Origin of the sequence: Ruficoccus amylovorans (assembly GCF_014230085.1) — a bacterium.
In the GTDB taxonomy this organism is placed as follows: domain Bacteria; phylum Verrucomicrobiota; class Verrucomicrobiia; order Opitutales; family Cerasicoccaceae; genus Ruficoccus; species Ruficoccus amylovorans.
Window position 1 is genome coordinate 1 of the sequence record NZ_JACHVB010000034.1, and the last position, 211,824, is coordinate 211,824.

At 61.0% G+C, this 211,824-nt stretch carries 175 protein-coding genes, 3 tRNA genes and 1 pseudogene; 72 read left to right on the forward strand and 107 right to left on the reverse strand.

The features are described 5' to 3' along the window. Window positions 1-50: 50 nt before the first annotated feature. The 6 genes from H5P28_RS10595 to H5P28_RS10620 all read right to left on the reverse strand — a co-directional run bounded on the left by H5P28_RS10595 (window position 51) and on the right by H5P28_RS10620 (window position 5,104). Window positions 51-317 (reverse strand): hypothetical protein, encoded by a 267-nt coding sequence (locus tag H5P28_RS10595; RefSeq protein WP_185675679.1) that lies wholly within the window; start codon window positions 315-317, stop codon window positions 51-53. 204 nt (window positions 318-521) lie between these two features. Continuing rightward, complete coding sequence (locus tag H5P28_RS10600; RefSeq protein ID WP_185675680.1) at window positions 522-686, reverse strand: hypothetical protein; 165 nt, start codon at window positions 684-686, stop codon at window positions 522-524. 26 nt (window positions 687-712) lie between these two features. Continuing rightward, window positions 713-2,335: a hypothetical protein gene (locus H5P28_RS10605; protein ID WP_185675681.1), complete on the reverse strand. Its 1,623-nt coding sequence runs from the start codon at window positions 2,333-2,335 to the stop codon at window positions 713-715. A gap of 430 nt (window positions 2,336-2,765) precedes the next feature. After that, window positions 2,766-3,599, reverse strand: coding sequence for a hypothetical protein (locus tag H5P28_RS10610; protein WP_185675682.1), 834 nt, complete (start codon window positions 3,597-3,599; stop codon window positions 2,766-2,768). A 104-nt stretch (window positions 3,600-3,703) separates the two neighbouring features. Continuing rightward, window positions 3,704-5,002 carry a tyrosine-type recombinase/integrase gene (locus tag H5P28_RS10615; RefSeq protein WP_185675683.1) on the reverse strand — a complete coding sequence of 433 codons (1,299 nt, stop codon included), beginning with the start codon at window positions 5,000-5,002 and terminating at the stop codon, window positions 3,704-3,706. A 25-nt stretch (window positions 5,003-5,027) separates the two neighbouring features. Continuing rightward, window positions 5,028-5,104, reverse strand: a tRNA-Asp gene (locus H5P28_RS10620). A gap of 202 nt (window positions 5,105-5,306) precedes the next feature. On the opposite strand from H5P28_RS10620, the gene H5P28_RS10625 reads away from it, so the two are divergent. Next, on the forward strand, window positions 5,307-6,374 hold the full coding sequence (locus H5P28_RS10625) for a vWA domain-containing protein (protein WP_185675684.1): 1,068 nt from the start codon (window positions 5,307-5,309) through the stop codon (window positions 6,372-6,374). Between the two features lie 182 nt (window positions 6,375-6,556). Here H5P28_RS10625 and H5P28_RS10630 read toward each other — a convergent pair whose 3' ends face one another. Beyond that, window positions 6,557-7,126 carry a hypothetical protein gene (locus H5P28_RS10630; RefSeq protein WP_221773401.1) on the reverse strand — a complete coding sequence of 190 codons (570 nt, stop codon included), beginning with the start codon at window positions 7,124-7,126 and terminating at the stop codon, window positions 6,557-6,559. Window positions 7,127-7,137: 11 nt separating this feature from the next. Between H5P28_RS10630 and H5P28_RS10635 the strand changes: the two genes are divergently transcribed. Continuing rightward, complete coding sequence (locus H5P28_RS10635) at window positions 7,138-7,851, forward strand: lysophospholipid acyltransferase family protein (protein WP_185675685.1); 714 nt, start codon at window positions 7,138-7,140, stop codon at window positions 7,849-7,851. A gap of 6 nt (window positions 7,852-7,857) precedes the next feature. On the opposite strand, the gene H5P28_RS10640 is transcribed toward H5P28_RS10635, so the two are convergent. The 7 genes from H5P28_RS10640 to ppdK all read right to left on the reverse strand — a co-directional run bounded on the left by H5P28_RS10640 (window position 7,858) and on the right by ppdK (window position 17,932). Further along, complete coding sequence (locus H5P28_RS10640) at window positions 7,858-8,253, reverse strand: hypothetical protein (RefSeq protein ID WP_185675686.1); 396 nt, start codon at window positions 8,251-8,253, stop codon at window positions 7,858-7,860. Between the two features lie 158 nt (window positions 8,254-8,411). Beyond that, complete coding sequence (locus H5P28_RS10645) at window positions 8,412-11,168, reverse strand: MMPL family transporter (protein ID WP_185675687.1); 2,757 nt, start codon at window positions 11,166-11,168, stop codon at window positions 8,412-8,414. Between the two features lie 128 nt (window positions 11,169-11,296). Next, window positions 11,297-12,169, reverse strand: coding sequence for an outer membrane lipoprotein-sorting protein (locus H5P28_RS10650; RefSeq protein WP_185675688.1), 873 nt, complete (start codon window positions 12,167-12,169; stop codon window positions 11,297-11,299). Window positions 12,170-12,262: 93 nt separating this feature from the next. Continuing rightward, window positions 12,263-12,913, reverse strand: a complete 651-nt coding sequence (locus H5P28_RS10655) for a response regulator (protein WP_185675689.1) — start codon at window positions 12,911-12,913, stop codon at window positions 12,263-12,265. A 184-nt stretch (window positions 12,914-13,097) separates the two neighbouring features. Then, window positions 13,098-14,384, reverse strand: coding sequence for a GTPase HflX (hflX, locus tag H5P28_RS10660; protein WP_246456054.1), 1,287 nt, complete (start codon window positions 14,382-14,384; stop codon window positions 13,098-13,100). A gap of 151 nt (window positions 14,385-14,535) precedes the next feature. Beyond that, on the reverse strand, window positions 14,536-15,069 hold the full coding sequence (locus tag H5P28_RS10665) for an acyl carrier protein (protein ID WP_185675690.1): 534 nt from the start codon (window positions 15,067-15,069) through the stop codon (window positions 14,536-14,538). Between the two features lie 106 nt (window positions 15,070-15,175). Beyond that, window positions 15,176-17,932 (reverse strand): pyruvate, phosphate dikinase, encoded by a 2,757-nt coding sequence (gene ppdK / locus H5P28_RS10670; protein ID WP_185675691.1) that lies wholly within the window; start codon window positions 17,930-17,932, stop codon window positions 15,176-15,178. Window positions 17,933-18,061: 129 nt separating this feature from the next. Between ppdK and tatC the strand changes: the two genes are divergently transcribed. Continuing rightward, a complete protein-coding gene (gene tatC, locus H5P28_RS10675) occupies window positions 18,062-18,883 on the forward strand; it encodes a twin-arginine translocase subunit TatC (protein ID WP_185675692.1) in 822 nt (273 codons plus the stop codon). Window positions 18,884-19,100: 217 nt separating this feature from the next. Here tatC and H5P28_RS10680 read toward each other — a convergent pair whose 3' ends face one another. The 4 genes from H5P28_RS10680 to H5P28_RS10695 form a co-directional block, all read right to left on the reverse strand. Beyond that, window positions 19,101-19,547 (reverse strand): PAS domain-containing protein, encoded by a 447-nt coding sequence (locus H5P28_RS10680; RefSeq protein ID WP_185675693.1) that lies wholly within the window; start codon window positions 19,545-19,547, stop codon window positions 19,101-19,103. Window positions 19,548-20,031: 484 nt separating this feature from the next. Then, on the reverse strand, window positions 20,032-20,283 hold the full coding sequence (locus H5P28_RS10685) for a hypothetical protein (protein WP_185675694.1): 252 nt from the start codon (window positions 20,281-20,283) through the stop codon (window positions 20,032-20,034). A 230-nt stretch (window positions 20,284-20,513) separates the two neighbouring features. Further along, a complete protein-coding gene (locus tag H5P28_RS10690; RefSeq protein WP_185675695.1) occupies window positions 20,514-21,146 on the reverse strand; it encodes an SGNH/GDSL hydrolase family protein in 633 nt (210 codons plus the stop codon). A gap of 124 nt (window positions 21,147-21,270) precedes the next feature. After that, window positions 21,271-22,206 (reverse strand): hypothetical protein, encoded by a 936-nt coding sequence (locus H5P28_RS10695; protein ID WP_185675696.1) that lies wholly within the window; start codon window positions 22,204-22,206, stop codon window positions 21,271-21,273. A 277-nt stretch (window positions 22,207-22,483) separates the two neighbouring features. Between H5P28_RS10695 and H5P28_RS10700 the strand changes: the two genes are divergently transcribed. The 3 genes from H5P28_RS10700 (at window position 22,484) to H5P28_RS10710 (ending at window position 26,356) form a co-directional block, all read left to right on the forward strand. Then, window positions 22,484-22,999 carry a DinB family protein gene (locus H5P28_RS10700; RefSeq protein ID WP_185675697.1) on the forward strand — a complete coding sequence of 172 codons (516 nt, stop codon included), beginning with the start codon at window positions 22,484-22,486 and terminating at the stop codon, window positions 22,997-22,999. After that, a complete protein-coding gene (locus tag H5P28_RS10705; RefSeq protein WP_185675698.1) occupies window positions 22,987-23,724 on the forward strand; it encodes an NRDE family protein in 738 nt (245 codons plus the stop codon). The genes H5P28_RS10700 and H5P28_RS10705 overlap by 13 nt, the downstream gene beginning before the upstream one ends. A gap of 70 nt (window positions 23,725-23,794) precedes the next feature. Then, window positions 23,795-26,356: an alpha/beta fold hydrolase gene (locus tag H5P28_RS10710; RefSeq protein WP_185675699.1), complete on the forward strand. Its 2,562-nt coding sequence runs from the start codon at window positions 23,795-23,797 to the stop codon at window positions 26,354-26,356. Window positions 26,357-26,649: 293 nt separating this feature from the next. Here the strand turns inward: H5P28_RS10710 and H5P28_RS10715 are convergent, their stop codons facing one another. The 3 genes from H5P28_RS10715 to H5P28_RS10725 all read right to left on the reverse strand — a co-directional run bounded on the left by H5P28_RS10715 (window position 26,650) and on the right by H5P28_RS10725 (window position 29,710). Next, window positions 26,650-27,165 (reverse strand): response regulator, encoded by a 516-nt coding sequence (locus H5P28_RS10715; RefSeq protein WP_185675700.1) that lies wholly within the window; start codon window positions 27,163-27,165, stop codon window positions 26,650-26,652. Between the two features lie 136 nt (window positions 27,166-27,301). Next, complete coding sequence (locus H5P28_RS10720; RefSeq protein WP_185675701.1) at window positions 27,302-28,180, reverse strand: tetratricopeptide repeat protein; 879 nt, start codon at window positions 28,178-28,180, stop codon at window positions 27,302-27,304. Window positions 28,181-28,441: 261 nt separating this feature from the next. Continuing rightward, window positions 28,442-29,710: a DEAD/DEAH box helicase gene (locus H5P28_RS10725; RefSeq protein WP_185675702.1), complete on the reverse strand. Its 1,269-nt coding sequence runs from the start codon at window positions 29,708-29,710 to the stop codon at window positions 28,442-28,444. 420 nt (window positions 29,711-30,130) lie between these two features. Here H5P28_RS10725 and eno point away from each other — a divergent pair, with 420 nt between their 5' ends. Continuing rightward, window positions 30,131-31,441 carry a phosphopyruvate hydratase gene (gene eno / locus H5P28_RS10730; RefSeq protein WP_185675703.1) on the forward strand — a complete coding sequence of 437 codons (1,311 nt, stop codon included), beginning with the start codon at window positions 30,131-30,133 and terminating at the stop codon, window positions 31,439-31,441. A 376-nt stretch (window positions 31,442-31,817) separates the two neighbouring features. Here the strand turns inward: eno and uvrA are convergent, their stop codons facing one another. Together uvrA and H5P28_RS10740 are read right to left on the reverse strand one after the other, a co-directional pair. Beyond that, window positions 31,818-37,328, reverse strand: a complete 5,511-nt coding sequence (gene uvrA, locus H5P28_RS10735; protein ID WP_185675704.1) for an excinuclease ABC subunit UvrA — start codon at window positions 37,326-37,328, stop codon at window positions 31,818-31,820. 96 nt (window positions 37,329-37,424) lie between these two features. After that, the gene (locus tag H5P28_RS10740; protein WP_185675705.1) at window positions 37,425-38,018 is read right to left on the reverse strand and encodes a TetR/AcrR family transcriptional regulator; all 594 of its coding nucleotides are present in this window, start codon (window positions 38,016-38,018) and stop codon (window positions 37,425-37,427) included. Between the two features lie 170 nt (window positions 38,019-38,188). Here H5P28_RS10740 and H5P28_RS10745 point away from each other — a divergent pair, with 170 nt between their 5' ends. Next, the gene (locus H5P28_RS10745; protein ID WP_185675706.1) at window positions 38,189-40,519 is read left to right on the forward strand and encodes a hypothetical protein; all 2,331 of its coding nucleotides are present in this window, start codon (window positions 38,189-38,191) and stop codon (window positions 40,517-40,519) included. 138 nt (window positions 40,520-40,657) lie between these two features. On the opposite strand, the gene H5P28_RS10750 is transcribed toward H5P28_RS10745, so the two are convergent. Beyond that, the gene (locus H5P28_RS10750; protein ID WP_185675707.1) at window positions 40,658-41,116 is read right to left on the reverse strand and encodes an acetolactate synthase; all 459 of its coding nucleotides are present in this window, start codon (window positions 41,114-41,116) and stop codon (window positions 40,658-40,660) included. Window positions 41,117-41,204: 88 nt separating this feature from the next. On the opposite strand from H5P28_RS10750, the gene H5P28_RS10755 reads away from it, so the two are divergent. Continuing rightward, entirely contained in the window at window positions 41,205-42,194 is a 990-nt protein-coding gene (locus H5P28_RS10755; protein WP_185675708.1) for an aldo/keto reductase, read from the forward strand. A 52-nt stretch (window positions 42,195-42,246) separates the two neighbouring features. Next, window positions 42,247-43,035 (forward strand): endonuclease/exonuclease/phosphatase family protein, encoded by a 789-nt coding sequence (locus H5P28_RS10760; protein ID WP_185675709.1) that lies wholly within the window; start codon window positions 42,247-42,249, stop codon window positions 43,033-43,035. A 71-nt stretch (window positions 43,036-43,106) separates the two neighbouring features. Here the strand turns inward: H5P28_RS10760 and H5P28_RS10765 are convergent, their stop codons facing one another. From H5P28_RS10765 to H5P28_RS10785, 5 genes are all read right to left on the reverse strand, one after another. Continuing rightward, a complete protein-coding gene (locus tag H5P28_RS10765; protein ID WP_221773402.1) occupies window positions 43,107-44,276 on the reverse strand; it encodes an MFS transporter in 1,170 nt (389 codons plus the stop codon). 389 nt (window positions 44,277-44,665) lie between these two features. Further along, window positions 44,666-45,193, reverse strand: coding sequence for a hypothetical protein (locus tag H5P28_RS10770; RefSeq protein WP_185675711.1), 528 nt, complete (start codon window positions 45,191-45,193; stop codon window positions 44,666-44,668). Window positions 45,194-45,316: 123 nt separating this feature from the next. Continuing rightward, window positions 45,317-47,029: a GAF domain-containing protein gene (locus tag H5P28_RS10775; RefSeq protein WP_185675712.1), complete on the reverse strand. Its 1,713-nt coding sequence runs from the start codon at window positions 47,027-47,029 to the stop codon at window positions 45,317-45,319. 73 nt (window positions 47,030-47,102) lie between these two features. Beyond that, entirely contained in the window at window positions 47,103-49,919 is a 2,817-nt protein-coding gene (gene glnD, locus H5P28_RS10780; RefSeq protein WP_185675713.1) for a [protein-PII] uridylyltransferase, read from the reverse strand. A gap of 154 nt (window positions 49,920-50,073) precedes the next feature. Then, complete coding sequence (locus H5P28_RS10785; protein WP_185675714.1) at window positions 50,074-51,105, reverse strand: hypothetical protein; 1,032 nt, start codon at window positions 51,103-51,105, stop codon at window positions 50,074-50,076. Between the two features lie 299 nt (window positions 51,106-51,404). On the opposite strand from H5P28_RS10785, the gene sugE reads away from it, so the two are divergent. Together sugE and H5P28_RS10795 are read left to right on the forward strand one after the other, a co-directional pair. Further along, window positions 51,405-51,728 (forward strand): quaternary ammonium compound efflux SMR transporter SugE, encoded by a 324-nt coding sequence (sugE, locus tag H5P28_RS10790; RefSeq protein WP_185675715.1) that lies wholly within the window; start codon window positions 51,405-51,407, stop codon window positions 51,726-51,728. A gap of 84 nt (window positions 51,729-51,812) precedes the next feature. Next, window positions 51,813-54,656 carry a valine--tRNA ligase gene (locus H5P28_RS10795; RefSeq protein WP_185675716.1) on the forward strand — a complete coding sequence of 948 codons (2,844 nt, stop codon included), beginning with the start codon at window positions 51,813-51,815 and terminating at the stop codon, window positions 54,654-54,656. Window positions 54,657-54,948: 292 nt separating this feature from the next. On the opposite strand, the gene H5P28_RS10800 is transcribed toward H5P28_RS10795, so the two are convergent. The 6 genes from H5P28_RS10800 to H5P28_RS10825 all read right to left on the reverse strand — a co-directional run bounded on the left by H5P28_RS10800 (window position 54,949) and on the right by H5P28_RS10825 (window position 61,878). Then, entirely contained in the window at window positions 54,949-55,404 is a 456-nt protein-coding gene (locus H5P28_RS10800) for a DUF2017 family protein (RefSeq protein WP_185675717.1), read from the reverse strand. Between the two features lie 89 nt (window positions 55,405-55,493). Next, the gene (gene clpS / locus H5P28_RS10805; protein WP_185675718.1) at window positions 55,494-55,790 is read right to left on the reverse strand and encodes an ATP-dependent Clp protease adapter ClpS; all 297 of its coding nucleotides are present in this window, start codon (window positions 55,788-55,790) and stop codon (window positions 55,494-55,496) included. 74 nt (window positions 55,791-55,864) lie between these two features. Continuing rightward, window positions 55,865-58,462 carry a response regulator gene (locus H5P28_RS10810; RefSeq protein WP_185675719.1) on the reverse strand — a complete coding sequence of 866 codons (2,598 nt, stop codon included), beginning with the start codon at window positions 58,460-58,462 and terminating at the stop codon, window positions 55,865-55,867. A gap of 446 nt (window positions 58,463-58,908) precedes the next feature. Then, on the reverse strand, window positions 58,909-60,288 hold the full coding sequence (locus H5P28_RS10815) for a phytoene desaturase family protein (RefSeq protein WP_185675720.1): 1,380 nt from the start codon (window positions 60,286-60,288) through the stop codon (window positions 58,909-58,911). 69 nt (window positions 60,289-60,357) lie between these two features. Continuing rightward, entirely contained in the window at window positions 60,358-60,615 is a 258-nt protein-coding gene (locus H5P28_RS10820) for an acyl carrier protein (RefSeq protein WP_185675721.1), read from the reverse strand. 15 nt (window positions 60,616-60,630) lie between these two features. Next, window positions 60,631-61,878: a beta-ketoacyl-[acyl-carrier-protein] synthase family protein gene (locus H5P28_RS10825; protein ID WP_185675722.1), complete on the reverse strand. Its 1,248-nt coding sequence runs from the start codon at window positions 61,876-61,878 to the stop codon at window positions 60,631-60,633. Window positions 61,879-62,046: 168 nt separating this feature from the next. On the opposite strand from H5P28_RS10825, the gene H5P28_RS10830 reads away from it, so the two are divergent. After that, entirely contained in the window at window positions 62,047-63,582 is a 1,536-nt protein-coding gene (locus H5P28_RS10830) for a hypothetical protein (protein ID WP_185675723.1), read from the forward strand. 63 nt (window positions 63,583-63,645) lie between these two features. Here H5P28_RS10830 and gcvT read toward each other — a convergent pair whose 3' ends face one another. Next, window positions 63,646-64,725: a glycine cleavage system aminomethyltransferase GcvT gene (gene gcvT / locus H5P28_RS10835; RefSeq protein ID WP_185675724.1), complete on the reverse strand. Its 1,080-nt coding sequence runs from the start codon at window positions 64,723-64,725 to the stop codon at window positions 63,646-63,648. 268 nt (window positions 64,726-64,993) lie between these two features. On the opposite strand from gcvT, the gene gcvPB reads away from it, so the two are divergent. Beyond that, complete coding sequence (gcvPB, locus tag H5P28_RS10840; RefSeq protein ID WP_185675725.1) at window positions 64,994-67,954, forward strand: aminomethyl-transferring glycine dehydrogenase subunit GcvPB; 2,961 nt, start codon at window positions 64,994-64,996, stop codon at window positions 67,952-67,954. A 323-nt stretch (window positions 67,955-68,277) separates the two neighbouring features. Here gcvPB and H5P28_RS10845 read toward each other — a convergent pair whose 3' ends face one another. Both H5P28_RS10845 and H5P28_RS10850 read right to left on the reverse strand, forming a co-directional pair. Further along, window positions 68,278-69,474: a phosphotransacetylase family protein gene (locus H5P28_RS10845; RefSeq protein WP_185675726.1), complete on the reverse strand. Its 1,197-nt coding sequence runs from the start codon at window positions 69,472-69,474 to the stop codon at window positions 68,278-68,280. A gap of 163 nt (window positions 69,475-69,637) precedes the next feature. Then, entirely contained in the window at window positions 69,638-70,672 is a 1,035-nt protein-coding gene (locus tag H5P28_RS10850) for a phosphate acyltransferase (RefSeq protein WP_185675727.1), read from the reverse strand. Between the two features lie 59 nt (window positions 70,673-70,731). Between H5P28_RS10850 and murJ the strand changes: the two genes are divergently transcribed. Beyond that, window positions 70,732-72,315: a murein biosynthesis integral membrane protein MurJ gene (gene murJ / locus H5P28_RS10855; protein ID WP_185675728.1), complete on the forward strand. Its 1,584-nt coding sequence runs from the start codon at window positions 70,732-70,734 to the stop codon at window positions 72,313-72,315. 251 nt (window positions 72,316-72,566) lie between these two features. After that, window positions 72,567-73,136: a peptide-methionine (S)-S-oxide reductase MsrA gene (msrA, locus tag H5P28_RS10860; RefSeq protein WP_343075477.1), complete on the forward strand. Its 570-nt coding sequence runs from the start codon at window positions 72,567-72,569 to the stop codon at window positions 73,134-73,136. Window positions 73,137-73,575: 439 nt separating this feature from the next. Here the strand turns inward: msrA and H5P28_RS10865 are convergent, their stop codons facing one another. Further along, window positions 73,576-73,836 carry an HPr family phosphocarrier protein gene (locus H5P28_RS10865; RefSeq protein ID WP_185675729.1) on the reverse strand — a complete coding sequence of 87 codons (261 nt, stop codon included), beginning with the start codon at window positions 73,834-73,836 and terminating at the stop codon, window positions 73,576-73,578. Between the two features lie 207 nt (window positions 73,837-74,043). Between H5P28_RS10865 and H5P28_RS10870 the strand changes: the two genes are divergently transcribed. Further along, window positions 74,044-74,520: a hypothetical protein gene (locus H5P28_RS10870; protein ID WP_185675730.1), complete on the forward strand. Its 477-nt coding sequence runs from the start codon at window positions 74,044-74,046 to the stop codon at window positions 74,518-74,520. A gap of 1 nt (window position 74,521) precedes the next feature. After that, the gene (locus H5P28_RS10875) at window positions 74,522-74,740 is read left to right on the forward strand and encodes a hypothetical protein (protein WP_185675731.1); all 219 of its coding nucleotides are present in this window, start codon (window positions 74,522-74,524) and stop codon (window positions 74,738-74,740) included. Window positions 74,741-74,772: 32 nt separating this feature from the next. On the opposite strand, the gene H5P28_RS10880 is transcribed toward H5P28_RS10875, so the two are convergent. Continuing rightward, window positions 74,773-75,564 (reverse strand): ABC transporter ATP-binding protein, encoded by a 792-nt coding sequence (locus H5P28_RS10880; protein WP_185675732.1) that lies wholly within the window; start codon window positions 75,562-75,564, stop codon window positions 74,773-74,775. Between the two features lie 352 nt (window positions 75,565-75,916). Continuing rightward, the gene (gene cls / locus H5P28_RS10885; RefSeq protein ID WP_221773403.1) at window positions 75,917-77,377 is read right to left on the reverse strand and encodes a cardiolipin synthase; all 1,461 of its coding nucleotides are present in this window, start codon (window positions 77,375-77,377) and stop codon (window positions 75,917-75,919) included. 261 nt (window positions 77,378-77,638) lie between these two features. Between cls and fabG the strand changes: the two genes are divergently transcribed. The 4 genes from fabG (at window position 77,639) to H5P28_RS10905 (ending at window position 81,365) form a co-directional block, all read left to right on the forward strand. Continuing rightward, a complete protein-coding gene (fabG, locus tag H5P28_RS10890; protein ID WP_185675733.1) occupies window positions 77,639-78,385 on the forward strand; it encodes a 3-oxoacyl-ACP reductase FabG in 747 nt (248 codons plus the stop codon). A gap of 33 nt (window positions 78,386-78,418) precedes the next feature. Further along, window positions 78,419-78,676 (forward strand): acyl carrier protein, encoded by a 258-nt coding sequence (gene acpP / locus H5P28_RS10895; RefSeq protein ID WP_185675734.1) that lies wholly within the window; start codon window positions 78,419-78,421, stop codon window positions 78,674-78,676. A 56-nt stretch (window positions 78,677-78,732) separates the two neighbouring features. Next, window positions 78,733-79,986 (forward strand): beta-ketoacyl-ACP synthase II, encoded by a 1,254-nt coding sequence (fabF, locus tag H5P28_RS10900; protein WP_185675735.1) that lies wholly within the window; start codon window positions 78,733-78,735, stop codon window positions 79,984-79,986. Between the two features lie 233 nt (window positions 79,987-80,219). Then, window positions 80,220-81,365: an acyl-CoA desaturase gene (locus H5P28_RS10905; RefSeq protein ID WP_185675736.1), complete on the forward strand. Its 1,146-nt coding sequence runs from the start codon at window positions 80,220-80,222 to the stop codon at window positions 81,363-81,365. Between the two features lie 26 nt (window positions 81,366-81,391). Here the strand turns inward: H5P28_RS10905 and H5P28_RS10910 are convergent, their stop codons facing one another. The 5 genes from H5P28_RS10910 to H5P28_RS10930 form a co-directional block, all read right to left on the reverse strand. Continuing rightward, on the reverse strand, window positions 81,392-82,216 hold the full coding sequence (locus H5P28_RS10910) for a class I SAM-dependent methyltransferase (protein ID WP_185675737.1): 825 nt from the start codon (window positions 82,214-82,216) through the stop codon (window positions 81,392-81,394). A 64-nt stretch (window positions 82,217-82,280) separates the two neighbouring features. Continuing rightward, window positions 82,281-83,195 carry a glycosyltransferase family protein gene (locus tag H5P28_RS10915; RefSeq protein ID WP_185675738.1) on the reverse strand — a complete coding sequence of 305 codons (915 nt, stop codon included), beginning with the start codon at window positions 83,193-83,195 and terminating at the stop codon, window positions 82,281-82,283. 195 nt (window positions 83,196-83,390) lie between these two features. Then, window positions 83,391-85,409: a serine hydrolase gene (locus H5P28_RS10920; RefSeq protein WP_221773404.1), complete on the reverse strand. Its 2,019-nt coding sequence runs from the start codon at window positions 85,407-85,409 to the stop codon at window positions 83,391-83,393. 204 nt (window positions 85,410-85,613) lie between these two features. Beyond that, on the reverse strand, window positions 85,614-86,888 hold the full coding sequence (locus H5P28_RS10925) for a glycosyltransferase (RefSeq protein ID WP_185675739.1): 1,275 nt from the start codon (window positions 86,886-86,888) through the stop codon (window positions 85,614-85,616). A 166-nt stretch (window positions 86,889-87,054) separates the two neighbouring features. Then, window positions 87,055-88,278, reverse strand: coding sequence for an aminoacetone oxidase family FAD-binding enzyme (locus tag H5P28_RS10930; RefSeq protein ID WP_185675740.1), 1,224 nt, complete (start codon window positions 88,276-88,278; stop codon window positions 87,055-87,057). 128 nt (window positions 88,279-88,406) lie between these two features. On the opposite strand from H5P28_RS10930, the gene H5P28_RS10935 reads away from it, so the two are divergent. The 4 genes from H5P28_RS10935 (at window position 88,407) to phoU (ending at window position 95,157) form a co-directional block, all read left to right on the forward strand. Then, a complete protein-coding gene (locus H5P28_RS10935) occupies window positions 88,407-89,492 on the forward strand; it encodes an exosortase/archaeosortase family protein (RefSeq protein ID WP_185675741.1) in 1,086 nt (361 codons plus the stop codon). Continuing rightward, window positions 89,493-91,007, forward strand: a complete 1,515-nt coding sequence (gene glgA, locus H5P28_RS10940) for a glycogen synthase GlgA (RefSeq protein ID WP_185675742.1) — start codon at window positions 89,493-89,495, stop codon at window positions 91,005-91,007. Between the two features lie 668 nt (window positions 91,008-91,675). Then, entirely contained in the window at window positions 91,676-94,207 is a 2,532-nt protein-coding gene (locus tag H5P28_RS10945) for a DEAD/DEAH box helicase (protein WP_185675743.1), read from the forward strand. A gap of 272 nt (window positions 94,208-94,479) precedes the next feature. After that, window positions 94,480-95,157, forward strand: coding sequence for a phosphate signaling complex protein PhoU (gene phoU, locus H5P28_RS10950; RefSeq protein ID WP_185675744.1), 678 nt, complete (start codon window positions 94,480-94,482; stop codon window positions 95,155-95,157). A 71-nt stretch (window positions 95,158-95,228) separates the two neighbouring features. On the opposite strand, the gene H5P28_RS10955 is transcribed toward phoU, so the two are convergent. After that, complete coding sequence (locus H5P28_RS10955; protein ID WP_185675745.1) at window positions 95,229-95,411, reverse strand: hypothetical protein; 183 nt, start codon at window positions 95,409-95,411, stop codon at window positions 95,229-95,231. Window positions 95,412-95,761: 350 nt separating this feature from the next. Here H5P28_RS10955 and H5P28_RS10960 point away from each other — a divergent pair, with 350 nt between their 5' ends. Next, a complete protein-coding gene (locus H5P28_RS10960) occupies window positions 95,762-96,112 on the forward strand; it encodes a helix-turn-helix domain-containing protein (RefSeq protein ID WP_185675746.1) in 351 nt (116 codons plus the stop codon). Here the strand turns inward: H5P28_RS10960 and H5P28_RS10965 are convergent. The 4 genes from H5P28_RS10965 to nifJ all read right to left on the reverse strand — a co-directional run bounded on the left by H5P28_RS10965 (window position 96,082) and on the right by nifJ (window position 104,094). After that, window positions 96,082-97,767, reverse strand: coding sequence for a beta-N-acetylhexosaminidase (locus H5P28_RS10965; RefSeq protein ID WP_185675747.1), 1,686 nt, complete (start codon window positions 97,765-97,767; stop codon window positions 96,082-96,084). The genes H5P28_RS10960 and H5P28_RS10965 overlap by 31 nt on opposite strands. Window positions 97,768-97,818: 51 nt before the next feature. Then, a complete protein-coding gene (locus H5P28_RS10970) occupies window positions 97,819-99,342 on the reverse strand; it encodes an N-acetylmuramic acid 6-phosphate etherase family protein (RefSeq protein WP_185675748.1) in 1,524 nt (507 codons plus the stop codon). A 199-nt stretch (window positions 99,343-99,541) separates the two neighbouring features. Beyond that, window positions 99,542-100,540 (reverse strand): dihydroorotate dehydrogenase-like protein, encoded by a 999-nt coding sequence (locus H5P28_RS10975; protein WP_185675749.1) that lies wholly within the window; start codon window positions 100,538-100,540, stop codon window positions 99,542-99,544. A gap of 2 nt (window positions 100,541-100,542) precedes the next feature. Further along, window positions 100,543-104,094 (reverse strand): pyruvate:ferredoxin (flavodoxin) oxidoreductase, encoded by a 3,552-nt coding sequence (gene nifJ, locus H5P28_RS10980; RefSeq protein ID WP_185675750.1) that lies wholly within the window; start codon window positions 104,092-104,094, stop codon window positions 100,543-100,545. 149 nt (window positions 104,095-104,243) lie between these two features. On the opposite strand from nifJ, the gene H5P28_RS10985 reads away from it, so the two are divergent. Genes H5P28_RS10985 through H5P28_RS10995 form a run of 3 tightly spaced genes read left to right on the forward strand, consistent with a single transcriptional unit; the run spans window position 104,244 to window position 110,739 of the window. After that, the gene (locus tag H5P28_RS10985) at window positions 104,244-105,659 is read left to right on the forward strand and encodes an efflux RND transporter periplasmic adaptor subunit (RefSeq protein WP_185675751.1); all 1,416 of its coding nucleotides are present in this window, start codon (window positions 104,244-104,246) and stop codon (window positions 105,657-105,659) included. Window positions 105,660-105,682: 23 nt separating this feature from the next. Beyond that, the gene (locus H5P28_RS10990) at window positions 105,683-108,925 is read left to right on the forward strand and encodes an efflux RND transporter permease subunit (RefSeq protein ID WP_185675752.1); all 3,243 of its coding nucleotides are present in this window, start codon (window positions 105,683-105,685) and stop codon (window positions 108,923-108,925) included. A 44-nt stretch (window positions 108,926-108,969) separates the two neighbouring features. Beyond that, a complete protein-coding gene (locus H5P28_RS10995; RefSeq protein ID WP_185675753.1) occupies window positions 108,970-110,739 on the forward strand; it encodes a TolC family protein in 1,770 nt (589 codons plus the stop codon). 105 nt (window positions 110,740-110,844) lie between these two features. On the opposite strand, the pseudogene H5P28_RS19760 reads toward H5P28_RS10995, so the two are convergent. The 10 genes and pseudogenes from H5P28_RS19760 to H5P28_RS11050 form a co-directional block, all read right to left on the reverse strand. Continuing rightward, window positions 110,845-112,929: pseudogene (locus H5P28_RS19760) on the reverse strand (heavy metal translocating P-type ATPase metal-binding domain-containing protein); the annotation flags it as partial. A 141-nt stretch (window positions 112,930-113,070) separates the two neighbouring features. Next, on the reverse strand, window positions 113,071-113,754 hold the full coding sequence (locus tag H5P28_RS11010; RefSeq protein WP_185675754.1) for an urease accessory protein UreH domain-containing protein: 684 nt from the start codon (window positions 113,752-113,754) through the stop codon (window positions 113,071-113,073). A gap of 59 nt (window positions 113,755-113,813) precedes the next feature. Then, window positions 113,814-114,035: a hypothetical protein gene (locus H5P28_RS11015; RefSeq protein WP_185675755.1), complete on the reverse strand. Its 222-nt coding sequence runs from the start codon at window positions 114,033-114,035 to the stop codon at window positions 113,814-113,816. Window positions 114,036-114,071: 36 nt separating this feature from the next. After that, window positions 114,072-115,484 (reverse strand): cytochrome c oxidase accessory protein CcoG, encoded by a 1,413-nt coding sequence (ccoG, locus tag H5P28_RS11020; RefSeq protein ID WP_185675756.1) that lies wholly within the window; start codon window positions 115,482-115,484, stop codon window positions 114,072-114,074. 189 nt (window positions 115,485-115,673) lie between these two features. Continuing rightward, the gene (locus H5P28_RS11025; protein WP_185675757.1) at window positions 115,674-116,231 is read right to left on the reverse strand and encodes a cbb3-type cytochrome c oxidase N-terminal domain-containing protein; all 558 of its coding nucleotides are present in this window, start codon (window positions 116,229-116,231) and stop codon (window positions 115,674-115,676) included. Then, entirely contained in the window at window positions 116,215-116,403 is a 189-nt protein-coding gene (locus H5P28_RS11030) for a cbb3-type cytochrome c oxidase subunit 3 (protein ID WP_185675758.1), read from the reverse strand. Before H5P28_RS11030 ends, H5P28_RS11025 begins: the two co-directional genes overlap by 17 nt. 82 nt (window positions 116,404-116,485) lie before the next feature. Further along, a complete protein-coding gene (gene ccoN / locus H5P28_RS11035; RefSeq protein ID WP_185675759.1) occupies window positions 116,486-119,002 on the reverse strand; it encodes a cytochrome-c oxidase, cbb3-type subunit I in 2,517 nt (838 codons plus the stop codon). A gap of 39 nt (window positions 119,003-119,041) precedes the next feature. Further along, window positions 119,042-119,191, reverse strand: coding sequence for a hypothetical protein (locus H5P28_RS11040; protein WP_185675760.1), 150 nt, complete (start codon window positions 119,189-119,191; stop codon window positions 119,042-119,044). Window positions 119,192-119,440: 249 nt separating this feature from the next. Continuing rightward, window positions 119,441-120,241, reverse strand: a complete 801-nt coding sequence (locus H5P28_RS11045; RefSeq protein WP_185675761.1) for an alpha/beta hydrolase — start codon at window positions 120,239-120,241, stop codon at window positions 119,441-119,443. A gap of 98 nt (window positions 120,242-120,339) precedes the next feature. Continuing rightward, window positions 120,340-120,498: a small basic protein gene (locus tag H5P28_RS11050; RefSeq protein WP_185675762.1), complete on the reverse strand. Its 159-nt coding sequence runs from the start codon at window positions 120,496-120,498 to the stop codon at window positions 120,340-120,342. Window positions 120,499-120,889: 391 nt separating this feature from the next. Between H5P28_RS11050 and bla the strand changes: the two genes are divergently transcribed. Further along, the gene (bla, locus tag H5P28_RS11055; protein WP_246456150.1) at window positions 120,890-121,828 is read left to right on the forward strand and encodes a class A beta-lactamase; all 939 of its coding nucleotides are present in this window, start codon (window positions 120,890-120,892) and stop codon (window positions 121,826-121,828) included. A 25-nt stretch (window positions 121,829-121,853) separates the two neighbouring features. Here the strand turns inward: bla and cutA are convergent, their stop codons facing one another. Then, a complete protein-coding gene (gene cutA / locus H5P28_RS11060; RefSeq protein WP_185675764.1) occupies window positions 121,854-122,174 on the reverse strand; it encodes a divalent-cation tolerance protein CutA in 321 nt (106 codons plus the stop codon). Between the two features lie 178 nt (window positions 122,175-122,352). Here cutA and H5P28_RS11065 point away from each other — a divergent pair, with 178 nt between their 5' ends. The 5 genes from H5P28_RS11065 (at window position 122,353) to H5P28_RS11085 (ending at window position 125,159) form a co-directional block, all read left to right on the forward strand. Next, window positions 122,353-122,565 (forward strand): DNA-directed RNA polymerase subunit omega, encoded by a 213-nt coding sequence (locus tag H5P28_RS11065; RefSeq protein WP_185675765.1) that lies wholly within the window; start codon window positions 122,353-122,355, stop codon window positions 122,563-122,565. Between the two features lie 95 nt (window positions 122,566-122,660). Next, a complete protein-coding gene (gene smpB, locus H5P28_RS11070; RefSeq protein ID WP_185675766.1) occupies window positions 122,661-123,140 on the forward strand; it encodes an SsrA-binding protein SmpB in 480 nt (159 codons plus the stop codon). Window positions 123,141-123,253: 113 nt separating this feature from the next. Further along, a complete protein-coding gene (locus tag H5P28_RS11075) occupies window positions 123,254-123,781 on the forward strand; it encodes a PDDEXK-like family protein (protein ID WP_185675767.1) in 528 nt (175 codons plus the stop codon). A gap of 44 nt (window positions 123,782-123,825) precedes the next feature. Continuing rightward, entirely contained in the window at window positions 123,826-124,290 is a 465-nt protein-coding gene (locus H5P28_RS11080) for a TrmH family RNA methyltransferase (protein ID WP_185675768.1), read from the forward strand. A gap of 122 nt (window positions 124,291-124,412) precedes the next feature. Next, the gene (locus H5P28_RS11085; RefSeq protein ID WP_185675769.1) at window positions 124,413-125,159 is read left to right on the forward strand and encodes an acyl-[acyl-carrier-protein] thioesterase; all 747 of its coding nucleotides are present in this window, start codon (window positions 124,413-124,415) and stop codon (window positions 125,157-125,159) included. Window positions 125,160-125,439: 280 nt separating this feature from the next. Here the strand turns inward: H5P28_RS11085 and H5P28_RS11090 are convergent, their stop codons facing one another. The 12 genes from H5P28_RS11090 to H5P28_RS11150 all read right to left on the reverse strand — a co-directional run bounded on the left by H5P28_RS11090 (window position 125,440) and on the right by H5P28_RS11150 (window position 143,985). Further along, the gene (locus tag H5P28_RS11090; protein ID WP_343075476.1) at window positions 125,440-126,312 is read right to left on the reverse strand and encodes an ABC transporter permease; all 873 of its coding nucleotides are present in this window, start codon (window positions 126,310-126,312) and stop codon (window positions 125,440-125,442) included. After that, complete coding sequence (locus H5P28_RS11095) at window positions 126,309-127,226, reverse strand: ABC transporter permease (RefSeq protein WP_185675770.1); 918 nt, start codon at window positions 127,224-127,226, stop codon at window positions 126,309-126,311. The genes H5P28_RS11090 and H5P28_RS11095 overlap by 4 nt, the downstream gene beginning before the upstream one ends. A gap of 50 nt (window positions 127,227-127,276) precedes the next feature. Continuing rightward, window positions 127,277-128,899 carry a peptide ABC transporter substrate-binding protein gene (locus tag H5P28_RS11100; protein WP_185675771.1) on the reverse strand — a complete coding sequence of 541 codons (1,623 nt, stop codon included), beginning with the start codon at window positions 128,897-128,899 and terminating at the stop codon, window positions 127,277-127,279. A gap of 37 nt (window positions 128,900-128,936) precedes the next feature. Further along, window positions 128,937-131,036: a transglutaminase family protein gene (locus tag H5P28_RS11105; RefSeq protein WP_185675772.1), complete on the reverse strand. Its 2,100-nt coding sequence runs from the start codon at window positions 131,034-131,036 to the stop codon at window positions 128,937-128,939. Beyond that, window positions 131,033-131,920, reverse strand: a complete 888-nt coding sequence (locus tag H5P28_RS11110; protein ID WP_185675773.1) for a transglutaminase family protein — start codon at window positions 131,918-131,920, stop codon at window positions 131,033-131,035. Before H5P28_RS11110 ends, H5P28_RS11105 begins: the two co-directional genes overlap by 4 nt. A 104-nt stretch (window positions 131,921-132,024) precedes the next feature. Next, window positions 132,025-132,915 carry a transglutaminase family protein gene (locus H5P28_RS11115; protein ID WP_185675774.1) on the reverse strand — a complete coding sequence of 297 codons (891 nt, stop codon included), beginning with the start codon at window positions 132,913-132,915 and terminating at the stop codon, window positions 132,025-132,027. Then, window positions 132,912-135,485, reverse strand: coding sequence for a circularly permuted type 2 ATP-grasp protein (locus H5P28_RS11120; protein WP_185675775.1), 2,574 nt, complete (start codon window positions 135,483-135,485; stop codon window positions 132,912-132,914). Before H5P28_RS11120 ends, H5P28_RS11115 begins: the two co-directional genes overlap by 4 nt. An 82-nt stretch (window positions 135,486-135,567) precedes the next feature. Continuing rightward, window positions 135,568-136,296, reverse strand: a complete 729-nt coding sequence (locus H5P28_RS11125; protein ID WP_185675846.1) for an ATP-binding cassette domain-containing protein — start codon at window positions 136,294-136,296, stop codon at window positions 135,568-135,570. Window positions 136,297-136,478: 182 nt separating this feature from the next. Continuing rightward, window positions 136,479-137,312, reverse strand: coding sequence for an ABC transporter ATP-binding protein (locus H5P28_RS11130; RefSeq protein ID WP_185675776.1), 834 nt, complete (start codon window positions 137,310-137,312; stop codon window positions 136,479-136,481). A 155-nt stretch (window positions 137,313-137,467) separates the two neighbouring features. Further along, window positions 137,468-139,999, reverse strand: coding sequence for an ABC transporter permease subunit (locus H5P28_RS19595; RefSeq protein WP_221773407.1), 2,532 nt, complete (start codon window positions 139,997-139,999; stop codon window positions 137,468-137,470). Then, a complete protein-coding gene (locus tag H5P28_RS11145; protein WP_185675777.1) occupies window positions 139,996-141,816 on the reverse strand; it encodes an ABC transporter substrate-binding protein in 1,821 nt (606 codons plus the stop codon). The genes H5P28_RS19595 and H5P28_RS11145 overlap by 4 nt, the downstream gene beginning before the upstream one ends. 627 nt (window positions 141,817-142,443) lie before the next feature. Then, window positions 142,444-143,985, reverse strand: coding sequence for a YifB family Mg chelatase-like AAA ATPase (locus H5P28_RS11150; protein ID WP_185675778.1), 1,542 nt, complete (start codon window positions 143,983-143,985; stop codon window positions 142,444-142,446). Window positions 143,986-144,515: 530 nt separating this feature from the next. On the opposite strand from H5P28_RS11150, the gene gad reads away from it, so the two are divergent. Further along, window positions 144,516-145,913 (forward strand): glutamate decarboxylase, encoded by a 1,398-nt coding sequence (gene gad, locus H5P28_RS11155; RefSeq protein ID WP_185675779.1) that lies wholly within the window; start codon window positions 144,516-144,518, stop codon window positions 145,911-145,913. Here gad and H5P28_RS11160 read toward each other — a convergent pair. Together H5P28_RS11160 and H5P28_RS11165 are read right to left on the reverse strand one after the other, a co-directional pair. After that, window positions 145,910-146,410, reverse strand: coding sequence for a hypothetical protein (locus tag H5P28_RS11160; protein WP_185675780.1), 501 nt, complete (start codon window positions 146,408-146,410; stop codon window positions 145,910-145,912). The genes gad and H5P28_RS11160 overlap by 4 nt on opposite strands. A gap of 167 nt (window positions 146,411-146,577) precedes the next feature. Then, window positions 146,578-147,357: a hypothetical protein gene (locus tag H5P28_RS11165; protein WP_185675781.1), complete on the reverse strand. Its 780-nt coding sequence runs from the start codon at window positions 147,355-147,357 to the stop codon at window positions 146,578-146,580. Window positions 147,358-147,542: 185 nt separating this feature from the next. On the opposite strand from H5P28_RS11165, the gene H5P28_RS11170 reads away from it, so the two are divergent. After that, window positions 147,543-148,607, forward strand: coding sequence for a quinone-dependent dihydroorotate dehydrogenase (locus H5P28_RS11170; protein ID WP_185675782.1), 1,065 nt, complete (start codon window positions 147,543-147,545; stop codon window positions 148,605-148,607). Between the two features lie 155 nt (window positions 148,608-148,762). Here the strand turns inward: H5P28_RS11170 and H5P28_RS11175 are convergent. After that, window positions 148,763-148,847 (reverse strand) — tRNA-Leu (locus H5P28_RS11175). A gap of 291 nt (window positions 148,848-149,138) precedes the next feature. Between H5P28_RS11175 and H5P28_RS11180 the strand changes: the two genes are divergently transcribed. Further along, a complete protein-coding gene (locus H5P28_RS11180; protein ID WP_185675783.1) occupies window positions 149,139-150,992 on the forward strand; it encodes a hypothetical protein in 1,854 nt (617 codons plus the stop codon). Window positions 150,993-151,226: 234 nt separating this feature from the next. Here H5P28_RS11180 and tsaE read toward each other — a convergent pair whose 3' ends face one another. The 8 genes from tsaE to H5P28_RS11220 form a co-directional block, all read right to left on the reverse strand. Next, complete coding sequence (gene tsaE / locus H5P28_RS11185) at window positions 151,227-151,682, reverse strand: tRNA (adenosine(37)-N6)-threonylcarbamoyltransferase complex ATPase subunit type 1 TsaE (protein ID WP_185675784.1); 456 nt, start codon at window positions 151,680-151,682, stop codon at window positions 151,227-151,229. Next, a complete protein-coding gene (locus H5P28_RS11190; RefSeq protein ID WP_185675785.1) occupies window positions 151,679-152,656 on the reverse strand; it encodes a thiamine-phosphate kinase in 978 nt (325 codons plus the stop codon). Before H5P28_RS11190 ends, tsaE begins: the two co-directional genes overlap by 4 nt. Next, window positions 152,653-153,504 carry a CPBP family intramembrane glutamic endopeptidase gene (locus H5P28_RS11195; protein WP_185675786.1) on the reverse strand — a complete coding sequence of 284 codons (852 nt, stop codon included), beginning with the start codon at window positions 153,502-153,504 and terminating at the stop codon, window positions 152,653-152,655. Before H5P28_RS11195 ends, H5P28_RS11190 begins: the two co-directional genes overlap by 4 nt. 164 nt (window positions 153,505-153,668) lie before the next feature. Next, window positions 153,669-154,949, reverse strand: a complete 1,281-nt coding sequence (locus H5P28_RS11200) for a dihydroorotase (RefSeq protein ID WP_185675787.1) — start codon at window positions 154,947-154,949, stop codon at window positions 153,669-153,671. After that, complete coding sequence (locus H5P28_RS11205; RefSeq protein WP_185675788.1) at window positions 154,946-155,899, reverse strand: aspartate carbamoyltransferase catalytic subunit; 954 nt, start codon at window positions 155,897-155,899, stop codon at window positions 154,946-154,948. Before H5P28_RS11205 ends, H5P28_RS11200 begins: the two co-directional genes overlap by 4 nt. Then, window positions 155,896-156,444 carry a bifunctional pyr operon transcriptional regulator/uracil phosphoribosyltransferase PyrR gene (gene pyrR, locus H5P28_RS11210; protein ID WP_185675789.1) on the reverse strand — a complete coding sequence of 183 codons (549 nt, stop codon included), beginning with the start codon at window positions 156,442-156,444 and terminating at the stop codon, window positions 155,896-155,898. Before pyrR ends, H5P28_RS11205 begins: the two co-directional genes overlap by 4 nt. 42 nt (window positions 156,445-156,486) lie before the next feature. Then, a complete protein-coding gene (locus H5P28_RS11215) occupies window positions 156,487-157,425 on the reverse strand; it encodes a DMT family transporter (RefSeq protein WP_185675790.1) in 939 nt (312 codons plus the stop codon). A gap of 78 nt (window positions 157,426-157,503) precedes the next feature. Continuing rightward, the gene (locus H5P28_RS11220) at window positions 157,504-158,505 is read right to left on the reverse strand and encodes a site-2 protease family protein (protein ID WP_185675791.1); all 1,002 of its coding nucleotides are present in this window, start codon (window positions 158,503-158,505) and stop codon (window positions 157,504-157,506) included. Window positions 158,506-158,566: 61 nt separating this feature from the next. On the opposite strand from H5P28_RS11220, the gene H5P28_RS11225 reads away from it, so the two are divergent. Further along, window positions 158,567-160,222 carry a sigma-54-dependent transcriptional regulator gene (locus H5P28_RS11225; RefSeq protein ID WP_185675792.1) on the forward strand — a complete coding sequence of 552 codons (1,656 nt, stop codon included), beginning with the start codon at window positions 158,567-158,569 and terminating at the stop codon, window positions 160,220-160,222. Between the two features lie 98 nt (window positions 160,223-160,320). After that, window positions 160,321-161,467 (forward strand): peptide chain release factor 2 gene (prfB, locus tag H5P28_RS11230; protein WP_185675793.1). Its coding sequence is split into 2 segments (ribosomal slippage): window positions 160,321-160,395 and window positions 160,397-161,467, totalling 1,146 coding nucleotides; the frame shifts between segments, so codons are not numbered across the junction. A 143-nt stretch (window positions 161,468-161,610) separates the two neighbouring features. On the opposite strand, the gene H5P28_RS11235 is transcribed toward prfB, so the two are convergent. Beyond that, entirely contained in the window at window positions 161,611-162,705 is a 1,095-nt protein-coding gene (locus tag H5P28_RS11235; RefSeq protein WP_185675794.1) for a PAS domain-containing sensor histidine kinase, read from the reverse strand. Between the two features lie 222 nt (window positions 162,706-162,927). Here H5P28_RS11235 and H5P28_RS11240 point away from each other — a divergent pair, with 222 nt between their 5' ends. The 13 genes from H5P28_RS11240 to H5P28_RS11300 all read left to right on the forward strand — a co-directional run bounded on the left by H5P28_RS11240 (window position 162,928) and on the right by H5P28_RS11300 (window position 177,968). Then, window positions 162,928-164,337, forward strand: a complete 1,410-nt coding sequence (locus H5P28_RS11240) for a hypothetical protein (RefSeq protein WP_185675795.1) — start codon at window positions 162,928-162,930, stop codon at window positions 164,335-164,337. A gap of 185 nt (window positions 164,338-164,522) precedes the next feature. Beyond that, a complete protein-coding gene (locus tag H5P28_RS11245; RefSeq protein ID WP_185675796.1) occupies window positions 164,523-165,287 on the forward strand; it encodes a DUF3450 family protein in 765 nt (254 codons plus the stop codon). Window positions 165,288-165,316: 29 nt separating this feature from the next. After that, entirely contained in the window at window positions 165,317-166,711 is a 1,395-nt protein-coding gene (locus tag H5P28_RS11250; protein ID WP_185675797.1) for a MotA/TolQ/ExbB proton channel family protein, read from the forward strand. A gap of 20 nt (window positions 166,712-166,731) precedes the next feature. Continuing rightward, entirely contained in the window at window positions 166,732-167,331 is a 600-nt protein-coding gene (locus tag H5P28_RS11255; RefSeq protein ID WP_185675798.1) for a MotA/TolQ/ExbB proton channel family protein, read from the forward strand. Between the two features lie 4 nt (window positions 167,332-167,335). Continuing rightward, window positions 167,336-167,743 (forward strand): ExbD/TolR family protein, encoded by a 408-nt coding sequence (locus H5P28_RS11260; RefSeq protein ID WP_185675799.1) that lies wholly within the window; start codon window positions 167,336-167,338, stop codon window positions 167,741-167,743. A gap of 6 nt (window positions 167,744-167,749) precedes the next feature. Next, window positions 167,750-168,154: an ExbD/TolR family protein gene (locus H5P28_RS11265; RefSeq protein WP_185675800.1), complete on the forward strand. Its 405-nt coding sequence runs from the start codon at window positions 167,750-167,752 to the stop codon at window positions 168,152-168,154. A gap of 13 nt (window positions 168,155-168,167) precedes the next feature. Further along, entirely contained in the window at window positions 168,168-168,827 is a 660-nt protein-coding gene (locus H5P28_RS11270; protein WP_185675801.1) for an energy transducer TonB, read from the forward strand. Between the two features lie 10 nt (window positions 168,828-168,837). Beyond that, the gene (locus H5P28_RS11275; RefSeq protein ID WP_185675802.1) at window positions 168,838-170,220 is read left to right on the forward strand and encodes a tetratricopeptide repeat protein; all 1,383 of its coding nucleotides are present in this window, start codon (window positions 168,838-168,840) and stop codon (window positions 170,218-170,220) included. Between the two features lie 38 nt (window positions 170,221-170,258). After that, the gene (locus tag H5P28_RS11280) at window positions 170,259-170,996 is read left to right on the forward strand and encodes a hypothetical protein (RefSeq protein ID WP_185675803.1); all 738 of its coding nucleotides are present in this window, start codon (window positions 170,259-170,261) and stop codon (window positions 170,994-170,996) included. A gap of 18 nt (window positions 170,997-171,014) precedes the next feature. Further along, window positions 171,015-171,827 (forward strand): TlpA family protein disulfide reductase, encoded by an 813-nt coding sequence (locus tag H5P28_RS11285; protein ID WP_185675804.1) that lies wholly within the window; start codon window positions 171,015-171,017, stop codon window positions 171,825-171,827. A gap of 67 nt (window positions 171,828-171,894) precedes the next feature. Continuing rightward, a complete protein-coding gene (locus H5P28_RS11290) occupies window positions 171,895-175,230 on the forward strand; it encodes a TonB-dependent receptor (RefSeq protein ID WP_185675805.1) in 3,336 nt (1,111 codons plus the stop codon). 166 nt (window positions 175,231-175,396) lie between these two features. Continuing rightward, entirely contained in the window at window positions 175,397-177,091 is a 1,695-nt protein-coding gene (locus H5P28_RS11295) for a hypothetical protein (protein ID WP_185675806.1), read from the forward strand. Window positions 177,092-177,173: 82 nt separating this feature from the next. Continuing rightward, window positions 177,174-177,968, forward strand: coding sequence for a PEP-CTERM sorting domain-containing protein (locus H5P28_RS11300; protein ID WP_185675807.1), 795 nt, complete (start codon window positions 177,174-177,176; stop codon window positions 177,966-177,968). A gap of 124 nt (window positions 177,969-178,092) precedes the next feature. Here the strand turns inward: H5P28_RS11300 and surE are convergent, their stop codons facing one another. The 4 genes from surE to rpsO form a co-directional block, all read right to left on the reverse strand. Continuing rightward, window positions 178,093-178,875, reverse strand: a complete 783-nt coding sequence (gene surE / locus H5P28_RS11305; RefSeq protein ID WP_185675808.1) for a 5'/3'-nucleotidase SurE — start codon at window positions 178,873-178,875, stop codon at window positions 178,093-178,095. Between the two features lie 7 nt (window positions 178,876-178,882). After that, on the reverse strand, window positions 178,883-179,344 hold the full coding sequence (locus H5P28_RS11310; protein ID WP_185675809.1) for a hypothetical protein: 462 nt from the start codon (window positions 179,342-179,344) through the stop codon (window positions 178,883-178,885). A gap of 166 nt (window positions 179,345-179,510) precedes the next feature. Beyond that, window positions 179,511-181,766 carry a polyribonucleotide nucleotidyltransferase gene (locus tag H5P28_RS11315; protein WP_185675810.1) on the reverse strand — a complete coding sequence of 752 codons (2,256 nt, stop codon included), beginning with the start codon at window positions 181,764-181,766 and terminating at the stop codon, window positions 179,511-179,513. A gap of 169 nt (window positions 181,767-181,935) precedes the next feature. Continuing rightward, window positions 181,936-182,202: a 30S ribosomal protein S15 gene (gene rpsO / locus H5P28_RS11320; RefSeq protein WP_185675811.1), complete on the reverse strand. Its 267-nt coding sequence runs from the start codon at window positions 182,200-182,202 to the stop codon at window positions 181,936-181,938. A gap of 528 nt (window positions 182,203-182,730) precedes the next feature. Between rpsO and H5P28_RS11325 the strand changes: the two genes are divergently transcribed. From H5P28_RS11325 to H5P28_RS11335, 3 genes are read left to right on the forward strand one after another with little or no spacing between them, the layout of a single operon-like run. Next, window positions 182,731-183,264, forward strand: a complete 534-nt coding sequence (locus H5P28_RS11325; RefSeq protein ID WP_185675848.1) for a MarR family winged helix-turn-helix transcriptional regulator — start codon at window positions 182,731-182,733, stop codon at window positions 183,262-183,264. A gap of 43 nt (window positions 183,265-183,307) precedes the next feature. After that, complete coding sequence (locus H5P28_RS11330; protein ID WP_185675812.1) at window positions 183,308-184,132, forward strand: glycine/sarcosine N-methyltransferase; 825 nt, start codon at window positions 183,308-183,310, stop codon at window positions 184,130-184,132. Further along, window positions 184,129-184,959 (forward strand): SAM-dependent methyltransferase, encoded by an 831-nt coding sequence (locus tag H5P28_RS11335; RefSeq protein WP_185675813.1) that lies wholly within the window; start codon window positions 184,129-184,131, stop codon window positions 184,957-184,959. Before H5P28_RS11330 ends, H5P28_RS11335 begins: the two co-directional genes overlap by 4 nt. Before the next feature lie 477 nt (window positions 184,960-185,436). On the opposite strand, the gene H5P28_RS19765 is transcribed toward H5P28_RS11335, so the two are convergent. The 5 genes from H5P28_RS19765 to H5P28_RS11360 all read right to left on the reverse strand — a co-directional run bounded on the left by H5P28_RS19765 (window position 185,437) and on the right by H5P28_RS11360 (window position 189,246). Then, entirely contained in the window at window positions 185,437-185,805 is a 369-nt protein-coding gene (locus H5P28_RS19765; protein ID WP_185675814.1) for a DciA family protein, read from the reverse strand. A gap of 18 nt (window positions 185,806-185,823) precedes the next feature. After that, window positions 185,824-186,534: an HAD-IA family hydrolase gene (locus tag H5P28_RS11345; protein WP_185675815.1), complete on the reverse strand. Its 711-nt coding sequence runs from the start codon at window positions 186,532-186,534 to the stop codon at window positions 185,824-185,826. A 192-nt stretch (window positions 186,535-186,726) separates the two neighbouring features. Further along, window positions 186,727-187,515 carry a galactosyltransferase-related protein gene (locus tag H5P28_RS11350; protein ID WP_185675816.1) on the reverse strand — a complete coding sequence of 263 codons (789 nt, stop codon included), beginning with the start codon at window positions 187,513-187,515 and terminating at the stop codon, window positions 186,727-186,729. After that, window positions 187,484-188,296 carry a glycosyltransferase family 2 protein gene (locus tag H5P28_RS11355; protein WP_185675817.1) on the reverse strand — a complete coding sequence of 271 codons (813 nt, stop codon included), beginning with the start codon at window positions 188,294-188,296 and terminating at the stop codon, window positions 187,484-187,486. Before H5P28_RS11355 ends, H5P28_RS11350 begins: the two co-directional genes overlap by 32 nt. After that, on the reverse strand, window positions 188,293-189,246 hold the full coding sequence (locus tag H5P28_RS11360) for a glycosyltransferase family 9 protein (protein WP_185675818.1): 954 nt from the start codon (window positions 189,244-189,246) through the stop codon (window positions 188,293-188,295). Before H5P28_RS11360 ends, H5P28_RS11355 begins: the two co-directional genes overlap by 4 nt. A gap of 31 nt (window positions 189,247-189,277) precedes the next feature. Here H5P28_RS11360 and H5P28_RS11365 point away from each other — a divergent pair, with 31 nt between their 5' ends. Further along, a complete protein-coding gene (locus H5P28_RS11365) occupies window positions 189,278-190,351 on the forward strand; it encodes a glycosyltransferase family 9 protein (RefSeq protein WP_185675819.1) in 1,074 nt (357 codons plus the stop codon). Between the two features lie 160 nt (window positions 190,352-190,511). Here the strand turns inward: H5P28_RS11365 and ruvA are convergent, their stop codons facing one another. The 3 genes from ruvA to dapA all read right to left on the reverse strand — a co-directional run bounded on the left by ruvA (window position 190,512) and on the right by dapA (window position 193,109). Then, window positions 190,512-191,123: a Holliday junction branch migration protein RuvA gene (gene ruvA, locus H5P28_RS11370; protein ID WP_185675820.1), complete on the reverse strand. Its 612-nt coding sequence runs from the start codon at window positions 191,121-191,123 to the stop codon at window positions 190,512-190,514. Window positions 191,124-191,426: 303 nt separating this feature from the next. Continuing rightward, a complete protein-coding gene (gene dapB / locus H5P28_RS11375) occupies window positions 191,427-192,158 on the reverse strand; it encodes a 4-hydroxy-tetrahydrodipicolinate reductase (protein ID WP_185675821.1) in 732 nt (243 codons plus the stop codon). A gap of 60 nt (window positions 192,159-192,218) precedes the next feature. Next, window positions 192,219-193,109, reverse strand: coding sequence for a 4-hydroxy-tetrahydrodipicolinate synthase (gene dapA / locus H5P28_RS11380; protein ID WP_185675822.1), 891 nt, complete (start codon window positions 193,107-193,109; stop codon window positions 192,219-192,221). Between the two features lie 107 nt (window positions 193,110-193,216). Between dapA and H5P28_RS11385 the strand changes: the two genes are divergently transcribed. Further along, on the forward strand, window positions 193,217-194,326 hold the full coding sequence (locus H5P28_RS11385; protein ID WP_185675823.1) for a type IV pilus twitching motility protein PilT: 1,110 nt from the start codon (window positions 193,217-193,219) through the stop codon (window positions 194,324-194,326). A gap of 9 nt (window positions 194,327-194,335) precedes the next feature. On the opposite strand, the gene H5P28_RS11390 is transcribed toward H5P28_RS11385, so the two are convergent. Beyond that, window positions 194,336-194,698: a hypothetical protein gene (locus H5P28_RS11390; RefSeq protein ID WP_185675824.1), complete on the reverse strand. Its 363-nt coding sequence runs from the start codon at window positions 194,696-194,698 to the stop codon at window positions 194,336-194,338. A 192-nt stretch (window positions 194,699-194,890) separates the two neighbouring features. Further along, complete coding sequence (gene hpf, locus H5P28_RS11395; protein ID WP_185675825.1) at window positions 194,891-195,265, reverse strand: ribosome hibernation-promoting factor, HPF/YfiA family; 375 nt, start codon at window positions 195,263-195,265, stop codon at window positions 194,891-194,893. Window positions 195,266-195,328: 63 nt separating this feature from the next. Here hpf and H5P28_RS11400 point away from each other — a divergent pair, with 63 nt between their 5' ends. From H5P28_RS11400 to H5P28_RS11410, 3 genes are all read left to right on the forward strand, one after another. Further along, window positions 195,329-196,126 carry an SDR family NAD(P)-dependent oxidoreductase gene (locus tag H5P28_RS11400; RefSeq protein ID WP_185675826.1) on the forward strand — a complete coding sequence of 266 codons (798 nt, stop codon included), beginning with the start codon at window positions 195,329-195,331 and terminating at the stop codon, window positions 196,124-196,126. Beyond that, on the forward strand, window positions 196,123-196,962 hold the full coding sequence (locus H5P28_RS11405; RefSeq protein WP_221773409.1) for an RluA family pseudouridine synthase: 840 nt from the start codon (window positions 196,123-196,125) through the stop codon (window positions 196,960-196,962). Before H5P28_RS11400 ends, H5P28_RS11405 begins: the two co-directional genes overlap by 4 nt. 168 nt (window positions 196,963-197,130) lie before the next feature. After that, window positions 197,131-197,206 (forward strand) — tRNA-Phe (locus H5P28_RS11410). Window positions 197,207-197,541: 335 nt separating this feature from the next. On the opposite strand, the gene H5P28_RS11415 is transcribed toward H5P28_RS11410, so the two are convergent. Then, entirely contained in the window at window positions 197,542-198,678 is a 1,137-nt protein-coding gene (locus H5P28_RS11415) for a HigA family addiction module antitoxin (RefSeq protein ID WP_185675827.1), read from the reverse strand. Between the two features lie 228 nt (window positions 198,679-198,906). Between H5P28_RS11415 and H5P28_RS11420 the strand changes: the two genes are divergently transcribed. From H5P28_RS11420 to H5P28_RS11450, 7 genes are all read left to right on the forward strand, one after another. Then, on the forward strand, window positions 198,907-199,296 hold the full coding sequence (locus tag H5P28_RS11420) for a plasmid mobilization protein (protein ID WP_185675828.1): 390 nt from the start codon (window positions 198,907-198,909) through the stop codon (window positions 199,294-199,296). Continuing rightward, entirely contained in the window at window positions 199,293-200,420 is a 1,128-nt protein-coding gene (locus H5P28_RS11425; RefSeq protein ID WP_185675829.1) for a relaxase/mobilization nuclease domain-containing protein, read from the forward strand. Before H5P28_RS11420 ends, H5P28_RS11425 begins: the two co-directional genes overlap by 4 nt. Then, a complete protein-coding gene (locus H5P28_RS11430) occupies window positions 200,417-200,941 on the forward strand; it encodes a hypothetical protein (RefSeq protein WP_185675830.1) in 525 nt (174 codons plus the stop codon). Before H5P28_RS11425 ends, H5P28_RS11430 begins: the two co-directional genes overlap by 4 nt. Further along, window positions 200,938-201,621, forward strand: a complete 684-nt coding sequence (locus H5P28_RS11435; protein ID WP_185675831.1) for a hypothetical protein — start codon at window positions 200,938-200,940, stop codon at window positions 201,619-201,621. Before H5P28_RS11430 ends, H5P28_RS11435 begins: the two co-directional genes overlap by 4 nt. A 116-nt stretch (window positions 201,622-201,737) precedes the next feature. Continuing rightward, window positions 201,738-203,399, forward strand: coding sequence for a recombinase family protein (locus H5P28_RS11440; protein WP_185675832.1), 1,662 nt, complete (start codon window positions 201,738-201,740; stop codon window positions 203,397-203,399). Window positions 203,400-203,687: 288 nt separating this feature from the next. Beyond that, entirely contained in the window at window positions 203,688-204,605 is a 918-nt protein-coding gene (locus H5P28_RS11445) for a hypothetical protein (RefSeq protein WP_185675833.1), read from the forward strand. A 1-nt stretch (window position 204,606) separates the two neighbouring features. Next, window positions 204,607-205,266 (forward strand): RHS repeat-associated core domain-containing protein, encoded by a 660-nt coding sequence (locus H5P28_RS11450; RefSeq protein ID WP_185675834.1) that lies wholly within the window; start codon window positions 204,607-204,609, stop codon window positions 205,264-205,266. 744 nt (window positions 205,267-206,010) lie between these two features. Here the strand turns inward: H5P28_RS11450 and H5P28_RS11455 are convergent. Genes H5P28_RS11455 through H5P28_RS11480 form a run of 6 tightly spaced genes read right to left on the reverse strand, consistent with a single transcriptional unit; the run spans window position 206,011 to window position 209,255 of the window. Continuing rightward, a complete protein-coding gene (locus H5P28_RS11455; protein WP_185675835.1) occupies window positions 206,011-206,484 on the reverse strand; it encodes a hypothetical protein in 474 nt (157 codons plus the stop codon). Window positions 206,485-206,504: 20 nt separating this feature from the next. Continuing rightward, a complete protein-coding gene (locus H5P28_RS11460) occupies window positions 206,505-207,176 on the reverse strand; it encodes a prepilin-type N-terminal cleavage/methylation domain-containing protein (RefSeq protein ID WP_185675836.1) in 672 nt (223 codons plus the stop codon). A gap of 11 nt (window positions 207,177-207,187) precedes the next feature. Next, entirely contained in the window at window positions 207,188-207,367 is a 180-nt protein-coding gene (locus H5P28_RS11465) for a hypothetical protein (protein WP_185675837.1), read from the reverse strand. Between the two features lie 37 nt (window positions 207,368-207,404). Next, entirely contained in the window at window positions 207,405-208,040 is a 636-nt protein-coding gene (locus tag H5P28_RS19600; protein WP_221773410.1) for a type II secretion system protein, read from the reverse strand. A gap of 17 nt (window positions 208,041-208,057) precedes the next feature. After that, the gene (locus H5P28_RS19605) at window positions 208,058-208,681 is read right to left on the reverse strand and encodes a type II secretion system protein (RefSeq protein WP_221773411.1); all 624 of its coding nucleotides are present in this window, start codon (window positions 208,679-208,681) and stop codon (window positions 208,058-208,060) included. Then, complete coding sequence (locus tag H5P28_RS11480) at window positions 208,641-209,255, reverse strand: hypothetical protein (RefSeq protein WP_185675838.1); 615 nt, start codon at window positions 209,253-209,255, stop codon at window positions 208,641-208,643. Before H5P28_RS11480 ends, H5P28_RS19605 begins: the two co-directional genes overlap by 41 nt. Window positions 209,256-209,754: 499 nt before the next feature. Between H5P28_RS11480 and H5P28_RS11485 the strand changes: the two genes are divergently transcribed. The 3 genes from H5P28_RS11485 to H5P28_RS11495 form a co-directional block, all read left to right on the forward strand. Continuing rightward, window positions 209,755-210,624 (forward strand): ArdC family protein, encoded by an 870-nt coding sequence (locus H5P28_RS11485; RefSeq protein WP_185675839.1) that lies wholly within the window; start codon window positions 209,755-209,757, stop codon window positions 210,622-210,624. 401 nt (window positions 210,625-211,025) lie between these two features. Beyond that, a complete protein-coding gene (locus tag H5P28_RS11490; protein WP_185673748.1) occupies window positions 211,026-211,493 on the forward strand; it encodes a transposase in 468 nt (155 codons plus the stop codon). Continuing rightward, the coding region (locus H5P28_RS11495) for a transposase (protein WP_185675436.1) at window positions 211,457-211,824 on the forward strand (368 nt) is incomplete at its 3' end. The genes H5P28_RS11490 and H5P28_RS11495, both read left to right, overlap by 37 nt.

Consider the following 211,824-nt stretch of genomic DNA (forward strand, 5'->3'; position numbering starts at 1 on the left):
CCACCTCGCGGCGGTCGAGGCTGTGTTCTTCTACGAGCCTGAGGATCAGCTCACGCTGTTTGGGTGAGCAGGTCCAGGTGTCGGCTCCGTTGGACAGGCCCGGGTGCGGGTCCCGGCTGCCTGCCTTGCGGCAGCCAGCCGGTCTGTTGGAGCTCGCGGTCCACGGAGGTTTGGAGCAGGCGGTACACCCGCTCCGACTCCTCCGGGACCTGGTTGATGTCGCCCAGCTCCGCCCGGATCGTCACCCCGTACTGGTGCGACGAGTACCCCGGCAGTCCGAGCTTCTTGCAATAGTTGGCCTCCAGTACGATTGCCATGAGGGCCTCCTTTCCTGGTTCATCGACCGGTCCAGATACAATAAGACCCGGGCGGCGGTCGATCCGCCCCGGGTCTCAGATAACGGAACCTTCCGCTATCAAAGGTATATAACGCAGAAAGGGCGCGAGTTGCCGGTGGATGAGGGGGGTGGTTCCTGTGTGGAACGTGCCGGATAGGGAGCTTCAGTCCACTCCTGAGGGTTTTTAGGTACTTGTGGTTCGCCTTCCTCGTTTCATGTCAAGTAACTCCCGTGCCACGAGGATGTCCCCGTGGATCTCCGCCAGCCGGGCGGCCAGGCCCTTGACGGGCTTGGGCAGGCTGCGGAACTGGACCTTGTCGGTCGAGCTGATCGTGTTGGTCGTATGCATGTCATTGATGTGGGTTGGCCGGGGGACTAGCAGATGGCTACCCCGGTCTCCTCGTCGAGCATGGGAAGGTCCTCATCCCGGACGTCCACGCGCCCGTAGACGAACTCCAGCAGGTCCAGATGCTCCGGGGAGATCGCACCCCGGCGCTTGAGGTCCCGGATGTCGGCCTGAAGATCCAGGGCCGGGTTGAAGCCATCCTCGTACTGTGCCAGGGTGGAACGGTACAGCACGTCCCCCCAACTGCGGATGCTCCGGGCCTTGCCGTAGTACTTGAGGATGTGCAGACAGGTCAGCTCTCCGGGCAGGAGCTCATCATTGAGTACCTGCTGCCGGAGGGAGGCCATGAGCCTCTGGCTGACCTTCCGGGTCTTCGGATGATCGTCCTCCGGGTCGAGGTAGCCGAGGAACCTGTTCCCCTCCGCCAGTACGAACTCCAGTCTCCCCTTCTTCTCTGAGAAATCTATCCTTTCATGAGAACAGCAGAAGTCCTTTAAGATTGATGTTATAGCAGCGGACCCCTGGAGCCCCACCGTAAAGATCCGCTTGAGGATCCATAGGGGGTCTACCCCATCATGGCCCGAAGAAGGGTCTTCAACGTCTACCCGGGCCTCCGTGAGGGTGATGTTACCGTCCAGGGAGTGGTTCGGGCGGCGGTCCTGGTTCATGGCGGGGAGCTTCCCTGTCCGGCCGTTCTTCTTCGACTGGTGGAGTTTGTCGATCCGGACCTTGAGCTCGTAGAGGCGGGCCTCGTCGGCCTCTACGGTCGGGTTGGTGTCCGGGGCCTCCGGGTAGTCCAGCTCGTCATGGTCTGGGCTCATGCCGGGGTACGCGACGCCCTCGGCCTCCTGGTGCTCCTCCTCCCAGCGGGGGCGGTTGTCGTCCAGCCAGGCCTGCTCCATGATCTGGTCACTGACCGTGCCTCCGACCGCCCGGCGGGATGTCTGGGCCCGGGGAGACTCTCCAGCATAGTCGGCCCACTCGGCGTCCTGCCCGTCGTCCTCGTCCATCTCCCAGGGGAAGGGACCCTCGTCGTCCACGGCGGGGAACTTGGGCCCGCGGCCCTCGACCACGCTCCATCCCCGGGGGGTGCTGCCCTTCTCGTCGTCACCGCCGGCGGGCCTGAGGTCGTCCCGGTAGCTGACGGTGTCCCGGTAGGGCTCACGGGTCTTGGGGTCCGCCACGGGGTTGAGGGGGCCTCCGCTGAAGATGATGGCGTCCATGGCCTGCGGAAGCAGGCGGACGTGGTTCATGCGCAGGTTGTTGAACAAGAAGTGTCCGATCTCGATGATGCCGTCGTCCTTGAGGATCTTGAGCCGGTTCTTGAGCTCCTTCAGGGACATGAAGCAGTCCTCCGCCATATCCTCGCGGGACCGGGCCCACCAGAGGTAGCCTTTCTTGACGACCTTCAGGCGGAAGGACTTCTCGCTCAGGTTGTCAGGGTCGTGGTCCCCGCGGGCGGGGGAGAACCAGTAGACCAGCTGACTCAGCAGGAAGATCATGGCCCGGTCCCCGTCGTAGTTCTCCTTGACGAACCGGACGACGCATCCGGGGATGAAGCGGTTCTCCGAGTCAGGCTCGCTGCTCTTGCAGCACAGGTGGGCGAAGGCGTACCGGGATATCGGTAGCTCGAAGGGGAGGTTTTTTGACATGATTTTGATGAATTGAGGTGTCCTGCCTCATTGAGATGCACGAATGAAAGGTGGTGGCGTCTCGAATGAACTTGGCCGGAGCTTATGATGGATATTGCTTAATGATGGTTGTTTAGAGATCGTGGAGAGAAGGTATATCTCACGTTCTGCGTGTGCTGATCCGTAGATTACCCATAAGAGCTTCACGCACTTCGCTCACACGAAAGCGTACCAAGTGCCCGAGCTTATAATAGGGGATTGTCCGGTTTGCAGTTTGAGCACGAAGCCAACGTAAAGAGGGCCTACAGTTCTCGGCAAAGAGATGCTCAAGCAGTTGCTGGGCATCGACGAGAGGCTCGTTGCTGTGTGTAGTGGCAGACTGTTGTATATTCATGCGTCCATCATACAACAGGGGCATGGGCGTCAACATGCCGCAGGTTGAGGACTTCCGCTACTCGCTTAGCACCAGTGAATTATCCACTATCGTAAACGGGAAGAGTTTACTTATCCGTTCCTCTACGTTCTTTTTGGCCTTGCTCCAGGCCGAGCTTTCCGAGTATGATTCACTCCCACAGCCCTCAATTACTAACTCGTCAAGCTCCCCTGCGCTATAAGCCTTAACCAATATGTCCGTTGAGTTTTTCTTGCCCAGCCGGAGTGCTCCGAGTTGGACCAAGAATGCCCGACGCTTCTGCTTGCTGATTCCACTTCCAGATAATGCAGGGATGGGATGAGCTTTCTTACCCGGATATCGTTTTGGTCGATGGGCCTTAAGTAATGCCTGAAATTCCTTGGTCAGAGTGCTGTCAGAGCAAGATTCCCATACTTCCGGGGTGATGAGTAGTAGCATCATATCGGCGGGGTTATTGGCTTCTTTGACCATGCGTAACGCACTCTGTGCAATGGCACTCACCATGACGGGTGTTGTTGCGGTGAAGGAGCCCTTGGTTGGGGCTGCGTAACTCAAAAAATTTGCCTTAGCCTTGGTATCGAGGTCTTGCCAAGACAAGCCTTGTTTATAGAACTCAGGCATATAACGAAAGGCTGTGAGTCGTCGCCGGACATCAATAGGAAACTTGCTTTTTTCATCACTATGATTAGTGGCACAGTATTGCCTGAGAATATCGGACTCCCTGCCATGTTCCCAGAGCAGGCAGGCTTCGAGTTCATTCTCTGGCACACTTCCAAATTTCCAGTCGTAATCGGGAGGGAAGACGACCTCAGACTGTTTGTCCAACATCTCCTGAGACTTGTTAGCTAGGCGTCTGTGAGAACCTTTACCCATAGGGCTAATTTATGGATGAAGAGAATATCAGTCGATACCTTTCGCAATACATGCTGATTGGGGGAGCTTTCCCGGTTGGTAGATATCGACTGGTTATTCCCGGATCAACCCATGGGAAGATACCGCCCATCCTGTTTTCTCATGGCAGGAAGCGTTTCTCCTTTAGGTACGATGCGCCAAAACTCGTCAGCGTCTTCTGTGCTTTTTAGGTCGAGATAGTGTTTGCGTATCACGGCTTCGGAGTTGCCTGCTTGGAGAGCTGCGTCTCCGACTGATCGAAAAGCGCCGACAGTCATTGAGATATAGGTGTGCCGCATGATATCATGAGGGAAGCTGAATATTTTGCGCACATCCATCCAAAGACTGTGAAAACGGCGCGTTTTTACAATCGGGTGTCGGGATATGGGATATTTTTTTAACCATAGGTGAAGGTTTGGTTGAATCTTTACCTGGCGCTTTTCATTTACCTTGGAGGTTTCCGGCTCAATGAGGATGATGCCGGTGTCCAGACGGATGTCTTTTTCTTGAAGTTTAAGAATTTCGCCTGTTCTCCAATCGGGACGTATGCCTGCGAAGAAAGTAAGGGCAAAGTATGGTACAAGACTACCGGGTTCGGCCCACCATGACCCGTCCTTGTTCTGTTTTCCCCGGTAACCTTCCAGCCAGTGCATCAATTCTCGTGTTTGCTCCGCGGAAAAAGTATCTGCAGTACCTCGACGGTTTTTGATCTTAAACTTAGGAACCGAAATAATAGGGTTTTCGGATACAGTCTTTTGAGAGAGGCAGAACTTGAAAAAAGTACTCAGATAGCCTCTGCGGTTATTCCATGTCTTAAGAGAATGGGCATGTCTGGCCCCTTTCTGCTTGCCCTCCAGATACTCTTTCAGTTCCTCGGGTTGAATTTCACTTATGACTTGCCCTTCAAACGCGGTTTTGAAGGTTGCAAGTTCATTGAAAATTGAACCGAACTGTCGAGACGAGAGAATGCCTCTATCTACTTCTTTCTCTTTATGTTGACGATAATCTATGATCGCGTTTTCAACAGATTTGGATTCTGCGGCTTCCTGATAATGGTCTAGCAGATAATTGACTGCGAAAACCAAAGATTTCTTGGAGTCAGATTTCTGGAGAAGGCTTATCGCGGCGACTGCATCCTTATTCTGATCGTGAGTCAGGGTTGTGAAGATCGTCTGCCCTTCTGAGGTTTCGTTCAGGTAACGCACCTCCAGTTTCTGTCTTTCGGCGACGGCCTTGCTTCGATTCCTGAAGTTTCGACGGATGCGTTGGCCGTTCAGGGTACCCGACAAACGCCAGACTTCCTCGCCGCTTGGGTTGGTATACTTCGTGATCTTGAATCGACTTTTGGCCACCTGTTTTGGGGATTTGCCAATCCAAAATGGCAAATCCCCGCAAAACGTCGATAAAAAATGGCGGGATGGACGGGACTCGAACCCGCGACCTCCGGCGTGACAGGCCGGCGTTCTAACCAACTGAACTACCACCCCTTGAAAGGGAAAGAGGCCGAAGTTAGTCGATGGCGGGGACATGTCAAGCGGGCAATTCGCACTTTGTTGAAGAAATGTTGTTTTTTTGTCGGTCTGGCTGGATGGATGAGGGGTGATAGCTGTTCCGGGCAAGGCTGGTCCTTGATTCTCGCCAAAGTTCGCTGTTTACCCGCTTGGCGAGCAGGCCTAGTTTGGTGACGAGATGCCGGAGAAGGAAAACGTGGGCCGCAGTTTGGCCGCCATGATTCGCGCCCGCGCAGGACGTGGCAAAGGCGGTGCGCTGGCAGCAGCGGTGGCTGTGCAGACCGCTCTACTGCTGGTTGCGGTGGGGGTGATTATCGCCGTGCCTTCAGGAAAAGATGAAGCGGCGTTCAAGGCCGGTAAGCGCGTCTCCCTGCCGCCCCGCGAATTGGAGCATCGGGCCGCGCTGAATGATTTTCAGCAGGCGGCGGGAGCGGCGCTCCCGGTGGAGCGGTTGAGCACGGAGTCGCTCTTGCCAGAAAATTCCCTGCCGGAGCTTCCGGCGTTGCCGAGTGATAGCTTCAGCCCCTTGGTGCAGGAAGCTCCCGTGCCCGAGGCGGACGCTCTGCTGGCCGAGTCCGGGCTGAATGCCGCGTTGACGGGGTTGCCGGGCGGTTTCTCCGAACTCGACCTGTTCGGCATTCGCGAAGGGGCGGGGCGGTTCGTGATCCTCGTCGATACGTCCAACTCCATGTTCGAGCGCCAGCGTGACGGCGTGAAGTACCGTTTCGACTTCACGGTGATCAAGGACGAGATCGCCGCGCTGGTCGCGGGACTTCAGCCCGATACGCAGTTTAACCTGGCGATCTACGAGGGTGGCTCGCTCGCCTGGCAACCGAACCTGATGCCAGCGACGCTGGAGAACAAGCAGGCGGCCGAAGCCTGGCTGCGGGGGTTGAGCGAGAGCCCGAGTGCATCGATTTCCTCGCGCAAGAGCCCCGGTCCCCGGTTGATCGAGGGTGGTGGCACCCGGCTAGACACGGGGCTGCGGCAGGTGTTCGGGTTCGAGCCGGAGGTGATCTTTATCGTGACGGACGGCGAGATTAACCGCAGCGGGCGAACCATCCCGCAGGATGAACTGCTCGATATCATACGCGGGCTTCAGCGCGGATTGGCCGAGTCGGCCCGCATTCACGTCATCCACTACCAGACCGCAGTGACCAAGCCCGAGGAAATCGCCACCATGCGGGCAATTGCCGGACGCAACAGTGGTCGTTTTCGCCAGGTCGAGGCGGTTTTGCTGGAGTGAGTTTGTCGGCGGAAAACGTCTGTTCAAAACGCTCTCATTCCGATTCTTCCCGAGTTTGACTGTTACCGTTCTTTCGAAGGAACGTAGTTCCGTTTCAAAAGTTTATGGGGAGAGCGCGAGCGGGTTTTTTCAAAAACACCCGCTCGCATAACCCTCAAAGCTACTTTGAAGCGGAAAAGTGCTCAGCGATTTTCGTGCAGACAGTTGCGCCAGTAGTCCGCTTCGCCGGGATGGCCGTGCTCCCGGAGCAGTTCAAAGGCGCTAGCCTCGTCCGGTTCGTCAACGGCGTGTCGGGGATCGCCGGGGAGTTCCGGACGCACGGCCCGAACGAGCGTCCAGCAGGCCCAGGCGCGGGCGGATTTTTGCTCCCGGCGCTTGCCGCGCACACGGTCGGCCAGGTGCTGGAAGTGCACGCGCGGATTGCCGATGAAGGTGCCCCCGGGGTTGTGCCGGATGATCCAGACCAGGGCCCGGTAGGGCAGGGGCCAGTCTTTCAGGACGGGCTCGCTGCCGTCGAGCCGGGCGAAAAACGCGCGGTCCAGCGCCAACAGGCTACGGGCGGAGAGACCGCGCTGCCAGAGGGTTTGCGCGTAGGCCAGGGCGAGTGGGTAAAAGGCTGCGCCGGGGTCGTCGCGGTGCGGGGCGAGCGTGCGCCAGGACATTTCCGGCAGGGGCGGAGGAAGGTGCGGGCAGGGAGGGTGGCCGGGCATGAGGGAAAGATTTCCGTAGGCGGGGATGGCTTGCAACGTCATTATGGATGCCCTTGAATGCGCGGACTTTGGCTAATCAGGAAAATAAGGAACGGCGCGAGGTGCAACGCGTCAGCGGGTGGGAACGACTGGCGCTCGGGCTGGGATGTCTGCTGCTCAAGCTCTGGTTGCGCTCGCTGCGCATGCGTGCCGACGAGCACACGCGCAAGGTCTTGGGCAACCGGAAGTCCGGCGTTGAAATGCTCTGGCACAACCAGTTGTTCATGACGCCGGAGATGGCCCGCCGGTACATGTTCTACCCTGGGCGGCGCATCCACGCGCTGATCAGCGGGAGCAAGGACGGGGCCTGGCTGGCTGGAGTTTTCGAGGCGGTCAATGTTGTTCCGATTCGTGGCTCCAGTAGCTGGCGCGGGACCGAGGCGCTGCGCGAGATTGTACGCATCCTGAAGGACGGCGAGGACGTCGGGATTACTCCGGACGGGCCACGCGGTCCCTGCTACAGCGTGCAGAAAGGCGCGCTGATGGCGGCAAAGATGGCGCGCACACCAGTGACGCTCATCGCGATGAATCCCTCCCGCGCCTGGCGGCTCAAGAGCTGGGATCGCTTTTACATCCCGGTGCCGTTCACACGGGTGGAGGTGAAGGCGGTGGGCTTCAGCGACTACGAGGCCCTGGTGAAGGAGGCCAACGCAGAAGAGCCGGCTGCGTATGTACGCCGCCGGCTGCTCGAGCTTTCAGGGATTCCGGACTGGAAGCCGGAGAGTTGAGGAAGCTTAAAAGGTCGGTGAGGTGACCGAGGTTCCGTTGGCGGCGACGGTGAGGTTTTCACCTTCGGCCCAGATCTCGTCGTTGATGAGAAACTTGAAGGTCAGGCCGCCCTTGGCGCTGGTGGTGGACCAGGTCCAGTCACCGTCAACGCAGTCCATCAGCAGGCCTTTTTCCCAGGACATGCCGCCGCCTTCGCCGCGGACGTAGAGGTTGTTCCCCCAGCCGATGTCCACCTTGGCGATGATGGTGGTCAGCGGGGTCGCGGTCTTCTTTACCGTTTTCTTGGCGGCGGCTTTCTTGACCGCTGCTTTTTTGACGGCCTTTTTGGCGACCGGTTGAGGAGCGGGTGCTTGTTTGACCGCTTTCTTCACAGCCTTCTTTGCAGCTTTTTTTGTAGCCATAATATTATCTGTTTAGATTGGGGGCAGTTCGAATTAACTAGCAGATGGAGGGCCAACTGCAAGAGGAATTCCTAACCGCCATATAATCGTGACCATCACGTGATGGCAGGTATTGGTATTAAGCTATCCGTATTGATCTGTCGCCGGGTTGGCAAGGTTTAGTTCTTGGGCGGGAACGGATGCTGGGTGTTGATACGGGCGAGCGAGTCGTTCAGGCGCATACCCAGGACGCGAGAGAGGTTGAGGAACAGCTTGCTGGAAATAAAGGGGCTGGAGCGTTGGAGTTTGACCAGGCTTTCCCAGTCGAGCACGAGGAGTTTTCCCTGGGTACGGGCGGTGACATCGGCGGTGCGCCGCACGCGGGAGACGAGGCCGACCTCGCCCACGACATCACCCAGTGCGAGAGTGGAGAGCACGACTTTTTTCTCATCGATGCCTTTGCTGACTTCAAACTCACCATCGATAACGACATACATCTGGTGTCCGTGTTCCCCCTCGCGGATGATGTGGCGTCCCGGTTCACAGTCTTCCAGATTGGCGAGCAGGATGAGCTTTTTGGCCTGCCAGCGGGTCATGCCCTGAAAGACGGGCGAGGACTCGATCAGCGTCTTTCGCAGGTTAAAGCCGATCACGTCCCAGAGGGTAATCAGGCGCGTGGTGGAGAGCAGGACCGGGGTCAGGATGATGTCCGCCGCGAAGGCCAGCAGCATGACAAACGCGCTCAGCAGCCCGAACTCCATCACGGGCAGGAAGCTCGAACAACCCAGCACGAGAAACCCTCCGGCCAGCCCGAGCGAAGTTGTCATGACCGGGAAAAATTCCGCGCGCAGAGAGTTGGCGATGGCGGGCGTTTCCTCTTTGCAGACCTTGAGCTCGCGGTTGTAGCGCACCATCAGGTGCAGGGTGTCGTCCACGGCGATACCGATGGTGATGGCCGCAACCATGCAGGTGCCGACGTTGAGCGAGATGCCTGTCAGCCCCATCATGCCGAAAACCACCACCACGGGGAAGATGTTCGAAAGCACGGTCAGCAGACCCGCCCGGCAGGAGAGAAAGAGCAGCGCCACGGTCAGGAACAAAAACACGATCATGCTCGTGAGCGAGAGCACCTGCCCGGTGATGATCTTGTCCACCGCTCTGGCGGCGAGGACGGATTGGCCGGTCACGCTGAAGGCGTGTCGCCCGAACGCGCCGCTGTTGAGTTTGTCCTCGATCTCGTGGACAAGGCGGTTGAAGGCGCTGCTGTCGTTGATGTTGCTGCGGATGGCGATATTGACGGCGGAGAAGTCGCCGCTGACGTACGGCTGGAGCGTCGAGCGATGGAAGAAAATCAGGTACTGCGCCACGAGCGCGTCCTTGTCCGGGACGTGGAGTTGGCCGGGGTCGTCCCCGAACATGGCGGAGTTGACCAGCGCGAGGTAATCGGTGAGCGAGAGCACCTTGTCGAGGTCGCCGCGCTCCCGTAACCATTGGCACAGTTGCTCGACCTGGTGGAGCTTTTTCGCCTGCCGGTACTCGCCCGGTTCACCCTCCAGCGTGATGTAGGCGACCTTGCTGCCGCTCAGGCGCGTGGCCACGGTGTTCAGCTTTTCCAGAATGGGGGAGTCGGGCTTGAGAAAGCTCAGCAGGTCGTTGCTCACCCGGATGCGCGGGATCAGAAACAGGCATGGCACCGCGATCAGCGTGAAGATAGCCATGACGGTTTTCGGGCGCGCCACCACATGCGTCATGATGATGTGAGTGAAGCGTCGGGCGAGGCGGCGCTGGCGCGTTTCCCCGTTCTGGTGAGGCGAGGCGGCCTTGATGAAGCGGCCAAAATAGCGCAGGTAGGCGGGCAGGAAAATGACTGAAACCGCGAAGCGGGCGGCCAGCCCGAAGGCCGCGCTCAACCCGAAGTCTTGCATGATGGTTAGCGCGTTGATCCCGGTGACGGCGAAGCCCAGGGTCGTGGTGAGCGCGGTCAGAACCAGCGTCAGGCCGATGCGGCGGGCGATGCCCTCGATAGCGGCGAGTCCGGCCGCGCCCTCGTCACGCAGTTCGCGGTACTCGTTGAGGATGTGGACATCCTCGGTCGCCCCGATGATGAGGATCAGCGCCGGGACGATGTAGTTGAGCATCCCGATGGGGATACCCACCATCGCCATGAAGCCGAGCGTCCAGATAGTGGCGATGGCGGCGTTGATCACGGGGATGATCGACACCTGTATGCTGCCCATCATCAGGCCGATGAGCCCGATCAGGATGAGGCAGGAGAGGGGGAGCAGGAGTTTCTGGTCGGCCAGGATGTAGTCACCCATCCAGACGTGGATGGCGGGCGCGCCGACCTGGAAAACCCGGTCAAACTTGCCCTGATAACCGGCAAGGATTTCCTCGATCCCTTCGTAAACCTCGTGGTCGTAGGCACTCTCCGTGCCGGTGGGCGGCTTGAGGTAGAGCGTCAGGAGCGTGGCCTCGCCGTCCTCGGAGAGGATGACCCGGCGCAGCAGCGGATTGGCCAGGGCGAGCTCCTTTTCCCGTTCGGCGGCCTCCGGCGTTTGCGGGAGCTTTTGCAGCAGCGGCGAGGTATCGACCCAACCGCCCGCGCCGCGGATGTTTTTCGCGGTGAAGAGGTTCTCCTCCCGCTGGACCTGCGGGAGTTTTTTCAGGTCGAGGCTGAGTTGCTTGAGGATGGCCAGCTTTTCCGGGCTGAACAGCTCGGCATCCTCGACATAGACGGAGGCCAGCCGATCAGAGCCAAACTCCTCGCGCACGGCCTCGTAGCGCTGGCGCTCGGGACTGTCGCGGGGGATAAGCTCCTCGGTCGAGACATTGACCTGTAAATGCGTCGCCTGCCACAGCCCGAAGGCGGTGATTAGCAGAAAACCCCCTATGACCCACGGGGCGTGCCGATAGCAGAACTGGAAGAGACGCTGCACCCGTTAAGTAGCCAGCATGGATACCATTACCCATCCTGATTCGCGATGAGCATGAGGCTTTTACCTATGTTCACAAGCGAAATACGTGGGGTGGGGACTGGAAATCACCCTCTGTTTGAGAGGGCTGGTCAGCTCTTGGTCTTGGCGTCCTGGGGGGCTTCGAGGATTTTCAGCAGTGCTTCGTTGCCGTTGGTCTGGTCCTCCAGAGCCTCGACGGTAAAGACCTCGTCGGGGATGGGCTTGTTCAGCCGGCCCTTGATCACGGTCATGATCGAAGTGGTCTTGGTGGCGTGGCTGTTCATGGTGGCCCGGCGCGGACGCTCAGTGGGGCCGTCGATTTCGTGCGAGCCGTAGTCGAAGCCGTTGAAGGTCTTGAACGGCTCCTTTTCGCCCTCGTTGTAGAACTCGATGCGCAGGATGTTGTAGGAATCCTTGTCGATGTAGAGCAGGCGGCTGGCGTAGTCCTGGCGGTCGCTGATGTCGATGTTGGCCGGGGCCGACATGATGACGTAAACCTCCTTGCCCTCGATCTCCTCGTCGAGCAGGCGGTAGTACTGGAACTCCTCCGGGTTCTCCTTGCGCAGATCGTCGAAGGTGAAGTCAGAGCCCATGAAGGGCGTGTTTTTCTGCGAGCCGGTGATCTGGCGCGGCTGCCCGAGCGCGGGCAGGTAAAAATACTGCTCGGCCTCCTCCTCGCCGGGCTTTTCCAGTGTCAGCAGGGAAACCCCGCTGATGTCTTCGGGGGAGAGAAAGCGGATGAGATAGCGCAGGTTGCCGTCGGCGTCTGGTTTGATCGCACTGATGAGTTCGCGCACCTCGACGTTATCATTTTCATCCATGATAACCATCTTGATCAGCTCGACCTCGGACTGCGCAGCCTGATGCTGCTTGAGCTCGGCCATGATCTCGTCGGCCTTTTTATAGTTGGCCTTGCGGAAGCCGGTCAACGGCAGCACAAGGGCGAGCAGCAAGGACGCAATGCCTATCCGTGTGAGAGTCATAGCAATAGCAGAACGCCGCTTAATCTAGACGATTAGCGGATATTGTCAATCCGAAGTATTTCCCCGCATACACCGCCGACAGGGGCGGGCGGGTCAGCTCAGCGGGCGTGGATTGTCAATCAAGCCGAAGGCGAGGGCCTGGCGGGTCAGCCCGGCCACGTCGTGCACACCGAGTTTCTTCATCAGGTTGGCGCGGTGGGTGTCGGCGGTTTTGACGCTGATGTCGAGCTTGGAGGCGATTTCCTTGCTCGTGCAACTCTCGGCGATGAGCTGGAGCACCTGCCGCTCGCGCGGGGTCAACTCCTCCAGGGAATCCCCCTGTGTGGGGTTGATCATGATCTCGCGCATGATGTCCACGATGCGCGGGCCGAAGTAGCTCTGCCCGGCGACAATTTTTTCGATGGCCACCTCCAGTTCGTTGAGGTTGGCGTCCTTTTCGATAAAGCCTTCGATCCCGGCTTCGAGGACTTTTTTGACCACGTTCTTGCTCGGGAAAGCGGAGAAAATGAGGATGTCGGGCTTGCGGTCGTTGTTTTTGAGTTGGCGCAGGACTTCCACGCCGTTCAACTGCGGGAGCATGATGTCGAGCACAACGATGTCGGGCTTTTTCTCGTTGATCTCGCGCAGGGCCTCGTGCCCGTCTGCCAGCGCGCCGACGACTTCTATTCCGGGGTACGACTCCAGCAGACGGCAGATGAGGTCCCGCAGGATGGTTTGGTCTTCAACAACAACGACGCGTTTCATGAGGAATTTTCACCATAGTACAAGCCCCGTCCGCCGCTTGGCAATCCCCTTTCGGGGGAGGGAAAGGGCCGTCTGCAAGGGGTTATTTGCCTGAGAAGCTGCGGGAAAATGCCTTGGGACGGAGGCGAATTATCCGTACTTGCGGTTGGCGGTCCGGGTGTTTTGATAAGCAAAGAGGAGTATATTAGCCGTTGGTGGAAAACTCCTTCACCATGTCCAGCAACCGGGTGGGAATCGTGCCCTGAATGAGTACGCCCTCGTCCTGGGCCTCTTCGGAGCGGACGGCGCCCGCCTGGTGGAGCTTGCCGATGAGGTCGTAGCGATCGTGGGGGATGAGCAGGGTCATGGCCTGACCAAACTCGCGCAGCATCTGCTCGCATTTGTCCAAAAGCCTGTCGATGCCCTCGCCGGTGCGGGCGCTGATGAAAATCGCCTCCGGGTGGTCGTGGCGCAGTTCGGCTTCGTTTAGCCCGTCGATGCCGCGGTCGATCTTGTTAAAGACGGTGATGGTGTTTTTCATGTCCGCGCCCAGTTCCTTGAGCACGCTGATGGTGGTTTTGAAGTGCGCCTCGGCCTCGGGGCTGGACGCGTCCACCACGTGTATCAGAAAAGTCGATACAATGGCCTCTTCGAGCGTGGCCTTGAACGCCTCGACCAGGCGGTGGGGCAGGCGGCGGACGAAGCCGACCGTGTCCGTGACCAGCATCGGCTGGCCGGAGGGCAGCTCCATGCGGCGGGTGGTCGGGTCGAGCGTGGCGAAGAGCTTGTCGGCGGCGAGCACGTCAGCGCCGGTCAGGCGGTTGAGGAGGGAGGATTTGCCCGCGTTGGTGTAGCCGACGATGGCGGCGGAGGGGAGCGGGACCTTCATGCGCTGCTTGCGCTGGGTCTCGCGGTGGCGCACCACATCCTTGAGCTCGGTCTTGAGCCGGGAGATGCGCGTGCGGATCAGGCGCTGGTCCATTTCGAGCTGGGTTTCCCCGGCGTCGCGCTGGACGGCGCCGCCTCCGCGCTGGCGGTCGAGGTGGCTCCAGGCGCGCTTCATGCGTGGGAGCATGTACTCCAGCCGGGCCAGCTCCACCTGGAGGCTGGCCTCCTTGGTCGAGGCGCGGCTGTTGAAAATGTCCAAAATGATTTCCTGCCGGTCGATGACGAGGATCTTGCCCCCGGCTTCGCGCTCCCAGTTGCGTTGCTGGGCCGGGGTCAGTTCCTCGTCGAAAATGATCGAGTCGCACTCCTCGCGGGCGACTTCCTCCAGAACTTCTTTTACCTTGCCCGTGCCCAGCAGGAACGCCGCCTGCGGCTCGCGGATGCGGACGATCTTGCGCAGGCCCATGCCGATCCCGAGGTTGCTTGCCAGCTCCTCCAGCTCGTCGAGCAGGCTCTCGGCCTCGCCGGATTTCATGCCGGGGCGTTCGACGCCCAGCAGGCAGGCGCGGCGTATCATCGGGTTGAGGTCGTCGGTATCGATCATGGAAAAAAGGAGGGATTAACCGCAAAGGAGCAAAGACGCAAAGGAATACAGCGAGCAAAATGCTGCGGCTTTTTTCTCCGTGAACCCCGTGGCCTCGGTGTGAAATATTTCCTCGTGTTGAACGATATGGAGGCGAACGTGAATCGGTTGGTTAACCCATCCCAATGTCCTTAACGAAGTGTCCGTTCATCGGGTAGTTCGTTTTTCCGGTCACACATTCAATTGCGTTTCGGACGCCGAATACGATCCATGAACGATCCCAGCTTTCATTGGGAAATAAGAGTTTCCGTAAATGACTTTGAGTCATGTTCTGGATCGTCCTTCTGACCGTCCATGGTTTACAGAACAGCAGAAAGTTATCTCTCGTTCGCGGGCGATCCCCTCGCGCTGAAGCAATAAGTGCATTCCAGTGCCGGCGCGTATTTTGCGGGAAGATGTTGCTCAGCTTTGTTTCCATCTTCAGCGGCTGATTGTATGCGCCAACCAGTTTGGTGTACCGTCTTAGAAGAGTAAATGCCCTGAGATGAGGACAAGGGAGCCCCGAAGCCGAGGATGCACTCAGGACATTTGTCAGGTGTTCTATTACGAGTTCGGGAGTCTCTAGCTGGACTCCGGTAGACTCGTCTATTTCGACATCGAAGGTTTCCTCGATGCACATAAAAAACTCTACGATTTCCAGTCCCATCGGTCTGTTATCAGTACCGTTAGCCTGTGCCTTTGTGGTTATGAACTCAACAAAAAAGCCCCGGCGCGAAGGCCGGGGCTCTTGAAAGGATGTCGCGCTGCGCGGGTTAGGCGAGGGCGGCCTGGGCGGCGGCCAGACGGGCAACCGGCACGCGCGGCGGCGAGCAGCTGACGTAGTTCAGGCCCACGTTGTGGAAGAACGTGATCGAAGCCGGGTCGCCCCCGTGCTCGCCACAGATGCCGAGCTTGATGTCGGGGCGGGTGGAACGGCCACCCTGGACGCCCATTTCGACGAGCTTGCCCACGCCGGCCTGGTCGATGCTGGCGAAGGGATTCTGCGGCAGGATGTCGAGATCCTTGTAGCGCTGCAGGAAGCTGCCGGCGTCGTCACGGCTCATGCCGAGACCGGTCTGGGTCAGGTCGTTCGTGCCGAAGCTGAAGAACTGGGCGGACTCGGCAATCTCGGCGGCGCGGACAGCGGCGCGCGGGATTTCGATCATCGTGCCGACCAGGTAGTCGATCTTGACCTTCTTCTGCGCCATGACTTCGGCGGCGACCTTGTGGATCACCTCGGTCTGGAGCTTGAGCTCGGCGGCGAAGCCGACCAGCGGGACCATGACCTCGACCTTGACCGGGACCTTCTTCTTGCCCGAGAGGCAGGAAGCGGCGGCCTCGAAGATCGCGCGGGCCTGCATCTCGGTGATTTCCGGGTAGGAAATGCCCAGGCGGCAACCACGGTGGCCGAGCATCGGGTTTTCCTCGTGCAGGCTCTTGACGCGTTCGGCCACGAGCTCGGAGCTGATGTCCAGCTTTTCGGCGATGGCATTGCGCGCGGCGGCGTCGTGCGGGAGGAACTCGTGCAAGGGCGGGTCGAGCAGGCGGATGGTGACGGCGCGGCCTTCCATGGCCTTGAACAGACCGGTGAAGTCCTTGCGCTGGAAGGGCAGGAGCTTCTTGAGGGCCTTGCGGCGTTCGGCTTCGTCGCTGGCCAGGATCATCTGGCGCATGAAGTCGATGCGGTCGCCTTCGAAGAACATGTGCTCGGTACGGGTCAGGCCGATACCTTCGGCGCCGAGGGCGACGGCGGTCTTGGCCTGGGCCGGGGTGTCGGCGTTGGTGCGCACACCGAGCTTGCGGTACTTGTCGGCCCACTTCATGACCGTGTCGAAGAGCTGGTAGGTGTAGCTCTTGGAAGCCTTGAGCTTGCCGTTGAGCACCTGGTCAACTTCGGACGGGGCGGTCGGGATCTGGCCGGCGTAAATCGCGCCGGAGGTGCCGTCGATGGAGATGTAATCGCCTTCCTTGAGGACGGTCTTGCCGACGGTCAGGGTCTTCTTTTCGTAGTCGATGATGACATCGTGGGCACCGCAGACGCAGACCTTGCCCATCTGGCGGGCGACGAGGGCGGCGTGCGAGGAGACCCCGCCACGGCTGGTCAGGATACCTTCGGCGGCGATCATGCCACGGAGGTCTTCCGGGGAGGTTTCCACGCGGCACAGGACGCACTTGTGGCCCTTGTGGGCCTGCTGTTCGGCCTGGGTGGCGGAGAAGACGATGACGCCGGTGGCGGCGCCGGGGCCGGCGGGCAGGCCGGAGGTCATCGGCTTGGACTTCTTCATGGCGTCGGTGTCGAAGACCGGGACCAGAAGGCTGGAAATGGAGTCAGCCGGGATGCGCTTGACGGCTGCCTTTTCGCTGCACAGGCGCGACTTGTTCATTTCCACGGCGATGCGGACGGCGGCCAGGCCGGTGCGCTTGCCGTTACGGGTCTGGAGCATGTAGAGCTTGGTGTCCTCGATGGTGAACTCGAAGTCCTGCATGTCCTTGAAGTGCTTCTCCAGCTTGCTGCGGACGGCCTCAAGCTCCTTGTAGGAGACGGGCATTTCCTCGGCCAGCATGGCGATGGGCTTGGGCGTGCGCACGCCGGCGACGACGTCTTCGCCCTGGGCGTTAATCAGGTACTCGCCGTAGAAGACGTTTTCGCCGTTGGCGGGGTCGCGGGTGAAGGCCACGCCGGTGGCGGAGGTTTCACCCATGTTGCCGAAGACCATGGCCTGGACGTTGACGGCGGTGCCCCAGGCGGCGGGGATGTTGTACTTCTGGCGGTAGAGGATCGCGCGCTCGTTTTGCCAGGAACCGAAGACGGCACCGACGGCGCCCCAGAGTTGCTCGTAGGGATCTTCGGGGAAGGAGCTCTTGGTGCGGGACTTGATCAGCTTCTTGTAGCGGCTGATGAGTTCCTTGAGGTCGTCGGCGGAAAGGTCGCTGTCGAGTTCGACGCCGGCTTCCTTTTTCAGGCCGTCCATGACTTCGTCGAACGGCTCGTGCTCGGACTCGTTGCGGGACTGCACGCCCATGACCACGTCACCGTACATCTGGATGAAGCGGCGGTAGCAGTCGTAGGCAAAGCGCTCGTTGCCGGAGCGTTCGGCCAGGGCCTTGACGGTCTTGTCGTTGAGGCCGAGGTTGAGGATGGTGTCCATCATGCCGGGCATGGACTCACGCGCGCCGGAGCGGACGGAGAACAGCAGCGGGTTGGTGCTGTCACCAAACTTCTTGCCGGTTTCCTTTTCCGCCGTGGCGACGGCGGCCTTGACTTCGGCCTGGAGGGACTTGGGGTAAGTGCACTTGTTGTCGTAGTAGTACGTGCACACTTCCGTGGTGATGGTGAAGCCGGGGGGCACCGGAAGCCCGATGCGGGCCATCTCGGCGAGGTTGGCGCCTTTGCCACCGAGGAGCGACTTCATGCTGGAGTCACCGTCTGTTTTCTTGCCAAACTCGTAGACGTACTTGACGGCCTTGGAGGGGCTCGCTTTTTTGGTCTTGGCCGAGCGTGCGGTTTTCTTTGCTGCTTTCTTGGGCATGCTGTTTGTAGGTGAGGCGACGGCGAAATTACCGTGCGCGTGCGTGGTTTAAGTATTGAACGATGGTAAGGAAACGGCGATAGAAAAGGGTTTCCAGCTCACCTGTCAACGGAAAGCTGGCCCCTGTCTATGATGGACGAACCCGAGAACGTCAATGAGGCTGCCGAAGACTCCCAGGAAAGGGAGCCCGGCACGATGGGTTTACTCGACCACCTTGAGGAATTACGCTGGGCTGTTTTGCGCAGTATGAGCGCCGTGCTGGCCGGCGTTGTGATCACGGCCTTTTTCTTTCCGAGTTTTTTCTCCGTGCTGCGCTACCCGCTCGACCGGGCGATTGCCAACGAGCCCTCCGGTCTGGTGGCGCTGACCACCACCAGCGTGATGGGGGTGTTTATGGTGATCATTCAGGTGTGCATGATCGGGGGCGTGGCTCTCGGCCTGCCTTTTGTGCTCTATAATTTTTCCCGCTTCGTGGCTCCGGGGCTGACCCAAAAGGAAAAACGCGTCCTCATCCCGGCCTGTGCCTGCACGCTGTTGCTGTTTTTGTTCGGCTGCCTGTTCGCCTATTTTGTGGTTTTGCCGACGGGGTTGGAGGTCACCTTGTACCTGAACAAAAAGCTCGGGCTTGGGATCATCTGGACCGCCCAGAGCTACTACAATCTTGTTATCTGGCTGATGATCGGGGTGGGGCTGGCTTTTGAGTTCCCGCTGGTGCTGGTTATTCTCCAGTATATCGGGGTGGTGACGCCGGGGCAATTGCGGGAGTACCGGCGATTCTCGGTCGTCGGGATCCTGATCGCCGCGGCACTTATTACTCCCGGGGGCGATCCGATCACCATGCTCATGCTGGCCTCGGTGTTGTACCTGTTTTTCGAGTCGGCGATTCTCGTGGGTGATCGGCTGGTGAAGAAACGCGAAGCCGAGATGGCGGAATACCTGGACGAGGATTGATTAAAAATCCCGGTAAGGGGACGGATGCCGACCGGTCTGGAGAGAGCATGCTCGCTTTTGTCCAAGAGGAGGGCGGGTTCGGGGGCCTTGCTCGTGGCGGGCCTGATGTCCGGGCAAAAAAAGGGGGAGTCCGTCTCTCACCCCGGACTCCCCACGCCGGCACTAAATGGCCGGTTAATCCCCTAATCTATTCTCTCTGTCTATACCTCTGAAAGCTTCACGAAGAAACCTCCAGGAGGGATAAAAGTACGTAACGGCCGACCCGGGTCTCAACCGGACGGGTGGTTATTTGATAAGTGCAAAGTTGATGATTGCTGCCGTTGGCGATGCGCAGGCGGCAGTCGTCCTTGACTTCCTCGCCTTCGAAGGCCTTGTCCACCGCCGTGGTGATGGCGCATTTGTCGCAGCCCGGAGCGGTTCCGCAGCCGGTGCGGCGCAGGGTCGAGGACTGGCATCCGAGGATTTCTCCGATACGCAGGCCGCCGAACAGGCTGTCGCTGGCCATGTCCAGCAGCCCGGAAAAGGTGCGGTTGGCAAAAACGACCTGGCGGTGGCGGTTGAGAATCAACCACGCGCCGGGCATAACCTCGATGACGCGGCGCAGATGCGAAAGTCGCTCGATGCGAGAGGCTTCCTGACGGATCGACTCCTTCGAGCTCCGCACCGGGAGGGTGCGATGCCTGGAAGAGGCTGATCGGTCTTTGGCTGCTGTCGTCATGTTGATGTGACATTAGTCATACTCATGGCAAAATCAATAAAAGATTAGTATTATTTTAGTCTCACGGGCAATGAATTAAGTTTTCTAATGTACCGGGAAAGCCAACCTATCCTAATGCCTTGGGCCCAAACGTATCTGAAGTGAGGTGGGGTGCCCTTGGATCCCTTTCTGGAGAAGGCGTCAGGCTTTTTATGGTATAGAGCGAGGACCGGGAGATGTCTCTTGCCGGGAGGGTGGTCTGCTTCTCTAGGTAGAGATGATGAAAAATACAGAATAAGTATTTATGCGAATGAGGCCGGGTGTTAATGCCATCTAATGGCATCAGGTTGATCCAAAAAACAAAAAATCACCGGGCGTTTACCCGGTGATTTTTAAAGAAGTTGGCTTTCGCCCAAGTCTGGCAGATCGCTCAGCGCGGGGAAGGCGGCGGTTATTTCGATTCGCTTTTGCGGCGGCGAAGTTGGTCAACGAGCGTGACGCGGAACAGGCAGAGGGCCAGCCAGGTGAAACCGCCCATCACCACGGAGCAGTAGCCGGAGAAGATCATTTTCCAGGTCGGATTATAGATCGGCACGTGCGGGGGGATGATAACGAACATGAAGACGAGAAAAACGCAGAAGGCGATCGCCACATCGACGAGCGCGCCTGTTACGCCTATCAGCTTCCGGTTTTCGGTTTCCATGCGGCTAACGTGGATGAAGACAGCGGGGCAGTCAAAATAAATTTATAGGTCTGATAAGCCTACTGTTTCATGGGGTTGGAGAAGGGTAGGCCCGATTTTCAGCCAAGGGAATAGTGGTTGATATTCCCCTGGTCAGAGGGCTTGTCGGGGTATTGGGGCGTGCGGTGACAGAAAGCGTGGGGCAAAGAATGGATGCCTCCACGCTTTCTGTAATCGAAGCGCTTGCCGGATCAGGCGCACAGGCCGACGGCCCGCAGCCAGTGCCGGGCCATGAGGGCGTGTCCGGCGGTGGTTGGGTGAACGCCGTCGGGGGCCCAGAACTCGCAGGGGCGCTGGGTGGAGGCGGCGGCGAAGACGCCGTCAAAGGGAACGTAAATGGCCTTGAACTCGCGAGCCAGTTCGCGGGCGGCGTGGATGCGGGGGTCCAGATCTTCGCGCCAGGCCTTGCGGTCTTCCGGCACGGGCAGGAGGAAGGGCTCGCACACAATCAGCCCCATCCCGGCAGCGGCGCTGCGGGTGAGGATGTCGCGGTAGTGGCGGGTGTAGTCCTCGGTCGAGGTCGGATCGTTGCTGTCGAAGCGGCGCCAGGTGTCGTTGACACCGATCAGGATGGAGACCCAGTCCGGCTTCAGATCCAGGCAATCCTTCTGCCAACGGTCGGAGAGGTCGATGGCGCGGTTGCCGCTGATGCCCCGGTTGAGCAGGGTCAGGTTCAGCTCGGGGCGGGCGGCGTTCAGCCAGGCGGCGGCGAGAGAGGCATAACCGTTGCCCATACCGGCGTGGTCTTCGCGGTCACGGGCACAGTCAGTGATGCTGTCGCCCTGAAAGAGAATGGTTTGGTCAGCTTTGAAGATAAGGCTCATTCAGGAAACCTAATGAGCCGTTTGGCTTTGAAAAGCCGAAAGGATAGTGGGCGAAGAATTCTCTTGGTGTATCCTGAGTGCTTGCCTGCACTGCATGGCCGAGGCTTGTGCGCGGGTGGAGCGTTCAGAAGTTCGCCCCGATTTCAAAGCCGAAAGTCGCGCCCGGCTCAGCCTTGATGGTCTGGTACTTGTTGCGGTAGGCCCGGAAAGTGTACTCGCGCATGAAATCGCCCTGAACATAGCCGCGCACGTAGAAGGGACCGCCAAAGCGATGGGTGATGCCGACACCGGCTGTGACGGACTGGGCCTCGACCGCCGGGTTGGTGTAGGTGCCGGTGGTGGGGATGTATTGGTTGTTCAGTTGGAAGCTGCTGGAGTTGTACTGGACGGTGAAGTCGAGCACGGTTTCCTGGTCGGCATTGACGTCGTAAACGAGCGTCACGCCGTTGAAGCTGCGCAGGCGCAGGTTTTCATTGATTGTCCATTCCAGAAAGGCGACCGGCCAGTAGCGCACGCCTTGTTCCAGGTCGGAGATGACCAGTACGCCGAAGGAGAAGGAGAAATTTTTAAAGAACTCGTAGCTGGCCCCGAAGCTGGCCGTGTAGGAGTCACCCGCGGTGAGGGAGGCATTGCCGGACTCCGCCCCGAGGCTGCCGCTGGCCATGACGTACGCGCCCCAGTCGCTGGCGTCGAACTGGTATTGGTAGATGGCGCTGAGTGTGAGCTGGCTCACGTCGCTGAAGTAGTCGGGCGCGCCATTGGACCAGTTGTAGTTGCTGTAGCCGTAGTCAAAGGTCACGTTCAGCCGTTGGTCCTTCCAGCCTTTCTTGTAGCTGAGGGTCGTTTCGAGCTCAAGGAGGTCCATTTCCCCGGTGGCCCCGCTTTTGAGGTTGCTTGGGAGTGTGTAGCTGACCCCTTGTCCGATGGTCAGGCCCAGAGGGACTTCCGGCGAAAAGATGTCCAGAAAGGTCCCCGAGGTGGTCAACTGCTGGGCGGAAACGGTGCCCGCGGCTACGCAAAGCAGGGCGGATGCGGCGAAAATTTTAGCTGTTAAACGCATAGATCAGGTATTATTCAAAAAGCAATAAGAATAATGTCAACGACCAAAATGGGCCGCCAACAGAGGTTGGCCTTCTGTCGGAAGCAGGCCGGAAGGCGATGCTTCGTCGGGAAAGGAATCCTTGCTATTTAAAATGAATTCAAGCATCAAAAGCGACACAGGTATGCAAAATGTCATCTGCTATCCTCTCTTGTTCCTATGGTGATCTCGACTGTGCCATCCTGGCTGAAGCATGGGCGGTGCCACAACGCGACTTCATAACCCCGCAGCAACGGTAATGTTACAAGCGATTCAAGATAATGTGCGCTGTCTGCGCCAGGGGATGGAGCTGCTCCAATCATTGCCTGTTCCGGAATATACGCGAGCCGAATCGGCTTGTTTTGACGCCAGCGTGGGGGAGCACATGCGCCACCTGATTGATCACTACGCCTGTTTTGTCCGCGATTTGCCCGCGGGCCGCATCGACTACGATGCGCGCTCGCGCGATCGGGTGGTGGAGACGGACCCTGCGCAGGCTGTAGCCCGTCTGAACACACTCATTGAAGCGCTCGAAGCTCTTGGTGAGAAAGAGCTGAAGGCCCCGGTCGAGGTCGTGATGGATACGGGCAGTGAGCCCGGTGGATGGGCTCGTTCAAGTGTTCATCGGGAGCTTCAGTTTCTGCTTGGCCATACCGTGCACCATTACGCGCTTATCGCGGTTATTTGCCGGCTGCGCGGGATCGGGACGGAACCTTCCTTCGGCGTGGCTCCCAGCACGTTGCGCCATCGCGGACAACCTCCATGTGCACAGTAACCTGGTGGAGAGCAGCCGATGGCTACGAGCTGTATTTCAACCGGGATGAGCTCAAGTCGCGTTTGCCCGGCCTGCCGCCGGAGGAGTTGGTGCTGGACGGAGTACGCTACCTCAGCCCCCGTGACGCTGACGCCGGGGGCACTTGGTTGCTGGTCAACGAATATGGCCTGAGCGTCTGCCTGATCAACCAGTACCCGTTGCGCCGTCCGGTGCCTCGCGGCCCGTTGGTCAGCCGGGGTTGCCTTGTCCGGCGCATGGCTGATTGCCGCAGTGTGGAGGAGATCAAAAATCGCCTGCGCGGGCAGGATCTTTTCTCCTACCGGCCTTTTCAGATAATCGCGGTGTCTCCTGACGGGTCGGATGCGGCCTGTGGCTGGGATGGCCATCGGCTTGCGGAGACGGACAACCCGCACGCGAGCATGCCTTTTACATCTTCCTCTTATTTATCCGAGCAGACGGTGCGGCATCGCCGGGAGCGTTTCGCGTCCATCGTGGCGGAGCGTGGCGATATGTCCCCGTCCGATTTGCTCGCCTTTCACCGCGAGCACCATGTCGATGCCGGAGCCTTTTCGGTCTTCATGCAGCGCGATGATGCCGAGACGGTCAGCCTGACCCAGGTGGTCGTGCGGCCCGAACTGATTACCATGACTTATTCGCAGAAAGTTCCCGGTCGGGCGGAGTTCGCCGCGCCGGTCAGCATTAATCTCCAGCCCCGCATTTGCTGAGATGGTAGAGGGTGGACAAAAGAAAAGGCGCGGGGGCCGGAAGCTCCGGCTAATCCTGCTGGGGGTATTCTTGCTGGCGCTGTTGGCCTCGTACCTGTGGCGCCACTTCACGCTGCCGCCCACGGGGTCATTGCGCCCCGGACAGGATCGGGTGGTGTTACCCGAGTGGCGGGGGGACGGCGAGACTGGCGGCCAGATCGAACTGGCTTACCGGGATTTGCCGTCGGCTTCCGGCGACAAGGATGCGCCTGTACTGATTCTCGTCCACGGGATTCCACTGATGCCGGAGGCGATGGAGGGACTCGTTCCGGCGCTCAACGCGCAGGCGCGCCTGATTATTCCGGACCTGCCAGGCTTCGGGGCCTCGACCCGCGATGTGCCCGACTACTCCATCCGTGCGCAGGCACGGGCCGTGCTCGACCTGATGGACCATCTCGGGTTGGAGAAGGCCAGCATGCTGGGCTATAGCCAGGGCTCCGGCGTGGTGCTGAACGTGGCCGAGATCGCCCCGGAGCGGGTTGAGAGCCTGACCCTGCTTTCGGGGATCGGCGTGCAGGACTACGAGCTGACCGGCGACTACACGCTCAACCACGGTCTGTACGGGATGCAACTGCTGATCCTGACTGGTGCGCGCGAGGTGCTGCCGCACTTCGGCCTGCTCGACCGGTCGATGTTTAATGTACCCTACGCCCGGAGCTTCTGGGACAGCGATCAGCGGCCCCTGCGCAGTGTATTGGAAACGTATGACGGCCCCATGCTCATTGTGCATGGCGATCAGGATTTTTACGTTCCGCCTTCCACGGCGCGGGAGCATCACCGCATTGTCCCCCAGAGCGAACTTGAGATGATGCCGGGCAGTCACCTCTTGCCCGTGCATCAGCCGGAGGAGGTGGCCGCGCGGGTGAAGACGTTTTTGGAAGAAGTGAAAACGGGCGCGGCGAAAATCCGCAGCGAGGCTTCGCCGGAGCGCTTGCTCAAGGCGGCGGCGGACGAACCGGTGGCGCGTCGTGAGGCCGCCGGGCGAACCTTGGCCTTTTACTGCGCGTTGCTTGTCGCCGGGACGCAGGTGGCTGAGGATTTGACCTGTATCTCCGCCGGGTTTCTGGCCGCGCGCGGGGTGGTGCCGTTCTGGGCCGGGACGGTGGCCTGCATCTTTGGTATCTTTGTCGGCGACATGCTGCTGTACCTGGCGGGCCGGGTCTTCGGGCGCAAGGCCCTGCATCACGCTCCGATCAAGTGGATGCTCAAGGAGCGCGACCTCAGTTCGATGGAGGAATGGTTCCAGCAGCGCGGGCCGATGTTGATCGTGCTCTCGCGCTTTATGCCGGGCACGCGCATCCCGGTCTTCTTCGGGGCGGGTATGCTCCATATGCCCACGGGCAAGTTCATGTTCTATTTCTTTATCGCGGCGGCGGCGTGGACGCCCTGTCTGGTCGGGCTGGCCTGGTGGCTGGGCGATGCGTTCATCGGCTACTTCGAGCGTTTCGAGAAGTACGCTATCGTTGGCCTGCTTGGGATGGTGGTCGGAATCATGCTCTTGTTGCACCTGGTTGTTCCGATGTTCACCTGGCGCGGGCGGCGCAAGCTCTATGGGCGTTGGCGGCGCTGGGCGCGCTGGGAGTACTGGCCCGCGTGGTTTTTTTATCCGCCAGTAGCTTTGTATGTCCTGTGGCTGGGGCTGCGCAACCGGGGGCTGACCCTCTTCACTGCTGTGAATCCCGGCATGGCCGACGGCAGCGGCTTCACCGGAGAATCCAAGGCCGATATCCTCGGCAAGCTCCGGGGCGCGGGCGAAGCCGTCGCCGAGTGGACGACGCTCGATGCGGATGCTCCGGCGGATGAAAAGGAGCGTCGATTGCGGGCCTTTATGGAGGAGCGGGGGCTGGGCTTTCCGCTCGTGCTCAAGCCGGATATCGGGGAGCGCGGTAGCGGCGTCGCCATCATTCGCGACTGGGAAGCGGCCCGCGTATATCTCGAGGAATGCCCGTTCTCGGTCATCGCACAACGCTATGTGCCGGGGCGTGAATACGGAGTTTTTTACGTTCGCCTGCCTTGGGAAGAAAAGGGGCGAATCTTCGGAATCACAGACAAGCGCTTTACGTCGGTGACGGGCGACGGGCGCCGCCCGCTGGAGGAGCTTATCCTGGCCGACAACCGGGCCGTGTGCATGGAGGCCTTTTTTGAGCAAAAGCACAGCGACCGGCTCAGCGAAGTCGTCCCCGCGGGGGAGAAATATGTGCTGGCGGAGCTGGGAACGCATTGTCGGGGGGCGCTCTTTCTCGATGGTGGCGAGTTGGCTACCGAGCCGCTGCGTGAATGGTTCCAGCGGGTCAGTGACACGTTTGAAGGGTTTTATTTCGGGCGCTACGATGTGCGCGTGCCCTCGGAGGAGGACTTGCGGGCTGGACAGAATTTGACCGTGATCGAACTCAACGGCGTCAGCTCCGAGGCGACCTGGATCTATGACCCGAAGCATTCAGTACTCTTCGCCTGGCGCACGCTTTTCGAGCAGTGGAGGCTCGCCTTCGAGATCGCGGCCTGGAACCGCCAAGAGGGGCACCGGCCCTTGTCGTTGCGTGCGACCGTGAAGGCGATTTTCAGGCGGAGCGTGCGCGAGTCCTTTGAGGCGTGAATCCGTTTTCAGGACATTTTATGTTATAACCACAAAAAGCATACTGAAGCGCGAAAATGACTCAGGGCTTGTCCCTTAGCGCGTTTCAAAAAATACTGTAGCCACAAACTTTGAATAGCTAAATGGCTAATTGTTAATTGTTGGATTCCGAACGTAGGAAATAACAATTAACCATTTAATCATTTAGCCATTCGGCCCTTTTTGACGGCTACGACTTTATTTGAAGACGCTCTAATAAAATCCATGCGCCTCGGTGGTAAAAAAAAGAACCGTCCAGACCACGCCTTTATCGCTCACTCGTCCGGCGGGAGACACCGGGCGGCATTCTCCAGTTTTGCCCGCAGTTCCCGGTTTTCCTGCTCAAGTCGCTGGTTGTCTTGGGTGAGCTTGAACAGCTTCTCCTCGGAGGCGCGCTGATAGGCCATGCGTTCGATGGCGTTGTTAAGGGCGCGCAGCAGGCGTTCGGGGGAGAGGGCGGGCTTTTGCAGGTAGTCCTGCGCCCCGCGTTTCATCGCCTCGACGGCGGTGGCCTCGTCGCCCGTGCCGGTCAGTACGACGATGGGCCAGTAGAGACTGCCGAAGACCCGCTTCAGTTCGAGCATGAAGTCCAGCCCGCTCATGCCCGGCAGTTGGATATCGAGCACGATGGCATCCAGGCGGAGGGCCCGGCAGTAGTTCAGGGCGTCGTCCGCCTGACCGGCTTCCAGGACGTGATTGGAAAAATCTGTATCCATCCCCAGGTAGTGCGCGATCAGACGGCGTTCCTGGGGATTATCTTCAACAACGAGTATCCGGCGTTTTTTCAACACGGCGTGCCTTCATCAAGGTGGCTTTTACCTTACCCCTTTTTTTGGACCCGCGCAATGGTTTCCCGGGATTAAAAAAAGCGACGGGTACCGCTCGACGGGGTGGTGGCGGGTGCAGGTTAGGAGAGGGGGGGTGGGCTTACTCAGTTTCGTGGCTGAGCGCGAGCAGGGCGGCGGCCCGGGTGTCGCCGGGGTCCTGGCTCAGCAGGTGATCCAGGTAGTGCCGGGCTGATGCCGGGTCGCCGGACTCAATCAGGACCTCGGCTTTGAGGTAAGGGAACTCCCGGTACCAGGGGGCGGCGCGTTCGGCCCGCAGCAGCAGTTCCGCCGCTTGCGTGGTGTTTCCCGAGGCGGCTTCGATCCGGGCCAGCGCGGCGGCGGCAGGGGCGTTGCCGGTGTTGGTCAGGGCGGTGTGGCGGACGCGTTCGTCCGCATCCCTGGACCAGCGGATACCATCCTCGACTCCGAGGCAGACAACCCATACCAAAAGCACCACCGTGAGAAACGCATACATGTGTTTCCACGGGCGGGGGCAGCGCGGGCGGCGGGCGAATCGCACGCACTGGAGAATCAGGCTGGCCATCATCAGCGCCAGTCCCAGTCCGGGGATGAGCAGGTACTTTTGGGAAAACGGCTGCCACCCCAGTTCGATAAAAATCCCGACCGGAAGCAGCCACAGGACGGCCCAGCCCAGTCCGACGGCGACCCACGGGTTGTACCGGCGGAGGCGGAAGGCGTGCCGAAGCATGAGCACGAGGATGAGCCAGAAGAGCAGGTTGATGGCGAACATCGCGGGCGGGTCGAGCGGCCGCAAGACCCAGTCCCGCCCAAAGGGCCACAGCCACCAGCCCATGTGCTCCAGCACGACGTAGGCGAGCGAGAACAGCCGCTCTCCGAAGCCGGACGGGGCCACCAGTGGACTGGCGGGAACCGGGCGCGCCTGAAAAAGAGCCTGCGTGGCGGGAGCCAGCAGCCAGATGAGCGCGGTCAGGGAAAGGAGTTTTCGGTCGGCTGGCAAGGGGTTCAAGACTTCGTTAGCATGCGATGGCTGGTGTGCGGTTCAATCTTTTTGCGGCCTGGCGTTCAATAACCTTTCGCCGGCTCGGAGCGGGCGCTGCGTCATTTCTAAACTCGGGTCTGAACAGCCCCTGAAGCAGCTTGAACACGCTGGCCGTCGCACACAAAAAAAGTCCCTGGCGGGACTTTAGTGATTTTGCCGACAGGAAACTGTAGTTGTTTTCCATGACAAGAGGTGCCCGTTGCGGGCTGTGGGCGGCTTTTAGAAAACCTTGCGCACGCGGACGGGGCCGCCTCCGCGGTTGCGGCGGCGGGGGCGTTCCTGCGTGGTGATTTTTTTGAGTGCTTCGCGGCGGCCGAGGTGAACTTCGGCCAGGTCCTCGCAGTGGTAGGGGTGGTCGCTGCGGATGGTGATGGGCTGGCGGATCATCTTTTCCACGTCCCAGAGCACGTTCATATCCTCGTCGGCGCAGAAGGTGATGGCCTTGCCCTCCTCGCCGGCGCGCGCGGTGCGACCGATGCGGTGCACGTAGGACTCGGGCTGATTCGGGAAGTCGTAGTTGACCACATGAGAAATGCCCTTCACGTCGATCCCGCGTGCAGCCACGTCGGTGGCAACGAGCACTTTGACCTTGCCCTCGCGGAACTTGTCCAGTGCCTTTTCGCGGGCCACCTGGGTCTTGTCGCCGTGGATAGTGTCGGCCTGGATGCCGGCCTGGCGGAGCTTTTTCACCAGCCGCTCGGCCCCGTGCTTGGTGCGCGAGAAAACGAGCATCAGTTCGACCTCATCGTCGTCCATTTTCTGGAGCAGGTGGGCGAGCAGGTCGGCCTTGTCATTGCTGCGGACGAAGAGGACTTCCTGCTCGATCTTTTCGGCGGTGGAGGAGGGCGGAGCGACCGATACGGTCACCGGATCGGTCAGGATGGACTTGGCCAGCGACTGGATGGTGTGGCCGAGCGTGGCCGAGAGAAAGAGCGTCTGGCGTTCCTTCGGCAGGAGGGAAATGATCCGGCGCATGTCGGGGAGGAAGCCCATGTCGAGCATGCGGTCGGCCTCGTCGAGCACGAGGACTTTGACATTGCTCAGGTCAACGCAGCCCTGGCTGTGCAGGTCGAGCAGGCGTCCGGGCGTGGCCACGAGGACTTCGACCCCCTTGTTGAGGGTCTGGATCTGGTTCTCGAAACCGACCCCGCCATACACGACGAGGGCGCGGAAATCGACGTAGGTGCCGTACTTTTCAAAACTGCGGTCCACCTGGACGGCCAGTTCGCGGGTGGGCACGAGGACCAGGGCGCGGACTTCGCGGGGCTTGAGCTCGCGGGGCCGGGTGTGGATGCGGTGCAGGATGGGCAGGGCGAAGGCGGCGGTTTTGCCGGTGCCGGTCTGGGCGCTTCCCAGCAGGTCGCGTCCTTCCAGAATGACGGGGATGGCCTGGGCCTGAATCGGGGAGGGGGTCTGGTAATCGTGGTCCCCCAGTGCGCGGTGGAGTGGTTCTGCCAGCGGCAGATCGTGGAATGTAATATCTGACATGTGTTTTTTCGGAAAAACCGGGCAACTGCCCCGGCACAGCCGGGGAGAGAGCGATGGAGACGGCACCGAACAGTGCGCGAGCCCGGATCGATCGCCCGGTACAGGTGGCACCCCGCGCGGGACGCCGGGCGCGCGGAGCGAACATGCTCCACAGTGCAGGTATAAAACCTATCAGCACCCTTTTGGCAAGCGCAAAGCACGGAGCCTTAATGGGGCGTGATGCTCCCGCTAATCGCGCTGAGGGGGGCTCCTTTCCGGCTCCCGGAAAGCAAGCGCTCAAGCGCAGAGCGGTGGGATGACAGACGATAATCATCACGCCGATAAGCGTAGTTAATGGGGTCTTTGTCGTTAGCTTTAATTATGACAGCAAATCCATTAACCGTTGACAGCAGGCCCTCTCAGGATAGTCCATGACTCGCTATGACAACCATCGTCGATATACGCGCACGCGAAATTTTGGACTCACGCGGCAATCCCACCGTTGAGGTGGACGTCGAACTCGAGAGCGGGGCCCTCGGCCGCGCCGCCGTCCCCTCCGGTGCCTCCACCGGTGAGCACGAAGCCTGGGAACTGCGCGACGGCACCGTCGCCGCCAAGGAATTCCCCAAGGGCTTCGACAACAAGGGCCGTTACCTCGGCAAGGGCGTCCTCAAGGCCGTCCGCAATGTCAACGAAATCATTTGCCCGGAACTGATCGGCATGGACGCCTGTGACCAGGTCGGCGTGGACAAGGCCATGCTCGCCCTCGACGGCACCGCCAACAAGAAGAACCTCGGCGCGAACGCCATCCTCGGCGTCTCCATGGCTGCCGCGCATGCCGCCGCCGCCTCCCTCGGACTGCCGCTGTTCAAGTACCTCGGCGGCCCCAACGCCAAGGTCCTCCCCGTCCCCATGATGAACATCATGAACGGCGGCGCACACTCCGACGCTCCGATCGACTTCCAGGAATTTATGATCATGCCGATCGGCGCCCCGACCTTCCGTGAAGCCCTCCGCATGGGCGCCGAGGTCTTCCATGCGCTCAAGAAGGTGCTCAAGGCCAAGGGCCTTTCCACCGCTGTCGGTGACGAAGGCGGCTTCGCCCCGAACCTCAACAGCACCACCGACGCCCTCGATGCGATCTCCAAGGCCATCAAGGACGCCGGCTACAAGCTCGGCAAGGACATCGTCTTCGCTCTCGACGTGGCCTCCAGCGAATTCTACGACAAGAAGAAGAAAAAGTACGTCTTCAAAAAGTCCTCGGGTGACGAACTCACCGCCGAGGAAATGGTCGCCTTCTACGCCGACCTCCAGAAGAAGTACCCGATCCGCTCCATCGAAGACGGCTGTGACGAAAACGACTGGGCCGGTTGGAAGAAGCTGACCGACGCCATCGGCGACAAGACCCAGCTCGTGGGCGACGACCTCTTCGTGACGAACACGCAGTTCCTCAAGAAGGGCATCGACACCGGCACCGCCAACTCGATCCTCGTCAAGGTCAACCAGATCGGCTCGCTGACCGAAACCTTCGACGCCATCGAAATGGCGAAGGAAGCCGGCTACACCTCGGTCATCTCGCACCGCTCGGGTGAAACCGAAGACAGCACGATCGCCGACATCGCCGTGGCAACCAACGCCGGCCAGATCAAGACCGGTTCGCTCAGCCGCTCCGACCGCGTGGCCAAGTACAACCAGCTCCTGCGCATCGAAGAACTGCTCGGCGAGGACGCCATCTACGGCGGAAAGCTTTAAGCTTTTCGGTCCCGAGTGTCCGCGCGCAACCAAGCGTGCATCTTTTCAAGCCCGGCCGCTTTCGGCCGGGCTTTTTGTCTTTGATGATCCAATGCGACAGAATAAGGGAGAGGGGGTTAAGCTGGTCACAGAGCACACAGAGACTTTCCTGCTTCAAGGCGCTCTGTGCGCTTGGCCGTTAGTTTGCTTTACGAGATCTTGTAGTCACCGTGTTGGATGCTGGACGTAGAAAATAACAATTAGCCAGTTTAACCATTTAGCTATTTCTCCATCCCTGTCTCCGTGCCTTTGTGCCTCCGTGTGAGTCTCTTTTTGAGAAAATAAGAAACGTGCGGATTCCAGGGCAGGCTCCGCGAAGCCTTCCCGGTTAGCTGGCTTACAGTTTCTCTTTGAGATAGGGGGCAGTAGGGCTGGACTTGGTTTTGAGCAGGCCGGGGAGTGCGCCTTGATACAGGATGTGCCCGCCCGATTCGCCGCCTTCGGGGCCGACCTCGACCACGTAGTCGGCCTCGGCGATGAGGTCGAGGTTGTGCTCGATCACGGCCACGGTGTGGCCCTGCTCAACCAGCCGGTGCAGCAGTTCTATCAGTCGCTCGCAGTCGCTCATGTGCAGGCCGATGGTCGGCTCTTCCAGCAGGTAGAGATTGCGCCGGAGCAGGCCGCGCGACTTTTCCTTGAACGAGGGCAGGCCGGTCGAAAGCTCGCTCACGAGCTTCAGGCGCTGGGCCTCGCCGCCGGAAAGCGTCGGGCTGCTCTGGCCGAGTGTGAGGTAGCCCAGCCCGGTCTCGACCATCAGCCCGAGCATGTCGGAAAGGCGGCTGTGGAAGCTGAAAAACTCCGCCGCCTCCTCGAAGCTCATGGCGAGCACGTCGGCGATGGTTTTACCGTTCCAGCGGATGTCGGCCAGTTCGGGGCCGTAGCGGGTGCCGTGGCAATCCTCGCAGGGCACGTACTGGTCGGGCAGGAAACTCATCTCCAGCTTGATCCGGCCCGCGCCCTGGCAGGTTTCGCAGCGCCCGCCCTTGGTGTTGAAGGAAAAATGTCCCGCGGTGTAGCCGTGGATTTTAGCCTCTGGCAGCGAGGCGAAAAACTGCCGGATGATGTCGAAAGCCCCGATGTAGGTGGCCGGAGTCGAGCGCGGGGTTTTGCCGATGGGTTCCTGATCCACTTCGATGACGGCTCGGAAGGCGTTGCCGTTGACAAGGTCCTGGCAGGGCAGCGCAAGGTCCGCGCCGGTGAGGCGGGCGGATTTTTTGGCAATGGCGATTTCGACAGCGGGCTTGAGCAGGCCGCGCATGAGGGTGGATTTGCCCGCGCCGGAGATACCGCAGACCATGATGAGCCGGGCCAGTGGCAGGCGAAGGTCCTCGCCCTTGAGGTTGCGCAGGGCGGGCTTGCGCAGGACAAGCCAGTCCGCCGTCTTGGACCGGGGCGTCCACTTCTTCGGCAACGCCCGGTAAGCGCCGCGCAGCGGGTGGGCGATGCCGTCCTTCAAGTATTGCCCGGTGAGTGAGTCCGGGTTTTTAATTATTTTGTCATAAGGCCCCTCGGCCAGCAGGCGGCCACCGTGGATGCCCGCGCCGGGGCCGAGGTCGATGATGTTGTCGGCGGCGCGCATGGTGTCGTCGTCGTGCTCGACTACGAGCAGGGTGTTACCCTTGTCCCGGAGGGTCAGAAGGGAGCGGATCAACTCGTCGTTGTCGCGGGCGTGCAGGCCGATGGACGGTTCGTCCAGCACGTAGAGCACGCCGGAAAGATTGGAGCCGAGCTGAGCGGCGAGGCGGATGCGCTGGGCTTCGCCGCCGGAGAGAGTGTTCGTCGCACGGTCGAGGCAGAGATAGCCCAGCCCCACGCGGTCCATGAACTTCAACCGCTCCTCGACCTCGGGCACGATCTCGCGGGCGATACGCTTGCCGCGGGTGTCGAGCCGGAGCGTGCGGAGAGTTTCCAGCAGGCGCTGCGGGGGAAGGGCGAGCAGTTGCGGCAGGGAGAGTTTGCCGGAGGCTGTGTCGATCAGCACGGAACGGCTGACCGGGTTCAGGCGTGTGCCTTCGCAGGTCGGGCAAGGCTCGCCGTCGTCGGCATCCTCCGGCACTTCCTGGAAATCTTCATGGTCGTGCATCCAGGAAAAAATACGCCCGTAGCCGTGGCAGGCCGGGCACCAGCCCTTGGCCGAGTTCCAGGAAAAATGCTTCGGGTCCAACTCCGGGTAGGCCTCGCCCGTGGCGGGGTCGGTCCTTGTCGTGGAAAACCATGACAAAATACCGTCGCGTGTGCTGAGGATGAAGCAGGCGCCTTTGCCGTGCTTGAGCGCCTCGCCCAGAAGCTTGGCGGCGGCTTCCTCGTTTGCCGGGTCCAGTTCCCAGACCAGTTCGATGTCGTGCTCGCGGTAGCGGTCGAGTTTTTGGAATTTGTCCAGTTCGACCAGCTCGCCGTCGCAGCGCATGAGGGTAAAACCGTGGTCGCGGGCCCAGTTGGCCAGCGGCTCGTGGTGCCCCTTGCGGGCGCGGACGACCGGGGCGCACAAGTAAAGGGCGCGACCATTCGCTGCCTGTCTGGAGGAAAGCGTTTCGCGGAACTTTTTGCGCAGGGCCGGGCGTGACATGGCCACAAGCGGCTCGCCGGTGACGGGGCTGTGCTGCACGCCGACCTTGGCGGTGAGCAGGCGCAGGTACTGTGCGACTTCGGTGATAGTGGCGACGGTGGACTTGCGGCTGCCGCGAGTCACGCGCTGCTCGATGGCCACGGTCGGCTGGACGCCACTCAGGTCGTCAATGTCAGGGCGCTGGAGTTGCTCCACGAATTGCCGGGCGTAGGCCGACATCGACTCCATGAAGCGCCGCTGCCCCTCGGCGAACACGATGTCAAAGGCGAGCGAGGACTTGCCCGATCCGCTGACACCGGTCACGACGTTGAAGGCGTGCTGCGGGATGGACAGGTCAAGGTTGCGCAGGTTGTGCTCGCGCGCGCCGAGGATGCGTAGCTGGCCGCTGGCCGGGCCGGATTTTTTGGCACGGGATTTTGTTTTACCGGAAGCTGCTTTGGACTTTGGCCTTGTATTTATTTTTCCACTACACAGCTCTTTGAGGAAGGGGCTAGTGGTGGTGGATGCTTTTAGCATCTGTGCTGGGGTTCCCTGGAAAATGACCTGCCCGCCGCCGGAACCGGCCTCAGGGCCGAGCTCGATCAACCAGTCGGCACAGCGGAGCATGTCGAGCTGGTGCTCGATCACGACAAGGCTATGCCCGGCATCGACCAGTTTTTGAAGAACGGTAATAAGGCGTTTCACGTCGTCGCGGTGCAGGCCGGTGGTCGGCTCGTCGAGCAGCAGGAGCGCGTTTTCCTCCCCGGCGCGGGCGAGGTATTTGACCAGCTTGAGCCGCTGGCACTCGCCGCCGGAGAGGGTGTTGAGCGGCTGGCCGAGTGTGAGGTAGCCCAGTCCCACATCGGCCAGTGAGCGCAGTCGACTGACGATGCGCGCCCGCTCGGCGAAGAAAGTGATCGCCTCGTTGACATCGAGCGCGAGCACGTCGGAGACGCTCTTTCCGTTCCAGCGGATGGCGAGAACTTCGGGCTTGAAACGTTTGCCTTCGCAGACCGGGCAGGGGACGAAAACATCGGCCAGGAACTGCATCTCGATGCGCTCGTAGCCGAGGCCCTGGCAATGCTCGCATCGCCCCTGGCCGCTGTTGAAGGAGAAATGGGAGGCGGTCAGCCCGGCGGCCTGCGCGGTCTCGGTGCGGGCGAACTGCTGGCGGATGTCGTCCCAGGCTTCGCAGTAGAGGGCAGCGTTCGAGCGCGGTGTCTTGCTGACCGGCGACTGGTCCACCAGCACGATGTCGCTCAGGGATTCGTCTCCGGCGATAGCGGTGATTTCCGCCGGGTCGTCGGCCATCTTGCCGCGCTTGGCGAGCAGGCCCTGATGGATGACGTTGTTCAAGAGGGTGGACTTGCCCGAGCCGCTGACGCCGCTCAAGGCGACGAAACGCCCGAGCGGGATCTCCACATCGAGGCCGCGCAGGTTGTGCTTGCGGGCGGCCTTGAATGAAAGCCGGGGCGCGTCTTTGACGGAGCGGAGTGTAGTGGGAGGATCAATACACAGGCGCCCGGACAGGTAGCCTCCGGTGAGACTTTTTTTGTCTTTGTAAATCTGCGCGGGCGTCCCTTGGAAGACAATTTGACCGCCGCCGGAACCTGGTTCGGGGCCGAGCTCGATTAACTGGTCGGCGGCGCGCATGACGGCCTCGTCATGCTCGACCACGACGACGGTGTTTCCCGCGTCGGTCAGGCGGCGCAGGATGGAGACGAGCCGGTCGATGTCGCGCGAGTGCAGGCCGACGGAGGGCTCGTCGAGGACGAAGAGCGTGTCCACCAGCGCGGTGCCGAGGCAGGTGGTGAGGTTGACGCGCTCAACCTCACCGCCGGAGAGCGTGCGGCTGGCGCGGTCGAGCGTGAGGTAGCCCAGACCGACTTCGTTCAGGTAGCGCAGGCGGGTGAGGATGGCCTCGTGTGCCAGCTCGGACTGGTGGGCGCGGCCGTTACCGCTGGATTTTTTCCGGACCGGCGCATGTTGCTCGATCCGCTCCAGCAGATCGGAGACGGGGATCTGGTAAAGCTCGGGCAGGGTATGGCCGTGCCACTTCCAGTTCATGGCCTCGGGGACGAGCCGCGAGCCGTGGCACTCCGGACAGGTCGTGTAGGAGCGGAATTTTGAGAGAAACACCCGCACATGCATCTTGTAGGTGGTGCTTTCGAGCCAGTCGAAAAAACGCTTTACGCCGTACCACTTGCGCGAGCTTCCGGCCCCGTCCCACTCGTAGTCGGGCTCGCCCTCCATGACCCATTGGCGGTCGGTCTCGGACATGTCGGCCCACGGGAGGTTGGTGGGGACGCCTTTCTTTTTCGCGCGGGCGACGAGGTCGCGCAGGCTCTCGCTGTAAACCTGCCCCTGAAAGGCGCGGATGGCGCCGTCCTCGATGGAGAGCGTGGTGTCGGGGATGACAAGGCGGTAGTCTATCTCGATCACGCGCCCGAAGCCCCGGCACTTGGGGCAGGCGCCGATGGGGGAATTGAAGGAGAAAAGCCCGGCGCGGGCGGGGCGGTAGCGCTTGCCGGTGGCGGGGGAGTGCAGGCCCTCGGAAAAGTGCCCCAGCTCGGCGGCTTGTGAGCCTTTGGCGGAAAACAGGAACAACTCGCCCTGCCCGAAATGGAGCGCCTGCGCGGCGGCTTCGAGGAAGCGCGCGCGGGATGCGTCGGCGAGCTTGAGCTTGTCGGCCACGACGTGGACGCTTTGGTCGGTAAAATTTGTATCGAAATTTTCGATACGGGTAACTCCGCCCCCCGCGATGAGGCGGGTGTAGCCCTGGGCGGAGACCGGGCCGAGGATGTCGGGCCAGACGAGTTTTTCCGGCTTGTCGATTTTAAAGGTTAAGAGGACTTCCTGGCCGGGCCAGGCGACGAGGGCTTTTTTCCAGATGGAGGCAGGATTGTCGTCCTCGATGATCTCGCCGGTGTCGGGGTCATGGAGTTGGCTGACGTGGCAGAACCAGACCTTGAAGTAGTCGCACAGCTCGGTCATGGTGCCGACGGTCGAGCGGGAAGTTTTGACCGTGTTGCTCTGCTCGATGGCGATGGAGGGGCGGATGTTCTCGATGGCGTCCACCTCGGGGCGGTCGAGCATTTCGAGGAACTGCCGGGTGTAGGGCGAGAAGGTCTCGACATAGCGGCGCTGGCCCTCGGCGTGGAGCGTCTCGAAGACGAGGGAGGACTTGCCGGTCCCGCTCAGCCCGGTGACGCAGATGAGCTTGCCCAGCGGCAGGTCGAGGTCGAAACCCTTTAAATTGTTCTGACGGACGCCGCGCAGGCGGATGGAGTCGAAAGTACCCATGAGTTTAAAGCGATAAACATATGTGCACCTTTGCGGGAAATGCAAGCGACAGGATGCACTTGTTTTCGCCGCTGTCCCGGTTGCGGCTGAAAGCCTCTACAGCAGGTTGGTCGGAAGCTCCTCTTCGGGGGTTGCGGTGGCGGTGGCTTGTTCGCGGGCGCGGGAGCGGGCTTCGGCGGGGACCGCGGGGGCGTAGGAGAAATGGGCCAGGGCGACGAATACGTCGGACTCGGGGACACTGTCCTCCAGCACGGGGCGCAGGCAGCCGAGGAAGGCGCGGTCGGCCTCGCCCGCCGGGTGGGCGAAGTCCTCAACCTCGCGCCAGAAGTGCTGGCGATGCTCGCTGACGGCGCGGGTGAGCGGGTTGTCAGCGGTGGTGCGCCAGGCCAGGAGCACGCGCGTCAGTGGGCGTGACTGGAGGGCTTTGCGGTAGTTGTTGACGAAGTCGCTGAGGTCGCCGGTTGCCTCTTCGGGGAAGAGGGTGGCCGCAGGCGGAAAGAAGTCCGTGTTGGCGGCGATGTGTTCCATGAGGCCGTCAAGGCCCTTGAAGTAGCGGTAAATGAGTACCTTGTCCACGCCGGAACGGGCGGCGACATGGTTAATCCCCAATTCGTGGAAACCGCCCTGAAGGATCAGGTCCACCGCAGCCTGTGCAATGCGTTCTTCGGTATGGGCGCGGTTTCGCTTCATGGAATCTTCATATAAGGGGGCGCTTCCGACCCTGTCAAACGCAACTGCGGGACGAAAACCGACGTAACACAAAAAACATACCGAACAGTGAATCTTGCCGGTCGGTTTGGATAAATCCTTGTCAGCCCCCACCGGGGGCGTATCTAGTGTAACTGAACGTGACTGAAGATTTGTCAAAAGTTTCCCCCGGTGTGACACCGGCTGTTCGCTATTTCCGCGCTGGCGGTTTTAACCAGTTGTACCTGTCGTCGGCTGATGATCTCAAGGCCCTGGCCGGTCTGGACCAGACGCTTTGGGTTGCCTCCAGTTGTCCGACCACCGGGCTGGACATGGACGAGAAGACGCTCGGCCTGATGGATACCGACGGCGACGGACGCATCCGCGTGCCGGAAGTGATGGCCGCCATCAACTGGACCCTGAGCGCGCTCAAGGATATTTCGACTCTGCCGGAGGGACGCGATTGGCTCGCCCTGGAGCAGATCGCGACCGATACCGATATTGGCGCTCGGCTTCACGAGTCGGTCAAGCGCATCCTGCGCAATCTCGACCGTCACGAGGACACGCGCATTTCCCTGGCTGACGCGCTCGACCGGAAGGGCATCTTCGCGGTCGCCAAGAGTAACGGCGACGGTGTCATCCCTGTGACCGCGGCGGACGGCCCGGCAGTGGGCCAGATTATCCAGGACATTCTGGACACGGTCGGCGGGGCGACTGATCGCAGCGGCGCGCCCGGCGTTACCGCCGAGGGCGTAACCAACTTTTACACCTCCTTGCAGGCCTACATCGACTGGTGGTCCGCCGGGCACCCGGAGGCGCGTAACCTCCTCGTGCCCGAGGGTGAACCGCAGGCCGACCTGTCCGCGCTCGACCCGGCCATTTTCCCGCTGGGTGAACAGACGGCAGCCGCTTCCGCCGCCGTCGAGGCGATTGCCGCCAAGGTGGAAGACTTCTTTGAAAACTGCGAAATGGCCGCTTTCGACGCGCAGGCGGTGAGCTTCTTTAACTTCTCGGAGCGTGACCTCTCCCAGCTCGGGGGCCGCACCAAGTCCGAAGTCCAGGAGGTGCTCCGCGATCTCCCTCTGGCCCGTGTGCAGGCCGACCGGCCGCTGCCGCTCTCGGAGGGGGTGAACCCGTACTACGCCTCCGCACTGGCCGCGCTGAGCGAGTCCGCCGTCGCTCCGGTGCTCGGGGAGGGCAAGCAGAGTCTGACTCGGCAGGAGTGGGACAAGCTGCGGGCGAGCTTTGCGGCCTATCGCGCCTGGATTGCGGCCAAGGCGGGAGCCGATGTCGAAAAGCTCGGCCTGTCGCGGATCGCCGAACTCCTGCGCGACAACAAGCGTTCGGCGCTCGAAGTGCTGATCAAGCTCGACGAAGCCATCGCGGAGGAAATCCTGTCCGTGGACGAGGTGGAGAAAATCCTGCGCTACCATCGGGATTTGTTCCGCCTGCTCAACAACTACGTTGCGCTGCCCGAATTTTACGATACCGACCGGCGGGCGGTTTTTCAGATGGGTAAGCTCATTATCGACGGCTGCTCACTCAGCCTGTGCGTGGATGTGGACGACATCAACCGGCACTCGCTCATTGCGGCCAAGTCGGGCATTTTCCTGGCTTACTGCGAACTTTCCCGTAAAGACGTAGCGGCCAAAAGAATCATCGCCGCCGCCGTCACGCAACGGGGGGTCGGGCGAATCACCGTGGGCAAGAACGCGGTCTTTTACGACCGCTACGGGCGCGACTGGGATGCCAAAGTGGTCAAGACGGTGGAGAATCCGGTCAGCCTGCGCGAGGCCGCGTTGGCCCCGTTCAAGAAGCTGGCCGCGCTGGTTAGTTCCCAGGTGGACAAGCTGACCTCGGCGCGGGAGAAAGCGATCGAAAGCAGCTTGACGACCGGCATCCAGAACGCCGGGCAAAAGATCGGGGAGAAACCGGCGGCGACCCCGGCGGCGGCTCCCTCAGGCGGGGTCGGTGTCGGCGGAATGCTGGCCGGAGGGGGTGTCGCGCTGGCGGCGTTGACCTCGTCCTTTGCCTTTATCGCCCAGTCGATGCAGAAGATCAGTGCGGCTTCGATTTTTTATACCATCGGGATCATCCTGCTTTTCATCCTGGTACCGGCATTGGTCACCGGCTTTTTCAAGCTCCGGGCCCGCGACATCGGGATGATTCTGGAAGCCTGCGGCTGGGCTATTAATGGCCGTATGCGGATCACGCTGAATGTCGCCCGACAACTCATGCATGTGGGGCGTTTCTCCAAGGGTTCAGAGCGGATCTATCCCACCTATGCCGAGAAACGCGGTGGCCTCTGGCGCTGGATCTTTTTCCCGATTTTCATCGGGCTGGCTATCTATTGCGCGATCTGGCTGGGCCGCATCCTGTGGACGGACAAGGAAGCTGAGGTTTCCCCGCCGCCACCGGTGGCGGAGACGGTCGAGGAAGCGCCGACCGCCGCCGAGAAGGATGCCGCCGCCGAAGCCGCAACCGCTCCAGACACCGCGGAGTAAAGCGAACATGCTCTAGATTTGCAACCGTTGCGCCGCGAAGTGGCGACACGGGTTGTTTTGGCAATGTATTTTACCGGCGCGATAAGAACTTTTGTGCTGAGGAAAAAAGCGCGGACCGTTGCCGGTTGGTCCCCTCCCTCAGCGGGCGATGTCGGTGTGGTTGAGGACGCGGATGCCATTGCGGTTGAGCACGTCGGCGGCCAGCTCATTGTCTTCCAGGCGCATGACCAGCCCGCTCTTGCCACCGGGGCGGGTCAGCATCGGGTAGGCGTAGTGGATGTTGATCTCGGCCTGGACGAGGGCGCAGGTGACTTTTTTCAGGTCTTGCTCGGTGTTGATCTCGGCCACGATTACTTCGTTGAGCGAAAAGGCGAAGCCCTGCTCGTGGAAGAAATCGCGGGCCTGCTCCCAGTAATCGACGATGAGCCGGATGATAACGTTGTCGGTCGTATCGACGGAGGTGACGGACATGATGTGCACGTCGTGCGAGGCGAGCATCATGATGATGTCGTTGAGGCGGCCCACCTTGTTGTCCGCGAATATGGAAAATTGCCGTACGGCCTCGCTGCCGGGGTTCTGAATCGTCTTCGCCGCCATGAGTGGTTAATCTAGCGTAGTTTGCGTAAAATGACAGGTAAAAAAAACGGCCTTGCGCCGCCGGGGTTTTTACAGCCAGTCTCGTGCCATGAGCTATGTCCCCGCCGCCGACCGCTACGAAAAAACCGCGTACGCCCGTTGCGGGCGTTCAGGACTGAAGTTACCCCGGGTTTCGCTCGGGCTGTGGCATAATTTCGGAGGCGTCGATGTGGAGGAAAACGCCCGCGCCATGATCCTGCACGCCTTTGACCGTGGGATTACGCACTTCGACCTGGCCAACAATTACGGGCCGCCGCCGGGCTCGGCGGAGGAGACCTTCGGGCGGGTGTTGCGCCGGGATCTGTCCCGCTGGCGCGACGAACTGGTCATCTCGACCAAGGCCGGTTATCACATGTGGGAAGGGCCTTACGGGGAATGGGGCTCGCGCAAGTACCTGCTCTCCAGCCTCGACCAGAGCCTTGGGCGTATGGGGCTCGACTATGTGGATATCTTTTACTCCCACCGCCCTGATCCCGAGACGCCGCTGGAGGAGACGATGGGTGCGCTGGCCACTGCCGTCCAGAGCGGGCGGGCGCTCTATGTGGGCGTTTCCAATTACAGTGCCGCGCAGACCCGCGAGGCGACCCGCCTCCTGCGCGAGTGGAAAGTCCCGTGCCTGATTCACCAGCCGCGTTACAGCCTCTTTGACCGCTGGATCGAGCCCGAGCTATGCCCGGTGCTGGAGGAGGAGGGGATCGGTTGCATCGTTTTCAGCCCGCTGGCGCAGGGGATGCTGACCGGGCGCTACCTCGACGGCGTGCCGCGGGATTCGCGGGCGGGTGGTCCGAGTGTTTTTCTCAAAGAGGAGCGCGTGCGCGAGATGCTTCCCAAAATCCAGGCTCTCAACGAGCTTGCCCAGGCCCGTGGGCAAAGTCTGGCTCAGTTCGCCATCGCCTGGGTGTTGCGGCGGCCGGTCGTCACGTCCGCGCTCATCGGGGCGAGTCGTCCGGCGCAGATCGACGATTGCCTCGGCGCGCTGGAGGCCCCGGCCTTCACGGACGAGGAACTCGCCGCTATTGAGCGGATTCTGGCGGCTTAAACGGGCTCGGAGGTTGAGTTCGCCCGCCGAGGGGATAACCTAGCTTTTGAACGTGGCCAAGACGCTTAAACTGCTGACCTTTAACATCGCGCACGGGCGTGGGCTTTCGCTCTACCAGGGGTTCCACTCCGAGCGGGTCATCCGCCGCAACCTGTCCCGCATCGCGCAACTGCTCAACGACAGCGGCGCGGACATCGTGGCCTTGCAGGAGGTCGATGAACGCTCCCACTGGAACAAGAACCTCAACCTGGCCCGGCTGATTCAGGAGGAGAGCGGTTTCGGCTACGCCCAGATCGGGGTCAACAACCGCCGCGAGGGCGGCAAGCCCCTGGCCTACGGCAATGCCATCCTCTCGCGTCACCCGGTGCATTTTTGGGAGAACAATCCCTTCGGCAGCGCCACCTTGGGTGAGAAGGGGTTCATCTACGCCGAAGTGGACGTGGACGGGCACCACATCCCCGTGATCAACCTGCATCTGGACTTCCGCTCGCGCAAACGCCGGATCTGGCAGGTCGAGCGTATCGTCCAGTACATGCGACAGCGGCCTTGCCCGCGCCGGGGCGACGGGATGGTCGCGCCGATCATTTGCGGCGACTTCAACAGCGGCTCCTCCCCGGACGGCGACGCTGTGAATCACCTTTTCCAGACCGTGCTTGAGCACGGCGACTACCAGCTTTATCCGACAGACGCCAAGACCTTCCCGACCTACTGGCCGCGCAAGGCGATTGACTTCGTGTTCGTGCCGGAGCCGTACCGGGTCGTCGGCGAGGAGGTGCGCAAATCCTACCTCTCCGACCATCTGCCCGTGCTGGTCGAGTTCGAGATCGCCCCCGGCGAGTAGGGGAGTTTGCTCGCGAAGGCACGCTAAGAAGCGCGAAGTTGCGGGTCATTAGCCACAACGGCCTATCGCGCTCAGGTCGGGTGCTTGCGCATGGCACGCAGCAGGGGGAGCATGAGCAGCGGGGCCAACAGGGAAACCGAAATACCCCAGCTCAGGCTGGAAAGGTCGGCGACCGCCCCGACGACCCAGGGCATGAAAATCCCGCCCGCGTTTCCCAACGCGGCCAGAAGGGCAAACATGCTGGCTCCGCCGTTGGGGTAGTGGTTGGCAGTGATGGCGAGGGTCGTAGGCCACAGGCAGCTCCCCGTGAAGCCGACCAGAATACAGGCGGTCAGTGCGACCCACGGCACCGGGAAAAAGCAGCCGATGATAAAAAGCACGACGGAGGAGGAACAACTCCAGACCATCAGCGTGATCGGGGTGACGCGGTTGCCGATGGCCCCGATAATCATGCGGCCCAGTGACATGGCCAGCGAAAACAGCAGCAGGCACAGCCCGGCGAATTCGGTCGAGTAGCCGAGGGAAATTTCCGCGTAGGCGGGCAGCCACTGGGCGATGCCCAGCTCCGTCGCCCCTCCCAGAAAAATCGCGATAAGAGCCAGCCCGAACCAGCGCCGCCGCAGAAGCTGGCGCAGGGGCATGCGCCGGCCGCCTTCGGCGATGAGGGAGGGGAAGCGAAGCAGGCTGAAGGCTGTCAGCAGCACCAGCGGCAGCGGAAGGAGCAGGTAGCAGGCTCCGGCCCAGCCGAGGTCAAAGCCCAGCGCCAGCGTGCCGATCATGACAGTCACGATTGCCCCCACGCAGTAAAAGGAGTGGAGCAGGTTCATCGAGGAGGCGAGCTTGTCCGGGTTGAGCGCGGCCACGATCGGGCTCAGGATCATGTCCAGAATACCCGAGCCCAGCCCGAGGAAAAAGAACGTCACCCCGAGCAGCGCGTAGCTCGGTGCCAGTGCCATCCCGACCAGGCTGACGGCGATGAACAGGTTACCGAGCAACGCGAAGGGCTTCGCCCCGAAGCGATCAGCCAGTGGTCCGGTAATGACGATGCCAATCACCAGCCCCCCGAAGACAGACGCACCCAACCGCCCGAGCTGTTCCTGGCTGAGCCCTTCCTCACCGCCATAGAGACGGCTCAGCGTGGTGAGAAAGACCGGCAGCAGATTAATCCCGATAGACAGGCTCATCATCGCGCCATAGCTGAGCCAGGTCAGCAGGCGGGCATTGGGAAAAGCGGAGGGCATATCCCGCCCCATCAAAGCCAGCTTTCGGGGGAAGGCAAATCCCGGTTGGGAATGTTTTCACCGCGGGTGAGCGGCGGACGAAAAAAAGAAATTGCCCGCGAAGTCACGCGAAGGGGCGCGAAGGTTATTTGTGGAGCGTTGCTGGTACTTCTTGCCCGTTTTGATCAGACGAGGAGATTTCGCGAGAAAGCGGGCAAGGGAGAGAGCATACGCTTCCGGGCTTACTTAACGTGCTTTCCGGACTTCCTGTTAGGGCCTGTTCTCCGCTGCTTGTGGCAGGGATGACTTGTTCTCTGTCTATATAATGCCTCTTTGAAAAATGACCTTCGCGCCCCTTCGCGTGACTTCGCGGGCAACTTCCAGATCCCGACGCGCAAGCGGGCGCGGGGTCACTGCTCCGGATGGATCGGCTGGAGGTAGCGGCGCAGGTAGGGGATGCCTTGCTTGTCCTTGTAAATGAGCACGAGGTCGCCGCGCTTGAGCGGGGGCGAGCCGGAAAGCAACTCGTCCTGAAAATCCTGGGTCACGCGCCGGGCTTCCACGCCGTCGGCGTCCAGCTCCGAACGCCGGATGACGAGCAGCCCCGCCTCGGGGACTTCCCAGCGGGTATTGGCGGGCATGATGTCGAGAAAGAGCGCGCGGTCCTCGTCTGACACGCGGCGGGTGGCGGTGATGTTTTTAAAAACCCCGTCTTCGAGAAAGGCGAAAATCTGATAGCGGGCGGTGGCTTCGGGGTCGTTCTCGACCGGTTTGCTAAAGCGCTGGAAGGTCATTTCCCAAATACCGGCGATCTCCTCGCGGCTGGCGGGGCGGGAGTTGAGCGCAAGCGCGTCTGCATCTATTTGCGCATGCAGCAGCCCGCAGCCCCAAAGAGCGGCGGCGAGAAACAGAAAGCGTTTACGGAGAATGGCAGGCATGCGTATGTCTTCTGACAGCAGGCTGGCGCAAAGGTGCCTCAAAGGCAAGACCGGCCTCAGGGGCTGCCCCTGAAGAAAAATCTCGTGTCATTTGTGGTAAAAAAACGACCCGCCGAGGCGTCTCTAGTCACTTTGCAGCAGCGGGATGAGGAAGCGGAAGGTCGTGCCGGCGGGGCCGGTTTCGAGCAGTTCGAGTTCGCCACGGTGGGACTTGAGAATCTGGCGTGAGATGGCCAGCCCGAGCCCGGTTCCCTGCGACTTGCCGGTGAGGAAGGACTCGAAAATCTTCCCGCGCATTTTTTCGGGAACGCCGCCGCCGGCATCCTTGACCGTCACGCTGGCCAGCGTGCGTTCGCCCAGAAGCTGAGTGCCAAGGATGACGGAGATGACTCCGCCCTCGGGCATGGCTTCGACCGCGTTGATAATCAGGTTGAGGATGACCTGCTGGATCTGGCCCTTGTGGACCTCGACCATGAGCGGCTCTCGCGGGGCCTCGTAGGCGAGATGGACCTTGGATTGCTCCAGCTTGAGGCGCAGCAGTACGAGGCTGTCTTCGACCAGCTTCTTGAGATCGTGGGGTGAGTGCATCTCCGAACGGCTTTTGCCGAAGTTGAGCACCCGGCTGACGATTTCCTCCAGTTGGACAATCTTCTCGGTGATGACGGACACGTCCTGCTGGCGCGGGTCGCCCGCGGGGAACTCCAGGTCAAGCGCCTCGAACAGGAGCTTGATCACGGTCAGCGGGTTGCGAATCTCGTGGGCGATCTCGGCCGCGAGCAGCCCGAGTGTGGTCAGGCGTTCGTTGCGGCGGAGGCTCTCCTCGGTGGCGAAGACGCGGCTGTAGAGCCGGGAGTTTTCCAGGGCCACGCCGCCGAGCGAGGCCAGCGTGGTGAAAAGGCGTTTCTCGTCGTTGTTGAAGCGGTGGGAGACATCGGTGTAGGCGTTGAGCACGCCGATGACTTCCTTCCCCACGACGATGGGCGTGGTCAGCATGGAGCGGAGCTGGTCGCTCTGCACGAAGGGGACAAAGTGGTGCTCCTCGGTCCGGGCCAGGTCGGAGACACTTATCTGCTTGTTGCGCTTGAGGGCGACGCCGATCGTGCTTTGCTCCAGGTCCAGTTCCTCTTGATACTCGACGCTGCCATCCGGCCCTTCCAGGGCGTGGAGTTTCAGGGATTTGCCGTCCGGGGTCAGGAGCATGATCGCGCAGTAGCGGCAGTCCATCAGGCGGCGGGCCTCGCGGGCGATGCTCTGTAAAAGTGTGGGCTGATCGCGGGTGGCCACCAGTTGCTGTCCGGCGCTGATGAGGGCCTGAAGCTGCCCGGCTTTTTCCTTGAGCTGGTTGATCAGCCACAGGCGACCCACGACCTTGGTGGCCTCGGAGGTCAGCAGCACGAGCAGCTTGAGGTCCTTTTCGTCAAAGGCGGCGACCTGCTCGCTGTCCACATTGACCACGCCGACGGTCAGCCCTTGCAGGATCATGGGGGCGGCCATCTCGGAGCGGATCGACTGCTTTAAGGTGATGTAGCGCGGATCGAAGCGCACGTCCTCGATCAGCACGGGTTCGCCGTGCAGGGCGACCCAGCCGGTGACGCCGCTGCCCAGAGCGAGCTTGATCTCCTCCGAGGACTTGGGCAGCCCCCGGTAAACTTCGATTTCGAGCCGGTTGGTGTCGGGGTTGATGAGCGCGATGGACGCGCTGGTGGCCCCGAGGGTTTCCAGCAGGTTTTTGATGATGAGTTCCAGCGCCTCGCGCGGGTCCTCGGTCTGGCTGACGAGACTGCTGATCCGGTAGAGGGAATCGAGCACGGAACGGTCTTCCTGGGCGGTTTTCAACTCTGGGTCAGCATGGGAAGAAATCGCTCCCGCGCAACGCCAATTCCCTGTGGCTTGTGCATCCTCCTTCACCTCAGATCACGGCCTGGAAGTCTTCGCACGAGATGATGCGGTTGAGCGTGTCGCGCAGGGCGACCAGGCTGGAGGTGTCGGCCTTGTCGCCGTGGTCGATGCGCTCGATGTAGAAGGTGTCAAGCGCGGCGGTCCGCTCGGTCGAAATGCGGGCGAAGGTGATGTCGAAGCCGTGGTCGAAGATGGCCTTGGAGAGCTGGTAGAGCAGACCGACGTGGTCGTTGGTCTGGATCTCGACGATGGTGCGGCGCAGGGAAAGCTCGTGGTAGATGTCCACCGAGGAGGGGATGGGCGCGCGCAGGCGCGAGTCCGTTTCGTACATCTTGGCACGGCTGGCCTGGCGGGCCTTTTCCTGGATGCCGGGCATGAGATCTTTGTTGGTCAGGAGCGCGTCGTTGAGTTCCTTTTCAAAGATTTCTCGGGCATGGGCATTGGTGACGACCCCGCCGGAGGGGTCCACTACGTAGAAGGTGTCGATCGTGATATGGTCACCACGGGAGATGGCCTTGGTGCTGAGAATGTTCACCCCGGCCACGGTGAGCGCCCCGGCCAGCTTGTAAAACAGGCCAGCCCGGTCCCAGGTGACGACGTTGACCACGCTCATGCCCTGGTCGATGTCGTCTTTCCAGTCAACCATGGGTACGAGGGAGCCGACCGAGTCGGCCTCGGTGATCTGCCCGAGCAGGTTGTTGATCATGCGCAGGTGAAGCTCGATGTCTTCAGCGCTGTTGTGGAGAAAATATCGCTCCGGCAGGAGGTTGAAGTGCGCTTCAATCTGATCTTCCGGGATGTCGGGCAAACTGCTGGCAATGAGTTTTTTGTGTATCATCTCGATGTGTTCTCGGGTCTTGCGGGCCACCTCCTCCTCATCGTGCAGCAGGTCAAAGCTGGCGCGATAGAGCTGGCGGTGGAGGGCGTCCTTGTATTCGTTCCAGAGGCCTTTGGCCGTCCCTCGCGCGTCGCAGTAGGTGCACACGAAGAGGTGTCGCAGGGCCTCTTCATTTTCCACCAGTTCGGCAAACGATTGGATCGTCCTTGGGTCATCTACGTCGAACCGTTGCCAGAATCGTGCCATTTCGAGATGATTCTTTATAATAAATAAAACAAGCGGGTGGAATTTTTCGGGTACATCCATGCGCTTGAGGATGGGGGCGGCCAGGGCGACGCCGCGTTCGCAGTGGTCCTCGACGCCATCGCTTTTGCCCAGATCGTGCAGCAGGAGGATCAGGTAGAGCAGGGCCGGAGTCTCGGCCTGGCGGATGGCCTCCTGGTACGGCGTAACGAACTCGCCCACGCCTTCAAAGACCTGGTCCAGCTCGTGGATGGTGTTGAGCACGTGAATGTCCGCCGTGTACCGGTGATAGAACTCGTGCTGCACGAGGCAGGTCAACTCGCCAAACTCGGGGATGAAGCGCCCGAGCACGCCCAGCTCGTGCATGAGCGAGAGCGTGGGGTAAACCTGTCCGCGCTCCTGCAGGATGGAGCGGAAAGTGCGGTTGGGGGACTCGGCGTGGGTGATGCGCGGCGTGATGAGTTGAGTGGAATTGGTGATGAGGCTCTGCAACTCGATGTCGAGGCGCGCCCGGTACTGCTGGGCGTAGCGGAAGACGCGAATCAGCCGGTCGGGGTCTTCCCCGAAAATGCCGGAATGCTCGTGGCCGAGGACGCCTTCGCGCAGGATGAAGCCGTCGAAGCGCTTTTCGAGGCTTGTCTGGCGCGAGCGGATCACGTCGCGCAGGGTGATGCGCTCCTTGCCGGGCATGCCGGTGATGGCCAACCGCTGCTCCAGCAAGCGCGAGAGGGTGTAAATGCGGTTGGCGTGGGAGTAGTAGTCACGCATGAACCACTCCACCCGGCGGAAAATATCCTCCCGGCGGTAGCCGAGCGCCCAGGCCACGGAGGGCTGTTTTTCGAGGTTGAGCAGGTCCGTCGGGCGGGTGCTCTCGAAGTGAAGCTCGTTGCGGACGCGCAGCAGGAAACTGTAGGAGGTTTCCAGGCTCTTGCGCTCCTGCGGGGTGAGGTAGCGGCGGCGCTCCAGAGCGTCGAGCGAGCCTTCCCCCAACCGGATGCGAGCCATCCAGAGGATGTTCTGGTAGTCGCGCAGGCCGCCGACGCCGTTCTTGATGTCGGGCTCCTGCATAAAGACGGTTCCGCCGTACTTCTCGCGGCGTTCGGCCTGGTCTTTTAAGCGGAATCGCACGTAGGGGGTCGGGTCCTCGTGTTCGAGCATCCGGTTGTAGTCGTGCGTGAATTTGTCAAAAACCTTCTGCGAGCCGCAGATGAGCCGGGCCTCCAGCAGGGCGTTTTTCGACTGGTCCTCCAGTTTGGCCTCCTCCAGCGCCTCCTTGATTGTGCGGGTGGAGTGGCCGACTTTCAGGCTCAGGTCCCACAGCGGGTAGAGAATCTCGTTGGTGAGGGTCTCCTGAAGCGGCTTGATCGCCACCTCCTTGACCCGCTTGGGAAAGAGAAACATCAGGTCAATGTCGCTGAAGGGGCTCAACTCCTCCCGCCCGTAACCCCCGAGGGCGACCAGGGCGACTTCGCAGGGCAGCTTGCCGTGCTTGAGCTTGTAGGTCTCGATCGCGTGCTGATAGAGCTTTTCCAGCAACACATCGACCATGATCGTGCGGGCTTTTGCCACACGAAGACCCGCATCGCCCTTGCGGTGGTAGCGCTGAAGCATTTCCCGTTCGAGTCGGGCGTATTCCTTGAGCTTCGGCAGCTTCTCCCCAGGGCCTGATCCGGGCCCAAAAACCAGACGCTTCTCGGCGTGCTGGCGGATGCGGCGGAACAGCGGGTCTTCGGTTATGGAGCTCAAAACCCTCTTAATCACGCAGATGCACCGCCCGATTTCAACGGGGAAAATCACCCCCGGCGCATAATTCTTGCCCGCTCACGCTGCAAAAAAAAAGCCCGTCAGTTCCAGCGGTGCCGAAACTGACGGGCGCAAAGGAGAACCGTTGTCGCCTGACCTAGAACTCGCCGGACTGGAGCATTTGCTCGGTGGCAGGTTCTTCGGCGGGGGCGTCGATGAGTTTTTCAATCGCGGGCAGGCCGAAGGCCAGGGCGATGCTGACGGCCAGGCCCAGGATCAGCTTGATCGTGTCGCGCCCGACGTTGGCGTAGGTCTTCTTCTTGATCTTGCGGTCGATCCCCAGGCACAGGGCGATTTCGCGGCCTGCGAGCAGCCCGAGGAAGACCCAGGTCGTGCTCATCGGGATGTTGTTCAGGTTCTTGAAAATGTACAGGATGACGCCGTACTGGAAGTCGATGATCGTGGCCGAGCGGATGTCGTTGCTGTTGCGCTTGGAGGTGACGATGCGCTGGATGCTGCCCCCACGGATGTAGAAGATGATCGCCAGCAGAGCGCAGATCCACCCCGTCGCCGCTATCATGGTGGTCAGGTCCAGTTTGCGCGGAGTGAAGGCGAAGATGTTGGCCAGGTCCTGCATCAGCCACTGTGACCAGAGGAAGCCCGTGGATATCCACTGGAGGATGACCCAGATCGGGTGCTTGTCCTCGTCGTCGCTGTGGGTTTTTAGAAAATAGCGTTCAACTGCCAGCAGGACAAAGCGGGCCAGCACAAAGGCGCAGGCGAAGGCGACCCCGTAGCCCAGAATGGACTTGAGGACCATCTTCTGGATAACCTCCGGGTTGTTCGAAGCGACAAAGACCGACAGCGTCAGGAAGGTCGTGCTGACCGGTACCCCGTAGCGGGTGAGGATCAGGATAACGATGGGCGGGACGATGAAGTACCACTCGATCCCGTCGGGCGGGATCGGAATGCGGTCCAGGCGGTTGTAGCTGGGGTCCCCGCCGTGGGTGTGCCAGCCATACATCAGCACCAGGGTCAGGATCGTGGCCGCAAAAAGCCACAACACCCACCAGGGGCGGTTGTGGTTGGATGCCAGAAAGGTCCCCAGAGTCTGGATCGCGTCATTGGCAATGATTGAATAGGAGGCGAACGAAAAGCCGATCACCATGAAGATAAGTTGCCAGTCCATAGGCGACTGTGCGTAGCACAGTCGGCGGTAGAGACTGGCGAAGGCCGCGCATAGGTCAAGTCACGCTCTGTGACATTTCTGTGACGATGCTTTGGGCAAAGACAGGAGGACTTTCCGGCGGAAACGAAGTGTTCACCGAGGATAGGGACTGCCGGTCCCTTGATCGCTGAAAAAGGGACTGCGGGCTTGCCCGTGGGCATGCTTGGGGTAGGGTAAGCGCCTTCTGACCAGGAAGCGGGGACGACCCCGCCTCTCCGCATTCAAAAATGGGGACGGCCCCGGTAAAATCTCCTGAAAAGATGCATTGGTTAATATTGATCGTGGCGGGCCTGTTGGAGGTCGGCTGGGCCGTGGGGCTGAAATATACGGAGGGCTTTACCCGGCCCTTGCCGACGGCGGGGACGGTTTTGGCGATGGTGCTGAGCATGTTCCTGCTGGGGCTGGCGATGAAGACGCTGCCGGTCGGGACCGCCTATGCCGTGTGGGTGGGAATCGGCGTGGTGGGGACGGCTGTCGCCGGGGTCTTCCTGCTGGGAGAGGCCGTCCACTGGCTGAAGGCGGTCAGCCTGCTGTTGATCGTTGTCGGGATCGTCGGACTTAAAATGAGTGCGGCTGCGGATTGAAGGGGAGGTAAAAACCGCGCTTGCCCCGACGCGTAGGGCTGGCAAAATATCCGGTTTCAATTTTTCCGTCAAAAACCAGAAAAGATGTCCGAGATAGCCAAAGCCTACGAACCGCAGGAAGTCGAAGCCCGGTGGAGCGCCGCCTGGGAGCAAGCCAAGTGCTTCAAGGGGGTACTGCCTGAGGATCCCTCCGCCGTCGAGGCGCACTCCATCGTGATTCCGCCGCCCAACGTGACGGGCGTGCTGCACATGGGGCACATCCTCAACAACACCATTCAGGACATCCTCACCCGCCGCGCCCGCCAGCAGGGCAAGGCCGCCGTCTGGGTCCCCGGCACCGACCACGCCGGGATCGCCACCCAGGCCCGCGTCGAGCGCGAACTGCGCAAGGAGGGCAAGACCCGCCACGACCTCGGACGGGAAAAGTTTCTGGAAAAAGCCTGCCAATGGCGCGACGAGCACGGCGGCATCATTCTGGAGCAGTTGAAAAAGCTCGGGGCCTCCTGCGACTGGGACCGCACGGTGCACACGCTCGACGAGGGCTACAGCCGCGCCGTGCTCACAGCCTTTGTGGAGCTTTATAACAAGGGCATGATCTACCGCGGCCAGCGCATGGTCAACTGGTGCCCGGTCAGCCTGACCGCCCTTTCCGACGAGGAAGTCATCATGAAGCCCCAGCAGGGCTTCCTCTACAAGATGCGCTACGAGATCGCCGAGCGCCCCGGCGAGTTTGTCGAGATCTCCACCACCCGCCCTGAGACGATCATGGGCGACACCGGCGTGGCCATCCACCCCGAAGACGAGCGTTACAAGCACCTCCACGGCCTGCACGCCATCCGCCCCTTTCCCCGCGCGGAAATTCCCTTTGTGCCGGACGCGCACGTGGACCGGGAGTTCGGGACCGGGGTGCTCAAGGTCACTCCGGCCCACGACCAGGCGGACTGGGAGATCGGCAAGCGCCACAACCTGCCGGCTATCGACGTGCTCACGCCGGACGGCAAGGTCAACTGCCCCGAGATGCCCGAGTTCCACGGAAAGGACCGCTTTGAGGTTCGCAAACTTGCCGCGAAGAAGCTGGAGGAAATGGGCCTGCTCATCGAGGCCGAGCGCTACGAGAACAACGTCGGCTTCTCCGAACGCGCTGATGTGCCGATCGAGCCGCGCCTGTCCGACCAGTGGTGGCTCAAGTACCCGAAGGTCGAAGAGGCCAAGGAGGCCGTCCGCTCCGGGGCGATCAAGTTCTACCCGCAGCGTTGGGAAAAGGTTTACCTGCACTGGCTCGACAACATCCAGGACTGGTGCATCAGCCGTCAGCTCTGGTGGGGCCACCGCATCCCCGTCTGGTACAAGAAGGGCATCGACCGCTCGAAGTTGAGCGACGCGGACTTCGCCAACCCGGAGCTGGTCCATGTCTCCGTGGACGGCCCCGCCGACCCCGAAAACTGGGAACAGGAAGCCGACGTGCTCGACACCTGGGCAAGTTCCTGGCTCTGGCCCTTCGGGACCTTTGGTTGGCCGGGTGCCCCGGATGCGCAGCCTGACCCGGATGCGGAAAAACCGCTTTGGCAGCGTGAGCTGGAGTTTTGGTATCCGACCGCCGCGCTGGCGACGGGGCCGGACATCATTTTCTTCTGGGTGGCGCGCATGATTATGGCGGGCCTGGAGTTCATGGGGGACATCCCGTTCAAGACCGTTTACTTCAACGGCATCATCCGCGACGGCAAGGGCCGCAAAATGTCCAAGTCGCTCGGCAACTCCCCTGATCCGCTGGAACTGATCGCCCTCTACGGCGCGGACTCCATGCGTCTGGGGATGCTCATGATCGCCCCCAAGGGCCAGGACGTGCTCTTTGACTTCACCACCGACCCGAAAACCGGCGCGGTCACCGAGTGCCCGCCGCTCCAGCAGGGTCGCAACTTCTGCAACAAGCTCTGGAATGCCTGCCGCTTCCGGCTGATGCAGCAGGTTGCTCCTGAGGGTGCTGAAGGGCAAGCCTCTACGGATGCGCAGCCTGCCCCGGCGAGCGGCGGCTCGCTGGAGGACATCGTCGCGCGGCTTGAACCGGAAAAGTTCGACGCCGACGACCACGCCATCCTCGGTTCGCTGGCCGAGACGCTCGACGCCTACGACAAGGATCTGTCGGCCTACGAGTTCAACGCGGTCACGCAGCAGATTTACAAATTCTTCTGGTCGGACTTCTGTGACTGGTACCTGGAGGTTTCCAAGTCCAAGCTCCAGAACCCCGCGCTGAAGGACAACTGCCTTGCCATTCAAGACCTTTGCCTGCGGCAACTGCTGCTCATGCTCTACCCGCTGACGCCGTTCATCACCGAGCAGCTCTGGAACGACATGGGCTTTGCCGCCGCTACCGCAGACGGCCAGCCGGACTTCATCCAGCACTACGCCCCCGGCACCGGTACAGAACTGCGCGCCAAACTGCTTTCGGCCAATGTCACACTCAATCAGGGGGCGATGGAGGAAGTCGAGGCCCTGCGAGACTTCGTGCAAAAGGCCCGCGCGCTCAAGGCCCAGTACAACCTTGCCGCCAAGCGTGACGTGACTTTCTTTGTGGTCGGCGACGCGGCCAACCGTGCCGTCGTCGAAAGCCACGGCGAAAAGCTCAAGCGCCTGATTGGTGCGCTCGGCATCGAGCCGCGTGACGACGTGCAGGACGCCCCGGCGTCCGTTACGGCGTTGGGCACGCTCTACCTTGACCTCTCCGATATCGATGTGGAGGGCGAAAAGAAGCGTCTGGGCAAGGAGCTGGAAAAACTCGTCGGTGCGATCCGCGGCGCGGAGGCCAAGCTCGGGAACGAGAAGTTCACCGGCAAGGCTCCGGCCGATGTCGTCGAAGGCGTGCGCCAGACCTTGGCCGAAAACAAGGCCAAGGCCGCCGAACTGGAACGCCTGCTCGCCTCATTCGGCTGAGCCTGCCACGCGCTGGCGATGAGTGCTGCTGGCGGTAAGCCCCGCAGCCGTAAACCTCATCCCTTCGCCGCCACCCGCCGTTACCGCAAGCCCGCTCGCTGACTTCAGCAGGCGATGAACAGCGCTGGACGCTCGTTTGTCGTCTCTCTGTGTCTTTGTGCCTCTGTGGTGAAAAATTGGATTAACCACAAAGTCACAGAGACACAAAGGGGATGCCTCTTCGCGTGCCTTCGCGGGCAACTCCATTCGCCTTTCGCGGGCGACCCCTCTCCCGGCTTAGAGCGAATATGCTCTAGATCTCGGGGTCGGTTTCCTGAATGAGGACTTCCTGCAACCCGGCCAGAAAGATGTAACAGGCATAGACCTGCTGAAGTTCAGGGCTCATTTCGTCGAAATCGAGCTCGCCTTCTTCTAGCTGTTCGTCGGCGAAGGGCTTGAGAAAAAGCTGCTGGATTTTCAGGCGCACCGCGGAGCAGGCCCGCATGACGGCGAAGGCTTTGTCTTCGGAGAGAGTGATGGTCTGGTGGCCGGTGCTGGCGTTGTTCAGCATCTCGGCCAACTCGCCGCAATCGGCCCGGACGGATTCCAGCAACCCGTCGCGCCAGGCTTCGGTCAGTTCGGTGTCGGCGGGGTCCGGCCCCTCCATACGGACGGAGAGTTGCGCGCCAACCTGGCGCGAGAAGCTGTCGATCAGTTCGCGGAAGGTGGCCAGAAAGACCGGGCTGAGCCTGAGATGGATGTCGGGCATGTTGTCTGGTTAAACAATGAAGGCAGGGCCGCGCGAAATGCAAGGCCGGGCTGGACTCCCTGGGGGCAGCAGGGGGCGTACCCGGTGGGTTATTCGCCGGAATCGCGCTGGAGTTTGGCGCTGAGCTGCCACTCCTGAAGCTGATAAACGTAGGCCTCGGCCTGTTCTCGGGAGCCGGACCAGAGCACGGAGCGTCCCTCCTCGTGAACTTCGAGCATGTGCTTGCGGGCCTTGGCCAGGTCGTAGCCGAAGACACGCCGGAACACCATGACGACGTAGTCCATCAGGTTGACGGGGTCGTTCATGACCACGACCAGCCAGGGCAGATCGGCTTCGGTCTGCGTTTGGGTCTTGGGCGCGGCCAGCGGATGGGAAGTCTGAGCCATGAGAGTTGCGCGGGCACGGCACGTTTCCCGGCCCGGAGTAAAAAACTTACCCCGGTCCCCGATGTCCGCAAGTGCTAAACCTTGCGCTTGCCGATCTGCTTGCGCAGGAGGCTGGCGAAGGCCTCCAGTTCCTCTTCCAGAGCGGGCATGTACTGGGCGATATTCTCGGCCTCGGCATTGAGGGCGGCCAGTTCGAGGCTTTCGGCCAGATGGCTGAGGCGCTCGGCGTGAAAGATGGACGCCCCGCCCTTGATGCTGTGGGCGCGGTGATTCAACTCGGAGAATTCCCCTCGTTCCCAGGCCTGGGAAAGTCTTTCCCAATCCGAACGGTAGTTCTCCAGAAAAATGTCGGCGGCGGAGAGCAGGTCGTCGCGGTCCTCGTGCGAGAGCTCCCCGAAGAGTCGCTCAAGGTCGTCGTCACGGGTGGGGACGTAGCCCGGTCCCGCGCAGTGGCGGCCCTTGCCCAGGTCGGAGGATATGGTGTCGAGGACCGAGTGCAGCTTGGCCGCACGAAAAGGCTTGGCGATGTAGGCGTCCATCCCGGCTTCGAGACAGAGGGCCTCGTCGCTGGACATGGCGCGGGCGGTCATGGCCACGATGACGGTGCGTGTGCCGCGAATTTTCTCCATTTCACGGATCTGACGGGTCGCCTCGATGCCGTCCATTTCGGGCATCTGCACATCCATCAGAATCAGGTCGAAGCGCACGGCCATGGAAGCTTCCACCGCCAGGCGGCCATTTTCGACCACGGTGACTTCATGCCCCATTTTTTTCAGGCGGCGCTGAGTGACTTCCTGGTTAATCGGGTTGTCCTCGGCCAGCAACACGCGCAGCGGGGACATAGCGGCGGCCTTGCCGCCCGTGTGGGTATGTCCTTCAGCTGTGCGCGAGGGGTGCCGACGGCGTTCCGGTACCGCCACCTCGAAGAGTTCCAACACGACTTCGAGCAGGACCGACTGCTTGATCGGCTTGCTCAGGAAGCGCTGGATGCCCATTTCGCTGGCCTGGCGCGCCTCGTCCTGATTGAGCGAGGAGGAGAGCAGGATGAGCTTGGCGTCCTTTAAATGCTGGCGATTGACAATCAGGCTGGCCACCTCAAGTCCGCTTAGGTGGGGCATCTGCTGATCGAGCAGGACAAGCTGATAGGGCTCGCCGCCGGTAGTGGCCCGTTGCATCATTTCCAGCCCTTGCAGGCCACCCTCGGCTACCTCGGCTCGGAAGCCCCAGTGACGGCACAGTTCGGAAAGAATGGTGCGGTTTGTCTGGTGGTCGTCGATGATGAGCACGCGCAGGCCTTCAAGTTGCTTGAGGTGCTTGCGCGGCACGCTCTCGCGCCGCCGCAGCGCCTGGAAGGGAATCTCCACTGAGAAGGTCGAGCCTTGGTCAAGGCAGCTCTGCACGCTGATGGAACCGCCCATCATCTCCGCCAATTGGCGGCAGATAGACAAGCCCAGCCCAGTACCCCCGTATTTGCGGGTGGTGGAGGAGTCGGCTTGGGTAAAACTGTCGAAAATAGCCGCCTGGCGCGAGTCGGGGATGCCGATGCCGGTGTCGGTGACGGAGAAGCGGATACGAGTTTGTCCATCTTTCTCGTTCACGGTGGCGGCCGAGACAACGATCTCGCCCTCATCAGTGAACTTGACTGCGTTGCTGATCAGGTTGCTGAGGATCTGGCGAAAGCGGGTGGGGTCGCCGCGTACGTGGCTGGGCAGGTCGGAGCCTGTGCGCAGGGCCAGTTCGATGCCTTTCTCACGGGTTTGCCCCGCGAACTGGTCCAGGCATTCCTCTATGGTGGTGAGGAGGTTGAAATTGATCTCCTCCAGTTCGAGCTGGCCAGATTCGATCTTGGAGAAGTCCAGCAGGTCGTTGATGAGGGTGAGCAGGGTGTTGCTGCAATTGACGATGGTCTGGACGTATTTCTCCTGCTCGGCGGTCAGGTCCGAGTCGAGCGAAAGCTCCGCCATGCCGATGATACCGTTGATCGGAGTGCGGATTTCGTGGCTCATGTTGGCCAGGAAGTCACTTTTGGCGCGGCTGGCCTGCTCGGCGCGGGTCATGGCCTCGCGCAGCTTGCGCTCCTGCTCGACCGAGTCGGAGATGTTCCGGCTGACGCAGACCACGCCGAGGCGCTTGTTATTGCTGTCGAAGACGGGCATCTTGGTCGATTGCAGCCACAGGCCGGGGCCATCCTTCAACTGGAAATAGCTCACGTTCTTGATTACCGGCTGGAGGCTGGTCAGCACCTCGTGGTCCACCTCCTCGGAGGCGACGGCGGTCTTTTCGTTGACGAAGTCCGAGAGCCGGCGGCCAATCTCGTAGCCGGGGTGGGGGGTGCGGATGAGCCGCTGAAAAGCGCGGTTGGCGATGATGAAGTGCCCCCGGATGTCCTGGAAATAGACGTAGTCGAGGGTGTGGTCCATCAGGATCTGGAGCAGGCGAAGTTCGCTCTGGCTGCCGAGGACGATCTGGTCGTTGATGACCGGGTTCTCCATCACGATAACCCAGAGCAGCTTATCATCGTCGGGGTCCTGCTCCACCATGACCTCGAAGATGAGCTTCTCCTCCTCGTCGGCGAGTTGCCACTTGCTGTGGGTGGCGCGTCCGGGGACGGTGTAGAGCAGGGCATCGGCAACGCTGTCATGGTCGCCGATACCTTCGAAGAGCTCCGTCACAGGCGGTCCTTGCTCAAGGGGCGTTTCGCAATCGAGCAGTCGCTGGAAATGTCGGTTGGTGTAGACAATATTGCCCGTACGATCGCACAACAAGAACGGCCAAGGCATAACCTTGGACAGACCGGCTAGTTTGCTATCGTCAAATAGGCCCATGCCTTGAGCTGTTTCTCTGGGATTTATACCCTACTTCTCGGCATTACTCAAGGTGCATTAAGCCTTTTTCTTGCCACTGGTGGGGAGGATTTTGCATCTAGTAAGCGGTTTTATCGTCTCAATCACGTGCATTAAATGGACAATTCTCCTGAAGATCGACAGAAGGCTCCTCCAAAGCCTTGGCCTATGCGTTATATTGTGATAGCAATAGTGGTGTTTGTACTTTCCTTCAACCTCTATCTGCTACTGGCAAACTAGTTGACTGCCGGTGAACCGCTTAGGTTCAAAAAAACTTACTGGCCCGGAAGGATGATCTTGTAATTGGCCACGATGACGCCGCTGGTGAGCGCGCCCATGATGCCGATACCCGCCTGGTCATTTCCGATGACGAAGAGGCCTGGCAGAGGCGTTCCCCCGTCGAAGGACTTTACGCTGCCGCCGTAGATACCGCCGTTGAGATGGCTGGTGTAGTGCACCACGGTTTTCGGGGTGAGCGATTCGTGGTGCGCGGCGGGCTCATCCAGCAGTCCGGGGAAGCGGGCGGTCAGCTCGCCGAGCATTTTTTCCTCCAGGCGGTTTTTCTCGTGCTGGTAGGTCTCCGCGTCGAGCCCGAGCCAGTGGGTGCCGCTCTGGAAACACCCGATTTTCAGGTGATGGACGGATGGAGCTTCAGCAAAGGCGTAGTTGTCGGAGGCGGCCAGCGTGAGGTGGAAGTACTCCTGGCGGCCCTCCGGGGCGCGCCAGTGGAACTCCGGCTCCAGCGAGACCATGAGCAGGGTGCGGTCCACGCCCAACTGATCCAGCGGGCGGTTCATGGCCACCACGGTCTCGAAAACGGACAAATCCCCGCTGCGGCCCCAGGTTTCTCCGGCGAGGAGCCCGGTCTCGGCCAGCCCAGCCGAGGATAGGCAGGCTCCGGCCTCGATTTGGGTGCCGTCGGCTAACTCGACGCCCCGGAAGCGCCCGTCCTCGGAAAGGATACGGGCCACGCGACGGCGGAACTTCAGTTCGCCTCCGAGAGACTTGAAGCGGGCGATGAGCAGGTCGAGGACGTGCTTGATATCGGGGGGAGAGCCGCAGCCCTCCAGAAAGATCGAACGGAAGACAGTCCCGAAGGTGGCGGCGTCGATCTGTCCTTCGCGGTAGCCGCCGTAGATGTAGACCGGCATTTCGAGCAGGTCGATCAGGTGCGGGTCGTTGAAGTATTCGCCCAAAAGCTCGCGGCTGCCGGCGCGTTGAAGGGTGGGGGCGTCCTGGGGCTTTTTCAGGTCTTCACAAAAGCGGTCGAAGGCGCCGATCTCGGCGGGGAACTTGTCCCGAACGGAGCCGCGGAGGATTTCCAGATCGTTGCCGAAGAGCAGTTCCCCGGCCGGGGTCTGGAGCGCGGAGGGGTGCTTGGGCGGGGCGAGCCGAAAGTCCCGCGCGTCGATCCCGAGGTTGCGGCAGATCAGCCCAAAGCCCCAGCGGCGGTTTCGGGCGTTGAAATTGGTGACGGTATGCAGGCCGCTGTTGTAGAGCTGCCCCTTGCCCCGGAAGTAGTAGGAGTTGAGCCCGCCCGGCAGGACGTGCGACTCCAGGATCAGCACGCGCTTCTGGAACTGCGCCAGTCGGATACCGGCAGAGAGCCCGGCAAAACCGGCTCCGATGATAATCGTATCATATCGCTCAGCCAAGCGGACGCCTTCGGGATGAGGGGTGGTAAAAACCTGTCGTGGCCGGGCTGAGCCGGTGACGGGCGCGGCCTAGGCCTTGAGCGCGGCGAACTTCGGTTCGAGATAGTCGGCGCAGCTGTCGAGGGAGGCCAGCTTCGGGTAGTCCTCTTCGGGGACTTCGATGCCGTGCTGTTTGCGCAGTTCCATCACGATGTCGAGGAAGTCCATCGAATCCAGGTCGAGCTGGTCGCGCAGGCGCACCTCGGGCTTGACGTCCGAGAGGTCTTCGTCGGGCGCGATTTCTGCGATAATATCCAGCACGATCTGCTTGATTTCGTCTTTGGTCATGTTCCTAAGGTCAATTTACTGGGTGGCCGCGTCGTATCGTTTGATGATGAGGGCGGAGTTGATTCCGAGCATACCGAAAGAGTTGTTCAGGATGCTGTCAATCCTGCCCGCCTTTTTGGGCTCGTTGAGGACCAGCGTGGGAAATTCGCAGGACGGGTCAAGATTATCCACATTGATCGTCGGGTGGACGACACCGTCGTCGAAGGAGGGGAGGTTCCCGGCCAGTTCGAGCGCTCCGGCTGCGCCCATGGCGTGCCCGATAAAGCTTTTGGTGTTGTTGACCCAGGTGTTTTCGCAGCCGCCGAAGACCTCACGCACGGCGGTCATTTCCTGAATATCGCCCTGTTTGGTGGCGGTGGCGTGGGTGTTGACGATGGAAATATCTCCCGGCTCCATCCCGGCGCGTGCGAGCGCCTGGCGCATGCACTGGGCCTGCCGCTCGGGGTTGGGCAGGACGGCGTCGGTCGCGTCCGAGTTGATGCACCACCCGGCGATCTCGCCGTAGATCGTCGCGCCGCGGGCGAGGGCATCCTCCAGTCGCTCAACGACATAGATGCAGCCGCCTTCGGAGACGACGATGCCGTTGCGGTCCTGGTCGAAGGGACGGGAAGCCTTGTTCGGGTCTTCGTGGACGGCGAGTGCGCCCTGATTTTTGAACCCGGCGAAAATGCCGAAAGTGTGAATGCTCTCGCTGATGCCGCCGGCCAGGGCGAGGTCGCACTCGCCGAGCATGAGCATCTGGGCGGCCTGGATGAGTCCGGCGTTACCGGCGGCGCAGGCCGCGCCGATGGTGTAGTGGGGGCCGGTGATGCCGAGGTTCATCGTCACCTCCCCGGCGGGGTTGTTGGCGACGGTGCGGGGGTTGTGGTGGTGCGTCCAGAACTTCGTGTCGTAGTTGAACTGCGAGATGTTGAAGATTTCGTTCTCGGTCTCGACATTGCCGTGCTCGGTGATCCCGAGGTACACGCCGATGCGGCTCTTGTCCAGACTGTCGAGGTCCAGGCCGCTGTCGGCCACGGCCTCGCGGGCGCAGTAGATGGCAATGCTTCCTGCACGGGTCCCGTTGCGCAGTTCCTTGCGCTTCTGGTACTTGAGCGGGTCGAAGTCGCAGACCCCTGCGTGGACCTGCCCCATGTGGCGGATCTCGATGTTCTGGAGGCGGGCCACGCCGTCCAGCAGGTTCTGGCGGTACTCGGACAGGGTATTGCCGTTGGGGGCGGTCAACCCCAGACCGGTGATAACAATACGGGTGCTCTGTTGCATGAAATGGATGGGAAACCAACCAGATTAACAAAATCCCCCCCCGCGTGAAGGCCAAAATGCCCCGGATAGTCCATCGCGTCGGTTTGCCCGGTCCGTCGGCGTCCTTTTTGCCCAACCGTAACGCTTTTTTGCTTCACCTGTCGGCCCTTGGCCGTGATAGTGCATGCGATGCGCCGCCACCGCCTGTTTTATCTCTTTACCATTGTCCTGGCCTTGGGCGCGAGTGCTAACGCTTCGGCCCAGACTGTGCCGACGTATCTCCCCGCCGACAACAACCCCGCCGATGGAATTGTCAGCGAAGTGGAGTTTACCGCCTACTGTGATGCCTGGCGCAAGGGGTTGGACTGGCCGGAGCACGGCGGGCCGGTCCCGGTGGATTTTGTGACGCGCACGGCCTGGATTTTCTGGGAGTACGACGGCTACTACGAGGTGGATGTCGAGGGCGACCCCGGCAACTCTGGCACTTACAGCGGGAGTGTCACTTTAACCTCCGATTCACTACAAGGCCTTTTGCCGATTGGTCCGACGCTGATCGCAACGGAGGTTTACTGGCGCTCGGCCCGTATTTATTTTTCCGTGAACGCACCGGTAAATACCTATGCCTGCGCGGTGGAGATGGCCGTCCCGGCCGGATGGAACCGCCTGTTCGACGATGAGCGGGTAAGCACGGTCAACGATCTGGACGCCATGCCCAACGGTACTGTGGGTGCCGAGGGGCGAATCGTTCGCTGGGGCCCGTACCGTACGGGCGACATCCCTGATTACCTCGGGTTCGGGGTCATAGCGATGGACGGAACGATTCTGCCGGATGTGAGCGGGTTGGAAGCGACCGTTTCCTTTGACGGTAGTCTTGAAACTGTGACGGATTTTCAGGCCGAAAAGCCCTGGCTGAGTATCATTATCGGGACAGACAGCGCGGGAGAGGATCCCGGCTTGCGCCTTGATGGTCCGCTGCTGGAGCGGGCCCTGGCCGGGCGGGCCAATCGTCCCAGCGACGAATTTGCCCCGGTCTTTGAACGTTTTTCGGACGAGTCGGGCACATCTTGGATGCGCTGCACGGTAGTCCGCGACGTGATTTATCCGGAAATGGCCTTCATCGTCCAGCGGACGACAGATTTCAGCCAATGGCAGGCCGTCGAAGTCGAGTGGCTGCTGAAGGCGCAGGACGGGCGTTATCTGACTTTTGAAACAGAGTTTCCGTGCGTCGGTGGCCCGGAGGTTTACCGTGTGCAGGTGGAGGAAAACAGCGTTGATGTTGCCGGTCTGGTGCGGGGCTTTGTGGACAATTCTTCCCTTACGCTGGACGACTGGGTGTTGGGAGGCGGCTTCGAGTTCGGTGGCAGCCTTGATTGGACCTATTATTTCAATGGAGATGGCTCGCTGACTCTGATGTCGGTTGGAGCTTATGATCCGACCCTTTCTGATCCGCTATATGAAGCGTATTTCCCGAACGACGGTAACGGCCTCTGGGATTACGAGGTGGTCGTGATCAATGCCAGCAGGAGCAGCGGGGCGTTCTTGGAACTGCTCGACGAGCATCAGGCTGTGATTTACAACCAGTTCCTTGCGACCGAGGCCGCGCAGTACGCGCAGGCATACGGGCTGGAGCTGTACACGCTCAGTGACGGCAACCTGCTCCTGATGACCTCAGGCGAACTGGCCAATGCGCCGTCTTCGCTCCGGGGCCTGATCGTCGAAGGTTGACCGGGGAGGGAAGGGTATCCCCCCCGTTCCTCATAAAAAGCAGCCTGGCCCGGCGAGCGTAGCTTATTTGTGCAGCGGCGGCTCCAGCAGGGTCATTTCGGCGGTGTGGCCGCGCAGCTCGACGCGCAGCGGCAGCTCGGACTCGTCACTGAGCAGGGCTGAGCCAATGGGCTGGTTGCGGACCGGGGAAAGCGTCCCCGAAAGCACCTTGCCGACGACCTTGTTCTCGGCGTCAAGCACCTCGGTGCCTTCACGGGCGATGCGGCGGCCCTCCAGTGTGAAAAAACGTACCCGCGGCAGGTTGGCGTCCATGGCCTGTTCGCCGAGGGCTTCGCGCCCGGTGAAGTGCGGCTTGTCCAGCTTTACCGCCCAGCCCAGTCCGGCTATGATGGGCGTGATCGTCTCGCTCAGTTCATGTCCGTAGAGCGGGAAACCGGCCTCCAGTCGAAGGCTGTCGCGTGCCCCCAGCCCGCACCACTGCGCCCCGAAGGGCTCTCCGGCAGCAGTCAGGAGCTTGGCCAGGGCGAGGGTGTCGCCGGCGGCGCAGAAAACTTCAAAGCCATCCTCTCCGGTGTAGCCGGTGCGCGAGAGCCGACACTCAAGTCCGCCCAGCGTGACGGCCGCGTGGCGGAAACGCTTCGGGAGGGTGGTGTCGGGGGCGAGCGACTGGACCAGCTCGACAGCGCGGGGGCCCTGCACGGCGATCAGGCCGACAGCGTCGGAAATGTTCTCCAGCTTGACCTCGTAACCCTCGGCTTGCGCCTGAAAATGGGCGAAGTCCTTGTCGATGTTGGAGGCATTGACCACCACTAGGAAGTCCTCCGCGCCCCGGCGGTAAACGATCAGGTCGTCGATGGTGGCTCCGTTTGCGGCGCACAGGGGGGAGTACACGGCCTTGCCTGCGGGGGTGCCCGCGATGTGGTTGGTCAGGGCGTGGTCGAGGAACTGCTCCGCCTGCGGGCCGCTGACCACAAACTCGCCCATATGGCAGACGTCGAAAAAGCCGCAGCGCTCGCGCACGGCCATGTGCTCCTCGATGATTCCGGCGTAGCTGACGGGCATTTCCCACCCGGCGAAGGGCACGCAACGCGCCCCCAGTTGCTTGTGGAAGTCGATGAGGGGAGTCTGTTTCAGGTCGGACATGGCAAAAGTTGAAGTGTCTGTTTTTTTGTGGCGAAAGCGTCTGCAAATGGCAAAGGCGGATTTTAACGATCTGCCCCCGCGTTGGTCAACTTCACCCCTCTACGTTGGCGGCGGGCCGCCGGGGGGCGTTTTTGACGGGAAAATAAATCGTTGCCAGCGCCGGGCTTATGCAAGCTGCGGCTTGCGGGCGCAGAATAGGATTGATTTCAGGCACCTTGAAGATTGCCTGATTGTCAGACAATCCTAAACCGCTTCCTCTTTTATCTACATGTCCCAGCCCGACCGCGAACACGCCCGCGACTATATTCCCGCCAGTGAAGAAGACTTCCAGACCATGCTGGAAACCGTTGGCTCGAAAGACCTTGCCGACCTCTACCGGCACATCTCGCCCGAGGTGAAGTTTGCCGGGGCACTGCCGCTCCCGCCCGCCGAGGCCCACGAGAACCTCCTCGACCGTCTGGGCGAGCTGGCCGACATGAACCCCGCTCGCGAGTCCTACATCGGCGACGGGCTGCCGAATTTCCGGCAAATGCCGATTGTGGCCGAGGTTTCCGCCATCCGCAACCTGACCACGGCCTACACCCCGTACCAGCCCGAGCGCAGTCAGGGGACGCTGCTTTGTCACTGGATTTACCAGTGTCTGATGCGCACGTTGACCGGCTTCGAGGCCGTCAACGCCTCGCTCTACGACCGCTCGACCGCGCTCTTCGAAGCTGCCTGCGCCGCCGTCCGGCTCAAGCGCAAGAGCAGCGTCGTCATCGTCTCGGAGGCCATTTATCCCGGTGACCGCGAGGTGCTCGAAACCCTGGCTGCCGACACCGAGGTGGAAATCCGCTGGGCTCCGCGTGACCTCTCCACCGGGAGACTCGACCTGGAGGCGTTGAGAAAACTCGTCGCCGAGGCGGGCGAAACCCTGGCCGGTATTGCTTTTCCACAGATCAACGACCTCGGCCTGATCGAGGACGTGGACGCGCTGACCGACCTGGCCCACGAGGCTGGGGTGCTCGCCATTGCCATGATCGACCCGATCCTGCTCGGCACGGGCGGGCTCAAGCCCCCGACCGCTTACGGTCAGGCCGGGGCCGACATCGTGGTGGGCGAGGCTCAGCACCTGGCGCTGGCCCCGAACTTCGGCGGGCCGGGACTGGGGCTGTTTGCCGTGCGCCACAACAGCGAGGTGCCCAACCACGTACGGGCCACACCGGGCCGCTACGTGGGCAAGGCCCGCGACGGTGAGGGGCGCGACTGCCGCGTGGCCGTCATGTCCACCCGCGAGCAGCACATCCGCAAGGACAAGGCCACCTCCAATATCTGCTCGAACCAGGCTTTTATCGCCACGCTGGCCGGGGCCGCACTGCTTGAGCGCGGCGAAGAGGGGATGGCTGCCGTCACCGCCGCCGCCCGTGAACGCGCCCGCGAAGCCGCCGCTGCGCTCTGCGCGCTGGAGGGCGTCGAGTTGCTCTACCCGGAGGCTCCTTTCTATAATGAAGTCACGCTCAAGCTCAGCCGTCCGGTGCAGGAAGTGCTCCGGGCCGGGCGCGAAGCCGGGCTTCACCTCGGGGTCGATGTCAGCTACCGCGTGGCCGGGCAGACGAACCTTTTAAAACTTTCCTTCTCCGACCTGCACGCCGAGAGCACGAACCTGATTGCCTGCTTCGAACACCTGTTCGGCCCGGCGAAGAAACAGGCCGCACTGCCCGCCATCCCCGAGTCCGCCCTGCGAGAAGGCGCCACCGGGCTGCCGAGCTTTGGCTACGAGGAAGTGCTTGCGTACTACCGCCGCCTGGGGGCGCTCAACGTCAGCCCCGACGACAGCCCGTATCCGCTGGGCTCGTGCACGATGAAGTACAACCCGCTCGTCAACGACGAGGCAGCAGCGTTGCCGGGCTTTACGCAGGCGCACCCGCAGGCCCCGACCGAGGACGTGCAGGGCTGCCTGAAGCTGCTTTTCGAGATTCAGGAGTGGTTCAAGGGCATCACCGGGTTGGCCGGGCTCACCACTCAGCCGCTGGCCGGGGCGCAGGGCGAACTGGTTGGTTTAAAGCTTTTCCAGGCTTACCACCGGGATCATTCCCAGCACCGCCGCGACGTGATCCTGATCCCGCGTTCGGCGCACGGGACGAACTTCGCCACTGCCGCGATGGCGGGCTTCACGCCGCGTCCGGGGGCCAACCCCAAGGGCGGCATCGTGCTGCTGGAGGCCGGCGACGACGGCCAGATCGACCTGGCCCAACTCGACCAGATGATCGCGCTCTATGGCGACCGCATCGCCGGGGTGATGATTACGAACCCGAATACCAGCGGCATCTTTGAGGTGAATTTCAAGGCCATCGCGGACAAGATCCACGCCATTGGTGGTCTCGTCTATATGGACGGCGCGAACATGAACGCCATCGCCGGTTGGGTCAACCTGGGCGCGATGGGCGTGGACGCCGTTCACAACAACCTGCACAAGACCTGGACCATCCCGCACGGTGGCGGTGGCCCCGGCGACGCCATTGTCGCCGTGAGCGAGCGCCTTCTGCCGTACCTGCCCGGCCACCAGATCGTGCAGGACGGGAGCGGCTCCTATGTGCCGATCAAGGCTCCGCGCTCGATTGGCTCTTTCCACCGGCACTGGGGCAACTTCGGGCACAAGATCCGTTGCTATACCTACCTGCTGCGGCTCGGCGGCGAGGGTATTCAGCGCATGTCGGCGACCGCCGTGCTGGCTGCCCGCTACCTTTTTGAGCGCACACGGGGCGAATACGCCACGCTGCCCGCAGGCACGGCGGAGCTGCCGCGCATGCACGAGTTTATCCTCACCCTCAAGCCGGAAGACTTCGCCCGGGTCGAGGCGGCGGGCGTGGCCAAGACCTCGATCATGTCCAGCCTGGGCAAGCTCTTTCTCGACTTCGGTTTCCACGCCCCCACGGTGGCCTGGCCCGAAATGCTCGGCATCATGTTCGAGCCGACCGAGAGCTACACCAAGGCCGAACTTGACCGCCTGGCCGACGCCACTCTGGCCATCCTCGAACTGGTTCGTGAAGACCCCGAACTGCTCAAGCGTGCGCCGCTGACCACGCCCACCTCCCGCATCGACGAAGTGGCCGCCAACCGCGATCTCTGTGTGAGTGAGCAGCTGGCCGAGTTGCCGCCGCTCCCCGCCGATCGCGTGCCGCTGGACCAGATCACCGCGATGTCGATCCCTGAACTGGCCGCTTCACTGCGCGAGGCTGCCAGCGTTTGAGCCAATAAGCGCTTTTTAACAGGAAGGCCGGAAAGGGCGGAGGGAAGAACGGTAACGGTTGTTCCCGCGTCCGTTGTGGCTTCGTGCCTTTGTGACTGATACTTTTTCACCGCAGAGGCGCAAAGGCGCAGAGTTTTTTGGGGGGAGGTTGTGTGCTGCCTGCTCTCAAGGCGTAAAAAAGTGGGTGCCGAGCACAGAAAGAAATCAGACAGAAACAGCAGAGATTTTATTTTCAAAAACCTCTGCGTCTCCGCGTCTCTGCGGTGAAAAAAAACCAAAAACCAACAGGCAGCAGGTTGCCAGCCTGCTCCGTGTGTGTGGACTCAGGACGGCACGCCGGGCTTGAAGGCCTCGATGATTTTTTTCATGTCCACGTTGTCCATCACGAGGTTGTTGATGATGGGGATCTTGTCGTGGTCCTGCGGCTGGGTCTTGACCGTCATGTTGTTGATGCGGGAGGCGACGGTGTAGCTTTCCTCGCTGCAAATAACGGTGGGGATGTTCGTGCGGGCGAGCATCTCCATCAGCTTGGGGTGGGGGAGGATGTTGCGCGTGAGCACGATGCCGGAGACGACTTTCTTGCCGGAGAGCCCGGCGCTGGCGATAGCCGAGAAAATGATGTCGTCGCGGTCGCCGGGGGTGATAATGAGTACGCCCGGCTGGAGGTAGTCGATGACGCCCTTGGCCGTCATGGCCCCGATGACCACGCGCAGGATGCGTTCGTTAGCGGCCTGTTCACGGCCATTGAGCCAGCGGCCTCCGATTTCGTCAACGATCTGGGAGAGGTTGGGCGCGGCGAGGCGCTTCTGGAGCGGGAGCACGCCCAGCAGGGGCACCCCGAGCCGGGCCAGTCCGGCTCCGGCGTATTCGCGTACGAGGTCGATCTTGTCGGGCATGACCTTGTTCAGGATCGCCCCGATGACTTCGACGCCGTACTTGTCGAAAAGCGCCTTGTTGATGGCGACCTCGTCCACCGGGCGACCGATCCCCCCCTGGGCCACGATGATGGCCTTCGCGCCCATGAGCTTGGCCACCTGGGCGTTGGACATGTCAAAGACCGCGCCGACTCCGGCGTGGCCGCTGCCCTCGATGATGACGTAGTCCTTCTCGTAGGCGGTGCGGTCAAAGGCGCGGCTCATCTTGTCCACGATGACTTTGAGCGAGTCGTCGGGGTCCTTGAGGTAGCGGCGGGTGAAGGTGCCGTCGATGGCGACCGGGCTCATGGCCATGAGCGGCAGGCCGACGTGGAAAATGCTCTCCAGCAGGACCGAGTCCTCGTCCACCTTCTGCCCCTCAACCTCGATGAAGCGCTGCCCCACCGGCTTGATGAACCCGACCCGGTCCGAGAACTGCCGCAGCGCCGCGAACAGGCCCAGGCAAGTCGTGGTCTTGCCGTCGTTCTGCCGGGTGGCCGCGACGAAGATGCGCTTCGTCGTGGTGTTGCGCGGGCGTTCGAGCAGATCGGTTTCCTCGGGCTCGACGAAGGGGGAGTGGGTTATTTTGGACTTGGCTTTGGCCATGGCGGAAGAAGAGGTGGTTGGGATTTGTTTAATTTCTCATGGGTCAATGGGCATTTGCCAGGGGTCATCGGGGCCGCGCGGGCGTTCATCCGGGGCAGGCTGGGAAAGCGCCCGCCTGCCAGAATGACAAATGACCGTTGATAAATGACCGATGACCAATCAGTTAGTCCGTCGGGTAAAGGTACTTCTTGTCCACCGCCTGGGCGGCGACGATGACCGTGGCCCCGAAAATATCGTGGGCGCTGGCACCGCGGCTGATCTCGGCGGCGGGCTTGGAGAGCCCGGTAATGATCTGCCCGTAGGAGCGTGCGCCGGAGACGATCTGGGCGAGCTTGGAGGCGATGTTGCCGCTGTTGAGGTCGGGGAAGACCAGCACGTTGGCCTGACCGGCGACGGAGCCGCCGATTTCCTTCTGCTCGGCCACGAAGGGGTCGAGGGCGGCGTCGGCCTGGAGCTCGCCGTCGATCTCGACGGGCATGTCGTGGTCGCGGGCCTTGTCCTTGGCCAGCGAGGTGGCGGCCTTCATGCGGGCGATGGAGGCGTGCTTGTCCTTGTTGGCCTTACTGGAGAAGGCGAGCATGGCCACGCGCGGGCGCTCGTTGGTCAGGTGCCAGGCCAGGCCGGCGGTGGTGCAGGCGATGTCGGCGAGCTGCTCGGAGGTCGGCTCGGGGATGACACCACAGTCGGCCATGAAGAGCGCGCCGTCGATGCCCAGACGCGAGTCTTCCTTTTCCAGGATGAGCATGGAGGAGGCGGTCTGCACGCCCTCCTGCGTCGGGATGATCTGGAAGAGCGGGCGCAGGGCGCTGGAGGCGTTGATGGTGGCCCCGGAGACGATGGCGTCGGCCCCGCCGGTGGCGAGCATCAGGGTGGCGAAATAATTATTGTTCAGGACGTAGTCGCGGGCGGACTGCTTGTCCAGGTTGCGGAAGCGCCGCAGGCCCTGGAACTTCGTCATGAAATCCTCCAGTTCGTCGGAACGGGCCGGCTCGATAATTTTCACGCCGTCGAGCTTGATGTCGAGGCGGGCGGCGTTGATTTTGATGCGTGTGCGGTCCCCCAGCAGGATCGGTACACCCAGCCCGCGGGTGGCGTACTGCCGGGCGGCCTGGATGATGCGTGGATCGGTTCCCTCGGGGTAGACGACGCGCTTGGGGTGGTTCTGCAAGCGAACGGATAAACGATTAATCAGTGACATGATGAGGAAATTCTGGTTGGGAAAGTGTTTACGACTAAATTGTCCGGGCCGGGGGTTCAATGGCTAAAAACCTTCAGAATATTCTTATAGTATCAGTTTCGACGCTAGGTTCGCGCCTTTTGGGTCTATTGCGTGATATCCTGATGATGGGCTTTTTGGGTCTGTCTGCAACCTCCTCGGCGTTCATTTTTGCATTTACCGTGCCAAACCTGTTCCGGCGTTTGTTGGGCGAGGGGGCGTTAAGTTCCGCGCTAATCCCGATTTTTTCGGACGCGCTCAAGCAGGAGGGCAAGGGCCCGGCCTTTAATTTCGCCAACCGGGTGCTCTCGCGGGCGCTGGTCGTGCTGCTCATTCTGGCCGGGGTGGGGATGGTGGGGTTCGGCACCGGCTGGCTCCTGATCCGCCACGCCGGGCTGGCCGAGACGCTGCAGGTGGACCGTCAGCAGTGGGAGTGGGGCTGCGAAATGGGGGTGCTGCTGCTGCCCTACATGGTGCTCGTCTGCCTGGCGGCGCTGATGGGGGGTATTCTCAATGTGCTTCAGCGCTTCGCCGTGCACGCGCTGACGGCGGTCTGGCTGAACCTCGCGCTCATTGCGGCCCTGCTGATAGGCGGGTGGCTGCTTGGGCTGCGGGATTTCCCGCTGGCCATCGCCTTGTGCGTGGGCGTGCTGGTGGGCGGCGCCGTGCAGTTGGTGGTGCCGATGGTGGCGCTTTTCAAGGAAAAATGGCGCTGGAAGTTCGACTTCACCCACACCCAGCGCCTGGCCGAGCTGAACCGGATTTTCCTGCCCGCCGTGGCCGGGGCGGCGGTTATGCAGGTCAATGTCCTCGTCTCGCGCCTGCTGGCCTTCGGGCTTAACGACACGGGCGTGACCGCCCTTTACCTGGCCAACCGGCTGGTCGAACTGCCGCTGGGTGTCTTTGCCATCGCGGTGGCGACAGTGATTTTTCCCAACCTGAGCCTGCTGGCCGCCGCCGGGGACAAGGCCGGGATTGTGCGCCTCTACGGCGAGGGTTTGCGGCTGATCCTGGCCGTGACCGTACCGGCGGCGGTAGGACTGGCCGTGCTGGCTGGGCCGGTGCTGGGGCTGCTTTTCGAGTGGGGGCGTTTCAGCTCGCTCGATGTGGCGCAAACCGTGCCGGTGCTGGCCGTATTCGCCTGCGCACTGCCCTTTTACGGGTTGGCCACGATGGCCACGCGGGGCTTCCACTCGATGAAGGACACCCGCACGCCGGTGCGGATCGCCGTCGTGTCGTTCGTGGTCAACCTCGTGCTGAGCCTGGTGCTGATGATCCCCTTCGGGACAGTCGGGCTGGCCGTGGCCAATTTCGTGTCCGCCGGGGTCCAAGCGGTCGGGCTGGCAATGGTGTTGCCGCGCCGGTTGATTGTTTTCTCCGGCGCACGGCTGGTCAACGGCCTCGTACGGATTGTGCTGGCGGCGCTGGGCATGGGCCTCGTGACCTGGCTGCTGTGGCGCGGGCTGAGCCTGTGGGTGCCTCCTGGCAAGTGGGCTGATGTGCTGGCGGTCGGGGTAGTTATCCCGGTGTCGGCGGCGGTGTATTTCGGGTTGCTCTGGATGAGCGGCTTCGAGGATCGCCGGGCGTTGCTGGACCTGTTTCTGCGCCGGGGTGGACGTCGCTAGGTCGTGGATGATGCAGGTCCGAGAGCTTTCTCGGTCAGGCGGGACGATGGGATTTGTCCGGTGGCGGATAGGAAAAAATGTTTTAAAAGCGTAAAAAATCTCCGGGGCCGGTTTGACTCACTTCAGGAATTACCCATTCTTGCGATAAGGAAAGGCTAATGATCCCTTACCGATTTGTCACCGTGAGCGGAGTCGTTGCCCTGTGCATGATCGCTTTGGCATTTTTAGGGGGTCATGCTCCGGCAGAGGACATGGACGACAACGCAATAAAAATTCCCGCCAACGCCCAACAGGCGATTTTTGCGGGCGGGTGCTTCTGGTGCACGGAGGCTGTTTACGAACGTACCGACGGCGTTCTCAAGGTCGAGTCCGGCTATATCGGCGGCGACGTTCCCAATCCGAGCTACGAGCAGGTTTGCACCGGGCAGACCGGCCATGCCGAGGCCATTCGCGTGACCTTCGATCCGTCCACGGTCGGCTACGAGCAACTCGTGCGGCTGCATTTCGCCTCGCATGACCCGACCACGCTCAACCGGCAGGGGGCGGACGTCGGCACCCAGTATCGTTCCGCGATTTTCACCCTGGACGACGAGCAACAGGCCACCGCCGAGCGCGTCAAAGCTGAACTCGACGCCTCGGGCGAGTACTCCCGCCCGATTGTGACCGAGATCACCGAGGCGACGATTTTTTACCCGGCGGAAAATTACCATCAGAACTACTACAGTCGCAATTCCGCCGCCCCGTACTGCCAGATGGTCATCACCCCCAAACTCAAAAAGCTCGGCCTCGCAGACTCAGCAGGGCGCAGCCCTGCACCCTAGGTGCTTCGCACCTTGATGGGGCTCTGCCGCAGGGCATGCCCTGCACCCTCGATCCTTTGGATCGTGATGGGGCTCTGCCCCATCGGAGCCAGAAAGGCTCCTGCCCCGTTGCGAGATCGGGCGGTATGGCGAGGGGGGAAGTGAGCAGATGATGCCGCTCTCCCAGCTCTTTTGGGCATCAAGGTTTTTGAGAGGCAGGTCTCGTTTCGACTACGTGTACAAAATGCTCAAAAGCGACAGGAACGAGTCGGCGTTTACGCGGATCAGTGGTCCTGTGCTGCGACACCTCCCAAAATGGCCGCTCGCACGCAAAAAAACAAAGTTCCCGCCCGATAACCAAACGCAGTTCGTTTGAATCGGCGTCAACCGCCGTTGCCCATGCCGCCGCGTCGGCGGTGGCATCACGGTACGCAGTACCGAGGGTGCAGGGCATGCCCTGCTAGTGTTGGGGGTGGGAGAAGATTTGGACGATTTTTTGTGAAGCGCGTTCTTCGTCTTCGCCGTTGGCTTCGAGGACGAGCGGAGTGCCCATGGTGGCGCACAGCGTGACGAGGCTGACGATGCTGCGGAGGCTGGCGCGTTTTTCGCCGAGCCGCAGTGTCAGTGACGAGTTGCTCTTGCGGGCGACGTTCACGAGGTCCGCCGCCGGTCTCAAGTGCAGGCCCCCTTCCCAGGGCACAACGACTTTTGTAGTCTTCATCTTGGTAGTCAGGTGGTATATTCTTCAGTGCGGATTTATTTTATGTGACAGGAAGTGCATCCTGCATGTATGATGGAAGTCGCTGGGGTTGTTCGGGCTCAATCGGAGTTGCGGCAGGGTATGAAATGAAGCCATCGGCTATGGCGTTAGGAGTCGGAGTCGGTGTCCAGATTGAAGTTAGTGGGACCAAGGTTAAATAATCGAGTTATGAAGTGTGTATATAGTGTTTTTCTGGTTTTTATTTTGGTTTCATGCGGAAAGGTGGATCATGTGGATTTTGTGAGTGATGCATATTTCTCTGTAGTGATAGGTACTGGATCGTCTACGTTTGACGATGTGGTAGTGGGAAGGGTGTTGCTTTCGAATACACCTAGTGAGTATTTTCCGGATGTTTCCACAACGTCAAGTGATGGGTTTGCGTGTGGTATATATGTAGATGATAATAAGGTATATGAATTGAACATTGCATCTAGGCGAACGGTAGTTTTGGGCCCGCATAACGACCTTAGGTTTCGTGGGGAGTCTAATACTGGTGTTTATGTTTTTGTTGTTAAGTATTACGGGGCGTCAGATGTTGGTGTTGGGAACGCGGTATGTTTATATAAGGATTTTTTGCATGCGGGTGAGTTTGATTTGAGCATTGAGGCGGAAGTTTTGTATGCTGTGCTTGGTGGGTTGGAATAATATGAGAGTTTCTGATGCAAAAGATGATGCTTTAAGTTATGTCTGCGGGATGGGCTTGAGTGGTTTTATTCACTCTCGTCGTGTTAATGTTTTGTGTGGGCTTATTGACCGTGTTTTTACCTTGAAAGGTGCAGATATTGTAGGCTTAGAGCGAGTTAAAGGCTCCGATGTTCGCAAAAAAAAATGCTGCCTGTGCAAAATAAATACACGCGGGCGATAGCAAAATCCCTCGCTCAGAGAAGGAGCCGGAGTTCAGACAACCAGCCGGAGGCGTCCCTGGCGGTCGCGTTCGAGGGCGAGCGGTGCGCCGAAGGCCTGGCTGAGCGTTTCGGAGGAGAGCGCCTCGCCCACCGGCCCGGCGGCGAGAACCCGCCCCTTGCGCAACACGAGCACATGCGAAATTTCGGGGAAAATCTCCTCCACGTGGTGGGTGACGAGGATCATCGCCGGTCCGTTCTTGAGGGCGGCGAGCTTACGCAGGCGGGTGAGGAAGTGCTCCCGGGCCACCGGGTCGAGTCCGGCGCAGGGCTCGTCGAGGATGAGCAGACGCGGGTCGGCCATGAGGGCGCGGGCGATGAAGACCTTTTGGCGCTCGCCTTGGCTGAGCACTTCCCAACGGCGCTCGGCCAGGTGGCGCACGCCGAGCTTACCCAGGCAACGCAGGGCCTTGTCCGTCGGGATGGACTTCGAGCGGGTCCAGAAGCCCAGTTGCGCGGTGCCGCCGGAGAGCACGGTGTTGAGCGCGTCCTCGCCGGGGGGGATGCGCCGGGTGAGGGCGTTGCTGACGATCCCGATGCGCAGGCGCACCTCGTTCCAGTCGGTCTCGCCGTAGGCGTCACCGTCGAAGACGATTTCGCCGGAGGAGGGCGTCAGGTATGCGGTGATGGCCGAGAGCAGGGAGGTCTTGCCGCAGCCGTTGGCCCCGAGGATGGCCCAGTGCTGCCCGCGCTCGACGCGCCAGTCGATGCGGCGCAGGATATGGGTGTCGCCGCGCATCACGGCCAGCCCCTCGACGGATAAAAGCGGTGTCGGTTCTGTGGACATGGGAAAGGGAAATTATTTAACCGCAAAGGCGCCAAGGCGCAAAGAGAATGCAGAGGTAACGTTTTCTAGAGCGGTTTAAATAAAGTCGTAGCCGCCTGCTAAAAGGCCGAATGGCTAAATGGCTAATTGTTATTTCCTGCGTTCGGCATCCAACAATTAACCATTTAACCATTCAATTATTGTGGCTACAGTATTTTTTAAAACGCTCTAAAAACACTGTGTCCTCGCCTCGGTTGAGGGTTTTTATTCCACGCCGAGGTACTGGGATACGGAGAATACAGCCAGACTGATGGGGCGGTCCCCTCTTTGTGTGCTTCGTGTCTTCTTTGTGTGCTTCGTGACCAGTCTCCCCTCAAAGGAGCGGCCCGGTCAGCCGGAGGGCGTTTTCGAGCAGGCGCTGGTGGAAGCGGCGCTTTTTCCATTCGGCCAGGTGAACCATTTCGGCGTTGTCGATGTAGCTTTGCTGAACGGTACGCAGGCGCAGGGCAAACTCCCGGTCATAGACGAAGAGCGTGACTTCCTGGTTGAGCCAGAGGCTGCGCTGGTCGAGGTTGACCGAGCCGATGAGCCCGATCTCGCCGTCCACCGTGACGGTCTTGGAGTGCAGGAGCCCGGCTTTGAACAGGGCGATGGCCACGCCGCCTTCCAGCAGTTCCTCGAAGTAGGCGCGGCTGGCGTGGTGGACGAGCTTCGAGTCCACCTTTTGCGGCATGATGAGCGTGACCTTGACCCCGCGCTTGACGGCGGAGACGAGCGCGATCTGCACCGCCTCGTCGGGCACGAAATACGGGGTCGTCAGGACCAGTTCTTTTTTTGCTAAGTAAATGGCAGTCAGGATGCTCTGGTAGCTGGACTGGTCGAAAAAGCCCGGCCCCGACGGCACCACCTGCACAAAGGAGTCGCCGACCTCCGGCAACTCGTGCAGGCCGCCTTCGTCCTCGATGCGCTCGATGCTCATGCCGGTCTCGATGCCCCAGTCGGCCAGGAAAACCACGGCCAGGGCCTCGACCACCGGACCGCGCACGCGGACCATGCTGTCCACCCACTGGCCGACGCCGGACTTGGTCTTGAAGTAGCGCGAATCTACGAGGTTCAGGCTGCCGGTGTAGGCGGTCTCGCCGTCGATGACGACGATCTTGCGGTGCAGTCGCAGGTCCTGCCGACGGTAAAAATTCCTCAGCCAGCGCACGGGGAGGGCTTCGGTGATTTCGACCCCGGCCTTGCGGGCCTTGGCGCACAGTTCGCTTTTGAGAAAATCATGGCTCCCGATGGAGTCGAGGAGGATACGGCAATGCGCCCCGCGGTGCCGGGCTTCGATCACTGCGGCCATCACCTCGTCGGCGATCCCGCCCAAGTGCCAGATATAGAACTCCATATGCACGTGGTGGGTGGCCTGCTGGATGTCCTGGATCATCCGGCGCAGGATGTCCTGGCAATTGTCGAGCAGTTCGAGGTCGTTGCCGGGGAGGGTGGGGATGTTGACCGTGTTGTAGGCGTGGCGGGAGAGCAGCCGGGCCGCCTCGGACTGGCGCGACCAGTCGAGGTTAAAGCGCTGACGCCGGTCGTTGATGACCTGCTTGTAGGGCTGGATCAGATTGAGCGCCCGGCGTGTCCGCGCGCGTCCGACGCTGACTTCGCCGAAAATGATGTAGATGATCGCCCCGGCCAGAGGCAGGAAGAAAATCAGCGTCAACCAGGCCAGCGCCACCCCGACCGAGGTCCGCCGCATAATTACGCGGATGGTGACGCCGAGGGCGACCGCCCAGTGTAGCAGGAAAAAGATATCGACGACATAGTCCGGCTTCGGTTCCACGCCCCTTATCTATGGGGATGCCGGTCACGGGATCAACTCTTATAAAGCCGCTGAATATCGCTTCTGATTGCGGTGTGGGAGGCCCGGGGACTGATTGGGTGGCTTTTCTCCTTGGGGCTCTCCCTGCCAATATAAAAAAGGCTTCGGTCTCCGCCGTGGCTTGCTGTGGTGCGCCTCAAGGGTAAGGCGGGAGTTTCAGGGGAGCTTTTTGCTTGCCTTGAGGGGGGCGGCGGGCAGAGTTGCCCGTTTACACTTTCGCGAATGAAGCTGACTTTTGACAACAAGGTGGCCGTGGTGACAGGTGCGGGCCGTGGGATCGGCCGCTCCATCGCCGAGAGCCTCGCGGCCGAAGGCGTACACGTGGTGTGCGTGAGCCGCAACGAGGGCTCCTGCGGAGCCGCCGCTGACGCCATCAAAGCTAATGGAGGCAAGGCATCCGCCCTCGCCGTGGACGTCTCGGACGGCGCAATGGTCGCCGACGCCTGCGAGTCGCTGCTCAAGGAGCACGGCAATGTGGACATCCTCGTCAACAACGCCGGGATCACCCGCGACACCCTCATGCTGCGCATGAGCGACGAGGACTGGAACGAAGTCGTCTCCACCAACCTTTCCAGTTGCTTCTACTGGTCCAAGGGCCTCCTGCGCCCGATGACGAAGAAGCGCTGGGGCCGCGTCATCAACATTTCCTCAGTCGTCGGGATCATGGGCAATCCCGGCCAGGTCAACTACTCGGCCGCCAAGGCCGGTATCTTTGGCCTGACCAAGTCCATGGCCCGCGAAGTCGCCTCCCGGGGCATCACGGTCAACGCGGTCGCGCCGGGCTTTATCAGCACGGATATGACCGCCGAACTGTCCGAGGAAATCACTGAAGCCGCGAAGAAGCTTGTTCCGCTGAAACGCTTTGGACAACCTGAAGAAATCGCCAGCATGGTCACCTACCTCGCTTCCGGCGAGGCGGGCTACATCACCGGTCAAACTTTTACGGTTGACGGCGGCATGGCGATGTAAACAACTGCTAACCTTACTTATACCATCAAGAATATGGCCGACAAAACGATCGAAGAACGCGTTAAGGAAATTATCGTCAACCAGCTCAACAAGAATGAAGAGCAGGTGACCCCCGACGCTTCCTTTATGGAAGACCTCGGTGCCGACTCACTCGACCAGGTCGAGCTCGTCATGGCGTTCGAGGAAGAATTCAAGGACGAAATCCAGGGCGAAATCCCCGAATCTGACGCGGAAAAGCTCCGGACGGTCGGTGACGTCGTCGCTTACATCAAGGAAAAGCAAGCCTCCTGAGGTTGCGACGTTCTAACGGACCCTTCATTTTGAGGATCCAGTTGTCATTGCCCTGAATGGAATCGGATAAACCAGTCTCCAAAGTAGTGGTGACCGGGATCGGGGTCATTACCTCGCTCGGCCACGACATCGACACCCTGTGGGCTAATCTGCTCGCCGGTAAAAGCGGCGTGAGCCGTCTCGAACAGTTCGATGTCACCACTTTCCCATCCCAAGTCGCCTCCGAGGTCCGTGATTTCAACGTCGAGGACTACATGGACGGCAAGGATGCCAAGCGCAATGACCGTTACACGCACTTTGCGGTGGCGGCTTCGCGCATGGCGGTCAAGGATGGTGGACTCGACCCGGAGAACTGGGACCCCGAACGCGTCGGCGTCATTATCGGCTCCGGGATCGGGGGCATGATGACCATTCAGGAGCAGAGCAAGCGTCTCTTCGATTTCGGCGCGCGCAAGCTCTCGCCCTTCATGATTCCCTCGCTCATCGCCAACATGGCCTCCGGCATCGTGGCGATCGAGTTCAAGGCGCGCGGTCCGAATATGTCCGTGGTCAGCGCCTGCTCGACCGGCTCCCACGCCATCGGCGAGGCCCTCCGCGTGATCCAGCGCGGCGAGGCGGACATCATGATCGCGGGCGGCAGCGAGTCGGCGATCACCGAGCTCGGCTTCGGCGGCTTCTGCTCCATGCGCGCCATGAGCACGAAGTACAACGACTGCCCGGAAAAGGCCAGCCGCCCCTTTGACAAGGACCGTGACGGTTTCGTTATGGGGGACGGTGCCGGGGTGGTTATCCTCGAATCCGAGGAGAGCGCCAAGGCCCGCGGGGCGAAGATTTATGCGGAAATCGCCGGTTACGCCAGTACCTGTGACGCCCATCACATCACCATGCCCGACCCGGAAGGTTCCGGTTTGGCCCGCTGCATCACCAACGCTCTCAAGAGCGCCGGTGTCGCCCCGGAAGAGGTGGACTACGTCAACGCGCACGGCACCTCCACGCCCTACAACGACAAGTTTGAAACGATCGCCTTGAAGAAGGCTTTCGGCGAATACGCCGGCAAGCTCATGATCAGCTCGACCAAGTCCATGACTGGGCACCTGCTGGGTGCCGCCGGTGGCGTGGAAGCGGCTGTTTCGTGCAAAACCCTTCAGGATCAGGTGGTTGCACCGACGATCAACTACACCACTCCGGACCCCGACTGTGACCTGGACTATGTGCCCAACGTCAAGCGCGAGGCCCCGGTCAAGGTGGCGATCAGCAACAACTCCGGCTTCGGCGGGCACAACGTCACGCTCGTTTTCAAGCAGGTCTAGCTCCAAAGCGATTCCAAACACTTTCAGGCCTCCCCCCGTTTCGGGGCGGAGGCTTTTTTCTTTTTCGGTGCTTTTGCGATGAAGAAGAACTGGGGCTTTGAGTTGCGCTGATGGCTTTTTTTAACTTTACTAATAAATGCTGGGTCTTTTTCTAGTCAGCTCTGGCACTTTCGAGGGAATTTTTGTTCTCATACTTCCCTCCCTTTCTTTTCACACTTACCCTTTTCAGCATTATGACGGGCTTTAAGCACATCCCCTTCGACCGGGTTTCGTGGATCACTACTTCCTTTCTGAGCCTCACGCTCCTGCTGGCGCTGACCGCCGCGCCTGCCTACCTGATTATTTACGGCATGGGCGGTTTCATGGCCGGGCTGTTCGCCTTTTACCTCATTGCCACCGGATTGAGCATCACGCTGGGTTACCACCGTCTGTTCGCTCACCTGTCCTTCGGGGCGAAGTGGCCGGTGCGGATGTTCGTGCTGCTCTTTGGGGCGGCGGCCTGGGAAAACTCCGTCCTGGACTGGGTGTCGGACCACCGCCGCCACCACAAGCATGTGGACCACGACGACGACCCCTACAACATTAACAACGGGTTCTTCTTCGCGCACATGGGCTGGTTGCTGTTCAAACTCAACCCCGAGCCCCCGATGGACAACGTGAACGACCTGCGCAAGGACAAATGGGTCCTCTGGCAGCACCGCAACGTTCACTGGATCGCGCTTTTTATGGGCTTTATCCTGCCCGCCGTGCTTTGCGGTCTTTACTACGGTTCGTGGTCGGCGGCGCTGGGTGGCTTCCTTGTCGTGGGTGTCCTGCGTACGGTGATCGTGCAGCATGCCACTTTCTGCATCAACTCGGCCTGCCACTACTTCGGCAAGCAGCCGTACTCCACGCGCCACAGCGCCCGTGACAGTTGGTGGATAGCCTTCATCACGTATGGGGAGGGCTACCATAACTACCATCACGAATTTCAGCACGACTACCGCAATGGCGTAAAGCCCTGGCAGTTCGACCCGACGAAGTGGACCATCTGGCTGCTGTCCAAGTTCGGCCTGACGTACAACCTGCGCCGCGTCTCCGAGGCCAAGATCCTCCTGGCCGAGCTGACCGAGGCCCGCCGCCGGATGGACTCAGGGCTGGCTGTGATCAAAAACTCGGACCTGACCGAAGCCGCCCGTGCCCGTCTGCACTCGTCGGTGGAGTACCTGCACATGAAGCAGGAGGAGCTGGCCACGCTTTACTATCAGGTGCAAAAGGGGGTGTCGGAGCGGATGGAGTTCTCCAAGAGCCGGGTGCGCCTGTGGCGACGGGAGATCCAGCAGTCCCTGAGCCACCTGGAGCAGATGGTCTCGCGCTACCGCGAGGTTATGACGGCCTGAGCCGCTTTAGACTACGTGGCCTGGTTTCACTTCGGGCGGGCGTAGAGCCAATAGCAGTCTTTTTGGCGGCCTTCGTCGAGGCAGGCCATCTTGGCTTTATTGCTCAGGTCCGACGGCACCGGGAAATCTTCCGGCCTGCGCGGCTGGAAGGGGATACGCTCAACCTGATGGGTCTGCGAAAGCTCCCGCTCAAGTCTGTCCGCACCCGCCGGATCGACGAAGTCATGGACTTCGATCAACAGGCTGAAAGATCGGAGCGCTTCCAGCCCCGGCCGGGTGAGCAACCCGAATTCCGCCCCTTCGCAGTCGCACAGGATGAATCCCGTTTGCGCCTCGGCTGCGGCAAGCAGGGTCTGCTGATCGGCTCCGGCGTGGATGCTCAGGCGCTCCCCGACGCCGTGGAGCGCGGCGAAATCCCGCAACAGTTCGCGGGCACTTTCCCGCAACTCAAAGGCGACGACCCGCGACTGGGGAAGCGCCCGGGCCAGCCCGACGGCGTAGTAGCCCTCGGCCGCGCCGATGTCGATGATGAGCGATGGCTGCGAGCGGATGATTTCCTCAATCGCGGGGTAAAGCTCTTTTTCGTAAGTGCCCAGCAGCTTGGGCGGCAGGGCGGAACCGGCCACTTTCCAGCCGTCGTACCTGAGCCCGGCAAAGGGGCCACCGAGTACCCGCATATCCGGGCAGACCTGCGCGAGTACGGCCTTTTGCCGGTCCAGCATCTTTGCCCAGTGCAGGTCGCGGGCGTCCCGGTCCAGCTTGGCTAGTGAAGCCCGCAGGCTGATGCAGAAATCACTGCGGTAGTAGCGGGCATAGGCTGCCTTAATCCATATTTTGATCGGGTTTGGCATGGCGCGTTTTTTTAGGGAAGGAGGGTATAAAAGGCTGGCCAGCCGGACGCCGTGGCGAGGAGTGCTAAGCGCGCAGGGCTTGCAGGATTTTTTTGATCCGTTGCTTCAGGCTGAGCTTTTGGTGGGCGGTCAACGGCTGGAGAAAGCGCCAGCGTTCGAGCAGCCAGCCGAGCGGTAGCTGGTGGTAGTAGAGGTCTTCGAAGGCGGTGTAGAGCGCCTTGCCCTTCATTTTCCAGGGGTAGATTTTCTTGTGGCTGGTGTAGTGCGCGAGCATGTAGCTCTCAATGCCGTCGGCTCCGCCGTCGCGGGCAGGCAGGTCGTGGGGCAGGCGGGGGGAGTCCGCCCAGAGCATGAAGTCCAGCGCGCGCGCGGTGATTTCGCCGCGGGCTAACTTGAGGTTGACGAGGTGGTTGGTGATGCCCTGTTCGCCGCAGGGGAACACATCCGGGCGCTTGACCGTGACCGGCTCGGAAAACTCCACATAGTGCTCGAAGTCCTCCCGCGTGAGCAGGCCGGTGTTGGCGACGACCTGGCCGCCGTTGAAGGTGAGGCGGCGCTCAAAGCCGGGTGAAAAAGCTTCGAGCTTGTCGGCGACGAAATAGGCCCGCCGCACGTAGTCCTCGTAGTCGGGCCAGTCCGGTTCGCTGGCCACGATAAAGTCTTCGTCGTATTGTTCCAGTCGCTGCAGGAGCGGATGGGTAAAGAGGATGTCGGAGTCGAGGATGAGGACGCGGCGCCCCGGCGGCAGCATGAGCGGGTAGAACTTGGCGAAGCCCCAGCCCCAGATTCGCTGCGGGGCCTGCACGGTTTCGACCTGGAAGTGGCGCTCCAGTTCGCGGGTGTCAAAAGCGCCGAAAATCTCGTCCTTGAGCAGCCGGATCGGGATGTCCGGATGAAAGTACCGGATGCTGGCAATGCAGGCCCGGCCAAAGCGGATGTCGCTCCGGGTGGCAACCACATATATCTCGTCGATTTTCATCAAGGATGCGCAACCTGCATGCCCTTTATGATCGGCACAGCCGGAGAGTTCTAGCGTTTTTTACGAGCCTGACGCGATTTAACCGAACTCGTAGCGGTTGCTCCACTTGGCCTGAGTGGACGCTTTTTATTCAGCAACCACAGAGAGTACCGGGGGCGTCTCCGGGCTCTTCTCCGGCTGGATACTGCAAAGTCTTTACTCCCCCAGGCCGAGTTGAGTAACGCCGAGCCACATAAACCGTTGGCCAGAGGTGCCGAGCTGCAAGTGGTCCCGCACGGTGGCATAGTCGACCTGCGGGCTGTCGAGCTGGACGCTGCCGGTGAGGGGCGTCCAGGCGTCGCCCTGCCAGTAGGCGAGGACTTCGGATTCGGCGGCGGCGAGGCGGTCGCTGGCATAGACGACGTAAACGACCTCCGAGGGCGGCTGCCGGGGCAACGAGACGCTGAGCGCAAGCTGGTTGTTTTCGAGGCCGCCCCGGACCCACTGGGCGATGGCGGAGGGGCCGGTGATCGAGTTGAGCGGGGAGGTTGCGTTACGGTCGAAGGCGTACTCCAGGCCGTTGGGAACGCCGTTGCCGCGCTTGTCTTGCCGCCAGCCTTCGCCGCCGTTGCCGCTCTGGCCCTCAATGTATGCGCCGTACTCGAGGTTTTGCCGGATAAAGGTGCCCTGGCCCAGAACGTCGAGATTCTCGATGGTGACGGATTCGGCCTGTCCCTCGGCGTCCAGGTGAAAGGTGACGGCGGTGATACCGTTGGCATTTTCCCCGGCCGGGATATAGGAGAAGATATTGCCGTCCCAGTGAGAAAGCTCAAAGCTCATGGCCTGCGGGCCTACGCTGAAGCTGAGCGCCCCGGCGTTTTCGCTCACCGAGAGTGGACCGAAATAGTCGTTGGCGTAGGTGCCGGTGATTTCCGCCGTGGCGGGCGCGGGGGCGGGGTGGGTCGGCGGGTCGAGCCCGGCGAGCACACTGAGGTTGGTCAGCATGTTGTCAAAGAGCGAACGGTACGCGCTGAGCCAGTCGAAGGCGACTTCACCGTTTTCGACCAGGTCGCAGAAGGTCGCACAGACCGCTTCGGGCAGGCCGACGGGAGTGCCGTTGGTCAGGACGACGATGCCTAGCTTTTCCGCCGGGATCATGAAAAACGAGGTACCTGTGCCCAGCAGGAACCCTCCGGAGTGGCTGTAGCGGACCCGCCCGCTGGCGTCGGTGCCGAGGTTGAAGCCGTAGCCGTAGAAGCCGGGCCGCGCGTCGAAGGAGCCGGGGGGCGAGCTGTTAATGTGTGGGGTAAGTACGTCGAGGAGATCGTCCGGGGCGATGACCGGCTCGCCTTCGAAGTTGCCGCCGGCGAGGATCATCCGCATCCACCGGGCCATATCGAGGACGTTCGAGCTGACGCCCCCGGCGGGGGATTGGGCGTCGGGTTGGCGTTGCTGCGGTGTGGCGACCCAGGAGCCGTCAGAGAGCAGCATGTTGCCGAGGGCCTTGTTTTCATGGGCCATGAAGTCCGCGTAGCTCGAACTGGTTGAAGTCATGCCCAGCGGTTCGTACAGGTGCGTGCGGGAAAAGTCTTCCCAACTCTGTCCGGTGGCAGTGGCGGCGGCCACCCCGGCCACGGTCATACCGAAATTCGTATAGTGGTAGCTGGCGCGGAAAGGGCTGAGCGGCAAGAGCCGCAGGCGGGCAAAGACTTCCTCGCGGTCGTAGCCGATGTCTTCGAGCAGGTCCCCGGCGTGGTCGGGCAGACCGCTGCGATGGGCGTAGAGGTCGCCCAGGGTGAGCATGGCCGTGACATTGGGGTCGCTCAGCTCGAAGTCGGGCAGGTAGGCGGTCACGAGGTCGCTCCATTTCAATTCCCCGGCGGAGACGGCCGTGGCGATGGCAGTCGCGCCTACGGATTTGGATACCGAGGCGATCTGGAAAACGGTTTCCTCGTCGATGGGGTCGGCGCTGCCGACCTGCTTGATTCCGAAGCCCCGGGCGTAGATCAACTCGTCGTTGTGAACGACGGCGATGGCCACCCCTGGTACGCCGCTGCGGCTCATCATCTCTACCGCGATGGTGTCGAGTTGGGCCACGGCCTCATCGATACGCTGCTGGGTGACTTCGGTGAAGGTGTAATTACCGGGGTTGGTGCCTTGGGCGGTGGCACTCAGGGCGGCGGCCAGGCCTGCGGCGGTGAGCGTGAGGCGACGGAAAGCGGAGGGGAGTCTCATAAGGAATAGAGAGCAGAAGGCGAAAGTCTGCCCCGGTGGTGTTTATCGTGCCCAGGCCGGAGGGGCTTTCGCGCTTTCCGGGGATCAGTGAATCTGATGGGTGAGTGCAGATTGCTTAATTCTTTACCCCAATTTCGCAAGTGCGAAGACCCGCCCTCGCCCCGAATGAGCGGTTAACCTGGCACCTTCCCCTGTGTTTTTACCCTACGGGCGTTTGCCGTCGGTGGCGAGTTCGGCGCGGGAGCGGACGTACTCCTCCAGCAGGCGAACGCTGTAGGCCGGGCCATTTTCATGCGCGAGCGTGTCGGCGATTTCGCGGGCGCGCTCGGTGAAGCGGGTGTTTTTCTCGATCCGGCGGACGCAGGCCGGGAGCTTTTCGGGCCACTTGCGCTTGCCCAGGGTCAGGCCGGCGCGCAGGCGGACGACTTCGCCCGCCCACCATTGCTGGTCGGCGATGTGCGGGATGACGATGTTGGGCACGCCCGCGTGCAGGACCGAGGCGGTGGTGCCGGCTCCGCCGTGGTGGACGACCATCGAGGCGAAGCGGAAAAGCTGGTCGTGAGACATCTGGTGAACGACCTTGATCTCGGGGCGTTCCATCTCGACCGAGAGGCCCGCCCAGCCGCTTTGCAGGATGATCTTCTTGCCGCTGGGCCAGTGCTTGAGAAAGCGGCTCATGATCGTGTGCGTGTCGTCAAAGGCGACGCTGCCGAAGGTGACGACGGGCACCTTTTCCCCGGCGCAGAAGGCGTCGAGTTCGGCCTCGGCCTCGGGGACTTCCTCCGACTGCCAACGCAGGAAGCCGGTGAATCGGAAGCGCGGGTCGTGCTCGATCCCGCCCATCAGCTCCCGGGAAACGGCGACCAGGCACAGGTCGGCCGGGGAGGTCAGGAAGCCCTCGGATCGCCCGAGCCCCTTTTCCTGGTAAAGCTCGCCCACCGCGCGGTTGACGGTGAAATCGACCACCCGGCTGGAAATGCGCCACAGCAGGCGGTTCCAGCGGCGCTGGAGGCCTCGGGGGAAGTTGTAGAGCGCGGGCGTGCCCTCGGGCGGATGGTCGGGGGTGGGGACCAGGTTGTGGCAAAAGGCGAAGGTGGCGAAGGGGATGCCCTGGCGCTCGGCCAACACTCGGTATTGCGGGAAAAAATACGAACTGACCAGCAGATCGGCCCCTTTGAGCGTCTCTCTCATGGCGTCAATCAACTCGCCCATGAAGGGGCGGGCACCCTTGTAGATCCAGCGTAACTGGAGCAGGGGCAGGGGAGCCCGGTTGAGCTCGCGCATGAATTCGATGAAAATCTCCTTCTCCCAGTCCGGGGGGAGGTGCCGGTACTCCAGGCCGGCGCGTTCGATGGCCGGACGGTAGAGCGGGGCGGTGGCGAAGACCACTTCGTGACCGGCCTCCAGCAGGGCGCGCCCGAGCGCGATCATGGGATAAATGTCTCCGGTGGAGCCGTGGGAGGTGAGAACCGCGCGCATAAGAGGATTGCCCAACCTTACTGGACGCGCCCCGCATCGGCGGCAAGGGCGATTTTGTTACGATTCGGAGACAACGCTCCGGGCAAAAAGTTGCCGCCGATGGATGCACAGCAGGGTAAGCATCATTGAGGTGGACGGCTTTTCTGGTCGGGTAGGGCAATGCCCCTCAATGACGAGTGCGGTCACACACCGCGAGCCCGGCGGCGTGGCCGCTGGTCCAGTGCCATTGGCGGTGAGGGCCTCCGGCGAAACCGTCCACGTCCACAATATCCCCGGCCAGGTAGAGGCCGGGTGAGCGGAGGCTGGCCATGGTCTCGAAGTCGATCTCCCCGCGCTCCACACCTCCACAGATGGCGCGTTCAGGGCTGGCCAGCTTTTTGCGGGTCAGGTGTAGTTCGGTCAGCTCCAGGCTTTCCTTGAGCTTGCGCAGTTCGGGCTTTTTCAACTGCCCCCAATAGCGGTCAGGGTCGAGTCCGGAGGCCGTCAGCAGATGCGCCCAGACGGGGTCGGGCAACTCGGCCACAGGCTCGGAGACCAGGCGTTGGCGCGGGTGCAGGCGGACGCGTTCCTCCAGCAGGCGGGACACCTTGAGCGGGCCGCACCAGTTGATGCGCAGAGCCTGGCCTTGCGGTTGGACCAGTTCGCGGGCGGCGCGGGAGGAGAGGGCGAGGACAGCCTCCCCGGCCAACCCCCAGGGGTGCAGTTCGAGCGGGCCGCTGGTATCGAGCCCGAGCGCGGGCAGGCTGAGGAGGACGTTTTTGACCCGCTCGGCGCGCATGTTTTTGAAAAGCGGGTCGTCGATCAGGAAGTTGAAAAGGCTCGGCACGGGCCGCTCGACGGTGTGGCCGAGGCTTTCGGCGGCGCGGGCGGCCTGGGGGGTGTTGAGCGGGTCGCCCGCGAGGATGAGCCGTTGGCACTGGACGGTGCGCTCGTTGGTCACGGTGATCCAGAAGCCGCCCTGCGGCTTGGCCTCGACGGCGACGAGTTTTTCCTCAGTACGAATGTTTACGCCCACCCGCCGGGCCAGCGCGGTGAGCTGAGCGGCCAGCGGTGGGGCTTCTTCGGCCAGCCGGAGGGTGCCATTTTCGCGGGTCAAGCCTTCCAGGGCGTGGCGTTGGCACCACTCCAGGGTTTGCTGCGGCCCGAAGGCGTAAAATTCCGGCAGGACGTCGTTTCCGCCCCGGGGGAAACAGGGGAGCAACTCTGAAGGGTCGTCGCAGAGCCGCGTGATGAGCCGCTGGTCGCTGCCGGTGCGACTCAGCTCTTCCAGCGGTTCGGACTCGGCGACCAGCCAGGTAACGGCGGTGCCGGGGGCGTGTCCGGCGGCGGTGATGGCGGCGACGGCTCCGGCCAGCCCTCCGCCCGCGATGGTGATTTCGTTTTGAACCAAAACGTTTTCATCTTGTCCATGCGCGGGGTCATGGACAGCTTTTTTACCGTCCTCTCACCTCTTTGTTCCTGTCATTTACGGGTTGCCCCGGGCGGGAAAACCGATTGTTCATAGATGTTTATCCCCTGATGCCTGGTAAAGCCGACTTCTTCTCTCTGCCCCGCACGACCCAGTTCGCCTTTTGGCTGGGCCTGGTCTTTGTCGGGCTGGTGATCTACGATCAGCTCTTTTACTGGTCAAACATGGAGGACTACAGCTTCGGCTACCTGGTCCCGATTTTTGTGGCCTACGTCATCTACGACCGCTGGCCGAAGGTCCGCGCCCTTCTGCTGGGCGAGAATGACTCCCGGCTGGCCTCGACCAAGCCGGACTGGTTTATGCGAACGACCGAGGTGGTTTTCTACCTCGGGCTGACAACGGCGCTTTTGATGTTCCTGCTTGGCGGGCTGATCCTGGCCTCGCAGGGGCCGTCGAACCAGGGCAGCCTCCTGATGGCCGCCGGGCTGGGGGGAATCGTGCTGGGACTGGCGTTCCTGGTCGCGCGGGAGGACACCAAGGGCCGCATCCTCTCGTGGAAGGAACGGGTCGGCTTTACTTTCCTGTTCCTGTTTCCGGCGCTGGCCTGGCTGATTTCGGCTCCGATGGTCATGTATATGGACTCCACGGTGAAGCTCGTCCTGCTGGAGTGGGTGACGAAAATCGTCTTCTCGGTCTTTAACTTCCTGGGCTTCACCGTGATCCGCAGCGGCAACGTGCTGGAGCTTCCCAAGGGCGAAGTCGGCGTCGCCGATGCCTGCTCGGGGGTGCGTTCGCTGACGGGGTGTATCTTCGTCGGCTCGTTCATGGCGGCGGTCTTTCTCGACCGTTTCTGGAAAAAAGTCCTCATGGTCGGTCTGTCCATGGTCCTGGCCTTTGTCACGAATATCATGCGCAGCCTGTTCCTGACCGGCTGGGCCTATGCCTACGGCTCGGGAGCGATCGACGGCGATATTTTCCGCAATCCCCATACCTTACCCGACGGCTCGGAAAACCCGGACTTTGTCTTTGCCTCCGTGCATGACATCGCGGGCTATTCGGTCATGGGGTTGACGTTCGTTATTCTGCTGATGCTCTTGCCGATCTTCAATTTTAAGATCGCCCCTCCCGAGGAGGAGGAAGAACATGAAGAGGCCGGGGAATCTCCCCCCGGCGGCCAGCACGAACCGAACGCCTAAATGCCGCAAGCACCTTTGAAGATTCTCCAGGTCGCCCCCGAGGTGGCCCCTTTTTCCAAAGTGGGAGGGCTGGCCGATGTGGCCGGAGCCCTGACCAAGGAAATGTCCCGCGCCGGACATGATGTACGGGTCATCACGCCGCTGTACGGCTTTCTCAAGCCCTCTGAGGATTGGACGGCCGAGCCGGGCGCGTTCTCCGTCCATCTGGGCGGCAAGCGGGAGGAATTTTCCCGCCTGTGGAAAGCCACCTATCCGGGGTCGGACGCGCAGGTCTTTTTCATCGAGTACGCCAGGTACTATGACCGGCACGAGATCTATACCGGCCCGTGGGGTGGCCACAGCGACAACAACGAGCGCTTCGCCTTCCTCAGCCGGGCGGCCATCGACTACTGCCGCTCGCGCCAGTGGTATCCGGATGTGATCCACTGCCACGATTGGACGACCGGGCTCGTCCCGGTCTATCTCAACACGACCGAGTACGGCACGCCGCTGGGGCGCGCGGCCAGCGTCTTTACGATTCACAACCTCATGCATCAGGGCATTTTCGGGCGAGAGATCCTCGATTTTGCCGGGCTGCCTCCCGATGTCTTCCGCCCCGACAACCTGGAGTCGATGGGCCTGGTCAACATGATGAAGGGCGGCATCTATAACAGCACGAAGATCACCACCGTCAGCCCGCACTACGCCTCCGAAATCCAGGGGCCCGAATACGGCTGCGGGCTCAACCACGTGCTCAAGTACCGGGCCGGGGACCTGATCGGGATCATCAACGGCATCGACACCGACGAGTGGAACCCCGCCACGGACAAGCACTTGCCCGCCACTTTCAGCGCCCGCGACCTCTCCGGCAAGGCCGTCTGCAAGCGCAAGCTTCAGGAAAAACTCGGCCTTGAGCACAAGCCCGAGGTGCCCGTCTTCTGCGCGGTGGCGCGGCTGTTCGAGCAAAAGGGGCTCGACCTGCTGGCCGAAATCGTGCCGTGGATCATGAGCGAGATGAAGATCCAGATCGCCCTGCTGGGGGCCGGTGATGGCCGTCTGGAGCAGGCATTCCTTGATTTGCAGGCCCGCTATCCGGGCCGGGTGGGCGTCTATATCGGCTACAACAACGCCCTGGCCCACCTGATGGAAGCCGGGTCGGACTTTTTTGTCATGCCCAGCCGTTTCGAGCCCTGCGGACTCAACCAGATGTACTCGATGGCCTACGGGACGCTCCCCATCGTTCGCTCCACTGGCGGGCTCGTCGATACCGTCGAGCAGTACGTCGAAGGTCGCCAGCGCGGGACGGGTTTCCGTTTCGAGGAGGCCAGTGCCAAGGCGCTTTACTACGCGATTGGCTGGGCCTGCTCGACTTGGTATGATCGCCCCGAGGACTACCGCATGCTCCAGCAGAACGCGATGGGCCGGGACCTGAGCTGGACCTACTCGGCGCAGAAATACCTCGATGTGTACCACTGGGCCCGTGACGCCCGCCTGCAAGGGCTCGGCCTGCTCGAACGCGCCCAGCACGACGGCTGAGGCGAGAGCATATTCGCTTTAATCTGTCGCCTGAGGTGGGGAAATGTCTTGAAGCCTCGCCAGGCGGCAGCGGGTGTAGCGGGCTGGAAGCCCGTAAGCCCGCTGCCAACACCGCGAGCTCCAAGACAGGCCCCATCCGAAGGACTGGCTGCTTTTGGGCCCCGGCGGCGTTCCTTTCATGGGGGCAGGGCTTCTAGCCCAACCACCATGAAAGCGCCTTGCCGGAACTCAAAAGCAGCTCAGCCTCAAGCGACAGATTAAAGCGAATATGCTCTATCTGCCCGAAATACCTGTTGGAATAAGAAGGGAGCGTCTCCGCGAAGTGACGATAAACCGGGAGGGGACTTTCTTTGGTGTTCTTTATCTTAGAGCGTTTCAAATAAAGTCGTAGCCTTCACAAAAGGGTCGAATGGCTAAATGATTAAATGGTTAATTGTTATTTCCTACGTTCGGAATCCAACAATTAACAATTAGCCATTTAGCTATTCAAATTTTGTGGCTACAGTATTTTTTGAAATGCACTAAAGGCGTTGAAGGCTGGCCTGGAAGGTGGCGAATAATGGATTTTGCCAGTTTTTGGTGGAAGTCTTCTTCTGGGCCATGTTTCGCTTGCCTAGGCATGGTGCAAGCTATACCGTTGTCGGTTCCTTATCGCTGGAATTGCCCTTATGGATTGCCGCTCAGCCAAACGCCTGTACTCCTCCGACGCCCTTGAGGTGTGGTTTCGGAAGCTTTGTCAGGACTGGGAACGCGCTTTCAGCGAGGGGCAGTTGCGTGAAGGCCGTGCCTGCTACCGCGACGGCGGCATCCGAGAGATCGAGCTGACCGCCGAGGACGCGATTATCCACGGCAGCTGGCGCGATGAGGAGAGTTACGCCGTCATCGAGTGGAACCACAACAAGCTCCACGTACGCGGTTCGACCGAAGACATCTCGCGGGGCAAGTGTCTGGCCGCCGCCGGCCTCTACGAGATCGAGGAACTGATCGCGGAGGAAATTTCCCCGCTCCCGACTGAGCGGCCCAAGACCGTCACCACGAGCGATGACGAGAAGCCTGCCGCCGAGTCCTCCAATGGAGATTCTCCCCCCGTGCCCAGCGAGGGCACCCCAATCCTCAGCGATACGCGCGAGCTGCAGCTCGATTTCAGCGCCTCGGAACTGGGGTTGGACTTCGCCGTTTACTGGCTGGACAACAACGTGAAAGTCGCGGCCCTGGGCGAGGACGCGCTCACCGGGGACAGCTTGTCAGCCGCCGACCGCGAGAAGCTCATCCGGCTGGCCAACTTCGCCCGTAAGGCGGGTTTCCGCTTCTCCGGCGAGACCAACCGCTACCTGCTCGCCCGACTCGACGAGGTGCCCGGCTTCCTCACGAACGAGTTGCCCCGCTGGCGCAAGTACTTCGCCTGCCTGCTCACCCCCGACGCGCTCGCGCTCAAGAACGGCATCCGCGACCTCGACATTTCCGCCCAGGCGCACGAGATTAACGGCGAGGCCTTCGAGTTGAACTGGCGCTTCGAGCTGGACGGCGAGAACATTTCCGAGTTGGCCGCGCAGAACCGTTTTTTCCGCGGCGAGAGCCTGGTCTTCCTCAAGGGGCGCGGTCTGGTCCGGGTCAACAAGCGCCAGACCGAGGCGCTGGCCGACTGGCGTTCGTCGCTCAACCAGCAGGGCAACGGCGTGCTCCCGCTCTACCTGCTGTGCTCGCTCTTCGGGCGCGAGGAGGTGAAGCTCGACTTGAGCGAAGGGCTCGACAGTTGGCGTCGCCGCCTGACCTCGCCCGGCAGTGACAAAAAGGACAAGCTCTTGCCGATCTTGCGCCCTTATCAGCGCCACGGCTGCCATTGGCTCGCCCATCTTTGCGCCAACGGTTGCCACGGGCTGCTCGCCGACGAGATGGGCCTGGGCAAGACGCTTCAGATCCTCTCGCTGCTGGTGGCGCACCCCGTAGCGGGCAAGCGCTCTATCATTGTGTGCCCGGCCAGTGTGGTGCCGGTCTGGCAGAGCGAGCTGCGCAAGTTTTTCCCCGATCAGGTCTGCCGCATCCTGCGCAAGGACGAGAATTTCTCCGTTTCGGACGAGCCGTGCCTGTGGATCGCCAGCTACACGCAACTGCGCCGTCACAAGCCGCAACTCGACCAGGTGAACTTCGGCTACGCCGTGCTCGACGAGGCCCAGTACATCAAAAACCCGGAGGCCAAAGTCACGCAGGCGTGCATGAGCATCCGGGCCGAGCACCGGATCGCCATGACCGGTACGCCGCTCGAAAACCGCTTCCTGGACCTGTGGACGATTTTCCGCTTTCTCATGCCGGGCCTGCTCGGCAGCCGCCGCCGCTTCGAGGAGCACTACCAGGCCGACCCCGAAGGGTTTATGAAAAAGGTCGGCGTGCAGATCGCGCCCTTCGTCCTGCGCCGGACCAAGGACAAGGTGCTCAAGGAGCTGCCGGGCAAGGTCGAGAGCGATCTGGTCTGCTCCATGACCGAACTCCAGCGCCGCCTCTACGCGCAACTGGCGGAGGAGGGCGTGGCCCGCATGGGTGACAACCTCGGCGAGTACACGGCGGAAAACACCTTCAGCCTGCTGACCCTGCTGACGCGCCTGCGGCAGGTCTCCTGCGACCCGGGCCTGCTCCCGTGGATGAAGCAGACCGACTGGCAGCAGAGCGGCAAGCTGCTCACGCTGGTGGACCGTCTGCGCGAAGTCGTGGCCAGTGGCCACAAGGCCGTCGTCTTCAGCCAGTTCGTCAGCTTCCTGGACCGGGTGAAGCTGATGCTCGACATCGAGCTGCCCGGCCTGGAACTGCACACCCTCACCGGCAAGACCGCCGACCGCGCCAAGCCGGTGGAGGCTTTCCAGAGCACGAAAAATCCCGCCGTCATGCTGGTCAGCCTGCGGGCGGGGGGCACCGGGGTCACCCTCCACAGCGCCGACTACGTCTTTCTGCTCGACCCGTGGTGGAACCCGGCGGTCGAGAACCAGGCTATCGACCGCGTGCACCGCATCGGCCAGCGCAAGACGGTTTTCGTTTACCGCCTCGTCACGGCCGGGACGGTCGAGGACCGCGTCCAGCAGCTCAAGTCCAGCAAGCGCTTCCTCTTCGAGGAGACCATGCGGGCCGCTCCCGGCGGGGCCGACTTCACGCAATACTTCCACTCGCTCCACGAGTTGATCGATCTGCTGCCCGACAAGGGCGGGGATTGAGTTTGCGGGGAAGAAGAGCCGAGGCTTTTTCTCTGATGCAAGGAGAGCGGGTGACGCTGGCTGGCCGGGATCGCCAGCGATTGTTACGGTAATGTCACATTCCGGCCATTGCCTTTGCCTGCGCGGCGTGCATCTTATTTTCGTTGAACCTTTCGGTGAAACCGGCCATCTGCATGAGCTTGCGCGGATGGCGGGGATTTCCGGACGGATCAAGTCCCTGTTCTCACTCTCCGCGCGCCGTCGCCGGATTTTTCTATAAAACCAACACCCGCATGCACCCGTTTTACCAGGCTGAACTCAAGCAGATCAGACAGAATCTTGTCCTGATGGGCGAGCGTGCGATCGAGGTGGTGCGGCTGGCGGTGCAGTCGCTGGTGGAGGGCGACCCCGTGATGTCGGAGAAGGTCATCGAAATGGACGACCGGATCGACGAGCTGGAGCTGGCTATCGACAGCGAGGCCATCCGCTACATTTCCCTGCGCTCGCCGGTCGCCTCCGACCTGCGCCTGCTGACTATGGCGATGAAGGCTTGCCACGACCTGGAGCGCGTCGGCGACGAGGCGACCACCATCGCCAAGTACGCCCGGCGCATGCACGAGAACTACCCGCCGAAAAAGCTTCATGCCATCCCCGCCATGGCCGAGTTGGTCATCGAGCAGTTGCGCAACGCGATGGACAGCTTTATCGGCGACGACGCCAAGGTCGCCTACTCCGTGCCCAAGCAGGACCGCCAGATCGACGACCTGCACCGGAAGAATTACCGCGACCTCACGGCGGGCATTCGCGCTGAGCCGACGCTGACCGAGCAGTCAATCGAGCTGATTTTCGTCTCCAAGGCGCTGGAACGCATCGGCGACCACGCCACCAATGTGGCCGAGGACGTCATCTACCTGCTAGAAGGCGATGACGTGCGTCACACCGAGGCGGTCAAACGCTCGGTGCAGGGTTAAAAAGCGCAGTTGCTCTGGTCGAAGTATTCTCAAGCGAGGTGTAGCCTCTATGCACTGTTCCGTACGGGCACCTACTGCGGGTGCCATGTGTAGTCGCTGTCGAGATAGGGCAGGGCAACTTCGAGGGCGTCCTTATCCTCAAGAATATACCGGGAATAGTCCTCCTGGGTTTGCAGAACAACCCCCTCCACGGCGGCGAAAAGCCGGACCGTTTCCATAATGGGGGCTGGGAGGCGGGAAAGGTCAATTTTCATGATGGGTGTGGGGATGTTGTTCAGCATGCTTATCGGGGCCGTCCACGGACCCAGCGCAGGCAATGGGCGGGTGTCTCTGATACGAGTCCGCCATACTTGAGAGCGTCGATGATGAGGTTGTATTCCCGGGGGGTGGTTTTGCTTTTCAAACGTGCGTACAACTCATCCGACGAAATTTCCCCCGCGTCGCGGATGGCCCTCGCGATGCAGTGAAAGGTAATAACCGTTTCCGTTATCTGCTGACGGAACGCGGGAGAGCGTGAAGCTTCTGTCAGATCCTTGGGCATGGGGCGTCAGTTGCTCGAATTTTTGTTATCTGTTGGATATCTATAAACACTCTATTTAGTGCGGTGTTTCAAGCCGTAATTTACGAGCATCATATGGGAGTGCCCAATTCCTACGAAGCCCTCGTCCATAACCTGCGTCACTTGCGTGAACTCAATCACTTGACTCAGGAACAAGCTGCCGAAAAAGCGGGCCTGGACTACAAGCATTACCAGGGGATTGAGGCCGGACGGCGTCCGGAATTACGGCTCTCCACGATTGACAAGCTGGCTGCCGCCTATGGCAAAGAGGCTTGGCAACTGCTGTGGCTCGGCCCGCAGGACCGCGTCGTTATGAAGAGGCCTCCGGGCCGTCCGCCGAAGACCGCCTCCAAGGAGCAACCAGATCAGAGCCGCTCGCGCAGTCCGGTAAAATAGCTCCTGCTCTCGGGGAGTCCGCCGGGGCGGTTACGGAGCAACCATTGGGACTCGTGGCAGGAGAGCGCTTCCTCCAACTGCGGGAGAAGTGTCTCCCGGGATTTGCCCGTGCGGATGGATTCCAACCGTGCCAGTGCGAGCCGGGTCAGTCGGAGGGATTGCGCGGCCTCGTCGCGGAGCCAGTCCGCGTCCGGACAGCGCGGGCAGGCGCGTGACAGGTGCGCCTCGGCCTCATCGAGCCGGGTGGCGATGGCGACGCTCTCGACCGGAGTGATCTTCTCGGCCAGTGCGCGGACTTCGTCGATCTCGGCGAAGAGCCCTCGGAAAAGCACGCTGCGGTTATGCTGGCGATGGGTGGTGAGTGACTCGACCGAACCGAGCGCGGCCAGGGTGCGGGCAAACTCGCCGGTGGTGTCGTTGAGTAAGCGAGTACTTAAAAACTCCGGCCAGCGTTCGACGTTGGCGGCTGCGCCTTCCCAACTGTATTGAGAACCCATGACAAGTGCGGGTAGCGACAGCGCGTAAGGCTGGATGTGCCCCTGATCTCCCCAGTGGGTCAGGAGCAGACCGTGGGCTCCGTGCCGGAGGCCCTCGCGGGTGGCCAGAGCGATGTTCGCCTGGGCGGTTTCGAGTCGCCCGTGGGTGCTCAGCCAGGTGGAGTCGCCCGGGGCGACCTGGAACTCCAGTCCGGCGGCGGCCATCTGCGCGCATTGCTCGGCAAAGGGGTGATCGCGTTCGTAGCCCCAGACGACGGGAACGCTCCCGGCGGGCAGGCGATCGATCAGTTCGGGGCGCTTGAGCACGATGTCGGCCCAGAATAACATCTGGTGGCCGTGCTTTTCGACCAGTTGGCCGATCTTTTCCAGAAACTCCAGATAAATTTCCTCGATGCCCTCTGCCTCTACCTGCGGACGGCTCCAGCCCAGCCCGAGGTCGAAGGTCTCGTCGCAGCCGACGTTGACGCGGCGGCTGCGGAAGTGCGGCAGTAGCTGGGTGTAAAGTTCGTCGAGAAAGGCCAGACTGTCGGCGTTGGGTTTGAGCGTCGCGCCGTAGGGGCGGAAGTCCCCGAAGGGTGAGGTAAAGCCGTCCGGGCACTCGGCCAGGTGACGGTAGGCGGGGTGGCGCAGCCAACGTTCGAGGTGGCCGAAGGAGTTTTGGTTCGGGACCAGTTCGATGTGGCGGGCGGCGCAGGCGGCGTCGAGTTGCTCGATCTCCTCGCCGGTCAGCGGCGAGCTGTCGCGCCAGACGCTCTCATGCCCGGTGTAGGCGAAGGTGTGCTCGGTGTAGAGCTGGAGCTGATTGTAGCGCAGCGTGGCCAGCCGGTCCACCAGCCGCAGCAGCTCGTCCATCGTCGGCACCTTGCAGCGGCTGATGTCGAGCATGTACCCGCGCTCGCGGAAGGCCGGCCCGTCGCTGATTTCCAGCCGGGGAAGTTGCCCCTCCGGCGACTGTGCGCGGATCTGGGCCAGCGTGTCGTCGGCGTAGGCGAGAGCGGCTGTATCGCCTCCGGTGATTTCGATTTTGTCCGGGCCGATGCGGAGTGTGTAGTGCCCAGGAGCCAGGTTGTCATGGATTTTGGATACAAAGAGCGCGTCGTGCGGGGATGCCGTGCCGGGGTGGAGTTTCAGGCTGCGAGGCTGGGGAAACAGGTGCATGAGACTGAAAGGGTGCAGGGCATTGCCGTGAGGCTGGTGGAGGGGGATGCGTCAACTGCAAGAGAGTGCGTCGAGAGTCTTCAGGACAATGGCCTCGTCCGGGCCCAGTGTCTCGCGCACACGATAGAGCACGCGCGCGGTTTCAGCATAGTCGGCCTCCTGCCCGGTGCGCCGGTGGTAAAGTTCGCGGATGAAGCGCACGGCCCGGTCGATGAGCTTGTTGTTGGAGGGCTTGACCCAGGTCATAAGGTTGCCCTCGTATCGCCCGAGACGGCCCATGACCAGAGTCGAATGCGTGTTGAGCAGAAGTTTGAGTAAGAGGTGACGGAAAAGCAGCGGCTGTTCCGCGAGGGCGAGTTGGTGACTGACTGGCCCAAGGTTTAGTGAAATGCCGGTTTCGGATTGAAGGATGCAAAATGTATCGGAATTTTTACTACGTCGATGGGTGCGGGCTTTTAGAGAAATATCAAATCCGAGCAGGGTTTCCAGCCCGGCCACGGAGCGGCACTCTTCCCATTCCAGGCATCGCGGGGTGCGCCGCAGCAGATGTGCCCAGGCGGCGGCGGAGTCAGGTGAATGCGGCAGGCAGAGGTAGCAGAGGCTGGCCGGCTGGCCAGGCAGGCGTGTGTTTTCAAAAGCGGGCAGGGAAAAGGTCGGGGAGCGCTCGGTGGTGTCAGCCAGCACGGTGATGCCATAGGCATCGGTCTCGTAGAGGATGTGCCCACCCGCAGTGTAATGATCGCTTTCGGCCGCGATAAATTCAGCCAGAAAACCCCAGTCTGTTTTCATGGCCAGTCGGTTGAAATCCTCCAGCGCGGCGGGGACCTCTTTCGGTGCTGCGTGATGCTCCAGCGCGAGCCCGGCGGCGAGCATCTGGACCGTGCTGGCCTGCATGCGGGTACTGCCGGTCAGCGCCATCGGGCCGACGCAGAGGTTGAGTTTGTGGATACCGGGGTGCTCCAATACGCGTCGGGAACGTTCGGCCACGCGGGCCAGCGTTGTATCCGGATTACAATACAGGAACCACGGCTTGCGCCGGGAGATCGTGGCGGCGGCTTCACACGCGCCAATGACGAAAGGCGTTTCGCCGCCTTCGGTAATGGCCAGCAGCAGGTCCTTTTCGCCAAAGCCCAGTTCGCGCAACTGGCGTTCGCCATAGGCGGGAAAGTCCTCAAAGCCCTCCAGTGAGCGGATGAGCGCAGCGTCGCCCCCGGCCATGAATCCGGTGACACGCCCGGCTAATTCGGGAGGCAGTATGCCTTCGCGACTCAGGGTTTCCAGCGCGAGTGAGAGCCGTCCGGTCGCTCCGCAGCCACAAAGAAAGACGTTGCCTCCAGCGGCGAAGGTATCCCCCACGGCGGCGGCCAGTGCTTGTATGCCGTTGGCGCAGGCGGAGAGTTTTTCCAGCGCAAGGCGGTCCACCTCTTTAAGCGTGGCGACGGCCTGCGGGAGATCGTGGCGGGCGAGTTCGGAGAGGTTGCGAGTGAGGGGGTGGGGCTGCTCCGTCACGAGTTCGCCGAGGCGGAACTGGTCCGCCATGAAGAGAAATTCATCCGCGTTGGCTGCTGTTTTCATGGGGGAGAAAGGAGAATGTGTTGAGATAAAAACTATATGTTATTCGTGTGGTCAGATGAAGTCACGTAAAGTTTTTTGGGTACGGGGGGCAAGCTAGGCGATTTTGCACGAATGCCATAGGGGGTATAAAAAACGCCGGGCGATGAAGCCCGGCGTCGAATATAAATCGGATAGTATGTCGCGAACCGTGTGGTGTCGGTCAGGCTTCCACGTCCCAGCTTTGGAGGATGCGCAGGTAGTTGGCGCGCTCGATAGCTTCAGGGTTTGGGGCGTGCTGGTAGCTCATACTCCCCTTCATCTGTTCGAGCGAGTCGTACTCCTTCTCCTCCATCCACTGGGCCATTTCGTTGCGCAGCTTGGTGAGTTGCGGCAGGCCGTGGCGCAGGAGGGTGGAGACGAGCTGGATGCAGTCTGCCCCGGCCATGACGGCCTTGATCGCGTCCTCGGCGGTGTGGACGCCGCCGGTCACGGCGAGGTCCAGTTGTGTGCGACCGGAGAGGATGGCGAGCCAGCGCAGGCGCAGCAGCAGCTCGGAGGAGTCCGACAGCTTGAGCGAGGGTACGGCCTCCAGGTTTTCGATGTCGATGTCCGGCTGGTAGAAGCGGTTGAAGATGACGGCGGCATTGGCCCCCTTGTCCTCAATGCGCTTGATGAAGTTAGGCAGCGACGAGAAGAAGGGCGAGAGCTTGACTGCCAGCGGCAGCTTCACGCTCTGGCGCACCTTCTCAACGATTTCGACGAAGTTGCCCTCGACCTGTTCGCTGCTTTCCTCCGCCGAGCGGGGCTGGTAGTAGAGGTTCAGCTCCAGTGCGTCGGCTCCGGCCTCCTCCATGTACTTGGCGTACTCCGTCCAGGTACCCAGATTGGTTCCGTTGAGCGAGGCAATGACCGGGATGTCAACGGCCTGCTTGATCTCGCGGATGCGCTCCAGATACTCGTCCGGGCCGAGGTCGAACTCGTCCGCCGACGGGAAGTAGCTGGTCGCCTCGGCGAAGGAATCCTCATGGCTGAGAACGTGCTTCTGGAGGCCTTCCTCATGGTGGATGATCTGCTCCTCGAAGAGCGAGTTCATCACAATGGCGGCGGCTCCGGCATCTTCGGCCAGGCGGACGCGGTCGAGCCGGGCGGCGATGGGCGAGGCGCCGACCACGAAGGGGTGCGGCAGTTCGAGTCCGAGGTAAGTGGTTTTCAAGTCCATGATTAGTTCGCGTCTTCGTCGTTAGCGGTTCCGGCGGAGGCCATGAGCTGGTAGCGGGCGGCTTTCTCCTGCACGCGTTCCTGGGCCTGGCGGATCAGTTCGGCGGAGCGGTCGGGCTCGCTGTTCATGAGCATGCGGTAGCGCACCTCGTTTTCGATGTACTCGCGCAGCGGGATCTTCGGGGGTGGCGAGTCGAGTTTGAGCGCCGGTTCGCCGGTTAGGGTGCGCCGCGGGTCGTAGCGGTACAGCGGCCAGTGCCCGGAGGCGACGGCCTTTTTCTGCTGTTCGGGACCGAAGTTGAGGTTGTAGCCGTGGGCGATGCAATGGCTGTAGGCGATGATGAGCGAGGGCCCGTCGAAGCTCTCGGCCTCGGCCATGGCCTGGACGACCTGGCTGTCCTTGGCACCCATCGCGACGCTGGCGACGAAGACGTTGCCGTAGCCCATCGCGATCATGCCGAGGTCCTTCTTCGGGGTGGCCTTGCCGCCGGCGGCGAACTTGGCCACAGCCGCGAGCGGGGTGGACTTGGAAGACTGACCGCCGGTGTTGGAGTACACCTCGGTGTCGAGGACGAGGATATTGACATTGCGTCCGGAGGCCAGCACGTGGTCGAGCCCGCCGAAGCCGATGTCGTAGGCCCAGCCGTCACCGCCGATGCACCAGACGGACTTCTTTACGAGGAAGTCGGCCAGGTCGAGCAGCACGCGGCTTTCAGGCGTGTTGACCAGTTTGAGGCGGTTTTTGACCACCGCGACGCGGTCGCGCTGGGCGAAGATCTGCTCCTCGGTCTGCTGCGGGGCGTGAAGGATTTCACGCACCAAATTGTCCCCGAGTTCGGAGGCGCAGCGCTGGAGGTAGTGGCGGGCGATGTCGCCCTTGCGGTCAGCGGCCAGACGGATGCCGTAGCCGAACTCGGCGTTGTCCTCGAAGAGGGAGTTGGCCCAGGCCGGGCCGCGTCCGTCGGCGTTCTTGGAGTAGGGCGTGGTGGGCAGGTTACCCCCGTAGATGGAGGAGCAGCCGGTGGCGTTGGCCACCAGGAGGCGGTCGCCGAAGAGCTGCGTGAGGAGCTTGATGTACGGGGTCTCACCGCAACCGGCGCAGGCGCCGGAGTACTCGAAGAGCGGTTCGCGCAACTGGCTGTCCTTGACGGTGAGGCCGAGTTCGGCGCGGGGCGGAGCGGGCAGGTCGAGGAAGAAGTCGTAGTTCTTGCGTTCGCGTTCCACGCAGTCCTCGTGCGGCTCCATGTTGATGGCCTTGCGGCGCGGGTTGGCCTTGTCTTTGGCCGGGCAGATGGTGACGCACAGCCCGCAGCCGGTGCAGTCCTCGGGCGCGACCTGAATGGTGAAGAGGTTGCCCGGGTTGTTGCGGCTGCGGAAGGCGGTAGATCGGAACTCTTCCGGTGCGTCCGCGGCGGCTTCCTCGGGGTAGTACTTGGCGCGGATGGTGGCGTGCGGGCAGATCATGGCGCACTTGCCGCACTGGATGCAGATTTCCGGGTCCCAGATCGGGATCTCGGTGGCGATGTTGCGCTTTTCCCAGCGGGCGGTGTCGGTCGGCCAGCACCCGTCGATGGGCAGCGCGCTGACCGGCAGCCGGTCGCCTTCGCCACGCATCATGATCGCGGTGATATTTTTGACAAAGTCCGGGGCCTCGGCGGCGACGGTCGGCGGAATGACATCCTCCGAGGTCGGGGTGGCCGGGAGCGGGATCTCGTAAAGGTTGGCCACGGCGGCATCGACGGCGGCGTAGTTCTTCTGAACGATGGCCTCGCCCTTTTTGCCGTAGGTTTTCTTAATCGCCTTCTTGATCTGCGCGATGGCTTCGTCCTTGGGCAGGATGCCCGAGATGGCGAAGAAGCAGGTCTGCATGATCGTGTTGGTGCGCCCGCCCATGCCGGCTTCCTTGGCGACGTGGTAGGCGTCGATGGTGTAGAGCTGGACGTTTTTGCGGATCATGGCCTCCTGCACTTCGTGCGGGAGGTGGTTCCAGACCTTTTCGGGGCCGTAGGGCGAGTTGAGCAGGAAGACGGCGTTTTCGGCGGCGTACTTGAGCAGGTCGTACTGGCGCATGAACTGCCACTGGTGGCAGCCGACGAAGCGGGCGTTTTTGATCAGGTACGGGGCCTGGATGGCGCGGGGGCCGAAGCGCAGGTGCGAGACGGTCATGGCGCCGCTCTTCTTGCTGTCGTAGACGAAGTACGCCTGGGCGTAATTGTCGGTCTCCTCGCCGATGATCTTGATGGAGTTCTTGTTCGCCCCGACGGTGCCGTCCGAGCCCAGGCCGAAGAAGACGGCGCGGAAGATGTCGGGCGCTTCCAGATCGAAGTCCTCGCTGACGGGCAGGGAGGTGTTGGTCACGTCGTCGATGATCCCCACGGTGAAGCCCGTCTTGGGCGCGTCGGCCTTGAGATTGTCAAAGACGGCCTTGGCCATCGCGGGGTCGAATTCCTTCGAGCCGAGGCCGTAGCGGCCGCCGACGACCGTGATTTCGCGGCGCAGGGGGCGCTGGGCCAGCGCGGTGATGACGTCCTGGTAAAGCGGTTCGCCGAGGGAACCGGGCTCCTTCGTACGGTCGAGTACGGCGATGGACTTGACGCTGGCCGGGATGGCGTCGATGAAGGCATCCAGCGGGAAGGGGCGGTAGAGGCGGACCTTGATCACGCCGACCTTTTCGCCGTTCTGGTTGAGCCAGTTGGCGGTCTGCTCGCAGGTTTCCGCGCCCGAGCCCATGACCACGACTACGCGGTCGGCTTCGGGGTCGCCCGCATAGTCCACGAGGCTGTAGTGGCGGCCAGTGGCCTTGCCGAGCTTGTTCATGGCCTCGGTGACGGCTTCGGGCAGGACGTGGTAGAAGGGGTTGGAGGCTTCGCGGCCCTGGAAATAGACGTCCGGGTTCTGCGCGGTGCCGTGGATAAAGGGATCGTCCGGGCTCATCCCGCGCTTGCGGAAGTCGGAGATGGCTTTTTCGTCGATCAGGTCCTTGATGACTTCCTCGGGCAGGGGCTCGTAGGTGTTGATCTCGTGCGAGGTGCGGAACCCGTCAAAGAAGTGCATGAAGGGCACGCGGCACTTGAGGGTGGCGGCGTGGCAGACGGCGGCCATGTCATGGGCTTCCTGCACGCTGTTGGAGGCGAGCATGGCGAAGCCGGTCTGGCGGCAGGCCATCACGTCTGAATGGTCTCCGAAGATCGACAGCCCCTGGGTGGCCAGGGAGCGGGCAGTCACGTGCATGCAGAAAGGCAGCAGCTCGCCGGCGATCTTGTACATGTTCGGGATCATCAGCAGCAGACCCTGCGAGGCTGTGAAGGTCGTCGTCAGGGTGCCTCCGAGAAGGGCACCGTGGACGGCCCCGGCGACCCCGCCTTCGCTCTGCATCTGGGTGACTTCCGGCACGACGCCCCACAGATTGGGCTTTCGCTGGCTGGACCACTCATCGCAATGCTCCGCCATGGGCGAAGACGGTGTGATTGGATATATGGAGATGGTTTCGCTCAAACGGTAGGCGATCTGAGCGACCGCCTCGTTGGCGTCCTTAATGGAGAGTGACTGCGTCATAGATTCATTAGTAGAGCTAACGCTTGTTTTTACCAATGACAAGGTAAACTTATGGGTCGGACCAGTTTTTACGTACGACACTGTTTTCCGGCGGCGAATCCCTGTTGTTGACAGGGGGGCGCAGTTCTGAGATCACACACGTCCTACTTATGAATCTGCTACTAAAGTCCTGGCTTTGCCGGGTGGGGGTCGTCGGATCGCTTGCCTCGCTTTCGTTCATGCTGGCCGGTTGCGGCGAGAAGCCCCAGCAGGATCAGAAATCCCACGCGCGCACCGTCACCGCGGCGACTGTCGAGGCCAAGGATGTGCCGCTGTACTACGACACGCTGGGCAAGATCACCTCTCTGGAGAGCGTCAACATCGTCTCTCAGGTCAATGGGCAGATCATGGAGATCCACTTTGAGCAGGGGAGCACTGTGGAGGAGGGTGACCTGCTTTACACTATCTACCAGCCCCCCTACGAGGCGGCTGTGACCCAGGCCAAGGGGCGCTTGCAGCAGTCGATCGCGGCGCTGGAGATCGCCCGGCTCGAAGTCGAGCGCAACCGCCCGCTGGTCCCGCAGAAACTCGTGGCCGAGCAGAGCTTCGAGCAGATGGAGGCCAACGTGATCCAACTCGAAGGCCAGGTGGAGGAAAATACCGGCGCGCTCGAAGCGGCCCAGGTCAACCTCAACTACTGCACGATCACGGCTCCGGTTTCGGGGATGATCGGGATTTATCAGGTCAACCAGGGCAACGTCGTTTACGCCTCGGCCAACCAGCAGTTGACCACGATCCAGCAGATGGATCCGATTTACGTGGACTTCATCGTGCCGACCACGGTTTTCCCTCAGGTGCAGAAGTACTACGATGAGGCCGAAGGAAACCTGAAAATCCTCGTCAGCTACCTGGACGGGGAGGACGACTCCGACAACAAGCTTTCCCGTGAGGCGGACCTGACCATCCTTGGTAACCTGGTGGCGGCCAACACCGGCACCGTGAACCTCCGGGCCACGATGAAGAACGCCGATTACGCCTTCTGGCCGAACCAGCCCATCGCCGTCCGCATCATCCTGAAAACGCTCAAGGACGCCCTGGTGGTGCCGGAGGGGGCGGTCGCCTACGGTCAGCAGGGGACGTACGCCTTTGTCATCAAATCGGACAACACCGTTGAGCAGCGTACGATCAGCGTCGGGCAGCTTCAGGAGAACGGCACTATGGTCGTGAAGTCCGGCCTGAGCGCCGGCGAGCGCGTGGTGGTCGAGGGCCAGGTCTTCCTCATGCCCGGCAACGAGGTCATCGTCACCAGCGACAATCCCAAGGAAAACCGCCTGCCCAAAGCCACGACCGACAAGGTCATCGGCATTCTCAAAAAGTACAACAAGGGCTCGCCGGAACTGTTTAAGCAGATCGAGGAAACCGGGCAACTCCCGCCCGATCTGGTCGAAAATTTGAAAAAGCACGGTGCTCTCTCCGAGAAGGAGGCGGCCTTTATCGAACAGCTCGAAGGCTACGGTGACGACGGCAAGGGGCCGACTGGCCAATCCTCCGGCTCCTCCGCAACACCCAAGAAAGCCGCTGAATAACCCAGGGTTCGAGACCGTACGTCATGGCATCTATTTCCGAACCCTTCGTCAAACGCCCGGTTATGACGCTGCTGTGCGCGCTTTCGGCGCTGCTCTTCGGCGTCTGGAGCTACACGCAGCTCCCGGTCAGCGACCTTCCGGATGTTGACTACCCGGTTATTCAGGTGCAGGCCAGCTATCCGGGGGCCAGCCCCCAGATCATGGCGGCCAACGTCGCCTCCCCGCTGGAGCAGCAGTTCCTCCAGATTCAGGGGTTGGAGATCGTCACCTCGTCCAACACACAGGGCAACACCAGCCTCGTGCTCCAGTTCGCGCTGGACAAGAGCATCGACGCGGCGGCCACGGACGTGCAGTCCGCCATCAACCGCGCCCAGGGCAACCTCCCGCAGGACCTTCCCAGCCCGCCGACCTACCAGAAGACCAACCCGAACGAGCAGCCGATTTTCTACATCGGGATGGCCTCGACCACCATGACCCAGGGCGATCTCTACGACCTGGCCTTCATGCAGGTCTCGCAGCGCATTCAGATCCTGCCGGGTGTTTCCCAGGTCAACGTGTATGGATCGCCGCGGGCGGTTCGGATCGAGCTTGACCCGAAAAAGCTCTACCAGCGCGGGCTGACCTTCGATCAGATCACCTCGGCCATCCAGCAGGGCACGAACACCCTCGGCGCGGGCCAGCTCAAGGGCAACGAGCTGATGTTCACCATTCAGCCGAATGCCCAGCTTGACAAGGCCGAGCAGTACAACGACCTCATTGTCGCGGTCAAGGACGGTCGCCCGATCTACCTGCGCGACATCGGTGATGCCGTGGACGGTATCCAGTATGAGGACTTGAACATCGACTACTGGCAGGAAGGCGTGCCCGACGGCGCGGCTGTCGTCGTGCTGGCGGTACAGAAGGCAGACGGGGCCAATGCGGTCGAAGTCTCGAAGGAAGTGCGGGAACTGTACCCGGTCCTGCGTGAGATGATCCCCGACTCGGTTATCATTGAAGACATTTACGACCGCTCGAAGACGATTCAGGCCTCGGTGGATGACGTGCAGGAGACGCTCATCATCGCCTTCGTACTGGTCTGTCTGGTCATCTTTCTCTTTCTCGGACGCGCCCGCGATACGCTCATCCCCGTCGTCGCGCTGCCCATGTCCCTGCTGTTGACGTTCGTCGTCATGTACCTGCTGGGGTACACGCTGGACAACCTTTCGCTCATGGCGCTGACGCTCTCCATCGGCTTCCTCGTGGACGACGCGGTGGTGTTTTTGGAAAACATGGTCCGGCGCATGCAGGACTACGGGGAGTCGCCCATGCGGGCCACCCTCAATGGCGCGAAAGAGATCAGCTTCACCATTTTGTCGATGACGTTCTCGCTGGCGGCGGTGTTTATCCCGCTGGTGTTCATGTCCGGGCTGATGGGGCGGATTTTCCGCGAGTTCGGGGTCACCATCGTGGTCGCCGTGCTCATGTCCGGTCTGGTCTCTCTGACGCTGACGCCGCTGATGTGCGCGCGTATGCTCAAGCAGCATGATAAAAACAGCCAGACGAAGATGGAGCGTGTGGCCTACCATCTGGAAGCCTGGCTGCTCAAGCACTACGGCTCGTCGCTGGACTTTTTCCTCAAGCACCGCTGGGTGTCGGCGCTGGTCTGGTTCGCCTGCATGGGCGGGGTGGTCTGGTTCCTCATGCTGGTGCCGAAGACCTTTATCCCGGTCGGTGACAGCGGTTTCATCCAGGGGGTGTTCATCGCCAAGTCCGGAGCCTCTCCCAAGCTGATGCAGCAGTACCAGCAGAAGGTAAAGGAGGTCATCCGTAGCAACCCCTACGTGCGCAACTTCGTGACCGTGACCGGGGTGGGTCAGTTTATTCAGAGCAACTACGGGATCATGTTCATCTCGCTCATCGACACGGACAAGCGTCCGCCGATTGAGGACGTGAGCGAAATGCTCAACGGGGGCATGGCCTCGATCCCGGGAATCATCCCGGCGGTGCGTCCGCAGCCCTCGCTGGAAATCAGCACCGGCGCGACCAACACCAACCTCGGGGCCTACGCCTACACACTTTCCGGCCTGGACACGGACGCCATTTACAAGGCTGCCCAGCAGCTCCAGGGGGCCATGTACCAGAGCGGGCTTTTTGCCAGCGTCCAGAGCGACCTGTACCTGAACAACCCGCAGGTGGAAATGGCCATCCGACGCGACTTGTCCTCGGTTTACGGGGTGACGCCGACCAACTTCGCCACGGTGATGAAGGACGCCTACTCGCTCAATTACAGCTACCTGATCAAGAGTCCCTTCCTCCAGTACCAGGTGATCGTTGAGGCGGCCCCGCAGTTCCGCGCCAATCCGAACCAGCTCAGCGAGCTGTATATGACCAGCGCCCTGAACCAGAGCCAGCTCTACGTCGGCTCCTCGGAGGACTTCGTCATCGACAACAGCCTCGTGCCGCTCGACCTCGTCGCCAGCTACAGCGAGAACGTCGGCCCGCTCGCCGTTAACCACTTCAACAACTTCAGCTCGGTCACGCTTTACTACGACTTGAGGCCGGGCGTGCCCATCGGCGACGCCACGGACTTCATCAGCAAGACGGCGAGCCAGGTTGTCCCCGATGACGTGATGACGCAGTTTCAGGGGCAGGCGCTGCTCTTCCGCGAGACTGTTATCAGCATGGGTATCATGGCCATCGTGGCGGTCTTCGTCATGTACGTCATCCTCGGTATCCTTTACGAGAGCTACATCCACCCGATCACCGTGCTGACCTCTCTGCCGGTGGCCATCGTCGGCGGTCTGGGCACGCTCCTGCTGCTCGACCAGACTCTCTCCATGTACGCCGGGATCGGGATGTTCATGCTCATGGGGATCGTGAAAAAGAACGGCATCATGATGATCGACTTCGCCATCATGCGCCAGGGCGAGGGGCTCGACCGCCGCGCCGCCGTCCACGAAGCGTGTATGGAGCGTTTCCGCCCGATCATCATGACGACCGCCGCCGCGCTTCTGGGCGCGGTCCCGATTGCCCTGGGCTGGGGCGCGGACGCCGCCGCCCGCAAGCCGCTGGGTTCGTCCATCGTTGGCGGGCTGATCGTCTCGCAGTTGATTACGCTCTACATCACCCCGGCGCTTTACCTTTACTTCGACGCCTTCCAGGAGAAGGTGACTGACCGCATCCCGCTCTTCCACCGTGGCGAGCGTATCAACACCTCCGTCCCGCCCGAGCCGGATACCGAGGGACACGAAGCCGCGGGCACCCCTGACCATAAGGGGGAAGCATGAGCCGGAATGAACGGAACCCTTCCTCCCCCCAGCCTGTGATGACCATGAATCGCGCGCCTTTCCAACGCTCCGCCCTGACCGTCGGCCTGCTGGCCTTCGGGGCCGGGCTCCTGCTCACCTCCTGCGTCAACGTGGACGAGGAAGTCTCGCGCCGCCCGAGCGAACTGTGGAAGCCGCCCGCCGAGTCCCTGCCCGGCCAGAACGTCGTCGTCCCCGGTCCGCGCCCGTCCGCCGCGTCCAACCAGATCGGGGTCAAGCCGCTCGACCTGCCGACTTTGCTCGACATTTCGCTGGAGAACAACCCGGAGACCCGCGCCTCCTGGTACCAGGCCAAGGCTTCCGCCGCGGCCTACGGCCAGAGCCAGAGCGACTACTACCCGACGGTCAGCGTCAGTGGCAGTGTCGGCCGCGAGTATGCGAAGAACTACCTCGTACAGGGCACGCAAAACGCGACCACCTACGGGCCGTCGCTGACCATGAACTGGCTGCTCTTCAACTTCGGGCAGCGCTCGGCCACGGCCGACTCCGCCCGCGAATCGCTCTACGCGGCGAACTTTGCCTTTAATCAGACCTACCAGGACATCGTCCAGCAGGTTGTCACCGCCTACTACGACCTGCACGCGGCCAACTCTTCGCTGGCCGCCACGGAGGCCTCGCTCGAAAACGCCAAGGCCACCTACCAGGCCGCCAAGACCAAACTCGAAACCGGCCTTGGAAATAAGCAGGACATGCTCCGGGCCCTCGCCGATGTCAAAACGGTCGAGGCGCAGATGGAAGTCGATTACGCCAACATCGAAAGATCCCGCGCCCAACTGGCCGCCGCCCTCGGGATCAAGGTCGGCGAGTACCTCCAGATCGAGCCCCCGGCGGCTCCGCCGAGCTTTGCCGAGGTGGACGAAGGGGTCAGTGGGCTGGTCGCACTCGCGCTCCAGCAGCGTCCGGATATTCTCCAGTCCTACGCCGAGACCCGTTCGGCCGAGTACGATCTCGCCGCCGCCCAGGCCGCTCTCTGGCCGGAACTCAGCCTCCAGGCGCAGGGCTCCTATACGCATTCGATCAACCGCACGAACAACCCGATGGAGTACGCTCAGGCCGCGCTCGTGCTGGAGTGGGATATTTTCCAGGGCTTTAACAAGAAGTACAACATCGAGAAGGCTCGCTCGACCCTGCGCTCGCAGGAGCAGGCTATGCTCAACCAGAAGATCCAGGTCGTCTCGAACGTGTGGACCTACTACTTCGCCTTCCGCTCGGCCATCAAACAGGTCGATGCCAGCAAGGAAGCCGTCACCGCGCAGCAGCAGGCTTACGACGCGATTTCCATCGGCTACAACACCGGGATCAACAGCCTGCTCGACCTGCTCACCGCTCAGCAGGATCTCGACACTTCGCGCCAGGCGCTGGTCGATGCCGAGTCCCGGCTGGCCAACTCCGTCGCCAACCTCGCCAACGCCATCGGCTCACTCCCGCAGCCCGCGCAGCGGATCGAGGAGCGCTACGCCAGCGAGGAAATGTCCAAGGAGCAAAAGGAGGCGCTCGCCGTTGACGGCTTGTTCCGCGACAGCGATCCCGACCCCGAACCGCTCACTCCGCAGTGGATGGAGAAGGACGAAGACGCCAAGGACGGGTCAGGCGCGTCCCAGCCGCAGGCCGACAATGCCCAGGGTGATAAGGGAACTCAGCGGCATGATGACGGCGGCCAGCAGGGGATTCATCAGCCCAGCCAGGCAGACGACCACAGCCAGCAGATTATAGAGGACCGCGAAGCCGAAAACGTTGCGGATGGCCAGTTGCCGCCGTCGGCCGATCTCGAATAGCCGGACCAGCCCGCGCAGGCTGCGCCCGATGAGGTAAAAGTCCGCCTTCTGCTCCAGCAGGCCCTTGTCCACCACGGGTGTGCCGCGGCACGTGGCCGCGTCAAAGGCCAGCGAATCGTTGGCTCCGTCCCCGAGCATGAGCGAGCTGTCTGGCGCGTGCTGCACGATCCAGTCCGCCTTTTGCTGCGGAGTCAGCCCGCCCAGTCCGTCGGCCTCGGGGAGCCCCAGCTTGGCCATCAGAGCCGCCACCTTGGCCGGGCGGTCGCCGCTGAGCACGTGTAGTTGAAAACCATGACGGCCCAGCGCATCAATTTCCTCCTGCGCGTCGGGCCGAACCTCCTCCTCAAAGGCAAAGGCGGCGACGGGCTCGCCGTCCCGGCGCAGTTCGCAGTCGAAGGCGTTGTCGGCGGCGGGCGGGGCCGACTTGTCTGCCCGCACGGGCTGGCCGTCCCAGCCAGGCCGACCGAGTGACCAGCGCGTTTCGGCGTCCATCCAGACCATGCCGTAGCCGACATGCTCGATCACATCGTTCACCGTGCCGGGGGCGGCGGTCACGCCGAGATTTTCCCGCAGGGCGCGGCTGACCGGGTGCAGGCTGCGCTCGATCAGCCGTCCGAGGGCTACGCGGGCGTTCGGGGCGAGCGCGGTCAGCGCCTCGGGGTTGCGCAGGCGCGGTGACTCCAGGGTGAGGGTGCCGGTTTTGTCGAAAAGGATGTGGCGGACCTTCAGCAACCGGGCCCAGAGGCTCTCCTCGCGGACGAAGACCCCGACCCGCCGCAGCCGCGACACGGCCAGTTCCCCGGCCAGAGGATAGGCCACGCCGAGGGCGCAGGGGCAGGACACGACCAGCACCGAGATGAAGACCTGGAGTGCCGCCATCATGCCCGCTCCGGCGGCGACCCAGGCGGCTCCGCCGGTGACGGCGAGGATCAGCACGACGATGAGATAGACCTTGAGGATACGCTCAAGGGCGCGGTTGCGCCCCGAGGACTGAGTGATCTCTAGCAGGCGGCGCAGGAGCGAGTCCTGCCAGGTTTCCTCGGCCAGTAGTGAAATTTCGGATACGCCCGTGTAGAGCGCCCCGGCGGGGACGAGCTGGCCGGGTTTGAGCGTGCGCGGCTCGGACTCGCCGTTGATCCACTCCAGAGAGAAGGTAGCCTCGGCCTCTTCCAGCCGGGCGCAGACGGGGACGAGCCCGCCGGGGGCGGCATAAAAACGCTGACCGTGGCGGAGTTTTTCCAGCCGTTCGGGGGCGCGTTCGCCGTTGCCGGTGTCCACGTTGACGGCCTCGGGGCGGTGGTCGGCGCTGAGGAGGCGGTTGCGGTTTTTTTCCAGGGCGTACTCCTGCGTCCAGCGCCCGAGCAGCATGAGGAAAATGAAAATCGCCACGAAATCGAAGTAAAGCAGGTTGGCCGCTCCACCGAGCCACCCGGCGAGCGAGCCGAGGTAGGCCACGGTGACGCCGAGCGCGATGGGCAGGTCGATGTGGAGCACGCCCCGGCGCAGCGCCCCGACGGCCCGCCCGATGAAGTAGCTCCCCCCGGTGGCCATGCACAGGGTGGCGAAAAGCACGGTTAGCAGCTCCAGCCAGCGGGCGAGCGGGAAGTCCTCCTCCATGCCCAGGTAGCGCGGGAGGGTGAACATCATGGCGTTGAGCGCGAAAGCCCCGCAGAGGCCGAGCCGGGACGTCAGCCGGTGGCTTTCGTGGCCGCGCCGGGCGGTGGCCGGGCCGGCCAGGTAGCCGAACTGCTGAAGCTCGCGGACAAAGCCCACGGCGTCGAATTCCCCGGTCTTCCAGCTCAGGAGCATCTGCCCGCGCTGGGGGTTGACATCGATTTCGCGGGCACCGTGTTGGCGGTCGAACAGCTTGTCGATCAGCCACACGCAGCCGATGCAGGAGATGCCCTGAAGGTCGAGCACGAGACTCGGTTTTTCCGGCTGGGTGGCTTCAGCCTCGGCGATGAGCGAAGGCAGCCACTCGTAATCGCGGGGTTGGAAGGGGACGCCCTTGACCGGGTCGGACGTGCCGCGTCGGAGTTCATAATACTGCTCCAGCCCTTGCCCTTCGATCAGCCCGTGCACAAACTCGCAGCCCTTGCAGCAGTAGTGTTCGTCCTCGCGGTGAGGGCGGAACGGTGTGCCGCAGTGGGCGCATTCGCGGGTCGGAGAGACTGAGGGCGTATCGGTCACGGGTGAAAGCGGTTTTCAGGTCGATTCGTCACAAAAAGGCCGAATAATTAAATCGTTAATTGTTATTTCCTGCGTTCAGCATCCAACAATTAGCCATTTAACCATTTAAATATTGTGGCTACAGTATTTTTTGAACCGCTGCTAGTGGCAGATGAGGCCGTTAACGCCGTCGGCGCTGGCGAGCATCCGCCAACTGATGAGCACGGCGGCAGCCAGGGCGATCCCGCACTGGGTCCAGCGCAGGCCGTTGGCGGGGATTTTTCTCCCGAGCCAGAAGTAACCGCTCTGCCCGGCCCACAGCAGGGGGACGGTCCCCAGCGCGAAGCCAAAGCCCAGTTGCGCGCCCATGAGGGCGGAGCCGCTGAACAGGCACAGGGTCAAGATCAGGTAAAGTGGGCCGCAGGGGATGAACGGCGTGAACAGCCCCAGCCCGATCCCAACGAGCGGGCGCGGGAGCTTGCGCAGGCGAGTAGTCAACCGGGCATAGGTGCGGTGCCAGATTTTCGGCTTGGGGATGTAGCGGTCGAGCCGGAAGGCGAGGGTCAGCAGCAGGGCGACCATGACCCACGGAAATACTCTGGCCGCCTGTGCGGAGAAGACCTGCAGCGCCTCCGAGCCGATCAGCCCCGCCACCGCGCCGAAGAGTGAATACGCCAGCACGCGGGCACCGTGATAACCGGCGATGGCCGGGGTTAAGCCGCCTCCGGCCTTGCCCATCGGCAGGACGGCGCAGCCAATCGGCCCGCACATGCCCAGGCAGTGCGGACTTGTCAGCAGCCCGGCGACAAAGGCCGTGGCCATTCCGTCTATGACGTAGATATCCACGGTTGCTAAAGCGAACACCATCCACGCAAATCCCGCCCGGCGCAACCTTTACCGGTAAGTCACTCCCCGGCTTCGGCCTCGACGGTGGCGGCGTTTTGCTGGGGGGCGTTATCCAACTGCTCCAGGTCAACGGCGGCCGGGCCGTTTTTGACGGCAATCATGATGATGGTGGTCCAAGCGGCGATGAGAAGAATGAAGGCCAGCACGACCCAGAACCACAGTGTCTTGAAAAAACAGCGGCGGCTGGGGGAATCAACTGAAGCGGAGGCAGGTGTGCTCATGGCGGCAAGGGGAGAATGAACCGTGTCGCAGGGGGCTTATTCGGTGGCCGGGTCGGGGGCGATCAGGCGCGGGTCCGGGCCGAGGAAGTGGACTTCCTTGGTCAGCTCAAAGTTGCCGGGCTCGCCGTGGAAGTGCAGGGTGACGGTGGTTTCGCCCTTGTAGGCGGTGCGCTCCTGCATGAGCACGAGCGGGCGCTGGAGTTCCTCCATGGGAGCGAGTTCGAGGGCCTGGTCAAATCCGGCGAAGCTCATGCCGGGCGCGTCGCTCTCGATGGTGAGCGTGTAGCTCATGGGGGAGTTGCGCTTGTTGATCAGACGGATGAGGAACTGGTTACGCACGTCGTTCTGGTCCACGACGTAGGGCGAGCCGACCATGCGCACGAGGCTCACGCTGCCGGGCTTGAGGTGGCTGGCCGCAAAGGTCATCACGCCCGCCCCGAGCGCGAGCAGCGCCAGGTAGGCGAAGAGCCGGGGGCGGATGATTTTGTGGCGCTTGCCAGCGAAGCCATTGAGCGAGTCGTAGCGGATGAGCCCGGGCTCGCGTCCGAGTTTGTCCATCACCGTGTTGCAGGCGTCAATGCAGTTGGCGCAGCCGATACACTCGATCTGGAGCCCCTGGCGGATGTCGATCCCGGTCGGGCAGACCTGCACGCAGCGGTTGCACCCGATGCAGTCGCCCACGCCTTCGCGCTTGGGCGGGCCGCGGGGTTCGCCGCGCTTGTCGTCGTAGCCGATGACGAGGGTGTCGTCGTCGATGAGCGCGGACTGGAGCCGCCCGTAAGGGCAGATAAAAATGCACAACTGCTCGCGGAACCAGGTGAAGTTCAAAAAGAGCAGGATGGTCGAAACAATGATGAACAGAAAGCTGTCCCAGTGCTCCAGCGGCCCGTCGAGGATGTAGCCCCACAGTTGCGGGACGGAGACGAAATAGGCCAGGAAGATGTTCGTAATCAGCAGCGAGACGACGGCGAACAGTACGTATTTGACGCCGCGCCGGATGAGTTTGCCGGGGTCGGCCCAGGAGCGCTTGTCGAGCTTGCGTTGCTTGATGGCGTCGCCTTCGAGCAGCCGTTCGATGCGCCGGTACACGTGCTCCATGAAGACCGTTTGCGGGCAGGCCCAGCCGCACCACAGTCGTCCAAAAAGGGATGTGACCAAAAACAGCGTGAAGCCCAGCCCGGTGATAAAGAAGAAGGCCATCCACATGTCCTGAGCGGCCAGGGTGTAGCCGAAGAGGTGGAAGCGCCGGTTGGCGATGTCGAAGAAGACCGCCGGGTAGCCGTTGATGGGGACCCACGGCATCAGGATGTAAAACAGGATGAGCGCGACCCCGCTCAGCCGCCGCCAGAGGGTGAACTTACCCGAAACGTCCGCCGGGCGCAGGAAGTTACGCGAGCCATCGGAGTTGATGCTCGTGACGGATTCTCGGACTGGGGATGCTTTGGCCACGGAGTTAGTCTAAGATGAAGGACCATCCAACGGACAGGTCGTTTTAATATTAACCGCAAAGGCGCAAAGCGACAAAGGGTGAAAGTGGGTTGTCGCTACTTTTGGAGCCCGGCAAAATTGAGTTGAGTGACAGCCTCAGGCTGGTGTCAGCCTTCGCGGGTAAAGCTTTGTGCCTTTGTGTCTTCGTCGTTAGTCGGTTTTGACGACGGCTTCGCTCTCCATTTTTTCGCGGTCGCCGTGCTTGGAGAGGATGAAGGCCACGACTTCGGCGATTTTCTGCTGGCCCAGGAGGTTGCCCCAGTTGGGCATGCCCTTTTCGAGCACGCCGTCGTAAACGGTGGCGTAGATGTTGGCCGGAAGGTGGCCGTGCTTCCACTGGTTGTCCACAAGGTTTTCTCCGATGTCGCCGCTGAGGTCGGACTTGTGGCAGGCGGCGCAGTTGGCCATGAAGGTGGCTTCGCCCGAGGCGACGATGTCTGAATTGGCGGCCATTTTCCAGAACAGGTCGTTGTCGGTCACGTCGATGGAGTTGGCCAGCTTGATGCGCTCGATACGGTTCATCTGGGCCTCGACGCGTTCGCCGTCGGTGGCGGAAATGCTGCTCTGGAAGTGGTAGAACCAGTAGCCGACGGAAAACACGATGGCGGCGTAGAGCGTGAACAGCCACCAGTTGGGCAGCTTCTGGTCGTACTCCTGAATGCCGTCATAGACGTGTTCGCGCAGGGTGATCTCAGTCTTCTTTGCCATGATCGGGGGAAGTGTTTTCGTTTTCCAGGGGGAGATTGGCCAGGTGGTCGCGCTTCTTTTTCTTCATCAGGATGGCCCGGATGACGATGGCGATGAAGACGCCAAAGGTCAGGATGAACCCGATGATCGGCACGATCGTGGTCCAGGACTCATAGGTGATGCGGTGAAACATAAGCGGGGCCGTGGTTCCGTGTGGCGGTTATGCGTTCCGGGGTGGGCGGTTGTCCGTTAATGAAGCGGTGTCGGGTGAAGTTTTAGCTATCGGAGTCCTCGCCTTCGATCTCGGCCACGACGTCCACGGCCTCGACGTTGCGCTCGACCGGCTCCTGCCCCTTCATGCGGTAGGCGCCGAGCTTTTGCACGTAGGCGATGAGGGCGATGATCTTTTTGTCGGCCAGGGCGGGGGCGAGCTTGGCCGTGCGCTCGGCGATCTGCTCGTCGGTCCAGTCCGGGTTAAGGTCTTTCAAATCCTTGGCGATGATGCTGGAGGCGATTTCGTTACCCTGCACGGAAACCTGCTCGTAGATTTCGGTTTCGCCGTAGTCGAGCGGGTAGGGGACGCCGAGCTTGCGCATGGCGTTGATTTTCATCGGCAGTTCGGACTTGCTGTACTCCTGCGTGGCCAGCCACGGGTACTTGGGCATGTTGGAGCCGGGTGAGGGGTCGCGCGGGTTGAGGAAGTGCCGGTAGTGCCAGGTGTTATCGCGCAGGCCGATGCGCATGTACTGGTGCCCCTTGGAGATCGGGCCGCCCTCGCGGGCGAGGTCCGGGCCGGTGCGCTTCGAGCCCCACTGGAAGGGGTAATCGTAAATGGACTCGCCCAGGCGCGAGTAGCCGTGGTCGCGCCCGTAGCGCATGACGTCGGGCACCAGCGTGCGGATCATCTGTGAGTGGCAGTTGTAGCAGCCTTCGGCGACATAGATGTCGCGTCCCGCCAGCTCCAGCGGTGTGTACTCGATCTGGATGCGGCCTTCGAGGTTCTGGGCGCGTTCGACCACCAGCGTCGGGATGATCTGCACGGCACCGCCGATGGCGGCGGCGATAATCGTCAGGATGGTAAAGCCGAAGGTGTGCTCCAGCAGCTTGTCGTACCATTCGCTCCACTTGGCCCCGCTGACCTCGAAGTGAATGATCGCCATCAGTGTGAAGAATGTCGTGGCAAACAGCCCCACGAGCAGGAATAAGCCTTCACCGAATATCCAGCACAGCGCGCTGATGATGATCGCGCAGGTGTAGAGGACCGGGGCGTTGACGAAGCTGGAGTAGCGGCCCTTGGCGGTGCCGTGGGAGTCGTCGTGGACTTCGATCGTGCCGTTGACGGCGAGGCCGCGGCGGACGGTCATGAGGATATTGACCGCGAGCATGCCAAAGCCCGAAAGGTAGAGGAATCCGCCGATGGCGCGCAGGATGTAGGCGTTCTGCACGATACCGGAGTCGAGGACTTCGACGAAGTTCGGGTAGGCCAGCAGGGTGCCGCCTTCCGTCGTGGCGTTGTACATCAGACCCGAGCCGATGCCACCGACCCACATGGCCGCGACGTAGAGCAGGATGCCCACGAGTCCGACCCAGAAGTGCATGTTGGCCAGGGCCGGGGACCACAGGCCCGCGCAGCTCGTGCCCACGTACTTGGGGTCACTCTCAATGCCGTGGCGGTTTTTCCACAGCCGTGGGGCCAGCCAGTAAAACATACCCGCCGCCATGAAGCCGTTCCAGCCGAGGGTGCCGGCGTGGACGTGGCCGATGGTCCAGTCCGTGTAGTGGCTGAGGGAGTTGACGGCCTTGACCGCCATGAGCGGGCCTTCAAAGGTCGCCATCCCGTAGAAGGTTACCCCGGCGGCGAGGAACTTGATCACCGGGTCGGTGCGGAGACGATCCCAGGCTCCGCGCAGGGTGAGCAGACCGTTGAGCATGCCGCCCCAGCTCGGGGCCCAGAGCATGACGCTGAAGAGCATACCCAGCCCTTGCAGCCAGCCGGGCAGGGCAGTGTTGAGCAGGTGGTGCGGACCGGCCCAGATGTAGATGAAGACCAGCGACCAGAAGTGGACGACCGAAAGGCGGTAGGAGTAGATGGGGCGGTTGGCGGCCTTCGGGATGAAGTAGTACATGATCCCGAGGATCGGCGTGGTCAGGAAGAAGGCCACGGCGTTGTGCCCGTACCACCACTGCACGAGCGCGTCCTGCACCCCGCCGTAGATCGAGTAGCTGTGCAGCCAGCTCGTGGGCATGGCCAGGTTATTGACCACGTAGAGCATCGTGACGGTCACGATGGTGGCGATGTAGAACCAGATGGCCACGTACAGGCTGCGCTCGCGGCGGACGCCCAGCGTCCAGAAAAAGTTGGCCGCGAAGACGAGCCAGATCCCGGCCACGGCGATGTCGATGGGCCAGATCAGCTCGGCGTACTCCTTGCCCTGGGTGAAGCCCAGCGGCAGCGTAATGGCGGCGGCCACGATAATGAGCTGCCAGCCCCAGAAGTGCAGGTTGGACAGGAAGTCCGAGGCCAGGCGGCAACGGCACAGCCGCTGCGTGGAGTAGTAGATGCCCGCGAACATCATGTTGCCCACGAAGGCGAAGATGGCCGCGTTCGTGTGCAGCGGGCGCAGGCGTCCGAAGGTCAGGAACGAGGTGTCGAAATTCAGTTGCCAGAAACTGAGCTGGAGCGCGATCACGACCCCGGCGCCCATGCCGACGATCCCCCAGACGATGGAGGCGAGCATGAAGTAACGGACGATCCGGTCGTTGTATTCTACGGTAACGGTCTTCTCGGACATGGTATCTTGGAGGAGAAACGGGTCGGGTGTGTGGTCTTTTCAGCTTCCCGGCTCGTCCTGACGCGGGGCGGGGACGGGTTGGCCGGAGGCCGGGCGGGACTTCTCCTCCTCAAACGGAATCAGCGCGTCGCTCTCGGGAGAGGAGAAGCGGTTGCGTTTCCGGTCGCGATAAAATAAAATTATAAACACCGCAGCCAGAATCAGACTTAGTAAGAGGGTGAGGAAAAGCACCTCCATGATTAAAAATGCTAATTAGCAAAAGTAATGAATAAAATGGAGGGGACAAGGAAAAAGACCGCGAAATTTACACAGGTCTAATTGCAACGGATTCGCTCGAGTCCCGATTTTATGCGGGTTTTAACGATACCAAGTCTCAATAAGTCAAAAATCTCTGAAGGTGTTTTCGATAAGCTTTTCTAATTAAAATTCCAAGCGAGGCTAATTTATTGGCTTTTCAAGGGGGAGCCAGGCGAGCACGCGCTGGATCCACTGGTCCCAGAAGGCCCAGTTGTGCTCACCGGGGCCTTCCTCGTAGGTCACGGGCAGGCCGATTTCGTCGGCGTGGCGGAGGAAGCGCTGGTTGCCCTCGTAGAGAAAGTCCTCCGTCCCGCAGCAGGCATAGAGCGCGGGCAGGTCGGCCTTGCTTTCGCAGACCTGCCGGGCAAGGGCGAAAAGGTCGGCCCCGGTCCCGGCGATGGCGTCGGGGGCGGGGAAGTACGGAGCCAGCGCGGCGTAGGCGTTGGGCTGTTCGGTCTTGCGGGTGGTGACGAGGTCAGCCAGGTCGAGAGCGCCGGAGAGGCTGGCGGCAGCGGCGAAGTTCTGCGGGTTGCGCAGGGCATGGAGCCAGGCGCCGTAGCCGCCCATGGAGAGTCCGGCGATGAAGTTGTCCTCGCGCCGGTCCGAGAGCGGGAAAAAGTCGCGGCACAGCCGGGGCAGCTCCTCGGAGATGTACTCGAAGTACCGCGGCCCGCCGAGGGTGTCCTGATACCAGCTCAGGTGAACATTGGGCATGACCACGGCGAGGCCGAGTTCGGAGGCGTAGCGCTCGATGGAGGTGCGGCGCATCCAGATCGTGTGGTCGTCGGTGCGCCCGTGCAGCAGCCACAGGGTCGGGTGCCTGCCGTCGCCACTGCGGCCCTGCATGCCGACCTGGGCGGCGGTGCGTTGGGGCAGAAGGACATTGACGGCGCAGGACATTTCGAGCGCTTCGGAGAAAAGGTTACACTGGATAAAGGCCATTGGTCCCGGTAGTTGAGCGGAGCGGTGGCGCTCAGGCAAAACGAAAAAAGCCCTTCCGTCAGGAAGGGCTGGATAAAACCGTAAACTCGGCGCGACGTTTATTCGTCGGGCTTGGTCTTCTTGAGGCCGAGGACGCGGTCGCCTTCTTTCCACTCGCCGCGCTCGCGCAGGAGGTCAACGCGCTCGAAGCGCTTGAGCACGGAGCGTTTTTTGCGGGCGGCTGCGGAGCCTTTCATAAAGCTGGGATGCTGGGACATGACTGGTCTTTCGTTGAAAAAGAGAGGGAAGAAAACACTTCCTGACCGAAAGGCAACCGAAAAATGCCGGTGCCGGGCCGTCTTTGTGTCCGCCACCCGATCAACACAGGTAACGTAGGTGCGAGAATCCGTCCCTGATGGGTGTTTGTCAATCCGTCTTTGCGTTGTCGGGGTGGGCGACAGGCGCCATTGCTCCTGCTGCCGCGTTGCGGAGTCATCGGTGGTGGGGCATCGCAGGTCCAGGACCGCTTCTGACCCTGTTTCCACCTCCATGTTTTATGGCCGGGCTTGCCACTGGGCGGGTCGGGGTGTCAGCTTGCGCTCAATGATCCGTTGCCTGTCGCGAGTCCGCCTCTGTTTTTGTTTTACCGCCCTCCTGGGGGTGACTGTCCTGTCGCTGGTGGGCGAGGAGCATACGCTCACGGTGACGGTCCCGGCAGCGAATACGCAGGCAACGGCGACGGCCACGGTCGCCCGGCTGAATTACACGCCCGGAAAGACGCACGAACTGACGGACCGCCCGCTGGAGGATTCACTTGCGGCGCGGCAGGTTCTGGCCGCGTTCGCAGCGCTGGAGACCGACCTGGGCGGGCAGGTCGGGCTTTACTGCCGGGATACCGGCAGCGGGCGTGAGCTGACCTGGCGCGGTGACCAGCGCTTTCCTATGAACAGCACGTTCAAAGCCGTGCTGGCTGCCGCCGTGCTCGCGGAGTACGGCAGGGACGGGCAGATGGAGGAAGTGATTCCCTACGGAGCGGGGGATCTGGTGACGTATTCCCCGGTGACGCAAGAGCACGCGGGGGCGGGCATGACACGGGCCGGGCTCTGCCAGGCGGCGCTCCAGCACAGCGACAATACGGCGGCCAACCTCCTCATGCGCGACCTGGGCGGCCCGGCGGCTGTCACCGCCTATGCGCAGGGGCTGGGGGACGAAACCTTCCGGCTCGACCGCTGGGAGACCGACCTCAACGACAACGCCCCCGGTGATCCGCGCGACACGACCACGCCCCAGGCCATGGGCCGGACGCTGGAAAAACTGCTGCTGGGCGAGGCGCTTTCGGTCCAACAGCGGGAGCAACTGGTGAGCTGGATGGTGGGCAACCTGACCGGCGACGCCCGCATTCGGGCGGGGGTGCCTGCCGACTGGACCGTGGCCGACAAGACCGGCTCCGGTGACTACGGGACGGCCAACGATATCGCCGTTATCTGGCCGCCGGAGGGCGCTCCGCTGGTGTTGGCGGTTTATACCAACAAGGCTGAGGCGGGAGCCAGCGGCAGTAGCGAAGCCGTGGCGGAGGCGACGCGGATCGCCCTGGCCTTTATGCGCTGAAAATGACTTTTGCCGCCGGTTTCTGTCAACTGCCGGTGACTTCCCCGGCCCAACGCAGGTACTCGGGGGCAACGACGGGCAGCGGCATGGCTACCCACTGGAAGACCTGGTAGGGGTGGTTGCGGCGGAGGTACTCGGTGATGTCGTTTCCACGCTCCGGCGGGAACTTCACCGTGAGCCGGAACTCCGGTTGGACCTCGTCCTTGCCCTGCCAGTGGTAGTGCGACATGATTGGCCCCTCGACCTGGACGCAGGCGGCCATCTTGTTGCGGGTGAGCCCTTCGGCCAGGCGGCGGGCGTCAATGTCGTTGGAGACGGTGGTCCAGCCAATCATCAGTTGCTTCATGGGCAGGACGATAGACGGCCCCGCCGAGAAGTACACGCCCAAAACAGGGCGCGATGGCGTCTCAGGGTGGGCAGCGGCAGTGGCCCGGTCCCGGAGGCGAGATTTTGCTTGCGAAGGGCGGGAGAGAGGCTCATTTTGTACCGCTTTTCCCCAGTCAGGTACCAACAGGAGGATTAGTTTGAGAGACGAATACTTAATTGAGGCCCAGAAGGTCATCGACGACCCCAACATTCTCATCAATGTGGTGTCGCGCCGTGTGAAGCAACTCAAGTACGGGATGAAGCCGCTGGTCGAGTCCCTCGAAAAGCTCGAACCCGAAGACATCGCCCTGCGCGAAGTGATCGAGGGCAAGATCGACTTCGAGCTGTATCGCCCCGAAAGCGAGGCTTGAGGCGGGCCGCAGTGGCCTGTCGATTTGACGTGATCCTTCCCCCAGGGTGAGCCTTGGGCGAGAGGGGGCCTTTCGCATACCCGTTTGACCGAGCCATGGCAGCCAAAAAGAAAGATCAGGAGCGCTACCGCGAGATCCGCAACGCCAAGGCGGGGCGCAGCTACTTTATCGGTGAGCGCTTCGAGGCGGGCATCAAACTGACCGGCACCGAGATCAAGTCGATCCGGGGCGGCAAGGGTCAGCTCAACGACGCCTTTGTCCGCATCGACAAGGGCGACATCCCGACCCTCTACCACTCGCACATCCCCGAATACGAGTTCGGCAACCGCGAGAACCACAATCCGACTCGCCCGCGCGTCCTGCTCCTGCACAAAAAGGAGCTGCACCGGATCAAGCACGAGATGGAGGCCGGAGGGCAGGCCCTGATCCCGCTGCGCCTGTATTTCAAGGGCGGGCTGCTCAAGGTCGAGGTTGCCCTCTGCAAGGGTAAGAATCTCTTCGACAAGCGCGAGGACGTGAAAAAGAAGGACCAGATGCGCGAAGCCGAGCGAGCCATCAGCTTCCGGCAGGGCTAGCCCTGCACCCGTGATGCTTCGCATCACCGATGGCATTTCCTGTGGAAATACCATGAGAAATTTCCATTGTATCTATCTGGTCATTTTTTTCGTAAGACGATAGACCCTGTCGCATGAATGCCCACACCCATCTTTCTGGATTTCGTGAAAAACTTATTGAGCACCTTTTTATTGGCGAACTTTTGAAGTGCTCATGGAAAGAGCAAACAGGGGCCGTCGAAGTATCAAAGCCGGAAGTGGATCGAAGAGGTTACGATTTGATCGTGGAATCCGGCACAATCATTCGTCATGTTCAGCTAAAAACGACATACAAAGGAGGAAAGGCTGCCGTTCAAAAAGTGCATATTGCTCTGGCTGAAAAGCCGTCCGGATGTGTTGTTTGGATTTACTTTGATGAAGAGACGCTTGAGTTAGGCCCGTTTTTATTCTTTGGAGGTCCTGCGGGGTGCCCTCTCCCAACCCTGCAAGGGATGAAGATAGCGAAACATACCAAAGGTAACAAAGATGGTCTGAAGGCAGAACGACCTGAGATAAGAGAGGTCCCTAAGCGACAATTCAAAAGGTATGACTCCATCAGAGAAGTTTATGATTGTCTCATACGAAATGAAAATCCGCCATCCCGGCACCAGGTCAGGGATTAAGGATAGACTGATTGATTGGCAAACTCCCAGACTCCGAAACATTCGTGTTGCACATCGTCCTTTTTCAACCTGAAATCCCGCAAAACACGGGCAATGTCGGGCGCTTGTGCGCGATCACCAAAAGCCGCCTGCACCTGATTCATCCGCTCGGGTTCACCATCACGGACCGGCACCTCAAGCGCAGCGGCATGGACTATTGGCACTCGCTCGATGTGCACCACCACGCCGATTGGGCGGCCTTCCGCGCCAGCGAACACGCGCCGAAGCGGCTCTGGCTGTTTACGACCAAGGCCACGCGGCTGCACTGGGATGCGGAGTTCCGCGACGGCGACGGGCTGGTCTTCGGCAACGAGGGGCACGGCAGCCCGGAGTGGCTTCACGCGGACGTCGGTGAGGAGCAGCGCGTGACCATCCCGCAGTACGATCCGGCCCTGCGCTCGCTCAACCTGTCCACCTCGGTCGGCATCGCCGCCTACGAGGCCCTGCGCCAGACCGGCCTTCGGCCCTGAGCGGAGCGGGTGGTCTGCGCGGTGGTTAGTGGATAAACCTCGCCATTGGCGGGGAGGCGGTTTTTCTCGAAGGGGAGCGTGCGGGAGTTTTTTCCGGCGTGCCGGTTTGATAGAATTTTCCCATGCACACCAACGTCGGTTCCTATCCGTTTCATATCGCCTCGTACATGTGCGACTTTCAGGGGCGCGCGCCGTTGCCGCTGCTCGGTTCGCTGATCCTGCACGCGGCCAGCCGCCATGCGCACGAGCGGGGTTTCGGCTATGACCACATCTCGCGCGACAAGATCGCCTGGGTGCTTTCGCGGTTGGCGATCGAGTGGACGGACTACCCCGGTCGCGACGAGGCCCTGACCATCGAGACCTGGGTCGGGGAGGTGGCGCGTTTTTACACGCAGCGCTGCTTCCGCTTTGTCAACGCTGAGGGGCGTGCCATCGGGCATGCCCGCAGCGTCTGGGCCGCGCTCGACATGTGCAGTCGCCGCCCGGTCAATATCTCCGAATGGCGGCCCGACCTAGCCGCATACGCCTGCGGGGAAATCGAGTGCCCGGTCGCCCGGCCCGCGAGAATCCCCGCCGCCGAGGCGGGCGATGTGTCCCGCGAATACACGGTCGGCTACAGCGACATCGACATCAACGGCCACCTCAACAGCGTCAAATACATCGAGCACACACTGGATGTGTTCGACCTGGCGGTGTTCCGCGAGAATGTCATCCGGCGCTTCGAGATCACCTATCTGGCCGAAGGGCATTTCGGCGAAGCGCTGGCCCTTCGTCGTCAGCCTGTATCCGAAAACGAATACATCGTGGAAACCCTTCGCGGCGAGGAATCGCTCTGCCGCAGTCGGATTTCGTGGGAGCGTGTCCGGTAAGCCTGCCGGAGGTGGATGCTCACACGGAGGCACAGAGGCACAGAGGTTTTAGAGCAGTTTGAATAAAGCCGTAGCCACCACTGGAAGGCCGAATGGCTAAATGGTTAATTGTTGTTTCCTGCGTTTTGCATCCAACAATTAACAATTGGCCATTTAGCCATTCAATTATCGTGGCTACAGTATTTTTTGCAACGCCCTACGGGGGAATGTCTTGGTGAGCGGGGTGGGCTTTTTTGTGGCCGCAGGGTTGTGCGCAAAGGGCTGCTTGTTGTTGCTGATTTTACGACTTGGGGTCGAGGGCGTCGCGCAGGCCGTCGCCGAGGAAATTCAGGGAAAAGAGGGTGGCGGAAAAAAACAGGCTCGGGAAGATGAGCAGCCAGGGGTACTCCTCCATGCTCTCGGCTCCGGCGCGGATGAGGTCGCCCCAACTGGTTTGCGGGGGCTGCACGCCCAGTCCGAGGAAGCTGATGAACGCCTCCAGCAGCATGACGCCGGGCACGGTCAGGGTGGCATAGACGGTGATGACGCCGAGCAGGTTTGGCAGGAGGTGCTTGCGCATGATGCTGATGTGGTCCTGCCCGAGGCTGCGGGCGGCCTGAATGAATGCCTGCTCCTTGAGCCCGAGCACCTGCCCGCGTACGATCCGGGCCATGGTCAGCCACTCGACCGCACCGATGGCGACGAAGATCAGCCACAGGTGCCGCCCGAAGACGACCATCAGGATGATGACAAAGACCGTGAACGGCATGGAATAAATGATCTCGACGAAGCGCATCATGAGCCGGTCGGTGCGGCCCCCGGCGTAGCCGGAGACGATCCCGTAGCTCACGCCGATGACGAGCGCCACCGTGGTGGCGACGGCCCCGACCAGCAGCGAGACCCGCCCGCCGCTGAGGATGCGGGCCAGCAGGTCGCGGCCCAGCGTGTCCGTGCCCAGCCAGTGCTCCGCGCCCGGTCCGCTGGCTCCGAGGGCGAGGTTTTGCGTGTCGGGAGCGTGCGGCAGCAGCCACGGGCCGATGATACAGGCCAGCGTGACCAGTACCGTGAAGGCGAGCCCGGCCATGGCCATGCGGTTGGCGCGCAGGCGTTCCCAGGCGTCCTGCCCGAGCGAGCGGCCCGAGACGGGGGCGGCTTTTTCTCCGAAGGGCTTCACGCGAGTTTCCTCCGGGGGTTGAGCCAGACCAGCAGGATGTCCGAGATGAGATTGAAGAGAATAATCAACGCGGCGTAAAAGAGCACGCAACCGAGCACCATGAAGTAGTCGTTGTCGAGCGCGGCCTGCACGAAGAAACGGCCCAGGCCGGGGATGTTGAAAATCGTTTCGACGACAAAGGAGCCGCTGATCAGACCCGCCAGTGCCGGCCCCAGGTAGGAGACGACGGGGGAGAGGCCGTTGCGCAGGCCGTGCAGCAGGTACACGCGGGCCTCGGAGAGGCCCTTGGCGCGGGCGGTGCGCATGTAGTCCTCGCCACGGATTTCGAGCATGCTGGAGCGGGTTAGCCGTGCGATGTAGGCGGCGTAGAATAGCCCCAGCGTCAGCGCCGGGAGGATGCGGTCCTGCGGCAGATTCCAGCCCATGACGTTGACCAGGTGCAGTTTTAGGCCGAAGACGAGGATGAGCATCGGCCCGAGCACAAAGGTAGGCAGGCAAATGCCGAGCATGGCCAGGCTCATCGGGAGGGTGTCGGTGGCGGTGCGGGGTCGCCAGGCTGCCAGCACGCCGGAGCCGATCCCGAGCACCAGCGCGATACCCATTGCGAGTGCCCCCAGTTCGAAGGAGACGGGCAGCTTGCGGGCTATAATTTCGTTCACCGTCCAGCCCTGATATTTAAAGGTCGTGCCGAGGTCGCCGCGCAGGAGGTTGCCGAGGTAGCGGGCGTACTGGACGGGCAGGGGCTTGTCCAGGCCGTAGTAGGATTCAAGCTGCTGGCGGGTGACTTCGGGGAGTTCTTTCTCGCCGTCAAAGGGGCCGCCCGGCACCAGCCGCACCATGAAGAACGTGGCCGTCACGATGAGGAAAAGCACGAGGAGGGCCTCGATAAAACGCCTGAGGACGAAGGTCAGCATCTAGGCGTGGAGGAGTTTGAGAGTTTGAAAGTTTGAAAGTTTGAAAGTGTTCATTGGGGGGAAAGGGAGGGGTCGAGCCAGACGTATTTGAAGGGATGCAGGTCGAGCAGGTTTGGGTACCAGCCCTGGACTTCGGGGCGCTTGAGGTAGATACGGTTGTAGAAATAAAGCGGCAGGAAAGGCATCTCGCGCATGAAGACGGCTTCGGCCTCACGGAGAACCTCCAACCGCTCGGTGGCGTCGGCGGTCATCTCGGACCGCTTGATGAGCGCGTCAAACTCCGGGCTGGACCAGCCGGAGTGGTTGAGCCCGGAGTCGCTGGTCCACATGGTCAGAAAGGTGCTGGCGTCGAAAAAGTCCCCGAACCAGCCGGCGCGGGCCATGTCGTAGTCGCCCTTTTTGCGCCGGTCGAGATAGACGGGCCAGGACTGGTTGACCAGCTCGACTTCGACGCCGAGGTTTTTCTGCCACATCTTTTGCAGGGCCTCGGCGATGGGGCGGTGCAGCTCGGAGGTGTTGTAAAGCAACTCCACGGCGGGGAAGCCCTTACCGTCCGGGTAACCGGCCTCGGCCAGCAGGGCGCGGGCGCGCTCCACGTCGTAGCGGATCGGGCTGGGGGGCGAGTGGTACGGTTCCATGTTCGGCGGGACGATGCCCAGGGCGATGGTCTCCTGACCGCGGGTGACGGTATCGACGAGCGCCTGCCGGTCGATGGCGTCGTTAAAGGCTTCGCGCACGCGGGCGTCGTCGAAGGGCGGGCGGGCGGTGTTGAGCAGATAATAATAGGTGCCCAGCCAAGGGTCCATGTGCAGGTCGGGCGAGCCGCTGAGCCGGTAGGCGTCGCGCTTGCTCAGCGGGACCGAGTCGGTCACATGGATCTGGCCCGAGCGGAAGGCCCGCTCCTCGGTGTTCTGGTTGGTGATGGGCAGGAAGGCGATGCCGTTGAGCCGCACCGTGTCCGCGTCCCAGTAGTGCGGGTTGCGCTCGACGAGGATGCGCTCGTTCAGGTTCCAGTCCACGAGCTGGAAGGGGCCGTTGGAAACGAGGTTGCCGGGCTTGGTCCAGCGGGTGTGCCGGTCGGTCATTTTGCCGAACTTCAGGATAGTGGCCGGGTGGACGGGGAAGTAGGCGTTGTGGCTGACAATGATCGGCAGGTGCGGGGTCGGCCCCTCGGTCTCAAGCTGCAGCGTGTGCGCGTCCAGCGCCTTGACCCCGACCTGGGAAAAATCCGTGATCTCTCCGGCGTTGAAGGCGCGGGCGTTTTTGAGGGGAAAGAGCAGCATGGCGTACTCGGCGGCGAAGGCCGGGCTGAGGATGCGCTCGTAGGAAAAGACAAAGTCCTCGGCGGTGACAGGGTCGCCGTTGGACCAGCGGGCCTCGGGGCGGAGCTTGAAGGTGTAGGTGGTGTGGTCGGTGTTATGCGTCCAGCTCTCGGCCACGCCGGGCTCGGGGGCGGAGGTGCGCGGGTTGGGCGTGGTCAGCCCCTCGAAGAGCGCGGTCTGGATGATGAACTCCGGCAGCCCGGTGGTAATCTGGGGGTCGAGGTCCTTGGGGTCGGCCCCGTTGCCGAGCAGGAGGATGCCTTCGGCGTTCGCCTTCTCGACCGGGGTGCGGGGACGCCCGCAGCCACCGAGCAGCATGAGAATAACCAGGATGGGAACGAGAAAGCGCATCAATGGCCGGAGATCAAAACGTGCAAGAGCGCCGGGGTCAATGCGCGTGCCGTCTTAAATCCAGGGTAAAGCGCATTTCCGGAAAGGTACGGGCGGGGGAGACGGCGGCGGTCTCATTAGTCACGGGGACCTTGCGCCAGCGCTCGGCGGAGCGGGCGCGGGCCTCGTCGAGGTCGCTGGGGCGTCCGTCGTAAATGGGGGCATGTGGGTTCCAGTAGTAGTACCAGGCGGAGGCTTTGACCCGGCGGGATTTTTTCTCGATCCACTGGAAAAGCAGCGGGGCCTGGATCGGCACATGCGGGTGCAGCGCGGGCCAGCCGCTGGCGCACTTGTAGCGCAGGCCGCAGACGGGTTTGCCCCCGACGCTCTGCCAGGGGATTTCCACCCCGTTACACAGCAGGGTATGGGTCTGGAGCGGGGCCTTGGCGCTGAGAGAAAGCTCCAGCCGGTCGGTCGAATTGTCCACCATGCGCACGGTGGGGCCGCCAAGATTTTCCTCGGCCATGAGGGGCCAGGCTTCGAGCGCCTGGCGCACGGTCAGAGTTTCGCCGCCGGGCAGGTCCAGTTCGCCGCGCAGCGGGAAGCGGAACTCGGCCAGCGGGCGTAGCCACTCGCGCTTGAAATCAAAGCCGTGCGCCTTGAGGTCGCGGCAGATTTTACCTAAATCATCCCAGATGACGGCGGGCAGGAAGTACTTGTCGTGCAGTTCGGGGCCAAAGCGCCGCATCGGCTCGGTGAAGGGCTCCGCCGCCAGCCGGGCAATGACCGTGCGGATAAAAAGCCCGGCCAGACCGAGCATTTCCGCCGTTGGGAAGACCTCGAAGGCGCGCAGTTCAATGATGCCAGTCTTGCCATTGGGGGCGGCATAGTTGTGGAACTTGTCCACGCAGATTTCGGCGCGGTGGGTGTTGCCGCTGGAGTCGGTCAGGAGGTTGCGCAGCAGGCGGTCGATCTGCTCCGGGTCGGGTCGGGAATTTTCCAGTGCCTCGCAGGCCAGCTCCAGCTCGTAGGCGGCGTGGGTGCCGCTCTCGTCGATGCGCGGGGCCTGGCAGCCGGTGCCGACGTACTGGCCGGTAAAGAAGTAGCCCAGCGCGGGGTGGTGCTGCCAGTAGCGCAGGATGGAGGCCAGCAGCGCCGGGTCGCGGTGGAAGGGGTTGCGGGCCTCGTCGGGGCCGCCGAAGCACAGGTGCGAGCCGCCGCCAGTGGCCTGGACGGAGCCGTTGAGGTGGAGTTTGATCGCCCGCAGACCGGTAGATTCGGCGGTGGCGTACATTTGGTCGAGGCAGCGCCGGTAGGTGACCCAGTCGGGGCAGGGCGGGAGGTTGGCTTCCAGCACGCCGGGGTCGGCCGCGAGCGAGAACTTCTCCACCGTGGGGCCACAGTCAAAGGGAGCGTAACCGCAGAAGACCATTTCCCGCAGGTCGTGCTTCCGGGCCAGGGTGAAGATGAAGGCGACCAGTTCGCGGAAATGTGTCCACTCCAGCGGCGGGATGAAGACCTCCAGCGCGCCGTGGCGGACTTCGACGGTGAGCGCGCGCTTGAGTCGGTCGTCGTCCAACTGGTAAAGGGGCAGGCGCAGGCCGGCGGGGCTGTCGCCGGGGAACAGGCGCAGGGGCTGGCGGGCAGAGAAGGGCCACGGGTCGGAAATCCACTTGCCTTCCGCGTAATCGAGCGGGAGCACCCAGGCGGCGGTTTTGCGCTCGCCCTGCTCGACCGCGGGGAAGTCGCAGCCATCGAGGTCGAGATCAGCGGTCAGGCTTTTAATGAGTTTGCGGGCGCAGTCGGGGTCGTTGTGGCCGGGCTTGTCGTCGAGCATGAGACGCTCGGGCTCGGGCCAGAGCGCGGCCCCGGTGCTGGGGTGGAGGGTGAGCATGTTCCAGCGTGGGAGCGGCTCACCGGGGTAGTGCTTGCCAAAGACCTGCATGGCGAGCCCGCCGGGGTAGGCGATCTTCAGCAACTCGCGGGTGAAGCGCCGGGCGTAGCCGAGTTTCTCCTCGCCCATGGCGGCGTTGTTCCACTCGGGGGCGTCGGGCCGGAGCGGGACAAAGGTTGGCTCGCCGCCCATCGTCAGGTGGATGTCGCGTTTGGCGAAAAAGGCTTCGACGGTGGCGGCGAGGGATTCCGGCGTGGATTTCATGGCAGTTCGCGGATGTTGAGTTCGACCTCCATGTGCGAGCTGACGGGCTCGTCATGGTAGTAGCGGCCCTGGACGGGGTTGACCCACGCCGGGTCGCTGGAGACGGCGGTGGGGATGAAAAAGTGGTTGGTGAGGATGCCGTTGGTCGGGTCGAAGCCCTTCCAGCCCGCGCCGGGGAGGTACACCTCCACCCAGGCGTGCATGGAGCCGTGGGCGCGGTTAAAGCTGTGCTCTCCGCCCTGGGCGGGCGGATCGTAGAGGTAGCCGCTGACGAAGCGCGCGGCCAGCCCGAGCTGGCGGCAGAGCGCTATCATGAGCACGGCCATGTCGCGGCAGGAGCCGGAGCGTTTTTCCAGCGTTTCGTCGGGGGTCTGGATGCCCATCTCGTCTCGCCGCTGATAGGTGATGTCGTTAAAGATGGCGGCGTTGATCTCGGAGAGGAAGGAGACGATGTTGTCGGAGCGCAGGGGGTTTTTGACCGCGTGATAGAACCAGTCCAGCACGCGGTTCGCGCCGGGGCTGACGCCTTCGCTCAGGTACGCGCCGAGGGCTTTTTCCTCGTGCGGGTGGTAGCGCATCGGGTAGGCCATGGCATGCGGATCGAGGATGAAATCGAAAGGGTTCTCCACTCGCAGACGCACCTGGATCAGCGCCGTGAACTCCAGCCGCTCGGAGATGCTGATCCCGAAGTCCGTCCGCAGCACGACGTTTTCAAAGCAGTCCCGCACCCAGCGGGTGGTGGATGCCGGGTAGGTTTCCAGCGAAAAATCCTGCGCGCGCACGACCTGGTTCTCCCGCGGGTAAAGAAAGAGCTGGTGGGCGCTGAAGCTCACCGGCCGGTCGTAGCGGTAGCGGGTGGTGTGGGCGATTTCGACCTGGATCATGAGAAGGGGAAATGGTTAAATGGCTAATTGTTAATTGTTGGTCTTGAGAAGCAGGACAATGGATGTTTTCTGAACAATGAGTCGTTTAACCATTCTCTCGCCTCTCAGCCCTTGGCTTCGGCCAGTTTCTTCGGGCGTCGCCGCTTCAGGGTGACAATGACCTGGAGCCGCTGGTCCTGCGCGCCCTTGTAAGCGCCGCGCATGGGGGCCACGTCGTTGTAGTCGCGCCCGCAGGCCACGCGCACGTGGCGCAGACCGGCGGCCTGATTGTTGGTCGGGTCCAGCCCGTACCAGTGTCCGCCGGGGAGGTAAACCTCGACCCAGGCGTGGCTGGCGGCGGCTCCGGTCATCTCCGCGCCGGGCTGGGTCGGGTCGTAGGGCTCGATGTAGCCGCTGACGTAGCGGGCCGGGATGCCCTGCATGCGCAGGATGGCCAGCATGAGATGCGCGAAGTCCTGGCAAACGCCCTGCCGGGTCTCCAGCACGGTGGGCAGCGGGGTGCCGATGTCGGTGCTGCCGGGCGAGTAGGCGAAGTTCTCGTAAATCCAGGTGTTGAGCCCGTGGACGGCCTCGCCGATGCTCTCGGCATCGCGGAAGTTCGGGCGGTCCACCTTGTCCTTGATTCGGTAAAAGGACACCAGCTCGGTGTTCTGGATAAAGTCGAAAATCCCGATGGGCTGGCTGGCCAGGATCTGGCGGGCGTCGCCGATAGGAGTCTCCAGCACGCGGGAAAGGTCCGGGCCCTCGCGGGTCTCGACTTCGCCCACGGCATTGACGGACAGTTCGTTGTGGCGGAAGGGGATGGAGAAATATTCGACCTTGTTGCCGAAGTAGTCCGTGTAGTGATCGACCGGCACGTTCGGGGTAATCTCCAGCTTGTGGCTGAGGATTTTCTGGGTCGGCCCGTTCTGGGGCCACACGCGCAGCTCGGCGTAAGACTCCGAGGCCGGAGTCTTGTAGCGGTAGCGGGTGGTGTGGGTGACTTTGAATCTCATTCGTCTTCGGCGGGCCAGCTGAGCGGCAGTTGGCGCTCGGGATAAAACTCGGTCTGGTGGCTGAAAAAAGTGTCTTCGAACTGCTCGTGTAGCAATTCCAGTTCCCGTGTGAGCGATTCGAGAATAAATTTCATCTCCGGGCGCGGGGCAGCGGTTTCTTCCGGGCTGCCGTGGTCCAGCTCGTTGACCGAGGAGGGCATGAGCCGGTTAAGCGGCAGGTTTTCGACCTTGGCAATAATCTTGTCCACCGATTCGTCGAGCGTGCGGGGGGCGTTGCCGGGGCCGGAGATGGAGAGCGTGCTGATGGCGTAACGCAGTTGGCGCAGGCAATGGCTGACGGAACTCGGGTTGCAGGCGTTTTGCAGCAACAGGTTGACCACACGCTCCAGGTAGGCGCGGGAGCGGAACTCGCGCCGGTAGGCGTCGAGGGAGGTGAGCAGGCGCAGCAGGGAGGTGAGGTCGGCCTCGTCGGCGTTGCCCTCCTCGCGATTGGACTGGACCCAGGCCAGGACTTCGCGCAGGACGGTCGCCGTGCCCTGTGCCCGCTCGACGAATGAGCCGATACGGAAAAACTGCCACGAGTCGTCGTGGAGCATGGTGCGGTCGGCGGTCCCGGCGAGCCGGGCCGCGTCGTCCACGATGCGCTGGCAAATCTCGCGCAGACGGGTGCGGGAGGGGTTGGGCTTTTGGGCGGCCTCTTGCAGGAACCAGTAAAATTCGCTCAAGACCTGCCAGACTTCCGGGCTGATAGAGTCGCGGATGTGCTGCGCACCGAGGTAGGCGGCGGTGGCGCTGGAAAGGATGGACGAGGGCTCGTCGGCCTTGAGCACGAGTGCCCGGGTCAGGGCGAGGGTATCCTTGGGGGGCGACTTGCGGCGCGACCACTGGCTCTGGCCGTTGGCGGCGGCCACGGCTTTCCACAGTGGCCAGTAGCTGCGCTGCGCGCCGCGCCCGAGCTGGTCCCAGCGGAGGGTTTCGAGGATGTTGATCTGGCGGGCGGTGTTCTGCATCCGCTCCAGGTAGCGGCCCGTCCAGTAAAGGCCCTCGGCCAGGCGGGAGCTGATGGAGTACTCGTCGGGATTGAGCGTGACCGTGCCGGGAGTGGACGCGTACTCGAAGGGCTGGGCCGGAACCCAGGTGTCCTTCATGCCCTCGGACATGATGGTGAGCGGGTTGTCGCGGTGGAGGCCCCAGCTCTGGCGGGTCAGCCCGCCGGGCAGGACGGCTGGTCTTTCGCCGAGCTGGAAAAACACCCGCAGGTACACGCTGTGCGACTTGAAGCCCTCGTTTTCGTAACAGGGAAGCTGCGAGGGATGCAGGTAGGGCTGGGCGACGAAGAGGTGCGGCCAGCGGCGGGCCAGGCGCAACAGGTGGTTACGTTTTTCAGGAAGCTTTCTCCCTCCCAGATAACGGTATAGGGTATAGCTGTCCTGAATCGGCTTGAGGACCATTTCGTCCTTGTTCGAGACGATGTAGTCGAACTGGTCCCGGTCGGCGCAGTTGTAGGTGGGGACGGATTCGAGGATGGCGTGCTCTTGCAGGTAAAAGCCGATCAGTTGCCGCGAATACCGCAGCAGGGCGCGGTTGTCGGCCACGCCGCAACCCAGGGCGTTGACGAAGCGCACGGTGCCGTTGCGCACGCAGTTGACGATCCCCGGGATGCCCGGCAGGCCGCTTTCGGCGAAGGCGATGGGGTCGATGGCGGCGCTGGCCAGCCGCCGGTAAATCACGTCCACCTGCTCCAGCCCGCGAATGGTCTTCAGGAAAACCCGGCCCTCGCGGATAAGCAGGTCCGCCGGGCGCACCATGGCGATCCCGAGTTGGCGGGCCAGGAAGCTCTCGTCAAAGTACGCCTGGTTGGTTTCGCCGCGGGTGAGCAGGACGATGTGCGGGTTGGACTGGCCGGAGGCGGCACGGAGGTTTTCGGAAAACTGCGTGATGAACGGCGCGACCGGGCTGATGTCCATCGACTGGAACAACTCTGGAAAGGCCTGCGCGAGCATGCGCCGATTCTGCATGACGAAGGACAGTCCGAAAGCTGTCGCCATATGGTTCTCCAGCACGCGCCAGTAGCCGTCCTCGCCTCGGACGAGGTCGAAGGCCCCGATATGGCAATACTGCCCGCCGGGTACATCGACCGTGGTCAGCGGGCGCTGAAAGGCCGGGTCGCCCAGCGCGATGCCGTACGGGAGGATGCGCTGGCGCAGGATTTCCTGCCCGTTGTGCATGTCCCGGATAAACGCGTTGAAGGCGCGGGCGCGTTGGAGGATGCCCTCGCGCAGCAGTTCCCACTCGTCGCGGGGGATGATCCGCGGGAGCACATCTAGCCTCCAGTCGGCTTCGCGGGGCTTGCCCTCCTCGACCACACCGAAGTGGATGCCCACGTCGCGAGCCGAACGCTCCAGCCGCTCCTGGCGCTCACGCACATCGGCGGGGCTGAGGGACTCGAAGACCTCCATCACGGGCGCGTAGTGCGAAGCCTCGCCATGCGCGGGATGGGTGAGTTCATCGCGTGTGCTGTTGGCGGCCTTGAAGTGTGCGTACTTGCGTTGCTTGCGGGCGGCGGTCATACGTCCGGACAGGAGAATGAGCGCTCTATTCTCCGCTGCCGGGTGGCTTATTCAACCAAGAACTCTACTTTTTTCAGCGTCTCTAGAATCGCGGGACGGCGGCGAGGAGTTTTTTCGTGTAGTCGGACTGCGGGTTGGCGTAAATCTCGTCCGCCGGGGCCTGTTCGACGATTTTGCCGCCGGTCATGACGAGCACGTCGTCGCTGATGTGCTCAACCACGGCCAGGTCGTGCGCGATGAAAAGGTAGGTTAACCCCAGCTCTTCCTGAAGGTCCTGGAGCAGGTTGATGATCTGGGCCTGGATAGACACGTCGAGCGCGCTGACCGGCTCGTCGCAGATGATGAACTCCGGCTCCACGGCGAGGGCACGGGCGATGCCGATGCGCTGGCGCTGCCCGCCGGAAAACTCGTGCGGGTAGCGGTCCATCTGCTCGGCGGTCAGCCCGACGCGCTCCAGCAGTTGGGCCACACGGGCGCGGCGGTCGTTCTTCGTCATGCGCGGGAAGTGGATTTCCAGCGGCTCGGCCACGATCTGGAAAATCGTCATGCGCGGGTTGAGCGAGTTAAACGGGTCTTGAAAGACCATCTGCATGCGCTTGCGCACGGGAAAAAACTCGCTCTCGGACAGCCCGGTCAACTCGGTCCCGTCAAAGCGGATCGATCCCGCCGTGACCGGCGCAAGCCGGATGAGCGAGCGCCCGATAGTGGTCTTGCCGCTGCCGGATTCGCCGACCAGCCCGGTGGTCTTGCCCCGGCGGCAGGTGAACGACACCCCGTCCACCGCCCGCACATGGTCGGTTACGCGGCGCATCAACCCGCTGTACACCGGGTAGTGGACTTTGAGGTCGGTCACTTCTAACAAAGGAGCTGTCACGGGGGGAAGTTTGAGAGTTTGAAGGTTTGAGAGTTAGGTGGGGAGCGTCTGCGTTGAGTATGAATGAGCTTCGTGCTCTTCGTGTCTTCTTCGTGTCCTTCGTGACCCATTTAAAAAAACTAACTCCCCAGTGTGGCGTAGTCGATGGTGGTGAGGCGCTTCTCGTGGGCACCGAGGCGGGGGATGCAGGCGATGAGGGCCTTGGTGTAGGGGTGTTGCGGATTGCGCAAAACCTCTTCGGTCGGCCCGGCCTCGACAATCTCGCCCCGGAACATGACCACGACCCGGTCGGCGAAGCCGGAGACGATCCCGAAGTTGTGCGTGATGAGGATGATCGACATGGTGCGGCGCTGGCGCAGGTCGGCCAGCAGGTCCATGATCTGTTTCTGGATGGTCACGTCGAGCGCGGTGGTGGGCTCGTCGGCCACGAGGATGCGCGGCTCGCAGGCCAGCGCCATCGCGATCATGACGCGCTGCTGCATGCCGCCGGAAAGCTCGTGCGGGTAGGCGCGGTGGCGCTTCTCGGGATCGCGGATGCCGACCGAGCGCAGCGCTTCGATCACGCGCCCGGTCACGTCTTTCTCTTGCGGGAAGTGCAGCCGGATCGCCTCGGCGATCTGGTTGCCGATGGTAAAAACCGGGTTGAGCGAAGTCGAGGCGTCCTGAAAAATGTACGCGATGTCCCGGCCCCGGATGCCGCGCAGTTCGCGCGGGCTCATCGCCATCACGTCGCGGCCGTCGTAGAGGATTTTTCCCGACACCCGGCAGCCCGGCGGCGGCGGCAAGAGCCGGGTCAGCGAGAGCGCGGTGACGGATTTGCCACTGCCGGACTCCCCGACCACGGCCAGCGTCTCACCCTCCTGAAGCGCGAACCCGATCCCCTTGACCGCCTCCAGCGTGCGCTCGCGGTTGTGGAAGGAGATCTTCAGGTCTTCGATTTTCAGGAGGTCCATAAGGCTTTTTTTAAATTCGTAGATTTAGGGATTCGTAAATTCGTAGATTAAAATGGTGGAGGGATGAAAAGAGGAGCGGGGCAGAATTCGGCCATGCTGTTACTGCCTTTTTTAATTTATGAATCTATGAATTTATAAATTTACGAATCCCCCAGCTACTGCTGGGACCGCGTGCGCGGATCAACAATATCCCGCAGGGTATCGCCGATGAGGTTGAAGGCAATCACGGTTATGAAGATAGCTGCGCCCGGCGTGAGCAGCCACCAGAAGTTGAGGAAGAAGACTTTCATGTCCTGCTGGGACTGCTGGAGCATCAGCCCCCACGAGGCGGAGGGCTCCTGAATGCCCAGCCCGAGAAAGCTCAAGGCGGCCTCGCCCAGAATGTAGCCGGGGATGGAGAGTGTGGCGGCGACCAGCAGGTAGCTGGCGAGGTTGGGCAGAAGGTGTTTTAAGAGGATTTTCCCGGTTCCCTGGCCCATGCTCTCGGCGGCGAGGATGAATTGCCGCGAGCGGATGGACAGGCTCATCCCGCGCAGGACACGGGCGGTCCCGGCCCAGCCCACGAGCGAGAGGATGATAATGATGACCACAAACATCTGCCCGGACTCGAAGTGCGGGGCCAGCGCCGAACGCAGCGCCAGCAGCAGGTAGAGGCCGGGGATGGCCATGAGAAACTCCACCAGCCGCATGGCCAGAAAGTCGAAGCGCCCGCCAAAGTACCCGGCCAGTCCGCCCACGAGGAAGCCGACTGTCATGGTAATCCCGATACCGATCAGGCCGATGGTGAGCGAAATTTGCGAGCCGAAGAGCAAGCGCGAATAAATGTCGCGGCCGGTCGAGTCGCTGCCCAGCAGAAAGACCGGGTACGCCGCCGGGTCGATCTCGTGGCCGAGCTTTTGCTCCAGTGCCGCGTAGTCGGGCAGCAGCAGGTGGCGGTTGGTTTTGATGAACCCGAACAACTCGTACTCGAAGCCCTTGCCGAAGATTTTCAGGGGGATGCTTTCCCCCGCGACCGGTTCGTACTTGGCGGCGGTGGGGTCGATGTTCTCGTAAATCCTGATCGCCGGGCCGCCGTCCCAGGTCAGGGCGGTGGGCGGGTGAAAGGTCTGGCCGAGGTTGAGGTCGGACACGCGGTGCGTGGCCAGAAACGGCGCGAAGGCCGCCCCGAAGTACAACGCGCCCAGCACGCAGGCGGCGGCCAGCCCGACCGGGCGGCGCACCAGTTGCCGGGCGATGGTGACGAAGGTCGGCCAGGCTACTTTTATAATAAAGGCGGCGACCAGCAACAGGACGGTCAGTCCGGCCCACTTGACCCACGCGATGAGCGCCTGCATGGCCCCGGTGTCACCCCAGGGGATGTAGGAAATCCCGGCCAGGATGGCCACAACCACGGCGACGAGGGCGGCGGCGGGCTTCCACTGGCCCTTGCGGGCGATGCCGCCGGTGCCGGACTCCAGCCGGATGCGCGGGTCGCTCCAGGCCAGCAGCAGGTCGGCCACGAGGTTGCCCAGCATGAGCATGGTGCAGCCCATCATGACCGCCGCCAGCACCACGGCGTGGTCCTTGCGGGTAAAGGCTTCAAACACCAGCAGCCCCAGGCCGGGGTAGTTCATGACCTTTTCCACCAGCACCGCGCCGCTGAGCAGACCCGCCAGCGCGAAGCCGAGCGAGGTCAGCAGCGGGTTGATGGCGTTGCGCAGGACGTGCCGGAACATGATAGCCCGCTCGGACACGCCCTTGGCCCGCGCCGTCGTGACAAAGTCCGACTGCATGTAGTCGAGGAAGTTGGCGCGCATGATGCGCATCATCCCGGCGATGCTTCCGACCCCGAGCACGAAGGTCGGCAGGATCAGGTGGTGGGCGTAGTCGGCCCAGCGGGCGGGCAGCGGCATGAAGCTGCTGGCCAGTGAGGACAGCCCCCCGGTCGGGAAAAGCCCGGACTTGGCCGCGAAGAAGACCATCAGGATGGCGAGGAAAAACTCGGGGATCGACAGCGCCGCGTAGGCGAAGATCGAGCTGAGCCGGTCAAAGAGCCGGTTGCGCCGGATCGCCGCCAGCACGCCCATTGGCACGGCCACCACCCAGGCGAAAGCCAGCGCGCAGAGCGAGAGCGCGAAGGTGGCGGGCAGGCGTTGGGCGATGAGGTCCGCCACCGGGATGTTGTAGGCCCAGGACTGGCCGAGGCTCGGCTTGCCCCAGCGCAGGTCAAGGATGGTGTAGGTCCGCGTGACCACTCGCTCCTGCCAACGGTAGGCGACGAGCCGCTGCGGGCCGTTGTCGCCCGTGCGGTGGAGCAGGGTGGGCAGGGGGGCGCTCTCGAAGGGCGAGCGCAGCGCCTCCGCCGTGCGTGTGAGCCGTTTCGCCAGCGGGGTGATCTTTTCCGGCGGCACCGGGGCGAAGACCGTTTCCCGCACGGTCTTGCTCTCGTGGCCGAGGAATTTCAGGGGCGAGAGGTTATTTAACCAAAACGCGTACTGCACGTACCAGGCGGTCGGCTCGCCTTTGGCATCGACCAGCCCGTAGTCGCGCTCCATCTGGGCGATCAGTTCGGCGGAAATATCGGGCCGGGCACGGGCTTCGCTGAGGAAGTCGCCGGGGGCGAGGCTCATCAGGTAAAAGACCAGCGCGCTGACCCCGAAGAGCACCGGGATGACGGACAGGAGGCGGCGGATGATGAAGCTGATCATTCGTCGATGGCCTCCTCGGTCCACAGTTCGTCGAGGTTCCAGACCAGGCTGCCGGAGGGCGGCACGACGACGTTGTTCCACTTGTTCTTGATCCCGCTGTAGCTGTACGGCGTGACCAGGTAGAGCAGCGGGACTTCTTCGGCCAGGATGGCCTGGATTTCCCCGAAAATCTTCACCCGCTCGGCTTCGTCAAAGGTCCGCTCCTGCGCGGTGACCAACTCGTCAATGCGGGCCTCCCAGTCGGTAGCCGGGGTTTCCTGCTCGGCGTTCCAGATGTGGTAAATGCCGTCGCTGGCGAAGAGGGCCTTGCTGCCCGAGGGGTCGGAGGCCCCGGCGCTGGAGCCCCAGCCGATGGCGCTCATCTCGTAGTCGTAGGTGTTGTCGATCTTCTGGATAACCACGGCGAAGTCCACGTAGTTGATGCGCAGGGCGATGCCGATGCCGGCGAGGTTTTCCTTCAGGGTGGTGGCCATTTCCGACATGCGGGGGCTGCTGTCGTAGAGCAGCAGCTCGATCTCGACCCGGTGTCCGCCGGGGCCGAAAAGCTCGCCCGCTTCGTTCCAATCAAAACCCGCCTCGCGCAGGAGTTCGCGGGCCTTGTCCGGGTTGTAACGGTACTTGGGGACATCGGGGTTGTGCCACTTGGGGTTGCCCTGCGAGATGATCGAGTCCAGCGGCGCGGCTCGCCCGAAGTACACGCCCCTGGCGATGCCTTCGCGGTTGTAGGCGTACATGATGGCCTGCCGGAAGCGTTTGTCCTGAAACCACGCCATCTTGTACGGGGGGACGTAGGGCACGCCGTTTTTGTCCGTGCCGGGTTTCAAGTTGAACCAGAAAAAGCTGACTTGCGGCGTGGGGCCGCGCTCGTAGAGCGTGAAGTCGTGGGCCTGCTCGCCCTTGCGGACCCAGGCCTCGTCGGAGGCGGAAATCGCGGCGGCGTCAATCTGCCCGGTGGCGAAGAGCACGACGTCGGCGTTCTGGTCCTTCATGTACTTGACCACGAGAAAGTCGATGTAGGGCAGACGCTGGCCCTCGCGGTCGGCCCGCCAGTAGTGCGGGTTGGGCTCGTAGACGATGCGCTCGCCGGGGTGGTAGGAGAAGACCTTGAACGGCCCCAGCCCGACCAGTTCCTCCGGGTGCTCGATGGCGGTCTGGGTGGACCACTGCTCCAGCAGGGTGCCGTCCTTGAAGGCGGCGTAGAGCTTGTGCTTGGGGATGATGGGGGCGAAGCCGATGTCGTTGAGAAAGGGCGAATACAACTGCGGGGTGTAGAATTCGACCGTGTACTGGTCGATCTTGCGGTAGCGGATGCGCTCGCCGCCGATGGTGTATTGGCCGATGTAGCGGTTGGGGAAGCGGGGGCGCATCTGGCCGGTCTGCGGGTCGCGCTCCTCGGCGAAGATGCAGTCGAAGGTGAAAATAACGTCGTCGGCGCTGAAAGGCTCCCCATCGCTCCACGAGATGCCCCGGCGCAGGTGAAAGGTGTAGGTCTTCTTGTCCTCGCCGATTTCCCACGACTCGGCCAGAGCGGGGATATTCTCGGTCTTGACCGGGTCCCAGCCGACCAGCCCGACGAGGAACTTCCCCATGGCCGAGGACGAGGCCGCGTCGCTGGGGACGAGGAAGTTAAACGTCTTCGGCTCGGTCACCTCGGTCAGAATGAAAACCCCGCCGTACTGGCCCGGCTCACACTGGGCGGTTTCCACGCCCTCGGGCAGCGGATACTGGCCGCGCTCGACCTTCGGGGGTTCGCCACAGGAAGCGAGTAACAAGGCGGCGACAAGGCCGATGCTCCCGGCCAGCGTGGAGCGAAACACGGATGTCCGCCGCAGAAGAGACCGGACCCGGCGTGCACGGGACTGGCCGGAGCAATGGCCCGGCCTGCGGCGAGAGGACGTTGTTTGTGCGGAGAGATTCAAGAGGCAATCAACGGAAGCGCGTGGTGTGTCTGCCCAGTATTGAGCCAAAGAGACGCCGTTTGACCAGACTATAAACGCTTCGGTTCCGTGCGCGCGCCGGTTCTTGCGGATGCGGGGGCCCTTCAGAAGGGGCTTCTCGGCTTTTGTCCCCTCTCCGCTGGCCGAAAAAAAGAGCGGGCCTTGGCCGTCACGTTTTTTGGGCGTGGCGGCCAGGGCCCAATCGGGGATTCGTGCGCGGGTTATTTTTTACCTGCCCGCAATCCGAGGTGAGAATACCTGTAAGATGGCGGCAAAAGGCTTCGCTATCAATCGTTAGCGAGCCTCGCGGGGCGGATATTACCGATGATTAACTCAGAAGTCTCTGGTATTACAGGACGTGCGGCGACATCGAAAGCGCAGGGGTCTGGCTGGACCAGGAATGGAGGAGGAGTCTTTCTGGCTCCCTAGGGGCAGAGCCCTCCATGTTCTGTGCGGCCACGCAATGCGGGGTTTGGGGGCGCACAGCCCCGAATATTGGTACAGGCCCTAATAAAACAGATTCCGGTCGAGGCTGCGGTACTGGATGGCTTCGAGGAGGTGGGGCGTCTCGATCTTGTCCGAACCGGCGAGGTCGGCGATGGTGCGCGAGACTTTCAAGATGCGGTCGTAGGCGCGGGCCGAGAGCTGAAGCTCCTCCATGGCCCGCTGGAGGAGATCGCCCTGTGCAGGGGAAAGCGAACAGTGGGTACGGATTTGCCGGTGGCTCATGCGGGCGTTGCTGGTGGTGGCGGGGCTGTCGGCGTAGCGGTGACGCTGGCGGTCGCGAGCCTCGACGATGCGTTCGCGGATGGCGGCCGAGCTTTCGCCGGGTTCGCTCTTGCGCATCTCGGTGATGGAGACCGCCGGGGCCTCGACGTGCAGGTCGATCCGGTCCAGCAGTGGACCGGAAATCCGGCTGCGGTAACGCTGGATCTGCGTGGGCGAGCAGCGGCACTCCCGACGCGGATCGGAGAGGTAGCCGCAGGGGCAGGGGTTCATCGCGGCCACCAGCATGAACGAGCACGGCAGGGTGACTTTACCCGCGCTGCGCGAGATCGTGACCACGCCGTCTTCGAGCGGCTGGCGCAGGACTTCGAGGGCCGAGCGTTTGAACTCCGGCAACTCGTCCAGAAAGAGCAGCCCGTGGTGGGCGAGCGAAATCTCCCCCGGCCCGGGGTGGGTGCCCCCGCCGAGCAGGCCCACGTCGCTGATCGTGTGGTGAGGCGAGCGGAAGGGCCGCTGGAAATATCTCCCTTCGCCGTAGAGGCTGATTCCGGCGGCGGACTGGATGCCGAGAATTTCCAGAAACTCGTCCAGGGTCGGCTCGGGCATGATGGTGGGAATGCGCTTGGCGATCATGCTTTTCCCCGAACCGGGCGGACCGATCATCATGAGCGCGTGAAATCCGGCCACGGCGATTTCGACCGCCCGGCGGACCTGGTGCTGGCCTTTGATTTCGGAAAAATCGACCGCGTGCGCGCTGTCCGGACGGCGGTAAAAGGAACTGGCCTCCGGCGTCATCGGGGCGATGGCGTGCTCGCCTTCGAGGAAGCGCACTGCCTCGTCCAGCGAGTTGACCGGGTACACGTTGACGCCCTCGGCCAGCACGGCTTCCTCGGCGGACTCGGGCGGCAGCAGCACGCCCTTGAGCTTTTGTTTACGGGCCAGCAGGCCGAACGCCAACCCGCCCCGCACCGGACGCAACGCGCCCGACAGGCTCATTTCGCCCGCGATCAAATACCCCTCCAGCGTCTCGGGACGAAGCTGGTTCGTCGCCGCCAGCAGCCCGAGTGCGATGGGGAGGTCGTAGCACGGTCCTTCCTTGCGCAGGTGGCCGGGGGCGAGGTTGATCGTGGTGCGGGTCGGCGGCATGCGGAACCCGCTGTTGGCCAGCGCCGAGGACACGCGGTCCTTGGACTCTTTTACAGCGGCATCGGGCAGCCCGACGAGATACACGCCCGCTTCACCGAACTCCCCCGCATTGACCTCCACCTGCACCGGTTGGGCCTCCACACCCACAAGAGCTCCAGAAGTAACGACCGCTAGCATATCACATGGTAGCAAGACACCCGCTGCTCACCCTGGCAATGAAAAGTGAGTGAAGCGCTCTCAGTACATAATTTTACGAAGAAGAAAAGCCTCACCCTTGTGCCGGACGCAGATATAGTACTCGATATCGTAGTTTTTCGGGTCGGTAAACATCACGACTCAGGCGAACTGCTGATCAATCGCTATACCGATCGATAGGACCGTCTTGTCGTTTTTGTAGATAACGTACTTGGCCATCATCGGCTCAAGTCGGGAAAGCCGAGCTTCCTGCTTATGTTGTTTTCAGGGCGAGGCAGGCGAGCAGGCAGATAAAGGCTTTCACGGGGATGACGGGTGTAATGGGTTGTAGTGTAAACCGTTTTTACCCGGTGGTCGAATGTTTATTGGCCGGGGTGTAATTCAGGGTGGCGCAGGCGGGCCTTGTGATGGTATAGAGGTGTTGCTCTCGCTGAAAAGCCGCCTGGCCACGATCGAACCTGATTCGCCGGGGCGACTCTTTTTAAAAATATAAACCCTGATTATTCCCACGCATGTCATTACACGCCAAGCACTCGATCTCCTCTGAAATCAACGACGAAGTTTTCGCCTCGGCGGGGCTGTCCGGTTCGCTGCCGAAGTTCCGCTTCCCCAAGGCCGAGACCGCCGCGCGGGACGCCTACCAACTCGTTCACGACGAGCTCCTGCTCGACGGTAACGCCCGGCAGAACCTCGCCACCTTTTGCCAGACCTGGGAGGAGCCTGAAGTCCACAAGCTGATGGACGAGTGCATTGACAAGAACATGATCGACAAGGACGAGTACCCGCAGACTGCCGCCCTCGAAGGCCGCTGCGTCCACATGCTCGCCGACCTTTGGAACTCCCCCCACGCCGCCAACACCGTGGGCTGCTCGACCACCGGCTCAAGCGAGGCCGCCATGCTCGGCGGTATGGCGATGAAGTGGCGTTGGCGGGCCAAGCGCCGTGCCGAGGGCAAGAGCACGGACAAGCCCAACATGATTTGCGGGCCGGTGCAGGTGTGCTGGCACAAGTTTGCCCGCTACTGGGACATCGAACTGCGCGAAATCCCGATGGAGGGCGACCGCCTCATCATGACGCCGGAGGAGGTTATCAAGCGCTGCGACGAGAACACGATCGGTGTGGTGCCGACGCTCGGCGTGACCTTTACCGGGCAGTTTGAGCCGGTCAAGGATGTCTGCGAAGCCCTCGACAAGCTCCAGGCCGAGACGGGGCTGGACATCCCGGTTCACGTGGACGGGGCCAGCGGCGGCTTTCTCGCTCCTTTCTGCGCCCCGGAGCTGCCGTGGGACTTTCGTCTGGAGCGTGTGAAGTCGATCAACGCCTCGGGCCACAAATTCGGGCTGGCGCCGCTGGGCGCGGGCTGGATCATCTGGCGGGAAAAATCCGACCTGCCCGAAGACCTTGTATTCAATGTCAACTACCTGGGGGGCAATATGCCGACCTTCGCGCTGAACTTCTCCCGCCCCGGCGGGCAGATCGTGGCGCAGTATTACAACTTCGTCCGCCTCGGTCGCGAGGGCTACGCCAAGATCCACCATGCCTGCTACGGCTCGGCCCAGCACTTCGCCCGCGAGATCGAGAAACTCGGGCCGTTCGAGGTCATCTACGACGGAGAGCCGGGCAAGGGCATTCCCTGCGTGAGCTGGAAGATCAAGGACGGGGAAAAGCCCCCGTTCTCGCTCTACGACCTCGCCGACCGCCTGCGGGTGCGCGGCTGGCAGGTCCCGGCGTACTCCATGCCGCCCAACCGCGAAGACCTCGTCATCCAGCGCGTGCTCGTGCGCCACGGCGTCAGCCGGGACTTTATCAACCTGCTGCTGGAGGATTTCAAGCAGTGCCTGCAATACTTCAAGAAGCACCCGGTCAGCTCGCCCGTCTCCGCCGAAGAGGCAACCGGCTATCACCACTAGTGTGGTGCTAGCCGGCCGAAGCTGTTGTTACGGGAGTAGGTCTGCTTACAGTTCTTGCAGCGCCAGATGGGGACTTCAGCGTTAACTTTGGCCAGGAGGGCGTAGAGGCAGACCGGAAGACCGATAAAAACGCCAAAGGGCCAGGCCAGAAAGCAGAGGAAAACCCCGCCCCCGAAGAAGAACCACTTGGCGGTGTCCATTTTACGTACGCGAACGATCTCGTAACCGGGACTGAGCGGAACCTTGCATTGCGGGCAAGTTGCCGGGAGCCGGGTTCGCGCATTGCTTTCTCCTTGCTCCTTGAGGCTTACCCAGGGCGGATTTGCTCCCTGCTGGCTGATATGGTGGATGCGGATACTCTCCGAATGCCCAGCGGCCAACTCTTCGACCGTATCCAGTGTGACCGGACCCAGTGGCTCACCCTGGTCGATCTGGTAAAACCATTGGTCGGGCAGGGAATGGACAAATTGCCATTCTCGCAATTGGGAGGCGGTCATGATGGCGGGGAGTTTTTTTGATGAATAAATCGTGGTGGTGGGACGGGCAAGCCCGTTCTCGAAAAGGAAATACGTGGACGCAAAAAAAGCCTGTCCGGGGATGCGGACAGGCTTTTGAAAAGCGTTGAGGTCTCTTTTTGAGGCCCGGTTGAGGGACGCGGTTGCCTTTAGCGACGGCGGCGCGAGCGGGGGCGCTCGTCCTCGTCTTCTTCCTCCTCGTCGTCGAGATCGTCGAGGTCGTCTTCGTCACGGTCCTCGCTATCTTCGTCCTCGTCTTCTTCGTCCTCGTCGTCGTCCTCGTCCCACTTCATGGTTTCGTCTTCTTCGATCTTTTCATCGTCGTCGACGTCCGGGAAGTCCTCTTCGATTTCGTCCTCGGGGTTCTTTTCCTCTTCCTCGTCGGCTTCGATCTCGTAGCCGGCGGGGACGTATTCGAGGATGGCGTTCAGCTCGGTGAAGACATGGATGGCGCGGCCTTCCATGAAGTCGGCGTTCTGCTCCTCGCGGATTTCCTCCTCCAGCTCCTCGACGGTGAGCTTCTGCTCGAAGTCAATGGTATCGTTGAGCAGCTTGACGCGCAGGCGCGTGATGTGGTCGAGGAAGTCGGCGTAGGGGCCCTTTTCCTCGTCGATCACGTCGGCCAGGGCGAAGAGCATGTCGTCGGACTCCAGCAGGGAGTCGTTGACGCGGACCAGGCGCAGGCGGTTGTCGTCGAGCTTGCGGTCGATCTTGAACTTGTAAAAGGCCGACTCGAAGAGCTCGGGCTGGAAGTCATAGTCGCGCAAGGGCTCGATCTGGTCCACGATATGGGCGACCTGACGGGGGTCGATAATGCTCAGCCCGTCCACGTCCCAATGGACGTCGTCGCTGATTTCTTCCACCCACCAGTTGATGTCCTCACCGAGACGGACGATGCACCAGTCCAATACCGAAGATGTTTTTGCCATAGATGCGTTTAACGAAGCGTTCTAAAATAAAGGTTTGTCAAGCCGGGCCAAAAGGTGTCTGGATTTTGGCCCTCAGTTTGAAAAGTCACCTGCTTTGAAAGTTTTTTAAGCACTATTCCAAGGGAAAAATGTATTTTTTTTATCATACGGCTAACGAACGCGGTGACTGACTGAGTTTTTAAATTATGGGAGACCTGTACGAACACGTCGTCCGCCCCGTCCTTTTCAAGACAGATGCGGAAAGCGCCCACGAGCGTTCTATCGGCTGGCTGAAGCTGCTGATGCGCGTTCGGCCCTTGGCGAACCTGATGGCCGCCTACAACAGCCCCGGCAAAAACCGTCCGGTGAAGTGCTTCGGGCTGACCTTCCCGAACCCGGTCGGCCTGGCCGCTGGTTACGACAAAAATGCCGTGGTCTGGCCGGTTATGCCGGCGCTGGGCTTCGGTTTCGTGGAGATCGGCACCGTCACCTGGCACGAGCAGCCGGGTAACCAGCGGCCCCGGATTTTCCGCCTGATCAAGGACGAGGCTGTCATCAACCGGATGGGCTTCAACAACGACGGGGCTCAAGCCGTGGCCAACCGCCTGGCCCGCTCCGGCGAGTTCAAGCGCCGCAAGATCCCGCTGGGGATCAACATCGGCAAGAGCAAGATCACCAGCCTGGAGCAGGCCCCCGAGGACTACCTGAACTCCTACCACGCGCTGGCCGACTTCGCCGACTACTTTACCGTCAACGTCAGCAGCCCGAACACACCCCAATTGCGTGAACTTCAGGCCAAGGCCCGGCTGCGTGACCTGCTCTCGACTCTCCTGCAGGCCGACGCCGAGCGCTCCCGCAAGCTCGGGGTACCGCGCCTGCCGTTCCTGCTCAAGATCGCGCCCGATTTGACCTACCGGCAGGTGGACGACGTGCTGGAAACCGTGCAGGATCTCGGTGTGGCCGGGGTGGTTGCCACCAACACGATGGTGGCCCGGCCGGACGGCATCGACGATGGCGGCGAGACTGGCGGCCTCAGTGGGCGGCCGATTCACACCCGCTCGGTCCAGATGGTGAACTACATTTACCGCTCCACCGGGGGCAAGCTGCCCATCGTGGGCGTGGGCGGGATCATGGACGCCAAGAGCGCCGGGCAGATGTTCGACGCCGGGGCCAGTCTGGTCCAGCTTTACACCGGGATGGTCTATCGCGGGCCGTTTTTCCCGCGGGACATCGTACGCTCGCTCCAGTGGCATAATGCCGAGTGGGTCTAACCGACGGCCAGTTTAACTGATTTTAACCGAAGACCGGAAAAGGCGTGAAGACTGCGATGGCAGCCCCTTTACGTCTTTTCTGGTTTTTTAGTTTTCCGGGGCGAAATCATTTTCATTTGGGCACAAAAAAGCCCGCGATTGCGGGCTTTAAAAAATGGTGCTCAGGATGGGACTCGAACCCATACACCTTGCGGCACCGCCCCCTCAAGACGGCGTGTCTACCAATTCCACCACCTGAGCAATATTGGAGTGAAATGAAGGGGAAAGAGAAAACGCCTCTCGCGCCCACGTGCAACAAAAAACTTCACCCCGGTGTTTAATTTCACGGTGAGATGATTTCGGGACTGGTACGGAAAACGCTCCAGAAGGCCTGAAATTGCCTTATGCGAGGTTATTATCTTCCCTAGAAAGCTTATTGCCATTGGGGCATTTTTCCTCCTAGTCTCCCGTTTTCGCTTGGTAATCCCAATTTTTAGCCTGAACAGGTAACGCTACAAACCTCCTCCCTTTTTCACTCTCTGCTGCGGTAACATGGCTGGCACATCACAATCCGGTAAGGATGCGGGCGACCCTCCCGCTGTCGATTTAAGCGCACTGCAGGACCTTAGTTTTGGTCCTGACTGGACGAGCGGTAAGCCCATTACCACGCATACGCGCGATTCGCGTGAGCGTGGCAAGCGCGGCGACCGTGGCTCCGGCCCGCGCAGTGGCCCGCCCGCCCGCCGGGATCGCCGCCCTTCGCGCCCGCCACGCGAGAAGGATGCCCAGGAGGGCAGAGAGTCACGTGGTGGCCCCCGCCGACGTGACCGGCGCGAGGAAGCTCCGCAGGAGGAGTACCAGCCCGTGGTCGAGGTACTCTTTTATCCGGAGGATATTCCGTTCAAGGCCCTGTGCCACGCGATCAAGACCTCCTGCCGCACCTATGAGCTTTTCGAACTGGCGCGCCTGATCCTGAGCAAGCCCGACCGCTTCGTTATCGTGATGAAGCCGCTGGACGGAGTGCCGGGACTGGAGCGTTTTGTGGTGTCGGTCCCCGACGGCTTGCCCTTTGAGAGCGAAGAGGCGGCCCTGGCCCACGTCATCAAGCATCACCTTGACCGTTTCTTTACCACCGAGGAGGTGGAGATCGACCCTCCCAAGGGCTCCTTCCTCATGGTCAACCGTTGCGGCGTGACCGGCGAACTGCTCGGACCACCCAACTACCACCGCTACCAGGCGCTCGTGGCCGAGCACCACGCCCGTCGCGTGCCTAACATGGCCTTCGAGCGCTTCCAGCAGAAAATCGAGGCGGTGAAGGACCAGGAAGTGATCGACGCGTGGCTGAAGAAGATGTCGCACGTGGTCCGCTACAAGGTGGTCTCTCCCCGCGAGGGCGAGCCCGAGTACCTGGACGGAGCCGAAGCGGCCAAGCACTTCCTGTTGGCCAAGCGGCGCAGCGAGGTTATCCGCGAGTCCGAGCAGGTGCGCCTCTCGGGCAAGAGCGTGGATCTGCTTCCGGACGGACCGATTGCGCGTTCGATCAAGGCGGTGCTCGATCGCCAACTGCGTTTCCCGCTCGACACGGCGAACAACCTGCGCGGTCGCCTGCGCCGGATGAACTTCACCATCTACAAGCGCGGTTCCAAGGGCGTTTCCTACGTCTGCGCGGTCAAGCGCTCCTTCCGCGACAGTAACACGCGCTTCTCCGAGTCCTTGCAGGAACTGATCGATTTCATTGAGAACCACCAGAACATCAACGTTTCCACCCTGCCGGAAACTTTTCTGGGGATTACGTTGGAAAAGGGCGGCGAGCAGCCGCTGCCGCCGGAAAAGGCTCCAGCCATCGACAAGGTATCGGAGGAGGAAGCTGCCCGGATCGTCGAGGCCCACGAGAAAAACCGACTGGCCGAGCAGGAGGAATCCGGTGAGGCTGAGCAGGAGGAATCCGGTGAGGCTGAGCAGGAATCTGGCGACACCGCAGACAAAGCGTCAGAACCCGCCCCTGTCGTGCGGAAGCAAAGTCTCAGCGCCGAGGAAAAGCAGGTGCACCAGCTTTTTGCGGATTTGCGCTGGCTGGTGAGCGAGGGGTATGTGACCGAGTTTGGTGATGGAAAGCTTTTCGCCAATCCGCCGGTGGCCGTGGCTCCCAAGCCGTCTGCCTCGGAGGCTGCCGAGGCCGTCACTGCCGCAGCAGAAGATAGCGGTTCGCCCAAAGAGGGGTCCTCGACGTCCGAGAATCCTGACGCTTCAAAGACGGAGGAAGCTGCGCAGGCTGCCTCATCTGAGCCGGAAGCCGCCTCGGATGCCGGGCCTGCGGCTGAGGAAGTTCCTGCTGTGGCGGAAGCTACCGCCGAGGCTGCCCCTGAGGTGGTGGAACCGGAAGCATCGGAAAAGCCGAAGGAGTAACATCGCTTTCAAACGGTCTTGATAAAGCCAGGGCTCGAACAGGCAGGCCGGAAAGTGCGGCAAGTCTGTCCGGAGGCGTGGCCTTCCGCACTCCCTGTCCTTCCGGTTAAAAAAGTAATCGAATTTGACGGTTCCCGTTCTTGCGAAGAAACGAAGTTTCGTCTCAAAAGTTTTTGGGGAAGAGCGCGAGAGGGTGTTCTTTTTCAAAAACACCCTCTCGCATAATCCTCAAAGCTACCTGGAATCGCTTTCGAGTCGGATCAGGCGCTCGTTTTCGCCTTCGAAACTGAAGTGTAGCCGCCAGGCCCGGCGCAGCCATTCGGGTGAAAAGCGTTCCGGCCACTCGACGGCGAGCAGCCAGGGGGATTCCAGCAAGTCCTCCAGCATGAGGCCTTCGGCTTCGTCGGCCTGCTCCAGCCGGTAGGCGTCGAGGTGGACGAGCTGTCGCCGGCCCCGATAGAGGTTGTAAATGTTGTAGGTCGGGCTGGTGACGGGGCGGGTGATGCCTAGTCCGGTCGCCAGGCCGCTGATAAAGGTGGTTTTGCCGGTGCCGAGGTTGCCGTGCAGGGCGAGAACGGTGTCATCGGGCAGGCAATCGGCCAGTTCCTGACCAAGCTGGCGGGTCGCGTCGCTGCCGGAGGTGAGCACCCCCATGCGCAGCCGGTGGAGAAATGCCGCTTGCCCGCTCATTGTCCGCTCAAGTGCTGATAACCACCGCGGGGGAAGAGGATATTTCCGTTGGCGGCGTCGGTGAGATGGCCGTCGGTTTCGGGGCTGGCGTCGGCGAACTTGCCGATCAGGGTTAGAGGCAGGTCAAAATCGCGGCTCCAGGCTTCAAGGAGGGGGGAAAGGTCGGCCTGGCCGTCGAGGATGACGAGCAGTTCGTAGTCCTCGCCGTCGCAGCAGGCGTGGTAAAGCGGGCTTTGCCCGGAGCGTTCGGCCATGCGACCGGCGGCTTCGTCGAGCGGGACCGATGCGGTGTCGAGACGGGCGCAGGCCTGAGGCGGAAGCATAGCCGGGAGATCCTTGGCCAGGCCGTCCGTCAGGTCCATCATGGCCTTGACTTCGGGGCGGGCGGCCAGCCATTGGCCCTCGGTCAGGCGGGGGATGAAGGCGGCGTGCTTACCCAGCAGGCTACCGCCGAGATGCCCTGTGACCGCGACCCGGTCGCCGGGCTGCCCGCCGAGGCGCTGCACCGGGCGGGAAGCCTCGCCGTAGAGGGTGAGCGTGGCCGCGAAGGTGCGTCCTTCGGCTGAGCAGATATCGCCGCCCACGATGTGCGTTTTATAGGTCAGACTGGAGACTTTCAGGCCCTCGAAAAAGCGCTCCAGCCAGGTCATGGAGAGGTTGGCGGAGAGCATGAGGCCGAGCACGGCGGCGTGCGGACGCCCGCCCATGGCGGCAATGTCGGAGAGGTTGCGCTTGAGCAGCTTGGCGGCGACCTGCTCGGGCGGGAGGGAGTCGTCGAAGTGTTTGCCATAGACCACCGGGTCGATGGTCAGCAGTGGAGAGCCCTGCACGGCGGGAAGCACGGCGCAATCGTCGCCTATGCCCGCCGGCGGCGGGGGAGTGGCCCGCCCGAGCCAGTTGTGGATGCAACTGATGAGGGTGGTTTCGTTCAGGCTGCCGACACTTTGGGCCAGACTATGAGAGAAAGGAGTCATGCCGGAGAGGTTTGTACGATTTGGGGAGCGATCGAGATGAGCAGAAGCGTGTTCAGGTTAAAACAGGCGTGGAAGCAAATGGGGACCAGGATAGAGCCGGTGCGTTCGTAGGCGCGGCCCAGCAGCATGGCCAGTAGAAACAACGGCACAAACTGGAGCAGGTTAAGATGCATCAAGGCAAAGAAGAACGAGCTGCCTGTCAATGCCAGCAACGGGTGAAGCCGGCCTTTGAGGAAGCGGTACAGCGCCCCGCGGAAGACCAGTTCCTCGACCACGGGGGCAACGATCCCGGCCATGAGCACGACCAGCGCCCATTCTTCCCAGCCTTTGAGCGCGGTCAACTGCTCGACCAGCGGCTGGTGGGGCGTCTCGATGCCCCAGCCCTGTTTGCGCAGCCAGCCGAGCAGGGATTGCCATCCCAGGCTGGTGAACGTCATCAGCGGCAGTGCAGCCAGGAAAAAGAACGCTCCAGCCTTCAACCCGGCCAGCGGGGAGAGCTTGGCGGGGTTGAGCGAAAGCCCCTGGGCGGCATAGGTGCGCAGGACGAAGGCGTAGAGGACCAGCACGCCGAGTTGCGCACCCATGAACTGGGCCACGGTGCGATAGGGCCAGTGGGCGGCGTCGGGGGAGACAGCTTCGATGATCAGTTGAGCTACACTCTGGCCGACCATCTGAAGCGCGAACATGCCGACGAAAAACGCTGCAAAATCGAACAGACGGGCCTTCCACGGCTCTAGCGCGAAGTCCTTATAGCGGCGCTGCTGCTGGATATCCTGCACCAGACACACGCATCCGGCCAGCAGCAGGAGCAGGGTGTAGGTGCTGGCTATGAGCTCGGGCGTCAGCATGTCTGGAAAGCGTAAGTCTGGGTAATCCCGTCAAGCAATGGCAATACTAACCGGAGGACGCGCTAAATGGCAAAGCCGGGCTGTGTAAAAACAACCGCTGTGTTCGCCGCATTCGCTCCGTGTGGCTTTCGTTTGCCGGGGAATGAATTGATAACCAATTCCCGTTACCGGCCCAGGACGTTGCGACCGTTGACGAAGGTGGCCGTGACCTTTCCGCGCAGGGTCTGACCCAGCCAGGGCGAGTTGTGCGAAAGGCTTTGCAGGGCTTCCGGGGTGACGGTCCACTCCGCTCCCGGGTCAAACACCGTGATGTCCGCATCGGCCCCTTCCGAGAGGGTGCCCTTGGGCAGGCCGATGACGGCGGCGGGCTTGTGCGTGAGGCAGGCGATGAGCGTGGAAAGATCGCAGCGGCCGGTTTCAACCAGCGTTTGCAGGCAGATGGAGAGGGCGGTTTCGAGGCCGTTCATGCCGAAAGGCGCGTAGTCAAACTCGCGGTCCTTTTCCATCTCGGTGTGCGGAGCGTGCGCGGTGGCGATGCAGTCGATGGTGCCGTCGCAGAGGGCTTCAATCAGCGTCTGACGGTCGGATTCGGCGCGCAAGGGCGGGACAGTCTTGCAGTGCGTGTCGTAGTTTTTTAGGGCCTCGTCGGTCAGGGCAAGGTGTTGCGGGGTGACTTCGGCGGTCACGGGAACGCCGCGCTCCTTGGCCCGGCGAATGACATCCACGCTGTAGGCGGAAGAAAGCTGCTGGATGTGGATGCGTGCCCCGGAGTGGGCCGAGAGAATAACGTCGCGCGTGACCATGATGTCCTCGGCGGAGCGGGACATGCCGCGCAGGCCCAGCCGCAGGGACCACTCGCCCTCGTGCATGGCGCATTTGTCCGTCATGGCGGCGTCTTCGCAATGGTCGAGGACGACGAGCCCGAACATCGCCGCGTACTCCAGCGCCCGGCGCATGATCTCGTTGTTCTGCACGCAGTGGCCGCCGTCGGTCACGGCGACAATGCCCGCTTCCTTGAGGGAACCGGTGGGGGCGAGCTTCTTGCCCTCGCGCCCGACGGTCAGGCAGCCGGTGGGGAAGACGTTGACGACGGCGTCGCGCTCGATGCGCTCCTTGATAAACTGGATCGTCCCGGCGTTGTCGGCGGGGGGCTTGGTGTTGGGCATGCACACGATGCTGGTGTATCCCCCGGCAGCGGCGGCGCGGGTGCCCGAGGCGATGGTCTCCTTGTGGCTGTCGCCGGGCTCGCGCAGGTGGGTGTGCAGGTCCACGAAGCCGGGGCAAACGACCAGCCCGGTGGCGTCAAAGACGGTGGCGGCGTCACGCTCGGCCTCGGTCAGGGAGGAGACGATCTTGCCGTCGCGGGCGTAGAGGTCGCCGGTTTCGTCGCGGTGGTTGGCGGGGTCGATGACGCGTCCGCCGGTGATGCAAAGAATCTCACTCATTGGGCCGTGGAAAGAGACTTGGTGGAGGCGCACAGGTAAAGGACGGCCATGCGTACGGCGATGCCGTTGGTGACCTGGTCGAGGATGACCGAGCGGCTGGAGTCGGCGAGGTCGGAGTCCAGCTCCACGCCGCGGTTGATCGGGCCGGGGTGCATGATGATCGCGTTCGGCTTGAGCCAGGCGGCGCGGCGCTTGTTCAGGCCGAACATGCTGGTGTACTCCCCGAGGGAGGGAAAGTGGGTGGATGTCTGGCGCTCGTGCTGGATGCGCAGGAGCATGACCGCGTCGGCGTCGGCCAGCGCTTGTTTCAAGTCGTGGCAGACGCGCACCCCGAGGTTTTCAAATTCACGGGGAACGAGGGTGGAGGGGCCGGCCAGGGTGACGTGCGCGCCGAGCTTTTTGAGGCACCAGATGTTAGAGCGGGCCACGCGGCTGAAGAGGATGTCCCCGAGGATGGTGACGTGCTTGCCGGTGAGGTCGGGGCCGAATTTCTCACGCAGGGTGTAGGCGTCGAGCAGGGCCTGCGTGGGGTGGGCGTGGGCACCGTCCCCGGCGTTGATCACGGGCATGTCGGTGATCTCGCTCAGGTACTTGGCCGCGCCGGCGGCGGAGTGGCGCATGATAATCATGTCCGCCGAGAGGGCCTGGATGTTCAGGGCCGTGTCGCGCAGGGTCTCGCCCTTGACGAGGCTGCTGGCGTCGCCCATGACCGAGATCACATCCGCGGACAGGCGCGTGGCGGCGATCTCGAAGGCCAGACGCGTGCGCGTGCTCGGCTCCATGAACAGGTTAACGACCGTTACTCCGCGCAGGGAGGGCAGTTTTTTCACCGAGCGGCCGAGGGTGGATTTAAAGCTCTCGGCGGTGGCGAAAATAATGTCGAGTTCCTCGCGGGAAAGATCCTCGATCGCGATCAGGTCTTTACGGGTCCAGGCGGGCGAAGGCGTCATGCTTGCAGAATTTCTACAGTGTCGAGCGACGGGTTTTCGGTGTCCAGATTAACTTTTACTTTTTGCGAAGGGTCGGTGTCCAGGACGAGCCCGACAAAGTCCGGCTGTACGGGCAGGCGGCGTCCGCCCCGGTCGCAAAGGACGGCCAGATAAACGCGTTTGGGGCGGCCCAGATCGAATATCTCGTTAAGGGCGGCGCGGACGGTGCGGCCGGAGTGGATCACATCGTCGGCCAGGATGAGGGTCGCGCCTTCGATCTCAAAGGGGAGGTCGGTACGGGATTTGGCGGCGGGGATGGGGTTGGCCATCACGTCGTCGCGGTGAAAGGTCATGTCCACGCTGCCGACGGGCAGCTCGCACCCGAGCTTTTTACGGAGGGAGGTGGCCAGCTTTTGGCAAAAGGGCAGGCCGCCGTTGGCGATGCCGATAAGGGCCAGTTTTTCTCCGGAGCCGTCGGCCTGCGCGAGAGCTTCGGCAATGTCCGCGCTCAGGCGTTCGAGGGCCTGCGTAATGCGCCCGGCCTCAATCGTGGTCTGGGTATTCATGCAATCGTCCGATCTTACGCCTCGCCCGCGCGGGGGCGCAAATCATTTGTGTGGCGGATTGTGCGTAGAGGCCCGTTTGGGCGCGGGGAGGAAGTTGCGGCCGATGACCCCGGCGATGATGGCCGCGCCTCCGGCCAGGTGGTACCACTCCAGCTTTTCGCCCAGCACGAGCACCCCGGCCACGATGGTGATGAGGGTCGCGAGGTTGGCGAACATGCTGTTTTTCGAGGCTTCGAGGCGGGCCAGAGTGTAGTTGGAGAGGTAGGAGGTGACGAGCGAGGAGAGCACGCCCAGGTAGAGCACCGCCGCGACGAAGTGCCAGTCGGACAGCGGAGCGAAGTACACAGGCAAGCTGCCGGAGAGCGTGTGCCTGCCCAGTGCGACGGCGTTGAAGGCGATGAAGCCGACCCCAATCATGACGCAGGTCACGCTGAGCACGTCCATGCGCTGGCAGGCGCGGCGCGCGCCGACGCTGTACAGCGCGAAGGAGAGGGCCGAGAGCAGGATAAAAACGCCCCCCAGCAGGGCGTCGCCGCTGAGTTCGAGCCCTTTCATGGCAAAAATGAAAATCACCCCGGCCACGGACAGGAGCGAAGCGGCCAGTTGCCAGCCCCCGGTGCGTTCTCCGAGGAAAATCGCGGCCAGGATCATGGTCAGGATCGGGATGGTGGCCTGGATGATGCCCGCCTCGGAGGTGGAGGTGTGGACCAGCCCGAAGACCTGGAAGGCGAAAAACAGCACCGGGTAAAACAGCGCCAGCGGCAGGAGCGCGGGCAGGTCGCGCCGCCAGTCGATGCGCAGGCGCAGGTGCCCACTGAGCAGCGGGATCAGCACGGCCAGAAAGCTGAAGGTGAAGCGGTGCGCGAGGATGTCGAGCGGCTCAGCGCTGCGCAGGGCGATTTTGACGAACAAAAACGACAACCCGATAATCAGTGTGTAGCCCAGGGCGGCCAGGTAAGCTTTTTTCAGCTCGGCATTCATCCCCGGACGTAAACGCCGGAAGGCCCGTGGCGCAACCGCGTTTGCGGGTTGGCTGGAAAAGTTCTCCTTTTCAGTAACTCAGAGTTGGGGCGGAAGGATCGGCGGTTTGTCCGTCTCGCGGACATAATCGCGACAGGCGGGGCTGCGTCGGACCTGGCGGCGGGTGTGGGCGACACTCAGGGCGCGGTCAAAGTAGGCCGTGCGCACGACGCCGATGAAGCTGTCCCCGGCGTAAACGGGGTAAATCCGGTCCTTCTGCGCCCGGAAAAGCGGCGCGTAAAACTCCAGCGGCCAGCCTGCCTGGAGGATTGGTGTTTGGCTGGTGAGCGGGAAAATTTCCTCCGGGCGGGCGGGCAGGGTGACATCCGAGATGGTCAGCCCGGCGTAGGATTCGGTGTTGCGGAGTTGGCGGAACTCGACCTCGCCCCCGATCAGGATAAAAGCGAAGAGGGCGACCGTGAGCGGGCTTTGCAGGTAAAAGGCCGCCGCCGCGATGGCGATCACGCCGAGGACCTTGCCTGTGTGTACGGCCAGGCGCGTGGCCGTCAGGTAGTCGAACTTCAGGACCAGCAGCGCGCGCAGGATGCGCCCGCCGTCCATGGGGAAAATCGGGAGCAGGTTAAAAATCCCCATAGCGAGGTTCCAGATCATGAGCATGGTCAGGAATTCGCGTGGGTGCAGGCTGAAGGGGTTATAAAAGAGATAGCCGCCGGAAGACCCCAACACCGCGAAGAGCACCCCGGCGATGAGGAAGTTCATCAGCGGCCCGGCCAGGGTGATGACCAGTTCGCGCCCCGGCTCGCGCGGGATGTGGCTGAACTGCGCCATCCCGCCGATGGGCAGGAGCAGGATGCGGGGGATTTTTACCCCGTAGCGCCGGGCGGCAAAGCAGTGCCCGTACTCATGCAGGAGCACGGAGGCGAAAATAAAGAGCGTGTAAACCATGCCCCCGGCCACACCCGGCCAGCCCGCCGCGTCGTAGCCCCACATGCCGACCAGTATCAGCAGCAGCAGGAAGCTGGCGTGGACCTCCACCCGGATGCCGAAGAGGCGAAACAACTTGATTGACCACTTGCGCATGTCCGCTAGAGCATGAATGTCCTTCCCTCGGCATTACCGGGGTGCTATTAACTAATATTTCATGAGCACGAAAAGTCCAGTCGTTCTGGTTATTGATGACGACTCCGAGATCCGCTACACGCTGGAGCGGATTCTCTCGGCGCGCCAGTACCAGGTCGTCACCGCCGACAGTGGGGAGGAGGGCCTGAAGGTCGCCAAGGAGGCGAACCCGGTCGTCATCCTGCTGGATAACCGCATGGGCGGCATGACCGGGATCGAGACCCTCCAGCACCTGCGCCACGCCTGCCCGAAGGCCATGGTCATCCTCATGACCGCCTTCGGCACAGCACAGACCGCCATCGAGGCGATGAAGTTCGGGGCCTTCGACTACATCATCAAGCCCTTCGATGTGAAAAAAATCCTCGGGTTGATCGAGAAAGCCGTCTCCGCCTACGAGGACTCCAATCAGGAAAAGGGCGGCGTCGCCCCCATCCTCAACAGCGAGGACTACAAGGAAGGTATCGTCGGCAGTTCGGAGCCGATGCAGGAGGTTTTGAAAATCATCGGCCAGGTCGCCGCCAGCGACGCCACGGTGATGATCACCGGCGAGAGCGGCACGGGTAAGGAGCTCGTGGCCCGCTGTATTTACCAGCACAGCCACCGCAACGGCAAAGCCTTCATCGCCGTCAACTGTGCGGCTATCCCCGAGAACCTGATCGAGAGCGAGCTTTTCGGGCACGAGAAGGGGTCTTTCACCGGGGCCACCGGTCAGCGCAAGGGCAAGTTCGAGTTGTGTGACGGGGGGACGATCTTTCTCGACGAGATCGGGGACATGTCACCCCCGACCCAGACAAAGATTCTCCGCGCCTTGCAGGAGGGGGAAATCCAGCGCGTGGGCGGGACCGAGACGATCAAGGTTGATGTCCGCCTCATCGCCGCCACCAACAAGAACCTGGAAAGCATGGTGGCCGAGAACACTTTCCGCGAAGACCTCTACTACCGCCTGAACGTCTTCCGCATTCGCCTGCCCAGCCTGCGGGAGCGCCTGGAGGACATCCCGATGCTGGTCGAGTACATGCTTCAGAAGCTGGTCAAAAACCGCAAGACCCGCGTCAGCCGTGTCTCGACAGACGCGCTGGCCATTCTTCAGGCCTACAATTGGCCGGGTAACGTCCGCGAGCTGGAGAATGTCATGTTCCGCAGCGCCGTGCTGGCCCAGGGCGACACCATCCTGCGCAAGGACCTGCCCGCCGAGATCGTCACCGCTGTCGGTGGCAAGGTGAAGACTTCACACACCCCGCCGCCCATACCGGTGGCCGATCCTTCCGCCTCAACTGCCCAGGCGGGCGAGCCGGAAGCTGTCGCTGCCTCCGACGTGGAAACGTCTGAGACGCCAGAGGCTGAGACCGGCTCCGGAGTGCCGGGATCAGCCGTCGAGGACGTCCCGCTCTTGGGCGGAGCTGCGGCTGATGCCTCTGGCGTGCCCGTTGGTTTGCCGGAAGATCGCTCGCTGGAGGTCGTTACCGCGCCCCGGATGACGCCGGACGAGGCTTTCGACCTGGCCTTTGCCACCGCGCTTGAGCGCGGCGAGACGAATGTGCTCGTCGAGGTGGAAAAGGAAATTATCCGCCGTGCGCTCGCCCATACCGGCGGTAACCAGGCCAAGGCGGCGACCATTCTCGGCATCACCCGCGCTACGCTCAAGAAACGTATGGACATGTACGACATCACCGCGTGACCTCACCTTGGGCCTTGCCCTCCCGTGTCCCGGATATTCTTCCTTTTCCGGCCATCCAGCCATTGAACCCATTAACCATTTTTTAGAAAGCTCATCCCATGACCATTGAACCCGAATTGCGTTCCCACATCGACGAAATCTCCAAGAGAGCCGGATACCTCTGGAGGTATCTTTGACGTCGCGGGCAAGCAGAAACGCATAGCCGAGCTGGAGGAGCAGATGGGCTCCCCCTCGTTCTGGGACAGCCAGGAAAATGCCCAGAAGGTCATCTCGGAGTCAAACCAGCTCAAGGGCACGATCAGTGGCATTGTTGACTACAAGGTCAAGGTCGATGACATGAAAGCCCTGGCCGAACTGGTCGAGGAAGCTGACGCCGAAGAGGGCGAGGAGTTTCAGGGTGAACTGGCCAGTAGCGTCGAGACGCTGCTGGAGGAGTTGGACGAGATCGAGATCCAGTCCTTCCTCTCCGGACCGATGGACAAGAACAACGCCATCCTCAGCATCCATGCCGGGGCCGGTGGCACCGAGTCATGCGACTGGGCGGACATGCTTTTGCGCCAGTACACGCGCTGGGCCGAGCGCCGGGGCTTCACTGTCGAAGTGCTCGATATCGGGCCGGGTGAAGAGGCCGGGATCAACAGCGCCTCCCTGCGTATCATTGGCCCCTACGCCTATGGCTATTGCAAGGCCGAGCGCGGCGTCCACCGCCTGGTGCGGATTAGCCCCTTCGACTCGAACAAACGCCGTCACACCTCGTTCAGCTCGGTGGACGTGATCGCCGAAATCGAGGACGACATCGACATCGAAGTCCGCGACGAGGATCTGCGCATCGACACCTACCGCGCCAGCGGCAAGGGCGGCCAGCACGTCAACAAGACGGACTCGGCCGTGCGCATCACGCACTTGCCGACGAACATCGTCGTGCAGTGCCAGAACGAGCGTTCGCAGCACAAAAATAAGGCCAGCGCGATGAAGCAGCTCAAGTCCCGCCTCTATGAATATGAGCAGGACAAAAAGCGCTCCGAACTGGAGAAGTTTTACGGCGAGAAGGGCGAAATCGGCTGGGGCAATCAGATCCGCAGCTACGTCTTCCAGCCCTACCAGATGGTCAAGGACCTGCGCACCGGCGTCGAAACCGGTAACATCCAGGCCGTGCAGGACGGCGACCTCGACAACTTCATCCACGCCTGGCTGCGCGCCGGTTGCCCCACCTCCCGCAACAAGGAAATCAAGATCGAGGATTAAGTCACGCGGACAGCGTGAGATGATGAGAAAATAAGACTGAAAAACTTCGCTCTGTCTCTCCCGTTTCGAATCGGAGGGGAGCTGGTTGTCCCCATCCTCCGGAGGCATGGGCCTGCACTTGAGGTTTCGATGGTAGGGGCGAGTTATCCCCCTGCTACTTCCTGCGCCGCAAAGTGCAGAGTGAACGTCGTGCCCACATTGACCTGGCTGCTGACCTCGATGTGACCGCCGAGCTCGCGCAGATGGCAAGCGATCAGATAGAGGCCGATTCCTTTGCCATCCTTGTTGTTATGGAATTTCTCATGTAGCCTGAAGATGCGATCCTTTTGGGATTCGCTGTCGAAGCCGATTCCATTGTCCGTGTAGCGAATTTGCTTTTCTCCATCCACTAGCCGGGTCTCGATGGTGATTTGCGGGGCGCGGTCCGGATGGGCGTACTTGATCGAGTTCGTGATCAGGTTGAGGAAGATCCCCTCCAGATATGATTGCTTGAAAACCAAGGTGTCGAACGCTTTCAAGTCCAGCGTGATCCGGGCATGAGCGCCAGCGATCAGGTAGGAGAGGGGCTTTTGGACTTTTTCGACCGTTTTTTCAATCGAGAGGGTTTCGAGCTGCACGTCTGCGGCGTGGCCTTGCTCGATTTGATCGAGGTAGCGGTTCAGCATCTGCTCCAGCTCCTCTGCGGCCCCGCTGAGCATGTGGATGAATTCCTGCGTCTGCGGGTCGGTGATTTTGCTGTGGTCAAGAAGGCTGAAGATCGAGATCAGGTTTGCCACCGGTGTGCGTAAATCATGCGAGGTGGCGTAGTTCATCTGCTTCAGGCGTTCGTTTGTGCGGGTCATTTCAGCCAGCATGGAGTTACGAGCTTCCTCGTGCTCTTTGTACAAGGTGATGTTTTTAGCGATCGCATAGACCAGGTTTTTCTCCTTTTGGGGGATGGAGTTCCAACACAGCCAGACGGTTTCACCATCCTTGGTCAGGTAGCGGTTTTCATAGTTGATAAGGGGCTTGCCGGCGTACAGGTTGCGCCGATGGGTTTCGGTCAGGGTTTGGTCCTCGGGGTGGACGAAGGTGTTGATCGGCCGGGCGAAAAGCTCGGCTTCGGTATACTTCAGTAGCCGGCAAAGGGCTGGGCTGATTTTCTTAAAATACCCGTCAAAACCGGCAATACACAGCAGCTCAGGCAACGATTCAAAAAAGGGCTCAAGTGAATACTCGGAAGTATTTTGTATGCTCATCGGTTTGATTCCTTCATGATTAATCGGGCATAGCCTACAAGAATGCCATTCCGGGCAAAGATCAAGCGATCATGCGCTGGCCGCTTTGGGGAGGCAGCGGTAGGGCTGGGCGACTCATCGCCCGCGGAGGCTGCCAGGAAAAACGCATCCCCGGCTTGCCGTGGGGCGGAAAAGGTTTCCCCTTAGTCGTTTTACCACCTAAGGATGTAAGCCTTACTTGCCATGCCCTCGCTCGACTATCAGACCATCAAGGCCTCGCTGGAGGCCCAGCCGCTATTTGAAGACAAGACCTGGCGCCTCTCGCCCGAGGCGTGGCCGCTCACGCCCGCGCAGGTGCGCGAGATCGAGCTGATCGGGGAGGCTTGCCGGGACTTTTACCTCGCGCTCGATACGCTCTACCGCCGCTCGTGGCAGGGTAAGAACCTCTTGCGCAACAAGGAACTCATCGCCCCGTGGGTGGCCGACTACCTCGACCGTGGCAAGCCCATGCGCGTGATCGAGCACGCCCGGCATGAGCAGTTCAAGGGGCTGATGCCGCAGGTGCTCCGGCCCGACTTGCTCCTGACCGATGACGGCTTTGCCCTGACCGAGATGGACTCGGTGCCGGGCGGTATCGGACTAACCGATTTCTTGAACGAACTCTACGCGCAGGGGGACGACTCGGCTGTGATTGGCGGAGCCGCCGGGATGCGTCACGCTTTTTACAAAGCCCTGGCCGCGACCAAGCCCGAGGTCTCCAACCCGTTGATCGCGGTCGTGGTCAGCGACGAGGCCGACACCTACCGGCCCGAGTTCGAGTACCTCGCGGCACGGCTGCGTGAGGAGGGTAAGCGCGTTTACGTCTATCACCCGACGGACATTATGCCGCTGGGCCGGACGCTCTGCGTCAACGTGGAGGGAAACCCAGAGCCCATCGACATCATTTACCGTTTCTTCGAGCTGTTTGATTTGGGGAATGTATCCACAGCCCAATACATCCTGGAAGCCGCCGAGAGCGGCGACGTCGTGGTGACGCCACCCATGAAGGCCTACCAGGAGGAAAAGCTCAACCTCGCCCTGCTGCACCACCATGTGCTGGATGATTTCTGGCGCGAGAACCTGCCCAAGCGTTCCTACAAAGTGCTGAAAAAGATCGTCCCGCACTCGTGGATCATGGACCCGGTCGAGCTTCCCCCCAACGCCGTGCTCGACGCCCCGCACGCGCAGGGTAAGCCCATCCGCCGCTGGGAGGAACTGGGCGAGGCCACGCAAAAAGAGCGCAACCTCATTATCAAGGCGAGCGGTTTCCACGAGCTGGCCTGGGGCGCGCGCAGTGTCGTGCTCGGCTCCGACGTGTCCAAGAGTGACTGGCAGGAGGGTATCGCCGAGGCCGTGGCTATGGCTGACTCCACCCTGCATGTGTTGCAGGATTACCACAAGCCCTGCCGTACACCGCATCCGGTTTACAACGAGGAGGGCAAGGCCACGCCCATGCAGGGGCGCCTTCGCCTGTGTCCGTTTTATATGATCGAGGATGAGAAAGCGTCGCTGAACGGGATACTCGCTACTTTCTGTCCGGCAGATAAAAAAATCATCCACGGGATGCGTGACGCGGCCATGTTGCCCTGCAAGGTGGCAGAAACGGCTTCGTAAAGCTGGTCGATTGCAACGGATTTGTAACAGCACTGTAAAGGCGCTCGGGCATTGGCCCCGGGCGCTTTTTTTATGCCCGCTTTTGTTACGAAAACGGCCGCTCGTTACCGAACTTTAACATTAGAATCCTAGTCAGCGCGGGGATTTTTTGCTGATTAGGCAGCTTTCCTGAACCTTTTGTGTCTATGAAGCTGAAGCCTTTGTTAATCACCACGCTCTGCCTGGCAGCGGCCCCGCTGTTCGCCCAGGACGAATCCCCTGTGAAGCAGGCGAAGAGCAAACTCGATAAGTGGGTCGAGACCCAGCAACTCATCTCCGAGGAGAAAAATGAGTGGGCGGTCGAGAAGGGAATCCTGGAGGACACGCGCAAGCTGCTGCAGGACGAACTCGAAATGCTTGATACTAAGATCGAGCAGCTTGAGTCCGACTCGACTGAGGGTGACAAGGAGCGCGACGGCCTCTTGCTGGAACGTGTCGAGTACATGCGTGCGCAGAACTTTCTGGAGGAGTCGGTTCGCGGCCTGGAGCAGAAGCTGCTCACGCTTACGCCGGAGTTTCCGGTGCCGCTGCGCAAGAGCCTAGACACCTTTGTCGTGCGTATCCCGACGGACCCGAAGAAGGCGAACGTCTCGCTCTCCGACCGTGTGCTGAACGTGGTCGGTATCCTCAGCCAGACCGAGCGCTTTAACCGCGACGTGCATCTCTATGGCGAGACCGAGAAGATGGGCGAAGGCGAGCCGCGCCAGGTCTGGCGGGTGTACTGGGGCCTGGCGGGCGCCTACTACGTGGACGACCAGGGCAAGCTCGCCGGTATCGGCGCAGTCGGCGACGAGGGGTGGACCTTTACCCCCGCCAACGAGCTTGCGCCCCAGCTTGCGCTCCTGCGTGGGATCAAGGAAGGGACCGTGGACGCGATTACCTTCATCCCGCTTCCGGCCAGCATTCAGTAAACATTTTCGCTTTAAACTTTCTTCCTGATATGAACCCGTTCAAGTCATTTACCGCCGGTCTGCTTGGTCTGCTGGTTGTCACTTCCGGTCTGTGCGCGCAGCAGGACTTCAATGCGGTCGGCGCGGGCGTCGATGCGGACCTCAAGGCCGCTCAGCAGCAGCTCGCCGACCTGCGCGAGCAGATCGCGCAGGAGAAGATCCCCCTCGCCCGCGAGATCAACGAACTGGAAAAGCAGGTGCTGCAAAAGACCCGCGAGGCCGAGCGCCTGCTCAAAGTCAGCGACAGCCGCACCATCGCCTTGGGTGATTTGCGTAAGCAGGTTAATTCGCTGCGCGACACCAACAAGTATATTTCCGACCGGCTGACGGAATTCGTCAACAGCCTCAACTCGCAGATGTCAGTCAGCGAGCGCCAGCACTACGGCGCGGTCCTCGACGCGGCCAAGAACGCTCCGGTCGATGTCAACCTGAGCGAAGAGGACAAGCTGGGCAAGCAGCTTGATGTCGTGGACATGGCATTGGACCGACTGGACGACCAGATCGGCGGCTTTGTCTTTGAGGGCTCGGCGCTCTCGCCTGAAGGCGTGCTCAAAGAGGGCAAGTTCGCCATCTTTGGCCCGTCACTGTTCTTTTCCTCCAACGACGGCAGCGTCGTCGGTCTGATCGAAGACCGCTCCAACGTGGCCGACCCGGTCGTGGTGGACGTGCCGGTCAACTTCAACGCGGGCCTGACTGACCTCATCACCACCGGACAGGGCGTGGTCGCCGCCGACCCTTCTGGCGGCAAGGCGATCAAGGTTGAGAAACAGCGCGAGACATATTTCCAGCACATCCAGAAAGGGCAGATCGTTGGTTACGTGATTATCGGTTTGGGCCTGCTCGCGCTTATGTTGGGGCTGTTCAAGGTTGCCGAGATCGGCAGCTTCGCCACGACTAAAAAGAGCGACGTGCAGGAGACGCTCGATCTCCTCGCCACCGACAACCAGGCCGAGGCTCTCAAGCGCGCCGAGCGCATCAAGGGCGAGGCCGGAGAAATGCTGGTCGAGGGCGTTGCCCACTTTAAGGAAAAGCGCGGCGTGATCGAAGAGCTCATGTTCGAGAAGATCCTCAAGGTGCGACCGCGTCTGGAGCGTTTCCTTCCCTTCCTGGCCATCACTGCTGCGGCTGCTCCGCTGCTCGGGCTGCTGGGGACGGTCATCGGGATGATCAAGACCTTTAACCTGATTACCATTTTCGGCACGGGCGATGCCCGTTCGCTCTCGACGGGGATTTCCGAGGCGCTCGTCACGACCGAGCTGGGCCTGACTGTGGCCATCCCGATCCTCATTCTGCACGGGCTGCTCTCGCGCTATGCCAAGCGCAAACTCGCCTCGATGGAGGAGAGCGCCGTCTCCTTCGTCAACGGCATCAGCACGATGAAGTAAATCCTCCGCTGTAGCGAAATATGGATACAAACGAAACCATCCGGCAGATACTGACCATCTGGGCCAACGGCGGCTGGGTCATGTACCCGCTGGCGCTGCTCTCGGTGTTGCTGTACGCCACGGCGTTTCAGACCCTGCTCTACCTGCGCGGGACCAACCTGGGGCGCTTCGATGCGGACAAGTGGAACGCCTGGGTGCGCGAGCCCGAGTCCGGCGAAGGCCGGGTGGGGGAAATCCTTCGCTATGTGCTGGGCGGAAAGATGACGCAGAAGAGTATCCGCAACCGCTTCGACGAGGTGCGTATCTCCATGATCGGTATGATCGAGCGGCGCACGGTTTTCGTCTCTTCGCTGGTGGCGACAGCTCCGCTCATGGGACTGCTGGGCACGGTCATCGGCATGTTGCTGACCTTTGCCGCGCTCTCGCAGGGCGGAGGCAGCGACACAGCCGGAATGGTGGCCGACGGTATCCGCAAGGCGCTCATCACGACGCAGACTGGGCTGACCATCGCGTTGCCGGGAGTGTTTTTTGTCATGGTGATCCGCCGTAAACGCCACTCCATCGAGGCCCACATCGCCCGGCTGGAGAGCATGACCCTTTCCCAACTCAAAGTCGAATAACGTCATGGCTATCCGCAGCAGATTTCAGCAAGACGAGGGGACACCGGAGATCAACCTGTCTCCGATGATCGACTGTATCTTTATCCTGTTGATCTTTTTCATCGTGACCACGGTTTTCGTCGAAGAGGTCGGTCTCAATGTGAACAAGCCGCAGGCCTCGTCCTCCATGTCGATGGAGGATAAGGAGAGCGTCTCCATCGAGATCACCAAGGGTGACGAGATCCTGCTCGACGGGGCGGAGATCCAGCTTGCCTCGCTCGGGGCGCGTATCCACAGCGCCATTACACGCGACGAGGAAATCCCTGTCACGATCACGGCCAACAAGAACTCCAGCCAGGGTATTTTCGCCCAGGTGTGGTCCGTCGCTCACCAGTCCGGGGCGAAAAACCTTTCCTTCACCACCACGAATTAAGCAGCCATGCCGCGCCCTACGATATCCGCCGAGCCGGAAGAGGAGATGGAGATCAATCTGTCTCCGATGATCGACTGTATCTTTATTTTGCTGATCTTCTTCATCGTGACCACGGTCTTTGTTGAAGAGACCGGGGTGGAGGTGGTCAAGCCCCGCGTCGTCGCCTATGACAAGCTGGACAAGAACAGCCTGCAGTTCGCCATCACCTCGGAGAACAAGGTTATCTACGGAGGCCAGGAAATCGGCGTCGGCGGGGTGGCTGTGCGAGTCAAACAGGCCATGTCTAAGGGGGATGTGCCCATTGATATTCAAGCGGACGAACGCGCCGACGTCGGCCTTTTTGACAAGGTCGTGACTGAGGCAAAGCTGGCTGGTGCCACACGCATCGCCTTCTCCAGCGCCCAGAACTGAGGAATGCTCCGCCATGCCTAAGATTTACCAGTCGCCCTCCGCGCGCAAGAACGCGCTCCTGAGCTTGTTTCTTGGGGCTGCCTTCAGCTTCTTTGTCTTCCTGCTCGTCCCGGTCACGCAGTTCATCGCGGACGTGGCCAAGGTAGAGAATGCCTACGAGGTCCAGCAGGCTTCGCTGCCACCGCCGGAAGAGTTCCAGTTCGAGGAAGAGGAGATCAAGGAGGAGGAAGCACCCGAGGAGGAGATTGAGCTGGAGCAGGAGCCGCCGAAGCTCACGCTCGACCAGCTCGAGCTGGCGCTCAACCCCGGTATGGGCGGCGACCTCGCCGGTGACTTCGCACTGCCGGGTTTTTCCGCCAGCAAGGGTGATCTCGACCTCAATGCCATCTACGAACTCGACGACTTGGACCAGAAGCCCCGCCCTGTTAAGCAGGTACGGCCGAAGTACCCGAGGCAGTTGGCCAGCCGAAAGGTTGAGGGTGTGGTGAAGCTCACCTTCGTCATCGATCAGAATGGCGATGTTATAGACATCAAGGTGGTTGATGCCACCTTTCCCGAATTCGGTGAGGCAGCGATGGCCGCCCTGCGTGAATGGAAATTTGAACCCGGTATGAAGAACGCCCAGGTGGTGAAGGCCCGGGGGAAATTGAGTATACCTTTTAGCATTAAATAACAGGAAACCTATGCGTCAGATAACGAAATACCTTGCCGTAGCGGCTTTTGCCGCGACTGCGCAGCAGGCGGTTTTTGCCCAGTTTCCCAGCGCGGAGTTTGAGCAGCAGTGGCAGCAGAAATGGACCGATGAGGCGTTTGTCTCGGCGTTCATTGACAGTTACGAGCCGCTGAAGGAGGTCGAGCCGCAGTTCGATAACAAGGACGAGATCAAGCAGGTGCAGGAAATGCGCGACCTCTTCCAGAGCAATCCTCAGGCCGCGGCTGACCGCCTGAAGGAGGATCTCGATGAGGACGCCAGCGCGCCCTACCTGTTCCTCATTGGCACGCTGTACCTGACCGCGCAGCAGAACGATCAGGCCAAGGAGTTCTACAACCGGGCGCTGGAGAAGTACCCGAACTACCGCCGCGCGCACAAGAACCTCGCCCTTGTTTATCTGCAGGATCAGGAGCTGGACAAGGCGCTAAAACACTTGAGCCGCACGATTGAGCTGGGTGAGAAAGACGGGCGTCAGTATGGGCTGCTCGGTTACATTTACCTGAGCATGGGGGACCCTTTTGCAGCCGAGGCGGCTTACCGCCAGGCGATTCTGGCTGAGCCCGACGTGATGGACTGGAAGCTGGGTCTGGTGCAGGCGCTGCTGGGGATGGAGAAGTATGACGACGCCAACGCGCTCATCGAAACGCTGATCGAGAAGAATCCCGGGAACGATACGTTCTGGCTGCTTCAGGTTAACGCCTACCTCGGCTCCGGCCAACCGGAGAGGGCGATTGCGAATCTGGAAATGCTGCGCCGGATGGGTAAGCTCAAGCCCGCCAGCCTCAAGCTGCTAGCCGACATCTATATGAACCAGCAAATGCGCGAGCAGGCGCTGGAGCGCTACACGGAGTTGATGCAGGCCGACGCCTCGGGGCAGTTTCTGCCGACCATGCTGAACATCGGCGAACTACTTGTTTATTCGCAGGACTTTGACCGCGCCATCGGCATGCTCGACACGATCGAGTCTCACTACGCTTCCAGTACGCCCGAGGACAAGATCAAGATTCTGAACCTGAAGGCCAAGGTGGCCCGTGCCACGGGTGACTCCGAACTGGCGCAGGAGACATTGACCGAGATTATCGCGCAAGATCCGCTCAACGGTGACGCTCTGCTGGAAATGGCCGCTATCCACCAGGAGAAGGGCAAAAAGGAAGAAGCAGTTTTTCTCTACGAACGTGCGGCCAAGGTTGATGGCTACGAGTTTAAGGCGCTGGTGCAGTACGCCCAGATGATGGTGAAGGAAAAGCGTTATGCCGATGCGGTTCCGCTGCTCAAGCGCGCGCTCACGATTAACGACGATCCGCGCATCGCCCGCTTTCTCGAAGATGTCGAGCGTGCGGCCCGCAATACATGATGACATCCGGCACAGCGTTAGCTCTATGTTCCGTGGGCATGATGCTGGCATGCGCATGCGCGCAGGCCGCTTATCCGGCGAGTCATGCCTTGCTGGAAGATTCTCCTTTTCTTCCTCCCGCCCGCAAGACCGGGATTTTGGCTCAGCCAGTGGCTGCATCAATGACACCGGCGATGATCGAGCCGGAGATTTCTTTTCATGGGGTCATGCTCAGCGGTGGAGAATACCTGGTGAGCCTGCACAATAGCAAGACCGGCGAAAAACTCTGGCGCAGTCCCGGGCAGGACGTTTTCGGATACACACTGTCCGGATACGAACCAGCGGAGCATCGGCTGACGCTGAGTAAAGCAGGCCGTAACTATACACTGTGCCTGAGTAACATCGGCGAGATAAACCGCACGCTCGCACTCACCGGTCAGAGCCCACGCGAACATGAGGGGAAGGGCAGGGGGCTGGTCCGTTTTGAAAGCCTCAGTCCGCAGGAGCAGAAAAAGTATTACGACCCGTCCTATGTTTCCTTGCTCGAAGAGCGCGGGATCGAAGTGCCTGCGGCTTTGCGGTCGGGCAGCGGCGGGAGCGCTTCGCATGGCAAGGGCTCATCTCAGAATGCCGGGAGTGTCGTGAGTATGGCGGATGCGCAGATGCGTACCTCACGGGCGGTAGAGGGGAAGCGCGAGCCGCGGTCCTATCAACGGTTTCCTACGCCTCGGGTAAATACCAGCCACACCAGCGCAGAACGCGCCGAAATGGCCAAGGCCGCCCGCGGCAGTTCATAAATTTGGAAGGCATCTATTATGAAGACGCGACTATTGACTTTTGTTTTATCGCTGAGCGCGGTCGGGATGAGCTTGTCCGCGGACGCGGAGACTGTTTCTGCCGATCCCTTGTACCAGGAGATCGCGGTACGCTCGGAGTGGTGGCCGGAGCGGGTCAAGCTGACTGAGGATGTGGCACTCTCAACTGAAAAGGGGACGACGACTTTGAAAAAAGGCCGTCCGGCGATTTTTGTAGCTCCGGTCGAAGATGGCGCGTGGATCGACTTCGGCAACTACGGCGTGATCAAAGTGCCGTATGCCTCCACGGATATTGCCGAGAGCGTCGCGCGAAACAAGCACGATCGCGACTGGCAGAGCGCGGGTAACCTCAGCGTGCAGTTGAGCAACAAATTCTTTTGGCCTGAGAGCCTGCAACAGATTTCCCCCTGGACGTTCAAGGATGCCGACTACCTGCTGATCAGTTATCTGGACCTGGGCTCGGAAGTGGCTGCCTCGGCGCAGAGAGCCCTCGTCGCTTCCCACAGTGAGTTGGAGGAGCGATGCCCGCGGCTATTTTTTGTCACGATCGCGCTCGACCCTGCCAAAGACGAAATGATGAAGGATCTGGCCGCCTCGGGCATTAGCTGGCCGGTCATGTTCTTCCACATGAGCGCAGGTTACGTGAACGCTCTTCATCACCAGCCACTCAATCCGACCGCTGTGCTGGTGGACAAGAACGGCCGCGTGCTGGCCCGGTGGGGAGCCGATGAAATAGAGGCTGGTTCATTTTCTGCCAATGTCGAGCGTGCTGTGGAGGGCGACCTTTCATTGCGTGAATCACTGAAAAACTGACCTAAGTTTTGACCGTATAAAGCCCCGGCGGAAGCCTCTCTTGCCGGTTTAAAAAGATTTTTATTATATGAAATTACGCCGTAACTATGGGTTTGAAAACCTGAAGTATCGCAAGGTTGCCGCCATGCTATCGGGCTTGCTGATGCTTGCCGCCGGGTGTTCGGTGACGGTGGCGCAGGATGAGGATAAGTCGTCTGTGCAGGCGGATGATAACTGGGGTGACTTTACTCTAGAGGACGCTGGTCCGGAAAAGCGTCCGGCCTCTACTGTGCCTGCGGAGGAAATTCCCGAAGGCATCGGCAGTATCGGCGGCCAGGTTTTCGATACTGAGACGGCAGGAGTGGTCGAAGGTGTTACGGTGACGCTCACATGGCCGGAGCAGGAGGGGATCGAGCAGGGGACGGAAGTCGCCCGCCAGCAGACCGTGGCCACGGATGAGCGCGGCGTTTACGGCATCAAAGATGTTCCCTCGGGCGTCTATTCGCTGTCCTTTTTCAAAAGCGGTTACAAGATCAAGGAAGTCATCGACGTAAAGGTTTATCCCGACGAGGTGACGCGTGCGGACGCGGCGCTGGAGGTCAAGCCGGTCGGTTTCAGTGATGACATTTTTGACTTCGGGGAGTTCGCGGTCGAGTTCCAGTCGCTCGACAGCACGCGTGACATGCTGGAGGATCTCAAGCGCCAGTCGCCCGGTACGATCGACTTTTTGACCTCGGAAGATTTTGCGAAGTTCGGCGGTTCCGATCTGGCGAGCGTCATCCAGCGCATGCCCGGCGTTACGGTGGTCGAAGGGCAGTTCGCCGTCGTTCGCGGCCTGGGTGACCGCTACAACAGCACCTTGCTCAATGGTCTCCCTGTGCCCAGTCCCGACCCGGTGCGTCAGGGGATGCAACTCGACCTGTTCCCCACCTCAATGATCGAGAGCGTGGTCACACAGAAACAGTTCCTGCCAAACCTGCCGAGTAACTCTTCGGGCGCGGCCTTCGACCTGCAGACCAAGGCCTACGCGGAGGAAACCACCGTCTTCTTCAAGGGTGGTTTTCGCTTTAACACGAACGCCACCGGCACTTACCTGAAAAGCCCGAGCGCCACCTTCAACGACAACCTCGCCGATGGTGCCAACTCGCGCCCGCAGGCTCCGGCGAGCAGCACTTCTACTGTGATCGTGAACAGCGCCTCAAAGCAAGTGGTGCCGATTGAAACGACTGCGCCCATCGGCCTGACGTTTTCAGCCGGGGCCAGTGGGACCTTTGAGGTGAACAACCGCAAAATGGGACTGATTTTCTCCAGTGCTTACAACAGCGACTACGGTACGGCGGAGGGCTACCAGCAGAAACGCTATGCCTCCAACTCCTCCTTTATTCGCATCCCTTTTCCGCCCCCCGGACGCCTGGTAGGCGCTCCCGGGTCCCTCTATAATTACGAACTCGGCGCGAGCGACCTGCGCTATGACTTGACCGAGTCTGACGCCGAAGTCCTGATTGGCATTCTCGCCGGTGTCGGCTATGAACTCGATCCCGAGGGTGACAACCGGGTGGACTTCACTTTCCTGATGAGTCAGAGCGGCAACGACTTTGTCCAGTCTCTGAAAAATGGTTACCTCCCCGCCGGGTTCGCCGGCAGTTCCAACACGGACCGTGGCTTTGGCACGCCGGGGGCCGGTACCGGGGTTGACAATATCATCGGGCGCGGGGGCGCGGACACAAACACGGTCTTCACCGACGTCATTTCCTACGAGCAGCGCGAGCTCTACACCTATCAGTTGGGCGGACGGCACGTGCTCGACGAGCTGGACGACCTCAAGCTCAACTGGGGGGGCACGGTCAGCTCGACCACGAGCAACACCCCGCATGAGACCGTGGCCAACTACCTTTACGATAATTCCACGGACCAGTATTTCTATACGGATTCGAACTTCATCGGCGACGCCATTCCGTTTATTCAGGAAACCTGGCGCGATATTTCCGAAGATCAATACGGGGCACGCATGGACCTCGAATACGACTGGAAAGACAAAAGTTCGGATTGGCTCAGCGGTAAGTTTTCCGTGGGTGGTTTCTGGGCTCAGGCCAGCCGCAGCGTTGATCAGGTTGATACGGACATCGATTTGAAAACAACCGTATCCGGAAATACAAAGCAGGATGTGGTGGACAAGGTGTTGAATGCATCGACTGCCAATGGTGCCGCCCGTTATTCCTGGGCGGAAACCAGCCGTGATATCGGTGCGGGCTACCTGATGGCGCAGTTCAATCTCACGGAGAATGTGCAGATCACGGGGGGCGCCCGCTTTGGGAATCTCCGCCTGAACAGTAACGGCTACTCCGAGCTGAATGCGCTGACGACGTTGACGACACTGCTGGCCCAGTCCCTGAAGACCAACCCGAACATCTATAATGGCGATCTGCTAGGCTTTGATACGACACCGACGGGAGGCCTCACCCGTGATCAGGTGATCGCGCAGCAGTTGGCCGAGGGCGGACGGATCAACCAGAACTTTGCCCTCCCGGCTGCCACCGTAAATGTGGACGTCACCGAGCAGGTTTCCTTCATGGCTGGGTATTCGCAGACATTGGCGCAGCCGTCGTTCCGTGAGTTGTCGCCGTATTTTTCGCGTGAGTTGGGGACGGGGGACATCGTCGTGGGCAACCCGCTTCTGCAAACCTCGGAGGTGGAGAGTTTCGACCTCGGGGTGGAGTACCGCCCCTGGGAGGGAGCCATTATCGGCGTGGGTGCTTTCTATAAGACGGTCGAGAACCCGATCGAGCAAATCGCCATCTACGATAAAAATACCAACACGACCGTGATGACCTACTTTAACAACCCGAACACGGCTCGCCTCAAAGGAATCGAGTTCCAGTTTGGGACAGACTTCGCATTCGTTGCGGACGAGTTGGAGTATTTTTCCTTCGGCATGAACTTTGCCTACATCGATGCCAAAGTAGCCTTCCCGGATGAGGTTCGGATGACCTACATCAACACGATCAACGGCAACAGCCCGAACGCTGGGACCACCGACGGGCAGACCATCACCTTGCGTAATATGCCCAACGACCGCCGGCTGTTCGACCAGCCCGAGTACATCGTCAACGCCAACGTCACCTATAATAATCCGGACTGGGGGACGGCTGTCACGCTTTCGATCTTCGCGCAGAGCGATGTGCTCACGACGGTGGGCTCGGGGGCGGACCTGAGCATCGACCAGTATTCGGCACCTTTCTACACACTGGATCTGACTATCAGCCAGAATATCACGGATAATCTTCAGTTCCAGTTCAGCGTCAGCAACCTGACCGATACTTCCCGCAGCATCATTTATTCGCAGGAGATGACGAACGAGACCATCTACGGCGAATCCGTCAAGATCGGGCAGACTTTCAAGTTCGCGCTGGAGTACACCTTTTAACTGCGGCGGGCAATTTGATCTGGAGCCGGGGCCGGGATTACGCAGCTCAGACTTGAAAAATTGATTATCAATGTAACGCAAATGTGACCGTGTGGCCATCGGTTTGCCATGCAAGCCCGTCATAATGCGGCCTGTTTTTCAACCCTGACAAACTCTGAACACTACTATGACCAAACAACTCACACTAGGCGCTACCGCCGTTGTCATGTCAGTCGCTTCGGCCTTTGCTGCGCCGATCGTGCTCGACCAAACGTACTCGGGCATTTCCTATGACAGCGGACGGAAGATGTATCTTCTGACCGCGGACGTCAACCTCCCCGCCAACGGAAACGATGGCTACATCATCGAAGGAAATCTCGTCGTGCCCGCGGGCATGACCCTGACCCTGCAGCCGGGCGTCATCATGCGCGGCCAGCCGGAGTTTGATCCTAATACCGACATCCCCGGTGCTCTGGTTGTTGCCCGTGACGGTACGCTGATCGCCGAAGGCACCGCCAGCAACCCGATCATCTTCACGACCGCTGCTGATACCAACCGCCAGCGCTGGCAGTCCGGTGACACTTTCCTGGACGCCGACCCGAAGAATAACCCGCTGCCTCCCGTCACCGTTGTTGACGCCGAGACCTCGTACGCCAACACCTCGCTGTGGGGAGCTGTTACGCTGCTCGGTAATGCGCCGACCAATCTCGGTATCAATGCTTCTGACGTGGGCTATGCTCCGTACACGACGCAGCCCGGACTCGGCATCATCGAAGGTTTTGGCATCAATGAGCCCGAGTTCGTATATGGTGGCAGCCAGCCCAATGACAGCTCTGGTTCCCTGCGTTACGTTTCGATCCGCCACACCGGTTCGACTTTCGGTAACGCCAGTGAGCAGCAGGGGCTGACCCTTGGCGCTGTTGGCTACGGCACTCAGCTCGAGTACATCGACATCTACTGCTCCTCGGACGACGGTATCGAGATCTTCGGCGGCACCGCAGCTTTGAAGTACCTCATGATCAGCTACGCCAAGGACGACTCCCTCGACCTTGACCAGGGCTACACCGGCTTTGTCCAGTTTGCCTTCATTCTCGGTAACGGCTTGGCTGGTGATACCGCCGCGCTGCTCGGACCGGCCAGCCTGGCTGAATGGGACGGCGACGACGTGGGCGAGCCCGGCAATAACCTGAACACGGTTAACGGCGCTCCCTTCTCCAGCCCGACCCTGTACAACATCACCTTCTTCGGTGGCAACAGCCGGACCTTCAGCGACGGTGCGATCCTGCGCCTGCGCCACAACTTCGGCGGCAACCTCTACAACTCCATCGTTGCCTTCGCCGAAAACGGCCAGAACGGCCTGGTCAAGGTCCTCGGCTCCGACAACTACAATGTTGATGGCTCCAACACACCGCACGCCGCCATCCTCTATGGCTACCCGAACCCGAGTGCCACGGAACAGGCTGCTGCCGGTACCCTCAACATTGCCGGTACGCTCTTCTGGAAGGTCGGTGACAGTGTCGCTGCCAATGTAGCTGCCAACGACACCACGCTGGAAATCCTCACCAATAATGCCACCTCCGGCGTGACCGGTATCACCTGCCCTGGTGCCTTCGGTAACGTGGTCGCCAACTCCGGCGCCTCCAATCCGTTCTTCGGCCAGACCGGCAACGCTGCCGACGCCAACGACCAGACCACCGCCAATGGTGTCAATCCGGTTCCGCTCTCGGCTACCGCGGTTGCGGCCACTGTCGGATACACAGGTACCTTCTTCGACGAAGTGACCTACAGCGGTGCCTTCGCGCCGAGCTTCTACACCCCGCTCTACACCAACGGATGGACCGCCATGAATGCTCGCGGCATCCTCGTCAATTCGGGCCTTTAATCCTGGTCGAATTACAATTGTTAATAAACAAATCCTGATGCGCAGGGGAGGTTATCCCTCCCCTGCGACAACATAAAAATCTATGAAAAAAATCCTTCTCGCGACAGCCATCTTTGGCGCCGCTTCTCTGCTGAACGCGGATATCCTGGTTGGCTTTTCCTTCAACGGTATGAGCAATGGCGGAAACAGCAGCTTTGCTGTGGGCGACATTTCTGATATCACCGGTGACACCGATGCCGCTGATACTGGCGGCTTTCAGGGTACCTCCAACGGTAGCCTTTATTATGGAGGCACGAATGGTTCGAGTAATTTCAATATGACGGGCGGTTTCCCTCCCGGCACTGCAGGTTACGAAGCATTCAATCTCCCGCAGAACAATATCCTGTCCGACCGTGTTGGTGCGCCGAATCTGAACCAGTACACGACTCCGTCTTCACTGTTGTTCTACAATACGCCGTTCGGTGACGCCAGCGGGAGCACGTTTGTCATTGAGATCAATGGCCTGAGTGAAGGTGTTTACTCGGACATCGTTCTGAGCTATGCCGCCGCTAATCAAACTGGTACAGGCAGCTCCACTATCCTCTGGGAAGTGAGCTACACCAGCTTTGACAGTGGCTTCTCCTCGATCAGTGAAGACACCGTCACCAGCACGATTGCCGATGGTGGTACGGGCCAGGCCTTCTCCCATAACGTTTCCGGCAGCGGTTCTTCCGTCTGGATTCGCGGGACGGTTGACAACATCGTCCTGGGTAACCCTCTGATGCTGGACAACATCCTCATCTCGGGTAACGTCGTGCCGGAGCCCTCCACCTACGCGGCTATCGCTGGTGGTCTCGCACTCGCCTTCGTGGCCCTGCGCCGCCGTCTGCGCAAGTAGTAGAGGACAAGGTTTTAAGAATACTGCACTGCTTTCATGCAAAAGCGCCTCCCGGTCGGGAGGCGCTTTTTTGTGACCGGGTAAGACCGGTGACGTGTATTCAAAAAGTATGACGTTAATTTGCTCAGACGGGAACGGGAGCGGCGATGGAGGCCAGGTCGAGCACGGTGTGGCTGACTTTGCCCGCGTTGAGTGCCTCCATGTCGTCGAGTTGGCCGTCGGGGGCGGGTTCGCGTTCGACCTTGTTGAAGCGGAAGGAGCTGTCTCCGGCTTTTGCGAAAAGCGAGTGCATCGGCATAGGGGAGGGGATCGTGCGCACAACTTCGCTGTCGGCGAAGGTGCGCCGGGGGAAGTTGATGTTGTGCACGGTGGGGGAGGCGGGCTTTTGCCCGACGAGAGAGAGGGCGATCTTCGTGCTCAAGGCGGCGGCGCAGCGGACGGAGTCGGCCATTTCGCCTTCGGCGCGGCCGTGCTTTTCGCGGATGGCTTCGAAGTCCACCTGCGGGATGACATGGGAAAAGGCGACGGCGGGCAGCCCCCAGAAGGCCCCCTCCATTGCCCCGGCCACGGTGCCGGAGGAGAGGATGAGCGGCAGGCAGGCGTTGTAGCCCAGGTTGATGCCGGAGCAGACCACGTCGGGCTTACGTTCGCCCATGAGGTGTCCGAGGGCGATGTTTACGCAGTCGCTGGGCGTGCCGTCGAGTGCGTAGGCAGTGCAGCCGAGAGTTTCGTTTTCGGCGATGTGGACTTCGCGGCGCCGGCTCATGGCGCGGCCGATCCAGCTCTGCTCACCCATCGGGGCGGCCACGACCACCTCAAAATCGTTCTGCATCGCCTCGACCAGCACCCGCAGGAACCAGGAGTCGATGCCATCGTCGTTCGTAATCAGTGCAAGCGGTTTGGACATTGGGTTATTAATTCAAAAAAAGGCAGATTAGTCCAGCAACACCGCCCAGAATAAAGCAGGCAAATCCAATGAGTCCCAAACGTTTTTCTGTTTTGCCCGAAGAGACTAGAGATTGATCGTTTGATTGGAGTTCTTCGTGACTGATGTTACCCTGAAAGAATTCCGAGACGTCATTCTGCCAATTCTTGAACAGTTTGGCGCATGAAAAATATGCGTATGCAACCAGGCATCCACTTAGAATGATGCCGATAAAGAACAATAATAGAGATGTAATGATCAGCCAACTGTAGAAAATGTTGTTCGCAGCGCCAATGAAGCTCAACGTAGTAATCGCTCCACCAGAATTCGTTACCATTAGGTATTTAATCGATTCTTTACCCCATTCTTTCTCCAACTCATAGAGTTGTTCCCATCTTGTCTCTATTTGGATTTTTCTTTTTTCCCACTCGATGTGTTTTTCTGCTGTCATACATAATGGCTTTTATAAATATCCTTTATTGGCAAAAGAAAAATCCCGGTTCCTTGCGGAACCGGGATTTGCTAAAGAATGTTGCCTGTGGATGGCAGTGTCCCTCGCGGGATAGGAGCCTTTTGGCTCCGTAAGGGCAGAGCCCTTCAATGCCACTAGGTGCAACCTAGTCGCGGCGGCGGCGGTCGCCACGGTCGCCACCACGGCCTCCGCGATCACCACCACGGCCACGTCCGCCACGGTCGCCGCGATCACCACGGTCACCGCTGCGCTCGGGCTTGGGCTTGGGCTCGTAGGGGATGCCCTGGGCTTCGGCGAGGGCGGCGCGGCGGCTCAGGCGAACCTTGCCACGGTCGTCACGACCGATGCACTTGACCACGATTTCGTCGCCAACCTTGCAGACGTCCTCGACCTTTTCGACGCGGAAGTCGGCCAGCTCGGAGACGTGGACGAGGCCTTCCTGGCCGGGGAGGCATTCGACGAAAGCGCCGAACTCCTTGGTCGAGCGGACGATGCCCTTGTAGGTCTTACCGTCTTCGATTTCGGCGGTGACCATTTCGACTTCCTTGACGGCGCGGGCCATGCTCTCGCCATCGGTGGCGAAGACGTTGACGCGGCCGCTGTTGTCTTCGGCGATGTCGATCTGCGCGCCGGTGATTTCGGTGATGCGCTTGATGTTCTTGCCGCCGGGGCCGATCAGCATGCCGATCTTTTCCGGGTCGATCTGGAGGGTTTCGATGCGCGGGGCATGTTCCTTCAGCTCGGAGTTCGGGCTGGCGATGGCGGCGGTCATGACGCTCAGGATCTTGTCGCGGGCGATCTTGTTGCGCTTGATCGCTTCCTTGGCGATTTCGAAGGGCAGACCGTGGATCTTGAGGTCGAGCTGGAAGCCGGTGATGCCTTCGCTCGTGCCGCAGATCTTGAAGTCCATGTCACCGAAGTGGTCTTCGGCACCGATGATGTCCGTCAGGATGACGTGCTGGTTGATCTTGCCGTTCTCGTCGGTCTTGGTGACGAGGCCGCAGGAGATCCCGGCGACGGGCGCGGTGATCGGCACGCCGGCGTCCATCAGGGCGAGGGTGCCGCCGCAGACGGAGGCCATGGAGGTCGAGCCGTTGGACTCCATGATGTCGGAGACCACGCGGATGGCGTAGGGGAACTCGTCCTCGGGCGGGAGCACGGGCAGGAGCGAACGCTCGGCCAGCGCGCCGTGACCGATCTCGCGGCGACCGGGGCCGGTGAAGCGGCCGGTTTCGCCGACGGAAAAGGGCGGGAAGTTGTAGTGCAGGATGAAGGACTTCGAGCGGGGACCGCCGGTGAGGCCGTCAAGCTCCTGGGTGTCGCGGGTGGTGCCGAGCGTGACATTGACGACGCTCTGGGTCTCACCGCGTTGGAAGAGGGCGGAGCCGTGGACGCGCGGGAGCACGTCGGTCTCGCAGGAGATGGCGCGCAGGTCCTCGGGGCCGCGGCCGTCAACGCGCTTGCCGGAGTCGAGGATGTTCTGGCGGTAAACTTCTTCCTGAAGAACTTCGAAGGCCATCGCGATCTGGTTCTCGTCGAAGTTTTCTTCGCCGACCTTTGCCTTCACAAACTCGGCGGTGCTTTCCTTGAGGGCGTCCACAGCGGCCTCGCGGTCCTGCTTCTTGTCCTGGAAAACGGCTTCGGCGAGTTTGCCGGCTGTCTGTTCGCGGCACATGTCGAGGATTTCGGGCTTGGCGTTGTGCAGCTCGAATTCCTTCTTGGCCTTGGCCACCTGGGCGGCGAGGTCCTTCTGCGCGGCGATGATGGGCTGGATGGCCTTGTGGGCGAACTCCAGGGCCTCGACGAAGCGCTCGTCGGTCATCTGGTCGGCCGAGCCTTCGATCATCATCATTTCGTTTTCGTTGCCGACGTAGATGAGGTCGAGGGTGGATTCAAACATCTGCTCGTTGGTCGGGTTGACCACGAACTCGCCGTCGATTTCGCCGAGGCGGATGCAGCCGATGGGGCCGTTCCACGGCACGTCGGAGCACATGAGGGCGGCGGAAGCGCCGTTGACCATGAGGATGTCCGGTTCGTTGACCAGGTCGGTGGTCATGAGCATGCCGATGACCTGGACTTCATTGAGGAAGCCCTTGGGGAAGAGCGGACGCAGGGGACGGTCGCAGAGGCGGGAAGTAAGGATTTCCTTTTCCGAGGGGCGACCTTCGCGCTTGAAGTACCCGCCCGGGAAACGCCCGGCGGCGGAGAACTTTTCGCGGTAGTCAACCGTCAGGGGGAAGAAGTCCTGGCCGGGCCGCATGGAGTTGGCGGCGGTGGCGCTGACGAAAACTTCCGTTTCCCCCAGAGAGATGGTGACGGCACCGCTGGCCTGCTTGGCGATGGTGCCCGTCGAGATCGTGATTCCGAGGTCACTGGCTGTGACCGAGTATTTTTGCTTCATAGGATTGTATCTTATTCTTGGATATGCCGGGGACGGGTCGGACGTCGTAGCGCCGGCATGACGCTTAGGGTTTGTTCAGGGCCGGGTCCGCAGGCTCGGAAGCGCACGGGCCTGCCCCAAAAGTGATAAAAAAGCCGCCCGAACATGCGTTGGGCGGCCTTTGCTGGGACTAGCGGCGCAGACCGAGGCGGGCGATGAGCTCGTTGTACTTGTCGAGCTGGGTCCGCTTCAGGTAGTTGAGGAGCTTTCTGCGGCGCGAGGTCATGGCGATCAGCCCGCGGCGCGAGTGGAAGTCTTTCCGGTGCGTGCGCAGGTGGTCCGTGAGGTGGGCGATACGGGCCGTCAGAAGCGCAACCTGCACTTCGCACGAGCCGGTGTCCTTTTCGTGGACCTTGTATTCTCCGATAACCTTGTTTTTGTCTACAGCTTCAGCCATTTGATGTTTTTCTATTGCACGACGCCTGGACCGCTCGAAGGAGGGTCGTACTTCCAGCCACTCGCCGGGAGTACCGTTAACAGCGCCCGTGGGCGCTGGGCCGCGGAAGCGGGCGAACGAGCCGCCGACTTCTAACGCAAAGGCAAGGAGCATGTGGTTTTACCGGCGGCTTTCAAGGACTTTTTTCGCGCCCCTTGCGCCCAGGAAGTGGCTGGATTGGAGCGTTACGGAGAGTCGCCGCAGTCCAATTGGCCTGACCCGAAAGCTTTTCCGCGCCCAGGATTCCGGCGGGGCTTTCGGAACCCTGAGCGCGGACCGCATGCGTGCCTGCGGCCCGCTGACCAGCCCGAGGTTTCCTGTTCGGTACTACGGACCGGCTTATCATAGGAGAAGGATAACCGTATAATATTCCGCTTGGAGTATATATCTGTGGGATGCGCAATAAGGTTCTTGACCAAATGATTCGTGTGCGAATAATGGTGCGAACATATGCCGATTCCTGATTCAAAGGGCTTGCCGGAGGTTGAAATGCCGTCGGACGCAGGCCTGGAAACGCTGCCGCTGGTTCCCAGGGGGCGCTACGACCTGCGCATCCTGAAGTCGCTGCGGCGGATTATCCGCTCGGTGGACGTTTATTCGCGGCGGTTGGCGCACGAGCACGGCGTGACTGTGCCGCAACTGGTCTGCTTGCTTAAGCTCGACGAGTTGGGCGCGCTGACGCTGAAGGAGCTTTCGGAAGAGGTTTTTTTAAGTCCGAGCACGTTGGTGGGAATCATTGACCGGCTGGAGGCGCATGGGCTGATCGCCCGCCGCCGCTCGGTACGCGACCGACGCAAGGTCCGGCTCGACCTGACCGAAAAGGGGAGCGCCCTGGTAGCGGCTTCGCCTTCGCCGTTGCAGGACGGGTTGGCCCAGGGATTGGAGGGGTTGCCTGAGCTTGAGCGGGCCACCATCGCCCTGTCGTTGGAGAAAATTTTGGACCTGATGGAGGGCATGCCCGCAGTGGAGACGCACGCGGAGGCCGCCCCCATTTTGGAGACTCGCCCCGACCTCAAGGCCTGAGTGGCCGCGCCGGGCACGGGGACCGGCATATTTTTTGGGATTTATGACAAACACAGCCAAACAATTGAAACAAGACTACGGCGACGATCCGATCGCAGTTCGCGAAACCGGTAAGTACGTGGACGAGTACATCGGCGGCTTTGTTGAGAAGTGGGATGAATTGATCGACTGGGACCAGCGTGCCCAGTCAGAGGGCCGCTTTTTCATCGATCTGTTGAAGGAACGCGGTGCGAAAAAAGTTCTCGATGTGGCCACAGGGACGGGGTTCCACAGCGTGCGCCTGCTCAACGAGGGCTTTGAGGTGATCAGTGCTGACGGCACGCCCGCCATGCTCTCGCAGGCCTTCCGCAACGCGCGGGCCAACGGCCACGTCATGCGCACGGTGCAGGCCGACTGGCGCTGGCTCAACCGCGATGTCCACGGCAAGTACGACGCCGTCATCTGCCTTGGAAACTCCTTCACGCACCTGTTCTCGGAGCGAGACCGGCGCAAGGCGCTGGCGGAGTTTTACGCCGCGCTGCGCCACGACGGGATCCTCATTCTCGACCAGCGCAACTACGACATCATGCTCGATTCCGGGAGCAAGCCCCGCCACACCTACTACTATTGCGGGGAAAACGTGCAGGCCGAGCCCGAGCACGTGGACGAGGGGCTGGCGCGTTTCGTTTACCGCTTTCCGGACGGCTCGAGCTATAACCTGAACATGTTCCCGCTACGCCGGAACTATCTCGTCAACCTGATGCGTGAAGTGGGCTTCCAGACCGTAACCACCTATGGTGATTTCAAGGAAACCTACCAGCAGGACGAGCCCGACTTTTTCGTCCATGTGGCCGAAAAGCGCTACCCGAACGAAGAGGAGCCGTCATGAGCGAAGTTGTTGCCAAAACCGAGCAGTACTACGACAGCCGCGACGCGGATGAATTCTACTACCAGGTCTGGGGCGGGGAGGACATCCACATCGGGATGTACCATCGGCGCGAAGAGTCGATCTTCGAGGCCAGCCGCCGCACGGTCGAACGCATGTCTGCCCGGCTGGAGGACTACGTCGCCGGGAGCACGGTGGTGGACATCGGTTCGGGGTACGGTGGTGCTGCCCGCTACCTGGCCCGCGAAAAGGGGTACCGCGTCCATTGCCTGAACCTCAGTCGCGTGCAGAATACCCGCAACCGCCAGATGAACGACGAGCAGACCCTTTCGGTCCTGATCGATGTGGTGGACGGTAATTTCGAGGACATGCCTTTCAACGACGGGCTGGCGGATATTGTCTGGTCACAGGATGCTATCCTGCACAGTGGGGACCGTTTCCAGGTCTTCCGTGAGGTGGACCGCATCCTCAAGCCTGGCGGTCGCTTCGTTTTTACAGACCCAATGCAGAAAGGCGGAGTGGGCCGCGATGCCCTGCAACCCGTTCTGGACCGCATCCATCTGGACACGATGGGTTCCGTGGAGGACTACGACAGCTACGCCGAAAAACTGGGCTGGGAGAAGACCGGATTTGATGACCACAGTGACCAGCTTCCGATCCATTATCAGGCCGTGCTAAGCAATCTGGAGCAGCGTGAGCAGGAACTTGCCGACATGATTAACGCGGAGTACATTACGTCCATGAAACGCGGCCTGCGCCACTGGATTGACGCCGGGAATGCAGGTCTGCTGACGTGGGGAATCCTGGCCTACCAGAAGGGCAGAGGCTAAGATCGGTGGAGTCTGCACCGGGCGAAGCTGCCTTTCTTGAAAAAACCGGTAGCTCAGGAGCGGGCCGCATGCGTGCCTGCGGCCCGCTTGCCAGTACGATTAGCCATGGATGGTTGTTTTGTACTGGCGAGATTCCCTGAGGAACCTATTTTGTATGCTGTCTATCACGGGATTTTCCGAGGGTGGAAAGTCAAGTGGATGGGGACTTCCAGAAGGGGAACGAGTGCTTTTCGGGGTAATGATTATCTATCGGCCAGTTTAAGTATAATTTAAGAGCCCATTAGATAATTTGATGTAATGCAAAGTGCTTGCAGAACGCGCAGGCGCAAAGCCCCATACGGCCTGTCCATTTATAGCGTTTCAAAAAATACTGTAGCCACAGCCTTTGAATGGCTAAATGGCTAATTGTTAATTGTTGGATGCTGAACGTAGATAACAACAATTAGCCATTTAACTATTTAGCCATTCGGTTTTTGATCAACCGTTGAGGATGACGATTTCGTTGATTGTGTGGCAGCCGGGCAGCGCCTGAATCTTGCGGAGGATGCGGTTTTGATTGAACTGAAGCTCCTGCCGGATGACGGGGCTGCCCGCGAGGATAATCAGCTTGCGGCCCTGGACGAGCCGCTGCGGGCGGCAACGGTGGGCGGTGCGCTCGCCGACAACGTCTTTCCAGTTGGCCATGATGACATCTTCAATGTTGTCCTTCCCGATCTGGTAGCGTTCGAAAATCACCTCGACCAGGTTGTCCAGGGTGGTGGCGCTGCGCATCTTGGCCCGGCTGCGCCTGGCGGGGATGCCGCGCAGGCTGGCGATAAGGTCTTCGATGTCGGGCCGGAAGTGCACGCGTATACAGAAGCGGGTTTAGGGCTGGGGCGCAAGTCTGGCCATCAGTTCGGGCAAACCTTCCAGGTGCAGTACGCCGGGGGTGGGATCGCCGCGCTCGTCGGTGAAGGCCCGTTGACGCCCGACCTGGACCGCCCGCCAGCCCGAGGCCAGCGCCCCGGCAATGTCCTCGTGCGGGGTGTCCCCGATGTGGAGCAGGTGGGCCGGTTCGGCCTGGAGGGCCTCCTCGGCGGCAGCAAACATTTTTCGGTGCGGCTTGCCAGCGCCGACGACGGAGGACAGCACCACGGCGTCGAAAAAGCCGTCCAGCTCCAGTTCGCGCAGGAGTCGCAGGAGGCGTTCGTCGTTGTTGGAGAGGATGCCGAGCCGGTAGCCGCGTCCGCGCAGCCGGGAAAGGATCTCGCGCACCCCGGGAAGCATCCGCCAACTGGAGGGGCGGGCGTAGCCCTCCCAGAGATAGTCAAAAAGCGCGGGCAACTTTTCCGGTGGGCACAGACCCGCGAAGGTAAGTGCTACGATTTCTTGCCAGCCTTCGCGGTTGAGAATACCCCCGCGCGGCCCGGCGTTGACCTGCTTGAAGGCCGCCGCGAAGCGAGCCTGAAGCTCTTCCGCCCGGGCCTCGCCGCCGAACTTCTCCAGTGCCGCCGCGTAGGATTCGCCCACCGAGGGGTGGGGCGAGAGCAGCGTCCCGGCAACGTCGAAGGTAATGGCGCGAATGTCGCTAAACATGGCGGCCAAGGGTAACGCCGCTTCCGGCACTTGACGAAGCTAAATCGTGGCCGGGGTCTTATCCGCGTCCCAGAATGTGAATGATTTTAACAGGAAGGTCGGGAAGAACAGAAAGAAAAGGTCTGTGGCGCACATTCCCGTTCTTCCCGGTCTTCCTGTTAAATATCCTTACGGTGGAGAAATGAATGTGTGCTACCGGTGTGCGTCCACCCCGTGCTCGCAGCGGATGCGGCCCGAGTCGAGGGTTTGCTGCAGGCGGGCCTTGTTGGCGGCGTAGTCGTCGCGGGGGAGGAAGGGATGGTTCAAGTGCAGCAGGACGGCCCGCCCGTGCACGAGCAGCCGGTCGCGGCCGAGGTGGTAGAGCCGGGCGGCCAGGTCGGAGTCTTCCGCGCCCCAGCCCTCGAAGGATTCATCGTAGCCGTTGACGGCGAGCAGGTCCTCGCGCCAGAGGCCGAGGTTGCAGCCGAGCACGCCGTGCAGTTCGCGGTTGCGTTTGATCTTCGGGACGGGCAGGCGGATGGCCTTGAAGCGACCCGAGATTTTCCCCGTCCAGAACAGCTTCCGTGCGCTGGCGCGGCCGTCGAGGAAGGCGGGGACGGATTTCTCGTCCAGAAAGGTGCGTCGGCCCTGTACGAAACAGCCTTCGCGGGCCAGCCCCTTGTGGTCGGCCACGAAGCGTTTGCCGGGGATGCAGTCCCCATCGATGAAGACGAGGTAATCGCTGGTGGCGCGGGCGATGGCAAGGTTGAGAATGCGCGAGCGGCGGTAGCCCTTGTCTGCCTGCGAGCAGTGGACGAGCGGGCAGCCGAGGCGGTCGCGCCAATCGGCGGCGACGGCGGCAGTGGCGGCGTCCTCGTCGTCTTCGGCCAGGATGACTTCGTGTGGCAGCTCCGTTCCCCCGTGGATGGCGGCCAGGACCTTGTCCAGCGCCCGGGGGTTGCGGTAGGTGTTAACAATCAGGCCGAGGCTGAAATTTTTCACGGACTTCGGGCGTGGTGTTGTACTCGTAGAGGCGGCTGTGCCGCACGAGCGTGGCAAAGGAGGTCAGGCTGGCGATGTAGAGGCCGGGGAAGCCGTCGAGGAAGCCCCGGCGCAAGAAATAGGCCCGGAAGAACCGCCAGAAGGGGCGGAAAAGCGCGTGCGTGAGCGACCACTTTTTACCGTCGTCGAGCTGGCGGCGCAGGTAGATGTCCGAGTAGTAGTTGATTTTTTCGATCTGGCTGTTGAGCGTCGGGTTGGAGTAGTGCAGCAGGTCGCCGGCAAGCAACTGGCTGCGGCCTTCCAGCTCGATTTTCGTGTGCTCGGGGCTGCCGCCCCAGCGCCCCTTGCCCAGCCGGATGAGGCGCAGGCAGTGGTCCGGGTACCAGTCGCCGTGCTTGATCCAGCGCCCGAGGAACCAGACCTTGCGCGGGAAGTGCGCACCAGCGAAGGCCGGGTCGTCGGCTTCGATAAAGGCCCGCAGGGAGGCGGCCAGGGTCTCGTCCACGATCTCGTCGCAGTCGAGGTTGAGCACCCAGGGCTGGGTGGCCTGGTCGAGGGCGAGGTTTTTCTGCTCGCGGAAGCCTTGCCAGGGATGTTCGAAAATCTTGGCCCCGTACTCGTCGCGGGCGATGGTTTCGGTGCCGTCAGTGCAGTCGTTATAGACCAGTACGATCTCCGAGGCCATGTCCTTGACCGCGTCGAGGCAGGCACGGATGCGGTGCGCCTCGTTGTGGGCGAGGAGGCAAACGGTGAGCGGGAGCGGGCCGCGGGCGGTACTCATTGGGCAAGCATCTCCATGACCGTCTCGACTACCTGATGGACCGAAATCGTGTCAATGCAGCGTTTGTCCTGCGCGCAGACGCGGGCGTGGGGCGAGCACGGGCAAAGCCCGCCCTGGAGGTGGCGGTTGCGCTCCCCGAGCGGGGCCCAGCGGCTGGAGGCGGTGGGGCCGAAAAGCCCGAGCGTGGGCACGCCCAGCCCGGCGGCCAAGTGGAGCGGGGCGGTGTCCGGTGAGACGAAAATCCGGGCGCGGGCGACGGCGGCGGCGAAGGCCCCGAGGCTGCCGAAGCGCGGCAGGATAACGGCCTGCGGGGCGACGGCGGCGAGCGCTTTTAAAAGCTCCTGCTCGCGTTCGCTGGGGCCGGAGGTGAAGGCCGTGGCGTGCCCGGCGGCGCGCAGGCGGCGGTCCAGCTCGGCCCAGTTGGCGGCGGGCCATTCCTTGCGGGGCTGGCTGGTGGAAAGGTGGCAGAGAATGGTCCCGGCGGGGACGAGGGCGTTGGCTTCGGCGCTCTCGGGAGGCGGGGCAAGGCGGATGGTGGTCTCGTCTTCGCGGTAGGGCACGTCCCAGCCGCTGAGGACCCAGGCGTCGCGGACGACTTCGTGGCGCGTCTGGTCCATCTCATCAACGACTGTGGTGTAGCACAGTTTGCGGCCGGCGAATCCCTTGGGAGCGAGCACACCGAGGCGTTCTTTTGCCCCGATCAGGCGGCTGACGATGGCCCCCCGGTCGTTGCCGACGAAGTCCACCGAGCGGTCGAACTTGAGCCGTCGCAGCTCGCGCAGGGTCGGCCAACTGTCTCCGAGGCGGATTTTGCCGCGTGTGCGCGGGAGGCTCCAGACGCGGTCGATCCAGTCCAGTCCTTGCAGAAAGGGGGCGGCTTCGGAGGCCACGAGCACGTGCAGTTCGGCCTCGGGCCAGTGTCGCCGGAGCATGCGCAGCGCCGGGATCATGATAATTACATCACCAAGAAACTTGAACTTGATGGCTAGAATCCTCAGCTTCTTCACGGTGAGTATAATTTCGGACAGTCCGGGGGCAGGCTATTTTTACCGCAAGATCAAGGATGCGCGCAAAGTGCTCGTGCTGGATCTGGGCTTTCTGGGTGACACGGTCCAACTGATACCGGCCTGCTACCGCATCAGGCAAGCACTTCCTGAGGCGGAGCTTCACGTGATGGTGGCCGACCACATCAAGGACGTGCTCAAGCTGACTCCCTGGATCGACAAAATCCTCGGCTACCCGCGCTTCCCGAAGTCCGAAAGCCTGCTCAAAGACCTGCCGCGCGTGCGCCAATTGCGGGCGGCCCGCTACGACGCCGTCATCAATGTCAACGGCTCGGACCGCTCCAGCATCCTGACCGCCTTCACCCGCGCCCGCCACCGTCTCGGCCGGGTGCCGCCGAAGGTCTCGCTTTTCTGGAAATGGTGCTACACCGACTGGGTGAGCGCCCCTTTCGGGCAGATGCCCGTTTACCGTGCCCGCTGCCAGTGCCTGGATAAGGCTGGTTTCCCGCCGTTTAACGAGGAATTCGGCGTGGTCGTGCCGGACGAACTCAAGGAAAAGGCTCGCCAACGCGTCGGCCTCGACGGCGGCTACGTCCACGTCAGCCCTTTTACGACCCTTGACTACAAGGAGCTTCCGCTCCCGCTGCTGACGGCTTTTCTCAACCGCCTGCAAGCGGACAACCCCGGCCTCAAGCTGGTGCTCTCCTGCGCCCCCAACGAGCGCGAGCGGGGCAAGTTCCGCGAACTGCTGGCGCGGCTGGATTTCGAGCCGTGGCGGACGTTCAGCGGGGATCTTTCATTGCTGGAAGTGGCCGCTGTCATCGCTGGAGCCAGACTTCATCTGGGGGGCGATTCCGGGGCGATGAACTTGGCTTTCATGGTTGGGTCGCCCACTTTTACCTGGTTCCGCAACTACGAGAATCTCGTCGAATGGATGCCCGACGGCGTAAACCATTCGCACGTTATTGGTGAAGCCACCGATGAGGGACTTCAAGGAATCGGGATCGATGAGATGGTTGGCACGGTGCAGGACGCCCTGGCCAAGGTGTGAGGTAGTTGGGGTTCTCTGCTTTTTTACCGCAGAGGCGCAAAGACGCAGAGTTTTTTTGGGGAGAGCGCGAGCGGGTGTTTTTTTCAAAAAACACCCTCTCGCATAACCCTCCTACTTAAAACAAAAGCTATTTTGAATCGGTCTTGTCTGTCCTTGCGGCTCAGCCGAGAGCAGTCTTGATGAGGGCTTCGGTGCTGGCGTCAGGGCCGAGTTTATCCTGGGCTTTGCGCAGGGCCTTGTCGGCTTCGGGCGGCTTGTAGCCGAGCGTGACCAGCGCGGCCAGCGCGTCCTGAAAGCTGGAGCCCCCGACGAGAATTCCTTCCGTGCCGGTGCCTTCGGCGGACGGAGCGGCGGCGGGGATGCCGCCGGGGAAGACCTTGTCGCGCAGCTCGATCACGAGGCGTTCGGCGGTTTTTTTGCCGATGCCCTGGCATTTGGAGAGCAGCGCGATGTCGGAGTGGGCGATGGCCGTGCGCAGGCTGGCCACGGACATGCGGCTCATGATGTTGAGCGCGATCTTTGGGCCGATGCCGGAGACTTTTTCTACCAGCAGGCGGAAGAAATCCCGGTCCTCGCGGGTGGCGAAGCCGTAGAGCGTCTGCGAATCCTCGCGATAGACGGCTAGCGTGTGCAGCCGGGCGGTCTGTCCGATGCCGGGCAGCTTCTCAGCCGTGGTGACGGGGATAAAGACCTCGTAGCCGATACCGTTGGCTTCGATGACAGCGGACAGGGGGGCGGCTTCGACGAGTTTGCCTTCGAGCGAGACGATCATAGAAAGAGGGTATTAACCACAAAGACGCCAAGACACAAAGGGCAAAATGACGGACTTTTCCACTCCGGCCTGATACCGTTATAAACGGGTGAACTGGGGATTTTTACAGGAAGGCCGCAAAGAGCGAAAAGAAGGAACGGGGAGCGTATGCTCACGTAGCACCGACCACGTAGCAAGAAGCCGCGACCTTTTAAAGTCGCGTAGGCGGGGGGCTGCTCTGTGTCCCGTCCGCCTGCCCCCGGGGTAGGAGCCTTTCTGGCTCCGTAGGGGCTCAGGCCCTTAAAGTCCAGTGCGGCCACGCACCTAGTCGCGGAGGCCGAGGACGTCTTCGATGCGGTAGAGGCCAATGGGCTTGCCGACGACCCAGTGGGCGGCGCGGAGTGCGCCCTGGGCGAAGATGCGGCGGTCGGAAGCCTTGTGGGTCAGCTCGATACGCTCGCCGGGACCGGCGAACATCACCGTATGGTCGCCGACGACATCGCCGCCGCGCAGGGCGTGGACGCCGATCTCGTCGTCGGGGCGCTCACCAACGAGGCCCTTGCGGCCATGCATCTCCTGCTCGGGGGTCAGGCCGCGGGCGGCGCGGATGATTTCCAGCAGGTGCTCGGCGGTGCCGCTGGGAGCGTCCTTCTTGTGGCAGTGGTGCATCTCGATCAGCTCGGGGTGGTACTCCCGGCCGAGGATTTTCGCGGCCTTGCCGACGAGATAAAAGAGCAGGTTGACCCCGGTCGAGAAGTTCCCGGCCCAGACCATCGGGATCTGGGCGGTGTACTCGGCGACGGCTTCCTTCTCCTCCGGGGTGTGACCGGTGGTGCCGATGACGAGTGGCTTGCCGTACTCGGCGCAAAGCTTGGCCAGCGGCGCGGTGGCTTCGTGGAAGCTGAAGTCGATGGCGACTTCGCACTCCTTGAGGCCGGGCACGGGGTCGTCGCCCATGTCAATGGCGGCGACGATTTCGACTTCTTCGGCGGCAGCAATGGCCTGAATGGCTTGGCCCATGCGACCGCGGGCACCGTTGAGGAGGATTTTTACCATGAGAATTGCTAAATGGCTAAAAGGTTAAAGGGCTGGAGGCCGGGAATGTCGCGGCACGCTTTACAGGCCGAGCTTGCCGAGGACAGCGCTAAGCCGGGCAATGGATGCTGCGGTCATTTCGCACAGGGGCAGTCGCACCTCGTTGGAGGAGATCAGGCCGAGGCGATGCATGGCGTACTTCACGGGCACGGGATTGGGCTCGATGAAAAGGGTCTTGAAGAGGCCGTAGTACTTGCGCGAGATCAGTTCGGCGGCGGCGTAGTCGCCCTTGAGCGCGAGCTGGACCATCTCAACCAGCGGGGCGACCACGAGGTTCGAGGCGACACTGATCACGCCCTTGGCCCCGAAGCTCATGAAAGGCAGGGTCAGGGAGTCGTCGCCGGAGAGGATCAGGTAGTCCGGGCCGAGCTTCTGGACCAGTTCGGCCACGCGCTCGGAGGAGCCGCCGGCTTCCTTGATCCCGCAGATGTGCGGGTAGGCTTCGTAAAGGCGGGCGCAGGTGTCCACCCCGATGGAGATGCCGCAGCGGCCGGGGATCGAGTAAAGGATGATCGGCTTGTCGGTGGCCTCGGCCACGGCGCTGAAGTGCCGGAAAAGCCCTTCCTGGCTGGGCTTGTTATAGTAGGGGGCGACCTGGAGCATCCCGGTCACGCCCTCGACGGCGTCGGCCCCGCGCGTCAGTTCGACGGCCTCGGTGGTGGAGTTCGAGCCGGTCCCGGCCAGCACCGGCACCTTGCCCCCGGCCTGCGCCGCGATGCGCCGGATGACCTCGGCGTGCTCCTGGTGGTTGAGGGTGGGGGACTCCCCTGTGGTGCCGACGGCGACCAGGCCGTTGATCCCGCCTTCGAGTTGGCTGGAGACGAGCCGCTCCAGGTCGTCATAGGCGACGGCACCCGCGCGCATCGGGGTGACGAGGGCGGTGTGGACGCCGTAAAATTGGGTTGTGTTCATGGTCGGTTGAAATAGGATCAGCGGGCAAGAATGCTGCCCCGTTATTTTGACCGAACAAGTTGCGCCAAAGCCGGGAGCATGACAACGGGAAAATGCCGACCCTACCGATGTCCGTAATCACTGAAACTTTCAACAGCCTGCTGCAACTGGCGGTGGAAAACTCCGCCAGCGACATCCACGTCAAGTCCAACAAGCCCGCCTACCTGCGCTTGCACGGCAAGCTGGAGGTCGTGGACATGGACCCGCTGACTCCCGAGCAGGTGCGGGAGTTTCTGGAGGCGGCCATGCCGGCCTCGTTTTACGAGGATTGGAAAGAGAACGGGCAGATCGACTTTTCTTACGACCTGAACGACCTCGGGCTGGGCCGTTTCCGCGTCAACGGCTTTTACCAGCGGGGCACGCCGAGCATCGTTTTTCGGCACGTGAAGGAGACTCCGCCGACCTTCGCCGACCTCAACCACGAGCCTTCGGTTTTTCAGCAATTGGTTTCGGCCCGCGACGGGATTGTGCTCATCTGCGGGCCGACCGGCTCGGGCAAAAGCTCCACCCTCGCGGCCATGCTGGAGTATATCAACGAGAACTTCGAGCGCCACATTGTCACGCTGGAGGACCCGATCGAGTTCAACTACACGGACAAGCGCTCGATCTTCAACCAGCGCGAAATCGGGCTCGACGCTCCGGACTTTGAGTCCGGTCTGAGGGCCGTCCTGCGGCAGGACCCGGACATCATCCTGATCGGTGAGATGCGCGACCGCGCCACTTTCGAGACCGCGCTGCACGCCTCCGAGACCGGGCACCTGGTCTTTGGCACGATCCACGCCTCCAACGCTCAGCAGGCGGTGCAGCGGTTGTTCGAGTTTTTCCCGGTCAACCAGCAGGAGAGCATGCGGCGGCAGATCGCCATCGGCCTGCGGGCGACCGTCACCCAGCGCCTTTTGCCCAAGCTGGAAGGCGAGGGGCGTGTCCCGGCGGTGGAAATATTCGTCGTGGACGCGCTCGGGCGCAAGGTGATCGAAGACGGCGAGTTCCAGAAAATCCCAGCCGTAATCGAGGCCGGGGAGGAAGTCGGCTCCAAGTCCTTCAATCAGGATCTCTACCGCCTGGTCAAGGCGGGGGTCGTCGGCAAACAGGACGCGCTGGCCTATTCCCCCAACCCCAAGGCCCTCGAAATGAACCTCAAGGGCATCTTCCTCAGCTCCGGCGGCATCGTCGGGTAAAGTCCGCAGCTAGGGCTTCATGATGCCGAGGTAGGCGGCGGCGGCACCGAGGATGAGGATGGCCCACCAGGCGGGCATGCCGAGCTTGGGCTTGCGGTTGATAATGGCGATGGCGGCACCGAGGATGAGCCAGATGACGTATTTGGCGATGAGCCAGCCGTCGAGGTAGCTGATCGCGCCGCCGTAACGGGCGACCATACCGAATCCGCCCAGGAGCAGAAGCAGCAACCCGACGCCGCTGGTGACTGCGCCGAGAACGCGCAGTCCCTTATTGTCGCGGTCAAGGAAGCCGCGCACGATTAAACCCCCGTAGCCCAGAAACACCATCATCACACCGACCAGGTGGATGACTTTATACAGTTGAATAGACATGCTATGGGGGATGCGGCAGGGGAGCGAGCCTGTCAACGGCATTCCGAAAAATCGTCCCGGTTCGTGTCGCCATCCGCCCGGCGGTTGGTGGGCGGCGTGTTCCGGGTAAAAAGAAAGCCCGGCCGAGATGGCCGGGCTTAAACGTCTTTGAGTTAATGGGTTATCGAATATGATTGGTAGCGCGCAGCGTTATCAGGCGGCGCTCACCTTGGGCAAGCGAGACGGTACATCGACTTCATGGGGTTGTTTCCGCTTGACCCGGTACAGCCGCGAACGGCGCCTCAGTTTGCGGTCAAGTTTGATGATCATCTCGTCGATCGACTTGTAGAGGTCTTCGCTGGCCACGCTCACAACCAACGGAGCACCGTTGATTTCGATATGGCCCTTGGCGATGAACTCTTCCGTCTTTCCATGTCCCTTGTTGAGGTTGTATTCAAGATCGACTCGCATACGGATGATACGCTCCTCATGCTGGAAGAGCTTCTCCGTTTTCTCGTTCACGAGATTCTTGAGGGCCTCGGTCAGGTCGATATGAAGACCGGAGATGATCACTTCTTTGTTGTTCATACGCATATTCCGGTTAGTGGTTGATGACGTAATGGATTTTTTTAGATACCCACCCGTCGCGAAATGAGTAGCTTAAAGCATGCCGACAAAAAAATATCCGCCGTGGTTATTACGGGCGGATCATCTGGAATTGGGGAAAGCTTCATTGCTTCTTTAATTAAACTAGAGGGGAATCCCGCGATTTGCAACCTCTCTCGTTCGAATCCCGCTAAAAAGTGGCTGGATCAGGGAGTGAGGCACATCTCGTGTGACTTAACTTTAGGACAGGAGATCGAGCGGGTCGTTCCCGACATTCAGACTTTTATCGACGAACATCCCGGCGGTGAAGTCTTGCTCATAAATAACAGCGGATTCGGGGGTTACGGTGAGTTCGACAGCCAGCCGCTGGAGCGCGACCTGACCATGATCGACCTCAATGTGCGGGCCTGCGTCCACCTGGCCGGACGCCTCCTGCCCAAGCTGATCGAGCGCGGTGGCGGTATTATTAATGTCGCCTCGACCGCCTGCTTCCAGCCCACGCCGCTCATGGCCACCTACGGCGCGACCAAGTCCTTCCTGCACAGTTGGAGCCTGGCCCTCAGCGACGAGCTCAAGGGCAAGGGCGTCCGCGTGCTGTGTGTGTGCCCCGGCCCGACGGCGACGAACTTTTTCCGGGCGGCGGGCTTTAAGGAGTCCCCGATCAACGTCGGCACGACCCCGGACGCGGTGGTGGAAGAGTCCATGAAGGCGTATTTCAAGCGCAAGTGGATCGTCACCACGGGCTTCTGGAACAAAATGGGCGTCGGCATTTCCTCCAAATTGCCCAAAGTCCTCGTGACCAAGCTCTCAGGAGGCACCCTGCGCAAAATCCGCCAACCGTGAGCGAACCCCGCCATTTTTCCACCTGGCCCCCCATGAGCGGGGAGGCCGAACTGATCGATCCCGCCGAGCTGCGGGAGTGGATCGTTTTCGAAGACGAGGATGTGCTGGTCATCGACAAGCCGGGCTGGATCGTCTGTCACCCCTCCAAGAACGGCCCCTGGTCCAGTCTGGTGGGGGCCTGCCGGGAGTTGACCGGTCTGGAAACGCTTCACCTGGTCGCGCGACTGGACCGGGAAACGAGTGGGATCGTCCTTATCGCCAAGCGCCCGGCCTCGGCCCGGCGGCTGCAAATGGCCTTTCAGGAGCGCCGGGTCAACAAGGAGTACCTTGCCATCATGAGCGGCGAACTTACCGAGCTGGTGACCGTTAACCAGCCGCTGGCCAAGGACCTCGAGTCCCAGGTCGCCGCGCGGGTGACCGTCCGCAAGTCGCGCTCGGCTCAAAAGGCAGTTACCGCCTTTGAACCGCTGGCTAGTGGCGGCGGTTACACACTGGTGCGCGTCCACCCCGAGACTGGTCGCAAGCACCAGATCCGCGCTCACGCCTTCTGGCTGGGACACCCTATCGCCGGTGACAAAATTTACGGCCCGGATGACACGCTTTTTCTGGAATTCATCACCGAGGGGTGGACCCCCCGGCTGGACGCCGCCCTGCCCATGCGCCGTCAAGCTCTCCACGCCACGAGCCTGACCTTTGACGGCGGGCCGCAATTCCGCCTTCCACTGGCCTGGGACATGGCGCAATTTGCCCGCGAAGTGATGGGGATCGACATTGACGCCTACTGTGCCGCGCCCGAGGTGAAGAAAACTGCTGAGAATTACGGTTTTTCCAGTTGACCAGCAGGCTTGCACGCGTAGCATCTCCCGTTTTCTTGTTCTCAACCAGTTCATTCCGCAGGAACAGCCCGCGATTCCAACGCCTCCGGCGTGCGATGCTGATCCTTGCTGAATCTCACTTTTTCGTTTCACGTCCGCCACCTTGGCTACGTGCAACAACAACCCTTTGGCCGGATAGCTCAGTTGGTAGAGCAGAGGACTGAAAATCCTTGTGTCACGTGTTCGATTCACGTTCTGGCCACCACTTTAAATCCCGTAAATCCAGCGGTTTACGGGATTTTTTGTGCCTGCGGTTAGTGACCATCCAAAATCACTGTGCCATAACTGTGCCATTTTTTATTTCCTCTAAACGGGCCATTTGTGGCCAATCGAGGCCTGTCTGAACCGAACCGGACCTTTTGATGCCCTTGGCTCACCATCCTAAGAGTGCTGCCTTTTGCTGCCCATGGAGCTATTCGATCCCCTCCTTCCGGCAAAATCTTGCACGCTTTTGCCAATATAGGAGAGGCGGGGAGTCCAATCCTTAATGCCGTGCTTATGGTATCTGGAACCGTTTTTTGACCGATTTTCTTCTACTGTCTAAGTATTCCCCAAGTCGGCCAGTTCGAGTTGAACGTGCTCGTTTTTCTTTGGGAAGCTAAGTTGGAGTAGGTGATAGAAGCTTTCCCAGTTGTTTTGTCCACGCATTAGTCCTATCACTGCGTAAAGATGGCCAGCAAGCCGTGGATGCCCTATTTCTTCGGTAAGCCATTGATGATGTTTAACCTTTCGGCGTCCTTTGTCGTTGGCGGGGTTAAGGCGTTCTAACTCCAAAAGTACATCCTCATCTAGTCTTTCGTAGACAATGTCTTTCGTTAGCTTTCCAACGACGGGAGGACGTTTTGATGACAAAGCACTCCATTTCCATGCTTTTAGCCTAAAAAGGTTTTGGTAATACTCATCAGGAAATGTTTTTGCCCATGCCGCATAGTTTTTTCGGAAAAATCGATCAAAGAGGTTTTGCAATTCGTCCCGGTGTCTAACTAGCTGGTAACCAGTAGCTTCATCGATCAGGGCTTGAATACCCAACTCCGCTAAAGACAGGATCATGGCCTCCGCCATATCTGCTGCCTTAAGCAGTACCTTGCTCACTTGCCCCCGGGTCTGTCTACGGACATCTAACAAGGCCTTGCAGTAATCGACTATTATATTGCCATCATAGCCGTACGCAACAATTCCCTTTTCGTTGATGAATTTCAAGGGCTTGCTTACCCGCTTTATTAAGTCTTTGATTTTCTGGCTTTTAAGCATTGGGTGATCGAGCAGATTCGCTAGTTTTGATGCATTGGCGTAACTAGTCCCTATTTGCAGAATACCTGAAAACTCTTTTGCTGAAATCACCCTAGTACTGTCGTCCAGCACATAACATGGAATGTTTGCAAATGGACCGAGTTTAAGGGTCCCATGTGCCAACACTCTATGGCTTCCATCCTTTTGGGATTCATTGATATCCCATTTGGCTTGTATGGACATCCAAACATCGGGGCTTTCCCTGAAATACTGAGACAGTGCCAATGCGGTCTCGGTGGTTATTCGTCGCTTACTAGATAATATTTCACTTAAGCGAGACTGTGGGAGTCCGGTTTCTCTGGATAGTTTATATGCCGTTAGTTTGTTCTCTTGTATCCGCTGGTTTAAGAAATCGGCTGGAGAGATTGGATCGTTGTGGACTGACATGATACGAAATAAATCTAGCGGTAGTAGTTTTGTCAATCGTAATTACTTACGCCAAGATGGGGAGGGCAACGGATACTTCCATCAAGCATTGGTGGTATTTTAGGTAGCGTCGGCAAGATATGTTTTAGGTGCACCTGACGGCTCCCCTAAAACTCTTGTTTTTAAAAAATATTAATTTTTATGAAAAAATATCCGTCATAAAAATTGCGTTCGGGTTAAACTATTTCCATGCCCCGGAAATGTACCCCGAAAAAGTCCCGACGAACCGACCCTGACACGGCCCGGAATATCCCCGTGACCTGCAAGCTCAGTGCCGCTGACCTAGCTGTGATATCCCGGAAGTCTGCCGCCGCCGGGAAAACCCACAGTACCTTCCTTCGTGACGCCGCCTTGGCGTCCCACGTGCAGGTGAGCCCGGCCATCCCAACGATCAATGGGGACCAGTGGTGGGCGTTGTCCAAGGTGGCGTCCAACCTCAACCAGCTCACCCACATCTGTCATATCAGTGAGGCCAGTCCCAACTCAGGGCGTGTGCTGGAAACGCTGGACGAGCTACGGCAGCAGTTGGCATCAATCCGGGCAGACTTGATCAGACAAGAGAAAGGAGGGCGGCTATGATTGCCCGGATCAACTACCGGGAGAGCTTCGGTCGAGTCGTGGGCTATGCCATGAAACCGACCAAAGGCCCGGAGGTTGTCGGCGGCAACCTTTCCGCCGCGGACCCGGATGGCATGATTGCTGAGTTTAGCCAGCTTGCCGGGCTCAACTCCCGCTGCAAGAAGCCCGTCGCCCATCTGGCCTTTTCTTTAAAAACGGGCGAAGCCCTCAGCACCGGCCAATGGGCCAGCTTCGCCCAGCAGGTCGCCGACGAGTACGGATTTGAGCAGTTCGTAGCGGTCAAACACTACGACACGGATTGCGAGCACATCCATCTCATCGGCAACCGAATCAAGCTGGACGGCAAAGCCGTCAGCACCAGCAACGACCGGCACCGCATGCGGCAGCTATGCCAGCGGGCCGAGGTTGATCTCGGGCTTCAGCAGACGGCCACGCGCTCCCAGCAGGTCCGACTTAACAAAGACGAATTAGAGAAGGCCGACCGGCTGTACCATGAAGGCAAAGCCGCTCACCCCGTACCGGACAAGCTCCTTGTCGCCGAGCGCATCCGAGCCTGTGCCTACCGAGCCAGCTCGACCGAGGACTTTATCGCCTTGTGTCATCAACAAGGAGTTGAAGTGCGCTGGCGGCGCAACCGTTCGGGCACCGTTACCGGCGTATCGTTTGCCGCCGAAGGAATCAAATTTTCGGGGAGTTGTATTGGTTTACCACTACGCACCCTCAACACAAAAATAAATCGAAATGGAAAATACAAAATCAATCCAATACGCAGCGCAGTTACCCGCTTGGATCGAGGTGCTCACGGGCAACCTCGAAGAAGCCTTGCGGCAGCCGCTGGAACAACAACAGGCATTGCTCGCTCAACTGGAGCAAGCCCTCAACGCCCTGCACGATCAGATCAGCAACCTCAATCAAGGGGTGCGCGATTTGATGGACGTGCAGTTAACCCAAGTCGAAACCTTGCAGGATATACTAGAGAGAAAAAGGTGAACATGGCCCAGACGATGAAACGAACTCTTCGCGCCGCAGCCCGACTCTTGGATGCCTTTGACGCCTTCGACTCAACGCTAAGCGGGCCAACCGTTGGCTCCCGCTCTAACCCCATCGGGAGGACACTGCTATGAGTGAGAATCAAGATGACCAAGATAAACGCCGTGATGAGCAAAGGAGGCGGGCCGAGCGTGCGCATAAACGTGCTCAGGACTCAGGTGAACCGGAGTCGGAGATGCCGATCACGCCGGAGGAACTCATTAACAAAATCCTTCAGGATTACACGAATCGTGCGGACGCGGCCAAGCAGGCTCAAGAGGCCGAAGCCGAGGCTCGTCGGCAGTGGGAACAGAGGCAGCATGAGATGGTATCCGGGTGTCTTCGCCGCAGTCAGGAGGCGGCACAGGCATCGAAGAACGCTGTGACGCGCAAAACTTGGACGGAGCAGGTACCGGCTGAAACTGCCCGGCAACTCGACGAGGTTCGAGAATCTGCTAGGCTCTGGCAGTGGAAGCTGTTTGTGGTGCTGTTATTCCTCTTCCAGTTGGTATCGGTAGCAGGGTTAGGGCTCTGGATTTATCATGTTGATCAGGAATCCGAACCGCCCCGGCCTCAGTCATTCCGTGAGATATTCGTGGAAGAGGGCAGAGAATGAGCTACCCCCATGTACTTCACATCGGAGACGGTCTGATGCAGCCAAACGCGCTGGCATCCGTCCACTATCAGTCAGACGGACTGTATGTTTTGAGCATGACAGGGAGCGTGTTCAAGGTGGAGGGCAAAGGGCTTGAGTTCCTCTTTCTCAAGCTGATGCATCGACGTTGCCGAAGTATTGAGGCCTCACCCGCTCCATCGGTTGGATGCTTAGGGGAAGTGGTCTCGTTCGCTGGTTATGGTGCTGTACCCCGTAAACCGACAGCCTGCATCCCTGCCTTTGGTGGATACGTTGAGCGGGGGTGGCTGCTGATTGAACTAAGCGATAACTGGCACCTTTTCCCCTGGAATCAGATTTATGAAATCGGACGAAAGGACGATTGGCTCTACATCTTTGGCGCGTCACTTTACGTGCGCATGTGGCTGGAGGCGGGGATCGCAAAGGATGAGTTTGAGGCCTTTCGCGCTGGAGCACATCATGCCCGGCACTACACGAAGCGACAGCGGGCAACCTACAGCGACATAGTGACGGTGGATCGATGTTACGCCAAAAACATTCAGGTGGAGAAGATTCGCAAGGATAGCGACTACGCAGACAAACGCTTCAAGGATTGGCACCGGATGAAGACGCGCCCGGCTGAGCTTTCTATAGCGAGAGGCATCTCCGGTCCCAGCCGGTAAAGTTGTAGGCGTCAAGGCCGTAGACCCAAAGCACAGCTAAATTTCAGGCTGTGCTTTTTTGTGGGCGGATGGTGCCTACGCGGAATTTGTTTTGATCGTATACTCTCATTATGGGTATGAAAGTAACAACGAAGGCGAAGCGGAAGGCCTACTCCTACATCCGCTTTTCCTCTAAAAAACAGGAGCAAGGCGACAGCCTGAGACGCCAGACGAAAGCCGCCCAAGACTTCTGTGAGCGGTTTAACTTGGAGTTGAGTACGGAGACGTACCAAGACCTTGGCGTGTCAGCCCTTCGCGGCAAAAACGCTCACGCCGGGAATCTGCGTGCCTTCTTGCGAGCCTGTCAGGAGGGTAAAATCGAGCGTGGAAGCGTCTTGATCGTGGAGAATCTGGACCGTTTGTCCCGGCAGCAAATCGTTGAGGCCACCACGCTGTTTTTGGAAATTATCGAGTATGTCGATATCGGGGTGTCTCAGCCCCCGGCAAAGATTTACAACAAGGCCGAACTCAACGAATCCCGCTTCGCCATTTTCGAGGTGCAGTTGGCCTTCGTCCGGGCCAACGAAGAAAGCGCCGTCAAGAGCGACCGCTTGCGCAAAGTCTGGGCCGAGAAGCAACGAAAAGCCAAAGATCAAATCCTGACCTCCCAGTGCCCGGCATGGATGATCCTCAGTGAGGAGAAGGAGCGCTTCATCCTCATCGAGGACCGGGTGAAACTCATCCGGGAGCTTTACTCGATGTGTATCGAGGACGGCCTTGGGGTCTATACCATCACCCATATGCTGAACAAGCGGAATGAGCCCGTGTGGGGGCGGGGCAAGGCTTGGCAGGAGTGCTACGTGCAACGCCTGCTCACCACCAAGGCCGTACTGGGTACCTACGTGCAGCATAAGCGAGATGACCGCACCGGAGGCCGCAAAACCAATGGCGTCGAAATCGAAAACTACTACCCGGTTGTCATCGACGAGGCAACCTTTCGCCGGGCACAGGCTGCTTTGGCCAGTCGCAAGGGGAAGGGTGGCAGGCGCGGCTACGGCAAAGATCGCACCGTCAACAACCTCTTTACCGGCTTACTGACCGACGCCTACACGGGCTGCCCGGTCCACTTCCTCAACAAGGGCAGATGGCAGTACCTTTCCCCCTCGTACTGCAAGCTTGGCAAAGTCGGCTACTATATGGCTTGGGAGTATGCCGACTTCGAGAGGCTGTTTCTTGTCCATGCCCTCAACGAGGAGTACCTTGAGCTCATGCACGAGGCCGACACATGGCAGGCGTCCAAGATCGATAAAATCAGGGCCGAGATCGACACCCTGAGAGCCCAGCTTGATAACGTTTCACGGGCCATTGCCGAGGTTGGCCCATCCGAATCCCTCAAACGGCAACTGGTCGAACTGGAGAGTGGCCTGACCGAACGCCAGCAGACCCTCAACCACTTTCTACTCAGTCAGTGTGCCAGCGACGAAGAGATGTTCCTGTTCGCCTTCGACGAAGGACTCGGTACTCGGCTACGCTCTGATGCCGTTCTGCGCAACAAGTGCCGGGCTATTCTTGAGCGAACATTCTCAAAAATAGAAGTCTTCTTCGAGGGCGACGATGAGGCTTATATTGCCAACCGTGCCCTCATCCAACAGGGCCTGAACGGCAAGAACGCCGCCCACAACCGCGAACTGGTCAGATCCATGAAACTCCAACGCTTCATCCGCGTCCACTACCGCAACGGGGCCACCCTCGACCTCTTCGACGACAACTGCCTCATCGAGGCTGAAGCTTTGCGGTAAGGCCACCCATCTTGATCCCATATTTCTCATCTACCATCCGGCCCTGCACATCTTTTCACCGCCCTCACGCGGACACGGACAGGCCCCATATATATGGGGCCTGTCCGTGTCCGCAGGCAAGGTCCAATCGACGGCTCGACTGGCTAATTAAGCGCATAAGCACAGGTTGTTTTTGCCGATAACAATGGAGGTCTTTCATCTCATTTGATGATTTTGATTGTTGATGGTTCGTAGATTCTTGTATTATAAGATAACTGCCATCTGCTTGTTTTATCGGAAACCTGATCTATGCGTAAAGTCCTTGTAAAAGCTCGATCTCACAAACTGTGCTGGTGGCTGCTCGCATTGGCTCTGTTCGCTTATGGATGCGGAAAAAATCAGCCGGAGACCGCCGAAACTCCTCCGGTCCGTCCGACGAGCTACGAACAGCTCATTGCGCTCTCGGATGATGATCTGGCTCAGGTGGATGTCGCGAGGATGAACCTGCTTTGCGCCGAAGGGTTGGCCGGGGCTGAGGATCTGGATGTTCAAGCGGCGTTGTGGAAGCTCGATAGGTGGGCCCGCTTGGCCAAGGCGTCTGAAGAAAAATATCTTCCCCAGTTTTGGGCCAACCAAGCTCGATACGACCACTCGCTGGCAAAATTCAAGGCGGTTAATCTGGCCCTGACAATAAAGGAAGATTTGGGCTGTGGGTATAACTTGGAACTGGTGCGCTCGGGTGTCATGTCCGACGTGAGGAGCACGCGGTTCTTTCAGAATTCGAAAGACCTGTTTTTGCACGGGTTTCTCTCTGAGCAGCAAGCGGGCAGTTGCGCTTCGTTGCCGGTTCTTATGGTGGCGTTGGGGCGACGTTTGGATTACCCCGTATACCTCGTTGCCTGTAAGGGGCACCTGTTTTGCCGATGGGATGACGGCAAGGAGCGTTTCAACATCGAGACAGCCATGCAGGGGGTTGATTCAAAGCCGGACTCCTACTATTACCGCTGGCCCCATCCGACCAATGAGGCCGAGGCTCAGGCTGAAGGTTACTTGACTAACCTCACCCCACGCCAGGAATTAGCCGTTTTTGCCCAATTGCGGGCAGCCTGCCTGCAAGAGAACCGGGATTATGCCGGGGCAGCAGACGCCTATGAAATCGCCTTGGCGACGTTCCCGGACTCCTCCCTGATCAAACAGTATTTGAACCGCGCTAAATCTAAAATATAGAATGAAATCTCTACTCCTGTCTGTTTTGTTGTGTCTACTCTCGGCCAATTGCTTTGGCTACTACATGGCCCAGCAGGGCCGATGGCTCTCCAGAGACCCCATCGGGGAAAAAGGCGGAAAAAATCTCTATGCCATGGTCGATAATGATGCGGTCAATCGGTTGGATTACTTGGGACTATTCGATAAGTCGATTGCTGATAACGGTATTGTTACGATTAAGGTTAAAAACTGTGAGATTGTCATCCTTGATGGACATGGCTCTAAAAAAACGCCCCATGTTTTTACATTTCCTGAGGGTACTTGTGCAGCAGGAGGATTCTTAGGATGCTACCCTGGAACAACTAATGACACAATTCCTGAAGATAATCGAGTTCCAGGTGCTCCAACCGACAAGGAACCTCGTGCTGATATAAAAGGATCGAAGCTGTGGAGTGAGCGAAAAAAGATAATTGAAGGCGCGGAGGAGAAGGCGAAAATGATTTGCAGGGATCCCAAGAAATGTTGTGAAAATATTATAATCACCGTAACCGATACGGTGCCAAATCCAGCTTGGTATGATATTATTTCAACGCCACCAAAAGAAGATGTCGTCTTCAAATATGATTGCGAAAAAGGTAAATTAAATCGAGTTTCAGGTCCATCAGACTATTATAACTTTTAAGCTTAAGCGTGGTTTAGTATGAAGATAATAGTTTATTACACATCCTTTCTGACGGTATGCTTATGTGGGGTTGGTATGTCGTTGTTGCATGCTAAATCTCGTTTCTCATATGATGCTCTACTCGAAGGGCATCGTTATTGCACACTTACACAATTATTTTTTGATTACGGAAAGTTTATGAATGTATTGTGTTTACCTTTTTTTATCTGGGCGCTTTATCGTACATTCAGGTCAAGCGATGGCTTCTTGGAGACGCAATTGAATATTTCTTTAGCCTTATTTGCATCTCTGACTATAGTTGTGTTGTCTTTGGTGTCTCTGGCTTTGCCATGGACGAATGTTATAGTCGGGCACTGATTTTGATATCCAGTGACTCCATCAGAGAATAGTGCGAGTAAAATTCACTTGATACCAACGGTTCCCCCTCCGTTGAGTCTGAAGCAACTAAACCGCCCCAAGATAGCTTTTCTCACCTCGTTGAGGTTGATGCTGGAAGCCGGGAATGAGAATAAATAAGGGCTATCATATTGGGGTGGCGAGGTTAGCTCAATCAGCGCAGAGAATTTTAGAGTTTTCCCCTTTAAGACCCGTCTTTAAGCTCAAAAGCATTGACTTCCCGCCCATTACGTCCCACTATAAAGGCATACTCCGGTTGGGTAAATCGGCTAACAAATGGACGGTTAGTTAGTGCCCGTGGAACGCCGTTTGTTTTGCGTGCGAAAGACTGGAATCACCCCGTACTGGCTACTTCCGGTTCAGGATCTTCTGAAGTGCCAGGTACAGCATGTAGAAGATGATCGCCGGGGAAAAGACCACCGCGAGGATGAACGCGAGCGTGACCACCAGCTCGATGATGTCACCCACATAGCAGGCCTCCAGGGCCTTGTAAGGGCCGACAACGGGCCAGAGGGAGACTTCCCACAGGCGTGAGGCTATGACGTCATTCATAGCACTTTGCGAAAGCCCGTGCAGCGATTCAAAGTGCCTGCCCAAGGGCTCCTGAAAGAACGTCGTCAGCAGACTGGCAATGATGTACTTCGTCAGGAAGATCGTGACGATGTAGGGCAGGTAGATGAAGATGTAAAAGTACGGGATGAACCAGAGGTTGGACCAACCCCGCTCGCGGAAACGGCTCAGGAAAGACGGCTTGGCGGGTTTGCTGCGAGTCTGTGCGTGTGCCTGCTGGCTGACAGGCTGGATGACGGGGATGTTGTTCATGGATGGCGTTGGAATAGGGGTTACTGCATATTGGGGACCACGTCGTCATGACTCGGCCACTCCGTGGACACATCTTCGATGTCCTTTAGCTGGGCCTCGGTTTCGGCCCGGTATTCGGTCTGGGTGGGCATGTCGCCAAGCTTGACCCGGTTAAAGATTGCCGGGGTCACGACTCCGTTCGGTCCCATCGAAATTATGGTGAAGCCAACGCCCTGCCAGTTGGTATCCTTGGCCTTCGACTTGTAGGAGTACTTGTAAGGGTTGCCCCATGGATCAGCCACAAACTTGATACTGCCCTTTTCGCCCACAGAGAGATTGCGCACATCGAGCAAGGGCTTGATGGTGGCTGGCGGGTGCATGCCGTAGCTGCCGGGTGCACCGTCCTCACCATCCTTGTACATGATGATGAGCTCGCCCTTGAGCACACGGTAAAGGTCCGATGAAGTATCTGTGCTGAGGTCGCCTGAGGCCGTGGCCGTATTGGCCGAGCCAAGCCAGGGATAGTCGCCGTAGCGCATCTTGAATGTCTCCAAAGCGGTCGAGATGGCTTGCAGGTCGGCCTTGGCCTTGGCGGTGGACTGGACGCTGTACACGTAGCGCTGGATGCCGATAGTGAGGCTGGCCAGAATGATGATGATCCCCATCACGACAAGGAGCTCGATCAGGGTAAAACCGGGGCGGTGACGTTTCATGGTCAGGGGACTTAGCTGTTGGCGGTGTGCTGCTGCTTCTTGCGGGCTGCGAGCAGCCCGGCTAGACCGATGCAGACGAGCCCGGCGAAGATCAACTTCTGGTCGAGGTATGGGGCATAGATCGCCATGCCTGCGGCGACGAGCGCCAGCACGAGATAGGAAACGGTCAGTACGTTGATGGATGCTTTCATGGGGTGTCCTTGGATTGATGTTGGTAGTTGTGACAGGTTACTGCTCGGCGGTGCTCTCCTCACTGGTGAGGCCGGGAAAGGTGGTGAAGCGTGCCAGCTTCTTGGAGCCGCTTTGGGTGACGGACTCGAAACCGAAGACCAAAATCCGCGTCTCCAGCGCCTCCTGGAGCTTGTACGTGTAGCTCTTGTCGTCGTAGCCCTTGAGGTTGAGTGACTGCACCATGCCGGAGTAAATCATGCCCTGCGGGGCAATGATGATGCCGATGTCCTTGTTGCCCCACGCGTCGTAGAGCTCGGGGCTGTTCGAGTCGGGGTCGAGCACATCCCCGTCAAACTTCATGTATGTGCGGCCCTTGCGATTCTCGCTGGTGTCCTCGCCCGAGAGAGCCCCTACGAGGTCCACATCCTCCGTGCTGAAGGCGATGTAAGGACGGCCTTCTGTATCCGTTTTTGAATACGCTCTTGAAAACGGATAATAACCGTTGTCGGCCTGAAAGGCCGCTACCCCGTTGGCAATCGACGAGTAAAGCCCCCGCGCCGAGGCCCGGTTCATGGACTGACGGGCCGCGCCCACGGTCGGGATGAGGATCGCCGACAAAATCCCGATCACGGCGATGACCATGAGCAGTTCGATCAGGGTGAAACCAGTGGTTCTTGAATGCTGGTGCTTCATGCTGTGCGTGGGGTTGGTTATTCGACCCAAGTGCCGACGGCCTTGGTCCCGTCCCCGGCGGAGAACACGACCACCGATGCCCGGATGTCGTCCCCGCTGGGTAGGCCGGGGTTCATGGTTTCGCGCCCCGACGGGTTGTCCTTGGGGTTGCCGGTTTTAAGAGAGGTCCCGTTGACCCGGCTGGCGCTGATCTTGGGGACTTTGTCGCCGCTGGTGTCGAACAGGATGTTGATGTCGGAGTTGCCAAACCCGTCGATGGTGTAGTCCTTGTTGTTGTACTCGACGGTGTTGCCGGGCGAGTAGTAGCCAACCATGCGGCGGTTGAGTTTGCGGGCTCCCTGATAATCGCTCTGGTTCCCGCTCAAGATCGCAATGATGTTCGAGTCCTCGGTCGAAACCGGGTTGGTCGATCCCTCCATCGGCCACCAGCCGTAGTCGGCCTTAAACGACTGGCAGGCGTTGGCAAGCTGCGTGAACTCATAACGCGACTTAGCCGCCATAGCCGAACGACGAGCCCCGCCGACCACGGGGATCAGGATTGCCGCCAAGATGCCGATGACGGCAATCACCGTCAGCAGTTCGATCAGGGTAAAGGCCGGGCTAGTTCGCCGCCGTGACGAGAGTGGGAGAGGTGTTTTCATGGGTAGGTTCGGTGGGCTCGACAACGACTTTGCCGGGCTTGTGAAGGAAAACGGAATTGCTCATGATGGTGCCGGAGTAGGCGATGACTTGAGCGTCGGTCGCGTTGGCCAACTGGTGTAGGTAGTCGCTATTGCCACCCACCCGGCAGGAGATGAGCTCAAGCTTGGCATCCGGGGCGGAAGCCTCCTTAAAGGCTTCCCACATCGGGCTGACAGCGAAGGCTATCCCGTCCGAAAGCTGCGGATAGCAGACTCCGTCCAGAATAGTAGTCTCCGGCGTTTGGCCTTGGAAGAAGCCGGGCTCCACCCCGTGGGCGATATAGATAAAGCGCCGAATGCCTGTGTGCTTGGCCAGCATGGCGGCGGCATCCGTTTCCCCCTTGACGACGTAAACCGCCGCATTCGGGTAGTCGGAAAGTTCAGACTCCATCGCCCGTAATAGCGGGGTGTAGTCCTGTGCAGATACGCTGAAAAACTGCCCGTCCATGTTCACCATGATGACGGTGGTGGTGTCGGGATTGTCGTGGACTGTGAAGCTCTTACGGTTCAGCGTATGCGGGTACTTGACGCACATGCGGGCATATTCGTAGCCTCGTCCAAGGGCGGTAAAAACCAGCCCGACAATTAAGGCGATTAAGACTCTTTTGGCGTTGCGGGGTCCCATGTTCGGTGGCGGTTGCCCCCGAATTGGGTAATCCAGCTATCAAATGTCCTATTGGCTGACGCCTGTCAGAGCCTGCCTTGTGTAGGCTCTTTTGTATCCGTATATGAATACACGGCAGGGGTAGTCCTGTGGCTGACGCCATTGTTGGTGGGATTGCTACGCCTGCTTTTCCGCCCCGCGAAAAAGGGATTATGCCAGCCCTTTGCTCAGACCCGATAAAGGTCGTATTTTCATAAAAAAGGGTATCCGCACGCGGAGCCTCCCATTTTTAGCGTTCCTTGAAAATCTCCACCTTGACGGGGGACCTTCGGTCCCTCGCTCCGGGCACACGGTAGCTTCCGCTCGCCGCTTGGCAGGGAAAATCAGGCTTTCAATGAAGAAGGCCGGTTAACCCGAAAGGAACATTACTATGAAAAAATCCGCCTACGACCGAGTGACCGAACGCATGATTGAACTGCTTGAGAAGGGCGTTTGCCCTTGGCGTAAACCTTGGAACCGCATTGCAGGCCGTCCTCGTAACTTTGCCAGTGATCGGCCTTACTCCGGCATCAACTGGTTTCTCTTGCAGACCGCCAGTTTTGACCTCCCTTACTTCATGACTTTTATCCAGGTGAAGGCCAAAGGAGGGAGCGTCACAAAGGGCAGCAAGGGCTTGCCCGTGGTCTACTGGGGCACCTTTGAACGCGACGACGAGAACAACGGCAAATCCGTCACAGACAAGGACAGCGAAGCCCGTAAAATCCCCTTCCTAAAGTCTTACACCGTCTTTAACGCCTGTCAGGTTGAAGGGATTGACTTCCCCGATTTGCCCGAGTCAGACCCGCTGGCATTTAGTCCTATCGAGGCCGCCGAGCAGATTATTGCAGGCTGGAAGGATGGCCCGGAGGTCTTACACGGCTATAAACACGCCTGTTACCTCCCGGCCACCGATGAAATCCAGCTCCCTCCCAAGGCCCGCTTTGCCTCAGTAGAGGAATATTACGCAACGAGGTTCCATGAAATGTCCCACGCGAGCGGCTCCCCGAAGCGCCTTAACCGAACCATGAGCACCACCTATGGAGACAAGGACTACTCGCGCGAGGAACTCATTGCGGAAATGACCTCTGCTTTCCTCTGCGCCCATTGTGGGATCGACAATAGTGTCATCGAGAATTCTGCCGCATATCTTCAGGGCTGGATCAATATTCTGAAGGGTGACAGCAAGCTGGTTGTCATCGCCGCCAGTCAGGCCCAGAAAGCCGCCAACCTCATCTTGGGAATAGGGGAGGGGGAGTCATAACCCCCTTTATCCTTTTTATCATTTTATCGGCATTGCCCGGTTGTGACCGGGCAATGTTTTTTTGGGGACGGACAGGCAGTTAAACCTGCCTGTCCGTCCCCAAAAAAAAGCAATCGCTGAGCGATTGCGTGGGGCGTGAATGAGAATCTTTTCTCATCCACGCTATCCATCAACCTGAAGGCTGATGGATCACACCCCAAGCCTGACTGCCTTGGGGTGTTTTTATACAGAATCGAGATAAGCTGCCGCCGCCCTTACGCGGACACGGACACGCCCCCTTATATAAGGGGGCGTGTCCGTGTCCGCGATCAGGCGGCTAAAAGGCAGGGAGAGGGATGGGGATTTAGAGCGTTTCAAATAAAACTGTAGCTATTTTCTCTGGGATCTGGTAGTGGGTAGTGATGAAAACGCTATCGTTGGATTTGAGACGGCGGCTCGTGGAGAGCTACGATGAAGGCAAGTGCACGCAGGCCGAGGTGGCTCAGCGTTTCCGGGTGTCGTTGGGGATGGTGAAGAAGCTGATCCAGCAACGGCGCCGGACTGGCCTGATCGAAGCCCGGCATCGGTTTTCGGGCCGCAAGGCACGCTTATTGCCTGATCATGGGCCGGAACTGAAGGCATTGGTGGGGCAGCATCCGGACTTGACCTTGGCCGAAATCAAGGAGCGTCTGGACTTAGGCTATACGGTCGGAGCGATCCATTGGGCTCTGGACAAGCTGGGGCTGACATATAAAAAAAGACGCTCCATGCCTCCGAGCAAAACCGCCCCGATATCGCGCAAGCCCGCCGCCGCTGGAAGCGCAGCCAAGGCGGCCTCGACCCGGCGCGGCTCGTGTTCATCGACGAGTCGGCGGCCAAGACCAACCTGACCCGGTTACGGGGTCGCGCCCCTCGGGCGCCAACGTCTGCTCTGCCATGCTCCGCATGGACACTGGCACACCACCACGATGATCTCCTCGGGCGCCTGGACGGCACCACCGCCTGCATGAGTGTTGAGGGCGCGGCTAACACCGAGGTCTTTCAAGCCTATGTGCTCCAGATCCTCGTCCCCTCCCTGCGTCCCGGAGACATCGTCATCATGGACAACTTGCGCGCCCATAAAAACGAGGACACCCTCAATCTGATCCGGCAGGCCAAGGCCCAAGTCCGCTTCCTGCCGGCTTACTCCCCGGACCTCAATCCCATCGAAATGATGTGGAG

Excerpts from the sequence above, each read along its gene's own strand:
- H5P28_RS10595 (WP_185675679.1), bottom strand. The coding sequence starts at position 317 with ATGGCAATCGTACTGGAGGCCAACTATTGCAAGAAGCTCGGACTGCCG.
- H5P28_RS10600 (WP_185675680.1), bottom strand. The coding sequence starts at position 686 with ATGCATACGACCAACACGATCAGCTCGACCGACAAGGTCCAGTTCCGC.
- H5P28_RS10605 (WP_185675681.1), bottom strand. The coding sequence starts at position 2,335 with ATGTCAAAAAACCTCCCCTTCGAGCTACCGATATCCCGGTACGCCTTC.
- H5P28_RS10610 (WP_185675682.1), bottom strand. The coding sequence starts at position 3,599 with ATGGGTAAAGGTTCTCACAGACGCCTAGCTAACAAGTCTCAGGAGATG.
- H5P28_RS10625 (WP_185675684.1), top strand. The coding sequence starts at position 5,307 with ATGCCGGAGAAGGAAAACGTGGGCCGCAGTTTGGCCGCCATGATTCGC.
- H5P28_RS10630 (WP_221773401.1), bottom strand. The coding sequence starts at position 7,126 with ATGACGTTGCAAGCCATCCCCGCCTACGGAAATCTTTCCCTCATGCCC.
- H5P28_RS10640 (WP_185675686.1), bottom strand. The coding sequence starts at position 8,253 with ATGGCTACAAAAAAAGCTGCAAAGAAGGCTGTGAAGAAAGCGGTCAAA.
- H5P28_RS10650 (WP_185675688.1), bottom strand. The coding sequence starts at position 12,169 with ATGACTCTCACACGGATAGGCATTGCGTCCTTGCTGCTCGCCCTTGTG.
- H5P28_RS10655 (WP_185675689.1), bottom strand. The coding sequence starts at position 12,913 with ATGAAACGCGTCGTTGTTGTTGAAGACCAAACCATCCTGCGGGACCTC.
- hflX (WP_246456054.1), bottom strand. The coding sequence starts at position 14,384 with ATGATCGATACCGACGACCTCAACCCGATGATACGCCGCGCCTGCCTG.
- H5P28_RS10665 (WP_185675690.1), bottom strand. The coding sequence starts at position 15,069 with ATGGGACTGGAAATCGTAGAGTTTTTTATGTGCATCGAGGAAACCTTC.
- ppdK (WP_185675691.1), bottom strand. The coding sequence starts at position 17,932 with ATGCCCAAGAAAGCAGCAAAGAAAACCGCACGCTCGGCCAAGACCAAA.
- tatC (WP_185675692.1), top strand. The coding sequence starts at position 18,062 with ATGATGGACGAACCCGAGAACGTCAATGAGGCTGCCGAAGACTCCCAG.
- H5P28_RS10685 (WP_185675694.1), bottom strand. The coding sequence starts at position 20,283 with ATGGAAACCGAAAACCGGAAGCTGATAGGCGTAACAGGCGCGCTCGTC.
- H5P28_RS10690 (WP_185675695.1), bottom strand. The coding sequence starts at position 21,146 with ATGAGCCTTATCTTCAAAGCTGACCAAACCATTCTCTTTCAGGGCGAC.
- H5P28_RS10695 (WP_185675696.1), bottom strand. The coding sequence starts at position 22,206 with ATGCGTTTAACAGCTAAAATTTTCGCCGCATCCGCCCTGCTTTGCGTA.
- H5P28_RS10700 (WP_185675697.1), top strand. The coding sequence starts at position 22,484 with ATGTTACAAGCGATTCAAGATAATGTGCGCTGTCTGCGCCAGGGGATG.
- H5P28_RS10705 (WP_185675698.1), top strand. The coding sequence starts at position 22,987 with ATGTGCACAGTAACCTGGTGGAGAGCAGCCGATGGCTACGAGCTGTAT.
- H5P28_RS10725 (WP_185675702.1), bottom strand. The coding sequence starts at position 29,710 with ATGTCAGATATTACATTCCACGATCTGCCGCTGGCAGAACCACTCCAC.
- eno (WP_185675703.1), top strand. The coding sequence starts at position 30,131 with ATGACAACCATCGTCGATATACGCGCACGCGAAATTTTGGACTCACGC.
- uvrA (WP_185675704.1), bottom strand. The coding sequence starts at position 37,328 with ATGGGTACTTTCGACTCCATCCGCCTGCGCGGCGTCCGTCAGAACAAT.
- H5P28_RS10740 (WP_185675705.1), bottom strand. The coding sequence starts at position 38,018 with ATGAAGCGAAACCGCGCCCATACCGAAGAACGCATTGCACAGGCTGCG.
- H5P28_RS10750 (WP_185675707.1), bottom strand. The coding sequence starts at position 41,116 with ATGGCGGCGAAGACGATTCAGAACCCCGGCAGCGAGGCCGTACGGCAA.
- H5P28_RS10755 (WP_185675708.1), top strand. The coding sequence starts at position 41,205 with ATGAGCTATGTCCCCGCCGCCGACCGCTACGAAAAAACCGCGTACGCC.
- H5P28_RS10765 (WP_221773402.1), bottom strand. The coding sequence starts at position 44,276 with ATGCCCTCCGCTTTTCCCAATGCCCGCCTGCTGACCTGGCTCAGCTAT.
- H5P28_RS10770 (WP_185675711.1), bottom strand. The coding sequence starts at position 45,193 with ATGCCTGCCATTCTCCGTAAACGCTTTCTGTTTCTCGCCGCCGCTCTT.
- H5P28_RS10785 (WP_185675714.1), bottom strand. The coding sequence starts at position 51,105 with ATGGACTGGCAACTTATCTTCATGGTGATCGGCTTTTCGTTCGCCTCC.
- sugE (WP_185675715.1), top strand. The coding sequence starts at position 51,405 with ATGCATTGGTTAATATTGATCGTGGCGGGCCTGTTGGAGGTCGGCTGG.
- H5P28_RS10795 (WP_185675716.1), top strand. The coding sequence starts at position 51,813 with ATGTCCGAGATAGCCAAAGCCTACGAACCGCAGGAAGTCGAAGCCCGG.
- H5P28_RS10800 (WP_185675717.1), bottom strand. The coding sequence starts at position 55,404 with ATGCCCGACATCCATCTCAGGCTCAGCCCGGTCTTTCTGGCCACCTTC.
- clpS (WP_185675718.1), bottom strand. The coding sequence starts at position 55,790 with ATGGCTCAGACTTCCCATCCGCTGGCCGCGCCCAAGACCCAAACGCAG.
- H5P28_RS10820 (WP_185675721.1), bottom strand. The coding sequence starts at position 60,615 with ATGACCAAAGACGAAATCAAGCAGATCGTGCTGGATATTATCGCAGAA.
- H5P28_RS10825 (WP_185675722.1), bottom strand. The coding sequence starts at position 61,878 with ATGCAACAGAGCACCCGTATTGTTATCACCGGTCTGGGGTTGACCGCC.
- H5P28_RS10830 (WP_185675723.1), top strand. The coding sequence starts at position 62,047 with ATGCGCCGCCACCGCCTGTTTTATCTCTTTACCATTGTCCTGGCCTTG.
- gcvT (WP_185675724.1), bottom strand. The coding sequence starts at position 64,725 with ATGTCCGACCTGAAACAGACTCCCCTCATCGACTTCCACAAGCAACTG.
- gcvPB (WP_185675725.1), top strand. The coding sequence starts at position 64,994 with ATGTCCCAGCCCGACCGCGAACACGCCCGCGACTATATTCCCGCCAGT.
- H5P28_RS10845 (WP_185675726.1), bottom strand. The coding sequence starts at position 69,474 with ATGGCCAAAGCCAAGTCCAAAATAACCCACTCCCCCTTCGTCGAGCCC.
- H5P28_RS10850 (WP_185675727.1), bottom strand. The coding sequence starts at position 70,672 with ATGTCACTGATTAATCGTTTATCCGTTCGCTTGCAGAACCACCCCAAG.
- murJ (WP_185675728.1), top strand. The coding sequence starts at position 70,732 with ATGGCTAAAAACCTTCAGAATATTCTTATAGTATCAGTTTCGACGCTA.
- msrA (WP_343075477.1), top strand. The coding sequence starts at position 72,567 with ATGGACGACAACGCAATAAAAATTCCCGCCAACGCCCAACAGGCGATT.
- H5P28_RS10865 (WP_185675729.1), bottom strand. The coding sequence starts at position 73,836 with ATGAAGACTACAAAAGTCGTTGTGCCCTGGGAAGGGGGCCTGCACTTG.
- H5P28_RS10870 (WP_185675730.1), top strand. The coding sequence starts at position 74,044 with ATGAAGTGTGTATATAGTGTTTTTCTGGTTTTTATTTTGGTTTCATGC.
- H5P28_RS10875 (WP_185675731.1), top strand. The coding sequence starts at position 74,522 with ATGAGAGTTTCTGATGCAAAAGATGATGCTTTAAGTTATGTCTGCGGG.
- H5P28_RS10880 (WP_185675732.1), bottom strand. The coding sequence starts at position 75,564 with ATGTCCACAGAACCGACACCGCTTTTATCCGTCGAGGGGCTGGCCGTG.
- fabG (WP_185675733.1), top strand. The coding sequence starts at position 77,639 with ATGAAGCTGACTTTTGACAACAAGGTGGCCGTGGTGACAGGTGCGGGC.
- acpP (WP_185675734.1), top strand. The coding sequence starts at position 78,419 with ATGGCCGACAAAACGATCGAAGAACGCGTTAAGGAAATTATCGTCAAC.
- fabF (WP_185675735.1), top strand. The coding sequence starts at position 78,733 with ATGGAATCGGATAAACCAGTCTCCAAAGTAGTGGTGACCGGGATCGGG.
- H5P28_RS10905 (WP_185675736.1), top strand. The coding sequence starts at position 80,220 with ATGACGGGCTTTAAGCACATCCCCTTCGACCGGGTTTCGTGGATCACT.
- H5P28_RS10910 (WP_185675737.1), bottom strand. The coding sequence starts at position 82,216 with ATGCCAAACCCGATCAAAATATGGATTAAGGCAGCCTATGCCCGCTAC.
- H5P28_RS10915 (WP_185675738.1), bottom strand. The coding sequence starts at position 83,195 with ATGAAAATCGACGAGATATATGTGGTTGCCACCCGGAGCGACATCCGC.
- H5P28_RS10920 (WP_221773404.1), bottom strand. The coding sequence starts at position 85,409 with ATGAGACTCCCCTCCGCTTTCCGTCGCCTCACGCTCACCGCCGCAGGC.
- H5P28_RS10925 (WP_185675739.1), bottom strand. The coding sequence starts at position 86,888 with ATGCGCGCGGTTCTCACCTCCCACGGCTCCACCGGAGACATTTATCCC.
- H5P28_RS10935 (WP_185675741.1), top strand. The coding sequence starts at position 88,407 with ATGCCTGGTAAAGCCGACTTCTTCTCTCTGCCCCGCACGACCCAGTTC.
- glgA (WP_185675742.1), top strand. The coding sequence starts at position 89,493 with ATGCCGCAAGCACCTTTGAAGATTCTCCAGGTCGCCCCCGAGGTGGCC.
- H5P28_RS10945 (WP_185675743.1), top strand. The coding sequence starts at position 91,676 with ATGGATTGCCGCTCAGCCAAACGCCTGTACTCCTCCGACGCCCTTGAG.
- phoU (WP_185675744.1), top strand. The coding sequence starts at position 94,480 with ATGCACCCGTTTTACCAGGCTGAACTCAAGCAGATCAGACAGAATCTT.
- H5P28_RS10955 (WP_185675745.1), bottom strand. The coding sequence starts at position 95,411 with ATGAAAATTGACCTTTCCCGCCTCCCAGCCCCCATTATGGAAACGGTC.
- H5P28_RS10965 (WP_185675747.1), bottom strand. The coding sequence starts at position 97,767 with ATGCACCTGTTTCCCCAGCCTCGCAGCCTGAAACTCCACCCCGGCACG.
- H5P28_RS10970 (WP_185675748.1), bottom strand. The coding sequence starts at position 99,342 with ATGAAAACAGCAGCCAACGCGGATGAATTTCTCTTCATGGCGGACCAG.
- H5P28_RS10975 (WP_185675749.1), bottom strand. The coding sequence starts at position 100,540 with ATGGACTTGAAAACCACTTACCTCGGACTCGAACTGCCGCACCCCTTC.
- nifJ (WP_185675750.1), bottom strand. The coding sequence starts at position 104,094 with ATGACGCAGTCACTCTCCATTAAGGACGCCAACGAGGCGGTCGCTCAG.
- H5P28_RS10985 (WP_185675751.1), top strand. The coding sequence starts at position 104,244 with ATGAATCTGCTACTAAAGTCCTGGCTTTGCCGGGTGGGGGTCGTCGGA.
- H5P28_RS10990 (WP_185675752.1), top strand. The coding sequence starts at position 105,683 with ATGGCATCTATTTCCGAACCCTTCGTCAAACGCCCGGTTATGACGCTG.
- H5P28_RS10995 (WP_185675753.1), top strand. The coding sequence starts at position 108,970 with ATGAATCGCGCGCCTTTCCAACGCTCCGCCCTGACCGTCGGCCTGCTG.
- H5P28_RS11015 (WP_185675755.1), bottom strand. The coding sequence starts at position 114,035 with ATGAGCACACCTGCCTCCGCTTCAGTTGATTCCCCCAGCCGCCGCTGT.
- H5P28_RS11025 (WP_185675757.1), bottom strand. The coding sequence starts at position 116,231 with ATGGCAAAGAAGACTGAGATCACCCTGCGCGAACACGTCTATGACGGC.
- H5P28_RS11030 (WP_185675758.1), bottom strand. The coding sequence starts at position 116,403 with ATGTTTCACCGCATCACCTATGAGTCCTGGACCACGATCGTGCCGATC.
- ccoN (WP_185675759.1), bottom strand. The coding sequence starts at position 119,002 with ATGTCCGAGAAGACCGTTACCGTAGAATACAACGACCGGATCGTCCGT.
- H5P28_RS11045 (WP_185675761.1), bottom strand. The coding sequence starts at position 120,241 with ATGGCCTTTATCCAGTGTAACCTTTTCTCCGAAGCGCTCGAAATGTCC.
- H5P28_RS11050 (WP_185675762.1), bottom strand. The coding sequence starts at position 120,498 with ATGTCCCAGCATCCCAGCTTTATGAAAGGCTCCGCAGCCGCCCGCAAA.
- cutA (WP_185675764.1), bottom strand. The coding sequence starts at position 122,174 with ATGAAGCAACTGATGATTGGCTGGACCACCGTCTCCAACGACATTGAC.
- smpB (WP_185675766.1), top strand. The coding sequence starts at position 122,661 with ATGGCAGCCAAAAAGAAAGATCAGGAGCGCTACCGCGAGATCCGCAAC.
- H5P28_RS11075 (WP_185675767.1), top strand. The coding sequence starts at position 123,254 with ATGAATGCCCACACCCATCTTTCTGGATTTCGTGAAAAACTTATTGAG.
- H5P28_RS11085 (WP_185675769.1), top strand. The coding sequence starts at position 124,413 with ATGCACACCAACGTCGGTTCCTATCCGTTTCATATCGCCTCGTACATG.
- H5P28_RS11095 (WP_185675770.1), bottom strand. The coding sequence starts at position 127,226 with ATGCTGACCTTCGTCCTCAGGCGTTTTATCGAGGCCCTCCTCGTGCTT.
- H5P28_RS11100 (WP_185675771.1), bottom strand. The coding sequence starts at position 128,899 with ATGCGCTTTCTCGTTCCCATCCTGGTTATTCTCATGCTGCTCGGTGGC.
- H5P28_RS11105 (WP_185675772.1), bottom strand. The coding sequence starts at position 131,036 with ATGAAATCCACGCCGGAATCCCTCGCCGCCACCGTCGAAGCCTTTTTC.
- H5P28_RS11110 (WP_185675773.1), bottom strand. The coding sequence starts at position 131,920 with ATGATCCAGGTCGAAATCGCCCACACCACCCGCTACCGCTACGACCGG.
- H5P28_RS11115 (WP_185675774.1), bottom strand. The coding sequence starts at position 132,915 with ATGAGATTCAAAGTCACCCACACCACCCGCTACCGCTACAAGACTCCG.
- H5P28_RS11120 (WP_185675775.1), bottom strand. The coding sequence starts at position 135,485 with ATGACCGCCGCCCGCAAGCAACGCAAGTACGCACACTTCAAGGCCGCC.
- H5P28_RS11125 (WP_185675846.1), bottom strand. The coding sequence starts at position 136,296 with ATGCGCCGCGTAACCGACCATGTGCGGGCGGTGGACGGGGTGTCGTTC.
- H5P28_RS11130 (WP_185675776.1), bottom strand. The coding sequence starts at position 137,312 with ATGGACCTCCTGAAAATCGAAGACCTGAAGATCTCCTTCCACAACCGC.
- H5P28_RS19595 (WP_221773407.1), bottom strand. The coding sequence starts at position 139,999 with ATGATCAGCTTCATCATCCGCCGCCTCCTGTCCGTCATCCCGGTGCTC.
- H5P28_RS11150 (WP_185675778.1), bottom strand. The coding sequence starts at position 143,985 with ATGCTAGCGGTCGTTACTTCTGGAGCTCTTGTGGGTGTGGAGGCCCAA.
- gad (WP_185675779.1), top strand. The coding sequence starts at position 144,516 with ATGTCATTACACGCCAAGCACTCGATCTCCTCTGAAATCAACGACGAA.
- H5P28_RS11160 (WP_185675780.1), bottom strand. The coding sequence starts at position 146,410 with ATGACCGCCTCCCAATTGCGAGAATGGCAATTTGTCCATTCCCTGCCC.
- H5P28_RS11165 (WP_185675781.1), bottom strand. The coding sequence starts at position 147,357 with ATGGCAAAAACATCTTCGGTATTGGACTGGTGCATCGTCCGTCTCGGT.
- H5P28_RS11170 (WP_185675782.1), top strand. The coding sequence starts at position 147,543 with ATGGGAGACCTGTACGAACACGTCGTCCGCCCCGTCCTTTTCAAGACA.
- H5P28_RS11180 (WP_185675783.1), top strand. The coding sequence starts at position 149,139 with ATGGCTGGCACATCACAATCCGGTAAGGATGCGGGCGACCCTCCCGCT.
- tsaE (WP_185675784.1), bottom strand. The coding sequence starts at position 151,682 with ATGAGCGGGCAAGCGGCATTTCTCCACCGGCTGCGCATGGGGGTGCTC.
- H5P28_RS11190 (WP_185675785.1), bottom strand. The coding sequence starts at position 152,656 with ATGACTCCTTTCTCTCATAGTCTGGCCCAAAGTGTCGGCAGCCTGAAC.
- H5P28_RS11195 (WP_185675786.1), bottom strand. The coding sequence starts at position 153,504 with ATGCTGACGCCCGAGCTCATAGCCAGCACCTACACCCTGCTCCTGCTG.
- H5P28_RS11200 (WP_185675787.1), bottom strand. The coding sequence starts at position 154,949 with ATGAGTGAGATTCTTTGCATCACCGGCGGACGCGTCATCGACCCCGCC.
- H5P28_RS11205 (WP_185675788.1), bottom strand. The coding sequence starts at position 155,899 with ATGACGCCTTCGCCCGCCTGGACCCGTAAAGACCTGATCGCGATCGAG.
- pyrR (WP_185675789.1), bottom strand. The coding sequence starts at position 156,444 with ATGAATACCCAGACCACGATTGAGGCCGGGCGCATTACGCAGGCCCTC.
- H5P28_RS11215 (WP_185675790.1), bottom strand. The coding sequence starts at position 157,425 with ATGAATGCCGAGCTGAAAAAAGCTTACCTGGCCGCCCTGGGCTACACA.
- H5P28_RS11220 (WP_185675791.1), bottom strand. The coding sequence starts at position 158,505 with ATGCGCAAGTGGTCAATCAAGTTGTTTCGCCTCTTCGGCATCCGGGTG.
- H5P28_RS11225 (WP_185675792.1), top strand. The coding sequence starts at position 158,567 with ATGAGCACGAAAAGTCCAGTCGTTCTGGTTATTGATGACGACTCCGAG.
- H5P28_RS11235 (WP_185675794.1), bottom strand. The coding sequence starts at position 162,705 with ATGAGCATACAAAATACTTCCGAGTATTCACTTGAGCCCTTTTTTGAA.
- H5P28_RS11240 (WP_185675795.1), top strand. The coding sequence starts at position 162,928 with ATGCCCTCGCTCGACTATCAGACCATCAAGGCCTCGCTGGAGGCCCAG.
- H5P28_RS11245 (WP_185675796.1), top strand. The coding sequence starts at position 164,523 with ATGAAGCTGAAGCCTTTGTTAATCACCACGCTCTGCCTGGCAGCGGCC.
- H5P28_RS11250 (WP_185675797.1), top strand. The coding sequence starts at position 165,317 with ATGAACCCGTTCAAGTCATTTACCGCCGGTCTGCTTGGTCTGCTGGTT.
- H5P28_RS11255 (WP_185675798.1), top strand. The coding sequence starts at position 166,732 with ATGGATACAAACGAAACCATCCGGCAGATACTGACCATCTGGGCCAAC.
- H5P28_RS11260 (WP_185675799.1), top strand. The coding sequence starts at position 167,336 with ATGGCTATCCGCAGCAGATTTCAGCAAGACGAGGGGACACCGGAGATC.
- H5P28_RS11265 (WP_185675800.1), top strand. The coding sequence starts at position 167,750 with ATGCCGCGCCCTACGATATCCGCCGAGCCGGAAGAGGAGATGGAGATC.
- H5P28_RS11270 (WP_185675801.1), top strand. The coding sequence starts at position 168,168 with ATGCCTAAGATTTACCAGTCGCCCTCCGCGCGCAAGAACGCGCTCCTG.
- H5P28_RS11275 (WP_185675802.1), top strand. The coding sequence starts at position 168,838 with ATGCGTCAGATAACGAAATACCTTGCCGTAGCGGCTTTTGCCGCGACT.
- H5P28_RS11280 (WP_185675803.1), top strand. The coding sequence starts at position 170,259 with ATGATGCTGGCATGCGCATGCGCGCAGGCCGCTTATCCGGCGAGTCAT.
- H5P28_RS11285 (WP_185675804.1), top strand. The coding sequence starts at position 171,015 with ATGAAGACGCGACTATTGACTTTTGTTTTATCGCTGAGCGCGGTCGGG.
- H5P28_RS11290 (WP_185675805.1), top strand. The coding sequence starts at position 171,895 with ATGAAATTACGCCGTAACTATGGGTTTGAAAACCTGAAGTATCGCAAG.
- H5P28_RS11295 (WP_185675806.1), top strand. The coding sequence starts at position 175,397 with ATGACCAAACAACTCACACTAGGCGCTACCGCCGTTGTCATGTCAGTC.
- H5P28_RS11300 (WP_185675807.1), top strand. The coding sequence starts at position 177,174 with ATGAAAAAAATCCTTCTCGCGACAGCCATCTTTGGCGCCGCTTCTCTG.
- surE (WP_185675808.1), bottom strand. The coding sequence starts at position 178,875 with ATGTCCAAACCGCTTGCACTGATTACGAACGACGATGGCATCGACTCC.
- H5P28_RS11310 (WP_185675809.1), bottom strand. The coding sequence starts at position 179,344 with ATGACAGCAGAAAAACACATCGAGTGGGAAAAAAGAAAAATCCAAATA.
- H5P28_RS11315 (WP_185675810.1), bottom strand. The coding sequence starts at position 181,766 with ATGAAGCAAAAATACTCGGTCACAGCCAGTGACCTCGGAATCACGATC.
- rpsO (WP_185675811.1), bottom strand. The coding sequence starts at position 182,202 with ATGGCTGAAGCTGTAGACAAAAACAAGGTTATCGGAGAATACAAGGTC.
- H5P28_RS11325 (WP_185675848.1), top strand. The coding sequence starts at position 182,731 with ATGCCGTCGGACGCAGGCCTGGAAACGCTGCCGCTGGTTCCCAGGGGG.
- H5P28_RS11330 (WP_185675812.1), top strand. The coding sequence starts at position 183,308 with ATGACAAACACAGCCAAACAATTGAAACAAGACTACGGCGACGATCCG.
- H5P28_RS11335 (WP_185675813.1), top strand. The coding sequence starts at position 184,129 with ATGAGCGAAGTTGTTGCCAAAACCGAGCAGTACTACGACAGCCGCGAC.
- H5P28_RS11345 (WP_185675815.1), bottom strand. The coding sequence starts at position 186,534 with ATGTTTAGCGACATTCGCGCCATTACCTTCGACGTTGCCGGGACGCTG.
- H5P28_RS11355 (WP_185675817.1), bottom strand. The coding sequence starts at position 188,296 with ATGAGTACCGCCCGCGGCCCGCTCCCGCTCACCGTTTGCCTCCTCGCC.
- H5P28_RS11360 (WP_185675818.1), bottom strand. The coding sequence starts at position 189,246 with ATGATCCCGGCGCTGCGCATGCTCCGGCGACACTGGCCCGAGGCCGAA.
- H5P28_RS11365 (WP_185675819.1), top strand. The coding sequence starts at position 189,278 with ATGGCTAGAATCCTCAGCTTCTTCACGGTGAGTATAATTTCGGACAGT.
- ruvA (WP_185675820.1), bottom strand. The coding sequence starts at position 191,123 with ATGATCGTCTCGCTCGAAGGCAAACTCGTCGAAGCCGCCCCCCTGTCC.
- dapB (WP_185675821.1), bottom strand. The coding sequence starts at position 192,158 with ATGGTAAAAATCCTCCTCAACGGTGCCCGCGGTCGCATGGGCCAAGCC.
- dapA (WP_185675822.1), bottom strand. The coding sequence starts at position 193,109 with ATGAACACAACCCAATTTTACGGCGTCCACACCGCCCTCGTCACCCCG.
- H5P28_RS11385 (WP_185675823.1), top strand. The coding sequence starts at position 193,217 with ATGTCCGTAATCACTGAAACTTTCAACAGCCTGCTGCAACTGGCGGTG.
- H5P28_RS11390 (WP_185675824.1), bottom strand. The coding sequence starts at position 194,698 with ATGTCTATTCAACTGTATAAAGTCATCCACCTGGTCGGTGTGATGATG.
- hpf (WP_185675825.1), bottom strand. The coding sequence starts at position 195,265 with ATGAACAACAAAGAAGTGATCATCTCCGGTCTTCATATCGACCTGACC.
- H5P28_RS11400 (WP_185675826.1), top strand. The coding sequence starts at position 195,329 with ATGAGTAGCTTAAAGCATGCCGACAAAAAAATATCCGCCGTGGTTATT.
- H5P28_RS11415 (WP_185675827.1), bottom strand. The coding sequence starts at position 198,678 with ATGTCAGTCCACAACGATCCAATCTCTCCAGCCGATTTCTTAAACCAG.
- H5P28_RS11420 (WP_185675828.1), top strand. The coding sequence starts at position 198,907 with ATGCCCCGGAAATGTACCCCGAAAAAGTCCCGACGAACCGACCCTGAC.
- H5P28_RS11425 (WP_185675829.1), top strand. The coding sequence starts at position 199,293 with ATGATTGCCCGGATCAACTACCGGGAGAGCTTCGGTCGAGTCGTGGGC.
- H5P28_RS11430 (WP_185675830.1), top strand. The coding sequence starts at position 200,417 with ATGAGTGAGAATCAAGATGACCAAGATAAACGCCGTGATGAGCAAAGG.
- H5P28_RS11435 (WP_185675831.1), top strand. The coding sequence starts at position 200,938 with ATGAGCTACCCCCATGTACTTCACATCGGAGACGGTCTGATGCAGCCA.
- H5P28_RS11440 (WP_185675832.1), top strand. The coding sequence starts at position 201,738 with ATGAAAGTAACAACGAAGGCGAAGCGGAAGGCCTACTCCTACATCCGC.
- H5P28_RS11445 (WP_185675833.1), top strand. The coding sequence starts at position 203,688 with ATGCGTAAAGTCCTTGTAAAAGCTCGATCTCACAAACTGTGCTGGTGG.
- H5P28_RS11450 (WP_185675834.1), top strand. The coding sequence starts at position 204,607 with ATGAAATCTCTACTCCTGTCTGTTTTGTTGTGTCTACTCTCGGCCAAT.
- H5P28_RS11455 (WP_185675835.1), bottom strand. The coding sequence starts at position 206,484 with ATGAACAACATCCCCGTCATCCAGCCTGTCAGCCAGCAGGCACACGCA.
- H5P28_RS11460 (WP_185675836.1), bottom strand. The coding sequence starts at position 207,176 with ATGAAACGTCACCGCCCCGGTTTTACCCTGATCGAGCTCCTTGTCGTG.
- H5P28_RS11465 (WP_185675837.1), bottom strand. The coding sequence starts at position 207,367 with ATGAAAGCATCCATCAACGTACTGACCGTTTCCTATCTCGTGCTGGCG.
- H5P28_RS19600 (WP_221773410.1), bottom strand. The coding sequence starts at position 208,040 with ATGAAGCACCAGCATTCAAGAACCACTGGTTTCACCCTGATCGAACTG.
- H5P28_RS19605 (WP_221773411.1), bottom strand. The coding sequence starts at position 208,681 with ATGAAAACACCTCTCCCACTCTCGTCACGGCGGCGAACTAGCCCGGCC.
- H5P28_RS11480 (WP_185675838.1), bottom strand. The coding sequence starts at position 209,255 with ATGTGCGTCAAGTACCCGCATACGCTGAACCGTAAGAGCTTCACAGTC.
- H5P28_RS11485 (WP_185675839.1), top strand. The coding sequence starts at position 209,755 with ATGAAAAAATCCGCCTACGACCGAGTGACCGAACGCATGATTGAACTG.
- H5P28_RS11490 (WP_185673748.1), top strand. The coding sequence starts at position 211,026 with ATGAAAACGCTATCGTTGGATTTGAGACGGCGGCTCGTGGAGAGCTAC.